The sequence below is a fragment of the Arsenophonus symbiont of Ornithomya chloropus genome (assembly GCF_964026495.1).
Lineage (GTDB): Bacteria > Pseudomonadota > Gammaproteobacteria > Enterobacterales > Enterobacteriaceae > Arsenophonus.
Window position 1 is genome coordinate 288,356 of the sequence record NZ_OZ032148.1, and the last position, 230,686, is coordinate 519,041.

Sequence of the window (230,686 nt, forward strand, 5' to 3'; positions counted from 1 at the left end):
TTGATCGTCCATTAAATGTTTTTTGTCCACAAGTAATTGTTAAAGATACATATCTAGCAATGGGAAAATTAGCAGCTTGGATTCGATCAAAAAGTATGGCAAAAGTAATTGCCATAACAGGATCTTCTGGTAAAACTTCAGTAAAGGAGATGGTAGCAAATATTTTATCTCAATGTGGGAAAACACTTTTTACTTTTAGTAATTACAATAATTTTGTGGGTGTAGCTTTGACATTATTTCAGTTGACTAGAGAATATAAGTATGTAGTCATTGAAATAGGTGCTAATCATATTGGTGAAATTGAATATATTACTAATATTGTTAAACCAGATAGTGTATTAATTAATAATTTGTTTTGTTCACATATAGAAGGTTTTGGTTCATTAGAAAATATTGCTAAAGCTAAAGGAGAAATTTTTTCAGGATTAAAAAAAAACGGAACAGCTATTATTAATTTAGTTAGCCATGATTGGAAAAATTGGCAATATTGTTTCAATGAACAACAAACTGTTTTGTTTTTTTCTTTAATTAAAAAAAAAGAAGCTGATTTTTATGCGGAAAATATTTCTATAAGTTCTATTAATACAACGTTTGAATTGCATACATCAAAAGGTTTTGTTTTGGTAAATTTACCATTACCAGGTAAACATAATATTTCTAATGCGTTAGCAGCTAGTGCATTAGCAATGTCTGTTGGTGCAACACTTGATAATATTAAGTTTGGATTATCTTCTGTTAAGTCTATATTTGGTCGATTATATCCTATTTTTTTAAAACCAGGAAAAGTAATTTTAGACGATACTTATAATGCAAATGTGGGTTCTATGATTTCTGCTGCTGATGTTTTATCTCAAATGCCAGAGTATCGTATTTTAGTGATTGGTGATATGGATGAATTGGGAGATAAAAGTGAGATTTATCATGAAAAAGTTGGTATAGCTATTTGTAATATGAAAATCAACATAATTTTAAGTGTTGGATATAAAAGTATATTTATTAGTAAAAAAAGTTGTTTTGGAGAGCATTTTAATTCTAAAGAAAAATTAATACAAAGATTAATTCCGTTAATAAAAGAACATGATATCGTGTCTGTTTTAGTTAAAGGTTCACGTAATATGAGGATGGAAGAAATTATAAATTCTCTAAAGGAGTACTTTTTATGTTAGTTTGGTTAGCTCAATATTTAGTTCAATATTTTTCGGGATTCCATCTTTTTTCTTATTTAACATTTCGAGCTATTACTAGTTTGTTAACTGCATTGGGTATTTCACTATGGATTGGAGATCATTTAATTGCTTATTTGCAAAAATTACAAATAAGTCAAATTGTTCGTAATGAAGGACCGCAATCACATTTTAGGAAACATGGTACTCCTACAATGGGAGGGATATTAATTTTGTTTTCTATTTTAATTTCTATACTTTTATGGGCAAAATTAACTAATCCTTATGTGTGGTATGTATTATTTGTTTTATTAGGATATGGTATTATTGGGTTTATAGATGATTATAAAAAAATTATTTCTCAAGATTCAAAAGGTTTAATTGCACGTTGGAAATATTTTTGGCAATCAATATTATCTTTGAGTATAGCATTTATCTTATATATTACCGGTAATGATACTTCGGTAACTGTATTTGTTGTACCATTTTTAAAAGATTTGATGCCTCAACTTGGTTTATTTTATATTTTTTTAACATACTTTGTAATTGTAGGAACAAGTAATGCAGTTAATTTGACTGATGGATTAGATGGATTAGCTATTATGCCAACAGTGTTTATTTCTTTTGGTTTTGCTTTAGTAGCTTGGGCAACAGGTAATTTTAATTTTGCCAATTATTTGAACATTCCTTATATTAATTATGCTGCTGAATTGGTTGTTGTTTGTGCTGCTATTGTAGGAGCTGGTTTAGGATTTTTATGGTTTAATACTTATCCTGCACAAGTGTTCATGGGTGATGTTGGATCATTAGCATTAGGTGGGGCCTTAGGAACTATTGCAGTTTTAATTAGACAAGAATTTTTATTACTGATTATGGGTGGTATATTTGTTATTGAAACTTTATCAGTAATTTTACAAGTGGTTTCATTTAAAATGTGTGGTCAACGTATTTTTCGTATGGCACCTATTCATCATCATTATGAACTAAAGGGATGGCCTGAACCTAGAGTTATTGTACGTTTTTGGATTATATCATTAATATTAGTATTAATTGGATTAGTAACCTTAAAGGTGCGTTAATTATGGTGAATTATTATGGTATGAAAATTGTTATTGTAGGTTTAGGTAAAACAGGTTTCTCTTGTGTTAATTTTTTTCTTTCTCGAAAAGTTATACCACGTGTAATTGATACAAGAATAATCCCACCATATAAAGATAATTTATCTAAAAAAATAATGTTACATAGTGGTAGTTTTAATAAAAAATGGTTGATGAGCGCTGATTTAATTGTTGTTAGCCCTGGTATATCTCTTTATACACCAGAATTACAAATGGCAGTTGCTAAAAATATTGAAATTATTAGTGATATTGAAATATTTTGTCGAGAAATCAATAAGCCGATAATTTGTATAACTGGTTCTAATGGAAAAAGTACTGTTGCAACATTAGTTGCTGAGATGGCAAAAGTTGCTAATTATAGAGTAGGTCTCGGTGGTAATATTGGTATTCCTGTTTTAACATTATTAGATAAAGAATATGATTTATATGTATTAGAACTTTCTAGTTTTCAGCTTGAAACAACTTTCAGTTTAAAATCAATGGTAGCAACTATCTTAAATATAACTGAAAATCATATGGATCGTTATCCAGGAGGATTCACACAATATTGTACAACTAAGTTAAAAATTTATAATAATGCTAAACTGTGTGTTATTAATAAGCAAGATCAAAAAACTTGGCCTTCACCTTTTTGTCATATATCTTCTTTGAGTTTTGGTGTTAATACTGGTACTTATACACTAAACACTTTTAGTAAAACATTGGAGATAAAAGGTGTATCTATAATAGAAACAAAAAAAATACGTTTGATTGGACAACATAATTATTTAAATATTTTAGCTGCATTAGCTTTATCTGATGCAATAGGAATCCCTCGTAAATCAAGTTTAATAGCATTAACTGAATATGAAGGGTTGCCACATCGACTGCAATTAATATATGAGCATCAAGGTATTAAATATATTAATGATTCTAAAGCAACTAATGTAAACAGTACAACAGCAGCTTTGAAAAGCTTAAAAGTATCAGGTAAATTATATTTGTTATTAGGTGGACAAGGAAAATCTGCAGATTTTTCAAAATTACAATCCTATGTTTCAGATAAAAATATTCAATTATGTTGTTTTGGTTCTGATGGATATCGATTAGCTAAATTAAGATCAGATAGTTTGCTTGTAGATACAATAGAGCAATGTTTACAAGCTATTATAAAAAAAGTTAAATCTGGTGATGTTGTTTTGTTATCACCGGCTTGTGCAAGTTTTGATCAATTTCATAATTTTGAAAAACGAGGTGAAAAGTTTACTAAATTAGTAAAAAAATATATAAATGTTAATTTTTAATTTTAAAAAACTAAAAATTCTTATTAGTTCATCTCATAAGAATGTTATTGATATATTTCTTTACGATCGTATTTTAGTTTGGTTGACATTAATTTTAAGTATTATTGGTTTTATTATGGTGACCTCAGCTTCTGTCTCCATTGGAGAACGTTTAATGCAAGATGCTTTTTTCTTTGCTAAACGCGATATTATTTATCTGATCTTATCATTTGTGTTGGCTTTTTTAGTATTAAATGTTTCCATGATATGGTGGGAGAAATACAATTTTTTATTTTTGATAATTTCAATATTTTTTTTGTTACTAGTAATAATTTTTGGACGTTCATTTAATGGAGCTTCACGGTGGATTAATTTTGGTATTATCAATATACAACCTGCTGAATTTTCTAAATTAGCATTATTTTGTTATATATCTAGTTATTTAGTAAGAAAAATTGATGAGGTAAAAAATAAGTTTTTAGGATTTATAAAACCGATTTTTATTTTAATATTAATGTCAATTTTATTATTGTTAGAACCTGACTTAGGTACAGTAATTATATTAGTTGTTACAACATTAGCATTGCTTTTTATAGCTGGTGCTAAATTAATGTCTTTTCTTATAAGTATTACTATTTGTATGTTAACTATTTTTGTTTTAGTTTATTTTGAACCTTATCGATTTCGTAGAATTACTTCTTTTCTAAATCCATGGGCAGATCCTTTTGATACTGGATATCAATTAACACAATCTTTAATGGCATTTGGACGTGGTAAATTATGTGGGGAGGGTTTAGGTAATTCTATTCAAAAATTAGAATATTTACCTGAAGCACATACTGATTTTATTTTTTCTGTTTTAGCTGAAGAATTAGGTTATATTGGTGCAGTTGTAGTTTTATTAATGCTATTTTTTGTAGTTTTTCGTGGAATGATAATTGGAAAATTAGCTTTAGATATAGATCAATGTTTTTCAGGTTATTTAGCATGTTGTATTAGTATATGGTTTACTTGCCAAGTATTTTTAAATATCGGAGCTACTATAGGGATAGTACCTACTAAAGGATTGACATTGCCATTAATTAGTTATGGTGGTTCCAGTTTATCAATTATGATAATCACTGTTGCTATTTTATTACGTATTGATTTTGAAACACGTATTCAAAAAATACAAGCTTTTATCAGGAGAGATAAATGAAAAAATCAAAACGTCTTATGATAATGGCAGGTGGTACTGGAGGGCATATTTTTCCAGGATTAACTGTAGCTAAATATTTAAAAATATATGGTTGGGATGTTTGTTGGTTAGGTACTGCTAATAGAATGGAAGCAGATTTAGTTCCTAAGCACGGAATTAATATTAAATTTATAAAAATTTCAAGTTTACGTGGTAAGGGTTTTTTTGCATTTTTTTTAGCATTTTTTGAGATTATTCAAGCAATAAAAAAAGCAAAATTTATAATCAAAAATTATCAACCTGACATTGTATTAGGGATGGGAGGATATATTTCCTTTCCAGGAGTTGTCGCTGCTTGGTTATCTAATATCCCTATTGTATTACATGAACAAAATGCTGTAGCTGGATTAACTAATCGGTTTTTAGCAAAAATTGCAAAATGTATTTTACAAGCATTTCCTGGTGCATTTTCTAATGCAATGGTAGTAGGTAATCCAATTCGTGAAGATATATTAAGACTACCTGATCCTGAAAAACGTTTTATTAATCGTAATAATGTTATTCAAGTATTAGTAATTGGGGGTAGTCAAGGAGCAAATATTTTTAATCAAATAATACCACAATTAGCAGTGAAATTAAATAAAAAAATCATAATTTTTCATCAAACTGGAAAAAATAATGAAGAAATTACAAAATCTTTATACAAAAAAATATGTGATACAACTATTATCTATAAAGTTACAGAATTTATTGACGATATGGCTGAAGCTTATGCTTGGGCTGATATTGTTATTTGTCGTTCTGGTGCTTTGACAGTAAGTGAAATTTCTGTTATTGGTTTAGCTGCTATTTTTGTCCCATTTCAGCATAAAGATCGACAACAATATTGGAATGCTGCCACACTGGAAAAAATAAAAGCAGCAAAAATTATTGAACAACCATATTTCTCAACAGATGTACTCTTAAAATTATTCAATAAATGGAATCGTGTAGATTTATTAGAAATGTCTAAAAAAGCTCGTACTATATCAATTACAGATTCTACTCAACGTATAGCAGCAACTTTGATTGATATTGTTAAATAAAACTATTTCTTCATTGAAGAACATTAAAGATAAAAATAAAAATGGTTACAGTAAATATACAAAAATTAATCAAATTAAGAGCAATAGTTCCAGAAATGCGTTGCGTAAAGCATGTTCATTTTGTTGGTATTGGTGGTTCTGGGATGGGTGGTATTGCCACAGTATTAGCTAATGAAGGTTATAAAATTAGTGGTTCTGATTTATTACCTAATGAAGTGACTCAAAAGTTAATACAATGTGGCGTAAAAATATTTTTTGATCATCGTCCAGAAAATATCGTAAATGCATCTGTTGTGGTGGTATCTGCTGCAATATCTTTAGATAATCCAGAAATTGTTGCGGCGCGTATAGCATGTATTCCGGTTATTCAACGTGCTGAAATGTTAGCTGAGTTAATGCGTTTTCGTTATGGTATTGCTATTGCAGGTACTCATGGAAAAACAACGACTACAGGTATGATTTCCAGTATTTATGTACAAGCAGGGTTAGATCCAACTTTTATTAATGGTGGTTTATTAAAAACAGCAGGGGTATATGCACGTTTAGGTAGTAGTCGTTATTTAATTGTGGAAGCTGATGAAAGTGATGCATCTTTTTTGCATTTACAACCATTAGTTGCTGTTATAACAAATATTGAAGCTGATCATATGGAAACCTATGATGGAAATTTTGAAAAATTGAAGAAGACGTTTATTGATTTTTTGAATAATTTGCCATTTTATGGTCGTGCAGTATTATGTATTGATGATCCTGTAGTACGTTCTTTAATTCCACAAATAAATTGTTATATTACAACCTATGGTTTTAGTGATGATGCGGATGTATGCATTAGTTCTTATAAGCAAATTGCTAATCAAAGTCGTTTCACAATATCTAGAAGAAATAAAAATGATTTGATATTTATATTAAATTTACCTGGTCGTCATAATGCACTAAATGCTACTGCAGCTATTACAGTAGCAATAGAAGAAGGTATTGATGATAATGATATTTTGTGTGGATTAAAACAATTTTCAGGAACTAATCGACGTTTTGATGTTTTAGGTAATTTTCCTTTGATGAATGTTAATGGAAAAAATGGTAGTGTTATTTTAGTAGATGATTATGGACATCATCCAACAGAAGTCCGTGCCACTATTAAAGCAATTAGAGAAGGTTGGAATAATAAGCGTGTTGTAATGGTTTTTCAGCCACATAGATATACCCGTACACGTGATTTATATAATGATTTTGTTGATATTTTAGAACAGGTAGATGTTTTGTTAATGTTAGATGTATATTCTGCAGGTGAAGCGCCTATTCCTGGTAAGGATAGTAAATCATTATGTCAAACAATTCGTAATCGAGGTAAATTAAATCCAATTTTTATTTCTGAACATAGAGAAATCTATAAAATACTAGTATCAATTATAGAAGATAATGATTTTATACTTATACAAGGAGCTGGAAATATTGCTAAAATAGCACGTCATTTAGCTAATACACACTTGCGATACAGTTTTGAGAAATAGAGGGAAGTACTATGGATGATAAAGTTGCAGTACTTTTAGGTGGCAATTCTTCTGAAAGAATCGTATCACTAGAATCTGGTAAAGCTGTAGTAAATGGATTAATAAATGCTGGAGTAGATGCATATCCAGTAGATATTAAAAATTTTTCTCTTATTCAACTCAAAAAATCTGGTTATACAAAAGTTTTTATTGCATTACATGGTAGAGGTGGTGAAGATGGTACAATACAAGGAGTATTAGAGTATTTAAGATTACCTTATACTGGAAGTGGTATTTTAGCCTCTTCACTTTCAATAGATAAAATGCGGACTAAACAGTTATGGAGTGGTATAGGTTTACCGGTAATACCATCTGTATCATTGTATAAAAAAAAATTAGATACAATATCTGATGAAGTACTTCTTCAATTTGTTCATCATTTAGGTTTCCCTATTATGGTAAAACCAAATTTTGAAGGTTCTAGTATTGGAATTAGTAAAGTAAAAGATTTTTCTGAATTGAGAATGGCGTTGGAAGCAGCTTTTTTTTATGACGAAAATGTCTTGATTGAGAAATATTTGTATGGAGAAGAATATACTGTTGCAATTCTAGGTGATTTGGTGCTTCCTATCATTCGTATTCAATCAAAAGAAGATTTTTATGATTATAATGCAAAATATTTTTCTAATGAAACGCAATATTTTTGTCCTAGTGGTTTAACTTCACAAGAAGAATTACGGTTAAATGCATTGGCATTAAATGCTTATCAAGCTATTGGCTGTATGGGTTGTGCACGTATAGACCTTATAAAAGCTAATGATGGTTTTTATTTATTAGAAATTAATACTTCACCTGGAATGACTGATCATAGTTTGGTACCTCTAGCTGCAAAACAAGCTGGTTTTAAGTTTTCAGAATTAGTTAAAAAGCTTTTAGATTTAGTGAAATAAAATATGCTTGTATCGTTTAATATTTACAATAAAGAGTTTAAAAAATATAAAATTAATAATGTATACGGTGCTTATTATTGGTTTGGTTTGATTGTTTTTGTAATATTATTAGCTATTATGATATTGAGCGGATGTATATTATTAGATTGGATGAAAGATTTTCATCAATTACCGATTTCTAAATTATCAATTACTGGTAAACGTAATTATACAAGTGATTCTTATATAAGAAAAGTAATTTTAGAATTAGGAATTCCTGGTACATTTATGAATACAGATATCAATATAATCCATAATCAAATTAAAAGAATTTCATGGATAAAGCAAGTTACGATACGTAAGAAATGGCCTAATGAATTAACAATTCATTTAGTGGAATATCAACCTTATGCAAAATGGAATGATACTTTTTTCATTAATAAAGAAGGAATTATTTTTAATATTCCAGAATTAATAAATAGCAAAAAAAATTTTTTGATGCTATATGGTCCAGAAGGAAGTCAGCAAGAAATATTAAACATGTATCATATTATGCAAAATCAATTATCAGAGAATAATTTTATCATTAAATCATTATCAATGAGTACACGACGTGCATGGCAATTAGTTTTAGTAAATGATATTAAATTAAATATTGGTAAACAGGATATTAAAGAAAGATTAAATCGTTTTATGAAACTTTATCCATTATTAAAGAAAGTAAAAAATAAACGTATTGGATATGTAGATTTACGGTATGCTAGTAATGCTGCGGTAGGTTGGTTGCCTATTTAATCTAAATTTACTTACTACTAAACTATAAATTAAAATAATTTAATATCGCTAATTGATCAGTAATAGGTAGATTAACGATGATTAAAACAACAGACAGAAAATTAATAGTTGGCCTTGAAATTGGTACTTCTAAGGTTTCTACATTGGTTGGTGAAATTTTACCAGATGGGATAATAAATATTATTGGTGTTGGTAATTGTCCATCTCGAGGAATGTATAAAGGAGATGTAAATGATTTAGAATCTGTTGTTAAATGTGTACAACGAGCTATCAAACAAGCGGAATTAATGGCTGATTGTCATATTTCATCAGTTTATCTGTCATTTTCTGGTAAACATATAAGTTGCCAAAATGAAATTGGAATGGTACCTATTTCTGATGATGAAGTAACTTTATATGATGTAGATAGTGTTGTTCATACGGCTAAATCTGTTAGAGTGCATGATGAACATAGAATTTTGCATGTTATCCCACAAGAATATTCCATTGATTATCAAGAAGGTATTAAAAATCCAGTAGGATTATCAGGTGTACGTATGCAAGCTAAAGTACATTTGATTACTTGTCATAATGATATGGCCAAAAATATTGTAAAAGCAGTTGAACGTTGTGGCTTAAAAGTAGATCAATTAATTTTTTCAGGTTTAGCTTCAAGTTATTCTGTTTTAACAGAAGATGAACGTGAATTAGGTGTTTGTTTAGTTGATATTGGTAGTGGCACTATGGATATACTAATTTATACCGGAGGTGCATTACGTTATACAAAAGTTATACCTTATGCTGGTAATATAGTTACGAATGATATTGCGTATGCATTTAGTACATCTCCAAGTGATGCTGAAACACTAAAAATTTGTCATGGGTGTGCATTAGCTATTATTGTTAATAAAGATGAAAATGTTGAATTATTTAGTGTAACAGGTAGTGGTCCTTTAAAAAATTTACAACGTCAAACACTAGCAAAAGTTATTGAACCAAGGTATATGGAGTTACTTAATTTAGTGAATAATGAAATTATGAAAGTACAAGAACAACTGCGTCAAAATGGTATTAAACATCATTTATCAGCTGGTGTTGTTTTAACAGGAGGGGGGGCACAAATTGATGGATTAGTTGAATGTGCTAAAAAGGTATTTTGTACTCAAGTACGTATTGGTAAACCATCAAATATAACTGGTCTGATAGATTATGCACAAGAACCTAATTATTCAACAGTTGTTGGACTTTTGCACTATGGTAAAGAAACCCATTTAGGGAATGAAGTGGAAATAGACAAACGTAAATCAGTAACTATTTGGTTTAATAAAATCACTAGTTGGTTGAGAAAAGAATTTTAATTTTATAAAAAGAAAAAATTTTTCTATTCTTCTAATAAAAGGTAAAAAACGGGGAGCAATTATGTTTGAACCAATGGAATTAACCAATGATGCAGTGATTAAAGTAATAGGTGTTGGTGGTGGTGGTGGTAATGCCGTTGAACATATGGTACGTGAATGTATAGAAGGTGTTGAATTTTTTGCTGTTAATACAGACGCTCAAGCTTTACGTAAAACAACAGTAGAACAAATTATTCAAATAGGTAATGCTATTACAAAAGGTTTAGGAGCAGGAGCGAATCCTGAGGTAGGTCGTAATGCTGCTGAAGAAGATCGTGAAGCATTGCGTAATGCACTTGATGGAGCAGATATGGTTTTTATAGCTGCTGGAATGGGGGGAGGAACTGGTACTGGAGCAGCTCCTGTAGTAGCTGGAGTTGCTAAAGAACTCGGAATATTAACAGTTGCAGTGGTAACAAAACCTTTTAATTTTGAAGGTAAAAAACGTATGGTATTTGCTGAAATAGGAATTTCAGAGCTTTCTAAGCATGTTGATTCATTAATTACTATTCCAAATGATAAATTATTAAAAGTACTTGGAAGAGGTATTTCTTTGTTGGATGCTTTTGGAGCGGCAAATAATGTATTGAAGGGTGCAGTACAGGGTATTGCTGAACTTATTACTCGTCCTGGTTTAATGAATGTTGATTTTGCAGATGTTCGGACTGTAATGTCTGAAATGGGTTATGCTATGATGGGATCTGGGGTATCACGTGGTGAAGATCGAGCTGAAGAAGCTGCTGAAATGGCAATTTCAAGTCCGCTATTAGAAGATGTGGATTTATCAGGTGCTCGTGGTGTATTGGTTAATATTACAGCAGGTTTTGATTTACGACTTGATGAATTTGAAACAGTAGGTAATACCATTCGTGCATTTGCATCAGATAATGCGATGGTGGTTATTGGTACTTCATTAGATCCTGATATGAATGATGAATTACGTGTAACTGTTGTAGCTACAGGAATTGGCATGGATAAAAGTACAGATATTAACATTGTAACCAATAAAGTAACTCAAAAAATGTCTTTAGAACAGAGTTATAGAGTACCAGGTAGTACCATCTCATCTGGCATAGGGGGGAGAACATCATCTTTTACAGGAGAAAAATCAACAGTTAAAGTTGTTAATAAAAATAATATTTCATCCAATAAAGAGTCAGATTATCTTGATATTCCTGCTTTTTTAAGAAAACAGGCTGATTAATTGAGATTTTGTTACTAGATTTTTTAACAATAAAATATTTAGCTGTTTCTAAGTGAAGATCAGGAAAAACTGATAAAGATACGAGATAAAATAATGATCAAACAAAGAACACTAAAACGTATTGTTAAGGCAAGAGGAATTGGTTTACATACTGGAAGAAAAGTTACTTTAGAATTACTTCCAGCACCAGCAAATACTGGTATCATCTACCGACGTACAGATTTAAAGCCATTTGTCGACTTCCCCGTTGCTGCAAAATCTGTACGTGATACTATGTTATGTACTTGTTTAGTAAATGAAGATGATGTACGTATTTCAACAGTAGAACATTTAAATGCTGCTTTGGCAGGATTAGGGATCGATAATATTATTGTTGCAGTAGATGCACCAGAAATTCCAATTATGGACGGTAGTGCTGCACCTTTTGTGTTTTTGTTATTGGATGCAGGTATTAAAGAATTAAATAGTGCTAAAAAATTTTTTCGTATTAAAGAAAGTGTAAGAGTTGTTGATGGTGATAAATGTGCTGAATTATCACCTTATAATGGATTTTGCTTAGATTTTACTATTGATTTTAATCATCCTGCAATTAATAGCAAAAGTCAACATTATAAACTTGATTTTTCTGCTAAATCTTTTGTAAGAGATATTAGTCGTGCACGTACATTTGGATTTATGCGTGATATTCGGCACTTACAATCAAAAGGATTGTGTTTAGGTGGTAGTGTTGATTGTGCAATTGTAATAGATGATTATCGTATATTAAATCAAGATGGTTTACGTTTTGAAGATGAACTAGTTCGTCATAAAACTTTAGATGCTATTGGTGATTTATTTATGTGTAGTCATAACATTATTGGTTCTTTTACTGCATATAAATCAGGTCATGCATTAAATAATAAATTATTACAGGCTGTTTTAGCAACGGAATCTGCTTGGGATATGGTAACTTTTGAAGATGAATCTGAAATGCCTGTATTTTTTAAACCGCCTTTTTTAGTATAGAGAAGATAAAAAAAATATTTAAATATTAAAAATTAAATAAATTTCATTTGTAATGATTGTTTTAATATATTTGTTATTCTCATGGGTACTAGAATTTTTTAATTTTTTTCTCGTTTTAGATTTATCAAAATTTTTAAATAGTTTTTTATAAATAGTTTTTTAGATGATTTAGTTAAAATTATAAGTTGCTTTTATTTTTTTAATTTATTATTGAATGAGAGAAGATGATTGTAAGATTTTTTGTATAAAATAGTTAATCACTATTGTGCACATTTTTAAACGATAATGATGGATTAATTATTACTTTAATTTCAGATAAAGACGGTAAAATATTATTGCGTAATTTTAAAAGTAATATAGGCAATTCATAATTTAGTTGTATTTTTTTATGTGCATTAGAAACTTCTAGAATAAGAATGTATTTTCTGTAATTTGCAACTCGACACCATTTCTTTAATGAAACAGGCAATAAATTTAAAATAATATTATTAAGTTTGATTATTTTTTGTGCGTGTTCTTGAATTTTATTTAAAATATTAGAATCGTGATGATATTTTTTAAATAAAAAATTTAAAGATTGTGGATAATGATTTCGCATTTTTTCTCCAAATTTGATAAGAAAGAAATATTTTTTATTAATTGATAAATGATATTTTAAAATATTTATATCAAATATTTAGTATAGAAATGTTGTTTTATTTTCATCAAAAGAGAAATAAAATGAAAATAATATTATATAGTTAATTATATCATATACAACTTTGTTTTTTAGGTATTTATTATTTTTTTTTAGAAAAAAATATTATATTAAATATAATAAATATACTTTTATATTATTATAATTAATATGGTACGTTTGATTTTTTTTCTTTTTTGTGTGTATATTTTTTCTTAAAATTTTGTTTATATTTTTTACAAAAAGTGTTAATTAAATTTTATTTTTTCTAATTGTGTAATTAGCTATTTAACAATATATTTAACAGCAAAGATTATAAAAATTGTTAATATATTTGTATTCACTGATGGTATAACTAATAATATTAATCATTTTGTATAATTGTATAAAATTAGATTAAAATTTTCATTTACTGTTTTTTATTGAGACAATATTTATGTTCATTCAGTTACTAACAAAAATTTTTGGCAGTCGCAATGATCGTACTTTGCGTCGTTTACATAAATTGGTTAATATTATTAATCAATTGGAGTCTTTATTTGAAAAATTTTCAAATGAAGAACTTAGAAATAAAACATATGAATTTCAAGAGCGCATTAAATCTGGAGAAACGTTACAAAATTTAATTCCTGAAACATTTGCAACAGTACGTGAGGCTAGTAAACGTATTTTTAATATGCGACATTTTGATGTTCAATTACTTGGTGGTATGGTACTTAATGAGTGTTGTATTGCAGAAATGCGCACTGGTGAAGGAAAAACATTAACATCTACATTACCTGCATATTTAAATGCATTAACAGGTAAAGGTGTTCATATTGTTACAGTAAATGATTATTTAGCAAAGCGTGATGCAGAAAATAATCGATTGCTTTTTGAGTTTCTGGGTATGAAAGTCGGTATTAATTTATCTGGTATGTCAACTAGCATGAAACGTGAGGCTTATGCAGCAAATATTACTTATGGTACTAATAATGAATATGGTTTTGATTATCTGCGTGATAATATGGTATTTAGTCCAGAAGAACGTGTTCAACGTAAATTACATTATGCATTAATTGATGAAGTGGATTCTATTTTAATTGACGAAGCTCGCACCCCATTAATTATTTCTGGTCCTACTGAAGATAGTTCAGATTTATATAAAAAAGTTAATGCATTAATTCCTAATCTTAAACGACAAGAAAAAGAAGATTCAGATGTTTTTCAGGGTAAAGGTCATTTTTCTATTGATGAAAAATCACGTCAAATTACTTTAACGGAACGCGGATTAGAGTTTGTTGAAAAATTATTAGTAAAAGCAGATTTAATGAAACATGGGGAATCATTATATTCTTCTGCTAATATTATTTTGATGCATCATGTTATGGCTGCTTTGCGTGCTCATGTTTTGTTTATCAGAGATGTAGATTATATTGTAAAAGCAGACAAAATTATTATTATTGACGAACATACTGGACGTACTATGGAAGGGCGACGTTGGTCAGATGGATTACATCAAGCAATAGAAGTTAAAGAAGGTGTAACAATACAAAATGAGAATCAAACATTAGCTTCTATTACATTTCAAAATTATTTTCGTTTGTATGAAAAATTAGCTGGGATGACTGGCACTGCTTATACAGAAGCAGTAGAATTTAAATCTATTTACAATTTAGATACTATTATTATCCCGACTCATTGTCCAATGATTCGTAATGATTTACCTGATTTAGTCTATATGACAGAAATGGATAAATTTTCTGCTGTTATCAATGATGTTCGTGCGTGTATTAAGAGGAATCAACCTGTTGTCGTTGGTACTATTTCAATAGAAAAATCAGAAATGATTTCTAGAGAATTAAAAAAAGCTCATATTACTCATAATGTTTTAAATGCAAAGTTTCATGAAATAGAAGCTGATATAATTTCTGAAGCAGGACAACCAAGTTCAGTGACTATTGCAACTAATATGGCTGGTAGAGGAACAGATATTGTATTAGGAGGTAATTGGCAAGCAGAAATAAATAAACTAAAAAACCCGACTCGTGAACAAATTAATAAAATTAAAAAAAATTGGAAAAAACGTCATGATTTAGTAATTTCTGCTGGTGGTTTACATATTATCGGTACTGAACGTCATGAATCTCGTCGTATTGATAATCAATTGCGCGGCCGTTCTGGACGTCAAGGTGATCCAGGTTCATCACGTTTTTATTTATCAATGGAAGATTCTTTGATGCGAATATTTGCTTCTGATAAAGTAGTTACTATGATGCGTAAATTAGGTATGAAATCTCATGAAGCAATGACACATCCATGGGTTACAAAAGCAATTGCTAATGCACAACGTAAAGTTGAAAATCGTAATTTTGATATACGTAAACAACTTTTAGAGTATGATGATGTCTCTAATGATCAGCGACTTGCTATTTATTCACAACGTAATGAATTATTAGATGCTGATGATGTAAGTAAAACAATCGATAATATTCGAAAAAATGTCATTAATGTGCTTATTGATACTTATATACCTCCTCAATCTTTAGAAGAAATATGGGACATTGATGGATTAGAAGAGCAATTACGGAATGATTTTAATATAGAATTGTCTATAAAACAATGGTTAGATAAAGAATCAAAATTAGATGAAGAAATTTTACGTGCACGTATTTTAGAAGAAATAATAGTAGATTATGAGCAAAAAAAAGAAATTATTGGTAGTCATAGGATAAGTAATATTGAAAAAAAAATTATGTTAGAAACTTTGGATATGTTATGGAAAGAACATTTAGCTGCAATGGATTACTTAAGGCAAGGTATTCATTTACGAGGTTATGCACAAAGAGATCCGATACAAGAATATAAACGTGAATCTTTTAAAATGTTTGCAAATATGTTAGAAATATTAAAATATGAAATTCTTAGTCAATTAAGTAAGATTAAAATTCAACTGCCAGAAAAATATTTTTTGATTGATGACGTAAAGGATAAAAAAGTACAAAAATCTATTAAACATCAGATGTTAAACAATAAAATTAATAATAAAATATTAATATCAAATATGAAAACTTGCTTAAATATTAAAAAAGTTCATAAAATTATTGGGCGTAATAAGTCTTGTCCTTGTGGTTCAGGTAAAAAATATAAGCATTGTCATGGTAATCAATCTTAAAACTTTTTCTCATTATTACTCTTGATAATATTAAAATTATTTTATGAACGTTAAGTATAATATCAATAATTTTTTTGTTTATTGAAAATAGGAATAGAAAAATTCCTAAATAATATTAAAAATATATTTTGATAAATTTCTCAAAATATATGTTTTATTAGTGTAATTAATGTTTATTATGATAATGTAAATATACATAATAAATTACAAGTTTGATATTTAATAACAAAAAAGGTTATTATTCCTAAGTTTGATTTTTATCTTTATTTTTTTTGATATAAAAATGAATTTTAAATTATTTTCAATATATTTTTTATAAAAAATTATAAAAATAATATTCTTTTTTGTTTTTATGATAATTTGTAGCTAATGTTAAGTATTTTTTATGTAATTTTAATACAGTGATATTGAGGTTTTTGTTATTAGAATAATTATAAATGATATCGTCAGCTTTTTCTAAACGTTTTTTTCGACTAATTTGGTTTAATACAATATTTTTTGCTATTTTTCTATTAATGTGATCACGTTTCATTATACGTGCTATTTGTTCTTCTGCTGTAACATCAACAACTAATATACGATGAGCTAGATTTTCTCTCTTGTTTTCCATCAATAATGGCGCAACCCAAAGGATATATAAAACATTAAAGCAAGACAATTGTAGCTGTGTTTCTTGATGTATTAAAGGATGTAATAGATTATTTAACCATGTTTTTTCTTCTTGGTCATCAAATATTCTTTTTTTTAACATTGAACGATTTAAAAAACCATTTTTATGAAGAATACTTAAACCAAAATGTTGTTTTATCATTTTAAATGCATATGTATTAGGTAGTACTATTTTTCTAGCAATTGTATCAGCATCAATGATTGGTATTCCTAATAATGAAAATTTGTATGAAATTGTACTTTTTCCGCTTCCTATGCCACCTGTTAAAGCAACAATATAGCTCATCTATTTCTTTTAACTTCTTGATTAATTATAAATTAAATAAAAAAAGAGTATAACAATGATAAAATTATATAGATATGTATATTTTAAATATTTTTTATATTATTTTAATAGTTTTTTATTTAGATTAAAAATTTTTTATTGCGAATTATTATAAATATAATTTTTGAATATTATTATTTATGCATAATAAGCATTTTTTCTTAAATTTTAATGACATATTAGTTTTAATTTATTAAATAAATATGATTAATTATCATAATTGTATAGTATCAAAAGTAATGTATTTATAATATGTATTAAAAATTTTATGCTTTATATTTTATTTAAGTTAAAGTTCTATAAATTATAAAAAGAAAATAAAAAATTTAATAAAAATATAGATATTTTTTTATTTTATTTTATCTATACAAAATTATCAATATTTTAGTTTTTTTAACAATAGAATATTTTAGATTACTCTCATGTATTAATATTTTTAATGAAAATTCTTCATCATTCTTATATTGAAATTTTCTGATAATAATTTTATACAATAAAAATATTATTAACATTATTATTTAGTACAAAGCAAAATTAATTAATTCAATGGTTTTATTTGTAATTCTAATTGCTGAACCATTTTTTTGCCAAGCTCCTAAAACTCCTCTATGCAATATTTTTCCATTAATTTTTAATTTGTGAATAGCAGGTTGGTGGGTATGGCCATGGATTATCCAATCAACTTGATATTTTTTGAATTTTTCAATTACTGTTTTTTCATTAACATCTGTGATGTGTTTTTGTTTTAATAAGCTTAGCGATTGACTATTTTTTCGTATTTTCTTTGCAAGAAAATGACGAATAGATAATGGTAGATCTAAAAATAATTTTTGTAACCATCGCTTACAAACTCTTTTTCGATAGCGTTGATATGAAATATCATCAGTACAAAGTAAATCACCATGTAAAATTAGAATTTGATGTCCATATAATTGTATAACTTTTTCTTTTGGTAATAATATCATCCCACTTTTTTTAGCAAATCTTTTACCCAGTAAAAAATCACGATTTCCATGAATAAAGTAACAACGAATACCCATTTTGTATAACTTTTTTAATTCATGAGCTATGGCTTTGTGTAATATATTAGGATCATCATCACCAATCCAATAATGAAAAAAATCACCTAAAATATATAAAGCTTGAGCTTGTATTGCCTGGTTTTTTAAAAAACGTAAAAAACCAATGGTAATGTTGGTTTTTTTTTCGTGTAAATGCAAATCAGCAATAAATAAAATTTCCATAAAGTTTAATTAATTATTATGATATGTTAATCATCTATAGATTTTATCTTTACTTATATTATTATATGTTTTATTAAAAATTATTTATAAAATTTTAAGTTACAGATAATTTATCTTTCCTGATAAGAAATAATAATTATATAGTGATTATTTTTAAATTAATAAAAATTTTTTAATTTTTGGAGAATATGTTTTTGCATTATACAATAAAATAAAATTTTTTTAAAAATAGTTGTTTTTTAAAAACTTTTATTTTAGTTAATTATTTGAAAATATAATGTTTATTGAAATAATCATTAATTATTTTTTATGAAAAATCTTTATTTCTTAAAAATTATTATTAATATTTTAATGAACAGTTTACAAAACATGCATATAATAATTTTTTAAGAAAATTATCGTAACAGATTTTTGTATGTAAAATAAAAAATTATTAGTATAACTACAATAGTTTTTTGATTGTTTATTAGAAAAATAGTATTTATTTAAAATTTTTGTTTCTATTAGTATTTTTTCAAAATTTTTAGTTATTTTTAAAAATGGTTATAAAAAAATGTCTGTATTAAAAATATATAATACACTCAGTCGTAAAAAAGAAGAGTTTAAATCTATTATTTCTGGAAAAATAGGAATATATGTATGTGGTGTAACTATTTATGATTTATGTCATATTGGTCATAGTAGAACTTTTTTAGCTTTTGACATGATTATTCGTTATTTACGTTATATTGGTTATGATGTAACTTATGTGCGTAACATCACTGATGTTGATGATAAAATCATAAAAAAAGCTGCTATAAATCATGAAACTTCTAATTCATTGACATCGCGGATGTTATTTGAAATGTATAAAGATTTTGATGATTTAAATATTTTACGACCAAATTTTGAACCAAAAGCTACTGAACATATTCAAGAAATGATTTGTTTAGTAACAAAACTTATAAAAAGGGGCTATGCTTATATTTCAAATAATGGTGATGTTATGTTTTCTATTAATAGTAAACATGATTATGGGATATTGTCTGGTCAAAATTATAAACAATTGCAAGCTGGTAAACGTGTTGAAGTTAATAATCATAAACATCATCCATTAGATTTTGTATTATGGAAAAAATCTAAATCTGATGAATTAAGTTGGTATTCCCCGTGGGGTCGTGGTCGACCAGGTTGGCATATTGAATGTTCTGCAATGAATAATAAATATTTCGGCGAACATTTTGATATTCATGGTGGTGGTTCAGATTTGATTTTTCCTCATCATGAAAATGAAATAGCACAGTCAACTGCCGCACATAATGGATTATATGCAAATTATTGGATGCACGTTGGAATGGTAATGGTCAATCACGAAAAAATGTCAAAATCATTAAATAATTTTTTTTCTATTCGTGATATATGTGCTCATTATGACCAAGAAACAGTACGTTATTTTTTATTATCAGGACATTATCGTAGTCAAATACATTTTTCTGAAAATAATTTAACTCAAGCTCGTGCAGGATTAGAAAGACTGTATACTGCTTTACGAAATACTAATTATAAAAATGATAATAATCATCTGAGATCGATAGATACAACATTTAAAATACGTTTTATTGATGCCATGAATGATGATTTCAATACACCAAAAGCGTATTGTGTTTTATTTGATTTAGCTAAAAAAATTAATCGACTAAAAGAAAAAAATTTGTTTGTTGCTAATAAATTTGCAGTGCAATTATACGAATTAGGAAATATATTAGGGTTATTAACTCAAAATCCTGAAGATTTTTTTCAACAAAAAAATAAATTTTTTAATACTACTAAAATTAGAAAAATTAATTTGTTAATTAATCAACGAAATCATGCTAGAAAAAATAAATTATGGAAAGAAGCTGATTTGATTCGTTATGATCTTTTAAAGATGGGTATTCTTTTGGAAGATACCACACAAGGAACATTATGGCGTATGAGTGGCAATAATAAGTGAAATTTTGTAAGACTTTAATATAATGGATTTTTTTTGTAAAAATAAGTTTTTTAAAAAGTTAAATCTTTTTTATAGAATTTATGCAATAATATGTTTTGATATTTAAAGTTGTTAATATCTTCTCTTAAGAAGATTACTTATAAAAATAAAAAAATATTTTATGTATTTTTATATATTACATAAATTTTATGTTCACTCATATAGATAAATTGTTCATACAAGAAAAATATTTTTTATTTTTTATATGATTTTTTAAATTGTGTATTTTTAATAAATATATTAAATATTCAATGTATTGTAAAAATTATATTTAAAATATGTTGTGAGTATTAAATATGATTTTTTTGATGAATCTTTCTTTTTAATATAAAATTAATTCTATCAAAAAGAATAATCAAAAAATAATATTTATATTTTGAATTTTTTATGTTTTATGGTAAATATTGATTAATTTTAAATAATTGGTGTTTTTAATTTTTTTTGTAAAATAATTTTTATTTTTTTTGTTTTTTATAAGTAAAAAAAATTATATGTGGCATGGCATTATGAATTATTTAAACATTTAATTAAAATGAATTTTATGATTTTTTTGTAAATATTTTTTCGTGCTGTTCTTCGCAGGTTTGTAAAGTGTTTTGTATTAATGTAGCAACTGTCATCGGTCCTACTCCTCCAGGAACAGGAGTAATCCAACTAGCACGTTTACGTGCTTCTTTGTAACAGATATCACCGGTAAGTTTTCCGTTTTTTAGTTTATTGATCCCAACATCCATAACAATTGCACCAGGTTTTATCCATTCACCTGGGATAAAATTTGGACTTCCAATAACTGCTATTAATAAATCTGCTTGTTGGATATGATAACGTAAATTAGTTGTAAAACGATGAGCAACAGTAGTAGTGCAACCGGCTAATAATAATTCTAAGTTCATAGGACGACCTACTATATTTGAAGCTCCAACAATAACAGCATTTAAACCTATTATGTTTATTTCATATCTTTCCAGTAAAGTGATAATTCCACGAGATGTACAAGGACGTAATCTTGGCGCACGTTGACATAATCTTCCTATGTTATATGGATGAAAACCATCAACATCTTTTTTTGGATTTATGCATTCTAATATCTTAATAGAATGTATATTTTTTGGTAATGGTAATTGCACTAAAATACCATCAATTTTTTTATTATTATTGAGTTCATTAATTAATTTTATAAGCTCATTTTCATTAATTTTTTGAGGTAAATGATAAGAAAAAGAAAGAAATCCAACTTCTTCGCAAATACGACATTTATTTTTTACGTATATTTGTGAAGCAGGATCATTACCAACTAAAATTACTGCAAGACCTGGTGCTCGTTTCCCTAATGAAATTCTCAATTTTACTTTTTCAGCCACTTCTTTTTTGATTATTTCGGCAATCATTTTTCCATCAAAAATTTTTGCTGTCATTGATTTTAATCCATATAAAAATTTTTGTTCTGTATATTGTATAGATTTTTTTTTGAATTAATTTTTAATAAATCGTAATTATTAAATAAAAAATATAAAAAGAAAGTTGACTTAATAAGTCCTCGTCATATAATTTAACTTGATAGTTTATGTTTTGTAATTTTTTATGCGCCCTTAGCTCAATTTGGATAGAGCAACGGCCTTCTAAGCCGTAGGTTATAGGTTCAAATCCTGTAGGGCGTATCAAAGTAGATAGATTTTATAAAAAAAATGTAGATTAAGTATAATGTTTTTTAATTTTATTAAAAATAATTTATTTTTTTAAATATTTTTTATCAACTTCTATAGTATCTTAAAAATGATCATGTTATATATTTTCTATATAAGTGTAAAAAAAATAAATTTTGATAAATTAATTTTTTAATTTTATAATTTTTTTAGATATTTTTATAAATCTTTTTGATTAAATTTTGCTTAAAATTAGTGGTAATCGATATCAAAATAAACATTGTATAATTTTTAAAAATATTTTCTTATATATTTAAAATTAAAAAACATAAAAGTATCAAGTATTAAAAATTTTATGTTAATTTTTCACTTATATGATCTCTATATAGAATATTTTTTAAAAAATACAAAATTTTATGGGTTATTGAAAATTAAATATTTTTAATAATTCTCTATTTATCTTTAACGTATATTATAATTATATAATATATAAAAATAAATCAAGTTAAATGTCATTTTTAAAAAAAGCAAAAAATATTTATATTATTGTTTATCGTAAAATTATTAAAAATAATTACACAGTCATTGCTTCATAATTTTATTTCAAATAAAATGCATGTTCATTTTTTAGTTTTTAATTATTTTTTTTATTAATTAAATTATCATTAAATATTATATATTTAATATAAAATTAAAAAATATTTTTTATATTATATCATGAAAATATATATTAAAAATATTTAACAGTAGCAATAATTATTGATAAAATTTATTTCTTGTTTTTTTCAAAGATTACATTAACACCTATTTTTTGATATTTATATATTTCATGCAAAAATATAAAATATAATATAAAAATTAATCTGTTGATTAAAGAAATAGTCGCTTTATAAAAAATATGATTTTTTTATTAAAATCTGTAAATAAAAAATACTAAAATACGTTTTTTAAAAACATAAAAAACAGTTTATATTATCTATTTATGCTTACTTTATAGAGTTTTATATATAATTCTTTTTTAGCAATTATTTTCTGCGGTATGTAAATTCATATAAAAAATATAATATTATTTATAAATTTATATATTTTTTAATATTTACATCATATATTTTCCTATTTTTTATTTAGAAATATTATTTATATAGGACTTCAGAAAAAACATCAAATATTTCTTATTTATTAATGTATTTTTTTGTAAAAAAAATTTTTATAGAAAAAGTTAAGTTTATCTTTAAGTAATAATACTATAAAAAATAGTATTTATCGGATTTGTTGATATATTTTAATTCAATTTTTAAAGAGCATATAAATTAATTATAATTTGCTGAATAAATAATTTTAATATATTAAAAGGAAAATATAAAATCTGAATAATTATTAATACGAATATGGTATTAATCTGCTATTTATTATAATAATATACGGTGTTTATATAAAATTTTAAGTTTAGTAAAGGTTAAACATAATTTTGTGTACAGATTTTGTATTTTTTACTTAGTTAGTATATAGAATATATTTAAATTAATAAATAATATAATTTTTTTTAGTTAGATTTATTATAAATTTTTTTATCATATTATATATCCTATAAGTATATAAAAAAATTTTCATGAAAAATAGTCATTATAGTAGGATTCAATTTTTGTGAAAAGTTTCCTCTTTTTTTAGAGAGGATCATATTTTTTATATTAAAATTTTTAATTCAATTAAAATCATTAAATTTAACTATCATAAGATTTATAGTAAGTATATGTGTGCATATACATAATTTAAGTATAATTTATGTCATAAAATTTATGAGGTAGATATAAAATGAACGTTGATGTTTGGTTAGTTTTTTTAGGTGGTGTTTTACTTAGTGCTATCTTACCAGGTGCAGGTGCTATTATGACAATAAATCATGCATTTCAATGGGGGTGGCGTAAGACATTACCACTAATTATTGGTCAAGAAACAGCTTTAGGTTTGATGGTACCAATTGTTGCAATTAGTGTTGAAGTTCTAAGAAGTTCAACTTTTGCTTGGTTTTTACTAAAGATAATTGGAATATTTTGGTTATTTTTTCTTGCATATAAAACTTGGAGATCACCGGTTATGAAAAATATTAATGATGTTGTAATATTAACAAGTGGTGTAAAACGTTTTTTTTGCGGTTTTTTAACAGATATTACAAATGCTAAAACTTTAGCTTTCTTAGTGGCCATACTGCCTGTTTTTATTAATCCTAAACAATCTTTAATTTTACAGATAGGAATAATGACTTTGACAATGGTTATTATTGATACATTTATGATGTCACTATATGCTTTTATTGCAAGCTGGTTGCGTCCTTTTTTTCAATCATCGCGTATATTAAAACAACAAAATTATATTTTTGCTAGTTTTTTGATATTAATTGCCATAAGTATTTGTTTTATTAAAGATACGTTTTAGTGTATAAAAAATAATGAAATTTTGATTATTTTTTATGGAAGAATGTTTCTATAAATTTAAAATTTAATTTTATTTTTCAAGATATTTATAAAAAAATTATGTTTTTAGATATTTCTTATATATTGTAACATTTTTTAGTATTTTATGTTACTAATAATTTATTTTTTTATATTTATGAGTCATTAAAGATATATTAGTATTATTTTTTGATTTTCATTTTTTTTCTGTAATTTAAGTCTATATATAAAAGATTTTACAAAAATTTTAATAAAAAATAATTTTTCAATTATTTTATTTAGTATATCTAGTAATAGATAATAGATAATAGTACACATAAAATTATTTTAAATAAATCTTAAGAAGATGAATTTTAAAATATTATATAATTTTTGTTTTATTAAAAAATTTATTTTAATATTTTTTAATATATATATTTCTTATTTAAAAAAATATTTTTTATAACAATATAATCACATAAAAAGTGATTTAATAAAAAAATAAATGATTATTTTATAAAATATATTATTAATTGTATTATAAAATATTTATAGAAAAAGTTTTTTAAACTTAATAATTAAGAATTTATTTTTTGATTTGTTTATAAATTTTTTGTGAGAATTAGTATATTATTATAATTAAAAAAATATATCGTAAAAAAGTGATTAAGTAATTAATATTTTTTGTATTTAATAATACATTTTTTTAATTTTAAGTATTTAAAATTTATATGTTAGTTATAAATTTTTTGTTTCTTCTTTTTTAAAATTAAAAATTTTTTATAAATACTATTAAAATTAGCATTTGAATAAGTATATATTTTAAAAATATAAAACAGTTTTTTAGTTAAATATTTATGTATTGTCTTAAATTATGAATGAATAACAAATCATTCAAATTTCACATGAATACATTATAAAAATTAATTTTGAGGAATTCATACAGTATGATTTTTTTTTAAAAATCTAAAGGAATAAATCAAAATTTTTTATTTTGAAAACATATACAGATTATTCCAGTAAATCTATATACATATTTTATTGATCTTTAAATTTTAATTTTTTAGATTATTTAACATGAAATCATAAGTTATAAAATTTAATTTAAAGAGTTTTTTAAAATAAAATATCATTAATATTTTTATAGAAAATTCATAAAAAATAATTTTATGCAAAAATTTAAAAAATTGAAAAAGAAAATTAAATAATAAAAAATATATCAATAAATATTTTTACAATTTATAAAAATATTTTATGTTGCATATTATTATTAAATAATAAATAAAAATTCAGAATTTTTATAAGTTTATTGTAAAATAATTTTTTTTGCTTTCAGTATATTTGCAATACATTTATATAAAAATATTTGGTAATAAGATATATTATAAATAATAGATAAAAATAATTAACTTTATATATTTTTTGTTTCTTTAAAATAAAGAAATATCTTTTTTTTAACTTTATAAAAAATATATTTTTCACTATATTTCTATTAAATTATAGATATTTGTTAATTTTAAAATATTTTTAATTAATTTATTGGATCTTTTTAAGATAATTATTAAATGCTAAATTTATTAGAAAATAGTTTGAGCAATTGATATTTAAATGATATACATCAGTAGTATATATATTATAATTTAAAAATTATATTTTGTAATTTTGTTAGCTTTTTTAGCTTAAATTGTATAATTATATTTTTTAGATAATCTTTAGATTATTTATGGTTACGTGTAATAGGTAAATGGTTATTAGACCAATCTATAAAGCCATTTTTAAGAACAAAAACACGTTCAAAACCATATTTTATAAGTTGTTCAGCTGCTTTAGATGATTCAATTTCACTTTCTGAAACAATGATAATTGGTATATTTTTATTTTGTTTTAAAGTATGAATATTTTTTTTAATATCTAAAAAAGTTATATTAATTGAATTAAGAATATGTTCTTTATAAAAATTATTACGTGGACGTATATCAATAATTACACCCTGTTCCCTATTAATTAATTGTATAGTTTCAGTGCAGTTAATTTTTTTTATTTTTGAAAATAAAGATTGAAAAGTTAAAATAATTACAGAAATTAATAAAGTAATCCACAGTAAACTGAATATTGGATGTCGTAAAATAAATTGTGTAATTTCTTTTATCATTAGATTAAATAATTATAATTTATAAAAATGCATTGTTATTTAAAGTATGTCTTGATCATTATATAAATATCATTAATTTTAATAAATTAGCATATTTTAATCAATCACTAAATAGTGAAATATAAAAGATACCATTTATTAAAATGATTATTTAATGTTTTTTGATAGAATAACATAATAGAAATATTAAAAACAATTTTTTTTAAAATATAGAATCAAAAAATAGTATTTTTCTATGATTTTAATCATATTTTTATTATCATAATTACAAATAGTTGTAGTGTTATTTTTTATGGTTTTATAATAAAAATTAATGAGATAAATATATATAGATTGATAGTAATATTAATTTATATTTTTATGTGATTTAAATATTTATTATTATTTTTCATATTATTTGTTTTTATTTTTAGTATTAAAATTTATTTTATAGATAATAAATCAAACTTAAAATTTTCTTTTTAAAAGAGCAAAATAAATATTAAAAATAAATAAAGAAAAGAAATAAAAATATTTATTGTATAAAATTTAGATTTTTTCACAAGTATATATAAAAAGTAATATAGCATTTTTTTGAAGAAAAATTAATTAAATAAAATAAAAATTTATAAAAAAAATTTAATAATATATGTTCTTCACTAATAAAAATAATATTTTAGAGTATTTCAAGAAAGAGATATTAAAATGTTAGTTAAAGATAAATGAGGTTAAAAAACATATTTTAGCATTGTTTTAGTGTTGTTTAAATGAATTTAAAGAAAAATATTGTTTAATTAAAAGACACCATTTTATTTTCTCAAAAAAAATTGAAAACAGTAATTTTTAAAATAAGTTTTTGTTAAGATAACAAAAAAGTTAGATACAGAAAAAATATTTTTATTTTTTCAGTTAAACTTAAAAGATATATAAATACTTTTAGAAAAATAGAAAGCTAATAAAATATTTCTTAATAATTCAAGTAAGCAAAAAAATGAAACAAAAAAACACAAAAAACAATATGAAAAGTAATAAAAAAAATCATTATTTTATAATAATATTTTTTAGTAAAATTTAATAGAAATTTAAGAAAATCTTTTAGAAAAGATTTGTGGTTATTTTATAAAATAACAAACTTTGTTATATAATCTGATTTTTGAATAGATTATTTTGAACTTTATTGTAAGTTATGTTATAATCAATAAAAATTAAATTTTTTTATATATTTTTTTTATTTATCCATCTGATTATAAAGTTAAAATTTTGAAAAAAAATAGTCACAGGTTATTTTGTTGAAAAAAAATATAAATTTTTAGTTATAATTTAATTATAATTAAAATTATAATTAAAGAGGTAAATAGATGTCTATATAAAGTAGCAATTGGTTTTTTTTCAAATCAATTTTTTTATGTTGTTATTAGTGTAGTAAAACAATATTTTTAGATTTTAATATTATTAAAGAAGTATGAATATAAATTAGTAATGTTAATTTATAAAAAAAAAATATTAAAAATTATTGTTTTAAGAGATTCTCTGATTATTTAATTTTTTTATTATAATCTTTATTAAATTACATATTATTGCTTTATTTTATCTTTTTAATAAAAAGTAATTTTTTGATAGTGTATCATCAATATATAATATATGTAATTAATAATTATGCTATTTATCAGATCTTTGTTACTTTTGATAAGTTATATTGAATATTTTTTTCTTTAAAAGTAAATATTAAAAAATAAATATTGTATTCTTTTTCTATGCTTCTCTCTATCTCTATATAATCATAAAAAAATTATCATTTTTTTATGGTATTTTTTAAAAAATTAAAGATAAAATTATTATTTGTTTTTTATATAAAATAAATTTTTAATATTTAGTAATAAAAATATTTAATATTATGTGTTTTTTTTAAAAAAAAGAAATTTTTTGTTAATGAATATCAATGTATGAATAGAGCATAAAAAGATGATTATAGTTACTGGTGGAGCTGGTTTTATTGGAAGTAATATTATTAAAGCACTTAATAATAAAGGATATACTAATATTTTAGTTGTTGATAATCTTAAAAATGGTTATAAATTTACTAATTTAGTAGATTTACAAATTATTGATTATCTTGATAAAGATTTTTTTTTATCTGCTATTACGAATAATAGTATTGGAAATATTGATGTAGTTTTTCATCAAGGTGCTTGTTCATCTACAATGGAATGGAATGGGCAGTATATGATGAATAATAATTATGAATATTCAAAAAAACTGCTTCATTATTGTGTTGAAAGAGATATCAGATTTTTATATGCTTCATCTGCTGCTATTTATGGAATAGAAAATAAATCTTGTATTGAAGAACAAAAATATGAAAAACCATTAAACATATATGGGTATTCTAAGTTCTTGTTTGATCAATATGTTAGAAATATATTACCAAAAATTACTTCACAGGTATGTGGATTACGTTACTTTAATGTTTATGGACCAGGAGAAAATCATAAAGATAATATGGCGAGTGTTATTTTTCATTGGAATAATCAAATTAATAAAGGGTTAAATCTAAAACTTTTTAAAGGTAGTAAAAAATTTAAACGCGATTTTATTCATATAAGTGATATTGTTGCTTTAAATTTATGGTTTTTAGAAAATCAGATTTCTGGTATTTTTAATTGTGGTACAGGTAAAGCTGAATCTTTTCAAGAGATAGCAGATATTGTTGTTGCTTTTCATAAAAAGAATAATCCTGTAGTAGAATATATTTCTTTTCCTAATAATTTAGAAAAATTTTATCAGATATTTACAGAAGCTAATTTAGATAAATTGCGAAGAGTTGGTTATGATAAACCATTTAAACCGGTTATGGAAGGAGTTATCGATTATATGAAATTTTTGAATAGACAGCATTTTTTTAAGTAATTATGAAAGTATTAGTAATTGCTCCTACTTGGGTGGGAGATATGATGATGACTCATAGTCTTTTTCGTACTTTAAAGGCATTATATTCCAATATTATTATTGATGTTATGGCTTCTAATTGGTGTTATGAACTATTAAAAAAAATGCCAGAAGTAAATAATTCCATATTAATGCCTTTGAATCGTAGTTCTTTAGAATTTTTTCAACGTCATAAAATTGGTATTAATTTACGCAAAAAAAAATATGATAAAGCTTATATATTGCCAAATTCTTTTAAATCTGCATTAATACCTTTTTTTGCTAATATCCCGTTACGTATAGGATGGTGTGGTGAAAATCGGTATTGGTTAATTAATGATATGCGTTTTTTAAATATCGCTGAATTTCCACAAATGGTTCAACGTTATATTGCTTTAGCTTATCCAAAAGATTTAGTAAATAATGCAGATTCTATTCCTAAACCTATTTTATGGCCTAAAATATCAGTTTCTGATGCTGAAAGAATCAAAAGTAAAAAGATATTTTATATTTCCAATAAGTTACCAATTATAGGTATTTGTCCGGGTGCTGCATCTGGATTTGCGAAATGTTGGCCATATTATCATTATGCCAAATTAACAGAATTATTATATAGTATTTATGGTTATCAAATTTTAATATTCGGTTCTCAACAAGATTACAATATTGGTTATGCAATTTGGAAATTACTATCATTAACTTGTCAGAATAATTGTGTTAATTTAGTTGGTAAAACAAGTCTTAATGAGGTAGCCAATTTATTAGCATCTTGTACTGCTGTAGTTACGAATGATTCTGGTTTAATGCATATAGCAGCAGCATTAAATATACCTATCGTTGCACTTTATGGACCTACAAATCCTAATTTTACACCACCTTTATCAAATAGAGTTAAAATTATTCATGTAGCAATTAAGAATCATAAAACACGAATAGTAAACAAAAATAATCGTTATCATAAAAGTTTGATTAATATAAAACCTGTAAAAGTTATTAATGAATTAATTAATTTATTAGAATTGGAGTACTATAATAGTAATGCAAGTATTAATCATAAAGACATCATCAATGGGTGATATATTAAATACCCTACCTGCTTTAACGGATGCAGTAATGTGCTATCCTAATATTAAATTTAATTGGGTTGTTGAAGAAAAATTTGCTGAAATCCCCAGTTGGCATTATGCTGTGAAAGAAGTTATTCCAGTAGCTATTCGACGGTGGAGAAAAAATTGGTTCATAAAATCTACACGTGAAGAAAAAAAAAATTTTATTTTCAATTACGATCAAAAAAATATGATGTAGTAATTGATGCACAGGGATTATTTAAAAGTGCTTTTTTTGTTACACGTTATGCGCGCGGCATAAGTCATGGTTATGATTGGGGGTAGTGCTAAAGAACCAATTGCAAGTATATTTTATGACCATTCTTATACTATAGATAAGAAGCAACATGCTATTGAAAGAATTCGCGAATTATTTGTAAATAGTTTACATTATAAAAAATCAATCATGATTGCCGATTATGGTATTATGCAATACTTTTCTTCAAAATTTCTATCAAATGAAATAAAACCGTATGTTATTTTTTTTCATGGAACTACAAGTAATAATAAACATTGGCCTGAATGTCATTGGCGCGAATTGTTAATTTCTTTAACAAATAAAGGATTAATTGTTAAATTGCCATGGATTTCTAATATAGAATATCAACGTGTTACCAGACTAGCCCAAGGTTTTGATCATGTTGAAATATTGCCTAAACTTTCATTAAAAGAAATGGCTTATCAGATTATAAACGCTAATGTTATTGTATCTGTTGATACAGGTTTAAGTCATTTAACTGCCGCTTTAGGTAAACCAAATATTATTCTTTATGGTCCTACAGATCCTCGATTAGTAGGTGGATATGGTAAAGAACAAGAAATAATTATTGCAAAAAATTATGATATGGCAACAATTAAACCGAATGTAATATATAAGAAATTGTTATTAAAAATAGATAATTAATAGTACGGTATTATTTTCTTATAAAGATTAATATATTGTATTAATTTTTAAATGGTTTTTTTATTTTTTATTGTCGCTGAACGTATAAAGAAAAACAAATAATATACAAAAATATTTTATTTTATAAAAATTACTTTAATAAAGTATAATAATTCATTTTTTTCAATAATTATATTTTATGAATATAAAATATTTTTGTATTTATGTTAAATTTTTTGTATAAAAAATAATTTATGCATAATACTATATTAGATATTAATATTTTAATTTTTTGTTTTTTTAAGGTACGGTTTAAGTAATTTTATTAATTTTTCTGATACGCCTTGATTTTTATACACAAGTTCTGCTGCTTGATGTCCATGATATGAACGAACATTTTTATTTTTAAGTAAATTAGAAATTGTTACTATTAAGGATTGAGTGTTATTAACAGTAATTAAACCATTTATTTTTTTTAAACTATTACATATATCTTGAAAATTAAAAGTATGGGGACCCATTAAAATAGGAATAGCATGTATTGCTGCTTCTAAAGGATTATGACCTCCCTTTTTTACTAAACTACCTCCAATAAATGCGAGATCTGCAATACCATAAAGCAACATTAATTCACCCATAGTATCACCAATAATAACTTGTGTATTTGCATTAGGTAGAGTATTTTTGCTTTTTAAAATATAGTGTAGTTTAGATTTTTTTGTTAATTCTTTTGAATATTTAAAACGTTCTGGATGACGCGGAACAAGAATAAGCAATAAATCAGGAAATTTTTTTAACAATTGAATATGTGCTTCTAATATAATAGATTCTTCACCGTCATGTGTACTGCTTGCAATCCACACTGGACGTCTCAGTAGTGCCCATTTTTGACGTAGTGTTATAGTTTTTATTTCTAATTCTGGTGTGATATGAATATCAAATTTTAGATTACCTATAACAGATATTTTTTTTCTTGGTAAACCTAATTTAATAAAACGTTCACCGTCTTCTTTATTTTGAACTGCGATCAAAGTAATTTTTTGCAATAATTTTTCTATAAAACAACCTAATTTTTGATAATTTATAGCTGATTTTTCAGACATACGTGCATTAGCAATAATTAATGGAATTTTTCTTTGTCTTAATTTTATAATAAGATTAGGCCATAGTTCTTTTTCCATAATAATAGTTAATTTAGGATTTATTTGATTAATGAAACGGACTACTGAACCTATTAAATCATATGGTAAATATACATGATACACATTATTGCCGAATTCAGATAATACTCTTTCTGAACCAGTAGGAGTCATAGTTGTGATAGTAATGGGTAGTTCTGGGTAATAATGTCTTAATATTTTTACTAATGGAAAAGCTGCTAATGTTTCACCTACAGATACAGAATGTAATAATATACCTCCTGGTATAACTTTGCTATTGTAAAAACCATATCGTTCATTCCAACGTTTAAGATAGGCTGGGTATTTATAAGCATTCCATAATAAACGGCACAAAATGATAGGTTGTATAAGATACATGAGTATTTGATATAAAAAAAACATGTTATTTAACATTAATTAATGTATATTAAAATAATATAGTATATCACAGATAAAAATATAGTTAGTATATGTTATAATTTTATATGTCTTATTTTTTAAATTTTATGCATATATTGTTATAAATTTGATTTATTTATAAATGTAAAATTTTTAATTTAAGGAAATTAAAAATTTTTATGTATATATTTTTTATGTATATATTTTTATTATATTAAGAAAAATTATATTTTACTTATTTTTTAATTGACTCTAATCAATCATAATCATTTTGTATGAAAAAAAAAGCGATTTATCCTGGTAGTTTTGATCCTATAACTTATGGACATTTGGATATTATAGAGCGGTCTGCATTAATTTTTGAAGAGGTAATTTTAGGTATTGCTGATAATTCAAGTAAAAATTTTATGTTTACGCTAGATGAACGTTTGGCATTTGCTAAAGAACAAACAAAGCATTTAATGAATGTTGAAGTAAAAGGATTTTCTGGACTTACAGTTAATTTTAGTCGTACACATCAGGCTTATGTTTTAATTAGAAGTGTACGTTCTGTATTAGATTTCGAATATGAATTGCAGTTAGCTCATATGAATCGTCATCTTATGCCTGATTTAGAAACAATTTTTTTGTTATCTTCTATTCAGTTATCATTTATTTCTTCTGCTTTAATTAAAAATGTTGCACAAAATGGTGGTGATATTTCATCTTTTTTACCAATTTCTATAGCTCAAGCGATATTAAAAAAAATACATAAAGAAAAATAATTTATTTTTTTAGTAATGTTTGATTGTTAAAAAATTAATATATCTAAAAAATATTAGAAATGAATATAATTTATACAAAATCGATTTTTGATAATTGCTTTAATAAAATAGTATATATTTTTCTATATATGCATGATACAAATTTTTTTGTACAATATAAAATTGATATTTTTTATTTTTAGATTATGCTTTGGATTAATACTATTTAAATTATACTATTATGATAATTTGTCATTAAATTGTAATTTAATTTTTAATTATTATAGTATTTTGAATATTTTTTATTTAATATCATATATTATTAAAAATAAATTTGTTATTTTGTTGTCATTATCTAAATCTAAAGAAGTTTTTGATTGTATTTATATATGAAATATTTTATTTATTTTGATTGGTTTAATATAAATATTAACTTTAATATATTACGTTATCTTATGAATATTTACAATACATTTTAATTATATTTTAATTTCTTAGTTTTTTGAAAAAAAAAATCACAAATATTGTAAACTAAAAATTATTTTTTTTGATGTTTTTTTAGTTATTATATATTATATTTTTATGTTTTTTATCTTTTTATATATAATATTCTTGTTTACTTAATGTTACAAGTAAAGATACTGTTTCTTTTTTAAATTTTTAAAATTTAATTTAATTGTATAAATTTATTAAAGATAATTTAACATTACTTATTATAATCATATATTATATTAACAGTAATATTATATAATATTTTGTAAAAATAGATAATTATAAGTCATTATTTATATAAATTTTAAATATTTGATTCTTTAAAAGATAAAAAATTTGTTAATTTTTTATTAGATAATTAGGATGATTATTTAATATTATTTTTTTATTAATATATAAAAAATATTAATATTTAGATAAAATATTTGTTATAGAATTATTCAATATTTATTTATAATTTATTTTTGATAGTGCGTGTTTGAATTTTTTTTGCTTTAATAGTAGCACTTAATATCATTTTTTTTTCATTATCAACAATACTTCTTAAACTATTATCAAAATAAATTTTTAAAAAACGAAAAATATCTCCTTTTGTTAAACCTATATTTAGTGCAGAATAATATAATCCGATGAGATCTTTATTTTTCCAACGTTTAGGTACAATTTTTCTTAATTGAGCACGATGTAAATCAATAATAGAAATCTTTATTTTTTGAACATCATTAATTGGTATATGTAATAAAAAATGACAAATATAACAATCACGGTGATTCACTCCAGATTTATGCATTTTTCTTATAATTTGAGCTAATTGAACAATTAACATTTTTTTAATTCTAAACTCTGGAGGTATATGTTTCCAATTTTTACAAAAATTTTCTAAGCTAATAGTAGGTGTAAGTGCTTTGGTGATAATAAATGATTTTCGTTGTAAAACATTAATTTTTTCTTCAGAAAAAACTTTAATATCCATAGTATCAATTTTATGTTTACTTAAATATTGAACTATTTCCCATTCTTTTTTAGCTCCTAATATTGGTAATCTTAAAAAAAATAAATTTTTTATTATTTCTTTTATTGTAATACCATAGTGAATTTTAATGAAATATTTTTCTTTATTGAATGTAAAATATAAAGTTTTTCTTGTTTCTAATTGACGAATAATTTTTCCTTGTAATTTTTCTATTTCTATAAAATGGTTTTTATTTTTCCAGAAAGATTTAAAAGGTTCTTGAATTTTTAACATATTAGCATCCTAAAATAATATTTGCGGCTTTTTCAGGTAAGCTATATAAATCTTGAGTATAAGAAAAATAAAATGCTGATTTTGACCATTTTTTTAATAATGATTTATTAAGCAAACTAGTAATTAAAGCATAATTAAGATTTTTTTGTTTGTATGGTTGGTCTATAACTATTCCGCAATTAGCTGCTTTAATATATGGCGCATATCCACAAATTGCTGTGGTTATAACAGGTAATCCAGCTGTGATTGCTTCTATTAAAACCATACCAGCAGCTTCTTGGTAGGCTGGGTGTATTAAGATGTCAGAAGCTAGCATTAATTCATTTATATCTGTACGTCCATAAAAAAAAATACTTGTTTTTCTATATTTAGTTTTTTTGCTAAAATTTTGTAAATATTCGGATTATCTTGACCTACAACTATTAAAATAGTTTTGTTTTTTAATGTTTTGGGTAAATTTGAAATTGCTTTTAATGTACGATCGACCCCTTTACGTTTAAAATCTGAACCCACTTGTAATAACAGAAAATTTTTTTCTTTAATACCATTTTTTTGTCGAAATTTTTTTTTTGCATCAAGAATTTTGTAATTATATTTATTATTAATATTAATGCCAGGTGGTAACATATAAAAACGTGTGTTAGGTGTTTTGTAATGTTTTTTAAAATCATTAACTTGTTGTTGAGTTAGCATTAATAATTTTGTGTGACTATCACTATGAAATACAGATTTTTCATAATTAATATAATGTTTATATCTCGTAGTTAGTTTATATAAAAAATTTTTTTCTTTTTCAACTTTTTCAGCATAACAAATATCTGCAGCATAATAAATATCTAGGCCTGGCATTTTATTAAAACCAATAGTAATATCGACAGGATATTTTGTTAAATGTTTTTTTATTTTATTATAGAAAAATTCGTTTCTTCCATGATTTGTTTTTGCTTGTACAGGTATTATAATGACATTTATATGATCAGGAATTTTGTCATCCCATTGCATCGTGTAAACACGTATTTCATGTCCTCTTTTGTAACAGGCATTAATAATTTTTAGGCAATCTCTTTGTAAGCCACCAAAAGGAAAGTATTTGTACAAACAACATGCAATTTTCATATGGATAAATGTTTTATTTTATCATTGTTTTTGGTTTAATATTTTCTAAAATCGTGACTTAAAATTTTAATAATATTATTTTTATTATAATATTTAGTATTAACTTTTGTATTTCATATATTTTATATTTATATTTTATTTTTTATCGCGTGAGGTTTTTATGTTTTAATAATAAAAAATTAATAATTTTTAATTGGACATCTATTTTTTAAAAAAATTTTCCATGTGTATATATTATCATACTATATAACACATATAATTAAAAATTATATTTTTTGTTAATATTATTTTTAGACTACAGTTATTATAAATACTTTTAAAGTATATTTTTTATTTTTGCTTATAGAAAATATACAGATCATGATTATATATTGAAAATATTTATGATTTTTTATATAAAAACAAAATTAAAGTTTATATATTTTAATTTTTTTCTTTTTTTGAAGATTCAAAAAAAGAATGCTAGATATAGCATATTTTTTTTATTTTTCTGATCTTAAAAAGATATCTATACTAGATTAATTAATTACAATTATTTTTTTCTATTTTTATTAAAATAATTTTTTCATAATATTTCGTTTTTTTTAATAAAATATTGATATAAAAAATATGTTTTTTGTTATTTTATGATAATTACTATAATTTTAAATATATTTTAAATCTTTAAATAATTTTAAAAAATTTTAAAAGAAAACAAATTGAGATTATTTATAATTTTAATTAAATTATAATTAATTTAATTTTTAAAAAATTTTTTGATATTAAAGATTTAGAAAAAATTATATTTTTTTTGTAAAAATTACGATATATAAAATTTATTGTTATGTATTACTTCATTTAAAATATATTTTTGATAAAATCGTAAATTATTTTATGAATAGTAAAATTATGATTTTATGAACAATAAGTTAAATTATATTGATATATTAAAAATAACATAAATCAATTTTTTTATATTTTTTACAATTTACTTCATAATTCGAGTATATATATGAAAATTACTTTTCCTGATTTCAAAAAAGCCCATGTTTTAGTGGTTGGTGATGTAATGTTAGATCGTTATTGGTATGGATCAACTGATCGTATTTCACCAGAAGCACCTGTGCCTGTCATTAAAATAGAAAAAAAAGAAGAACGTCCTGGTGGTGCTGCTAATGTTGCTATGAATATTGCCACTTTAGGAGCTAATATTCATCTTATTGGGTTGATTGGCATTGACGATACTGGAAAAATTTTGATAAATAAACTTAATGAAGCTAATGTTTGTTGTGATTTAATTACATTATCAAGTTATCCTACCATTACGAAACTAAGAATTTTGTCTTATAATCAACAATTAATCAGAATTGATTTTGAAAAAAAAAATGATAATTTTTCCATGAATCTTCTTTTGGAACGTATTCAAAAAAAATTACCTTATATAAAAGTATTAGTACTTTCTGATTATGATAAAGGAACCTTAAGAAATATTGCTAATATTATTAAATTAGCCAATACGGCTCAAGTACCTATATTAATTGATCCTAAAGGGAGTAATTATAAAAATTATTATGGAGCTACTTTACTAACTCCAAATATGACTGAATTTGAAGCAATGGTTGGTATATGTTCTTCTAATATAGATATTGAAAGAAAAGGAACAAAATTACTATATGAATTAAATCTTCAAGCATTGCTCATTACACGTTCAGAAAAAGGCATGACATTATTACAACGTAATAAATCTCCATTACATTTGTCAACTCAAGCAAAAGAAGTATATGATGTTACAGGAGCTGGTGATACAGTAATTGGTGTATTAGCTACTGCGTTAGCAGTTTCTCTAAATTTTTATCAAGCATCTATATTAGCTAATGTTGCTGCTGGAATAGTAGTCGGAAAATTAGGTACTTCTACAATTTCATCTCTTGAGTTAGAAAAAAAAATTCAGAATGATGATAATAAGTTTGGTGTAATCAGTGAAAAAGATTTAAAAAAAGTTGTAAGTATTGCTCGTAAAAATGGAAAAAAAATAGTTATGACTAATGGTTGTTTTGATATTCTCCATGCTGGACATGTTATGTATTTATCAAATGCACGTAAATTAGGTGATTTATTGATTGTTGCGGTTAATAGTGATGAATCAGTTAAAAATTTAAAAGGTATTAATCGTCCTATTAATATTTTATCTCAACGCATGATGGTATTAGGAGGATTAAATGCAGTAGATTGGGTAGTTTCTTTTGATGAAGAAACACCTCAACGTCTGATTGGTAATATTTTGCCAGATATTTTGGTAAAAGGTGGTGATTATAAGATAGAAGAGATTTCTGGTAGTCAAGAAGTTTTAGCTTCTGGTGGTGAAGTGAAAATACTTAATTTTGAATATGGTGTATCTACTACAAAAATTATTAGCACATTTTTTAATAATAATTAACTAAATAATATAAACGTTCATTGAGTCAAAAAAAATATAATTGGTTTATTATTTTATATATTAAAAATAATTATTAATATTCTGATTTCTATATTTCTAGAAAATAGTCACCTTTAAGGGTCATATATTTGATATTTTTAAAAAAGTAATAAATTAATTTATTTTTTAAAATTGTCATATAAAAAATATACTTTTTATTAAAATACTTCAATATATTGATAAGTAAAATTTACTTTGTTTTTAATTTTTTAATTTTATGGTGTTTTTCTATTTTTTTAAGTCGATTTTCTATGCGCAGTATTTTTTTACGAATTGCTACTAAAATTTCATTTTGAGTATTAAATTTTTCTTGTGAAACGAAATTTAATTTTCTTAATTGTTTTTTAAATATTTCATATATTTTTTTTTCAAAATCATTACCTAGATCAAGTATTTCTTGAGGTAGAATTTTTTTTATTTGAAATATAATTTGTTCAATTTTTTTTTTGTCCATTATATCGATCATTCAAATTATATGAAATATATTTGTATATAAATAATATCAAATCCTTTATGTATATACAACATATTTTGTATTAAATATTAAAAATATTTTATAGGTAATTATGATATTTTCAATGATTTTATTAAACAAATGATAATAATATTGATTGATAAGTTTACATTCTATTTTGATTTTGTTTGTTCAAAAATTAATAATTTATTTTTATAAAATATATTTTTTTGTTCTTTTATTTGCCACATAATCGTATTCACGATATAGTTTTATCGTTTATATTATATCGGAATATTTTTATGTATTTTTGATATTTATCAAACGCTAAAAATTAAAGTATGTCAATATATTTAATTGTATTAATCAATAATTGGCATGAATAGTAATATAAAAAAATCTAGAACTGACGTTTGTTTTTAGATGGGAGAAAAATAAGAATACTTATAGGTTTAAGAAGTACTAATTTCTATAAAAAATTTTGTACTCCCAATTTTATACGCTGGTTCTGGTGATATGTTATTCAATGAGGGTTTTACCATGAATCAGATATTACGTTTTTTGTATAATAAAAAAAATCCTATTAAACGTATAAAATATGCTCTTGATGCATTACGTCAAGGTAATGGGGTTATGGTACTTGATGATGAACAACGTGAAAATGAAGGTGATATGGTTTTTGCAGCAGAAACTATGACAATATCACAAATGGCATTATCTATTCGACATGGTAGTGGAATTGTTTGTCTTTGTATAACTGAAGAAAAGCGTAAGCAATTAGAATTACCTATGATGGTTAAGAAAAATTCTAGCCAATTTCAAACTCCATTTACTGTTAGTATTGAAGCATCAAAAGGTGTAACAACTGGGGTTTCAGCTGCTGATCGTTTAATGACTATTCGTGCTGCTATTAATGATAAAGCAATTCCAAGTGATTTAAATAAACCAGGCCATATTTTTCCTTTAAGAGCTAAAGAAGGTGGTGTATTAGAACGTCGGGGGCATACAGAAGCTACTATTGACTTAATGATTTTAGCAGGTTTTAAGCCAGCTGGTGTTTTATGTGAGTTAACAAACGATGATGGTACTATGGCAAAAATGCAAGAAGTCCTGATATTTGGAAAAGAAAATAATATGCCGATAATAACTATTAATGATTTAGTTATATATCGTCAGAGTTTTTAAAAAACTTACTAAAAGATCTTCAATGATAAACAATCACAATACTGTACATCCAGTTTTTACAATGTTTTATATCAAAATATTTTTATATTTTTTATTTATCACTGTAGGTTCTATCATTATAAATAGATCTATGGTGATAAAATAATTTTAGAATTTTAAAAAAAAATATTTCTGGTAATATAATATGTATGTTGTTTAAATGATATAATAGTAATATATACGCTCTGAATTTATATTTAAAAATATTGTGCAATTATTTCTAAATAAAAAACATTATATAATAGAAAGCGATTGTCAAAAAATATTTCTAAGATATATTTGAAATTATTTATAAAATATAATTTTAATACAAAAAGTTTTATATGATATTCTTAATTTTTGTGAAATGATTTTTTTAATTTTTTTGATAATGATAAAATCTATGTAATTCATAAAAGAAGTACCTACAATAAATTAATATTAAATTAATTATTTTTGATGTACTTATAGAAGTAAAAACCAATATTTTTGTTACAATAAATAAAGATAATAAAGATCGTACATTTTTTATAGCTATGATGTTTGAGAAATATTTTAAGAATTTTTAAATAAAAAATTTAATAAATTGTGTTTATATATCTTTTCAAACATAAATTAAAAAATAATATATACCATGTGCTAATTATATTTTTAATTATTTCTGAGAAATTAAATATTTTTTAATTATTTATATAATATTAAGTAGAATAATAATAAGATTTTTATATTGATATTTTTATATTATTGTATTTGTAATTTTTTTTCGTTTGTAAATATTTTTCGTAAATAACAGAAATTATTAATATATTTTGAATATGTTTTATTTTATAAATTAAAATAAAAATATTATTTAAATGTATTTTTTAAAATATTGAATATGTAATTAAAAAATTTAATATGAAAAACTATAATAGTTAAACATAAACATTTTTGTGAATTTTTTTACAAAAGAAGGATGAGATTTTTAAAATAATGTTTTATTGAAAGTGTTTTGATTTTGATGATATTACATTTTTCTTTAAGAATTAAGTTATTAAATAGATACAATAAAGATCAATAATTTAGAGAACTTTTATGATTTATAAAAAAAGTATACCATTTCAATTTACTCCAGATGATGTAAAAATCATAAGCAAATCTTATCTTTATAGAGGGTTTTTTTCAATTATAAAATATCGATTTAAACATAAATTATTTCATAATAATTATTGGAGCAAAGAAATACAAAGAGAAGTTTTTGAAAGAGGAAATGGAGGAGTTGTTTTGCCTTATGATCCTCATGTTGACAAAGTATTATTAATTGAACAAATACGTATCCCAGCTATTAAAAATAGTGTAACTCCATGGCTTTTAGAAGCTATTTCTGGAATGCAAGAAAAAAATGAAACATTAGAAGAATTAATTCGTCGTGAAGCTAAAGAAGAAGCTGGTATTCTTCTTCAACGCTATCATTATGTATTGAGTTATCTTAGTAGTCCAGGTGGTACAACAGAAAGAATTTATATTAATATTGGTGAAATCGATACCTCAATAATAAAAGATAAGAGTTTACATGGATTAAAAACTCAAAATGAGGATATACGTATTCATATTGTTGATCGTTTAAAAGCTTATAAATGGGTTCAATTAGGAATAATTGATAATGCAGCTACAGTAATTGCAATACAATGGTTACAATTAAATCATATTATGCTTAAAAAGCATTGGTTGCATAATTCATAAATTATTATTATATAATATCATCCATACAGATTTTTTTGTGTTTTATTAATCGTAAAAATTCTATTTTTGAAATATTATTTATAGTTATTTATTTTTTGTATAAAACTCTTGTTTATTGAGCTTATCAATGAATAATATTTATAAAAATAGTAAAAAATGATTTCTATAGATTATTGAGAAAATAAAAATAGAAATTAAAATAAAGTATTATTTATAAATAAAATCTTGTTTTAAGATATTGTTTTTTAGTTTTGCTCATTGTTAAATAATATTTTATTTTTAATGCAAAAATTTTTTGTTAATAATTATTAACTAATAAAATTGATAGATATAAGTAATAATTTAAATTTAAAATATTGAATTTTAATATAATATAAAGTTTATTAAACTAGTTTTGATTTTATAAATATTTTTTATTTTACTGAGATTACGTATATCTTTATTTTTATTGATATTATTTTTGTGAATAGGCATAATTTCTTTTAAAGATTAAATTATTTTAAAAAAATTTTTTATGTTGTTGATATTATTATAATTTTTATTTTTAATGATATAACTTAAAAAGCTTTTTGATCCTTTTTATAATATTTATAGAATAAATAAATATGTTTTTTAAAAAACATAATATTAAAATTTTAATGTATATTAAACAGTAATTTTATTTTAATTTTTTTATTAAATAAATATTATTAATTAATTTTATTATAAAAAATATTTATACTTTTTTTTAGAAAAAAAATAGATAATTTTTTATATTTTATCATTATTAAATATAATTTTTATATTCATTAAATAATTTGTTATTTAAAACAAATATATTTTTAATATTGTGTTATTTTAATATGCTAAAATGATATTCTTTGATAAGAATTTATATTAAAGTTTTTTATTTAAAAAATATCAAAAGAAAATTTAAATAATTTTAAATTATCTATATTAAACTAATTATATATTGTAATATTTTTACACCTGATCAGTATATTACCAAGTAAGAATAAATAAAAAAAATAATATGATGCAATATAACGCAGAAGCAATTGAGATATTAAATGGGTTAGAACCAATACGTCGTCGTCCTGGAATGTATACAAATACATCTAGACCTAATCATTTAGCACAAGAGGTTATTGATAATAGTATAGATGAAGTTTTAGCTTTTTGTGCTAAAAATATTACTGTAATTTTATATGAAGATCAATCTTTGGAAGTTATTGATGATGGAAGAGGTTTACCAGTTGATATTCATCCTAAAAAAAATATATCTGCTATAGAAGTTATTTTAGGAAATTTACATACAGGGGGAAAATTTTCGAGTGAACTTTATCCATTTTCTGGAGGATTACATGGTGTTGGTATTTCAGTAGTGAATGCTTTATCAAAACGTCTTGAAGTAAAAGTTAAGCGTAAAAGAAAAATTTATCAAATAGTTTTTGCATATGGTAAAAAAATAAAGGAACTTAAGGTTATTGGCAATTGTGCTAAGGGAACTACTGGTACAAGTGTTCGTTTTTGGCCTGATAGTAATTTTTTTGATAATCCTAGTTTTTCTATTCCCCATTTACTGCATATTTTAAAGGCCAAAGCTGTATTATTATCTGGTGTTAAAATCGTTTTTAAGGATAAAATTAATAAGACCGAAAAAATTTGGTATTATAAAGATGGTTTAAAAAAATATTTACTAGAATCTATCAATATTTTTACTTTTTTGCCAAAAAAAGGATTTTCCGGTACTTTTTCTGGAGATGGAAATATACTAGATTGGGTATTAGTATGGTTGCCAGAAGGTGGTGAATTATTGACTGAAAGTTATGTTAATTTAATTCCTACTATACATGGTGGTACTCATGTTAATGGTTTACGGCAAGGTTTATTGGATGCGATTCGAGAATTTTGTGAATATAGAAAATTACTTCCTCGTGGTTTAAAATTAGATAATCATGATATTTTTGATCGCTGTGCATATATTTTGTCAATAAAAATGAAAGATCCACAGTTTTCTGGACAAACTAAAGAACGTCTTTCTTCACGCCATAGTGCTAGATTTGTTTTTAAAATAATTAAAAATAGGTTTGCAATTTGGTTAAGTAAAAATATTCAAGAAGCTGAGAAATTAGCAGAATTTGTTATTGCTAGTGCAAAAAAACGATCAAAAATTTTTCAGAAAACAGTATTTAAAAAGTCAATAAGTTGTCTTACTTTACCTGGTAAATTAGCAAATTGTATTTCAAAAAATATTCATTCTAATGAGTTATTTTTAGTAGAGGGAGATTCAGCAGGTGGATCTGCTAAACAGGCTCGTGATCGTGAATATCAAGCAATTTTGCCACTTAGAGGAAAAATACTTAATACTTGGGAAGTTTCTTCTGATGTAGTTTTAAATTCAAATGAAGTACATGATATTTCAATGGCTATAGGTATTCTTCCAGGTAGTGATGATTTAAGTACTCTTCGATACGGTAAAATTTGTTTTTTATCTGATGCAGATTCAGATGGTTTACATATCACAACATTACTTTGTGCGCTTTTTTTTCGTCATTTTTTAGCTTTAGTAAAAGCAGGTTATATATATATTTCTATGCCACCATTATATCGTATTGATTTATTTAAAGAAATTTATTATGCATTTGATGAAAAAGAAAAATATGTTCTTCTCAAGAAATTAAATAAAAAAAAAGGTAAACTAAATATTCAACGTTTTAAAGGATTAGGTGAAATGAATCCTGATCAATTACGTGAAACTACTTTTCTTCCTCATACACGTCGTTTAATTCAATTAATTATTAATCAAGATAATTATCAAAAAACTTTAGCTATAATGGATTTGTTATTATCTAAAAAACGTTCGGAAGATCGACGAAATTGGTTGCAAAATAGAGGAAATTCAATTGAAATTGAATTGTAATACTTTTTTAGAGTATGTTTTAGATGAAGAGATATTGAATGAATCAGATACCGTTGAATAATTGCAAAAAAGAATTATTACATAATTTTGCAGAGAAAGCTTATTTGAATTATGCCATGTACGTTATTATGGATAGGGCATTACCATTTATTGGTGATGGATTAAAACCGGTTCAAAGACGAATTCTTTATGCTATGTCTGAACTCGGTTTAAGTTATGGTGCGAAATATAAAAAGTCAGCACGTACAGTTGGTGATGTATTAGGAAAATATCATCCACATGGTGATAGTGCTTGTTATGAAGCAATGGTTTTAATGGCACAACCATTTTCTTATCGTTATCCATTAATTGATGGCCAAGGAAATTGGGGAGCATCAGATGATCCAAAATCTTTTGCAGCTATGCGTTATACTGAGTCAAGATTATCTAAATATACTGAAATTTTATTAAGTGAATTAAATTTAGGTACGGTCAAATGGAATAATAATTTTGATGGGACTTTAAAAGAACCTAAAATGTTACCATCAAGATTACCAAATATTTTATTAAATGGGACCACAGGTATTGCTGTTGGGATGGCAACAGATATCCCACCGCATAATATTCATGAAGTAGCAAATGCGTTAATTATTTTATTAGAAAATAGAAACGCAAATCTTAAAATGTTAATGCAAGTTATGCCAGGACCTGATTATCCAACAAAAGCAGAAATTATTTCTTCAAAAGAAGAAATTAAAAAAATATATCAGACAGGTCGTGGATCTATTCGAGTACGTGCTATTTGGAAAATAGAAAAAGGTAATATTGTAATTACTGCGTTACCGTATCAAGTTTCTGGTACTAAAATTTTAGAACAGATCGCTTTACAAATACGTATAAAAAAAATATCTACAGTAGAAGATTTACGTGATGAATCTGATCATAATTGTTCAACCCGTTTAGTTATTGTACCAAAAAATGATCATGTAGATTTAAAAAAGATGATGCTATATTTGTTTAAGACAACTTATTTAGAAAAAAGTTATCGAGTTAATTTAAACATGATTGGTTTAGATGAACGTCCAGGAGTAAAAGGACTGCTTGATATTTTACATGAATGGTTATTATTTAGACGAAAAATGATACGTAATCGTGTAAATCATCGATTACAAGAAGTATCAAAAAGGTTGCATATTCTTGATGGTTTGTTAATTGCTTATGTAAATGTTGATGAAATTATTCAAATTATTCGTTATGAGAATAACCCTAAATTAGTATTATTATCCCGTTTTTCTATTTCTGAAAAACAGGCGGATTCTATTATGGAATTAAAATTACGTAATTTGGATAAATTAGAAGAGTGTAAGTTACGTAATGAAAAAAATATATTAATAAAAGAACGCGAACAACAAGAAGCGATTTTAAGTTCTGAAAAATCTTTAAATTATTTAATAAAAAAAGAAATTCAAGAAGCTGCAAAGATTTATGGTGATTCACGTTGTTCACCATTTAATGAAAATTTTATAGAACAAGTAACTACTCAAGATGATATTTTATGTGCTGAATCGATTACTATTGTTTTGTCTGTTATGGGATGGATAAGAAGTGTTAAAGGACATGATATTGATCCGATGAAATTAAATTTTAAAGCAGGAGATATGTTTCATAGTGCAGTACAAGGTAGAACAAATCAATTTATTGTTTTAATTGATAATACTGGACGTACATATTCACTAGATCCACTTGATCTTGCTGCTCGACATGGAAAAGAAGAGCTTATTACAAGTAAATTAGTTTTACCGTATGATGCAAATATTGAGTATTTGTTAACTGCTCCAAAAGAACAAGAGTATTTATTAGCATCTGATTCTGGTTATGGTTTTGTTTGTTCTTTTGATAATTTAATTGCAAAACATAAAAAAGGTAAAAATATAATTAAGTTAAATAAGAATGCTAAGATACTTTTACCGTTAGCAATCAATGATAAAAAATTGGATTTACTAGCAATTACAAAAATGGGTAAAATGTTAATTTTTCCAGTTAGTAAACTTCCTGTACTTTCTAAAGGTAAAGGTTATCGGATTATTAATATTAATAATAAAGCAGCAATCATGGGGAATGACTTACTTGTTTGGTTAATATGCTTATCACCTGATTCTTCAATTACCTTTTTTTTTGATAAAAGAAAATCAATTTTTAAGAAAAAAGATTTAGATAAATATCGTTCTGAAAGAGGTAAAGAAGGTTTTTTGTTGCCGAATAAATTTAAAAATATTAAAAATATAAAAGTTAATTCTTTTTAAGAAATAATTTTTTGTTTGTATTTTTTGTACAGTTTTTTTATTTTGAGGTTAATATGTTAGCTATTTTTCGTATTATTGTTATTATTTTGTTTACTGTTTTTGTTTCTATATTTGGTTTTTTTTGTTGTTTATTACATCCAAACGATTCGTGCCATGTAATGAGATTTAGTCGTTTATTTGGTAAATTATCTTTTCTTTTTGGAATTAAAATTATTGAACGTGTGCCTTCTGAAGCAAAAAATTATGGTCCTACTGTTTATGTTGGTAATCATCAAAATAATTATGATATGGTGACAATGTCAAACGCAATACAAGCAAATACTGTAACTGTTGGAAAAAAAAGTTTAATAATGATTCCATTTTTTGGGCAATTATATTGGTTATCTGGTAACATTTTAATTGATCGTCTTAATAGAAACAAAGCTCACAATACAATTATGCAAATTGTAAATCAAATTAAAAAAAGAAAAATATCCGTTTGGATTTTTCCTGAAGGAACACGTAGTCGTGGACGTGGTTTGTTGCCATTTAAAACAGGTGCATTTTATATAGCTATTGCAGCTGGTGTCCCTATAGTTCCTGTTTGTTTATCAACAACAGAAGGACGCATTAAACTTAATCGTTTTAATAATGGTTTGGTAATTCTTAAAATGTTGCCACCTATAGACACTAAAAAGTATCATTTAAAAAATGTGCGTGAATTAACAAAATATTGTCATGATTTATTTAAAGTAAATATTAAAAAATTAGATAAAGAAGTTGAAATACAGGAAAAAAAGAAAAATTTTTAAAATGATATTTTATATATTTTTTGATATTTATATATACGTAAAAGTTTTGATATAAACTATCTAATTATTTTAAATAAAATTAATTGTTTTGAAAAATTTTAAAATTATTAATTATATTTTAATTTAAAAACTGTTTTCAAGTTAAATAATAATTATTTTTTTAATAAAAGAGATTAAAGGTATTTATACTAAAAAATGTTTTCAAATTTAATCTTATTTTTTGTATATTAATATTATTTCATGTTTGATTTTTTTATTTTATAATAAAAATTATAGATTGGCTTTTAAAATATTCAGAATAAAAAATAATTATTTAGTTTATGGATATATGATTGATAATAAAATTTATAGAAAAAATAAAAATTTTTTGTTTATATTTTTAGAATAAATGTATTTAATGTATAATCATATTTATTAGATGATAAACAATTTATAGTGTATTTTATATTTAGTTAATCAAGATTTTTTAAAAAAAATATTATAAGTTTTTTGATTCTAGTTTAATTAAAAGTAATTAAATATTTTTAAATTAGTTTTTTGTAGTTTTTTTATTGAAATATTCCCTGTAAGAAATATGTCTTTAATTAATTTTAAGAACATTAATATAATTCAATATATGAGCAAAAATAAAAAGTTTATTCTTGATTCATATCTTTGTTATAAATTAATTATTTTTGAAATATATATAAAAATTATTATGTAATATTGATATGTATTCTATTTTTTAAAATTTTTAAAGAAAATAATATATAAAATATTTGTAAATGTAAATTTTGTATAATAAAAATATTTAATTTTATAAATTATATATTTAATATAATATATATTTATTCATATAAAAAAATTCTTGTATTTATAAATATTTTTTAAATAATTATTTGCATTGTAGAATATATAATATTTTATATATGATGATTGTCAAATTTGCTTTTAATAATTAAAAAAAATTTTATAATTTTTTTTAATTATTTAATATTAATGATTTATATCATAAAAATAATAGATATTTAAATGCTAAAAATATAATTTTTTATTTTATTTTAATAAATTTTTAAGTGTATATAAAATATTATTCATAATAATGAGTAATATGTTGCATACAAAATGTTTTTCATGATATAAAAATTTAATATTTATGATTTATTTAGGTTAATTCATGAAAATTAGTTTAATTGCAGCAATGACATCTGATAAAGTAATTGGCATTAATAATACTATTCCATGGTTTTTAGCAAGTGATCTTGCATGGTTTAAATATCATGCATTAAATAAACCAATTATCATGGGACGCATAACTTATGAATCTATAGGGAAGTGTCCTTTACCTCAACGTTTGAATATTATTTTAAGTCATAAAAAAAATAATAAAAATGCTAAAAATCTTATTTGGGTCAATTCAGTTCAAGAAGCATTAAAATCAACAGGAAAAGCAGAAGAAGTTATGATTATAGGTGGTGGAAAAATTTATGAATTATTTTTGCCATTAGCAAATCGTCTTTATTTAACACATATCGATGCAAAAGTGATAGGTGATACTTATTTTCCTATTTATGAATCTTATAAATGGAATGTAGTTTTTACTGAATATCATTTAGCAGACTTAAAAAATTCCTATAATTATCGTTTTGAAATATTAGAACGTTGTATCGTAAGTTGATATTTTTTTATTTTTAAAACAGAAAATTAAATTTTTTATAAAAATTCTATTGATTATTATGTTAATTTTGCATTAATTACTATGATATATAGTATGATATAAAAATTTCTATAAAATTTTTATATAAAATATTATTTTAGTTTTTTATTTTTTTTTGAATAAAATATTTTTTATCTTCCCAACGCATTAAAGTAAGCTCTCCGCCCCAACAACAACCTGTATCGAGGCAATAAATTCCTTTTGGGGTCCCCCTCCCTTTAAGGGCAGACCAATGACCAAAAATAATTGTATATTCTTTAGGTATCTTTCGAACTAAATTAAACCAAGGTTTTAAAGGAAATGGGGTGTTTTCAGGTGTACTTTTCCAGTCTAAATTTAATCGTCCATTAGGCCAACAATACCGCATACGTGTTAAAACATTAGTAGAAAAACGTAAACGAGATAATCCTTTTAGTTTAGGTGACCAAGTGTCTGGTATATTACTATACATGGATTCTAAAAATATAGGATATATATTACTACTAAGTATTGTTTCTATTTCTTTAGCACATATTTTGGCAGATTTTAAATCCCATTGTGGTGTAATTCCTGCATGTGACATAATAATTTTTTTTTCATCATCAATTTGTAAGAGTGGTTGTTTTCTTAACCAATTAATAAGTATTTCAGCATCAGGTGCTGTAAGTATTTTTTTTAGTTTATCTTTTGGTTTATGATGGTTAATTTGATAATACATACTAATCAAGTTAAGGTCATGATTACCTAGCACTATTTTGGCCGATATTGATAATTTTTTTATATAACGTAAAACTTTTAAAGAATTTGGTCCACGTGCAACTAGATCACCAGTTATCCACAAAATATCTTTATTAGGATTAAATTTTACTTTTTTTAAAAGTTCTTTAAGTTCGTAATAGCAACCATGAATATCACCTATAAGATAAGTAGACATATTGATTTAATTAATAAGTTTTTTGAATTGAAAGACATAATATTAAAATATCCATTTTATTTTTTTATTATAATAATTGCTATAGTTTTAATAAAATTTTCTGTAAAAAATTATCATTTTTTATCATAAAAGTATTTTTTGAGATCAAGTTTTTTCTATGATTTCTTGAATTTGTGTTTTATAAAGTATTTTTGGTATTATTTATAACAAACTAATTATAATCTTCTAATTATCATAATTTTTTTATAAAAAAAATATGATAAATGACAAAAAGAAAATTGTTGATTTTAAAAAAAAATGTATAATTTTTAAAAAATTATTTTTATCTCAACATTCAGAATTCAGAAATTCTAAAAAATATTTTATTTGTTATTTAATAAATCTATCATAATTTATTTTATTTTTAGAAATTAAATTTGCTAATTTACAATATTTTTTAATTGAAATATTCTCAGCACGACTATTCGGATTGATGTTTAAATTTTTAAAATCCTGAATACTAAATAGTTTTTTTAAACTATTAGTAATAATTTTACGTCTTTGACTAAATGCCAACTTTGTAATAGCATTGAGTATCTTGATGTTACAAATAGGGTAATAATTTTTTTTGTGAGGAATTAATCTAACAATACCGGATTCTACTTTTGGACTTGGTGTAAAAGATGAAGGTGGTACTGTTAAAATATGTTCTATTTGACAATAATATTGAGTCATTATACTTAGATGACCATATGTTTTCATGTTTTTTTTTGTTATTAAACGGTTGATAACCTCTTTTTGTAGCATGAAACACATATCAGTAATGGTATGTATATAATTAAAAAGGTGAAAAATTAGAGGGATTGAAATATTATAAGGTAGATTTCCTAATATCCTAATTTGTTTACCTTTTGATCGAGCAATAGCACCAAAATCAATTTTCATTGCATCATTTTGTAAAATTGTTAATTTATGTTTTAATTTTGGATTTTTCATTAATCGAAAAGCTAAATTACGATCTAACTCTATGACCGTCATATGTTTTACATATTTCATAAGAGGTAATGTTAAGACGCCTAAACCAGGACCAATTTCTATAATTTCTTGATTATCTTTTGGATTAAAAATTTTGATGATATTATTAATGATGTAAGGGTCAGTTAAAAAAATTTGTCCAAAACGTTTACGAAGAAAGTGTCCCTGATAAATTTTATTATTCATTTTTTTTTGTCATATTGATAGCTAGTTTTAATGCAGTTATGAAGCTATTGATATTTGCTTTTAGAGTTCCTGCTAATTCTATTGCTGTTCCATGATCTACTGAAGTGCGTATAAAAGGCAATCCTAAAGTAATATTAACAGCATGATGAAAAGCTTTATATTTTAATACAGGAAGACCCTGATCATGATACATGGCTAAAATTACATCTGCTTTAGTCAAATACTTTTTTTGAAATAAAGTATCGGCAGGAAAAGGACCATAAACTTTTAATCCTTCAACACGTAATTTTTTGATTAATGGAATGATAATTTCAATTTCTTCATTTCCAATATATCCATATTCTCCAGCATGAGGATTTAATCCACATACATAAATATTTGGTGTTTTAATCTTGAATTTAGATTGTAATTCTTGATTTAAAATATAAATAGTTTCTTCTAAATTTTTAAAAGTGATTACATTAGGTACCTCTTTAAGAGGTATATGATTTGTTGCAAGGGCAATTTTTAATTTTTCTGTAGTTAACATCATAACTACTTTTTTGACTTTGCTTCTTTCAGCTAAAAATTCAGTATGTCCAATAAATGGAATACCTGCATCATTGATAATTGCTTTATGAACCGGGCCAGTAACTAATCCTAAAAATTCACCATTTATACAGCCATCACATGCTCGACGTAATGTTTCTATTACATAACTACTATTTTTTTTATTAAGTTGACCAGGTATAACTTGAGCAGGTAATTTTATTGGTAAAACTGTTAATGTTTTAGCAGCTTGTGTTTTATTTTTTGAGTTTAGAGGATACATTTTTAATGCTAAATTTAATAATTTTGCACGAGCTTTTAATAAATTTGGATCGGCGCAAGCCACTAGTTGGACTGGCCAATTTTGTTGAGCAATTTGTATTAAAATATCAGGACCTATTCCAGATGGTTCACCTGGAGTTATAACTATACTGTTGATGTTTTTTTTTGTAGAAATCATTTGTTATTACTAGTATTTAAAATTTTTATATAGGCAGATGCACGTTTTTCTTGAATCCAAATTTTTTCTTCTTCTTTAAATTTTCTATTAAATATTAAATTATATGCATTATTTTTTTTTATTTCATCTGTTTTATTTACTTTACGAAAGTTTTGCACTTGAATTAAATGCCAACCAAAAGAAGATTGAATTGGTTGGCTTATTTGGTTTTTCTTTAAATGTGTTAAATTATTTTGTATAATTGGATCAAAAACATTTTTTCTATTCCAATCAATTTCACCACCATGTTTTGCTGAATTTAAATCTTCTGAATATTTTTTAGCTGCTTTTTGAAAATTTATTTTTCCAGTTTCAATTTGTGTTTTGATATTTTTTATTTTTTCATAAGCTTGAGAATTATTCATAATTGGTGAAAATTTAATTAGGATATGTCTTATTTTTACTTCTGTTATATAAATTGGTATCTTATTATTTTCTATGTTTTTTATTTTTAAAATATGGAATCCAAAATTAGAACGTATAGGACCAATGATATCATTTTTTTTTGCATTTTGAATATATTGATGAAAAATATTGGGTAACTCTTTAATTTTATATGAACTTTTTTCTGAATATTTTAATATTTGAGTATCAGTAGAATACAGAAGAGCCAGTTTTTCAAAACTGATTCCTTTTTTTAATTTCATAATAATTTTTTTTACGTGATCTAATGCTATTAAAATTTCTTGATGATTTGTATTGTTTTTTATAGGAATAAAAATATGACTTAATTCTATATTGCCTTCTGGATTAATCGGTAAATCAAGTTGTTTGGATAATGAATCTACTTCTTGTGGTAAAATAATAATTCTTTTACTAATTTCATAATTGCGTACTTGATTGATCATCATTTTTTGACGAATGTTATTTCGGTAAGATTCAAAATTAATGTTGTCCATTGCTAATTTTTTTTGTAATTCATCAATTTTTAATCCATTTTGTAATGCAACATTAGCAATAGTCGTATCTATTGCTTCTTCAGATATTTGAATCTGCATTTTTTTTGCTATTTGCAAAATAATATTATCTAAAATTAAATTTTCTAATATTTGATTACGTAATTTTTTTATTTCTTCTGTTTTCTGTTCTTTTTTGTTTATATTTATTTTTATTGTATTCAGAACATGATCAATATCACTTTCTAATACGACTTCATCATTAACAATAGCTTTTATTTGATTCATTAGTTCCATTGCTGTTGATGTCGTACTAATTGTATATAATAGGCTAATAATTATTAATTTCCAATTATTCATAAAAGTTTTTTGTATTGTTTTGTAAATATTGCATGATATTTTATCTTTTTTTTGTTTTTAAAATATTGTTTTGTGCTAAAAGATTGGTTGGTAAGGTATAATACTATTAGATAGTATGTCTTGAATATTAAAATCATTATTATTTAAACCTCTGAGTTCTAAATTAAATGATAATTGATTATCATAGTCATTCATGGATTTCTGTTTTTTCCAATCTGTAATTTTTCTTTCATATCCTATGGTCATTGACCAACAACAAGTATTATACTCTAATCCGATTAATTGATTAATCGGTTGGTTATCTTTTATACTAAAATAGTATGAGCTTATAAATTTCCAATGATAACCTAATGGCCAGGTTATTATAGCTCCTATTTGAGAAATTCCATTTTGGAGATTTAATATGTTTTTATAAGTCGATTCAATATGTTGAGGATCAACAAAACGATAGTTTAGTTGCATTAAATGATTCTTATCTATTTGATATTCTGTAGAAATATTACCCCTAGCAATATTATTAAAACGTCTATCATACTGCAAACTTCCATATAATTTCCAATGGTTTGTTAATTGAAAATAAGCATTACCTGCCCATAATATTGAACCAATATTATCTTTGTTGTTTATTTTTGAATTAAAATCCTCAATTTTAGAAGATTTTAAAAAATATTTTTGTCCAATTGAAAAATTAAAACGTTCGATAAATTTTTCATTATAAATACGAGTTGTGATTCCAGCAGTTAGTTGATTAGATGCATTAATACGGTCCAGTCCAGTATATATTTTTTTTCGAAATAAACTATAATAATCAGTTTCTAGTAAAGTTGAATCATAATTATTAATATTACTTTGATCACGATAAGGGATATAAGAATACTGTATTCTAGGTTCTAACGTTTGCATATAATATTTATTCATTAATAAGTTACGTTTAAAAATAACTTTTGCATCGCTACTTATGGCAGGTAAAATACGAGTAACATGTTTTGGAAGATTATTATTATTTAAATTGAATGGGATATCTTGATTATAATATGTAGCCATAATTTTTATACTGTTGTTGATTTTTATGAAATTATTCGATAATGGTATATTTAATTCTGGTTCGATATGTAAGCGTATTGTATTGGGATTGTGATCAGCGCTATTAGTAATATAAGTAGCTTGTGCATAAGTGTTAAAACTAACGGGGCCAAGATTATATTGATAATAGTGCAAATCTAATTGTGGTGCAGTATAATAATATTTATTTTTTACTAAATCATCAATAATTTGAAAATGTTTATATGTAAAAGTTGTATCTAAGTTAGGTTGTTTATAACTGATGCTAAATTTTTGATTAAGATAATCAATAAAATTTTTTTTGTATTTATCTGATACACTTATAAAATTTCTTAAATCATTATTTTTTTTGTATTCAAAATCTAATTGCCATGTATTTTGAAATATTCCAGAATGTTGCCAATGAAAAATCCAGGGATTTTTTTGATTGTTATTGTTTTTTTTAAACCAATCTACTTTAACAGTTCCTGTGCCAAAGTTAGTTAAGTAACGTAATTCATTATTTATATCAATTTCATGAGAAGTTATAAATTTTGGTGTAATAGTTAAATCATAATTGGAAGCAATATTCCAGTAAAAAGGTATTTTAAAATTTAATCCTGATTTTGTTGAATAAGTAATATTAGGTAATAAAAACCCGGTACGACGTTTATTTCCAATTGGTAATATTAAGTAAGGACTATAAAAAATTGGGACGTTAGCAATAAGAAAACTAGCATGTTTTATCTTAAGAATTTGTTCTTCACGATCTACAACAATTTTTGAACCCATTAAATTCCAATTTTCTCTTTTTTTTGGACAAGAGGTAAATGTTCCTTTTTCTAAAATTGTATAACGATTGTTTTTACGTAATTGGATTTTATTTGCATAACCATGACCTTGTCGCCCAACCATAAAATAATTACTTTTTTCAAAATCTGCATCTTTATTATCTAAATTTACCCGTGCTTTTTCTCCTCTGAGGATGATTTGAGAATCATCATAATTTACATTACCTGTTGCGATTATCGTGCGTAATATTTTCTTGTTGATGTTTTTTTGTTTTAATTGAATTTTATCTGCAATAAGTTTTTGATTTCCTTGTTGAATATTTACATTACCTTTGTATTCTATAAAATTAGGATATGAAGAAGTAATTTTTTTTGCAGTAATGTAAATAGGCATATTAATAGGATTATCTTCAATAGTTGACTGATTATTTACATGTTGTTGTATTGCACATTGTTTTTTTAAATTTGCTTGAGATTGTTGGCTATAAATAGTTATATACATTATACTAATAATTACTATAAAGTAATTGTTTTTTATAATTTTTTTTCGTAATTTCTTCATTGAGATTATCATTTTAGTAAAATTTCAATTGTTAATTTTTTTATGTATTTCAAAATTATCAGTTCTGTATTTTTTTGTATTCTGTGCACAGAGTAAAATGAATAGTATGATATATAAAAGTATATACTCTGAATATTGAGGAATTAAGAAATTTATGAAATATTCTGGAAAAATTATTGGCGTTATGTTGGGGATCATTTTTGGTACTCATATTTTAGGTCTTATTATTGGTTTTTTGATCGGTCATGCATATGATAAAGTATCAGAAGAAGAAATTTTAGATAAATTAGATCCTCAAGAAAATCTTCAATCACTTTTTTTTATAAGTACATTTCAAATTTTAGGTCATTTAACAAAAGCTAAAGGTAGAATTACTGAATTGGATATAAAATTAGCGACACATTTAATGGATAAAATGCAGTTATATGGCAATGCCAGAATTTTAGCTAGAAATGCTTTTCGAGAAGGAAAAGAAAAAACATTTCCTATAAGAAAAATATTAAAAAGATTACGTCTTGCTTGTTTTGGTAGATTGGATCTTATTCAAATGTTTTTAGAAATTCAAATACAAGCTGCTTTTTCTGATGGGAGTTTACATCCTAATGAAAGAAAAATGTTATTTATTATATCAGACGAATTAGGTATTTCTTATCAACAATTTTTGGAATTTTTGAATATGATGGAAAGGAATCAGAAATTTAATGACAATTATTATAATTCAAATCATCATGGAAAAAAAATGCAAAAAGGAATATTTGAAAATGCTTGTAAAGTTTTAGGTGTAGAAGTTGATGATGATCTTGTTAAAGTAAAACGTGCTTATCGTAAATTAATGAGTAAGCATCATCCTGATAAGTTAATTGCTAAAGGATTACCGAAAGAAATGATTGAAAGAGCTAAAAAAAAAGCACAATCAATTCAATCTGCGTATGATTTTATAAAAAAAGTAAAAAACTTGAAATGATATGAATTTTATTTTTGTTTTTTGTATATTTTTATAAGATATGAAAAAAGAGTTTAGTAATGATATTATTTGCTAGTTTTTATATTATAAGTTTTTTAAAAATATATTTTTTATATGATAAGGGTTAGAGATTAGAATTAAGAATTATTTTTTGAGTATTATATCAAAAGTTATAATAAATATATCAGTATTTTTTGTATTTCTTGATTTTTTTGAATTTTTTAAACTTAAATAAATATTAAATAATTCTGTTTAATAGATATATTAGTTAATATTTTTTTGTTTTTTTATGTAAAAAATTTTGAAATATAAAATCTTTTTTTAAAAGATGATATTATATTTTATATATCCTAATAGTTAAGATTAATCGATTTTTCTTACATAAAAAATAAATTAATTATTTATTATATTTTGATATATATAAAAATATGAAAAATATTTTTTTTTGGGTTAGTTTTAGGATATATATTCATACAGTATGTTTTTTGTATTTTATGTGATCTTTATGATGACCATCATAAGTAATTTTTCCTTTTGATATAATAATACATCGTGTTGTTATTTTTATAGCATCTTCTAAATTATGAGAAACCATGAGTAAAGTTAATTTTTTTTCATCACATATTTTTTTTAGTAAAATTAACATTTCATTACGTAATGTAGGATCCAGCGCAGAAAAAGGTTCATCTAATAGTAAAATTGGTTTTTGACGAATTAAGCAACGTGCTAATGCAGTTCGTTGTTTTTGCCCACCTGATATTTGTCCAGGTAAACGTGTTAGGCAATTTTCTAATGACACTTTTTTTATAATTTTTTCTACTATTTTATGTTGAGTTTCATTTAAATATAAACTGGGCGTAATCCCTAAGGCAATATTTTGCCAAACGGTTAAATGAGAAAAAAGGTTATTTTCTTGAAAAATAATGGAGACTGGACGCATTTCTGGTGGGATATAAGTGCATTTTTTTTTATTGAGCCAAATTTCACCTTTTTTTGAATATTGAAATCCTGCGATTAAATTTAGTAAAGTACTTTTTCCTGCTCCACTACTCCCTAAAATGGCTACTTTTTCTCCTTGATCTATTTTAAAGGTAAATTCCATGTTTAGGTTTTCATAACAATAAATAAGTTGATCTATTTTAATCATATTTTCTTTTTCCAGACCAATTTTGTGATAATATAGATATACTAAAACATAGAAATAATAGTACTAGTGCAGTACCTGCAGCATCTTTGTTAAGATAAGCAGCTAATTGTTCATAAAGATAATGAGGTAAAGTATGAAAATTTTCATTACCAAATAGTGCAATTATACCGAAATCTCCTATTGATAATATACAAGAAAAAGCGAAAGCTTTTCTTATCGTATATTTAAGTGCTTTTAATTCAATTATACATAATCTGTTAATGTTTTTGATGTTTAATGAGATACATAATATATTATAACGTTCACCTAAATCATACATAGGGTTTTCTAATACTTTTAAAGCATAAGGAATAGACATTAAAGCATTAGTAAAAATTATTAACCCATATGGAGAATAATTAAACTCAAAGGTATTATGAAAGAGTAAAAAAAAACTTGTTGTTAATACTATGCTTGGAATTGCAAGGATTAATAATCCACTCATTGTCATAATTTTATAAAGTTTAATAAAATTTCTTAAACGCAATTCACGAGTACTCCATAGTATCATCATAGTAAGAATGATGCAAAGGACTCCGGCATTAATAGATATATATATTGAATTAGCAAATGCTTTCCATAATCCAGGGTTTTTTAATGAATGTAATGCTGTAAAGTTTACCCCATCTATAATAATTGCTAATAAAGGTGTAATCAAAAAAAATATTGTAAAACTAATCAAAAAAGTATCCCAAATTTTTTTAATTATGTTATCGTATGTATTCATCCAGTAAAATTTTTGTGTGTTTCCAACGGAAAAAACAACATTAAATTTTTGACTAAATAATATTAGACTTAAACAAAAAAATAGTTGTAAAAGAGAAAGAAAAGCGGCTTTGTTTATGTTAAAATCATAACTTAATGATTGATAAATAGCTAATTCAATTGTAGTTGCTGCTGGACCCCCACCAAGTGTAAGAGCAGTAGAAAAACTTGAAAAACATAGCATAAAAATTAAAGAAAATATAGGTAAGATTTGTCGTCTAATATACGGCCATTCAACAATACGTAAATATTGCCAATGATTCATACCAAGTTGTGCAGCAAGTTGGCGTTGTTCAATTGGAATATTTTCTAAAGTTTGTAATAACATGTGTATAGATAATGGTAAGTTAAAAAAAATGTGTGCTAATAAAATACCTTTTAATCCATAAGGAGTAAATTGGTAATTAATTCCTAACCATTGACAAAGTTTTGCTATCCATCCCATGCGACCATATATTGTTAATAATCCAAAAATAGCAACTAATACTGGTAATGCAAATATTATTGAGCATAAATGCAGGAATAGTGTACGACATGGAAAATAGCGTCTGAAAAGACTTTTTGCTATGAATATAGCAGGAATAACTGATAATAAAGTAGATAAAAATGCTTGCAAAAAAGTAAAAAAAATTACATACCATAAATAAGCATCATTAATAAATTCTTTCCAAATGATTTTAGGTACATGTAATAATAAAGTACTAAAAGTTATTATAAGAATACTTATGAAAAAACAGCAAACAATAGTACCGGGCCACAATGAAAGTAATATTAGTAACTGACGGCATTTTGCCATAAATAGATCCATTGATTACGATATTGATTAATAATTTCTGCATCAAATTGTAATGTTTTTTTTGGTATTTGTATTTTTTTATAAACTTCAGGTAATGGTATATCAATTGCTGGATATAACCAATTAGTTGTAGGTAATATTTTCTGAAATATTGGGGATAGCATAAATTGTAAAAATTTTTTGGCTAGTTTAACATTATGAGTATTAGCTAATTGTGCAGCAACTTCAATTTGTAAATAATGCCCATCATCAAAAAGTGCAGCTGTATAATTATTTTTTTTATCATTTGTATCATGCAATAAATGATAAGCTGGTGAAGAAGTATAACTGAGTACAAAATCACATTCTCCTTTTAAAAAAAGGCCATAAGCTGTGCTCCAATTTTTAGTAACAGTTAATGTTTTTTTAGCTATTTTTTTCCATACATCAACACTTTGATCTTTATAAATTTTTTGTATCCAAAGCAGTAAACCTAAACCTGGAGTACTAGTACGCGGATCTTGGTAAATAATTTTCCATTGTTTTTTGCTGTTAATAAGTTCACCAAAATTTTTTGGTGCTTTAGTAATCTTATTTTTGTCATAAATAAAAGCAAAATAACCATAATCGTAAGGGATGAAGACATTATCATCAAATTTTATTGGTAAGTGTAATTTACTTGTATCAATGTTGTGTTGAGCAAATAAACCACTTTTTCTAGCAATGTCAATTAAATTATTATCAAGCCCTAGTACAATATCTGCTTTGGTATTTTTATTTTCAATTTTAAGTCGATTGAGTAAGGTTATTCCATTATTTAATCCAACAAATTTTACTGTGCAGTTACATTGTTTTTCAAAAGCAGATTTTATCTTTGGTCCTGGACCCCACTCTGTAATAAAAGAATTATAAGTATAAATTGTTAATATATTTTTTTTTTGTATTGCTAACGTTTGAAAAGATATACAGCTAATAATAATTATTGTTAAAAGTGAATTGTTCAATAATGAATACTCTTTTATATAGAAAACATGTGGTTAGAAAAAAAATAATAAACGCTGATATAATTATTAAATTATATATGTGTTATCAGTATTTTTCAACATTTATTAATTAATTTAATATTCATTAATTTTTTTTATAACATATTGAGAGATTTATGACAAAGTAAATATGAAGTTTTATTCTTTAATCTAAAGATTATAATTTATACAAAATTATCATAAAATAGTATAAAAAATTAAATTTTGTTATCTAGAGGTATTTTAATGGTTGATAATAATATTTATCGTTTGAATGTAGGAATTGTAATTTGTAATCACCAAAGACAGGTATTATGGGCTCGTCGCTATGGACAACATTCATGGCAGTTTCCCCAAGGAGGAATTAATCCTGAAGAATCACCAGAAGAAGCTATGTATCGAGAATTATTTGAAGAAGTAGGTTTAGCTCGTAAAGATGTTAAAATATTAGCATTTACTCGTTATTGGATGCGGTATAAATTACCTAAACATTTAGTACGTTGGAATGCGAATCCAGTTTGTATTGGACAAAAGCAACGTTGGTTTCTTTTGCAATTAGTTTGTAATGAACATAATATTAATGTTCAAAAAAATAAAATTCCTGAATTTGATAAATGGCGCTGGGTAAGTTATTGGTATCCCGTACGTCAAGTTGTTTTTTTTAAACTTGATGTGTATAGACGTGTTATGAAAGAATTTGCTCCTATTGTTATGTCAATTGTGTAATACTGATAACAAGTGATTTTATGATAAAATGTTTTATTTTAAAGATATAAAAATTTTAAAGATATAAAAAGTAATAGTTTTACTTAAAATATAATAATAAATTTTATTTATTAGTTAATAAATTCATTAATTAGTAATATACTCACTATTCTTAGTTTTTATGTGGTTTTTTGTATAAAATAAAAATTTACCATAATAAATTTTCATAAACATAATAGAGACTAGAGATAATGAATGATACTTCAATAATTATTCTTGATCTTGATCCTGTTATTTTTTCTATTGGTCCAATAAAATTTTATTGGTACGGTATGATGTATGTAATAGGATTTTTTTTTGCGATGTGGTTAGCAAAACGAATGACTAATAAAGTTAATAGTACTTGGAAAAAAACTGAAGTTGAAAATTTGTTATATTTAAGTTTTTTTGGCGTAGTTATAGGTGGTCGGGTAGGTTATGTTTTATTTTATAACTTTTCGTTATTTTTAAGTAATCCTCTTTATCTTTTTAAAGTTTGGCATGGAGGGATGTCTTTTCATGGTGGTTTAATAGGTGTTATATGTGTTATGTTTTGGTATGCATATAAAACTAAACGAAATTTTTTTTCAGTTGCAGATTTTGTTGCGCCATTAATTCCATTTGGATTAGGTATAGGGCGTATGGGAAATTTTATTAATGGAGAATTGTGGGGGCGTGTTACATTAAATACTCCTTGGGCTATGCTATTTCCAAAATCACATGATTATGATATTCAGATTGTTCATCAAGATTCTAGTTTACTTCCTATTTTTGAAAAGTATGGCGGGTTATTACCAAGACATCCTTCTCAACTTTATGAGATGTTTTTGGAGGGAATGATTTTATTTTTGATTTTAAATGTGTTTATTTATAAATTACGACCACAAGGTAGTGTATCAGGATTATTTTTAATTAGTTATGGAATTTTTCGTACTTTTGTTGAATTTTTTCGTGAGCCAGATTTTCAATTAGGACTTTTTTTTGGTATGAGTATGGGGCAAATTTTGTCATTTCCTATGATTGTTTTTGGTATTTTTTTAATGAAATGGTCATACAAATTAAGAAAATATTAATATAATTTGTTATTTGATAATAATATATTTTTAAGTGAATAAAAATGTATCAATATTTGAATTTATGTAAACGTATTATTGATGAAGGTTATTGGATTAAAAATAAACGTACTGGTGTAAGATGTTTAACTGTTATTAATGTTGATTTTGAATATGATGTGGCTAATAATAAATTTCCTTTAATTACTACTCGTAAAAGTTTTTATAAATCTGCTATTTCTGAATTATTAGGTTATATAAGAGGTTATTGCAGTGCTTCACAATTTCGAGATCTGGGTTGTAATACATGGAATGCAAATGCAAATGAAAACTTAGAATGGCTTAATAATCCGCATCGTAAAGGCATAGATGATATGGGAAGAGTTTATGGAGTGCAGGGAAGGTCATGGAGACGTTTAGATGGAACCTGTTTAGATCAATTGAAAAAAGTGATTAATAATATTTCTATGGGAATTGATGATCGCGCAGAAATAATTACTTTTTATAATCCTGGTGAGTTTGAGTTGGGTTGTTTACGTCCTTGCATGCATACTCATACTTTTTCAATTTTAGGAGATAAGCTATATTTAACTTCATATCAACGTAGTTGTGATGTTGCTTTGGGTTTAAATTTCAATCAAATTCAATGTTTTGTTTTATTAGCATTAATTGCTCAAATAACTGGGCACAAAGTAGGTAAAGCATATCATAAAATAGTTAATGCGCATATTTATGAAAATCAACTTTCTATGATGTGTGATATTCAGTTAAAACGCACTCCTTATAATTTACCTAAGCTTATTATTAATCCTGATATTAAAACATTAAAGGATATTGAAACATGGGTTACCAGCAATGATTTTTCAGTAATTGATTATCAATGTCATAATGCAATTAAATATCCATTTACTGTATAGTAAATGGATATTTTTTTATATTTTATTTTTTTATTTTATAATAAAAATATTTAATTATTAATTATCATAAATTTTTTAATTAGTATAAATATTTTAATTGTTATATAGAGATTTTAATTGTTATAAAATTTTAATGAAAAATATCAAAAATATTATTTGAAATAATTATTTTTGTAAAAAAACATTTAAAAATTTTTATTTTGTATGTTTGATTATTCTATTTTTTAAAATATTAATTTTTAAGAATATTTTTTATTTTAATAAAAATTTTTTCAAATTTCTTTCTTTTGCAAAAGAAGTTTTTTAATTTTTATAATTTACTATCTAAACATGATAGATAAATTAATAATTCTATTTATAATATTAAGTTTTAAACTTTGTATTAAAAATAATTTATTATTAATAATTTTAAAATATTAAACTATGTAATTTAATTATATTTAATATATTAAATTATAATATTTTGTTTTTTATGTTTTAAAAATAGAGATTATATATTATTTTTTTGTTAAAAAATAAAAAATTTAAAATTGTTATTTCTATAAATAAAAGATCATATGTAATAAAATTATTTTAAATAAATATTAATTATTTTTAAAAAATTTTTAAAATTTTTAAAAGTGTGTTTTTTTAAAATTATTTAATTTACTATATTTTTAATATTATATTAAGATAATACTATCTCTTGGGGAGATATTATGTTACATATTTATCATTCCAATAAATTAAAGATTCATGTAGAAATTATTGCTAATTTAATAAAAAAAAAACCTTTAAACAATCCATTTAAAAAAGAAATTATTGTTGTTCAGAATTTAAATATTTCAAATTGGTTGCAAATAGAACTTGCAAAAAAACTAGATGTTGTAGCTAATATTTCGTTTCTTTTGCCTTCTACTTTTTTTTATAAAATGTTTTCTTCTATATTATTTAATATTTCAGAAGAAAGTGTTCTTAATAAAAGAACGATGATTTGGAAAGTAATGCAAATTTTACCTTCTTTAATGTATAAACCTATGTTTAAATTATTAAAAGAATATCTTAAGGAAGATATAAACAAAAGTAAATTATATCAATTATCCTGTAAAATTGCTGATGTATTTAATCAGTATTTGATATATCGTCCGGAATGGTTGGAAAAATGGTATAATCAACAATTAGTAGAAGGTTTAAGTGATCATCAAGAATGGCAGAAAGAGCTGTGGTTAGCATTAATTCAATATAGCAAAAAAGTTAGTTATCCTAAATTTTATCAAGAAAATTTTTATCAGCAATTTATAAAATGTTTGCAACTTAAAAGATTTTCAGCTGTTAAATTTCCTCAACGTTTGTTTATTGTTGGTATTTCAATGTTGCCACCTATTTATATAAAAATATTACATGCTCTTGGAGAGCATGTGGATATTTATTTAATAAATGTTAATCCGTGTCGTTATTATTATGACAATATGAATTGGTATGCTTATATTAAAAGATATCAAGAAAACAAGTTATACAATTATCAGAATAAATATCAAGTTTCTTGTTTTTTAAATCAAGATTTATCTAATATATTATATGATAAACCATTAATTATGAATCCATTGTTGGTTGCTTGGGGAAGATTAGGTTGGGATTATTTCTATTATCTTTCTCAGTTAGATCAAGTATATGAAGTAAATGCTTTTGTAGACATATCCGGTAATTCTTTGTTACATCAAATTCAGAGGGATATTTTAGATTTTAAAAATTATATGCAACTAGGTTTAACATCAGAGACTTTTAAAAATAGTTCATTAAAAAGAAGATTAAGCAAAAAAGATAAATCAATAACATTTCATTCGTGTCATAGTATAAAAAGAGAAGTTGAGATACTCCAAGATTATTTATTAGGTTTGTTTGAAAAAGATTCAAAACTAAGACCAAAAGATATTATTGTCATGGTTACTAATATAGATGATTATTTGCCTTATATACAAGCAGTTTTTAGTTATGTATCTCAAGATCGTCGTTTACCTATTTCTATTTCTGGTAAAAAAATAAAAGGAATTGATCCTATTTTTAAAGTTTTTCTATCTTTTCTTGATTTGCCTAAAATCCGCTTTACTACAAAAGAAGTATTAAATTTATTAGAAATACCTGCAGTAGCTCGTCGATTTTCTATTGATGAAAAAGAATTAGATTGTTTACGTCAATGGGTTAAGGAATCAGGTATTTGTTGGGGCGTTAATGATGAAAATGTAAAGATGTTGAAATTACCTATAACAGGTAAAAATACTTGGGATTTTGGTTTAAATAGAATGTCGTTGGGTTATGCTATGGATAGTAATTTTGGAATTTGGGATGATATTTTACCTTACAATGAATGTACAGGTTTGGCTGCAGAATCAGTTGGAAAATTAGCTAAATTTGTTGATTTATTATGGGAATGGAGGAATATTCTTAATCAAAAAAGAACATTATCAGCATGGCTTCCATTATGCAAATATTTATTAGATACTTTTTTTTATTTTGAGAAAAATAATGAATCTACATTTGTTTTTTTATTAAAAAAATGGCATGAAATTCTTAATATTGGAATAGTCGCAAAATATAAAAATGTTGTGCCTATATCTATTATTCGTGATGAATTTTTGATGTTTTTAAATGATAAAAAAATGAATCAATGTTTTTTTTCTGGTGAAATAAATTTTTGTACTTTCATGTCCATCTGTTCTATTCCTTTTAAAGTAGTTTGTTTATTAGGTATGAATGAAAAAGTATATCCACGTTTAATACCATCTGTTGGATTTAATTTAATTGAGGAAAAACCAGAATTTGGTGATAAAATATATCGAGATAATGATTTTTATTTATTTTTGGAGGTTTTGAATTCAACTTCCCAATTTTTGTATTTAAGTTATATTGGATATTCGATAAATGATAATCACATGTATAATCCTTCAATTGTCTTAACTGAATTACTGGATTATATTAGTTATAGTTTTTGCTTAGAAGGTGATGAAAATTTAAATGTTGATGAAAGTGCTAAAAAAATAAAACAACATTTGCTCATTAAGCATACCAGAGTCCCTTTTGCTATAGAAAATTATTTTTCATATAGTGAAAATCAGAGTTATTCAGATGAATGGTTATCTGTAATAAAGAGAACAGAAAATCATCCACAGTCTATTTTTTGTGCTGATTTTTTACCAATCACAAAAGTTTATAATGAAATCTTATTAGAAGAATTATTATTTTTTTATCGAAATCCCATTGTAGCTTTTTTTCAAAAAAGGTTAAAAGTTAATTTTTTAAATGAAGTAATTCAATTACCAGAAGAAGAACCTTTTTTTGTGAATGGTTTACAAAAATATAAATTTAATAAGTTTTTGCTCAATGCTATGATTAATGAAGAATCATCAGAGAAATTATTTTTTAATTTTTTTGCAAGTGGTAAATTACCAGCTAAAAATTTTGCGCGTATTTATTGGGATAAACAAATCACAAATATGCAACCATTAGTTGATAAAGTAAAAATGCATTTGCAGAAATCTTTTAGTAAATTATTTGTGGAATCTTTTGAAAAAACTGATTTAATTGGAGAATTAAAAAATATTCAAAAAAATGGAGTGATTCGTTATCGCCCTGCAAAGTTAACAGTTATTGATGGATTATCATTATGGATAGAACATTTAGTTTTTTGTATAATATTCAATATTGGAAAAAGTTATTATTTTGGTACAAATAACAGTGAATGGTGTTTTGACGTAGTTAATAAATGTCAAGCAAAAATATATTTACAACAATTAATCAATGGTTATGAAAATGGTATGAATAAACCATTACCACTTTTATTGAACAGTGGTTGGAATTGGTTAATATCATGTTTTGATAAAAAAAATGATCAATTTAATTTTCATTCAGATGTTTTTTTGAAAAAAGCAAATATAAAATTGATGGAATCTTTAGAAGGTATTTATAATCAATCAGGAGAAATGCAGAATATTTATATTAGACGTGCTTTCAATAAAATAGATGATAATTTATTAAATGAAATAAAAAAGAATACTTTGCTTTATTTATTACCAATGGCAATTTTTTTAAAAAATAAAAAACATATTTTATAATATAGATAATTAATTTTACTCACAGAAATAATCTATGTAAATATATTTTGTAATGTATCTAATAAAAAATATTAAATTTTCTGTTGTTGATAAACCATTTAATTATATATTAATATAATATTATGAATATTAATTTATGAAATTAATAAAACAATTTAATAAGATAATACTGACAGAATTTATTAATTCAATGTATTAAAAATGTATTATTAAAACATAATTTATGATTAGTGATTTTTGTGATTTTTAAAAATAAAAACAAATATTAAAATAATATGTTAGATTGATTATTAATGTTTATTTAAATTTTGTTTTTTATTTAATAAATAAAAATATTATGAGATATAAATTAAATTATTCTTGAATTTATTTTTATTTATAAAAATAAATTGTATTAATAATAAACCAAAAAATATGAATTTTTAAAAAAATAATAATAAAAGAGTTATAAAGTTTATATGAAATATCATGGTTGATATTTATAAAAATAATTTTCTTATTGTATGAAATATATAATTTACAAAATTGCAATGTTATACGAAAAAATATTTTATTTGGTATAAATTTTTATTTTTATATTATTTACCTTGAAAAGATATTTGATTATTTTTTTTTGACAAAAAATATCTGTATAAAATATTTTGTAATTTACTTAAATATATTAATAAAGTGTTAATTAAAATATAGTGTTATGAAATTTCTTAAGATATTATGAAATATAATAAGTGTGTTTTTTATGTGTTTAAAATTTTTGTTTTTTTATTAAAATAATATCTCAATTTACGAGAAAAATATTGAATATGGAAAATTAGAATGGAGAATCACAAAAAAAAAATTTTTCAATTAAATCCTTATAATTTGCCTCTTTATGGCCAGAGACTTATAGAAGCTTCAGCCGGAACAGGAAAAACTTATACTATAGCTTTGCTTTATTTGCGATTATTGTTAAAAATTGGTAATAAATATGCTTTTTTTAAAAGATTAAATGTTAAAGAAATTTTAGTGCTAACTTTTACTGAATCTGCAACTAACGAGTTAAGAGCACGTATTCGTCATAATATTCATCAAATGAGAATTGCTTGCATGAGAAATGGGTTCGGATTTTCGAAAGAATCAATATATCAAATCTTACTAGTTTCTATTGTAGATAGACATGCAGCTGCTAAATGGTTATTATCTGCTGAGCATCAAATGGATGAAGCAGCAATTTATACAATACATGGATTTTGTAGAAGTATATTATCGCATAATGCTCTTGAATCAAGAATGTTATTTAAACAATCAATTATAAAAAATGAATCTATTTTACAAAAACAGGCTTGTTTTGATTTTTGGCGATCTAATTGTTATCCATTAGAATACTGTATATCAAAAATTATAGCAGATGAATGGAGTGGGCCAGAAGCACTTTTAGATGAAATTAAGCCTTATTTACAGGGAGAAGTACCTGTTTTTTTAAATAAATCAATTAAATTTCAATCAATAACTAAACATCATAAAATAATAATTAATACTATTAATATAATAAAAAAATTATGGATGCTACATTTGAATGATTTTTTTTCTTTAATTATTAATTCAGGGATTAATAAACGAGTTTATAATCGCCGCAATTTACTTATTTGGTTAGATATTGTTACTACATGGGCAAAATCACATACAATAGATTATAAAACACCAAAAGAATTAGTTCGTTTTTCTCAATTAGAATTAATAAATAAAACATCTATTGATAATGAAATACCGAAGCATGAGGTTTTCTGTGCTATTGATAAGTTTCTTAAAAAAACTCGTACATTGCGTAATATTTTTATCTCAAAAGCTATTATTGATGTTCGTAAAATTATCATGAAAGAAAAAACAAAACGTCAAGAAATAGGATTTGATGATCTATTAGATAGATTGGAGTATACATTAAATCAAAAAAATAATAAAAGATTGAAAAATATGATTCGTAATCGTTATCCGGTAGTTATGATAGATGAGTATCAAGATACGGATTCTAAACAAAATAAAATTTTTAAAAGTATTTATGATGGGCATCAATATTCCGGTATATTTTTTATAGGAGATCCCAAACAAGCCATTTATTCTTTTCGTGGTGCTGATATTTTTAGTTATATAAAGGCTAAAAATAAAATTCAATCACATTATAAATTAGATACTAATTGGCGTTCTTCATCTAATATGGTAGCAGCGATTAATCATTTATTTAGCCGTGTTAAAAATCCATTTTTATTTAAACAAATACCATTTCATGTAGTTAATTCAGGTTATGCTAATCAAAATTTAGGATTAATTCATAAAAAAGAAAAAGTTTCAGCATTAAATTTTAATTATTTTGATAAAGATCAAGTATCAACAACTGAATATCAAAAAATAATGGCATATCAGTGTGCTAGTCAAATTTATTATTGGTTAATAGGAGGAGATAATAGAACTACATGGTTATATAAAAATGATCAAAAAAAAATATTAACTGCTTCTGATATTATGATATTAGTAAGAAATCGTCGTGAATCAAAAATCATACAAGAGGAATTACGTAAATTTAATATTTCATCGGTTTTTCTTTCTAATTATGAAAGTGTTTTTTCTACTTCTGATGCACGTGATTTATTATGGTTGTTACAAGCGGTTCTTTCACCAGAAAAAGAAGAAACCCTTCGACGTTCTTTAGCGACATCTTTAATGGGCTTAAGCGCAAAAGAAATTGAAGAATTCAATAAAAATGACAATGAATTAGAAATTTGGATAAGAGAATTTCATCATTATTCATTAATTTGGGAACGTTATGGTATTTCAGCAATGTTTAGATGTATGATACATAATCAACGTATAGCGAAACACCTATTGAAGGATAATACAAATGGAGAAAGACGTTTAATGGACGTTATGCACTTATTTGAATTATTACAAGAATCTGAATTAGAATTTGATAATAAACATGCTATTATTCGTTGGTTAGCACAGAAAATTGATAAACCTGATCCATTATTAGAAAATCAACAAAGGCGTTTAGAAAGTAACAAAAATTTTATCTCTATTAGTACTATTCATAAATCTAAAGGTTTAGAATATCCAATTGTTTGGTTACCTTTTATATGCCAATTTTCACAAAAAAAATTGGCAATTTTTCATGAAAGAAAAAATTTTCAAATATGTTTAGATCTTACAGATAACCCAAAAAGTCTTAAACTAGCTGATGAAGAACGTTTAGCAGAGGATTTACGTTTGTTATATGTTGCTTTAACACGTGCAATTTATCATTGTAGTGTTGGTATAGCACCATTATATAAAAAACGTCATACTGAGAAGACTTGTAACACTGATTTACATAAAAGTGCATTAGGTTATTTGTTACAAAAAGGAAAACAAGGTAATGCTACTTTATTATTTGATAATTTGAGATCACTAGTTAACAAACATATTGGTATTAAATTAATTAATAATATTAAAATATTCTCTTCTTATTGTTGTAAAAAAAATAGAGTTGTAAAATTATTAGCTAAAAATTTTTCAGGAAAGATTGATGATATATGGCGTGTAACTAGTTATTCAAAATTAAAAAATAATGATATTTTTACATTATCAAATAAAGTTCTTGATAATAATTTGAATTTTGATTTGAAGTTACAAAATTTGAATTTTGAATTAAAAAAATATCAATACAGTAATAATTATTTATATCAAAAAAAAGAGTCTAAAAAAAATGTTTATACTTTTCCTAAAGGAGTGATAGCTGGAAATTTTATGCATTCAATATTAGAAGTATTACCATTTAATAAAGTTCCTAAAGAATCTTGGTTAATAGAAAGGTTAGAAGCAGTCGGTTTTTCTTCCGAATGGGCTTCTATGCTGAAAATTTGGTTAATCAATATCTTTAATGTACCGTTAATTGAAGATAATTTTAAACTATCAAATATTCTTTCTGAGCATCGATTAAATGAAATGAAATTTTGTTTTTCAATAAAAAACATATTGCATCCATCGTTATTAGATAATCTTGCACATAGATATGATGTTTTATCTAAAAATTGCCCTCCTTTGAATTTTGAACAAGTAAAAGGAGTTTTAAAAGGTTATATTGATTTGATTGTTTTTTGGAAAAAAAAGTTTTATTTGATTGATTATAAATCAAATTGGTTAGGAGAAGATTCTTTTGCATATAATCAGCAGGCAATAAAAAAATCGATGATTTATCATAGATATGATTTACAATATCAATTGTATACTTTAGCAATTCATCGTTATTTGCGGAATCGGGTACCTGATTATGATTATAAGACACATTTTGGCGGTGTGATATATCTTTTTTTGCGAGGTATTTATAATAAAAATTCTCATGGTTACGGTATTTATTATAACCTTCCTGTTTATTCATTTATTGATAGTTTAGATAAATTATTTGGTGTTTCATAAACAATAACAAACTTTTATATGATTAATTTACTAAAAAAAGCTTGTGAATTAAATTTGTTTAATTATTTAGATATACGATTTGCTATGTGTTTAACGAAAGAAAAAAATCCATTATTATTATTAATATTCTCATTATTAAGTGCTGCAAATAGATTAGGAGATATTTGCTTATTCATTGATAAGATTAATTCAGGTAATTTATTTCAAGGAAGAGAAAATGAAATGGCGTTGAAATTATGGGAATTAGCTGGTACACCAAATAGTAATAAAATTTACTGTGAATTAAAAAGATCTTATGCTGTTTCTGATGCAGAGAAAATAGAAGTTAAACCATTAGTTTTATCAAAGAATAAACTTTATTTTCAAAAAATGTGGTTTGATGAAGGATTAGTAGCAGATTTTTTTTCTGAGAATACATTAGAAAAAGTTGATGAAATTCAATTAACAAAAATTTTAAATGGTTTGTTTTTGCCATCAAAAATATACAATTGGCAAAAAATAGCTATTGCAGTTGCATTAACAAATAGAATAGCAATTATTTCTGGTGGACCAGGTACAGGTAAAACAGCAATAATAGCATATTTATTAGCTACTTTGGTGAAATTAAGTCATAAAAAATTAATCATTAAGCTAGCAGCACCTACAGGAAAAGCAGCTTTTAGAGTAACCGAAACATTAAATTATGCATTATTAAATTTAAATTTATCTTCTAAAGAATATGCAGTTATGCCGAAACGAGCTACAACTATTCATCGATTATTAGGCGCTCAATTAAATACTCAATTATTACGTTATCATAAAGATAATTTATTATTATTAGATGTTTTGATTGTTGATGAAGCATCTATGATAAATTTATCTATGATGGCGAGATTAATTGAAGCTTTACCTAAACACGCTCGTGTTATTTTTTTAGGAGATAAAGATCAATTATCTTCAGTAGAAGCAGGGGCTGTATTGCGTGATCTATGTGATAGTGCAAAATTTGGATATAGTTATAAAAAAGTTAAACAGTTAATGAGAATTACAGGTTATGATTTATCTGAATTTATATTAAATGATGGATCAAAAATTAAAGATAAAATTTGTTTTTTAAAGAAAAGTTATCGTTTTCATAGTAAATCTAATATTGCTCAACTTGCTACTGCAGTTAATCAAGAGAATATCATGTCCATACGAAAATTATTAAGCGAGTCAAGAAAAGATATAACTTTTTATCCTATTAAAAAATCTATTCAATATAATCAATTAATTCTTGATGCAGTTAATTTTTATAACAACTATTTCAATATGATAAAATCTAGTTTAGATTATAAAGATATATTTAGTATTTTTAATAATTATCGTTTGTTGTCTGCTGTAAGAGATGGTCCTTATGGAGTTGTAGAATTAAACAATCAGTTAGAAGAAAGTTTAGATCGTTTAGGGATTATTCGGCTATTAGATAATACGTGGAAAAATTATGAAGGTCGTCCAATAATAATTACCAAAAATGATCCTTCTCTTGAGTTATTTAACGGTGATATTGGTATTATATTACGTGATAATAAAAAAGCTTTAAAGGCTTATTTTCAATTACCTAATGGTTCATTAAAAAAAATATCACCTCATCGTTTATCTAATTATGAAACTGCTTTTGTGATGACAGTACATAAATCTCAGGGATCAGAATTTAAACATGTTGCTTTAATTATACCACCAAATGTTATTTCTATTGTGAATAAACAATTAATTTATACTGCAATTACAAGAGCACAAAAGCAGATAACAATTTATGCAGATAAAAATGTTTTTATTGATTCAATAATGAACACTAATAAACGATGTAGTGGTTTAACTGAACGATTATTTTAAACGATATATTTATAAATAATTTAATCACTATTTTTTAATATAATTTGTAGTATATGTTATATAAAATTATTAAAAGAATCACTAAAAAAATTATCATTATATAATTTTTTATTTAACAAGTATTCTAAAAAATAATTATGTCATATTTAAAAATTTTTTATTTTTTAAATACTATTTTTTTTTATATTATTATTAAAGTCATATATTTTTTTATAATTAATAAAAATAATGACTTTTTTTTTTCTTTGTAAATATAATTTATTAATTTATAATAATTGAATTTTTAAAGTAGGTCTTTGATGGATTGTTTTAAAAATGATTTTTTACGACAATTACTACTAAAAGGAGTAGCTATAAGTTTATTACTAATTATTAGTCCATTAGTATTTAGTGTATCTGCAAATATAGTAGCTATTCGGATTTGGTCTTCATCTTCTTATACTCGAGTAACTTTAGAATCAACTGTTGCTTTTGAGTATTGTCAATTTGTTTTATCTTTTCCTGATCGCATTGTGGTAGATTTAAAAAATATTCGTTTGAATCGTGTATTAAAAGATATTAATAAAAAAATTAATTCAAATGATCGCCATTTAAAATTAATTAGAGTAGGAGTATTTAATCATAATACGATTCGATTAGTATTCGAAGTAAAAATGCATCTTGCCGCAAAAATATTTACTATTTCTCCTATTGGGAATTTCAAACATCGATTAGTAATTGATTTTTCTCCTTATTCAAATATTCGTTTTAATAAAAATTTTTTTTCAAAAACATTAGAAAAGCATAATCAAAAAAAATCTTATAAAAATTTATCTATTAAAAGAAAAAATATAGGGAAATTAATGAATCGCAATAAATTAATTACAATTATGATTGATCCAGGACATGGTGGAGAAGATCCTGGTGCAATAGGAAAATATAATACTCGTGAAAAAGATATTGTATTACAGATTGCAAGACGTTTGAAAACATTAATTAATACTGAACCTAATATGAAGGTTTATATGACACGTAATGCAGATGTATTTGTTCCTTTAAAGATAAGAGTTGCCAAAGCTCAAAAAATGCAATCAGATTTATTTGTGTCTATTCATGCTGATGCTGTTATTAATCGTAAAGCTAAAGGATCTTCTGTATTTGCATTATCCACAAAAGCGATAACAAGTAGTAATACGGCACGTTATTTAGCTGAAATACAAAATCAAGCAGATTTAATTGGTGGTGTTAGTAAAAGTGGTGATAAATATTTAGATCATACTATTTTTGATTTAATACAAACAGCCACTATTAATGATAGTTTAAAAATTGGTAGAGAGATTCTTCATAGTATGGCTAGTGTAAACAAATTGCATAAGAATATTGTTGATCAAGCAGGTTTTATAGTATTGAAGGCTCCTGAAATTCCTTCTATTTTGGTTGAAACTGCTTTTATTAGTAATATAGAAGAAGAAAGAAAATTAAAAACAGCAAAATTTCAACAACAAATAGCTGAATCAATTTTCTTAGGTATTAAAGCTTATTTTAAGTAAGATTAAAAATAATTTTTAAATGAAGAATCTTACTTTTACTATAAAGCAGAAGTAATAATTTTTAAAATAAATTTGTTATTTTTTTATTTTTTATAAAAATTTTGTTTTTAACTATCATTAATTATTATAATTGCATTTATAGTAAAAATACTATTTTTTGTTGGGTAAAAATAAATTTCATGAGTATGAGATATTATCTTTGTTAATTTTTAATTTTATTATATTTTAATATAATTTTTATTTAAGATGTATTATGATTTTAAAAAGTTTTTTATAAAATATGTTTTTATTTTTTTATTTTAGTGAAAAACTATAGATTGTTAATTAGGATAATTAAGTTGATAAAATTATTAAAAATATTATCAATTAAATTTTTCATATTTATTTATGATAAATTTATGATAAATAAATTTTATTTTTTTGAAATTAATAATCTATAGGTTATTATTTAATTTCTAATTTTTACATAAAGTAGATACGTTAAATTTATATGAATCATTATTAAGTATTTAATATATTTGATTATATAATTAAAATATTAATTTTAATATAACCAAAAAAATTGATATTTATATTTAATAAAATTACAAGAATAATATAATAGTTATGGTATATTTTACAAAAATAATTTTTTTAATTTAAAGAAAGAAGATCTTTAAATAATTTTTTGTTATTTAAAACAATTATTAAATAATATATATACTACATAGTATTTGCAAAAATAAAGTATTTATAAAATTACAAATGACTATAAGTATTTTCCTAAAAATTTTATTTTATTTTTTATAATTATTAAAAATTAATCAAAAATATTAATACATATGTTTTGTAGTATACAGTTATATTAAAAATATAACTGTATTTTATTACAATATTATTAATGATATGCAATCATTAAATTGCATTAGATTAATTCATTATACTGGGAATATATCTTTGTATTGATTTTATTTTTATAATTACGCAATCAAAATCCATAAAGTATATTTTAAATATAAATGTTATTTTATATTTCTCAGTAATTCGTTAATTTTTGTTTTTTTTCTTGTTTTTTCATCAATTTTTTTTATAATAACAGCACAATATAAACTATATTTTTTATTTTTTGATGGTAGATTGCCTGGTATAACTACTGAACCAGCAGGAATACGTCCATAGTATATTTTGTTTTTTTCTCTATCATATATTTTTGTGCTTTGACCAATGTAAACACCCATGGATATAACTGCACCAGTTTCAACAATTACACCTTCAACAATTTCGGAACGAGCGCCAATAAAACAATTATCCTCAATAATTGTCGGATGCGCTTGTAAAGGTTCTAAGACACCTCCAATTCCAACACCACCTGATAAGTGAACATTTTTACCAATTTGAGCACAAGAACCGACAGTAGACCATGTATCTATCATAGTTCCTTCATCAATATAAGCCCCAATGTTAATATAAGATGGCATTAAAATAGTATTTTTAGCTATAAAAGCACCTTTTCTCGCAGTAGCGGGTGGAACTACTCGTAATTTTGCCGCTTGGAATTTAGCATAATTGTAGTCTGCAAATTTCATTTCTATTTTATCAAAAAAATGGCTTTCAGAACCTGGTATAAATTTATTTTTATTAATGCGAAAAGAAAGTAACAATGCTTTTTTAATCCATTGATGAGTTATCCATTCTCCATTAACTTTATTAGCAACTCTTAATTTTCCTGTATTGAGTTGACTGATGACTTGATTGATTGCATTTTTTAACTTTATGTTAGTATTAAAAGGTGTGATTTTAGTTCGATATTCAAAAGCACGTTCAATAATATTTTTATTTTTTTGCATAAGTTATTTTGCCTTTAAATTTTAAGTAATGTTTTATATTTCTTGATTTGTATAAATACATATAATTATTTTTTGTTTTTTGCATGTATTATTATTTTTTATTGCTATATTTTTTGAAATTATTTTGTTTAAAATTGATGTTTTTATTTTATGAAATATTATTATTGTTTTTTATTATTTTTTAATAATATTCAACGAATATTTTTTTATAAAAATTAATGATAAAATAAAAATTTTTATAGGATATAAATTTAATATTAAACATAAAATTATTTTTTTAAAACAATTGAAAAAATATTGATCATATAGTTTTATAATTGATATTTTAAAAATTTTTTTAAAATATTTAGATATTTCTAAATATTTTATATAAAATTTTATTTATTGATTGATACTTAGTATTTTGTAATTTTTTTTTAAACGTTTGCAAAATTAAATTAATTATTTTTATTAATAGTATGTAATATAAAATAAATTTAAAAAATATATAATAAATAAGCTTTTGATTCTTTAAAATTAAACATATTATTATTGATTTTATATTTCACTCTAAGTGAAATAATAAAATATATAGTAATTTTTGTTCAACATATTTTTTAGCGTTCAATTAAATTTATCATTTAATTTAGATAAAATTTATATTTCCTGAATGAATATGATTTATAATGGATAAAAATTTATTTACTTTATACAGGTAAACTATTGTTTTTATGAACTATATACCCACCATTTTAGGTAAATAATTTTAAATTATTTATTTACTAATACAGCTGAAATAAATGGTTCTTCTTCTTTTCTTAATGTTAAAATTTCACATCCATTTTCATTAACAGCTACAGTGTGTTCATATTGTGCTGACCAACTTCTGTCCTTTGTTTTGATTGTCCAACCATCTTTCATTGTTCTAATTTGATGACTTCCAATATTTATCATTGGTTCGATAGTAAAAGTCATTCCTTTTTCTAATAGAACTCCACCATCGTCAGCATCGTAGTGTAAGACTTGAGGTTCTTCATGAAAAAATTGACCAATACCATGCCCACAATATTCACGTACTATAGAAAAATTATGTTTCTGAATAAATTGTTGAATTGTTTTTCCTATTTTTCGTAAAGGAATACCTGGCTTAACTATTTTTAATGCAAGATATAAACTTTCTTGAGTTATTTTACATAATCTTTTACTTTGTATGTTTGGGGTTCCTACAAAAAACATTTTAGAAGTATCACCATAAAATCCATTTTTAATTACAGTGATATCAATATTAATAATATCACTTTTTTTTAAAATTTTTTTATCATTAGGAATACCATGACAAATCACATCATTAATAGAAGTGCAAATAGATTTAGGGAAACCATTATAGTTTAAACATCCTGGAACGGCATTTTGTTTGTCAACAATATATAAATGGCAAATACGATCAAGTTCACCAGTAGAAATTCCAGGCTTTATATACGGTGCAATCATGTTTAATACGTCTGCTGCTAATTGCCCCGCGATACGCATTTTTTTAATATCTTCTTCAGTTTTAATTGAAATAGTCATAAATTTTTACCTACTTCATTAATTTAAGTAATAATATATTTTCTATAAACTTATTTTTTGATATCTTGCATATATTAAAGTTAATAATTATCTTAAACACTTGCAATTACTTTGTAGTGTATTAATCATTAAATATGTTTTTGTAAAATACATCAATAATATTTAATATATTTGATATAAAATATGATAATTTTATTTTATAAAAGCAACACTTTTATGTTTTTTTAAAAAAAATTTACAAAAAATAAATATTTCAAAATATTGTTTTTGTATTTATTATTACACAATTAATAATATAGATTGCAGCATATAACTATTTATAGTTTTTGTGTCGTGTTATGATATACTAAAATTAATTTCTTATATATTTAAATATATAAAAATATACAATATATATATGCTCATATATTTTAAATATATATAATATAGATATCAAAATATATTTTCCGTGATGTTTTTATAATAAAAAATTTATAACTAATCAGTTAATAAAGAGATTTTATAAAAGTATTGTACCAATTTACTAAAATTATAGAGGTTTAAATGGTTACTGTTTCCATGACTGATATGATTCAAGCAGGTGTGCATTTTGGGCATCAAACTCGTTACTGGAATCCAAAAATGAAAAAATACATTTTTGGTAAACTTAATAAAGTACATATTATTAATTTAGAAAAAACTGTTCCAATGTTTCATGAAGCATTAGTTGAGTTAAGTAAAATTGCTTCACGTAAAGGTAAGATTTTGTTTGTAGGTACTAAGCGTGCGGCTAGTGAATCTGTAAAAGAGGCGGCTAATAATTGCGAACAATATTTTGTTAATCATCGTTGGTTAGGTGGTATGTTAACTAATTGGAAAACTGTTCGTCAATCTATTAAACGTTTAAAGGATTTAGAAGTAGAATCCCAGGATGGTACTTTTGAGAAATTAACAAAAAAAGAAGCGTTAATGCGTACTCGTGAACTTAGTAAGTTAGAAAAAAGTTTAGGTGGTATTAAAGAAATGGGTGGCTTACCTGATGCTTTATTTGTTATTGATGCGCAACATGAGAATATTGCTATAAAAGAAGCTAATAATTTAGGAATTCCTGTATTTGCAATTGTTGATACAAATTCTCATCCAGATGGTATTAATTATGTGATTCCTGGTAATGATGATGCAATTCGTGCTATTAAACTTTATTTAAATGCTGTAGTAAAAGCTATTCAAGGAGATAAACTTAAAAATCAAATCGTTCAATCAGAAAATATTGGATAAATATTTAAAATAAAAAATTAACTTTTTTAATTAAAATCAATTTTTAATAAAAAAAATAAATTTTATTATAAAATAATATTTTATTAAATAGTTTTAGGGATAAATTATATGTCTGAAGAAATTACTGCTACTTTAGTAAAAGAGTTGCGTCAACGCACTGGTGTTGGTATGATGGATTGTAAAAAAGCATTAATTAAAGCCAATGGTAATATAAATATAGCTATTGATGATATGCGTAAAGCAGGTAAAGCGAAAGCAGCTAAAAAAGCGACTCGAATAGCTACCGAAGGTATAATAATACTAAAAGTTTCTATGGATAAGAAAATTGCTGTTTTGCTAGAATTAAATTGTGAGACAGATTTTGTGGCTAAGTCTTCAATTTTTTTTGAATTTGCTAATGAAATATTAACATTTGTTATTGAAAATAATGTTTTTAACATTAATGAATTAAAAATAAAATTTGAAGAGCGACGTGAAGAAATAATTACTAAGATCGGCGAAAATATTAAAATTAGTCGAATTAAAATTTTAAAAGGTGAAAAAATAGGGTCTTATTTGCATAGTTTTCGTATTGGTGTTCTTGTTTCTGCTTCTGAAAGTGCAGATGAAACAATTCTTAAACATATTGCAATACATATTGCAGCAAGTAAACCAGAGTATCTTACTCCATTAGATGTTCCAACAGATCTGATTTCGCATGAAAGAAAAATTCAATTAGAAATAGCAATGAAGTCCGGTAAACCTTTTAATATTGTAGAAAAAATGGTAACAGGACGTATAAAAAAATTTCTTCAAGAGATTTCTTTGACAGGACAACAATTTGTTATGGATCCTACTAAAAATGTTGGTCTTGTATTAAAAGAAAAAAAAATCAATGTTTTTGATTTCGTACGTATTGAATTGGGTGAAAGTGACATTATTTAAAAAACGAATAAAATTTTTATCTTAAGTTGTTATAGTAGCAAGAAAATCATATGTGATACTTTCTATTTAGTAAATGCTATAAAATGTACAATAACTTATATATAATTCAGTAAATGTCAGATTAGTATTTATTAAAATATTAAAAATATTTTTTTTTAAAATATATTCAAAACTAAAGAGTATTTTTTATTTTCTTTCAAAATAAAAAATTGCTTTTTATTTTTATCTACTTAGGATAAAAAAATGTTTACTAATACAAAACCAGTATATCAGCGTATTTTACTTAAGCTTAGTGGCGAAGTGTTGCAAGGTTCAAAAAATTTTGGTATTGACGCTAAAGTTTTAGATCGTATGGCAAATGAAATTAAAGAATTAGTAAAATTAAATATACAGGTTGGTGTTGTTATTGGTGGTGGTAACTTATTTAGGGGTGAAGGTTTAGCAGAGGCTGGAATGAATCGTGTTGTTGGTGATCACATGGGTATGTTAGCCACAGTAATAAATGGATTAGCTATGCGTGACGCTCTGCAACGTGTCTCTATTAATGCTGAATTGATGTCTGCAATACCATTGAATGGTGTTTGCAGTAATTATAGTTGCTTAGAAGCTATTAGCTTACTTCGTAACGGTAAGGTTGTTATTTTTTCAGCAGGAACTGGGAATCCTTTTTTTACAACAGATTCAGCGGCATGTTTAAGAGGTATAGAAATTGAAGCTGATATTGCTTTAAAAGCTACTAAAGTAGATGGTATTTATTCTTCAGATCCATCAAAAAGTTTAAATGTAGTTTTTTATGATAAGTTAACTTATCAAGATGTTTTGGAGCGTGAATTGAAAGTTATGGATTTAGCTGCATTTACTTTAGCAAGAGATCACAATTTACCAATTCGAATTTTTAATATTAATAAACCTGGTATTTTGCGTCGCATCGTAGTTGGTGGAAATGAAGGCACTTTGATTACTAAGGATTAGTAAAAAATATATCAATAAATGTATCGGTTATAATTTGCTTATTTTTATAAAAATAATTATATCGATTTTATTTTTGTAAAATGAATAATTATTATTTTTTTAAAGGATTCTTATGTGATTAATAAAATAAAACAAGATACTCAAGCACGCATGCAAAAAAATATTGAAGTTTTAAAAATGCAAATGAATAAAGTTCGTACTGGTCGTGCATCTCCAGTTTTATTAGATGGTATTATGGTAAAATATTATGGATCCAGTACTCCATTAAAACAATTAGCTAATGTTATTGCCGAAGATGCACGTACATTAGCAATTACTGTTTTTGATTCTACATTAGTTTCTTCAGTTGAAAAAGCTATCATTAACTCAAATCTGGGTTTAAATCCCTATTCAAAAGGAACAATTATTCGTGTCCCTTTATTACCATTAACAGAAGAAAGGCGCAAAAATTTTATAAAAATTGTACGTAATTCTGCTGAATATGCGCGAGTTTCTGTGCGTAATATAAGACGTGAGGCTAATGATAAAATTAAGTCTTTGCTTAAATCTAAGAAAATTACTCAAGATAATGAACGTGTTGCTCAAAATGATATTCAAAAATTAACTGATATTTTTATAAAAAAAATTGATGAAGAATTACATATAAAAGAAGATGAATTAATAAAATTTTAATTATTAATTTAAAAAATTGATTTTAAATAAATTATGCAAATATTTTTTTAAATGTTTGATTTTTTATAAAAATCTTATTTTATACTTTAAATAAAATATTTTTTAGTGTTAATAAATAATAAAGTGCATATTTTTTCTAAAATATATTAAAATATAATATTAGAGCATATATATCATAAAATGATAAAATTAACCATTTTAGGTTCAACTGGTTCAATTGGTAAAACAACATTATCAGTAGTTAAAGAAAATCAAGAAAAATTTCAGGTAATAGGATTAGTTGCAAATAAAAATGTTAGTATTATGGTACAGCAATGTTTGGAGTTTAAACCACTATATGCTGCGATGTCAGATCAAAAATCGGCAAATAAGTTAAAAACAATATTACATAACCAAGGATCTAAAACTGAGGTTTTATCTGGAGAAAAAGGAATTTGTGAAGTAGCTGCACTTAATGATGTAGATCAAGTTATGTCAGCTATTACAGGAATAGCTGGATTATTACCAACTTTATCTGCTATTCGTCAAGGAAAACGAATCTTATTAGCTAATAAAGAATCGTTGATCACTAGTGGAAAACTTTTTTTTAATGCTATTAGAAAATATGGTGCTCATGTTCTTCCTATTGATAGTGAACATAATGCAATATTTCAAAGTTTGCCAATAGAAGTTCAATGTAATTTAGGATTTTCTAATTTAAAAAAACAAAGTATTGACAGAATAATATTAACAGGGTCTGGTGGACCTTTTTTTAAAATTCCTATTTCATATCTTCCGAATATGACTCCTGATAAAGCTTGTAATCATCCTAATTGGTCTATGGGGCCAAAAATTTCAGTTGATTCAGCTACTATGATGAATAAAGGTTTTGAATATATTGCAGTACGATATTTTTTTAATACTTCTAATGAAGAAATTGAAGTTATTATTCATCCACAATCTGTTATTCATTCCATGGTATGTTATCAAGATGGGAGTATAATTGCACAGCTAGGTGTCCCAGATATGAGAATACCTATTTCTTATAGTATGGGTTATCCTGAACGAATTGTTTCAGGTGCAAAAGCTATTGATTTTAAAACAATTTCTTCACTTACTTTTATGTCTCCAGATTATGAACGTTATCCATGTTTAAAATTAGCAATTGATGCTTGTTGTCATGGGCAAGCGGCTACTACTGTTTTAAATGCTGCTAATGAAATTTCTGTTGCTGCATATTTAGCAGGTAATCTGCAATTTACTGATATTGCTAAAGTTAATTTAAATATATTAGAAAAATTAACTTTTTCTGAACCTGATAGTATTGATGCAGTTTTGGAAATTGATAAAGAAGCCCGAAAAATAGCTGATGAGTATGTAAAAACTTTATCAAGTTAAAAAATATTATTTATGTATCAAAACTGCGTTATGTAATTACATTTTTATTATACTAATATATAGTGTATACTGTGAATGAAATAATATTTTTTTTATATTTTCTTATAATTAAGATATTGTATATTACATTAAAATTATAAAATTAGTATACAAATAATTGTTAATTAATTATTTATGTGTGATGACTGTATTTATAAAAAAATAGATTTATAAATAAGAATTATAAAAAAATAGATTTATAAATAAGAATTAAAAATTAAACATAAAACATATTTTATTATTTTTTAAGAATAATATTTATATTTTAATATTAGAAAAAATATCAATATAATTTATTTTTAAAAATTAAATAATAATTTTAGAATTATAAAATATAGTTTTTATGACTTAAAAAAATGAATAAATATAATTTTTATCAATAATTTTTCTGTATATATTGTTAATAAAAACTAATAATTGTCATATAATATATATAAAATATAAAAATTTATAAAAATTTTGTATTATTAAATCTATAACTTTTAAAATAATTAGAGAAAATTATATTAAGAAATATTTTTATCATAGCTTATATGTTTTATAAGTATAAATTTTTGAGATATAAAAATATTAGTGATATTTAATTATCAATTTAATTCTAGTATTTTTGAATACATATATTTAATATTTTTTTAAAATAAATAGTTTAATAGATAAAAACATTATCTTTTTTTATAAAAAAGATTATTAAAATATGTATTTGAATGATATTAAAAAATAATCAATAATAAAAATTGATAATATTTTTGTCGATTATTTTTTTTTGAGTTTTATACAAAAATTTTGATTTTTTAAAAAATAAAGATTGTTGTTAGTGTTTATTAATTTTTTTAAAATTAGATAAAGATTATATAAAATCTTTATTCACGGCATGTATTTTTAAAAATAAATTAATAAATATATTTCAAAATAATACAAATTGTAAATCATAAAATAATTAATTATTATGATTTTAAATAAATATTACTTTTTTAAAAGCAAAAACTAAAAAAGTATAAAAAATATGATAATAGTATCATTAAATATAATATAAATTATATTTGATGATATTAATTAGTATTTATTTTTTTTTGAAATTATCTGCATTTTTATTTAGATTTAAGTTATAGTTTGATATCTAATTTTGATTTCTGTGAGCAATATGTATAGATGCAGTTTATTTATAATTTTTAATTTTTATATATATTTATTTTTTAAATAAAAATACTTTTTTAGTTATCAATAAATATGTTTTTTCTTAATTTTTAGTAATCTTATTTTTATTATTCATAAAAATCACATGTAACAATTTTATTAATTTATGGTCAGGAATGCTTTTTTATGAAATTTGTATATGAGAATAATTTATACTATCGAACACCTAAGCATGTTGCTATTATTATGGATGGTAATGGTCGGTGGGCAAAAAAACATGGAAAATTAAGAATTAAAGGGCATATTGCAGGTACAGAAGCAGTAAAAAAAGCTATAAAATTTGCACTTGAAAATCAAATTCAATCTTTGACACTTTATGCATTCAGTAGTGAAAATTGGAATCGACCAGAAAATGAAGTAAGTGCCTTGATGGAACTTTTTACTCGATATTTAGGTAATGCAATTCAAAATTTAAACATACATAATATTAAATTAACAATTATTGGTGATATAAGTAGATTTCAGATTGAATTAAAAAAACTTATTAAAAATGCAATTTCTGTAACAGAAAAAAATACTGGTTTGCAGCTTAATATTGCAGCAAATTATGGTGGTCGTTGGGATATTACACATGGAATGCGTTTAATTGCCAAAAAAATTAAAAAAGGTATATTATTACCAGAAAATATTAACGAAGAAACAGTAAATGAATGTATTAGTTTACATGATCAACCAATGGTTGATTTAGTGATTAGAACTGGAAAAGAATATCGCATTAGTAATTTTCTTTTATGGCAGATTGCTTATGCTGAATTTTATTTTACCGATATACTTTGGCCTGATTTTGATGAAATAGCTTTTAGAAGTGCAGTTACAGCTTTTAGTCATCGTGAAAGACGATTTGGTAAAACCACACATGATAATGATAATATTAATTCATAAAGATAGAGACTTATTTTGTTAAATTTCAATACTCGTATGATTAGTGCTATTATACTAATTCCATTAGTTATTACTGGTATTTTTTTCTTACCTATTGATTTGTTTGGTTATGTCATTATTTTTATTATTTCACTTACTATTTGGGAATGGTGCCAGTTTTTTGGTTGGATAAAATCAATTAAAAGAATTATATTTCCTATTGTATTTTGCATAAGTTTATTGGGATTACAATTATCATTTCAAGATTTAACTAAATTAATAAAAGAGCCTTTAATTATTTGTATTTTGTATATTGGATTAATTTGGTGGGTATTTGCAACAATATTACTTATCACTTTCCCTCTTTCTGTTAGGATTTGGTCTGACTCTTTGATATTAAAAATGTTATTTTGTATTTTAACTATTTTGCCTTTTTATTGTGGAAGCTTGTTATTGCGTAGTATTAATTATGTAATTGATCCTTTTATAGGATCTCGGTTAATCTTGTATGTTATTTTATTAGTTTGGAGCACGGATATCGGTGGTTATTTTTTTGGATATTTTCTTGGAAAACATAAATTAGCAGAAAAAATTTCGCCTTCAAAAACCTTTGAAGGCATGTTTGGTGGTATAGTAACAGCAGGATTTATTGGATTTTTATTTAATTGCTGTGTTCCTAATTTAGTAATATCCAAAAATCTATTAATTAATTGTATTATTATTTTTAGTGCTATTTTAGGTGATTTAACAGAAAGTATGTTTAAAAGGCAATCTGGAATAAAAAATACTAGTAACTTAATTCCAGGACATGGTGGAGTATTAGATAGAATAGATAGTTTAATAGCGGCTACAACTGTTTTTGCAGGATTAATATTATTCTTTTTGGTTTTATAAGGTTATAAATACTATGGGATTTTTTTTTACTTTGTTTGCATTTGTTATTGCATTAGGTGTAATGATTATTGTACATGAATTTGGGCATTTTTGCGTAGCTAGATTTTACGGTATTTATATTGAGCGTTTTTCAATTGGTTTTGGAAAAACAATATGGCGTAGAGTAGATCGTTATGGTACAGAATTTGTTGTTGCTATGATTCCATTAGGTGGTTATGTTAAAATGTTAGATAAGGAAATCATTTCTACTGCAGAAAATAAAAATAATGTGTATTCAGCATTTAATAATAAAACTGTGATGGAACGTTTTGCTGTTGTAAGTGCTGGACCAATAGCTAATTTTTTATTGGCAATATTTGCATATTGGTTAGTGTATATGATTGGTGTACCGTCTGTTCGTCCTGTTATTTCAGATATTCAATCAAATTCTATTGCTGCACAAGCAAATATTTCAGCTGGTATGGAGATCAAATCTATTGATAATATAAAAACTCCTGACTGGAATACTGTTCGCATGGCTTTGATTAGTAAAATTGGAAAGAAAAAATTAAATATTCAAGTTTTACCTATTGGTTATGTAGATCCTATAAAAAAAGTTATTAATTTAAACAATTGGCATTTTGATCCAGAAAAAGAAGATCCTGTGTTATCTTTAGGTATGATGCCTGTTAGTGCTAAACAAGAACCTATTATTCGTAATATTAAACCTGGATCAGCAGCAGAATTATCTGGTTTAAAAATAGGTGATAAAATTATAAAAGTAAATGAACAAGTATTAGATGTATGGCATCCATTAATCTACTTTATTGAAAAGAGTCCTAACATTCCCTTGTTATTAACAATTGAAAGAGAGGGTAAAAATAGAGAATTAACTTTAATACCAACAGTTAAAGAAATCATAAAAAAACAAAAGGTTGGATTTGCCGGATTTGAATTATCACTTGTTCCACTTCTCAATGATTACAAAATTATTCAACAATATGGTTTATTTGGTGCATTGTATCAGGCAATTAATAATACTTGGCAATTGATACAAATAACAGTAAATATGATCGGTAAATTATTTACTGGTGATATTAAATTGACTAATCTCAGTGGACCTATTTCTATTGCAAAAGGAGCAGGTTTTTCTGCCGAGTCTGGATTAGTGTATTATCTCATGTTTATTGCATTAATTAGTATTAATTTAGGTATTATTAATTTATGTCCTTTACCTGTACTAGATGGTGGACACTTACTTTTTTTGATTATTGAAAAAATAAAAGGGGAACCAGTATCTGAACGTATACAAGATTTAAGTTATCGTGTTGGTACTGTTTTATTGATATTGTTAATGGGAATTTCACTTTTCAATGATTTTTCTCGTCTTTAATAAAGCGAAATTAGTTAGGAATATTTATAATAATAATGACGATGAAAAAGTTACTTATAACATTGCTCTTATTTTTTAGTTTTTATGCGTACAGTTCAGATTGGTTTGTAATAAAAAACATATATTTTGAAGGTTTGCAACGTATTACTCTTGATACTGCACTACTAAATATGCCAATTCAAGTAGGGGATACAATTAATAATAATCATATTAATCGCACTATTCGAGATTTGTTTTCAACTGGTAATTTTGAGGATATTAGAATTTTTCGTAACAAAGATAATCTTATTATTCGTTTAAAAGAAAGACCAATTATTGCAAATATTACATTTTTTGGCAATCAAGTTTTAAAAACTGACCTTCTTAAAAGTAATCTTGAATCTGTAAACATTCGAATTGGGGAGGTGATGAATTTAAAAAATTTAACTAATATTATTAATATGCTTACAGATTTTTATTATAGTATAGGTAAGTATAATATAAAAATAAAACCTATTATTTTAATATTACCAAATAATCAAGTACATTTGAAATTGTTTTTTTCTGAAGGAGTTTCAGCTAAGATTCAAAATATCAATATTATTGGTAATAAAATATTTAGTAAAAGTGAATTGATGAAATATTTTCAATTAAAAGATGATGTTTTTTGGTGGAATATTAATTCAGATAAAAAATATCAACAAGAAAAATTGTCTAATGATTTAGAAGCATTACGTAGTTTTTATCTTAGTAAAGGTTATGCAAAATTTACTATTAATTCTACCAATATTAGTTTAACACCTGATAAAAAAAATATTTATATTACTATAAATATAACCGAAGGAGATAAATACATTATTTCAGATATAGAATTAAATGTTGATAAAGAAGAACATTATAATGAAATTAAAAAATTAATAAAAATTGAAAATAATGTATTGTATAATGCTACTACAATCAAAAAAATAGAAAAAAATATCAAAAATCTTCTTGGGCATTATGGTTATGCATATCCAAATGTTATTACTGAGCTAAAAATTAATATTAAAAATAAAACACTTAAAGTCAATATTAATGTTGATTCTGGTCATCGTTTTTATGTTCGTCAGATTAATTTTCTTGGAAATCATATTAGCAAAGACTCTGTTTTGCGTCGTGAAATGCGACAAATGGAAGGTGCTTGGTTGGGTAATGATTTGGTTCTTTTAGGTCAAAATAGATTAAAACGTACTGGTTTTTTTGAAAAAGTTGATGTTGAGATTAAACGTGTACCAGATATATCTGATCAAGTGGATATAATATATAAGGTAAAGGAACGTAATACTGGTGCAATGAATTTTGGTATTGGTTTCGGAAGTGAAAGTGGTATCAGTTTTCAAATAGGTATTCAAGAAGAAAATTGGTTGGGTACAGGGAATGCAGTTAGTATGAGTGCTAAAAAAAATGATTATTCAACTTATGGAGAATTATCATTAACAAATCCTTATTTTAGTATGGATGGTATTAGTTTAAGTGGAAGAATATTTTATAATAATTTTAGTGCAAAAGATGCTTATTTGTCAGATTACAATAATAAAATTTATGGTATTGATACTACTTTGAGTTTTCCTTTTAACGAAAATAATATTTTTCGCATTGGTACCAGTTTTGTTCATAACTCATTATCTGATATGAAGCCTCAAGTAAGTATGTGGCGTTATTTAGCCAGTATAGGGGAAATATTAAATTTTAATGATAAAGCATGTTATGATGTTAATGATATCAGTGTTGATTTAGGCTGGATTTATAATAATTTAGATCGTGGATTTTTCCCTACATCAGGAAAAAAAATTTCTTTGAACAGTAAAATTACAATTCCAGGTTCAGATAATCAATATTATAAAATTAAATTTGATACATCTCAGTATTATCCATTAGATGAAGATGCTAAATGGATATTATTAGGTAGGACACAAGTTGGTTATGGTAATGATATTAATGGTAAAGAACTACCTTTTTATGAGAATTTTTACGCTGGAGGTGTAGGTACAGTAAGAGGTTTTAGGTCCAATAATATTGGACCTAAAGCTATTTATCTTGAAAAAAATTCATTAACTGGTCAAATAATTCCTAAATTTGATAATCCATCAATAGATGCTATTGGTGGAAATGCAATAGCAACAGCTTCATTAGAATTAATTCTCCCATTACCATTTATTGATGAAAAAAATTTGAACTTAATTAGAACATCTTTTTTTGTTGATGCCGGTACTGTATGGGATTCTCATTGGCGAAATACAGAAGCTAGTTGGAGAGTAGGAATGCCTGATTATGGTAAATTATCAAATATTCGAGTATCAACAGGGATTGCATTACAATGGATATCACCTTTGGGACCATTAACTTTTTCTTATGCTAAACCGTTAAAACATTATAAAGGTGATAAAAATGAAGAATTTCAGTTTAATATTGGTAGAACATGGTGAATATATATATTTGATTTATTTATTTTTTGTAATTTTTGAAAAATTGAAAATTAAGGAGAGTGTAGTGTGAATAAATTTTTTAGTCTAATGGGTTTCAGTATAATCTTATTTGTATCTAGTAGCGTTTATGCTGAAAAAATTGCTGTGATTAATTTTGATAAAATTTTTCAAGAAATAGCAACAAAGAAAGCTATTTCAAAACAACTTGAAAAGGAGTTTCAAGGGTCAGCTAATGAATTACAAAATATGGAAAAAGATTTACAGTTTCATGTCGAACAATTTCAAAAAAGTACAATAAAACCAAATGAGCAGGATCTTAAAAAATTTGAAGTAAAGCGAACCGATTTTCTTAAAAAAGCAGAACAATTCGAAAGGAATAATCAACGTCGTCGACAAGAAGAACATGCAAAAATATTAAAAAGTATAAAAATGGCAACTAAAGTAGTTGCTGAAAAAGAAAAGTATGATGTTATATTTGATATTAATGAGGTTATGTATCTGAAAGAGGGTCTTAATCTTAAAAATATTACCGATTTAGTTCTTAACAAGGTGAAATAATAGATGTGTTCTATTCGCTTAGCTGATTTAGCTCAGCAATTAGACGCGCAATTATATGGTGATGGTGATATAATTATTACAGGTCTTGCATCTATACATTTTGCAAAAAAAGGACAAATTACTTTTTTGTCAAATAGTCGATATCTTAAGCAATTAAAAAAATGTCAAGCTTCTGCTGTAGTGTTAAAAAAAGATTATTTATCAAATGCTAAAATAGCAGCATTAGTTGTTAATGATCCTTATCTTGCTTATGCTCGTTTAGCTCAATTTTTAGATAATACTCCTAAACCTGCTCATAATATCCATCCTTCTTCTGTTTTTTCTCAAAATGTTATTTTTGGTAAAAATGTTGCTATTGGTGCTAATACAGTTATCGAATCAGGTGTGATATTAGGTGATCAGGTTATTATCGGGGCAAATTGTTTTATTGGTAAAAATGTTAAAATTGGGAATTTTACTAGTTTATGGGCAAATGTTTCTGTTTATCATAATGTTAAGATAGGAGAAAAATGTTTAATTCAATCAAGTGTAGTGATTGGATCAGATGGTTTCGGTTATGCACATGAAGATTTGAAATGGATAAAAATTCCTCAATTAGGTGCAGTTATTATTGGTAATAACGTTGAAATTGGAGCTGGCACTACAATTGATCGTGGTGCACTAGATGATACAATTATTGGAAATGGGGTTATTATTGATAATCAATGTCAGATTGCGCACAATGTTATCATTGGTGATCATACAGCCATTGCTGGTGGTGTTATTATGGCAGGGAGTTTAAAAATAGGTAAATATTGTATGATTGGTGGTGGTAGTGTTATTAATGGACATATAGAAATTTGTGATAAAGTCACCATTACTGGTATGGGAATGGTTATACGTTCAATTAATAAGCCTGGTATATATTCTTCTGGTATTCCATTACAGCCTAATAAGATTTGGCGAAAAACAGCGGTGTTAATTATGAATATTCATTCAATAGTTAAACGATTTAAAATGTTAGAACGTAAACTTTTAAATAAAAAATGATTGAATATACTTGTTTTAATGTGTTAATTACGCTTTGTAGAATAACATACTTTAGTGTTTAAACAGAGTTTGTATTTTATGTATATAATGTTAAAAATATAAACAAGAAGAGTCTTTTCTATGAGTTATAAACATACTCTGGATATAGAAGAAATTTTAGGTTTATTGCCGCATCGGTACCCTTTTTTATTAGTAGATCGTGTCTTAGATTTTGAAAAAGGTAAATTTTTGCGTGCGGTTAAAAGTGTATCTTTTAATGAACCTTTTTTTCAAGGTCATTTTCCAGGTAAGCCAATATTTCCAGGAGTATTAATTTTGGAGGCAATGGCACAAGCTGCTGGTATTTTAGCTTTTAAGAGTGTTGGAAAATTAAAACCTGGTGAACTTTATTACTTTGCTGGCATTGATGAAGCAAGATTTAAATATCCAGTACAACCTGGCGATCAAATGATTTTTGATGTAACGTTTGTAAAAACTAAGCGTGGTTTAACACGTTTTAATGGTATAGCAAAAGTAGATGGAAAAATTGTTTGTGAAGCGACAATGATGTGTGCTAGAAGTCAGGAAGTATAAAATGAGGACTGATACTATTAATAAAACAGCGGTTATTCATCCTTCTTCTATTGTTGAAGAAGGTGCGATTATCGATGAAAATGTTTATATCGGTCCGTTTTGTTATATTGGATCTCAGGTTGTAATTGGTGCACATACTAAACTAAAATCTCATGTAATCATAAATGGGGGAACTAAAATTGGTTGTAATAATCAAATTTTTCAGTTTGTTACTATAGGTGAAGTTAATCAAGATCTGAAGTATAAAGGTGAGCAAACTCGTGTCGAAATTGGTGATCGTAATTGTATTAGAGAAAGTTCTACTATTCATCGTGGTACTATACAAGGTGGTAGTTTAACCAAAATAGGCAGTGATAATTTGTTAATGATAAATACTCATATTGCTCATGATTGTTTGTTAGGAAATTATTGTATTATTGCTAATAATGGTACACTTGGTGGTCATGTTAAATTAGATGATTATGCTATTATTGGTGGTATGAGTGCAGTACACCAATTTTGTCAAATTGGTACTCATGTAATGGTTGGTGGTTGTTCAGGAGTTTCAAAAGATGTTCCACCTTATATTATTGCACAAGGTAATCATGCTACACCTTATGGTGTTAATATTAAAGGTTTAAGACGTCGTGGTTTTGATAAAGAATCATTACATGCTATAAAATATGCATATAAAATTCTTTATCGTTGTGGTAAATCATTAGATGAAGCTCGTGATATATTATCAGAATTAGGAAAAGAAAATCAATATATAAAAATATTGAATGATTTTTTAGAGTATTCTGCACAGTCAAATCGTGGAATTATTCGTTAAGAAATACTTGAATAGGAGAATTTTATGACGAATAGTCGTCATTTTTCAATTCAAGCAAGACCTTTAATTATTGGTCTTGTTGCAGGAGAAATATCAGGGGATATTCTTGGTGCATCTCTTATTCGTACACTAAAAGCACACATACCTCATATACGTTTTATTGGAATTGCAGGTCCATTAATGAAAAAAGAAGGTTGTCAATCATGGTATGAAATAGAAGAACTTTCTGTTATGGGGATTGTTGAAATTTTTGCAAGATTGCCTAGATTATTAAAAATTCGATCTGATTTAATTAAACGTTTTTTGAAATTACAACCTGATATTTTTATTGGTATAGATTCACCTGATTTTAATATATCTCTTGAAAAAAAATTAAAAAAAAACGGTATAAAAACTATTCATTATGTCAGCCCTTCTTTTTGGGCATGGCGAAAACGTCGTATTTTTAAAATAGGAAAATCTACAGATTTGGTACTCGCTTTTTTACCTTTTGAAAAAAAAATTTATGATTATTATAAGATACCTTGTTATTTAATAGGTCATACAATGGCCAATAATATACCTTTAAAACCTAATAAAAAAAATGCACGATTACAATTAAAAATACCTAATGATGCTAAATATTTAGCTATTTTACCCGGTAGTCGGTGTGCTGAAGTTGAAATGTTAACTAAAGATTTTTTATATGCTGCAGAAATTTTAATTCAAGAATTTCCAAAATTAAAAATTTTGGTTCCTTTGGTTAATAAAAAATGTCGTGATAAATTTGAAGCTATTTATCAAGAAATTGGAGTAAAATTGCCATTAGAAATTGTAGAAGGTCAAGCATTATTAGTTATGATTTCTGCAGATGTGACTTTATTAGCTTCAGGGACAGCTACATTAGAATGTATGTTGGCAAAATGTCCAATGGTAGTTGGATATCGTATGCAAGTAATTACTTATTGGTTAGCAAAATTTTTTATTAAAACATCTTATATTTCTTTGCCTAATTTATTAGCAGGAGATAAATTAGTTCAAGAATTTATACAATATGGGTGTCAACCTAAAAAATTAGCTCAATCACTTAAAGATTTATTAATTAATTTAAATACAGTTAAAAGACTAAAGAAGAAATTTTTAGAATTACATAAAAGTATTCGTAGTAATGATGATGAAAAATTAGCAAAAGTTGTTTTAGAACTTACTAAAAAATGAATTTTTATTAATACAGATATTTTGTTTTTATTATAAAAACGTATTTTTTAAAATAAAAGATAAATATTAAGAGTATCAAGGTGATAGTTTAGTCATTAAAGATTTTTTAATCAGAATTCAATTAGCTTATTAAAACTCCGATATTGTTATTTTTATAAAAAATTCTTATATCAATTAATTTTATAGTAAAATATTTTTTATAAAAATATAATATCAGAAAAAATTTTGATATTTTATTAGAATTTATATTTTTTTTGTAATAATTTATAAGAGCTGATTAAAAATGTCTGAACCACGTTTTGTACACTTACGTGTACATACTGATTATTCTATTATAGATGGATTAATAAAAATTGATGCATTAATTCATAAAGTAGCAGAATTGGGTATGCCAGCATTAGCAATAACTGATTTCACTAATTTATATGGATTGGTAAAATTTTATGTTACTGCACATAATTTTGGAGTAAAACCAATTATTGGAGCTGATTTTTATGTAGAAAATGAATTATTAGGTGGTGAAATTACACATTTAACGATTCTTGTTAAAAATAATAAAGGTTACCATAACTTAATATTACTTATTTCTGCAGCTTATCAAAAAGGTTATGGAGTAATTGGTCCAACAATAAAAAGAGAATGGTTGATTGCACATAAAGAAGGATTATTATTACTTTCTGGTGCTTGTATGGGAGATGTTGGTAAATGTTTATTACGTAAAAATACAAAACTACTTGAGAAGTGTTTGGAGTTTTATCAAACTTATTTTCATAATAATTATTATTTAGAACTTATTAGAACAGGATTACCTAATGAAGAAAATTATTTGTATCAAGCTGTGAATTTAGCAGAAAAAACAGGTATACCAGTAGTTGCTACAAATAATGTAAGATTTATGAATAGTGATGATTTTTCAGTACATGAAATACGTGTCGCTATTCATAATGGTATTACTTTATCTGATTCAAAACGATCTAAAAATTATAGCCCTCAACAATATTTACGTAATGAAGAAGAAATGGTTGAATTATTTTCTGATATCCCTGCAGCACTTAGAAATAGTGTTGAAATTGCTAAGCGTTGTAATGTGATTATTCGGTTAGGTGAATATTTTTTGCCAAAATTCCCTACAGGTGATATGGATACAAAGGATTTTTTGATTCGATATGCTAACATTGGTCTTGAAAAACGTTTAAATTTTTTATATCCAGACAAAAAAAAGAGAGATAAAAAAAGACTTAAATATATCAAACGTTTAAATACTGAATTAAAAGTAATTAATGAAATGGGTTTTCCTGGTTATTTTCTTATTGTAATGGAGTTTATTCAATGGGCAAAAGATAATAATATTCCTGTTGGCCCCGGTCGTGGTTCAGGTGCTGGTTCATTAGTAGCATATTCATTAAAAATTACTGATTTAGATCCTTTAAAATTTGATTTATTATTTGAACGTTTTCTAAATCTTGAGCGTATTTCTATGCCAGATTTCGATATAGATTTTTGTATGGAAAAACGTGATCAAGTCATTGATCATGTTGCACAAATGTATGGTCGCGACGCGGTTTCACAAATTATTACTTTTGGTACAATGGCAGCAAAAGGCGCAATTCGAGATGTAGGTAGGGTGCTCGGTTATTCATATAGTTTTGTTAATCGGATTTCTAAATTGGTTCCTTTTGAACATGGTATTACTATAAAAAAAGCATTAGTTTTAGAGCCACAACTGCAAGAAATTTATAACCAAGAAGAGGAAGTAAAGGAATTAATAGATATTGCTTGTAAACTCGAAGGTATAACTCGTAATGCTGGTAAACATGCTGGGGGTGTAGTTATTGCACCTACAAAAATCACAGATTTTACACCATTATATTGTGATTCAGAAGGAAAAAATCCACTTACACAATTTGATAAGAATGATGTTGAATATGTAGGTTTAGTGAAATTTGACTTTCTTGGTCTTAGAACATTGACTATAATCAAGTGGGCATTAAAAATGATTAATGATCGTCGATTTCAAAAAAAATTAAAAAGTATTGATATAAACAGTATTCCATTGGATGATGAAAGGTGTTTCGATTTGTTGCGTAAAGGGGAAACAACAGCAGTATTTCAATTAGAATCTAATGGAATGAAAGATTTAATTAAAAGATTACGACCAGATTCTTTTAATGATATGATTGCTTTAATTGCACTTTTTCGTCCTGGTCCATTACAATCAGGAATGGTTGATAATTTTATTAATCGTAAGCATGGAAGAGAAAAAATTTCTTATCCTGATGTTTTATGGCAACATGAGTTATTAAAACCAATTTTAGAATCTACATATGGTATTATTCTTTATCAAGAACAAGTGATGAAAATTGCTCAAGTACTTGCTGGTTATACCTTAGCTGAAGCAGATATGTTACGTCGAGCAATGAGCAAGAAAAAACCAGAAGAAATGGTTAAGCAGCGATTTATTTTTAAGAAAGGAATAATCAAAAATGGTATTGATAAAAAGTTAGGAATGAAAATTTTTAATTTGTTAGAAAAATTTGCCGGTTATGGTTTTAATAAATCACATTCTACTGCTTATGCCTTAGTTTCTTATCAAACACTGTGGTTAAAAACACATTATCCAGCTGAATTTATGGCAGCTGTTCTAACTGCAGATATGGATAATACTGATAAAATAGTTACTTTAATTGATGAATGTTGGCGTATGAAGTTAAAAGTTTTACCACCTGATATTAATACTGGATTGTATAATTTTCATGTTAATGAAAATAATGAAATTCTTTATGGAATAGGTGGAATTAAGGGTATTGGTGAAGTTCCAGTAGAAGCTATTATTAAATCTCGTGAAAAAGATGGTTATTTTAAAGAAATTTTTGATTTTTGTAAACGAATTGGTACTCAAAAACTTAACCGTAGAGTAATGGAGAAATTAATTATGTCAGGTGCTTGTGATCATTTAGGTCAACATCGTGCAGAATTAATGTTTGCATTAAAAGATGCATTTAAAATAGCTGATCAACATGCTAAAGCAGATGCTATTGGACAAAGTGATATGTTTGGTAAATTAATTGAAGATCCTGAAGCTATAAAAAAAACATATGATAATATACCTAAATGGAATGAAAATCTTTTATTAGAAAATGAGCGTGAAAGTTTAGGTTTTTATTTAACTGGGCATCCTATTAATGCTTATTTATCAGAAATTAAACGTTATATTACTGGATTACGTTTAAAAGATGTTACTCCATCTCTTAATGGAAAGACATCAACAGTGGTTGGTTTAGTATCGAAAGTTAAGATTATTACCACTAAAAATTCTGATAAAATAAGCATATGTACTTTGGATGATTGTTCTGGACGTTTAGATATAATACTTTTTTCAGATGTGTTACAAAAATATAAGCATTTGGTAGAAAAAAACAAAATACTAATTGCTACAGGAAAAATTAGTTTTGATAATTTTCATGGTTTTTGCAAAATGTCTGTTTACAAATTAATCGAACTTAGTCAAGCACGAGAAAAATATTTAAAAAGTATTTGTATTTTATTAAAAGAAAAAATAACTTCTAGTGAAGAATTGTTAAAAAATCTTAATAGAATATTAGAACCTTATTGTTCAGGTAAAGTTCCAGTTTATCTTTATGATAATAATCATCAAAAGAAAGAAGGTCGCGCTAAATTAAATTTAGTTTTTACTTGGCATGTTATTCCTACAGATCATCTTTTAAGTGAATTAAGAATGTTTTTAAGTAATCAGAATATTGAATTAAAATTTGATTAATAGGAAATTTATGACCCTTAATTTTTTAGATTTTGAACAACCAATTGTTGATTTAGAAGAAAAAATTAATTCTTTAATGACAGTAAATCGTCAAGATACCAAATTAGATATTGATTTAGATGAAGAGATTGCTAAATTACATGAAAAAAGTGTAGAACTGACTAAAAAAATTTTTTCTAATTTGTGTGCTTGGCAAATTTCTCAACTAGCTCGTCATCCAATGAGACCTTATACTTTGGACTATGTTCAACATATATTTACTCATTTTTACGAATTAGCTGGTGATCGCGCTTATGCTGATGATAAAGCAATTGTTGGTGGTTTAGCTCGATTAAATGGACGTCCAGTAATGATTGTTGGTCATCAAAAAGGACGTGAAATAAAAGAAAAAATTCGAAGAAATTTTGGCATGCCAGCACCAGAAGGATATCGTAAAGCTTTGCGATTAATGAAAATTGCTGAGCGTTTTAATTTACCTATTATTACTTTTATTGATACACCTGGTGCTTATCCTGGTGTTGGTGCTGAAGAACGTGGTCAGTCTAATGCAATTGCAAGTAATTTATGTGAAATGTCTCAATTTTCTGTTCCTATTATTTGTACAGTTATTGGAGAAGGAGGTTCTGGTGGTGCATTAGCAATTGGAGTAGGGGATAAAGTTAATATGCTACAATATAGCACTTATTCTGTTATTTCTCCAGAAGGTTGTGCTTCTATTCTTTGGAAAACTGTTGAAAAAGCTCCAGTGGCAGCTGAAGCAATGGGAATTACAGCTTCTCGTTTAAAAGTACTTAAACTTATTGATAATATTGTTGAAGAACCACTTGGTGGTGCACATCGAAATTATACGCAAATTGCTAATAATCTTAAAAATCGTATTTTAGATGACTTAAAGGATATCGATTTACTGACTCCTGAAGATTTAAAGAATTATCGTTATCAACGTTTAATGGAATATGGTTATTGTTAAATTTAAATATTAATAATTTATTTTTAAATTTATAAATGATTTAAAAAAATAATTGATTACATTTTGTTCATATTTTAACAGTGAATTATTATAAAATAATAAAATATGATTTTTTTTTGAAAAAAATTGAAAGGGTAATTTAATTCTTTAATGTGATGAAATCATTTTAGATAATTTTCTTCAAATAATTATGTTTGTTAATGAAATAATATTTTTAAAAAAAATTATTAAGAATCTTGGTTCTATCGAAAATCTATTAGTAGGTTTTAGCGGTGGATTAGATTCAACGGTATTATTACATGCATTAGTAAGATTACGTGAAATCATAAACCCTAATTTAAATATTCGTGCGCTTTATATTCATCATGGAATTAATTATAAAGCTGATAATTGGTTAATTCATTGTAAAAAAATATGTTTAAATTGGAAAGTAGAATTTTATTCACAATCTATTCATATAGATTCAATTAAACATGGTATAGAAGGAGGAGCACGTATTGCTCGATATCAAGCATTTCGTAAAATATTATTACAAAAAGAAGTTTTGTTAACGGCACATCATTTAGATGATCAAGTTGAAACTTTTTTATTAGCATTAAAACGTGGTAGTGGGCCAACTGGGTTATCTTCTATGCCAGTTTCTATGCCATTTTTTCATACTTATTTAATAAGACCATTATTATCTTTTAGTCGTAAAGAATTAGAATTATATGCAAAAAAAAAATTACTTTATTGGATAGAAGATGATAGTAATCAAAATGAATTTTATGATCGTAATTTTTTAAGGTTACGTATTATTCCACATTTTTGTAAGAGATGGCCTAATTTTTCTCATGCGGTTTTTAGAAGTGCTAGTTTGTGTGCAGAACAAGAAGCTTTGTTAAATGAATTTTTAGAAGATTGTTGTTTACGTTTAATTACAAATGAAGGAGCATTAAAAATAAACGATTTGGTTAGTTATTCTAAAATTAAGCGTAATGCGATATTACGACGTTGGTTTCGTTTGCATAAAATTTTAATGCCTTCCTGTCTTCAATTACATATAATTTGGCAAGAAGTAATATGTGCGAGAAATGATGCAAAACCAGAATTTGTTTTAAAAAAAAATGTTATTCGTCGTTTTCAAAAAAAGTTATGGATTTTGCCAAAATTCAAAGATATTAGCAATATTTGTTTACCATGGCATCTTTCTAGACCTCTTATATTGCCTGATAATTTAGGTACCTTAATGATTACAAATCATGGAATCGGTTTTCGTTTTCCATTTTTTGATGAAGAAGTTACTGTTCGATTTGGAATAAAAGGAAATATTAAAATTATTGGACGTCAACATTCTAGAAAAAGTAAAAAATTATGGCAGGAATTAGGTATTGCGCCTTGGTTAAGAAAAAGAATTCCTTTGATTTATTATAATGATGTACTTATTACAGCTGTTAATGTTTTTGTTACAGAAGAAGGGAGGTGTATTGATGGGGTAGAACTTAAGCTGAATTTAATAAAAGAATAAACTTTATTTGAATATTTTTTTATGTATGTGGTATTTCTAAAATATTATTTTTGATAATTTCTAATAAAATTATTCATTGATATAAGAATACGATAATTGATGAAAATAATTAATAATTTTTTTTTAAAAACTAAAAACTAATATTCAGTAGATTTAATACTTATTTTAAAATTATATTTGGTATTAAGTTTTTTTATAAAATATGAAGATTTATGCTAAATGTTATTTCATATATAATAAATTAGCTACATTTTTTTTTTAAAAAATGAATTATTTCAAGAAGATTAATAAATTCTTTTACATTATTTCTTCTATTTTTATATTCTACTTGGTTTTTATGTAAATAAGATTCACTAATTATTATCATATGTGGTATTCCAATAAGTTCTATATCAGCAAACATTATACCCGGTTGTTCTTTACGATCATCAAATAATACATCAATATCATTTTTTGTTAATTGATAATAAATTTTTTCAGCAATTTCTCGCACAAAATGTGATTTATGCATATTTATAGGTATAATTGCAACTTGAAAAGGTGCAATAGAATCATTCCAAATAATACCTTTATTGTCATGGTTTTGTTCTATTGCTGCTGCAATAATTCTTGTGATACCAATACCATAACACCCCATAGTAATCGTTTGATGATATCCATTTTTATTTTGAACAGTAAAATTCATTGCCTTAGAATATTTTTCTCCAAGCTGAAAAATATGACCAACTTCAATTCCACGTTTTATTTGTAGTGTTCCTTTTTCATCTGGGCTAGGATCTCCTGAGACGACGTTCCGTAAATCATAAATATGAGGTATAGAAATATCTCTTTGCCAATTAATACCAAAATAATATTTATTATCAATATTAGCTCCAGCAGTAAAATCGCTCATTACTGCAACACTCTTGTCTATGATTATTGGTATGAACAAGTTTATAGGGCCTAATGTATGTGGATTAATTTTCAATATTTTTCTTATTTCTTCTTTTGTGGCAAATTTTAATGGAGTAGCGATTAAAGGATGTTTTTCTGCTTTTTTTTTATTTAATTCATGATCAGCACGGATTAATAAAGCAACAAGTTTATGGCTATTATTTTGTACGCCGATTACTATTATAGTTTTTACGATTTTTTCAATAGGTAAATTATATAATTTTGCTAATTCAGTAATATTTTTTATGTTAGATGTATTGACAAGACGCATATTTTTAGTAGGTTTAGGACGTTTTGTAAGACAAATGGTTTTTGCTAATTCAATATTAGCTGCATAATTTGATTGATTGGAAAAAACAATATTATCTTCTCCACTATCAGCTAATACTTGAAATTCATGTGATATATTACCACCAATAGATCCAGTATCTGCTTCTACGACTCTAAAATTAAAACCAATACGTGTAAAAATTGTACTATATGTTTTGTACATAATATCGTAAGTTTTTTGAAGCGAATTTTGATCGATATGAAATGAGTAAGCGTCTTTCATGATAAATTCACGAGAACGTATAACTCCAAAACGTGGTCTAATTTCGTTACGAAATTTTGTTTGGATTTGATATACATTCAATGGTAATTGTTTATAAGAAGTAATTTCATTACGTATAAGATCAGTAATCACTTCTTCATTAGTAGGTCCAAGTACAAAAGATTCGTTACCATGATACATAAAACTAAGTAATTCTGGTCCATATTGTTCCCATCGACGACTTTTTTTCCATAATTGTGCAGGTTGAACTATTGGCGTAGAAATTTCAATTGCACCAACTTGGTTCATTTCTTCACGAATGATATTTTTAATTTTTTTTAATACTCGAATACCAGTTGGTAGCCAGTCATACAATCCAGAAGCAAGTTTACGTATCATACCCGCTTTGAGCATTAGTTTATGACTAATCACTTCAGTATCTGAAGGAATTTCTTTCAAAGTAGAGAGAAGATATTGACTTGTTCGCATTTTTTATTTTTTCCATAAACAATAAGTTTTAGTAAAAAATATTTTGATTTTTTTAACAGTGAATTAATAAATGTTAAAAAGAGATAATATATTTTTAATATTTTAAAAGTAAAATAACTATTATAGTTTAAAATAAACATAGTGTGAAATTTTAATATTAAATAAATGCTAACTTTAAGTAAATATGATTTTTTAAGATAAAAATACATCATTTTATGTAAATTTTTCTCAATATCATTTTAACTAATTATGTTTTAACTAAATTTAAGATTAATATTTTTAATTATGTAGTTTTTTAAAACTTTTATTTCTTTTAATTATTGTTAAATTTTAATATTAAAATATTAATTTTTTATTAGTTATTTGGTATATTAATAATATTGTAATATTATATTGTAGTTATATATCAGAAAATATAGCATAAATACTAAAATTTAAAATAAAATATAGATGATTAAGATATATATCAAAAATATGTTTTTTAAGATATTGATATTTTTGTAGATTTATATAAATTTATGATTAGAAAAAATTGTTAATTTTTACATTTAACATATTTTTTATAAAGATATGTAATTTTTATTAAAAAATAAAAAAAGATTATATTTTTGTAAAATTTATAACATATAATAAGTTAATATTTAACATTGTATAAATGTTTTTTATATATTTTTAAAGAGCAATATTATTTATTAATTAATTAGTTATAAATTTATAATTGTGATCTCTAATGCTTTTAAAAAAATATTTAAAATAAAAATCAAATTTTTAATATTAGTAAATAAATTATTTGTAATGCAATAAAAAACAGAAATGTTAAAAAATAAATTAATAAGAGAAAAAACTTTGAAATATAAAAATTTAAATCTTAATAAATTTTGTTCTTATTTTAATTTGATACGTCTTAATAAACCTGTAGGTATTTTTCTTTTGTTATGGCCTACTTATTGGGCACTATGGTTATCTAATCGTGGATTACCAGATTTTTATATTTTGTTCATTTTCACTACTGGTGTGTTTTTGATGCGTTCTGCTGGTTGTGTTGTTAATGATTATGTTGATAGAAAGTTTGATGCTTATGTTACTCGAACTAAAAAACGTCCATTAGTAAACTGTAGTATAAGTATACGAGAAGCAAAAAATATTTTTTTTTGTTGATTATTTCTTCTTTTTTATTAGTTTTGACTTTGAATAAGAAAACAATTGTGTTATCTGTTTTTGGTTTACTATTAACTGTAATTTATCCTTTTTTTAAACAATTTAGTTATTTTCCTCAAATAATATTAGGGATTACATTTGGTTGGTCAATTCCGATGGTTTATTCAGCGGTTATTAATTCTTTTCCTTTAGAATGTTGGTTGTTATTTTTAGTAAATATTATTTGGTCTGTTATTTATGATACTCAATATGCAATGGTTGATCGTAATGATGATATAAAAATTGGTATAAAATCAACGGCAATTATTTTTGGAAGATTTGATAAATTAATTATTTTTATTTTACAAATATCTATGTTGTTGATATTATTTTATATGAAATATCAAATAAATTTAGGTATAACTTATTCTATAAGTTTAATATTAATGTTGGGTATTTTTGTTTATCAACAAATATTAATAGTTAATCGCCAGCCAATCTTATGTTTTAAAGCATTCATGAGTAATAATTATGTCGGTTTGCTATTATTTATCGGTATTTTCTTAAATTTTTAACACTTTTACAATGTGTTATTTGAAATTTTATTTACACTTTCAATGGTAAAACGTACTGCAGTAGATATTAATTTGATAATAATATGATATATTAATTTTGAATTTAATATAATAATCATATTACCTTCCTTATTAATATAACCTTGTTTTTTTAAAGTATTGAGCAGAGTTGAAAAACTTATTTTATCAAAAAATTCTAATGTATTAATGCCATGTAAGATAGAAATATATTTAGCAAGTATATAAGTTTCTTTTTCTAAAATTGTTCGACTAATTTTATGTGTTTTATTAAGTAACGCAAGTGTAATAGCGTAGCGTGCTAATATTTCTTTTATATTTGCCGCTAATAGTTGTAAAGTAAATATATTTTTTTTATTAATATTTATACAATCTTTATTTTTAAATATTAACTGTTGACGTATTAATTCATCTATTAGAATTTCAATTATATCAGATAATTCTTCAAGATTATATTTAATAAAAAATTCCGCTTTTACAAAAGGATAAACAAGTTTTATTTGACGATAAATTTCATTTAAATGAATATGATTATTATGTAATATAATATTAGCTAATAAAGCGGGTAAGATTAGTAAATGTGTGATATTATTTCTGTAGTAAGTCATTATTACTATATTTTTTTTTGGTATTAAGATAATATCATCTATTTTATTTTTCTCAATTATAATTTTTTTTAATTTTAATGCTTCATCTACAAGAAAATCAGCAGTATTTTTAGGCATCGTACTTTCATTGCTATAAGGAACATTTTTAAAAAGTTCTAAATAAAATTGAATTTGTTTAAGAAGTTGTTTTTTTGTTAACACACCTTCTTTAGAAGCTAATAAAGCTGTAGCACATAAATTGATTGAATTAACAGCAGTTGCATTATTAATGCTCACCATAATGTTATGAGCTAGTTTTGTTACAGCTGAATTTAGCCATATTGGACGTTGTGTTTGAATGATATTTGAAGATTGATGCCATTTTGGAATAAATTTGTTTAAATAGTTTTTTAGTTTAATAGGTTGACCAAAATTTACATAACTTTTTCCAAGTTTTCGTAATTTGAATAAACTTTTAAATATCGTGAATAAATTTTCTTTTTCTTTTTTTGCACCTTGTAGTTCTTTGATGTAGCTACCCACTTCCAATACATGATCGTAACCTATGTAAATTGGAACAATAGTAATTGGATGTATATCTTCTCTTAGCATTGCTTGTATAGTCATGGAAAGCGTACCTGTTTTTGGTGCTAGTAACCGACCAGTTCGAGAGCGTCCTCCTTCAATAAAATATTCAATTGAGTAACCACGCGAAAATAATTCACTAAGATATTCACGAAATATATTAGAATATAATTTATTTCCATTAAATGAACGACGAATAAAAAAAGCACCTAAGTGACGAAAAATTTGTCCAATAGGCCAAAAATTAAGATTTGAACCTGCAGCGATATGAGGAGGAACTAAACCTTGATGATATAGTACATAAGAAAGCAATAAATAATCCATATGACTACGATGACATGGAATATATACAATTTCATTAACATCTTGTGCTAATTGACGTACACGTTCAGCATGTTGTACAGTAATACCTTGATAGAGTCTATTCCATGTCCAACTTAATATACGATCGGTAATACGGATTGCTTCATAGGAAAAATTGGCAGCAATTTCTTCCATTATATTAATCGCATTTTTTTTTGCTTTTTTAAGTGAAATTCTCTTTATTTTTGCTTCATCTTCAATAGATTTTTCAATTATTTTTAATTTTAATAGTTTATCAAATAAATTATTTTTTATAGGTAGTTTAGGGCCAACGGCTGCTAATCTTTGTCTTAAATAATAAATACGAGCTACTCGAATAAGTTTCTTGACTATAAATTTATCATTGCCATGTTCATAAACCATTTTTCTTAAAAAAATACTAGGAGAAAATTGGACAAAACTATCACGTCCTAACCATATAATGGATAAAAATTTTTGAATTCCATGAAGAAAATGTAAGGAAGATTTTTTGAAATGAGCTTCACGACCAGGTGCTCTTCCAAACATTACTGATACAGGTAGTAATTGAATATTTAATTCTGGATTATGAAAATGAAGATCAAGGTAAGCAATAAATGTTTTTATTGATTTTTTTTGGTTTGATGTATAGTAACGAAATATTTTTGGTTTATCATCAATAAATAAGCAAGCAGGTAATTTTATTTTATTTATTGTAATAGGATGCAGGGGGTCAGGTAAACCTATAGAAAAACATTGTTGTCGTAATGTTAACAAATCTGTTTTTGAATAATATGGTAACACATATAAAAAAGAATGTGTCGTATCAAGATTCAGATCTTTGATTGGATCTGGCGGTATTAGTTTACTTTTTACAAGAAATTTTATTGCTAAATATAATAAATTATAGTGAATTTTGTACCAAAATGACATATATTAGCTATGGCCTCTTATTTAAATTCTACATAAGTATATCATAAATAAGAATTTTAATCTTTTTTTGAATATATTTATGCTAAATTTATGAAGTATTATAAAAAATTAAATGTGATATTTAATATTTTTTAAAAATTGAAGAATTTAATCTCAAAAGATTTTTAGTAACTTTAGCAAGTTTAGATTATATTTGTATATTATTAATTTACATATATCATAAATTTTATATTATGAATCATAAGTTAATAAATTCAGATTTGCTTAATTTTATTTTTAGTTAGTAAATCAGTTAAGTATTTTATAACCTTTTAAATAATGAAATGCTATAAAATCTATTTTTAAAAATTCTACATTTTTGATACAATTATTACTAATTTAATTTACTAATTTAATTAAGTAACGCATTTTTATTAATGTAAAAATTACATTTAAATTTAAATTATCTTGTATCTTAAATATTATAAATTATTCTAAATTTAGATATATTAATTATATACGTATTTACTAATACTAAGAGTAAAAAGAATAGAAATAAAACTTTATATTGATTGAATAATTTTTTATTTTTACGTTATGGTTATGATTTTTATTTTAAGAGTATTTTTTTAAAAAATTTAAATTTTTAACATTACATAAGTATTATTTTGTGTTTTTAATTATGGTTCTTTGAAAATTCTGATTAACCTTATTTTTAAAATAATTTTTTTAATTAAAATCTTAATATTTTAGTGTATATATTTCAAATAAAATATTAGCATCTAATATTTATTATTTTTTTCGAATATTTTTATTTAAACAGTAATTTTTATTTGCAATAAATCGTTAGAGGTTTAGTACTTTCTTTTAAAAACTAAGGAGAAGCAATTTATACTATAATATATAAAATATAATTTATTTGTAAAGTACTTTTACATGTAATGTAAAAAAAATTTACTATCGTTTTGTGCTAAATGTTTAATAATTTTTTAAAATTATATGCTATGTATATAGCAAATAGTATTGCTTTTTGTAATAAAAATCTAAAAATACTTTTTAAATAAATGTTTATAAGATTTTTTTATAAAAAAATATATATATTTTAATAAATTATTTTTTGAAAATAATTTTTATGAGTTTATTTAAACTTTAAATTCTATAGATTATTGATTATAAAATAATAATTATTTTTTATGGATTGGATAATTTTAATAATAAATTATAATAATAATTTTTAATATTTCAAATTATGAATTTTTATTATATACTGTATTATGATATATATAAAATTTAAATTGAAATATAAACTATTATATATTTAGGTAAAATTATATCAAATATTTTTAATGATTATTAGCATAATTTGTATTAATTTATGTTTATTAAAATATCATATATTTATAGATGAAATTTATTAATAATTATTTGTTATATTTTTTTAAATGATATAATAAAAAATTTCATATAATAATTAAATATCAAAAAATGTAATTTTTAATTAACTAAAATATTTTCAATTAAGTTTAAAAATCTATATTCATTATATGAATTTATTTTTGATTATATTCATTTTTAAAGTAATGAGTATCGTATCACTATTTTGATGTAAGTTTGAAATTTAATTTCTTGAAATTATAGAATCATAAATTTAGAATATAAGAGATTTTTTATTCTTTGAATTGATAAAGCAAGCAGATTATGTTCTCTTTTGGAGTTTTTATCATGAATGAGAGAGTAAATTGGCAACCAAATATATCTATTAATAATTTATTAAAAAGATCTAAAATTATTAATGAAATTAGACGGTTTTTCATTGATCGTGGTGTAGTAGAAGTTGAAACACCTGTATTAAGTAAATTTACAGTAACCGATGTTCACCTTTTTCCTTTTGAAACTCAATTTATTGCTCCTTTTATTAATGATAATATTAAAATGTATATGATCACAAGTCCAGAATATCATATGAAGCGTTTAATAGCTGCAGGTAGTGGACCAATATATCAAATGATAAAATCTTTTCGTAACAAAGAAAAAGGACGTTATCATAATCCAGAATTTACTATGTTGGAATGGTATAGACCAAATTATGATATGTATAGACTTATTGATGAAGTAGATGATTTGTTACAACAAATTTTAGACTGTGTACCTACAAATAGACTTTCATATCAACAAGTATTTCAACGTTATTTAAATTTTGATCCATTATCTCTAGAGTTAAACAAAAAAATATTATGTGATGCAGCATTCAAGTTAGGTCTAAGCAACGCATATAGAGAAAAAGATAAGGATATTTTGTTACAATTTTTGTTTACAATTGGGATTGAGCCTCATTTAGGAAAAGAAGAACCAACAGTTATTTATCATTTTCCTGCATCTCAAGCATCATTGGCTAAAATTAGTAAAGAAGACAATAGGGTTGCAGAACGTTTTGAAGTTTATTTTAAAGGTATCGAATTAGCTAATGGTTTTTGTGAATTAACTGATAAAGAAGAACATAAAAAACGTTTTGAAAATGATAATAATACTAGAAAAAATATTGGTTTACCTATACAACCAATAGATAAATATCTTTTAACTGCATTAGATCAAGTTATGCCTGATTGTTCTGGTGTAGCTTTAGGTATTGATCGACTACTTATGTTGGCTTTGAAAACAGAAAACATTACTGATGTTATGTCTTTTTCTATAGAACGTGCCTAAAATAATTTTACTAAATATAGAACTACTATTTCTTGATTTTATTTTTTTGAGTAAAATAATATGGAATTTAAATATAAATGTATAAAATAAAAGCACAAATAAAATATAAATGAGTTGTTAAAAAATAGTGTGTTCGGTTATGGTGTTATTTAAAAATAGATTAATTCATAAATTATTTTTTATGATAAATTTATAAAAATGTTAATAATATATTTTTTTATAAAACATAGTTGTTTGTGAATTATAATAATTATTATAGATAAATAGAAATTTTTTATATGCATAATATTAATTTAATGTATTAAAATTCTTTTTTTATCATCACAAATAATATTTAAAAAAATAATAATATTACAGTATAAGATATTATTAGTTAAAATATTTTTGCAATATTTCAAAATTTTTTAAAAAGTGGAAAAAATAATATATATTAAATATTTTTTAAAAAAGAGATAATATATTTTTTAATTAATTTAATTAGATATAAACAATAACATTACTTTTAATTATGATATATTGTAATTATGATATATTGTGTGACAATATTAATAGTAATATAATTAATAGTAATATATAAGATACTATTTTTTATTCTAATCATCATGTAATGTATCAAGAGATAAATATGTCGTCTTTTTTTTGTGATTTTAATCAAATTCTTGATATACAGGGTTTACGTTGTCCTGAATCAATGATGATGATAAGAAAAAAAATCCGTCAGATTCGTATAAATGAAAAATTATTTATTATTACTAATGATCCATCAGTAATTGTGGATATCCCAGCTTTTTGTCGTTTTATGCAGCATGATCTTATATTACAAGAAACTCAAAAATTACCATACTGTTATGTAATTTTAAAAAAAAATTAATATTTGTTTAATAGTGAATGCATATATTTTTTAATGAATTCTGATAAATATTTTTAGATGATAATATATTTTTTTTGTATTTAAAACCTTTTTTATTTTTTTTGTTTTTTATTTTAAATTATTATATTATTTTAATATGTATGATATTAATTTTATAATAATTCTAATACTAATTAGATTTTATATACAGCGCAATGCTTATTAAGTAGAAAAATGTTAATTTTTTATCTTATCATGAATTATCATATTTTAATTTTTATATAAAAATTATTGTTTTTTATAAAATAAAATTTGCTGAAAATAATCTTTGAATTATATTTTTAGGTTATTAGTTTATGTTTTATTAATGATTATTATAAAAAATTTTTTATTTATATAATTAAGATTAAAATATTTTTTTTGTTATTAATCTTTCTTAAAATAATTAATTTTTTATTCTAAAAAAATGTTTTTTGTATTAAAGAAAAATATGTTTTCAAAACATGATTTTTTTTCAGATGGTAATTAATTTAATTACAAATTTGTAGTTTATTTTTAATTTTGATTGTTTATTATAGAAAATTGCTAGTTTTATTTTTTCATAAATGTTTTTTATTTTTATTAATAATCTATTCAAAAATAAATATTTATTTCTAAAACTAAAAAAATATGTTTTTTAAATTATTTTGTACAATTTTTTTTTAAAAAATATTAATTACGTATGTAAAGATAATAATCTACTTTACCTGATTGTTTTCTGCGATAAAGATTCCAGTTACTAGGTAATATATTTAAATTAGTTTTTGTTGCTACTTCAATATATATCCAACTATTTTTAGCTAACCAACCATTTATTTCTAATAACCATACTGTTTTTTCTAATAAATTTTTATAAAAAGGTGGGTCAAGGAAAACAATATTATAGGTTTTTCCTTTTTTTGATAAATAATCTATTGTGTTATTTTTAATCACTTTTGCATTTTTTATTTCTAATGTATTTAAATTTTTTATTAATTGAATAAAAATATTAGATTTTAATTCAATTAAAGTTACTGAATCAGCATAATGAGAAAGTGCTTCAATAGCTAGAGCTCCACTACCGGAAAAACAGTCAAGACAATGCGATTTTTTGATAACAGGTCTTAACCAATTAAACAGAGTTTCTCTAATTTTATTTTTAGTTGGTCGTAAATCTTGACTATCTAAAACAGAAAGCATACGACCTTTCCATTTTCCACCAATGATGCGAATACCTTTTAATTTATGATGTTTTTTTTTCATTTTTTTATATCTATATTATATGTAAATTCTTGAATTAGATCACATGTTCAATTTTTTATAGAAATATTAATTTATTTTAAAATAGAAATATTAATTTATTGTAAATTTGATATTTTTTGCAATATATTGTGTAATTAAATTCAGTAATATACTAAAATTATATTTTTTGATAAATAAGATATTTAATTAAATACTATTTCTTAGTAAAATAAAAATTTTTGATTTAAAAATTATGAAAAAAAATGAATAAATACATAAAATTATAAAATATTTTTTCTGTTAAAATTTATATTAAAAAATAACAAATTTGATAATAAAAATACTAATATTAAATTTATTTAGAAATAGAGTAATTTATTTGAAGCAATTAATTAAAAAATATAAAAATTAAATTAAATAATTTTTATATTAAAAATAAATAGTACTAATAAAAGTCGGGGATCAATTTTGATTCAGTGGTATATTAATATGAATAACATGTATAAATTAAAATTTTTTAATAAATAATATTAATTTTATATAAAATTTAAAAATGCCTTATTGTGAATCACAAAAAATAATTAAGATTTTAATTTAGTGAATTAACCATTTTTTATTTTCTGTTGATTACTTTGTCAAAATTTTTTAAAAAAGTATTAACATATTTTTTTATTTTTCAAAATTTTAGATGAGATGTAGGATAAATTATTTTTGCAATTATTTATTTAATTGGGTATTAAGATGATAGATATGTTATATTTAGATACTATTAGTTATTAACATAATAAAATTTTTTAGTAGTACAATTGAAGAATAAAGTATATAAAAATTTGATCGATCAGCATTTTATAAAAATATTACTTATTTTAGATTTAAATACAGATCAAATTAAAATTGATAAAACTATTTTTTATGAATAAATATAAAGGAAATAATTTTAATAAAAATCGATATTTAAGAAAAAAGTAGTAATAGTTTTTTGATCAATTTAAAATTTTAGTTTTTATTTTGAAATTAGTACAAAAATATTGATGTTTTATGGTTGTTTTTTATTATTTCAGTAATAGCTATTTCTATATTAGAATATGTTTAATTGGTTATTCTAAACTAGAATATGTTTAATTGGTTATTGTAAACCAAAAATGTTTTCATCATGGATTGCTATATTATTAACATATCTTAGCTGTTATTATTTTTTGTTTAAAAATTATTTCTATTTTGCGATTTGAAAAAATGTAAAGTCTTTTTTATTTCAATAGATTAGTATTTTTGAAGAGTGTAGTTTTTATCTTATTAAAATATTTTATATCGTTAATTAATTTTATCGTTATTGCTTATGAATATGTGTTTTAGCTTTTTTTTATGTGATATCAGATAAGTTTTCTTTTAGAAGATATTTTTCAATTTCATTAATAACCAAATGATTAAAAAATGAAAAACAATTTTCAGATAAGATTTTTTAATAAATAACATAACAATATACTATATTATTGATATATGAAAAAAGATAATTTATATGTTATTTTATCTAAAGGTTATTATACGGTAATTGTTAGAATTAAAGCAATTTTATTTAAATTTTATTTAATAATTTTGATAATTATTTATGATTTTTTAGCCTTACTACAAGTATTATCTAATTTTAAATTTAAGTAAAGAAATAATAAGAGCTATAGATTATAATAGTGGTTAAAAATTTTATTACTAGAGATTTAATATGAAGATTGCCAGAATATCTTAGAGAAAAAGTGGTGTTTATTTTAATTAAATAAATTATTAAATATGTTTTATTAACCCTCAGGAAGATTATTGTAAGAATAATTTTTATTATAATGTCTATAATATTATTTTTTGTCTGTTATTTCTTTCTTTATACGTTATTTGAGCAACTATTTTGTAAAAATGATAATGAATAATTAAGAAATATTATTTATGTTAATTATTCGTCAGAAAAATTAATAATTCTATTTTATAATTAGCTAAATTTTATGTTTAGATTTATTTAAAAAAAATCTTATATCAGTTATGAAAATTATCATATTGATCATTGATTTTAAAATTTAAATTATTGATAAATATTTGAAATAAAATCATCAAAGTTTTAGGAATTAAAGAAATTATTAAAATAATGATTGTTTATTTTTTCTGTATTCATTAATTAAATTAATGAAATCTTATTTTAAGATATATGATTCTTAAAGTATTTTCATTAGTTAGTGATAATATAAAATTCAATATTTTTTAATTAAAGATTTAGTATATAGAAAATCTGGAGATATTTTTATTTTTTTCATTTTAAAATAGTGTATAATAAAAATTATTTTAAACTTTATTATATATAATATTTTTTAAATTCTTGAGTGTTAGAAGTTTTTAATATATTAAAATATATCATAGTGCTATTTGCAACGCATTTTCATCATTTTTCTTTTAATAAAATAAAATATTATTAATATTTTTATAATGATAATAATTTTTTTAATAACATCATCGATTATTACCACTTAATTATTAAAGTATTGTATAGTGAAGTGATAATTATTAATGTTTTTTTCTATTGTAAATTATTATTTCATCTTATGAATTTAACTAATTTATGATAAATTTACTAATTTTTGATTTTTATTTGATAATATAAAATTTAAAATATTTAATATATATTATGTATTTGATTTTACATATATGGTATATAAAAAAACTTAAAAGAATTATTTTGACTTATTGATTTTATTAAATTTTAAAGAGGATATCAATGACAAAAGATATGCAATCATTGGCATTAATTCCACAAGGTAGTATTGAAGCTTATGTAAGATTAGCTAATGCTTATCCTATATTGACGGCAGCAGAAGAAAAAAAATATGCTAAAAAACTATATTATTATGGTGATTTAAACGCAGCTAAAAAACTTATACTTTCTCATTTACGATTTGTAATACATATAGCACGTAATTATTCTGGTTATGGTTTGCCACAGGCAGATCTTATTCAAGAAGGTAATATTGGATTAATGAAAGCTGTTCGTCGATTTAATCCCGATATTGGTGTACGATTAGTTTCTTTTGTGATTCATTGGATTAAAGCTGAAATTCATGAATATGTGTTACGTAATTGGAGAATAGTTAAAGTAGCAACTACTAAAGCACAACGTAAACTATTTTTTAATTTGCGTAAAAATAAAACAAGAATTGGTTGGTTTAATCAAAATGAAGTCAATATTCTTGCACAAGAATTAGGGGTAAGTAGTAAAGATGTTCGTGAAATGGAATCAAGGATGTCTGCACAAGATATGGCATTAGATATAAATAATGAACATGATAATTCTGAGCACGCTATTTTTGCACCTGCTTTATATTTGCAAGATAAATCTTCTGATTTTGCTGATAGTATTGAAGAAGATAATTGGGAAAATTATGCTACTGATAAATTAATGCAGGCATTGAGTACCTTAGATCGACGCAGTCAAAATATTATTCGTGCACGTTGGCTTGATGAAGAAAACAAGATTACTTTACAAGATTTAGCAGATAAATACAGTGTATCTGCAGAACGCATACGACAATTAGAAAAAAATGCAATGAAAAAAATTCGATTAGTTTTAGAAACTTAGAAAAGACATTTTTCTATAATTTTATAGTTCTATATAATTATCAATTAATTCCATATTTCTTTATTTTTGTACGTAAGGTCCTACGATTTATGCTTTTTAATATTAATACAGCTCTTGTTTGCTCCTTTCGAGGATATTTCATGATTATATCTAATAATAGTTTTTAAAATTTAGAAAAAATAATTTATATGGGTTGTCTATATTCTGATGATTAAGTTGCAAAAATTTAAAGTGTCTTTTAATTAACATTGCTTAGTAGTTTTTGATGTTTATGTTTTGCTAATTTTTTACCTAATCTTAATATTTTTAATAAATGCAAATTTTTGCATTATTCTAACATAGTTCTGTTGTTTTTTTTAAAATGTTATATAGGAAAGTATATTTACTATATCAATATTAATGTTTTTTTGTGTTTTTTTTTATAAAATATTTTTTAAAACTTTTTTTTATTGGTAATTTTTTATTCTTTTTTTTAAGATTTTTGTATATGTGATATAGAGTATTTCATATAAAAAGATATTTACATTTTTCTTTTGAAAAGAAAAATAATTTACTGATTAATATCTAAAAAGAAGAGTTAGTGCTACTATTTTTTATTTATAAACTGTTTTTTCTTAAAAAGATTGTTTTTTTTGATAATTTGTAATGATTTTTTCGATAAATTAATTATTTAATTTATTTTTTAATATTTTTAGGTATTTTTGCTTATTTTTTTATAATTATAAATTTTAAGATAGAAGTGTCAGTTTATTGTAATAGTATGATTATTTTTTAGTTAAAAATCATGTTTTATAAAAAAAATTTTTATATATAAATCACTAAAAATGTTATTTGTTTGTTTGATTATAAGATTATTGTATTATTTTTAAGATAGTAATAGTAATAAAATTGGAGATAAAAATAAAACTTGTATTTTTAATATTAATTAATGTTATTAGAATTATAATTAAAAATTGAATTTTTTAAGTTTTTTATTTTTAATCACATTAAAATTAATATTTTATTTATTGTTATTGGAAACTATGCTATATATTTACAATATTACAATAAAAATTTATCATTTATCATAGTTTGTTAGATTATAAAACAAAAATTATACTAATATAATATGAGTAATAAAAAACTTTATTTAGTATATCCAATAAGAATTATTATGTTAAATATAATTAATTTTTGGTAGGATAAAAAAGAAAGATTTTGAATCTTTCATATTTTAAAAAAATTATAAATTATAAAATTATAAGTGTATCATAATATAAAGTAATACAAGAATTGTTATCATTATCAAAATAATTTAAAAAATATTGTATATTAATATTTGACATTTTGGTAATTTTTTTATAAAAAATAAATTTCTTAATAGAAAAGATAGTTGTGATAATGATTATAAATTTATAATATTATTTTAAATAATCTACAATGATATTTTACAAATATAAAATATCTCGAGTAATTATTTACATTTGATTTCTTATTTTATACCTTAAAAGTATATAAGAAAAGTATTAGCATGAAGATAAAAGATATAAAAAATAATAATGAAAATTGAATTTGTATTTTATCAATTTAGAATAAAAATGATAAATTTTTTGTGTTTTTCATCATTTTATGTTTTGAGTTTTTATATTAATTATTAATAATGTTTTTTAAAATATATATAAAAAATATTTTGTATAAAAAATAATAGTACATTTTTTCTTAATTTTATAGAAAAATATCAAATAAATTTTAAAAATGTATTTATGCAAAATTATTGATTTTCTAAATAATGAATGTTAGTTCCACCTTTTAAAAAATTATTATCATTCATGATTTTTTGTTGTGCTTCTATGTTAGTTTTAATTCCATGAATAATTAATTCAGATAAAGCATTTTTCATGCGTAGAATAGCAATTTCACGATTTTCTCCATAAGTGATTAATTTTCCAATCATAGAATCATAATAAGGTGGTACTGTATAACCTGCATAAATATGTGATTCCCAACGTATACCCAATCCACCAGGAATATGTAGTCGTATAATTTTACCGGGACTTGGTAAAAAAGTTTTTGCATCTTCTGCATTAATTCGACATTCTATCGAATGTCCATGAATTTCAATATCTTTTTGTTTTATAGATAATGGTAAACCAGAAGCAATTCTTATTTGTTCTTTGATAAGATCAATACCTGTAATCATTTCAGTAATAGTATGTTCAACTTGAATTCTAGTATTCATTTCAATAAAGTAAAATTCTTTATTTTCATATAGAAATTCAAATGTTCCAGCACCACGATAATCAATATCAAGACAAGCTTTCACACAACATTCACCAATATTTTTTTTTATATCAATTTGAATATCTGGTGCAGGTGCTTCTTCAATGACTTTTTGATGACGACGTTGCATTGAACAATCACGTTCTGATAAATAAATTGCATTACCTTGTCCATCAGAAAGAACTTGGATTTCAATGTGTCGTGGATTTTGTAAAAATTTTTCTATATAAACCATACTATTATTAAAAGCTATTTTAGATTCAGCTTGTGTTAAGATAATTGCTTGTTCTAATTCATTTTCATTACGTACAATGCGCATACCACGACCACCACCCCCAGCTGATGCTTTAATAATTATAGGATAACCAATTTTTTGAGTAATATTTTTATTAATTTTTATATTTTCTCCTAAAGGTCCATTAGAACCGGGAATACAAGGAATACCTGCTTTTTTCATAACTTTAATAGCAGATAATTTATCACCCATAAGACGAATAGTTTCTGCTCTAGGACCAATAAATACAAAACCAGAACATTCTACTTTTTCAGCAAAATCAGCATTTTCAGATAAAAAACCATAGCCAGGATGAATAGCTTCTGCATCGGTAATTTCTGCAGCAGAAATTATTGCTGGGATATTCAGATAGCTTTCAGCTGATGCAGCGGGGCCTATACAAACAGTTTCATCAGCCAGTAATACATGTTTTAAATTGCGATCAACTACAGAATGTACTGCAACAGTTTGTATTTTTAATTCTTTACAAGCACGTAAAATACGTAAAGCGATTTCACCACGGTTAGCAATAACAATTTTTTTAAGCATAAAATGCCTCATTATTCGATGATAATTAATGGTTCATCAAATTCAACAGCTTCTCCATTCTTTACAAGAATTGCTTTTACTACACCTGATTTATCTGTTTCAATTTTATGCATCATTTTCATGGCTTCTACAATACATAAAGGATCACCTATTTTAACTATTTGTCCGATTTCAATGAATGGTTTTGTTGTTGGAGTTGGAGCTCTATAAAATGTACCTACCATTGGAGAACGAAGGATATAACCAGTAATTTCTGTTTTTTTTTCATTAATCTTTTCTATTTTTTTAGGTAACGTTTGATTAGGTGTAATCATATTTGTTGAAATTGGTTGATGTGTGATTGATGTTGCCATATATTCTTGTTGTGAATTTTCTGTAATTTTACGACTAATACGTACTGATTCTTCACCTTCTGAAATTTCTATTTCAGAGATATCAGATGCTTCAACAAGTTCAATTAATTTTCTGATTTTACGAATATCCATAAATTAATTCCATCTATTAATTTTTTATATTTTAAAATAAAATGAACGTAAATTTAAAATTTAAATTTTATCATATACAAAATATATCAAAAAAATTATGATATTTTTTATTAATTATTTTTTATATTATTGATTTTAAATAAGAATTTTACTGCAGATTCTAATGCAAAAATATAACCATCAGCATGAAATCCACAAATAATACCTTTTGCAATATCCGAAAAATAAGAATGATGTCTAAATTTTTCTCTTGAATAAATATTTGTAATATGAATTTCATAAAAAGGAATTTCAATGCTTAAAAGAGCATCTCTTAATGCAATACTAGTATGAGTAAACCCTGCTGGATTTATTATTATAAAATCGACTGTTTTTTTTGCATTATGAATGGTATCAATAAGTTTATGTTCAGCATTAGATTGAAAATGAGTTAATTTTATGCCTAATTTTTTTGCTTTTTTAAAAGTTTTTTTTATGATATCTTTTAATGTAATTTTGCCATATAATAATATTTCTCTTTTTCCAATCATATTTAAATTAGGACCATTTAATATTAAAATATGAAAATTATGTACCATTTTTATAGCTCCAGGTTAATTTTTAATAAATTTGATATATAAATATTTATAATTTATCATTATTCTTTATGAATGAGAATTATTCTTTATAAGAAATAGAGTGAGATCAAAAATATTTCTTCAAAATTAGGTAATTATTGTATTAACAAAAACAAAGTATTTAAAACATTAAATGTTTTTTATAATAAATGTAAGTTAAAATGTTATTTTTTTTTAAAATTTTATTTATGAAAATATTTTATAAATTTTAGATAAAAATATTTCATAAATTTTAGGAAGTTATTTATTAAAATGAATTTATAAAAATTATAGAATTTATGTATTAAACTATGATACAAATTAATATTTTCATATTTTTAATATATTATATAAATTTTTTATAAGTTATTTTTTCAAAAAAAATAATTAAAGAGAAGATTAAAATAATTGATAACAGTATTGTTTAATATTACTTTATTCTATAAAGTATATGTAACTTTAATACTATTTTTTTTTGTTAATAAATAAAAAATTATAATATTATTTAGTAAATATAAATATTTTTTTATTTTGATTTTTTACTATTTATATAATGGTTTATTAGATAAGTAAATTTTTTACAGTAATCAGATTTATAGAATTATAGTATTCGGATAAAAAATTTATAGAAAAAACAAAAATATAATAACTTTTGATAAATTTAAATATTTTTTATATTTTTGAAATAAGATATAATAATTATTAGTAATAATCATTGTAATAATAGAATATAATGTTATTTTATTTGTAAGCTTTGATTTTATTTATATTATAATTTAAGTTTCAATTCTGTTTTTTAAATAAATATTAATACTTTTTAAGTAATTTTATCTCAAAAATAACAATTTGAATTCATTGATGTAAAGTGAATTTATATCATTATTTTATTCATAATTCATAATTATTGTTTATATAATAAATTTTATATAAATTGATTTTAATGTTTTAAATATCATAATTGTTAATTATAAAATATTTTTATCAACAATTTTTATATGCAACAAGTATTAAATTTAAATTTTTTTGTATTTTTATATTATTCAAGATTTAGATATTTGTATAAGCAATAAATTTATTCTTGCAATTAATGTTTTTTATATTTTTGAGGTAATCAACAAAGTAGAAATATCTCATGTTTTTTATTTTTAGGATTATTTTTTGTTATGTTAAAAAAAATTCGAGGTATGTTTTCAAATGATTTATCTATTGATTTAGGTACTGCCAATACTCTTATTTATGTTAGAGGACAAGGTATTGTATTAAATGAACCATCAGTAGTTGCTATTCGTCAAGATCGAGTAGGTTCATCTAAAAGTGTTGCTGCAGTAGGTTATGAAGCAAAACAGATGTTAGGTCGTACACCAGGTAATATTGCGGCTATCCGTCCAATGAAAGATGGAGTAATTGCCGATTTTTATATTACTGAAAAAATGTTACAGTATTTTATAAAACAAGTGCATAGTAATAGTTTTATGCGACCTAGTCCACGTGTTTTAGTTTGTGTGCCTGTTGGAGCTACTCAAGTAGAACGACGTGCAATAAGAGAATCGGCACTTAGTGCAGGTGCAAGAGAAGTTTTTTTGATTGAAGAACCAATGTCAGCAGCAATTGGTGCCGGATTGCCTGTTTCAGAAGCAACAGGTTCTATGATTATTGATATTGGGGGGGGTACTACAGAAGTAGCTGTTATTTCATTAAATGGTGTTGTTTATTCAGCATCTGTACGTATTGGAGGTGATCGATTTGATGAAGCAATCATTAATTATGTTCGTCGTAATTATGGTTCATTAATAGGTGAAGCAACTGCTGAACGTATTAAACATGCAATTGGTTCGGCTTACGCAATAGATAAAATTGAAATTGAGGTACGTGGACGAAATTTAGCTGAAGGAGTACCACGTGGTTTTACTCTTAATTCAGATGAAATTCTTGAAGCATTTCAAGAACCTTTAAGTGGTATTGTTAGTGCTGTTATGTTGGCATTGGAACAATGTCCACCAGAATTAGCTTCTGATATTTCTGAAAGGGGTATGGTTTTAACTGGTGGTGGTGCATTATTACGTAATCTCGATCTTTTGTTAATAGAAGAAACGGGTATTCCTGTTATTCTTGCAGAAGATCCATTAACTTGTGTTGCACGTGGTGGTGGTAAAGCATTAGAAATGATTGATATGCATGGTGGTGATTTATTTAGTGACGATTAAAAATGTTATAAAAACTAATTGTTGATTATATTTTATATTTTATTTATTTTTCAATACCACTTCTTACTTTTTTGTTATAAATTAATGAAACCGATATTTATTAAAAGACTTTCCATAAAAATTCGTGTTATTATTGCACTTTTTTTTGCAACCGTAATCTTTTTTTGCGATCGTTCTAATACTTTTAATAAATTTCGTAGTTATTTAGAAATCCCACTTACTCCATTATATTTTTTAATTAATTTCCCCCGGGAATTTCTTGATAATATTTCAGATACATTTACAAAACAAAAACAGCTTCTTTTTGAAAATCATGCATTAAAAAAAGAAATATTACTTAAAAAAGCAGATAATTTATTATTTGAACAAATTAAAGAAGAAAATGCTAAATTACGTACACTTTTAGGTTCTCCTTTACGTCAACGTGAAAATATGATGGTAACACAAGTATTATCTGGTTTGCATACTCCTTATCGAGACCAAATTATGATTGATAAAGGTTTATATGATGATGTTTATGAAGGACAACCTGTAATTAGTGATAAAGGTGTTGTAGGTCAAGTAATTTCAGTTAGTCAATTTAATAGCCGTGTTTTATTAATTTGTGATATTACTCATGCATTACCTATACAAATATTGCGTAATGATATTCGTGTAATTGCAGCAGGTGCAGGATGTAGTGATGATCTTCAACTTGAACCTGTTCCTGATAATACTGATATACGAATTGGTGATGTGATAGTAACTTCTGGTTTAGGAGGTCGATTTCCAGAAGGCTATCCAGTAGCTATTGTTTCTTCTGTAAAATATGATTTTCAACGTGCTTATATGATTATTCGTGCAAAACCCAGTGCAGATTTACAAAGATTACGTTATCTTTTGTTGTTATTAGGAAGTTCTAATGAAGTTAATAATTCCTTATCAGCATCAGAAGCATATAAAGTTGCAAATGAGCCTTTAATAAATATTTTTCCTGATGTGTTTTCTAGTAAAAATGAAGTGATTGAAAAAGATATAATATTCAAAAATATAAAAGATAAAAAAATTAATCCTCCTTAATTAAGCAATAAAAATTATTTTCTTTAAAAAATATAAAAACAACCAGATGGAATGTAGAATGAATCAATACTGTGGTAACAGATCCTGGGTTATCTGGCTATCTTTTTTGGTTGCAATAATTTTAGAACAAATGCCTTGTCCAAAACAATTTATTTATTATAAACCAGCATGGTTAATATTAATTTTAATTTATTGGGTTATGGCTTTACCACATAGAATTAGTGTAGGTAGTGGATTTTTTTTAGGAATTGTAATGGATTTAATACAAGGCATAACTCTTGGGATACACGCATTAACTAATAGTATGATTTGTTATTTAGTATCCTATAAATATCAATTGTTCCGTAATATGGAAATGTGGCAACAATCATTTGTTATTTTTGGACTATCAGTGATCATGAATTTTACTATATTTTTAATAGAATTTTTTTCTTCTATCGTATTATTTCATCCTGAAATATTTTTGAATTGTTTAATAAATGGTGTTTTATGGCCTTGGATATTTGTATTTTTAAGAAAAGTTAGACGTCGATTTTTAATACGTTAAGTTAATTTATAAAAAAATGATTTTAATGATTTTAACAGATATTAACATAATTTTTAATAAATTTTAAATTAATGGTGGAATATTTTTTTGAAAATTATAAAAAAAATTTAATGTATAAAACAATTTTTTTAGTGTAGAAAATTTTTTTTGTAATAGTTAAAAAATAATATTTAAAGGTTTACTAAAAGTAAAAAAATATTATAAAAAGTAAAATTTATTTTTATATCATATAAATTTTTATATTTTTTGTATTTTATAAAATTATATCAAAATTTTATTTTTTATGTAGATTTTTATTTAAAAATACTTTGTATTATAAAATTAAATTATTAAATTAAAATTTAATAAAATAATGTTGGATTTACTTATATTATATATATTTTAATATTTTTATTTTTGGATATTTATGTTCATATTACCTATGAATTTATATGTGAATGTAAATTTTTTTAAAATTTCTTAAAACATCTCTTTTAAAAGATCAAATTCAATCATTTTTTAATCTAAAATAATTTCATGTTTTTATAATGCAAAATAAATTATTATTGTAAGAAATTTTTGCAGGAGATATTGAGTGAAACAATTAATTAAATTATTAGTATCTAAAATTAATGTTATAATACTAATATTTTTTTTATTTTTTATTGCATCACGTTTTTTTATTTTGCAAATGAATTTATATAAAAATCAATTTGAAGAAAATATTTATTTATTAACTGGTATCCCTCTAAAGATTAGAGATTTTAAAGTAAAATTAAACTTTTTGCAACCAAATTTTGTTTTATCAGATGTTGTGCTTTCTTCTGAAAAAATTAATATTCAAATCAAAAAAATAACATTTGTATTAGATATATGGCGTTTGCTATTTTCTTTTGATTTATTTTTTCATGAAATTGTTTTGTATCAATTGAATTTTGATTATTATAAACCTTTAAATCTTATTAGTAAAGCTGATTTTGATTATTTTAAATTAGATATTTTTAGTAACATTATTTTTAAGAAAATTTATTCTTTAATACTTAAAGATAGTTATATAAATTTTTTATCGCCTCTCTTAGAAAAGAAGACATTAAATATTCCAAAATTTATATGTTTAAATCAAAATGATCATTATTTAGCAGAAGGTATAATGAATTTTGATATTTTTAAAAAAAAATCAGATCAGAATATTATTCAAATTAAAATAAATTTTTGTCATAAAAATAACATAAACAAAGGAATGGTCTATTTACATGGTAATAAAATTAATTTATCTTCTTTTTTAAATTGTTGGATAGATAGTAAAATAAATTTAGAAAATTTAGTCTTTGGTTTTTCTAGTTGGATTGTAATTAAAAATAGTCGTATTGAAGATGGACAGATATATTTTGATAATGGAAGTGCAAATTGGAACTTAAATGCACAAAAACATGAAATATCTTTTAGAAATTTATATTTGAATATGAAACATCAAGAAAATCATTGGTTTTTTTGTATTCCACAATTAGAAAATTTGATAACTGATGAAAAAAAATGGCTTGAAGGCCAAGCTTCTTTTGTTTATTTTCCTAAGTTAAAAATTCATCAAGATCAAGATCATTGGCAAATACTACTGAATAATGTTGCATTAGAACAATTAAGATCTTTTTTTACTATTTTTTCTTGTTTTATGCCTGATTTTATCAAAAATTTAGAAAAATATCAAATAAAAGGAAAACTTGTTAGATTAGTATTAGATATTACACCTAAATATCCAGAAAAAACTTTAATTGATATTACTTGGAATGATATGAATTTAGTGGATATTAAAAATATATCTGCTATTAATCATTTTAGTGGATCATTTAAAGGGGGTTATCTAGGAGGTATATTTGTTTTTAATTTAAATAACAGTAAGATTAAATATAAATCAATATTTAAAACTCCGGTAAATATTTCTAGTGGACATGGAACAATTTTTTGGTCTAGAAAAAATAAATTAGATTTAATTTTAGGTAAAAATATAAACTTACAAGTAAAATCATTATGGATCAATGGTGATTTTCGTTATTTTGTAGAAAATAAAAACAAATCTATGTTAAGCCTTTTAGCTGGTGCAAAATTAAAAAATGTTGGTGATCTTTGGCATTATTTTCCTCAACCCTTTATAGGAAAAAAGTTAAATGATTATTTAAAAAAAACAATTATTTCTGGTTATGTAGATGAAGCATCTTTATTATTTCATGGGGACCCCCATAATTTTTCTTTTAAAGAAAATAATGGAGAATTTCAAATTTTTATACCTTTACGATCAGTTATTTTTCAATATCAACATAATTGGCCTAAAATTTTAAATTTAAATATTGATTTAAATTTTGAACGTAATAGATTAGATATATCTTCTAAGAAGATAAAATTAGGTAATATAGAAATATTAGATATTAGCGGATATATTACTAATTATGGTCATTCAAAATTATTGATAAGATCAAAATTTAATAGTGATGCAGAAGCATTACGAGATTATTTAATGTATACACCTATTAAAAATATTATTAAGATATTAAATGTAGTAAAAATACATGGTAAGTTTACTGGTCAATTAATGCTTTCTATCCCTCTTGCAGAATATTTCAATACTTTTATTATTAGTGGAAGAATAGGTTTTAATAAAAATAATATTCATATTTTTGATAAAAAAATTAAAAAATTAACGGGATATATTTATTTTAAAAATAGTAATTTTGAAAGTAAAAAGTTATGTGCAGAATGGTTTGGACAACCTGTAAATTTAACATTAAAAACAATGAAAACAAGCAAGAATTACTATATTAATATTAATTTTTCTAGTCATTGGCAAGCTGATAAAATATTTATTTTACCTCGATTTATTAAACGTTATTTATCTGGGATTACTACTTCATATGGAAAAGTATCTATTAATATTCCACTTTAAAATGATATTAACAAAAAATATCATAAGTTTTTTATGATTTCTTATACTATTGTTATTAAAATTTTGCAAATATTTTTGATAAATTATGATTATAATATGATATATACTTTTAATAAAACCGATTCATGCATAAAAATTATGCTAAATACTAAAAAATTAAAAAGTTTTCATATTTTGTAACCAATATTACTAAAAAACAAAATTCTGTTTTCTATAATATTAAATAAAAAAAATCATTTAAAATTTTTAAAAAAGATCTTAATAAATAATGTTATTGATTTTAAAATTTAAAACATGAAAACTATTTTTAATAGTTTCTTTTGGTGTATTTCTATATGTGCAAGAAGTATTTTTTTAAAATTAATTTGATGTATTATTCAGGAAAATTTTCTATTAGAATTTGAGATTATTTTTTAATCAATAACTTTTGTTTTAATTCACAATAACACAGAAAAGTTTTTTGAAAAAATAGATATAGTGATTAGATTTTAAAGTTTATTTTTAATACATTTTATAAGCAAAATTTACTAATATATTTAGTAATAATATTAGATTTAATTTAATTCTTTTTTATTCCTAAGATTTTATTTATATTAGGTTTGGTAAATGTATTTTTATTTAAACTGATCATATGTATATCTTTTTTTTATTTTTGATCAAGTTTTATTGTTATTAAAAAATAAAATATTGTTTTTTACAAAATCATAAGTAATCTTAAGAAATCAAAAATTGATAAAATTTTGAATAAATTTCATAATAGTTATAATGTTTACTAATGATTATTTATTTATAATAAAAACATTTAATAACATTTTTAAAAGATATAAAATATATTTTTAAAATATTGCAAATATATAAAAATATTTTTTATGATATAATTTCTTTATAAAAAAATTTTTTAGTACTATTTTTTTCTTTGTAAATGTTTAATGTTTTTTAATTTAATAAAATTATCAGATTTTATTTAAAATATTAAGGAGTTATGAAAAAATATTAAAAAATTATAAAAAATATGATCAATATCATAAATATTAATATTTAATATTTTTTATTCCATTAAAAATTTACTGTAATAAAAATGAGTGAATTAATATGAGTTTAACCATTGTTACTGAACATTTTTTAACATCAAAAAATTTAAATTACCAACATCTTCAAGATGTTTTAGGATTACTTACAGAACGACATTTAGATTATGCTGATCTGTTTTTTCAATCAATCTTTCATGAAACATTAGAATTAGAAAATAAAATTATCAAGACAGGTTCTTATAATATTGATGAAGGTGTTGGTATTCGTGTTATTGATCAAGATAAAACAGGATTTTCTTATACTAATCAAATAAGTTTAGAAACGTTATACAAAAGTGCAGATGCAGCATGTAGTTTTTTTAAAAAAAACAATGAAAAAAAAATATGTACATTAAAAAATATTAATTTTAAATCCTTTTATAATACAAGTAATCCATTAGGATTAATACATCAAGAAGAAAAAATAGAATTTTTACACCGTATTGATCAACTTGCCAGATCAGAAGATTCACGAGTTAAAGAAGTTAATATTAAATTATCAGGTATTTATGAACATATTTTAATTGTAGCAACAGATTCGACATTAGCTGCTGATTTACGCCCATTAGTATGTTTATCTATTAGGGTTTTAGTTGAAGATAAAGGAAAACGTGAATGTGGTGTTAGTGGTTTTGGTGGTCGTTATGATTATCAATATTTCTTTAAAAAAAAACATGAAGGTGAATTTTTAGTAGAATATTATGTTAAAGAAGCTATAAGAATAGCATTAATTAATCTTCAAGCTATTGCTGCTCCAGCAGGGAGAATGCCTGTTGTATTAGGGTCTGGATTACCTGGTATTTTATTACATGAAGCAGTAGGACATGGTCTTGAGGGTGATTTTAGTCGTCGAGGGGTATCTATTTTTAGTAATCAATTAGGAACAAAAGTTGCTTCGGAACTTTGTACTGTTGTTGATGATTCTACATTATTTGGGCATAGAGGATCTTTAGCAATTGATGATGAAGGTATACCAGGTAAATATAATATTTTAATTGAAAATGGGATTTTAAAAAAATATATGCAAGATAAAATGAATGCACGGTTAATGGGTGTCCCCCCTACTGGAAATGGACGGCGTGAATCGTATGCACATTTACCTATGCCTCGTATGACCAATACTTATTTGTTAGAAGGAAAATCAATGCCAGAAGAAATTATAGATAGTGTTAATCGAGGTATTTATGCACCTACTTTTTCTGGTGGACAAGTTGATATTACTTCTGGAAAATTTGTTTTTTCAACTTTAGAAGCTTATTTAATTGAAAAAGGAAAAATTACTAAACCTATTAAAGGAGTAACATTAATTGGATCTGGTAGAGATGTTATGCAACAAATTTCAATGGTTGGTAATGATTTAAAAATTGATAGTGGAATTAGTACTTGTGAGAAAGAAGGTCAAAGTATTCCTGTTGGAGTAGGTCAACCAACATTAAAATTAGAAAGTATGACGATTGGTGGAACAGAAATTTAATTTTTTATATAAAAAAACATTATTTTTCTGATTTTATCATGATAATTTTTTATAAATGTCCATCATTTTATTAAATTTTATATGTAATGAAATTATTTATATTTTTATATACTTTCTTATTAATAATTTTTCATGAAATAATGAAGCATATTTCAAATTTCTTACAAAGAATAAAATGTTTATAATGTATTTTTTATATTTGGATAATATTAATGAATTTTATAGAAAAAGTTTTGTTACAACGTAAAGAATTAGAAGAAAAAGTTTTATATGCATTATCTATAGCAAAAAAGAAATGTGATGCAGCAGAAGTAGTTATTAATACAAATAAGGGTATTCGTGTCAGTACACGTTTTGGTAAAACTGAAAATATTGAATTTAATAGCGATCATATATTTTATATTACAGTATATTATAAAAAATGTAAAGGGGTTGCATCTTCTACTAATTTAGATCCAAAAATAATTCAACATACTGTACAATCAGCTATTAATATTGCTAAATATACTTCAGAGGATCCTTTTGTAGGTTTGCCAGATATTGATCTTTTAGCTTATAAAGTAATAGATTTAAAATTATTTTATCCGTTTGAAATAAATCTTCAAAAAGCAATTCAGTTAGCTAGTGAAGCAGAAATTTCTGCTTTAAAAACAGATAAAAGGATAAAAAATACGGAAGGTGGACACTTTAATAGTCATTATGGAATTAAAGTATTTGGTAATACTGCTGAAATGTTACAAAGTTATTGTTTGAGTCAACATTCAATATCAAGTTGTGTTATTGCTCAAGAAAATAATTCGATGGAAAGAGATAATAGTTATACGGTAGCACGTCGATTAGAAGATTTGCAATCACCTCAATGGGTTGGATGTAATGCCGCTAATCGAGCTTTATCACGTCTTTATCCTAAAAAACTATCCACCATGAAAACTGCAGTTATTTTTATTGCCGAAGTGGCTACTGGATTGTTTTATCATTTGGTCAATCCTATCAGTGGTTATAATATTTATCGAAAATCGTCTTTTTTGTTACATGATCTTGGTAAACAAATTTTTCCTTCTTGGTTAACGATTCAAGAAAAACCACATTTAATTGGTGGTTTAGCATCTTCTCCTTTCGATGATGAGGGAGTAAAGACAAATGAATGTAATATTGTTGATCAAGGAATATTACAAACGTGGCTGTTAAATAGTTATTCTGGTCGTAAGTTGGGTTTGAAAACCACTGGTCATGCTAGTGGTATTCATAATTGGTGTATTACACATCAAGAATTAGATTTTGATGCTTTATTAAAAGAAATGTGGAGGGGGTTAATTATAACAGAATTAATGGGACAAGGAATTAGTTTAATGAATGGAAATTATTCCAGAGGAGCTTGTGGATTTTGGGTAGAAAATGGAGTAATTAAGTATCCTGTTAGTGAAATTACTATCGTAGGAAATTTAAGAGACATGTGGGCTAATATAGTAATGATAGCTAATGATATTGAAACTCGGGGTAATATTCAATGTGGTTCCGTATTATTATCAGAAATTTGCATCTCTGGATTATAATATACTTTTTATAGAAAAATTATAATATTAAAATATTATTGATAAATAAGTTATATAATATAATTTTTAATTTATTTTATAAAATTTTATTTTATGTACCTTTTTATTATGTGATTTAAAAATAGATATTTACGTTTTTAGAATAAATTAAAAATGTAATAAATTATATATTTTTATGTATATATTATTTATTATATTTTTTTTCTAACGTGCGATGGCGAGATTGAACATTTTTACCTTGAGATTGAAAATAATGGGCTAATTTTTCTGCTATATAAACTGATCGATGTTTACCTCCTGTACAACCAATGGCGATAGTTAAATAACTACGATTATTAGATTCTAACATTGGTAGCCATAATTCAATATAATTACGTGTTTGATAGATAAAATTATGTACTTCTATATGTCGATTTAAAAAATTAGCAATAGGAAGATCTAAACCAGTCATTTGGCGTAATTTTGGATTCCAATGTGGATTAGGTAAAAAACGTACATCAAATACATAATCAGCATCAATCGGAATACCATACTTAAATCCAAAAGATTCAAAGACCATAGTAATTTCACGCTTTTTTTTTCCTAATAAGTGTGCTCGAAGTATTTCAGCTAATCTGTGAACAGATAGATCAGAAGTGTCTATAATTAAATCAGCTCGAGATCGCAGTGATTCTAATAATTTATTTTCTGCATCAATAGCATTTTCTAATGATAAATTTTGATTGGAAAGTGGATGAAGACGGCGTGTATCACTATATCTTCTGATTAGTGTATTGTGGTTCGCATCAAGAAAAAGTATTTTAGGAAAAAAAACTGATAATTTTTTAAAAATTTGTTCAAAAATTATTGGATTTTCTGGCATATTTCGAATATCAATACTTACAGCAGCAAAAGTTTTTTGTTTAATTAAAGTAGTTACTAATGTTGGCAATAAAATTACTGGTAAGTTATCAACACAATAAAAACCCATGTCTTCTAGTGCTCTTAAAGCAACAGATTTACCAGAACCAGAACGTCCACTGATTATCATCAAGATCATGAGTAGTAGTTATTACTCCTTAGAGTTTATCATAATTAATTGGATATTTTTTAGTATCTTTTTAATAATTATGATTATTCAATGATAAATTTATATAGTTCTTCATTACTTTGTGCAGATCGTAATCGACGGCATAAGTGTTTATTTGTAAATTTTTTAGCAATTAAAGAAAGTGTATCTAAATATGTATTACCTTCTTCTGAAGGAACTAGTAATGCAAATAGTAAATCAACTAATTGATTATCAATGTCATCAAAAATAATTGTTTGATTTAAATGAAGTAAGACACCTATCGCTTTAGGTGAATTGCTGTTACATATTTTTCCATGAGGAATTGCTATCCCCCCACCGATAGCAGTATTTCCAACTTTTTCACGTGTTAATAATGCATTAAAAACCATATTTTTAGGTATATTTAGTACATTTGCAGATACTTCACTAATAATTTCTAGTGCACGTTTTTTGCTTGTGCAATGTACATTATTTAATGTACATGATTTTGTTAATAACGATTTTAATGATATTTTTTCTTCATTGTTCATTATTTTTATTAGATTTATTTGCTAAACTATCATTATATCAGATATTTGTGATTTATTCTGATTAGAAATCAGAAAAATATATATTATCAAGGATAATATATATTTAATATGATAATGTATTTTTTTGTTATATATGAAGCATATTTTATGTTTATAAAAATAGTTGTAATTTTTTTTATAGTAATGATTAAACAGGTATTTAATTATTTTAAATAATTTTTTTTTAGTAACTTTTAAAAAAGTTTGTGTGTATTAGTGTCTTTATTTTTCTATGATACTTGAAAGAAGATGATATTTTGTGTGTTTCGTATATTTTACAAAAATATTTTTAAAAAATATATTGTAAAATATTTATTATTCAGTTAAATTATTTTTAATTGCATAATTTTTATAAGAATATTGATAGATATAAAAAAATTTTTTATTTTGATTTGAATGATTAAATAAAAAAATTAATAATCTATTTTTAGGAAAAATTATTTGGTATATATTGAAAAATAAAAAATGAGGTATTTTTTGCAAAAAATAGATTGTATCTAATATCAATTAATTTTGAAAAATTATAAAAATAAATTATATACATTTTATAATCTTATGTTATTTTTTTAATCTAAAAATATCAAATTTTAATTTTAATAAATGAATTTCTTTTATAAAAAGAAATAAAATTATTGTTTTTTATATTCTTTTTTAATTAAAGTCGAAAACCCTCTCCTAAATAAACACGTTTTACTTGTTCATTTTCTAATATTTCTTTAGGAGTTCCATGAGCGATAAGATGACCTTGACTGACAATGTATGCACGTTCACAAACATCTAATGTTTCTCTTACATTATGATCTGTGATCAAGACTCCTAAACCATATTTTTTTAAATGTTGAATTATTTTTTTTATATCTAATACTGATATTGGATCTACACCAGCAAAAGGTTCATCTAAAAGAATGAATTTAGGATTTGCTGCCAAAGCACGAGCAATTTCTACACGACGTCTCTCTCCACCAGATAGCGATTGACCTAAATTATTTTTTAAATGACTAATGCTAAATTCTTTCATTAAATTTTTGATACATTTTTGTTTTTCTTTGAATGTTAAATCTTTTCGTATTTCTAATACTGCCATTAAATTTTCATAAACGTTTAAACGTCTAAATATAGAAGCTTCTTGTGGTAAATAACCTATTCCTTTGCGAGCACGTTCGTGTAGAGGAAGTAAACTAATATCTTCTTTATCAATACTTATTGTACCTGTATCACGCACTACAATGCCAACGACCATATAAAAAGTTGTTGTTTTACCTGCACCATTTGGACCTAGCAAACCAACAATTTCACCTGAATTTACTTCTAGACTTACATCTGCAACGACTTTATAATTTTTATATGTTTTCGCCAAATGTTTTGCGATTAATTTAGCCATTTTTTTTATTAATTTATATTATTTTTGTTTTTTATGATAAAATTTTTTTTTTGTAATTGGGCAGGTAATAATATGCTTGTTACTTTTTTTCCTGTATTACTAAAAGCTTCCATTTGTTGGGTTTTAATTAAATAGGTAATTTTATCACCTCTAATGTTACTATCTGATTGTTCAAGATAAGCATTACCAGTTAGTATTATGCGTTCTTTCTCCATTTCATAAAGTATACTGTCACTATGTCCTTGAATTGCTTTACCATGTTCTTGCATTTGATAAAAAGTAACAGGGGTTCCATAAGCCTCAAGAATTATTTTTTTAGTATTATTAGCTTGAGTAACAATAACTTTATTAGCTCTAATATCAATACTTCCTTGTTTTATAGTAATATTTTTTGTAAATATAGTAATATTTTTTTCTAGATTTAGTGATTGTCTTACTGAGTTAATATGAATGGCTTGTTTAGAATCATTTTTGAGAGCTATAGCTGATAAACTAAATGTTAATATTATACTCATAATTATTTTATTGAAATTATTGAATATATTTTTTGTAATCATTATTATTTTATATTTTTTTTGAATTGTTTATATTAATTGAGTTGTTCGTAATAAGTTTTGACATTTTCATCTAATTCTGCAATATGTTTTTTTATATTACCATGTATTTTCATGCTTATTGTTTTAAAACCATTACCAATTATTATAACACGATCATCAGATATTACATCTTGAGTTATTAAATTAATAATAGAGTTTTTCATTAAAATATGTTTTAAATTTAAATTTTTATTCAAATTATTAATTTGAACATTACCATGTAAATAAAGTATATTATCATCTGTTAATTTTGCTTGATCGGCAGTTATTTTCCAAATAGGTATACTTTTTGTATTATATATAGTTAATACTGGTTTTATAAAACAACTTTTTTTTTGATGAGAAAAATAATATGCTTGATTTGTTATTAGTTTATAAACTAGTTTACCTAAAGGATCATAGATATGAGTAATAGAATTTATAGTTTGATAGCTTGGTTGATAATCATCAATTATTATTGGTTCTGTTAATTTATTTAAATTAGTAAAATTCCAACCAATAATAGTTAAAATAATTATTATTAATATAATGTTGAAAAAAAAATTTGATTTATGCATTATCTGTTAATTTCTGTTTGTAAAAATGAAAAATAGTTTCTTAAGAAAGACTCTTTTAATCAAAATTTTATCTATAATCTTATTTTTTATTTTTAAATTTAATTAAAATAGATTAAATGGCGAATTGTCTGTGACAATTTAAAATAAATATTATTATAAAAAATGAGGTTATGTAATTTACGGTATGATCTATATAAAAAAAATCTAAATCTATATTTTTTGTATTTTTTTTGAAATCCATGTTTTTTATAAATACGATAAAAATCTTTTCACAAAATTCTTGTTCATATGTTAATCGATCGCCATATTTTTAGATATTTTAAAAATGTTAACATTAATTTTTTGTATTATATTATACCGGCTTGTAAAAGATCATGCATATGAATAACACCGATGAGTGTATTTGATTTTTCAACTAATAATGAAGTAATATGATGTTTTTGCATTAATTTTAATGCATTAATTGCCAAAAGATCAGGTGTAATTTTTATACCTCCAATTGTCATAACGTCTATAATTTTTGTATTATTTAAGTCGATTTTCATCCCAAAAACGCGTCGTAAATCACCATCAGTAAAAATTCCTTCAATTTCATATTTTTTGTTACAAATTACTACCATTCCTAATTTTTTTTGAGTAATTTCTATTAATGCTTCTTGTAAAGTTGCATTTTTTGTTACATATGGAATATCTTTTCCTTTATGCATTAAATCACTGACGTTTAGTGAAAGTTTACGTCCTAATGTACCACCTGGATGAGAAAGTGCAAAGTCTTCAGCAGTAAAACCTCTAGCTTGGAGTAAACTTATGGCAATTGCATCACCCATCACGAGCATGGCTGTTGTGCTAGTTGTAGGAGCTAGACCTAATGGGCAGGCTTCTTGTGTGATTTTGATACAAAGATGAATATCAGCTGCTTTTCCCATACTACTTAGAGGATTCTTTGTCATACATATTAGACGAATATTTTTTCTTTTTAATGCTGGTATTAGTGCCAAAATTTCATTTGATTCTCCAGAATTAGAAATAGCAAACACAATATCTTCTTTACTAATTACGCCTATATCACCATGATTAGCTTCTCCTGGATGTAAGAAAAATGCAGGAGTTCCTGTACTTGCCATGGTAGAAGCAATTTTGCAGCCAATATGACCTGATTTCCCCATACCCATAACAATGACTTTTCCCTTGCATGCAAAGATAAGTAAACAAGCTGAATTAAAATCATGATTAATATATTGTACTAAATTAGCTAGTTCATTACGTTCAATGTCTAATACTTTCTTAGCTGTTTTTTGAAAATTAATTTTCAGCATTTTTTATCCTAATATATAATTTTTATGAGTTATTGTTTGTTTTTGTTTATATATTATTTATAAAGTGTAAATGTAAAGTATAATGTGTTATTATTTAATATGCCATTTTTGTTTTAAGTTTAAGTAAAATGTGCTAAAATTTTAGATATAAAAATATGCAATGATGGATATATATAAAATATTGTTAATTTATTTTTAATTATTTTTTTATGATAATTTTGTAAAATTTAATAATAAATTTAATAATATCGTTAATAAAATGTTAATATTTGATTATTATATATTTATATATTTTTCATAATTTTTGTTATGTTAACAATTTTTTTTAAAAAATTACTAAAATAATACAAAATATCTTGTATATAATTCACGCATAGCTATTTTTTCTCCTTATTAGATGTATATATTATAAAAATATTTTTTGATAAAAATTATTTTCATGATTTCAAAATTATCTATGATAAATTAGTAATAGTATCAAAATAATAATTTTTTGAGTTAAAATATAATCTAATTATTTGAAATATATTATATTTTTATATATAAAAATAGTTAATAAAAATTTAATTTTTGTTTTAAATATATTAAGTAGTATATATTTATAATATTAATTTTTTATTAATTTTTTTAGGTTTATTTGATTTATTTAAAAGTTAATTTATATGGAATACAAAAATAATATTCTTATAGAGAATAGTTAATATTAATTTTATGTAAAATCTCTTATATTTAATTTAATATATAAAATCAAATAATTAAAAATTAAAATAAAATACTTATTATGCATAAATGTATAAAAAATAATATTATAAAAATTAAGAATATGTTTTTTAGTAGAGGAACAACCTCCGTTTTTAATGATATAAATTTAAGAATCCCGCGAGGGAAAATTACAGCTATTATGGGGCCATCCGGTATTGGAAAAACTACTTTATTACGTTTAATTGGTGGTCAATTACGTCCAGATAAAGGAGAAATTTTTTTTGATGGTGATAATATTTCAAAATTATCACGTTCTGAACTTTATGTAGTTAGAAAAAAAATGAGTATGTTATTTCAATCTGTTGCATTATTCACTGATATAAATGTTTTTGATAATGTTGCATTTCCTTTACGTGAACATACTTTTTTAACGCAAGATATTATTCATACAGTAGTAATGATGAAACTAGAAACAGTAGGGTTGCGAGGTGCAGCTAATCTTATGCCTGATGAATTATCAGGTGGAATGGCAAGACGAGTGGCATTAGCACGTGCTATTGCACTTGATCCAGAATTAATTTTATTTGATGAACCTTTTGTGGGACAAGATCCAATTACAATGGGAATTTTAGTAAATCTTATTTATAAATTAAATTATGCATTAGGTATTACTTGCATTATTGTATCTCATGATATTCATGCTTTATTTAGTATTACGGATAAAGCATATATTTTTGCAGAAAAATGTATTATTGCTGGTGGAACTGTCAAAGAATTGAAAAACAATAAAGATGAAAAAGTTAAACAATTTCTTAATGGAATATCACATGGTCCAATGAAATTTCAATTTCCTGAAAAAAATTATCTAGAAGATTTATTAGGATAATAGAAATGATACTAATTAATATATTAACTGCAATAAATCATCGTTTATTAGGTATATTTTCAAGATTTAATTTAGCTGTTTGTTTTTTATATCAAATTTTGTCTACTAATCCTAAAATTGCTAAACAGTGGCCATTATTAATAAAACAGTTTTATAACTTAGGAGTTTTATCTTTATTGATTATTTCGGTTTCTGGATTATTTATTGGTATGGTACTTGCTTTACAAGGATATTTAGTTTTAGCTATATTTAGTGCTGAATGTAGTCTTGGAATTATGGTATCTCTTTCTTTACTAAGAGAATTAGGCCCAGTAGTTACTGCATTATTATTTGCAGGTCGAGCGGGTTCTTCATTAACTGCAGAAATAGGATCAATGAAAGTAACCGAACAAATTTCTAGTTTAGAGATGATGGCTATTGATCCATTGCGTCATATAATTGCACCACGTTTTTGGGCAGGATTAATTAGTATGCCATTATTGGTTTTTATTTTTGTTGCTGTTGGAATATTAGGTAGTGCATTAGTTGGTGTAAATTGGAAGGAAATCGATGAAGGTTTTTTTTGGTCATCTATGCAATCTACTATTGAATGGAAAAAGGATATTTTCAATTGTTTTATAAAAAGTGTTATATTTGCTTTTACGGTTAGTTGGATTGCTTTATTTAACGGATATCATGCAATTCCTACATCTTTGGGGATTAGTCGTGCAACCACTAGAACTGTTGTTCATTCTTCATTAGCTATTTTAAGTTTAGATTTTGTGCTTACTTCACTGATGTTCGGAAATTAATGTATGCAAAATCAAAAAAATGAAATTTTAGTTGGCTTATTTTTTTTAATCGGGTTAAGTGCTTTTCTTTTTTTATGTTGGAAAGTTGCAAACATAAAATCATTTAGTAATCAAAGAACTTATAAAGTAACTGCTATTTTTAGTAATATAGGAGGATTAAAAATAAATTCTCCAGTAAAAATAGGTGGTGTTGTAGTAGGTCGAATAGTTGATATTATTTTAGATAAAAAAACTTATAATCCACGTGTTACTTTAGCAATTTTTAATAAATATAATAATATTCCTGATAATAGTTCATTGTCAATACTTACAGCAGGGTTATTAGGTGAACAATTTTTAGCATTAAATGTAGGATTTTATGATTCAGATATGGATATTGCAGTTCTTAAAAATGGTGATCATATTGAAGATACTAAATCAGCTATAGTTTTAGAAGATTTAATTGGACAATTTTTTTATAAAGGTGTGTTTCCTAAGATTTCAGAGAAAGAAAATAATGTTAAAATTGGTAATAAGACATAACATTAGATAAATAAAATATTACAACGCCAGGAATGTATTTTATGTTTAAAAAGTTATTAATATTTATTTTTTTATTTCTGACAACATTTGCAATGGCAATAGATCAAGCTAATACATATCAAATTATAGAACAAGTTATCTCGAATACATTAAAAAGATTAGAAAATGAACAATATATTATTAATAAAAATCCTAATTATTTACGTAAGATTGTTCGTGAGGAACTTATGCCTTATGTACATATTAAATATGTAGGTGCACTAATATTGGGACCTTATTATACTACTTCTACTTATTTTCAACGAGAAAAATACTTTAAAGCAATAGAAGCATATTTAGAACAATCTTATGGACAAGTTTTAATGATGTATCATGGTCAACAATATCAGATTTCACCAGAAAAACAATCATCAAAAAACAAAAATATAGTTTCAGTTCGTGTTACTATTATTGATCCACAAGGATATCCATCTATTTATCTTGATTTTCAATGGCGTAAAAATAGCAAAACAGGATTTTGGCAAGCTTATGATATGATTACTGAAGGAGTGAGTTTTGTTACTACTAAAAAAAATGAATGGGGTAATTTATTACGTACTAAAGGTATTGAAGGTTTAACAGAAGAATTAATAAATAGAGCTAATAATCCTATTATTTCTGGAAAATAAAAACATTTGGAATATAAAAATGAAATCCATGTTAAGTTGGCAGAAAAATAATACAACATTAATTTTAAAGGGTATATTGAATCGAGATACTTTGATGTTTTTTTGGAAACAAAAAAATGAATTATTAAAAGATATAAATGCAATTAATGTTTCTTTATTATCTCATGTTGATTCTGCTGGTCTTGCTATGTTGGTCAGATTAAAAACAAAAAAACAATTTAAAAATAAATTGCTTATTGAAGGAATCAGTGAAAATTTAAAAACACTTATTATACTGTATAAGCTAGAAGATTTTATAATTTTATTTTAATGTTTTTTTGAAGTGAAATGTTAATAATAATATTTCAATTTTCTAATTGAGTTGAATAATGACTATAGATAAAATAAAAAATGAAATAAAAGAATTATTACTTAAAAAATTAAAACTTGATGAAGTAATTGTTAAAAGCAATGGGAATTATTTTCAAGTTATTGTTGTTGGTAAAATATTTCATGGTATGACTGCAGTTAAAAAACAGCAAATAATTTATAAGCCATTAACAAAATATATTACAGATAAAAAAATTCATGCACTATCAATTAAAGTTTATACGCCAATTGAGTGGTCAAAATTTATAAATTGAATGATGTGAATAATAAAATTTTGTAATAATAAAATAATAAGCATATTACTCTGCTAATAAAGAAGACTTTAATGGATAAATTTCAATTAAAAGGACCAATTCGTTTAATAGGAGAGGTTTTAATTTCTGGTTCAAAAAATGCTGCATTACCAATATTATTTGCATCGTTATTAGCAGAAGAAGTTGTTGAATTACAAAATATTCCTAATTTAAAAGATATTGATACAACAATTGAATTATTTAATCAATTAGGTATTAAAGTTGAACGTAATGGTTCTATTTTTATTAATGCATGTAGTATTAATAAATTTTGTGTATCTTATAAATTAGTAAAAATGATGCGAGCATCTATTTGGGTTTTAGCTCCATTAGTTGCAAGATTTGGTAAAGCTCAAGTATCTTTACCAGGAGGATGTGCTATTGGTGCACGTCCAGTAGATTTACATATAAAGGGGCTTCAAAAGCTTGGTGCTGATATTTCCTTAAAAGAAGATTATGTTAAGGCATCTATTAATGGGAGATTACAAGGTGCTAATATTATTATGGATAAAATTAGTGTAGGTGCTACAGTTTCTGTTATGACAGCTGCAACATTAGCAAATGGTCAAACAATCATTAAAAATGCTGCTTGTGAACCTGAAATTAAAGATACAGCTAATTTTTTAAATTTATTAGGAGCTAGAATAACTGGAGCAGGTACTAATAAAATCATTATTGATGGAGTATCACATTTAGGTGGGGGTGTTTATCAAATTTTGCCTGATAGAATTGAAACAGGAACTTTTCTTGTTGCAGCTGCAATTTCTGGCGGCAAAGTTCTTTGCCGTAATACTAAACCAATTATGTTAAATACAGTATTACAAAAGTTAAATAAAACTGGTGCAGAAATTAAAGTAGGAAAAGATTGGATTCAGCTCGATATGCATGGTAAACGACCTAAAGCAGTAAGTATTGAGACAGCACCACATCCAGGTTTTCCAACTGATATGCAAGCACAATTTAGTTTGCTTAATTTAGTAGCTGAAGGGGTAAGCACAATTAAAGAAAATATTTTTGAAAATCGTTTCATGCATATCCCAGAATTAATGCGTATGGGGGCTTGTGCAAAAATAAAAGAAAATATAGTGTTTTGTCATGGTGTAAAACAATTAATTGGTACTCAAGTTATGGCATCTGATTTACGAGCATCTGTTAGTTTGGTTCTTGCTGGTTGCATCGCGAAAGGAAAAACAATTGTGGAGCGTGTTTATCATATTGATAGAGGGTATGAAAAAATAGAAGAAAAATTACGTAGTTTAGGAGCTAAAATAAAACGTATTCAATCAAATAAAACATAAATTAATTTTATTTTTTATGCAAATATATAAAAATTTTATACATAACTTATTATTTATTAAGTTTTCATAAAAAATAATATTATATCTTTTAAATATAATTGATGAGTATAACAAAATATTTTTTATTTTTATGATTGATATAATAATTTTAATAAAAAGATTTTTTTAGCAAAAAAAACAAGTACAATCATTAAGATTGTACTCCATGATACATGTCATAAATTAATTAAATATATGATTACCGCGAATTAATAAGTAAATATTTTGATCGCCACGTAAAATATTTAATGCTAGCGCGGTAGGTTTACTAGAAATAATTTTACGTAATTGATTAATATTTTCTACTCTTTTTTGATTCGCGCTAATAATAAGATCTCCTTTAGCTAAACCAAGCATTGCTGCAGGTGAATTAGAAGAAACACTATCAACCTGAACTCCCTTAGTACCTTTTTTTGTATTATTGCTTAACGTTGCACCCATAAGTGATGTCATTAAAATTTCTGCTTTTGTACTTGTTGAATTACTATCTTCTAATGTAACATTTACTGTTAAAAATTTTCCTTTGCGCAATAATCCAATTATAATTTTTTGACCAATTTCACTAGTACCAATTTTTGCTCTTAATTCAGCAAAGCTATTAATATATTTGTGATTAATAGATACCAAAACATCACCTGGTTGAATACCTGCTTTATCTGCAGCAGAATGTGGTATTACTTCACTTACAAATGCACCTTTTTGAGCATCAATATTTAAAGCTTTGGCTAAATCAGAAGTCATTTCAGTTCCTTTAATTCCTAAAACTCCACGTTTTACTTCACCATGTTTTATGATTTGATCGCTAAGAGATTTTGCCATATTTGACGGAATAGCAAAACCTATACCTATATTACCTCCTCCAGGTGCTAAAATAGCAGTATTGATACCAATCAATTCACCATTAAGATTAACTAATGCACCACCTGAATTACCTCTATTAATAGAAGCGTCTGTTTGAATAAAATTTTCTAAACCTTCTACGTTTAAACCGCTGCGACCTAATGCAGAAATAATTCCTGATGTTGCTGTTTGCCCTAATCCAAAAGGATTACCTACAGCAATAGCAAAATCACCAACACGTAGTTTATCAGAATCAGCAATTTTTATAGCTTTTAAATTTAATTTTCTTAAATTATCTTCATTAGAATCTTTAATTTGTAACAAAGCAATATCTGTTTGAGAGTCTCGACCAACAAGTTTTACTTCAATTTCTCTTCCATCATTAACTTGAATTTGAATATTATCAGCATTATCAATAACATGATTATTAGTTAAAATGTAACCTTTTTCTGAATTAATAATAACAGCAGAACCTACACCTTCAAAAGGACGAATGCTTTTTTGTTGTGAAGGAAAATTTGGTCCAAAAAAGAATTTGAATTCTTCTGGTAATTGTTGATTTTGAACACGTGTGCCCGATACACGAATATTAACTACAGCAGGTAGCACTTTTTCTAACATAGGAGCTAGACTAGGTAATTTCTGTTCAGATGATATAGTAAGTGATGATGGCATTAATGCAGAATAAGTGACTGTTGGCAGAATGAATATAAAATTAATTACAGTTATTGTAAATATATTTAAAAAATATTTTTCTTTTTTTTTCATGAATTTAATTCTCTTAAATACCTTAATTCAGGTAATTGAATTATTAGTTAGGAATTAGCAATATATAATAATTAAAAATAAGATTTTAACTTATTTTAAAGACATTATAACTTAACAATTAATAAAATCTTTTTACTTTTTTTTAAAAGTTTTATTTTGTTTTTTATTTTTTCTAATTTTTCTTAAATATTTTTTAAGAATTTATTATAAGCAATAGATATTTGATTTTTTTAAAATTAATTTGTTACAAAATTACTCAAAAGTCTTTTTTGTTTATTTTTCTGTGATTTTATAAAATCTATTGATCATATAATTATATATATATGCCAATATAGAAGCTATATTATTTAGTAATATTTCTTATCTAGTAATATTTTTCTATGAATGAACAAGGCATATATTAATAATTTTTATTATACTATTTATATGTAGATTTTATTTTTTAAATTTAAATTTTGTTTGTTAATGTTAAACGGATTTTTATTATATTTTTTTAGTAAAAGTAAAAATACTAATGAATGTATTATTAAATATATATCCCAATGTTATGATCATCTTTTCTCCTTAAGGATAAAATATATTTTTATGGATAGTTAGCAGTAATAATTATTATAACTGTTAAAATGATATAAGTAGAAATAAGAAATTTTATAAAAAATTGTATTTTGTTAATATTCTAATAAATAATTATAACTGGATATCATAATATCAGTGATATTTTGTATATTATGTATTTAATATGATTGATTTATATATATTAATAAATTTTATAATAAAAAAATATATTTTTTTAAAAATAACATCTTTTATTTTATATATCTTATTAAAGAGTATTTTTTATAGAAAAAAATCTTACTTTAGTAGTAAGTTATATAAGTATTTATTGATAAGTTTTTAATAAAAAAATATACACGAAAAATATCATGTTTAATTTTTTGAGATTTTTCTAAAAAATGAAAAATATTTAAAGTATTTATATTTGATATTTTGAAAAAATATTGAAGAATTATGATGATTTAATTTTTAGTATTAAAGATATATATATTAGAATAATTTCTTTTTTATAGATGCAATTAAAAAACATAATGCATAATTTCTATATTTTATTCTAAATAATATTTTATGTATTTTTGTTTTTTTTATATTTACATTTTTTAATTAAATATATGTTTAATTTTATCGATTTTTTTATAAAATTTTATTATAATGTTTCATGATTAAATTACAAAAATTTTAATTTTTCAATAAATTTGAGATTAATGTTAATTTATTCATAGTAGTTTTCATAATTTAAAATAAATTATGGATAATTAAAATATTTTTATAACATATGAGTATTTTCAATATATTATTTATACAATGGTATTATTTCATGAAAACTTTTATAGCTAAGCAAGAAACAGTCAAGCGTAATTGGTGTATTATTGATGGGAATGGAAAAATTTTAGGTCGTCTTGCAACTGAAATTGCAAGACGATTGCGTGGAAAACATAAATTAGAATTTACTCCCCATGTTGATACTGGAGATTACATTATTGTTATTAATGCAAAAAAAATTCTTGTTACTGGCCATAAACGTGAAAATAAAATTTATTATCGCCATAGTGGTTATATAGGAGGTTTGAAAGAAATAAAATTTAAAGAAATGATTCTTCGTTACCCTGAACGAATTATTAAAATTGCGGTTAGAGGAATGTTACCTAAAGGACCTCTCGGTCGTGCTATGTATTCAAAAATGAAAGTCTATGCAGATGATCATCATAAGCAAATAGCACAAAAACCACAATTGCTTGATATTTAACAAAAAATTAAGAGAGATGGATAGATAAAATATGATTAAAAATCAGTACTATGGAACTGGTCGCCGCAAAAATTCTTCTGCCCGTGTTTTTATGAAGGATGGTACTGGTAATATTGTTATTAATCAACGTACTATAGAGCAATATTTTTGTCGTAAGACAGCAAGAATGATTATTCTGCAACCATTAGAATTAGTCGATATGTCTAAAAAATTAGATTTATACATTACTGTTAAAGGTGGTGGTATTTCTGGTCAAGCAGGTGCAATTCGTCATGGTATTACACGAGCATTGATTGTATACAACGAATTATTGCGTCCTGAATTGCGCAAAGCTGGCTTTGTTACTCGTGATGCTCGGTCTGTCGAAAGAAAAAAAGTAGGATTTAAAAAAGCTCGTCGTCGTCCACAATATTCTAAGCGTTAGTTTTTTTATTTATAATCGAAAAGTATTGCTTAAAAACCCGCTACAAGCGGGTTTTTAACAAAATTTTGTGTTATTAAAACTAACAGTTTATTGATAAATAAGTTAATATTTTGCTTCTTAAATAAATATGCATTGTATTATTAATAAATATGCTTATATTCATGTTACTATGTAATAATTAATTATTATATTACATTTTAAAATGTCTATTTATTTTTTATCAATCTGGAGGTTTGCATGCCTGTTGCTGCTAATAAACGTTCGGTAATAACATTATTTTCCGGTGAAAGTGATATATTTAGTCATCAAGTAAGAATTGTATTGGCAGAAAAAGACGTGAATTTTGAGATTGAGCATGTTAATAAAGATAATTTACCTCAAGATTTTATTGATTTAAATCCTTATCAAACAATCCCTACGTTAGTAGATAGAGAATTAATTTTGTATAATTCTCGAGTAATTATGGAGTATCTTGATGAGCGGTTCCCCCATCCGCCATTGATGCCAGTTTACCCTGTTGCTCGTGGTAATACCCGTTTGATGATGTACCGTATAGCAAAAGATTGGTATTCTTTAATGTATAAAATTCAAAAAAAAGATTCTCAATCTTGTTCTGCTAGGAAACAGTTAAAAGAAGAATTAATATCAATTTCTCCAATTTTTCAAGAGATGCGATTTTTTATGAGTGAGGAATTTAGTTTAGTAGATTGTTGTTTAGCTCCTTTTTTGTGGCGTTTGCCTGCTTGGAATATTGATATACCTCAAGAAAAAGAAACTGAAGGTATTAGATCTTATATGAAAAATGTATTTGATAGAGATTCTTTTCTCGCTTCATTAACTGATGCCGAACGTGAAATTCGTTTTATGAAAAATTAGTTTTTTGTAGGAGTATTTTATAATGTTACCACGTCGTCCTTATTTATTAAAAGCATATTATGACTGGATTCTTGATAATAATATGACACCTTATGTTATTATAAATGTAAATGTTTTCGGTGTGAAAATACCTATAGAATATGTAAAAAATGGACAAATTATTTTAAATATTAAACCTTCTGCAGTAAAAAATTTCAAGATGACTTATGATAAAATAAATTTTAGTGCTCGTTTTTGTGGTGTAGTTTGTTATATCGAAGTGCCTATTTCAGCCATCATTGCTATTTACGCTGTTGAAAATAGAGAAGGGATAATTTTTGAAAATGAGTATGAGTATGAATTTAATACAAATTCTGTGACTCACAAAAATAAGAAAATAAAATTAATTAACAAAAACAATAAAGATATTTCTTTATTAAATAAAGAAACAAGTAATCAATCTAAAACAATTTTTAATAATAAATCTCCTATATCATCACACGAAAGAAGAAAAATATTACGTATTATTAAATGAAATTTAAATTGTATATGTCTAAAAAATGATCATATTTTTTCTGTCCATTAAATTTTACATTTATATATATAAATATTGCAAATAGTCAATAAAAATGTGAGAAATGTGATTTATTAAGAATAAAAGTTTTTAATAATTAAAAATAGACATATGTGTAGTAATACTAAATACAAAAAATTTATATAATTTATATTATGATATAGTATGATGCATAAATCATTTTTTTATAAAAAAATGATTCAATTATAACTAAATCCTGTAAATACGTGTTTTACATCTTTTATATTACTGGCAATTTTTGCAACAATATCTCCTTCTTCTTGAGAAAGAATACCGAGTAAAAACACTTCACCATTTTCTGTTATCACTTTTACTGTTGATAATTTTATTAAATTATTAGAAAGTATTTTTAATTTTATTTGAATAGTTATCCATGTATCTTTTATAATTTTTATGAAATTAATAGGTTGTTCTACCCGAATTTCATTATAAACAGATTCAACTCCTTTTACGTTTATTACTATTTTTTTGGCTAGTTCACTTAAAAATAATTTAGGTGCTTGCCCGGTCAATAAAATACTTCCTTTATATGCAGTACTCACAATACGTGCATTTTTTTTTATTTCTTTATTTTTATTTAATGCTGATATAACACGGACTGCTAATGTTCCATCGTCAACTTGACGTCCTATGCTTCTTGGATCAGTTGCACTTTTTGTTAATATGGCAGCTGAGCTTATTATCGTTGTTTCAAGGCAACCTTGTATTAAAACACTACTGAATAATATTATTAAAAAAGATAATAGTTTTTTCATTATTATTTATTTAATCATCTTAATGTGGAAAAAGTGTATTGTCAATTAAGTCACATAAACAGTGAATTGTTAATAAATGAACCTCTTGGATTCTAATATTTCTTTTAGAAGGTATACGAATTTCTACATCTTTTTCTCCTAATAAACCAGCCAATTCCCCACCGTCATAACCTGTTAAAGCTATAATAGTCATATCACATATTAATGCTGTTTCTACTGCTTTTATGATAAAACGATTTTTTCCTTTGGTGGAAATAGCAAATAATATATCACCAGATTGACCTAATGCTCGTACTTGTTTAGCATATGCTTCTTCTTTTTGTTCGTTATTAATAGAATTAATAATAATATTATCTGTATTGAGACATAAAGCAGGAAGGCTTGGACGGTCAGCTTCAAATTGATTAATCATACTAGTTGTAAATCTTTGTGCAATAATTCCTGAACCACCATTACCACAACATAAAATTTTATTACCATTTAATAGAGCATTTACCATTATATTTGCTGCTTCAGAAATAGAATAAGGTAATATTTCTGCAGAAGAAATTTGTGTTTGAATACTTTCTATAAAAAAAGCTTTGATTTTCTTCAACACTTTAAGACCTACTTTTTAGTATTGTCAATAAATGAAATAATAGTTACTGAAAGTATCTAATTATCTTAAAATTAATATTTTATAATAAAAATACTATAAAATATCAGGTATTAAATATATTACTTTTAAGTAATTTTATTTTTTAATATTATAAATTTTTTGTTCCTTAAATTAATTTGGTTGAATTAAAAATATAAAAAACTTATATTAATAAATATATATGTTTTAATTTTTTCCTGTTTTATAATTTTTATAATAACAATATGTATATTAATAAAAAATTACAAGATGTTTTTTATGATAAATTGTTTTATTTTATATACAATAAAAAATTTGATTACAAATATATTTTTAAATATGAAATATTTATATTTTTTGTATGAAAAGTATTATAAAATTATAAAAATGATATTAGATTTTATAAATCTAGCTGTACTAATTTACATTATTTGTTTTTTTCTTATATGCTTTTTGTTAACAGTATTTTCTTTATAAAAAGAATACATATACAGATTAAAAAATATTCTTTTTTATCATTAATAACACTTTATATATGTTTTTTAAAAAATGTATTTTTAATGAAAACATAATTAATTATATATTTTTTTATATTTTTACAAGTATTTAATAAATATAAAAAATATATAAATTTGTTAAATATTTTATATAAATCAATAATTTAAAATTAAATATATTTTTATAAAATATTTGTATTGATTTTTGAAATATTTTTCAAAGTTCATGAATTGTGATTATTATTAGAAATTTTTTCTAAAAAAATTAATCCTTAATTGTTATTTGTGATAAGCATTATGATTTTTTAAAATATAATATTTAATAGATGTTATTGTATTTGATAATTTTTTATTTTAATTTACTTTTTTGATAAATAAATATATTTTTTAAATATCTTTTTTAAAAGTATTAAAATATAAAAAAATATATTTTTTATAAAAAGAATGTATTTTTTAAAATAGATAAGAACATATATTAATAGTATTATTAATGTTTTTTCCTATAAGTAATATTAAAAATATGGTTTTATTTAAAACATAAACTTTATTGTAAGATCAAATATATATTTTATCAAATCTTATCATATATCCAATTTTTTATGAAAAATTGGATAATAATTAATGTTTTTTGTAAAGAAAAAAAATTTATGAATAAAATTAGAACAACATGGATTTGATTTTAAAAATACATTTTTTGATTTTTATAAAATAATATATATTTAAATATATAGAAATATTAAAAAATTATTTTTTAGTGTATAACCAGTGAAAGTTGTTATGTTATAGAGGTAAAAATGTCATCCATATTATATATTGTACCCACTCCTATTGGTAATTTGGAGGATATTACTTTGCGTGCATTAAAGATTCTTCAAAATGTAGATCTTATTGCAGCCGAAGATACTCGGCATACAGGTTTCTTATTACAACATTTCTCTATTAATACACATATGATTTCTTTGCATGCTCATAATGAAAAAAATAAAACAGAAAAATTAATTAGTCAATTAAAGAACAAGAATGTGGCATTAGTTTCTAATGCAGGAACTCCATTAATTAATGATCCTGGATTTTATTTGGTAAAACGATGTCATCAAATTGGCATTAGAGTAGTGCCATTACCAGGATCTTGTGCAGCAATAGCTGCACTTTCTGCTTCTGGTATAAATTCAAACCGTTTTTGTTATGAAGGATTTTTGCCAGCGAAATCTAAAAGTAGACAAAATAGATTAAAAAATTTGGCTCATGAACCTAGAACATTAATTTTTTATGAATCACCTTATCGGTTATTAGATACATTAGTGGATATGGTATCTATTTTAGGTAGTGAACGTTATGTGATTTTAGCACGTGAATTGACAAAAATATGGGAATCTATTCATGGTTGTCCTGTAAAAAAATTATTGGATTGGGTAAAAGTTGATAAAAATCGAACTCGTGGAGAAATTGTATTAATCATTGAAGGTTATAAAGTACCTAAATATAATCATTATATTTCAGAGAATGTTATTAAAACATTAATCTTATTAAGAGAATCATTACCTTTAAATAAAGCAGCATCTATTACCGCAGAAATCTATGGTTTAAAAAAAAACTTATTGTATGAACATGTTATTAAAAATAGCACGATATAAAAAATATTATAATGTATATTATAAATGTTTATGCAAAATTTTAGAAAAACGTGTATACTTTAAAAGCTAAGTTAGCTAGACAATCGCTATTTTTCATTTTTTAATTCTAATTTTAAAATATGCAAATATAGAGGAAAGTCCGGGCTCCTTAGGGCAGGGTGCCAGATAACATCTGGGAGGGTAATCCTACGACTAGTGCAACAGAAAATAAACCGCCGATGACTATATTCAAACAGTACAGGTAAGGGTGAAAAGGTGTGGTAAAAGCACACCACACAATTGGTAACAATTTTGTGGTACGGTAAACTCCACCCGGAGCAAGGCCAAATAAAGGTTCATTAAATGCGGCCCGTATATTGAACCTGGGTAGGCCGCTCGAGTTAATACGTGAGTATTAACCTAGATGAATGGTTGTCCATGACAGAACCCGGCTTATTGATTAACTTGCAAAAAAAAGTAAAGCCCTAAATTGTATTTATTGCAATGGGCTTTATTATTTTTTGTATATTTATTTAAATATGATAATACTAAATTATCAAAATTTTCATATTAAAAAAAAGTTATTTCTAAAAACTCATGCATATTTTGTATAATCATTTCATAAAAAATATTCTTATATATAAAAAATAATGAATTCTTTGTTTGTTTAATCTAAGAATTTTTTAATATAACTGATATGTTGATAAATTGATTCTATTGTTATATATTGTACTACTAATAAATTTTTAATTTAAGATAAAAATTATATCAAAATCGATATATTAAATAATATTTAACATATAAAATAAAAGTATTTGTTTGTCTTTTAAAAAAACATAAAATTAATATTATTTTTAAAATAAAATTATTTTTAAGGAATAAAAATTTATAATAAATGAAAAGTATATGTGCTTAAATAAGAAAATTTTTTAAATAAATATTTTTTATGTAGTATTAAAATTAATTTTTAATATTTTTATTAATTTAAATAATATCCTTAATTTAGTTTAAAAGCTTAGTTTAAAAAATATCATTAATAAAATTTATAAAACAGCAATTAAAAGAAAATTAAGATTATTTTACTTTTTTTAAGATTACTATAATACTCCCTATAAGTCCTAAAAAAAATAATACGATAGGAATAATCATTAAGATATTCATTATTTGATGCTCATAATATTGGAATAGTAGACTTTTACCAAAAATACAACCAATAGTGGTTAAAATTAATACCCACAATAAACCACTAAGCCAATTAAAAAATTGAAAACGACCATTAGGTAATCCAGAAAGTCCAGCTATAGTTGGTAAAATTGTTCTGATAAAAGCAAGAAATCTACCAATCAGAAGAGCAGCCAATCCATGGCGATGAAATAAATTATAAGCACGTTGATGATAATTACTAGGTAAATGAGAGAGCCAACTTCGAACAATTATATTATTTCCCAACCATTTTCCCTGGAGATATGCAATCCAACAACCTAAACTGGCACCACTGGTCAAAATAATAATTGTTAATGAATAATTAATAATACATTTAGCTATTAATACTCCTACTAAAATAAGCAAACTGTCTCCGGGTAAAAATGCAGCAGGCAATATTCCATTTTCTAAAAATAATATAGAAAATAATATTATATAAATAAACCATACTAATGAAGGATTCATTAACATGTCATAATCTTGTTCCCAAAGTGCAAAAAAAAGTTCTTTGACTAATTTCATTAAATGTATTCCTAAATGCCATTATATTAGCAATATTGTTAATAATTATCTATATAATCTTTATATTAATATGTTTAATCATTATTAAAAAAAATAATGTTATGGTATGCTTTCAATAAATATTTTATAAGTGTAATTTATCAGAAATTAATGAAATATTTCATAAAAGTTATAAATAATTATATGATATTTTTCATAAAATAATTTTTCTATGAAAGATAATTTTTTATAATTGATTAATAATTTAAATGTATTTATTATTTTTTTTAAAAATATTTCATTAAACGAATGTTAATGAAAAAATCATAATTATTTTTTATCTTAAAAATAGTTTTCTATAAATAAAATATTATTAATTATTTAAATTTTACTAATAATTTGTATTATGAATATAAGTCGTTCTCATTGAGATAAATGATAAATATTTATTTTTCTATAAAAGATCAATCCATTTTTTGTTTTTAGAGATCAAAAATGTATTCTATTGCTACTCCTGTATTATGGTGGGTTTTTATTGTTTTTATTAGCATAATGTTTTTTGTTGATCTTTGTTTACAATACAACAATATCAATAAAACAATAAAACTAAAACAGGCTATTATTAGGAGTATTATTTGGATTCAAATAGTATTTTTATTTGCTTTATATTTTTGGTTTTACTTAAAACAATATACAACTCTTGAAATTGCAAATCATTATGTTATGGATTTCTTAACTAGTTATTTGCTAGAAAAAGCATTAGCTATTGATAATGTATTTGTTTGGATGATGCTGTTTAATTATTTTTCAATTCCAATTTATCTACAACACAAAGTACTTTTTTATGGTGTTTTTGGTGCTATTTTTTTACGCAGTGTTATGATTTTTGCAGGTACTTGGTTAATTACAAAATTTTATTGGATTTTTTATGTTTTTGGAATATTTCTAATATTTAGTGGTATTAAAATATTTTCTGTGATAGACAATATTAAAACAATTACGCAACAACCATTAATACAATGTATTACATCTCATTTACGCATAACAAATACATTATATGGAGAAAATTTTTTTATTCGTCAAAAAGGTATATTGTTTGGCACACCATTAATTTTAGTTTTAATGTTAGTTGAGATAAGTGATATTATTTTTGCATTTGATAGTATCCCTGCTGTTTTTTCAGTAACAATGGACCCTTTTATTGTATTTACCTCCAATTTATTTGCTATTTTAGGTTTGCGAGTAATGTATTTTGTATTATTAGGTATTGTAAAAAAATTTATTTTTTTTAAATATGGTATATCTTTTATTTTAATTTTTATTGGAATAAAAATGTTATTAACTAATCTTTTTTATATTCCAACAAGCATTTCATTGAGTATTATTATTAGTATTTTAGTAATAACATTATTTATTAATTATATTTTTATTAAAAAATAAAACATATTTTTCAGCAAAAATATTTTATAATGTTTTGGAAGATAATTGAAGTTAACAAGAGTACTATAAAAATTTTTTATATTCATTAAAAAAATTAATAGTTATCAAAAAAATAGTTTTTCTTTTGAAGAATTATAATAAATAAACTTAATAAAAAGTATATGGAAAAGATTGCATTATATAAATATATAAAATGGTATTCGTCTGAATACAAATAATACAAAATATTTTTTAATAAAAATTATTTTGTATTATTTGTTAATTTTTATATATTTTTTATTATGTTTTTATAGAATTATTTAAAAATTATTCATGATAAAGCATATAAATAATATTAATATAAGAATAAATAATATTAATATAAGAATATTAATAATTAATTAAGAATTATTCTAATTTGGAAACTTTATTTTTGATTTATTTTATAAAATCATTTTCTTTTTTATGAGAAAAAGATAGATTAATAAAAAAAATAATTTTTATTTGGTCAAATTATAATTATAAAGTATATAAAGATGTTGGTATTGTAAAAATAAATATTTATTTGTTCTTATAAATATAAATTCAATAATATGTATTTTTGATATTTTGCTTTTTATCTTTAACTTCATAAAAGTTTTTGATTTGGAATGAATCTTTAGTTTATAAAAACTAAAATATATTATCCATTATAAAATATTTATTTTGTGATAAATCTCTAAAAAATATTATTATTGATGATATATTACATGTCTATATCATACATTAATATAAATTGAAAACTATGTCTAAAAATATCACAATAAATTACGACAATATTAAAAAAATTATTAATATTATTGGCGGTAAAAATAATATAAATAATTTTACACACTGTTTAACCAGATTGCGTTTTATTTTGCATGATCCTAAAAAAGTAAATATAAAAGATTTAAAAAAATTGCCTGAAGTTAAAGGTTGTTTTAATCAGGCAGGACAATTACAAATTGTAATTGGTACTAATGTCAGTAAATATTATAAAATACTTCAAGAACAACTAATTTTTCAAGAAAGCAAGAAAGATAAAACAACATCTTTTAAAAAAAAGATGAAAATTCATACGACACTCATTGCAAATTTAGCAGAGATTTTTTTTCCATTATTACCTGCATTAGTCTGTGGGGGGTTATTATTAGGTATTAGAAATATTTTAGGTGAAATGCCAATAATAAATAATCAAGCATTATTAGAGTTTTATCCTATTTTAAAACCTATTTATGATTTTTTATGGTTACCTTGTGAAGCTATTTTCCATTTTTTACCAGTTGCGATTTGTTGGTCTACAGTAAAAAAAATAGGTGGAACACCTGTTTTAGGTATTATTCTTGGAATCACATTAGTTTCACCTCAATTAATGAATGCTTATAATCTAGGTACTCAATTACCTGATGTATGGGATTTTAGTGTATTTAGCATTCAAAAAGTAGGGTATCAAGCCCAAGTTATTCCTGCAATTTTTGCTGGATTATTTTTAAGTTGGTTTGAAATTTTTATACGTCGTTATATTCCTGATTTTTTACAATTTGTAATAGTTCCTATTATAACTTTAACTATTGCTCTTTTTGTTGCACATGGTATTTTAGGACCTATAGGTCGTTTCATAGGTAATGAAATTTCAGAAGTTGTAAAATTTATAATGTTTGGTAATTTTGCACCAATCGGATCTGCTATTTTTGGTTTTGCTTATTCATTATTAGTTATGACTGGTGTTCATCATATTACACTTGCGATTGATATGCAGATAATGCAAATACAAGGTGGAACGCCAATTTGGCCAATTATTGCTCTTTCAAATATTGCTCAAGCATCTGCTGTTGTAGGTATTATTATTATTAGTCGAAAAGAAAATGAACGTGAAATAACTATCCCAGCAGCAATTTCTGCTTATCTAGGTGTTACTGAACCTGCACTTTATAGTGTAAATCTTTATTATCGATTTCCTTTATTATGTGCAATGATAGGTTCTGCTTTTTCTGCTTTTTTTTGTGGTATATTCGGTGTTCTTTCTAATGGAATTGGTGTAGGAGGATTGCCTGCTATTCTTTCTATTCAACCAGTTTATTGGTTAGTTTATTCATTTGCTATAATATTTGCGATTGTTGTTCCTATTATATTAACGATAATAATTTATAGGTATCAACAACGTAAAGGTACACTTATTTCTAATTAAAGGATTATTTAATAAATATATTTTAAATAGTGAATTGTAAAGATGAATTATTTGCATGTTACTTTTAAAGCAAAAGAGTTAATGGTTTATCAAACTAAAATAAATTATAAATTTTATCCTATAATTTATGAAAGAATTAATAAGTTAGATTTGTTTAAATTAATTCAACAGATTAAATTAGATTTTCCTAATATTCAAGGTGGAACATTAAAAGGAAAGTTATTATCATATTATTCAATTTTTTGCATAAAAATTGCTAATGAAGATATTATTGATATGGAAAAAAGTTTTTCAGAAATATTTAATGTGCCTTTTATAAGAAAAAATATTTTATTAGATGATGGTGAAGAAACTTTAAGAATGGCTTTGGCAGAAAAACAACGCAGAATAACTTGGAGTATTGATTATTGTGGATATCATTCAGGAAAAACAGAATATACCACCGAATCTTTGTTGACAGTAGCTAATGGATATGTAGGTTTGCGTGGTACATTACCAGAGATGAGCATCAGTGATGATACTTATCCAGCTACTTATCTTGCAGGTTTGTATAATCAATCTATTTCTGAAATAAGTGGACATCAAGTGCATAATGAAGATTTTGTAAATGCTCCAAATGCACAATATATTTCATTGTCTATTGGTAATAGTAAATTTCTTAATCTTACTGATTTTAATATTCTTTCTCTTTATCGGCGATTAGATTTTATGACAGGGGTATTATTTAGTGAATTACAAATTGAAGATGAAAAAGGACGTCAAATAAAAATACAATCTAGAAAATTTACTAATATGGCACGGATGACACATTATAGTATTGAATACCAATTTTGTCCTTTAAATTTTTCAGATAAAATAACAATCTGCACTAAAACAGATGGTGGAACTTTTAATTATGGTGTTGAACGTTATCGATATCTTAATTGTCATCATTATACAATAAAAAATTTAATTGCCAATAAACATAAAACTTATTTATTAGCACAAACTAATCAAACTGAAATAGGTATTGGGATTTCTACTGAAATTAATGGAGATTTTTTTGATTCTGATAATGTCAAAAACATAATCAATAAAAATAATATTGTTCAAAAAATAGTGTTTTTTGCACAAGAAAATAAATTCTATACTTTAGAAAAAAATGTAGCTATTGCTATTTCTACTGTTTTTGATCAAGATTTAGAAAAAGTAACTTTATGGGAGCTTCCTAATTTTTCTATACAATTAGCAGAAAGTCAGATCGCTTGGAAAACACTTTGGGATGAAAGTGATATTGTTATTTCTGGGGATATGATGACACAAAAATTACTGCATTTACATACTTATCATTTGTTATCTTCATGTTCTCCTTTAAGTAATGGAAAATATAAATTAGATGTTTCTGTCACTGCTAGAGGTTTACATGGAGAAGCTTATCGTGGACATATTTTTTGGGATGAAATATTTATTTTGCCATTTTATATTATGCATTTTCCTGAAACTGCTCGTCAATTACTTATGTATCGTTATAGAAGATTATCAGCAGCAAAACATGCAGCAAAAATTGCAGGTTATCAAGGTGCTATGTTTCCTTGGCAATCAGGTCATGATGGTACTGAACAAACACAAACATTGCATATAAATCCATTAACAGGACAATGGGATCCTGATCATAGTTATCTACAATGTCATATTTCATTGACTATTGCTTATAATATTTGGTTATATTGGTTAAATACTGCAGATAAATCGTTTATGATTCAATTTGGTTTTGAATTATTAATTGAAATTGCCAAGTTTTGGATAAGCAAAGCAGTATGGAATCATAAGAGCAACCGATACCATATTGATGGTGTAATGGGACCAGATGAATTTCATGAATATAGTGCAGGTAATAAAAAAGCAGGTTTAAAAGATAATGCTTATACTAATTTGATGGTTTCATGGTTATTCAATCAAATTGAAATGATAGTTTCATCTTTTTCTCAAAAAGAATTAAACCATATTGTTAATAAAGTTCATATAGATAAATATTTTTGGAAAAAAATAAAAGATATAAAAACAAAATTGGTTTTATCCATTAATGATGAAAATATTATAGGACAATTTGACGGTTATTTTTTGCTTGAAGAAATGGATTGGAAAAAATATAGGAATAAATATGGTAATATTTATCGCTTAGATAGAATATTGCGTGCTGAAGGAAAATTATCTGATAATTATAAAATTACTAAACAAGCAGATTTATTAATGATATTTAATAATTTTAGTCAGGATGTTGTAAAAAAAATATTAAAAAGTATGAATTATTCTATGCCTGATAATTATGTAGAAAAAAATTTTAATTATTACTTTCCTCGTACATCTCATGGATCAACTTTATCTCGTATTGTTCATGCTGCGTTAGCTGAAAATATCAAATTGCATGCTTTATCTTGGAAATTATACAAAGATTCTTTGTTTTCTGATTATCAAGATATTCAAGGGGGTACAACATCAGAAGGAATTCATACTGGTGTAATGGCAGCTACTCTTAATATGACAATTATGACATACGGTGGTGTAGATATTCGGCAATCATTATTAAAAATTAATCCTTCATTACCTCCACATTGGCAACACATACAATTTAAAGTATGGCATTTAGGAGTTAATTATAAATTTTTAATTACTCAAAACAAATTATCTGTAATTTCTAATAAAAATACTAAAATACAAGTAGGTTCACAAAAGTATAAAATTTTTATTAATAAAATGCTGCATATTAATTATAAAAATGAGGTATTTTCATGATAAAAGGTATGATCTTCGATCTTGATGGAGTTATTGTTGATACTGCTTTTTATCACTTTAAAGCTTGGCAATATCTTGCGAAAGAAATTAATATTAGTTTTGATTCAATGTTTAATGAAACCTTAAAAGGGATTAGTAGAAGTCAATCACTAGAAAGAATTTTACTGCATGGTAATAAAGCGAACACTTTTTCTTATGAAGAAAAGCAGTTTTTGATGAATAAAAAAAATGATTTTTACATAAAATTATTATGGAAATTGACAAAAAAAAATATTTTGCCAGGTGTATTATCTTTTATTAAAACAGCTAATAAACATAAAGTTCTTTGTGCTATAGCTTCTTCTTCTCAAAATGCTGGGATGATTTTAAAAAAACTAAATATCAAAAAATATTTTGATGTAATTGTAGATCCGCTTTCTTTATCAAAAGGAAAGCCTGATCCAGAAATTTTTTTATCAGCTGCTAATTTGATTAATGTGTTGCCTGATGAAGCGGTAGGTTTTGAGGATTCACAAGCAGGAATTGAGGCTTTAAATAAAGCAAATATTTTTTCTGTAGGAATATCACCAAAAAAAAAATTAATTGGTGCTAGTTTACAAGTGAATTCTTTTAAAGAAATTAATTTTAAAAAACTTATAAGAATATAAGGAAGATATTAATATATTTTTTTAAAACAAATAATTTTGATTTATAATCAATAAAACAATAAATAAGAAATTTAAAGATTTTATATCAGTATATTTAAATCATTACACGTTATAATGTTAATTACATTAATATAATATAGTAACATAGATTAATTTATAACTTTTTTATAGATTTGATATATAAAAATTTTATATAAATAAGTTTTATATATAACAACATATTGTTTTGTATGTATCTTAATATATATATTTTTAATATTTTATAAAACTGATAATTATATAATATATGAAATTATAATTATACACTATAGTATAATTCAAACTCCAATGGATGAGGTGCCATATTTATACGTTTGACATCATCTTTTAATAAATTAATATAAGCATTAATTGTTTCATCGGTAAAAACTCTATCACGTTTTAAAAATTGACGATCTATATCTAAAGCATTTAATGCTACTTCAAGTGAGGTAGCCACACTCGGAATTTTTTTGACTTTTTCTAATGGTAATTCATATAAGTTTTTTTCGATTGCTTGACCTGGAAGAATTTTATTGATTATTCCATCTAAACCTGCCATAAGTTGAGAAGAAAAAGCTAAATATGGATTAGCTGCTGGATCTGGAAAACGTACTTCAATACGTGATTCTAAAGGATTGTCAACCATTGGAATTCGAATAGAAGCTGATCGATTACGTATGGAATAATTTAAAATTATTGGTGCTTCAAAACCAGGTACTAAACGTTTATAAGAATTTGTTGTTGGATTAGTAAATGCATTTAAAGCATGTGCATGTTTAATAATCCCACCAATATAATATAGTGCTATTTCAGAAAGTCCTCCATATTGATTACCAGCAAACAAATTAGTAATATTTTTTTTTAATGAAATATGACAATGCATTCCAGATCCATTATCACCTATTAAAGGTTTAGGCATAAATGTTGCTGTTTTACCAAAAGAATCTGCAATATTATGTACTACATATTTATATATTTGTATTTCGTCTGCTTTTTTTGTCATACTATTAAAACGAGTAGCGATTTCATTTTGACCTGCAGTGGCTACTTCATGATGATGTGCTTCAACTACTAATCCCATTTTTTCCATAGTACAAGACATGGCTGAACGCATATTTTGTGCAGAATCAATAGGAGGTACAGGAAAATAACCTCCTTTAATTTTTGGACGATGACCTTTATTGCCATTTTTATAAAATATACCAGAATTCCAAGGTGCTTCTATATCGTCAATGCAATAATAAGCGCTAGAAATATTATTATGAAAACGAATATCATCAAATAAAAAAAATTCAGGTTCAGCTCCAAAGATTGCAAAATCTGCTATTCCACTATTACGTAAAAATTTTTCTGCACGTTTAGAAATTGAACGAGGATCTCTTTCATAACCTTGATTTGTATTTGGTTCTAAAATATCGCAGCGAATAATTAGGGTAGGATCGCTAAAAAAGGGATCTAATATTGCTGTTTTTGGATCAGGCATAAGAATCATATCTGATTCATGAATTTCTTTCCAACCTGCAATAGCTGATCCGTCAAATATTTTACCTTTTTCAAAAAAAAATTCATTAATTTGGTGACTAGGAATACTAATATGTTGTTCTTTCCCCCTTGTATCAGTAAAACGTAAATCAATATATTTCACATGATATTCTTGAATCATGGATAAAATATGTTTAATAAACATAAAATGCCCTCCATGGGAATTTTATTTTTAATCAAGATAATATATACTATATATTTTTTTATTTGTAAAAAATAATACTATTTTTTGATAAAAATATTTTAAGAAAATTTAACAGTTGCATAAATATAAATGAAATAATACTTTTTTTATTTTAATAATATATATTTTTTTTTCAAAAAATATCATAAACTAATAATAAATTATTGTTATTTTGATTAAATGTTGTTTTAGGTTATTTAATAAATAAGCATCTATGTATAAAAAAATATAATTTATGTAATAAAAATATATAAAATTTTTATCTTGAATAAAGATATCTTATTGTAATTTTTTAAATAAAATAGTATATGCTTCATAAAAAAATATTTTCATAAAAGATTATTAAATAATATTTCTGTATCAGAAGATATGCTTTCATAATTGCATTATGAATTTTTATTTTCTGTAAAATTATCACAAAAAATACGGCATTTTTTATGGTTTTTTTAATGTTTCATGTTTGATTAATTATATTTTTTATTGATAAAAAATATGAATTAAAAAAGACGATTTAAGCCATTAAATGCAGCTACACGAAATGCTTCCGCCATTGTTGGATAATTAAAAGTAGTATTAATAAAATATTCAATAGTATTACCTTTGTTTTTTTGTTCCATAATTGCTTGGCCAATATGAATAATTTCTGCTGCACGTTCACCAAAACAGTGAATACCTAATATTTTTAATGTTTCACGATGAAATAATATTTTTAAACTTCCGACATTCATTCCAGCTATTTGAGCTCTGGCTAAATCTTTAAATTGAACTCGGCCAACTTCATAAGGGATTTTCATGCTAGTTAATTGTTGTTCGGTTTGTCCTATAGAACTGATTTCAGGAATAGTATATATCCCCGTAGGGATATTTTTAATTACATGTATATTTCTACTATGATTACCAGTTATAATTTTACGTGCAACTAGACGACCTTGATTATAAGCAGCTGATGCTAAGCTGGGATATCCAATAACGTCACCAACAGCATAAATATTTTTATTATTTGTACAATAGGATAAATTTACTTTGATTAAGTTTCTTTTGTCAACAGTGATAGGGATATTTTCTAGTTTTAAATTATCTGTATTTCCTGTACGCCCATTAGCATATAATAAACAGTCAGCTTTTACTTTTTTCCCTGATTTAAGATGGATAATGACACCATCTTCTTTTCCTTCTATTTTTTCATATTCTTCATTGTGTCGAATAACGATACCATTATTCCAAAAATGGTATGATAAAGCATCTGACATTTCTTGATCTAAAAATGATAATAAATAATTACGGGTATTAATCAAATCAACTTTAACACCTAATCCTCTAAAAATTGAAGCATATTCACAACCGATAACGCCGGCACCATAAATAACAACATGACGCGGTTCATTATTTAAATTTAAAATAGAATCGCTATTATAAATACGTGAATGTTCAAAATCAACATCAGGTGGGCAATAAGGTCGAGAACCAGTTGCAATAATTATGATTTCGCCATATAAAATATCGTAAGAACCATCTTCATAAGAAATTTTCAACGTATGTTCATTAATGAAAGAAGCTTCACCAATAAATATATTGCAACCATTTCTTTCATAAAATCCTTGTCTCATTTGTACTTGTTTATTAATTACAGTTTCTGCTTGTTTAAGAATTTCAAAAAAAGAAGATCTTAAAATGCTAGATTTATTACTATATAAAGAATTTTGATTAAATTCAATAATTCTACTGACTGCGTGTCTTAGTGCTTTTGAGGGTATAGTTCCCCAATGAGTACAGCCACCACCGATTTTTTGATAACGCTCAATAACTGCAACTTTTTTTCCTTTTTTTACTAAACCCATTGCAGTCCCCTCTCCTCCAGGACCAGAACCTATAACAATCATATCAAATTTTATGTGTGACATTGTTTTATAACCTATTATTTATTTAAAGATACATAAATAACTCTGTTAGAAATTTGTTATAGTGATATTGATCATGTAACATTTGACGTTTGTTTTTTATTTTTTTTAGAAGATCTATTAAATTATTCTCAAGTAATATTATAAGTAGTTAAGAGTAAAACAAAAGCATAACTGTATTTTTTATAAATGATATTTTTTACTTAGCTTTTATTTTTCATAAAATGCTAATTAAATTCTAATTTTATAGTTTTTTTATATCTTAGCGCTTATATGTAAAATATTTAGAGAAGTAAATATTATTTTTTTATTTTTTCATAAATATTTTTGAGTTAATTATAGCTAATAATTATCTATTTTAAATTAACTTTTTATCGTGTATTGCATTAATTTGTAATTTAAATATTAATATTTTTTTAAATTTCTATGTAAAATTTTTATGTAAAATATAGAATTATGATTCGTATATTTTTTATAAAATTTTTTAACAATACAATTTTTTAAATGTTAAATATATTTATTAAATTTTAATTTTAAATTTTTAGCAAGATATAAGAATAAAAAGATTAAACTTCTGATTATTTGCAATAAAAAATATATCTTATAATATCATTCTATTACAGTTTTATTAAACTAGTATAGTTATTTTATATCAATTCTTTAAAAAATATTTTAAATATGCAATCAAGAACACAAAATTTGTTAAAGTAATTTCTTTAAAGGTTGTAATTTTTTAAGCAATTTTTATTAAATTATTTTTAATAAAAAATATTTTCTATATATAAAAATTATTATTTAAATTTTGCATATTAATTTTGATACTAAGTTAAGGTAATTTTCAATTTAGATTTTTTAAAAAAAATATGTATGTTAATAAAAATTTATTTTTATTGATTTTTGAATAACTTATTTTTATATTATTTTAATAAAATTATTCATTAAAAATAATTTTGTTAAGATAAATATTCTGTATAATAAAAATTATGATTAATAGATGAATTATGCGATTATTTGATATATAAATTATAAAATTTTGTATATCAAATATTATATTTTAAATTATGATATAATAAATATTATGATTATTGCATTTTAATCACTATAAAAATAAAATAGATTATGTATTTTAATTAATATACATAATATAAAAATTTTTTTAAATAATTTAATATATTTTAAATAAATATAATTTTTATCAATAAAGTTTTTATGATTTATATTTATTTAATATACAAATAAAAAATCATGATAGTTTTAAAAAAATATTTAAAAATCATACTAATGAAATCTTCATATCAAATTATTAAATAAAAATATATTTTAAAATAGGTAGTTATAATGACACCAAAAATCAAAATCATAATTGTAGGTGGTGGAGCGGGAGGACTGGAACTTGCAACTAAATTAGGGAATACTTTAGGTAAAAAAAATAAAGCTGAAATTATATTGGTAGATTGTAACCCAAGTCATTTATGGAAACCACTGCTTCATGAAGTAGCGGCCGGATCTTTAGATTATTCTGTTGATGCCATCAGTTATTTAGCACATGCTAGTAATCATTACTTTCATTTTCAATTAGGTTCTTTGACAAATATTGATCGTAAAAAGAAAACTATTACATTAGAAATAATACATGATAAAAAAGGGAAAGCATTAATTTCTGAAAAAAAATTAGATTTTAATATTTTAGTTATGGCTTTGGGTAGTGTTTCTAATGATTTTTCTATCGATGGTGTAAAAGAAAATTGTATTTTTTTAGATAATCCTGATGAAGCACATCGATTTCATAGTGAGATGCTTAATTTATTTTTTAACTATACAAATCAAAAAAAAGTAAACAACAAGAAAAATATAATTAATGTTGTAATAGTAGGAGGTGGTGCAACTGGGGTAGAATTATGTGCTGAACTGTATAATACTATAAAACAATTAATTAATTGTGGTTTTTTAAAAAAAATTAAAAAAGATATACTCAATGTAACTTTAATTGAAGCTGGAGAGCGGATATTACCAGCATTACCTCTTCGAATTTCTACGATAGTTCATAATGAGTTAAAAAAATTAGGTGTATGTATTTTAACAAGAACAATGGTTACGAAAGCAAATACTGATGGATTTTATACTCAATTAGGGAAAAAAATTGACGCAGATCTAATGGTTTGGGTTGCTGGAATTAAAGCACCAGATTTTATGCAAAAAATTGGTGGATTAAAAACTAATAAAATTAATCAATTGTTTGTGAAATCAACATTACAAACAACTTTAGATAACTCTATTTTTGCAATTGGTGATTGTGCATGTTGTTCGAAAAAAGATGGTGGATTTGTACCACCTCGTGCTCAAGCAGCTCATCAAATGGCAACTTTATGTTATAAGAATATTCTTGCTTTAATGCAAGGTAAAGAATTAAAAGATTATACATATAAAGATTATGGTTCATTAATTTCATTATCTCATTTTGCTACTATCGGTAGTTTAATGGGAAATTTAATGCGAAGTAATATGATGATCAAAGGTAGAATTGCTCGTATAATGTATATTTTATTATATCGCATGCATCAAATTGTATTGCATGGTTATTTAAAAACTGGATTGATAATTTTAGTAAACAATATTAATCGTATTATACGTCCAAAATTAAAATTATATTAATTGTATGTATTTGTTGCTTTTGTTGCAAAAAATAAATTTGATTAATAATATTAATTTTTTAGTTATTTAAAAAATTTATTAATTTTTTTATGAAGGATAATCTTATATCATAATCAAATATTTGATAAATAAATTTTAATTTGTTGTTTCTATCTAATTGGTAAGTATCAGGTTTATCTTCCAATAATTTAATAATATAATGCGTGTTTATTTTATTTTTTTTGTGAAATTCGATAAATCCACCTTTTTCGTTTGCTTCTATTTTTTTGATACCCAAATCATGAGCCTGTATCCGAATTGCACTAAATTCTATAAATTGTTTTGCTAAAAGAGGTAAAGGACCGAATTGATAAATTATTTCAATTTTTAATTTATTTAATTCTTTTTCCGTTTTAGCATTAGCTATTTTTTTATAAAATGATAATCTGATATTAACATCTCGAATATAATTTTCTGGAAAGAAAAGAGGTATTTTTAATTCAATTTCAGTTTTTTGATTATTTATTTCTTCTAAAGAAGGTTCTTTTCCATTTTTTAAACTATTAATGACATTTTTTAAAAGTTTCACATAAAAAGTATATCCAATAGTAAAAATATGTCCACTTTGTTCTGCACCAAGTAATTCTCCTGCTCCTCTAATTTCTAAATCATGAGTAGATAATGAAAAACAGGAACCAAGATCTTTAACTAATTTAATTGCTTCAAAACGTTTTTTTGCGTTAACAGTAATCAATTCAGGATCAGTTATTAAAAAATAAGCATAAGCTTGATGATAAGAACGTCCTACTCTTCCACGTAATTGATATAATTGTGCTAGACCGAAATAATCAGCACGTTCAACGATTATAGTGTTTACATTAGGAATATCAATTCCCATTTCAATAATTGTAGTACAAATTAATACATTAAAACGATGATGATAAAAATCTATCATTGTATGTTCTAAATCTATTTTTGACATCTTTCCATGTCCAATAATAAAAGTAGCTTCAGGTACTAATTTAGCTAATCGGTCTTTTGTTTTTTCTATATTTTTAACATCATTAAACAAATAATAAACTTGTCCACCTCGTAAAATTTCATGTAAAATAGCTTTTCGTACAATCAAGTCATTATATTGATAAACAAATGTTTTAATAGGTAATCTCCAAGATGGAGGGGTAGAAATAATAGATAAATCACGCATACCATTCATTGCTATGTGTAGTGTTCTGGGAATTGGTGTTGCAGTTAATGTTAATATATCAATATTTCTTTGTATTGCTTGAATTAATTCTTTATGACGTACGCCAAAACGGTGTTCTTCGTCAATTATTAATAATCCTAGTTTTTGCCAATGAATGTTATTTCTTAGTAATTTATGTGTACCAATTACTATATCTACTTCTCCTTTAGTAATTTTATTGATGATTTCTTTTTGTTTTTTTTTATTTTGTAAGCGTGATAACATTTCAATTCGTGTTGACCATTTTGAAAAACGTTCAGAAAAATTATCGAAGTGTTGTTTAGCTAATAAAGTTGTTGGAACTAATACTGCAACTTGTAGATTATTAGTTATTGCTAAAAAAGCTGCTCGTATGGCAACTTCAGTTTTACCAAATCCGACATCACCACAAATTAAACGATCCATAGCAATTGGTTGACTCATATCAGATAAAACGTTTTCAATTGCTTTTTCTTGATCAGTTGTTGTTTTAAATGGAAAATTTTTGCAAAATAATTGATATTGTATTTTATTAAATTTAAAGGCAAATCCAGGTTTTATAGCGCGTTGTGCATGAATATCTAATAATTCTGCTGCTATATCGCGCATTTTTTTTATAGCTTTTTTTTTTGCTTTAATCCAAACATTTCCACCTAATTTATGTAATGGTGCATTTTCATTACTAATATTTGTATTATAATAATGACTAATCAAATTTAATGATGAAACAGGAACATAAAGTAAATCATCATTGGCATAAGTCAGTATTAAGTATTCATTTTTGATATCTCCAGTTTTTAAAATTGTTAAACCTTGATATCTTCCAACACCATGTTGCATATGAACTAACGGTTGCCCGATTGTAAATTCTGAAATATCATAATCAACAATATCAGTATGAATGATTTGAGGTATTTTAATATTATTTTGCATTGTTTATTTACCGAATATATCGTGTTTATAAATTACAGCTATTTTTTTATCTTGATTACTAAAATTATTTTTTATTGTATTAACTATAATATAAAAATCTGATATATAAATTTCGTTTATATTTTTAATTTCGGTGGGTTGAATATCTATTTCTTTCTGCTAAAAGTTTTTAAAGTATTCACTTTCTAATAAACTTTCTATAAAAAATATAATTTTTTCAGAAAATTTTTTGATAAAATTATATAGTTTATAAAATGGTATTTGATTATTGAAATCAATATTTATATTAAATAAATCTATATAGGATAGATTAGTATTTTCTGATTTTGTTAGATTTTTTTGTTATAAATTTTTTTTATAAGCATGATTTAAGTAATTAATTTTTTTATTTTTATATAGCTGGTACATATTTATTTTAACCTTATTAATTTATTTTAACCTTATTAAAAGAGATTGATACATTTTTTTTAAGAAAGTTTTATGGGGGTAATAGGCACATAAGAAAGATAATAATTTTTTTAAAAAATTAAATATTTATTACTAAAATGCTATTTTTCGATTTTTATATATACATTGAATTGGATTTTATTGTCAAGTTTTTTATGATTTAAATGACAATTTATTTTTTATTTATCTTTAGTAAAATTATAAATTATTAATACAGTAAATTATTTCATTTCATATATTCTGAATTGCTTATTTTAAAAAAATTTTTAGGTATTTTTAGAATATTAATCCAATAAGTGAGTGCTTTTTGTAGAAGAACGAGTAAAAGTGAAATATTATAAGTTTTTTATGTTCATAATAATGATATACTTTTTGATTTTTAAAAACTTTTTTATTAAGTTTATCATTTACATTAATTATTTAAATACTGATTTTAATAATAAGTAATGTATATTTTTTTGAAATATTAATAAGTATCTTTGAAAAATTAATAAGCATATTATTTCTATTAATATATTAATAGAAATAAAGAATAACTTTTTTAAAAATTGATATCTAGTACAGATGATATAATTTTTGAAAAAATTTTTTGATTTAGTTAAATATTATGATATTAGGTAAATATTTTTATATGTAATTATTATGAATATTTTTTATATAATTGAAAATTATGATATATAGTTTTTATAATTTAGAAAAAAATATTTTTTTATTAAGATTATAATATTCACACTATTTAATAGCAGAAATATCTTTTAATCTACACTAAAAACAATAAAAAATAAATTCCATTTTATTTTTTAGAAATTTGATAATGATATTTTTCTTCATAAAAATCAATAAATTTATATTAATAAAAATTAAAATATTTATTTTATTTATAACAGATCCATGAAATATTTTTTAAAAGCACAAAAGATAAAATAAACAATTAAATGTAAAGTTTGTAAAACTTTATGTTATTAGTATTGCGTAATGCTTAATTTTTTGTCAAATATTTTATTTTTATTTATAACAGAGGTCAATTATATTTCATGTTACAATTTATTATATATTTTGTTGGCTTACGTTATATGTTTAAACGTAAAGGTGATCGATTTTCTCAATTTATTTTGATTTTATCTATCATTGGAATTGCATTAGGTGTTATGTCTTTAATAATAGTTACATCTGTGATGAATGGTGCTGAACGTGCATGGCAAAACAATATTTTAGCTTATATGCCACAAGTTATTTTAACAACATCTCAAGGTAATATCAATCCAGAAAAATATTCAGTAAAAAAAATAAAACATTTAAAAGAAATTGATCGTATTACTTCAATTGTTGAAAGTGATGTAATTTTGCAAAGTAAAGAAAATGTTGCTATTTCTGTAATGATTGGAACAGATGAAAAGTTAAGTGATCCTTTATTCAAGCATTTACAAAATCTTGATCCTAAAGTACTAAAATCAAGTAGCTATAATGTTATTTTAGGAATAAAATTAGCTGAAAAATTAAAAGTACAACCTGGAGATCAATTGAGATTAATTGTACCTTCTGTTACTCAATTTACATTGATTGGTAGAATGCCCAGTCAACGTTTGTTTACAGTAGCAGGATTTTTTTCAACACAATATGAAGCTGATAGTACTGAAATATTAGTAAATTTAGAAGATGCAGCAAGATTAATGCATTATCCTATTGGTAATATTACTGGTTGGCGTCTTTATCTGAAAAAACCTTTGATGGTTGATATTTTAAGTAAAAAAAAATTACTAAAAGATATGATATGGAAGGATTGGAGAGAAAGAAAAGGCGATTTTTTTCATGCAGTCAAAATGGAAAAAAATATTATGATTTTGTTATTAAGTCTTATTATTATTTTAGCTGCTTTTAATATTATTACCTCACTTTCATTATTAGTTATGCAAAAACAGCTTGAAATTGCTATTTTTCAGATATTAGGATTAAAACATATTAAAATTATAGCTATTTTTATGCTTCAAGGAATAGGAGTAGGAATTTTTGGTACGATAATTGGAATATTGTTAGGTTTATTTATTACCAATAATCTTAATATCATAATGCCTATGTTAGGTTTATTAGATAAAAATATAGAATTAAAGATTTTTGTTGATTTTATATCTATTATGTCAATTAGCTTATTTTCAATAATAATTGCATTATTGGCAACACTTTATCCTGCTTATCGTGCAGTTACTATTCAACCTACTGAGGCTTTACGTTATGCATAATGCTCCATTATTAATTTGTAAAAATCTTTATAAATCTTATCAAGACGGAAAAATTATAACTAATGTTATCAAAAATATTTCTTTTTCTGTTGCTAGAAAAGAAATGATAGCAATTCTGGGTAATTCAGGTTCTGGTAAAAGTACATTATTGCATTTATTAGGTGGATTAGATATACCAACTAGTGGTGATGTTATTTTTAATAATAAAAAAATGAGTTTATTATCAAATCAACAAAGGGCTGAATTACGTAACAAAGAATTAGGTTTTGTTTATCAATTTCATCATCTCTTATCAGATTTTAATGCTTTAGAAAATGTAATGATGCCATTATTAATTGCTGGCATGACTTATATAGAAGCTAAAAAGAAAGCTTACGCAATTTTAGAATCAGTAGGATTAAGTCATCGAACAAATTATTACTCTTCAGAATTATCAGGTGGAGAAAAACAACGTGTTGTCATTGCTCGTGCCATAGTTAATGAACCTTCTTTGGTTTTGGCAGATGAACCTACAGGTAATTTAGATTTATACAACGCCAATATTATTCTTGAGTTATTAATGGAACTTAATAAAAAAAAAGATACTGCATTTTTAATAGTCACACATGATTTAAGATTAGCTGGTCGTTTAATTCGTCATTTAAAAATACATGATGGATATTTAAAAGAATGTTCCACTTTTATTGGAGTGTAATAAATGGCAGATTTATTGCTTACTTTTAAAATTGCACTTCGTTTTTATAAAGGAAAAAAAAAATCTAGTTTAGTATCAGTAATATCTATAATTTCTATGCTTGGTATTGTGTTTGGTGTTGTGGTTTTAATTATTGGGTTTAGTGTAATGAATGGTTTTGAATATGAATTAAAAAATCGTATCTTATCTGTTATGTCTCATGGCCAAATAATTGCAGTTAATGAGCCTTATTTAAATTGGAAATCTGATTTTAGAAAAATAAAAAATACTCCAGATATTATTGGTGTTTCACCTTATATCACTTTTGCAGGATTACTAGAAAAAAATACTGTTGTAAAAGCAATTCAAATGATTGGTGTTGATCTATTTTTAGAATCTTCAGTAAGTACATTACCTAATTTTGTTCTTAATAATGCGTGGAAAAAATTTAAACCTAGTAATCATCACATTATTTTAGGGAGTGGTGTTGCAAAAAAATTAAAAGTTTCCACTGGCGATCATATTAATATAATTATGTCTAATAATAAATTAAGTATTAATCATCCTTATCAAATTTCTGTAATTATAATTGGGATATTTAGTTTAAATGGTATGTTAGATAATCAATTGGCAATTCTTCCTTTAGAAGATGCACAAAAATATTTAGGATATGATAATGGTATTACTGGTTTTCAAATAAATGTTGCTGATGTTTTTTCTGCAAATAGCATTATTTATAATGCAGCGATTAATGTTAGTAATTATGTCTTTATTAAAAGTTGGATAAAAGACTATGGTTATATGTATAGTGATATTCAAATGGTGAGAGGTATTATATATCTTATTATGATACTAATTATCAGTGTTGCTTCTTTTAATATTGTATCTACATTAGTAATGGCAGTAAAAGATAAAAATGTAAATATTGCTATATTAAGAACTTTTGGTGCTAATAGTAGTCTTATTCGTAATATTTTTTTATATTATGGGTTACTTGTAGGAATGTTTAGTTGTTTTATTGGTACATTAATTGGCATTATAATATCATTAAATTTAACGTCTATCATTAAATGTATAGAAAATATTTTTCATTATTCTTTTTTGTCCGATGAGGTCTACTTTATTAATTTTTTACCATCTATACTTTATACTAAAGATATATTTTTTATAATTTTGACAACATTGATTTTAAGTTTATTAGCTAGTTGGTATCCAGCAAATCAGGCAACTAAAGTAGCTCCTGCAAGAATTTTAAGTAAATAATAATTTTATTTTTGATTTTATGATTATAAATATTTTCAAGTAAAAAAATAATTAGAAATAAAAGATATATAATTATATTTTTTAATTAGAAAAAATATATAATAAAAATATTTATTATCAATAATACTGATATAAAATTAATTTATAAAATAACTAGATTATTTTAGAATAAAAAATATAATATCATTATTAATATATTTATTAATATATTTTTAACATGCTTTGTTCCAATTTAATTTTTGGATCAACTCAAAGTACATATAAAAATGTAATTTCAAGTTTTTGAGAGTGTTGCTAAAATACTTCTAAATCAAACTATTAAAATAATTTATCAATTTTATGAAATTTTTTTTGTATGTTTTTTAAAAATAATTTTTTAAGTGTATTTCCCAGTATCGTTTTTATGATTTTATTTTAAATAATCTGTTATTTTAATAGCGTCACCAATATAATTAGCTGGTGTCATTATTTTTAAACGTTCTTTTTCTTTTTTTGGTAAATTGATACTATCAATAAATTGTTTTATATCATTTTGAGTAATATTTTTCCCTCTAGTTATGTTTTTTAATTTTTCATAAGCATCTTTTATCCCATAACGTTTCATAACAGTTTGAATAGCTTCACCTAAAACTTCCCAATGAGAATCTAATTCAGAAAATATTTTTTTATTATTAGTTTCTAATTTATTTAATCCTTGTAGTGTTGCTTGATATGCAATGAAACTATAAGCAATAGCAATACCTAAACTACGTAAAACTGTTGAATCAGTAAGATCACGTTGCCAACGTGAAATAGGTAATTTATTAGAAAAATAATTTAACAGTGAATTTGCTAATCCAAGATTACCTTCTGCATTTTCAAAATCAATAGGATTAATTTTATGTGGCATAGTTGATGAACCTACTTCACTTTCATTTATTTTTTGTGTAAAATTTTCTAATGCAAGGTAACCCCAAATATCTTGATTAAAATCTAAGACAATAGTATTAAATCGAGCAATACAATTAAATAATTCAGCAATATAATCATGAGGTTCTATTTGAGTGGTAAATGGATTCCATTTAATATTTAATGAACTAACAAATTTTTTGCTAAAGAGTGGCCAATTTATATTTGGATAAGCTGATAAATGAGCATTATAATTACCTACTGCACCATTAAATTTTCCCAAAATATCAATTTTTATAAATTGTTGATATTGTCTTTCCATACGATAAGCAAAATTGGCAAATTCTTTTCCAATAGTAGTTGGAGTAGCTATTTGTCCATGAGTTCTTGATAACATTGGCAAAGCAGCATAAAGAGTAGCCATTTTTTTTATTTTTTTTATGATTTTTCTCCAATAAGGTAAAAGTATTTTGTTTCTGGTGTTTTTTAGAATTAATGCATAGGCAAGATTATTAATATCTTCAGATGTACATGCAAAATGGATAAATTCTATAACTTTTTTAAGTTCAGGTATACATTTTAGTTTTTCTTTTAAAAAATATTCCACTGCTTTAACATCATGATTTATTTTTTTTTCTATTTTTTTGATTTGCATTGCATCATTTTCATTGAAGTTTATGATAATCTTATTAAGATAATTATTAGCATTATTGGTAAATGATGGTATTTCTTGAATTTCAGAACATGTTGCTAATTTTTGTAACCAACGTATTTCTATTTCTATACGATATTTTAATAAAGCAAATTCACTAAAAATTGGACGTAATATATTTACTTGATCACTGTAACGACCATCAATTGGTGATATAGTTGTTAATGAAGATAATTCCATTTATTACTCCTATTGAATTTGTTAGTGTTAAATTTTTAAATAACGAAAAGAAATTGATAAATCATAAAATTTAATTGATTATTATTTTTTTAAATTTATAAAAAACATTTTTAAATGTATAATTGATAATTATACATTTAAAAAAGAATATATGTTAAAAATTAATATTAATATGTTAAACATTACTTTTTTATAACTCTTTATTTTCAAATATCTCAATTGAAAAGGTTACGCAAGAACATATATAAAATTTTTTTCTTTTTTTGTTTAAGATTTAATTGAGTTATTAATATTAGATTAATATGATTGAGTAAATTTTAAAAGTAAACTATTAATATTACTACGAGATTTTATTATTAATAATATTGATCTAATTTTTCTAATAAATGATTTATCATTCATGCAATTATTTACATATATTATTTTTTAAAATTTTGATTTTTTAAATATAAACATTAAATGGTTATTATTCTTTTTTAAAAGAAGTCTAATAATAAAAAATTATATCTCATTTTGAATACGTTCTTCAATAACACCACCACCTAAACAAACTTCATTATTATATAATACAGCGGATTGACCTGGTGTTACTGATTCAATTGGATAGCTAAATTTTATAGCTATTTTACTATGATGAAGTTGTATAATTTCACAAGGAATATCTATCTGACGATAACGTGTTTTAACTGTATATTGATTTTTTATATTTTTTTTTATTTTTATTTTTGGGTTGATCCAATGAATATTGTGAATAATCAGTCCTTTTGATAAAGAACGCGGATGATTATGTCCTTGCGCTACAATTAAAATATTATTTTTTATATCTTTATCAACTACATACCAAGGATTTTTATTTGCTTTTTTTATACCTCCAATTCCTAATCCCTTACGTTGGCCTAATGTATAATATATTAGGCCTGAATGTGTTCCTAATATTTTTCCATCAACAGTAATAATTTTTCCTGGTTGGCTAATTAAATATTGAGAAATAAAACTATGAAATTTTTTTTTTCCAATAAAACAAATCCCGGTTGAATCTTTCTTTTTTGCAGTAATTAGCCCAATTTTTTCAGCAAGATAGCGCACTTCTGATTTTTTTAGTTCACCGATTGGAAAAAGATTTTGTGCTAATTGTGTTTGATTAAGAGTATATAAAAAATAGCTTTGATCTTTATTTTTATCATGAGCACGTAATAGTTGATAATATCCATTATTTTTTTGAATTCTAGCATAATGGCCAGTAGCAATATAATCTGCTGATAAATTTTGTATAGCAAATTTTCTGAATACTTGAAATTTTATTTCTTTATTACATAAAATATCTGGATTGGGAGTACGCCCGATTTTATATTCATTAAGAAAATGTAAAAAAACATTATTCCAATATTCTGTTGCAAAATTGACTGTGTATAGTTTTATATTAATTTTATCACAAACAGATTGAGCATCTGCAAGATCAGTAGCTGCCATGCAATATTCTGCAGTATCATCTTCTTCCCAATTTTTCATAAATAAACCAGAAACTTGAAACCCTTGTTTTTTAAGTAAATAAGCAGATACAGATGAATCTACACCACCAGACATAGCAATAATCACTTTTTTTGAATAATTTATTGACACTATTTTTTCTCATCATATGAAAAGAAATTAAATTATTTTAATATTAGAAAAAATTATTTTTTTAATCAATAAAAATTTTTATTAAAATTATATTACAAATATAAAATCATTTAGCATTATTTTGTTTTTTGGAAATATTTTTTATATTATATAAAAGTTAGATCATTTTTTATTTGACATTTTAATATTTTTTTGAAATGTTATTCATAATTTTTAAAATTATGCATTGTTTAATTAAATAAAACTTAATTTGTTTTAGATGATATCTATATTTTTAAAATATAAATTTTTAATTATTTTTTAAAAAAATCAAAATTATTAATTTTGAATTGATATAATATTGTATTCATTTATAATTTTTGTTATGAAGAAGATAAAACTGATCAATAAAATTGATACTCACTGAAATTAGCAATAAAAATATTTTGATAAAAAGCTATATTGAGCATTATATTAAAATTTTTATTATCAAATTTTTAGTTTTTAATGATATTATTTATTTGAAATCTTCAAATAAGATATTTTATTGCTATAAGATTCAGAAAACTTCAATATAAAAAATATGCTATTTTATTATAAATAAAAGATAAAATTTATATTAAAATATTGATAACTATTAAGAAATAGATTAAATAGTGTTATTAATTTATTAAAAAATACTATATAATAAAAAAATACTATATAATAAAATATATTATTTATTAAAATTAAAAAATTTAAAAATTGTTATTTTTGATATAAAAATTATAATTATTATGCAGTTTTCAAAAGAGTAAGAAGTTTTATTAAAAATAGATTTTTTACAAAATTTTATAAAAAGAGTACAGATAATAAAAATTATAAAACTTGTTTAATTATTTTTTTGGTAAACTTTTGAAGTATAAAAATTTATTAAAAATCATTTATTATAATTAAAATGATTGCAAAAATATCAATTTAATAAAAAATAATATTTAAATCGTATTTTTATTTACTATATATTTTATGATAAAAATATCTAATTTCAAAAAAAATAAATATAAATTTGATTGTATATTGTTATTTGATCATAATATGATTATATGTTTATGTATTATTAATTCTATTTTTTAAAAAAATATTAAATTTTTATGAACTATTTCATTAAAAATAAAAAATATATTTTTAGTTAATAAAAAGTATTTTTTGTTATTATCTTGGTCTTTTAATTTGTAATAAAATAAAAAATATTTTTCTTAGAAAAGATAAATAATTTTTTTTAGTATAATGAGCAAAATTATGTTAATTATTAATGCAAATATTCGTAAAAATAAAGGTACAAGTGCTTGTCGATTTTTACGTAAAAATAATAAATTACCAGCTATTCTTTATGGTGATAAAAAAGAAGTAATTGTTATTGAACTTAATCATAATGAAATCCTGAACCAAGAAAAGAAACCAGAATTTTATGAATTATTAATTTTAGTAATTGATGAAAAGAAGATAAAAGTTAAAGTGCAAGCATTACAACGTCATCCATTTAAACCTAAATTAATGCATATTGATTTTTTTCGAGTTTGATAACTTATGATAACTTATAAAGTTATATAATAAAGAAAAACAACAAAACATTATTAATTTCTTGTTTATTAAAGATATATTATAGTATTTTAATAAAATACTAATGTATATTTTTTGAATTGTGTTTTTAATAGCATATTTTAATTAATGATTTTTTAATAAAATTAAGTAATTTTTAAGTAAAATAAGATTAAAAAATAAGAAATATATATTGGTAATATGTTAATATTATATTATTACTAGAATTTTCATAGAAAATTTTCATCATATAAAATATACAATATTATTTATAGATATTTAAATTAAATTTTAATAATTCTTTTGAAATTATTAATTGATAAATAAAATATTTTATAACTTTCTAAGTTATTAAATGATTAGATATATCAAAAAACTTCAATATACTATAATGCCAAAAAAATATTTTTGTAAAATACAAAAATAATAAATATTTTAAATATAGGTAATTATATTATTTTATCGGCATGTGGCGCAGACTGGTAGCGCTCCGTCATGGGGTGTCGGAGGTCAGAGGTTCAAATCCTCTCATGCCGATTATTAATAAATATTTTTATTTAAAAATGATTAATTCCTATAAATTATTAGCAAATATCAATCAATAAAATTCATCCATTTTTATAATCATCCATTTTTATAAAAAATGGATAATTTCTTCTAAAAAATATGATAAAATATATTTAATAAATCATAAATTTGAACATTATGAAATTTAGTTTAATATTTTTTTCTTAAATTATGATTTTTAATCATTAATAGTAATATCTAGAAAAAATAATATTAAATATAATATAGTAATAATTTTGCAATATATTTTATACTATGATTGTTATCAGGAAGACGGATAATTTTTTGTTAAAAAATTTATACAATCTTATTTTTCATATCATATGTATAAAAAATGAAAAATATAGTCATGTATATGTATATTAATATTATAATGAATAATATTAATGAAGTAAGTAATTTTTTGTAAAATATAATGTTTATTAGATTAATGATTATTAATAAATTATTAAGTATATTTTAAATATATTAATAATTTAAAAATAAATTATTTAAGATAATTTTTGTTAAGATATTTTTTGTAAACAGTTTTTAATATCAAACAATCTAGATCTCAATATTTGGAGCGTTAGAATAAAATTACATCGAGAATTAAAAGCACGTCATTTGACGATGATAGCTATTGGTGGTTCCATTGGTACCGGATTGTTTGTTGCTTCTGGAGCTACTCTTGCTCAAGCTGGCCCAGGTGGAGCTGTATTAGCTTATATTGTTATTGGTGTCATGGTTTATTGTTTAATGACTAGTTTAGGAGAATTGGCAGCTTATTTACCAGTTTCAGGATTATTTTCTATTTATGGTTCTCGATATGTTGATGAAAGTTTTGGTTTTGCACTTGGCTGGAATTATTGGTATAACTGGACTGTAACTATAGCAGTTGACTTAGTAGCTGCTCAATTAGTCATGGAATATTGGTTTCCTAAAATTGATGGGTGGATTTGGAGTACCCTTTTTCTTTCTATTATTTTTATGTTAAATTTTATCTCTATAAAAGGATTTGCTGAAGCAGAATATTGGTTTTCTTTAATAAAAATAATTACTGTTATGATTTTTATCATAGTAGGCATATTAATGATTATAGGTATTTTAAAAGGAGCAGAAAATGCAGGGTGGCATAATTGGAAAATAGGTAAAGCACCTTTTGTTGGTGGGTTATCATCCATAATTGGAATTGCTATGATCGTAGGTTTTTCTTTTCAGGGTACTGAATTAATTGGTATTGCAGCTGGTGAATCTAAAAATCCCAGAAAAAATATTCCTAAAGCAGTAGGACAAATTTTTTGGAGAATTTTGTTATTTTATATTTTTGCTATATTAGTTATGAGTTTAATTATCCCATATATGGACTCACGTTTATTACGGAATGAAATTACTGGTATTAGTATTAGTCCATTTACCTTAGTATTTGAAAATGCAGGATTATTATCAGCAGCTATTGTGATGAATACAGTTATTTTAACAGCAATATTATCTGCTGGTAATTCAGGTATGTATGCTTCTACTAGAATGTTATACACATTAGCGAAAGAAGGAAAAGCACCAAAAATATTTTCACAATTATCTTCTAAAGGAGTTCCTCGTTATGCTTTAATTGCAACTACTTTCGTTAGTTGTCTTTGTTTTTTGAGTTCGATGTTCGGTAATCAAGTTGTTTATTTATGGTTACTGAATATTTCAGGAATGACTGGATTAATAGCTTGGATAGGTATTGCGATTACTCATTACCGTTTTCGTAAAGGTTATATTTTACAGGGAGAAGATTTAAATAAATTACCGTATCGTTCAAAATTTTTTCCTATTGGCCCGATTTTTGCTTTTTTACTTTGTTTATTTATTATTTTTTCACAAAATTATCAAGCATTTTTATCTGAAAAAATTGATTGGTATGGTATTATTACAACGTATATCGGTATTATTTTATTTCTAATAATATGGTTTACTTATAAAATTATTAAAAAAACACGTTTTATTCCTTATAAAGAAATGAATTTTCCTGAATATGATGAAAAAATATTTAAGTAATTTTTTTGATTATTCCTTGAATTTTTATAAAAAATATATAAAAAATATAAGAGAAATATCTTATATTATCTATTTTTGTTTATTATGATATTATAAAATAAACAATCAGCCAAAATAAAAAATTTATTAATTTATAATATATCAATTTTTAATAAAATATTAAAGAATATCTAATTTTTATTTTTTAAATATATATTACCCAATATAATCAATGATCAATTTTTTATATTGATATATATTAATTAATAACAATTTTTAAATTAGTCAGCAAATATATAAAAATTAATTTATGATTTATTTATTGTAAATAACATCTTAATAGTATTATATTTTTTCTTAAAAAAAAATGATAACATTAGTAATACGTTTGTTTTTTATATTTTTAATATTTAAAAATAATGTTTATTAATTTTATATATTTTTTATTAATTGTTTTATAATTTGATTAGTTTCATAAAAATTGTTTAATTTTTTTTTAAAAAAGAGATATAATTATTATAATTTAAAATTAATACAGTTTCTTTAATTAAATGATTGAAAATATATTAATTAGTAATTTGATGTACGTAATTCACAAGTTCTCTTAAGTAAGAACATTTTTTTTTATCATTTATATGTATTAAAAATAGGTTATCTATATTTTGTAAATATTTGTTTATTTTTTCTCGATTTAATATATTTTCTCGATGAGACGACCAAATTAGTTTTTCTTGTTTTGTAAGAGTATTCGGATAATTTCTGCTGCGATAACGAAAAAACAATTGATTTATTCGCGGATCATCAAATTTTAATTTTAATTTTGATAAATTTTTTGGTGAAGTATGACGAATAATGTTCATCTTTAAACGATCTTTATTAGTAAAAAAACCTGCATATAATTTATGATCAACATCATTAAGTTCAGGAAAAAAAGTTTCTTGAGAAAAGAAACGAGTGATTCTATATTGAATTTGTGTATCTTTTTTTAATGTTTTCCAATTATTCATACAATAATTAATATTCAGTGATATACGTTGTAAATCTACAGATTTTAATAAATTAATAGGTGCTAAAATAGGACATTTATTAATGTTGATTAATTTAACATTATCTATATATTTATTTCTAATTTTAAGTGTAAGTGGATCGTATTTTTGTAATATATTATTATTTGATTTTAATGATTTATTGATACCTTTTGCAAGGTCATAAGCAATAAAGACATTTTTGTTTTTTGGATGCCAAGTCAGTGGAGCAATTATGCTAATATTTGATTTAGCTGCTCCAAATATACTGGAAATGTAAATTAATGGTGTCATATCAACACAATTAACTAATTCCATAATTTTATATTTTTTTCTTAGTTTAAAAAAATAGTCAAATAAACGCGGTTGTGCTTTTTTTATTAATTTTGCTATTTCTATTGTAGCTAAAACATCTCCTATAGCGTTGTGAGCATTTAAATGCTTCACGTTATTAACATTTGTTAAATCTTCCAATTTAAAGCTAGGTAGTCCATTATTATTAGGCCAATAAATTCCATGAGGACGTAAAGTATAACAAGCTCGTAAAACATTTATCAAATCCCAACGTGAATTCCCTGATTTCCAACTATAATCATATGGATCATAAAAGTTTCTATAAAATATATAGCGACTTACTTCGTCATCAAATTGAATATTATTATAACCAAGAATACAAGTATTACCTACACTAAAAATAGAATAAATATGTTTAGCAAATTTAGCTTCACTTATTCCATTAGCTATCGCATATTGTGGTGTAATACCATTAACAATAACTGCTTCAGGATCTGGAAGATAATCATTAGCAGGAGAACAAAAAAAAATTTTTGGTTCTTCAATAAAATTAAAATCAGCATCTGTACGAATACTTGCAAATTGCGCTGGTCTATCAAGAGCAGGATTTTTTCCAAATGTTTCATAATCATAAAACAAAAATGAGAATTCTTGTGTATTAATCAAAATATTTTTCCAATTTTTATGGCTAAATATATTATATAGTACAATTTTTTATTATAATTTTTATCTTAAAAATATAAATAATAATTATTTTTAGTTAATAATTAAGTATATTAAAGATATAATTATAAAGTTATTTATTATTTTATCATACTATAATGTAAAATTAATCATTAATTATTAACAATAATAATATCAAAAATAACAAAAATATATGCATATTATTAATCATTATTAATGATTTTGTATTTTTTTTAGGAAAATAATTTTATATAATTTTTTAGGAAAATAATTTTATATAAAGAGCATAAGATGACAACTACACATAAACAGTCATTTAAAAACGTATTAGAATTTGTTCGCATGTTTCGTTGTAAAAATAAAATTAAACGTGAATTAATAGATAATGAAAAAAAAATTCGTGATAATCAAAAAAGAGTATTATTATTAGATAATTTAAATGAATATCTTAAAGAAGGGATGACAATTCAAGAAATTAGAGCAATAATTTCTAATATGCGTAATGATTATGAAGATCGTATTGACGATTATAATATTAAGAATGCAGAATTATCAAAAAAACGTCGAGAATTATTACAAAAATTAAAAACCATAGGTGATCAAAATGAAGAATAAGATTTTTAAAATGTTTTTAAATTTTTTAATTAGTAATATTTAATTTAATTATTAAAATTACTAAAATATTTTTTATAGGATTATTAGTTTCAATTATGCGTGCTTAATGTTTTTAAATAATTGTTAATAAAAAATCTAAAAAAACAAAAATTATATTTTTTATAAAAAATATAATTTATAATATCTATATAATGAGTATTTTTACAGTGACAAGAATTATTTTTAATAACTAAAAATTAATCATAAATTATTTACAATTTTTATAAAAAATACCAGGTAAGTAAAATTTTTTTTTAAAATACATATATGTATGTAATTTAAAAAAGATTGTTCATTATAGAACTTAAAAGTATTTTTATTTATATTCGTATCATTTTTCTTTCAAAGAAAATCAACTTTTTTTATATAAATAAAGATAAAATTAAAAATAAAATTTAATTTTTTAAAAATTGCTAATTTTAAGTAATGATCTCTTTTTTTTAAAAAAGAAGTAATATTATGTATTATCTAAATTTATGGTATTAGTATTATTTGCTACTATTGAATAGTATTATCAGAAAGAGAATAGATTTTTTAATGTAAATCACAATATTTATTTATTAAAAATTTTCTTTTTTAAAATATTTTTTAGATATTTTTTATTATTTTTAAAAATATAAATATTTTTTGTCTTTATTAACTTTTAAATTTTAACTTTTTATGGTTTATGAACAAATTATTTATCTTACTTACTAAGATTTATTTTTATTTACTGTAGTAATATCTTATATTATTTTATTGCAAGAACGATCATTAATCATTAATGTAGAAGATTATAGTTAATATTTTATAAATTCATTATAATCTTTTAAAATCAAAATTTCTTTTGATTTAATTGTTTTATTAAAAGATTTTTTTTCGATATTTCATCTAAACATAATTGAGAAAAATTAACTTCTTTTTTTAACATTATTAATTCTTTTTCTTTTTCTTGATATTCATTACGATAACGACGACGGCGATGCCCACTAACTCTTAAGTGACGAGGTGATCTGCGTGATCTGCGTGGAAAAATACTAGTGTTTTTTTTGTTATTTTGATTTATTAATTGAACTTTATTTTGTTCTTTTATATCTAAAATACTTGCCTCCATGTTAATGTTTTTCGATTTATTGAATATCATTGATTTTTCACTTAACATAACAGATATTTGCTTTGATTTATTTGTTGTAGGAAATTGAATGTTTTTTTGTGCAATATCATTATCATTATATTGTTTTTTTCTTGAAATTTTATCATTTATAAGTTCTAATGGTTGTATTAATTTACATTTTTGATTATTCTTAGAAAGAAAAAATATTGGTTGTGTATTAGGTTTTTGTTTGATGAATTGTTTTGTTTTATTGTTTATTGTTAACGTTTTTTGTTTCTTATAATCTTCTTGAGTTGGGTTTATATTATCTTGAACAGTGTTGTTTTGATTATGATTTTCTCTTAATGAAAAATAAAGAGAGTTTTTAGTTTTTTCTTCTTTTTTTGTATTATATTCAATAATTTGATAATTATCTTCATATTTTTTATTTTTTGTTTTTTTTTCTATTGATTTTTCTAATTTTATAAAAAATATTTGTAAAAGAGCGCTTATTTTATCAAATAAATTAATTTTATCAAATAAATTAATTAATTTTTTTTTGTTAATATTTTTTTTATTGGAAATAATTGTCTTATTTTTTGTAGATTGAGAAGTAAGAAGAGAAGTAGTAGTGTGTATAGATATTTTTTTTTCAACAGTATCATTATCTAGTAAGTTACTCATTTCAGCTTCATGATATTTAGCTAGGTAATAACTTAATTTTGTAATTTCTTCACCCTTGCGAATACGAATCACATTAAAATTTGGTGATTGCATTTGGTCATTAGGAACAATAATAACACGTATATTATGTTGTCGTAATTCAATATCATTAACCGATTGACGTTTTTCATTTAGTAAATAAGAAGCAATTTGTATAGGTACAATAGCATGTATTTCGTGAGTATTATCTTTTAAAGCTTCTTCTTCTATTAAACGTAATATAGAAAGTGAAAGAGATTTGTTATCACGAATTTTCCCTGTTCCGCTACAACGAGGACAAAGATGATGAGTAGATTCACCGAGAGATGGACTTAATCGTTGTCGTGACATTTCCAATAAACCAAAACGTGATATTCTAGCAATTTGAATACGTGCTCGATCTTGACGTACTGCTTCACGTAAACAATTTTCTACATCACGTTGATGACGCGCCGGTGTCATATCGATAAAATCAATAACAATAAGCCCACCTAAATCTCGTAAACGTAATTGACGAGCAATTTCATCTGCTGCTTCTAAATTCGTATTTAGTGCTGTTTCTTCAATATCAACACCTCGAGTTGAACGTGATGAATTTATATCAATAGCTGTTAATGCTTCCATTGTATCAATTACTAAAACACCACCTGATGGTAAGCGAACTTCACGCTGAAAAGCAGATTCAATTTGTGATTCAATTTGATAATGACTAAAAAGTGGTACTTCTCCATTGTAAAATTTTATTTTATTTACGAAATCACTACGACCAATTGCTTCAATATGATGACGAGCAATTTTAACAATTTTTTCATTGTCTATTAATATTTCTCTGATATCTGGTTGTAAGTAATCACGAAAAGCTCTTACAATAACGTTACTCTCTTGATGAATAAGAAAAGGGGCAGATCGATTTTCTGCTGCTTTTTTAATGGCTTCCCAATGTTTAATTCTATATTCTAAATCTTGTTGTAATGTTGCTGTTGATTTACCTAAACCTGCAGTACGGACAATTAATCCCATACCATTTGGTATTGTCAATGAAGATAATGTTTCTTGTAATTCTGTACGGTCTTCACCATCAATACGTCTTGATATCCCTCCAGCTCTAGGATTATTTGGCATTAAAACTAAATAACTACCGGCTAAACTAATAAAAGTAGTCAAAGCAGCACCCTTGTTTCCTCGTTTTTCTTTGTCAACCTGTATGATAAGTTCTTGTCCTTCTTTTACAACATCTTTTATATTAGGACGACCATGATTTTGATAATGATTTGGAAAATATTCACGTGAAATTTCTTTAATTGGAAGAAAACCATGTTTTTCTGATCCATAATCAACAAATGCTGCTTCTAAACTAGGTTCTATACGAATAATTTTTCCTTTATAAATATTTGCTTTTTTTTGTTCATGTCCAGTATGTTCAATATCCAGATCATACAAGCGTTGTCCATCAACAAGAGCAACGCGTAATTCTTCTTTTTGAGTTGCGTTAATTAACATTCTTTTCATTATTAATACCATTGCTTTATTAAGTCAAAAAATTAGACTAAAAATGGTTACTATCAAATTAATAGTTTTTTATAAAATTATAAGTTTCTATTGATCAATTTTATTAAAACGCAATTTTTTTATTTACATCTTAAATTTAAAAGGGTTGATTCAAAATCAATGACTATTTTTACATTTTTTTATTAAATATGTATTTTTAGATATTTTGAATATTTTTTGATGTAAAAAACGTTTTTTATACTTTTAATACCATTTTTATATGTATTTTATCAAAAATAAACAAATATTGAATTATGAATATTTATTTTAATAAACATTCTATTTAATTTTGATTATCTATACATTATTCTTTGCTTAAAGATGGATATCAAGAGAACTTTTATGTGGATTATATTTTTATGAAGAAAAGCAAAAAATAAAAAGAAAGTATAAAAATTAAAGTAAGTAATTTAATTAATTATGTTTTAAAAAAAATAAACAGAGTATTATAATATACATTTGTGATATTTCATAACAAAAAATATTTATGTCATATGTAATTATATAATGAAAATAAAAAATTCAAAACAATTTATCATTAATAATGATGAAGTCGGTAAACGTATTGATAATTTTCTCTTAACACGTTTTAAAAATATTCCTAAGAGTAAGATTTATCGTATTATTCGAAAAGGTGAAGTAAGAATTAACAGTGGTAGAATAAAACCTAAATATAAAATCCAAGAAGGAGATTTACTAAGAATTCCATTTCTTGAAATGAGAACAAAAAAAACGATTGTGCTTCATAAATTTAATCAAATAAATTTATTGATGAATAATATTCTTTATGAAGATGAATATTTACTTATTTTGAATAAGCCTTCTGGTATGGCTGTTCATGGAGGTACTGGAATACAATTTGGGATTATTGAAACTTTGCGTGTGTTACGTTCTGAGACATATTTTTTAGAACTCGTACATAGGTTGGACCGTGATACTTCAGGTATTTTGTTGATAGCTAAAAAACTTTCTGCTCTTAGAGCATTGCACGAACAATTACGTATGAAAAAAATGCAAAAAGAATATTTAGCTCTTGTAAAAGGTCAATGGCCATCACATATCAAAGTTATTGAAAAACCATTATCGAATAATGTTTTTAAACATGGTCAAAGAATAGTACAAGTTTCTAGTAATGGTAAACATGCAGAAACTAATTTTAAAATTAAAGAACGTTTTGTTAATACTACTTTACTTAAAGTTATTCCAATAACAGGAAAAAAACATCAGATTAGAGTACATACGCAATATGTAAAACATCCTATTATTTTTGATCATCGTTATGGTGATTTTAATTTTAATGAAAAATTACATTTTACAGGATTAAAACGCATTTTTTTACATGCTAATATATTAATATTTACTCATCCTTCAACAGGAGAAAAGTTAAGTTTTAAAGCACCGTTAGACGAACAACTTAAAACATTTTTAATAAAATTACGTAAAGAATTAAAATTTAAAAAATTATGATAAATCTATTTTTTATGCGTTTTTTTAAAAAAAGATATGAATATTTTAAAAAAAATAGAATTAAATTCTATTATCAATATAATTAATTTTAAATGATCCTGTTGTTATAAAATAAATTTCTTTAAAAATATATAAAATATTAAAGAATATTAATATAAAAGTTCAATAGATTTAAAATCTTTTTATGCAATAGAAGCAAATAAAATTTACTTTTATTATATTTTAGCGCAAATTTTTATTATATATAAATTTTAATTTTTATTAAATTAATTTCATTGCGGATTAATGCGTGATGACAGTGATGTTTTTCTTTTATAAAATCAAAGTTTATTTAGATATTTTTTGTTTTTTTTTGATATTTAATAGATAATTTTATTTAAGTAGGATTTAATATAATATATTTTATGTTCAATAGAAAATATTAAAAATACACATTAAATAAAATTATTAAATAATTAAAAAATATTTTAAAAACTATTTTTTTATGAGAAATAACATAAAATATTTTCTAAATTAGAATTTGATTATTTTTTAGTGTTGCTATTTTGAATAAAAATAAAAATTATTATATGTGATATTTTTATGCAATAATTTTATATTATTGATATATTAATCATGATTATCAGTTCTGATACAGCTAATATATTATATATAAATAATTAATATATAATTATTATAAAAAAAAATATATAAAGCAATTTAAATCAGAATATTAAATTAATAATTATGATATAATCATATTATTTCTTATAGATAAATCAATTACTTATTTATAATAACATTATAAATTAATTAGTTATGATAAAAAACAAATAAAATAAATAATATTGGTTAAAAATTTTTTTTATGTTTGATAATTATTCATTCAAATGACAAATGTTAAAAAAACATTTAAAGTAAACATGTGCTTTCAAAAGTTATTTTTTTGAATTCAATGCTAAAAAGGAATAAAAAGGAATAAAAAGTATGGCTGTACAACAAAATAAAACTACTCGTTCTAAAAGAGGTATGCGTCGTTCACATGATACTTTAAAAATTAATGAAACATCAGTAGACAAAATTTCCGGTGAAACTCATTTACGTCATCATGTAACGGCTAATGGCTATTTTCGTGGAAAAAAAATTATTAATAAATAATTACTTTTTTAATTTTTAAGTCATTTAATTACATCTACCGGTAACATTAGATGTAATCATAAAATATTTAAATTAAAATTTTTCTATATATGACTATTTAGTATACTTGAAGTAAGTCACAAGACACAATAAAGATCATTATGAATTAACATTTAAAATAATTAATAAAAATATATATCTATATTTTATAGTATTCAAAAAAGAATCAAAAATTATTACTAAAATTAGATTTTATGATTAATAATATTATAGATAATTAACAAAAAAAATGTTGTCGAATCAATGATTCTTCAAATTACCTCAATTTTTTAAATTAAATATTCATAAGATACGTTCTTTTTATAAAGATTTAAATAATCAAAATAAAAAAGTAATTAATTAGATCCTATGATCATTACTAATAATATTTATCAAGTCATTTCGATATTTTAAAAATATTTTTGGTAAATCGAATTAATTATCTTAATGGTATTTGCTTGAAAATAATATTTTTGTTTTTTTGTTGCATTTTAGGAAATCCATTTTGAATAATTTTAATGTTTTTATTGTATTCTAAATTAAGTTTTAAATATAAAATTACGATTTTTTCTCAAAGTTTTTCAATAATTAAATCGTGATTATAAATCATATAAACAAATATTTTTGTTATGCGAATTTTAATTAATTTAATGATATTTATTTTTTAGAATTAAATGTTATTGTTAAAAAAGTCATGTAGCTGCAAATTTAAAAGCATTTAAGAATAAAATTAAACCAGCGATCCAGGTGGTAGAAACTAAATTACCGATAAGATTGCTACTCGCTTGAATTGATTACCCAAGAGTGATGAAAAAATGTATACAAAAATCTTAGGTACTGGCAGTTATTTGCCTGGACAAATTCGCACTAATGCTGATTTAGAAAAAATGGTAGATACTTCTGATGAATGGATAACTACTCGTACAGGAATTAAAGAACGTCGCATTGCCACTATAGAAGATGATGTATCTACTATGGGTGCTAAAGCTGCTAAAAAAGCCTTAGCCATGGCAGGTATTGTAGCAAATGAAATTGATTTTATTATTGTAGCAACAACTTCTTCTACTCATGCTTTTCCAAGTTCCGCATGTCAAATTCAACAAATATTAGGGATAAAAAATGGTGCTGCATTTGATGTTGCTGCTGCCTGCGCTGGTTTTACTTATGCTTTAAGTATTAGTGATCAATTCATTAAAACTGGAATGGCAAAGAAAGTATTAGTAATTGGTTCAGATGTATTATCTAGAGTATTAGATCCAAATGATCGCAGTACACTTATTTTGTTTGGTGATGCTGCTGGCGCAATTGTTGTAGGTTGCTCACGAGAACCTGGAATTTTGTCAACACATTTACATGCTAATGGTAAATATGGTGATTTATTAACCTTACGGCATCAGGAACATAAAAAACGATCTAAACCAACTTATGTTGCAATGGCTGGTAATGAAGTTTTTAAAATAGCAGTAAATGAATTAACTAATATTGTAGATGAAATATTAGAAAAAAATGCATTAGATAAATCAGAATTAGATTGGTTAGTTCCACATCAAGCTAATTTAAGGATTATTCAAGCAACAGCTAAAAAACTTTCCATGCCAATGAATAAAGTTGTTATTACTTTAGATAGACACGGTAATACTTCAGCTGCTTCGGTACCTACAGCATTTGATGAAGCAGTAAGGGATGGACGTATAAAAAGAGGACAAATGGTATTACTTGAAGCTTTTGGTGGTGGTATTACTTGGGGTTCAGCTTTAATCCGTTTTTAAATAAAAATAAAATGAAAAATAATATGTCTAATTTTGTTATGGTTTTTCCTGGGCAAGGTTCTCAATCTATTGGTATGTTATCTGATTTAGCAAAAAACTTTATAACAGTAGAAGAAACCTTTTATGAAGCTTCTGATGTTTTAGGATATAATTTATGGGATTTAGTAAAAAATGGTTCTAAAGAAGAATTAAATATAACATGGAAAACACAGCCGGCAATTTTATGTGCATCTATTGCAATTTTTCGAATATGGAAAAAAAAATATGGAATCATTCCTCAACTAATGGCAGGTCATAGTTTAGGTGAATATTCTGCTTTAGTATGTGCTGAAGTTATTGATTTCAAAGAAGCAATAAAGTTAGTAGAATTTCGTGGACAATTAATGGAAAAATTTGTTCCGATAGGTCAAGGAGCCATGTGTGCAATTATTGGTTTAGAGGAGAAATTAGTATTATCATTATGTCAACAAGCATCGGAAAAAGAAGTGGTTGAAATAGTAAATTTTAATTCACCAGAACAAGTAGTTATTGGAGGAGAGAAAAATGCTGTTAACAAAGCAGCTATGTTATGTAAAACTTTTGGTGCAAAACGAATTTTACCATTATCTCTTACTGTACCTTCACATTGTCAATTATTGAAAGAAGCATCAAAACAATTAGAAAAAACATTGCGAAATATTATTTTTCAAAAACCTAAAATTGATGTTATCAACAATGTTGATGTCAAAATAGAAAGTTCAGTAGAAAAAATAAAAGATGCTTTAGTGAGACAACTTTATAAGCCGGTACGTTGGGTCGAAATTATGCATTTTATAGATAAAAAAGGAATTAAAAAACTAGTAGAAATAGGTCCAGGTAAAGTATTGACAGGGTTAAGTAAACGTAGTTTACGTACAATGCATGCAATAGCAATTAATGATACTGCATCATTAAATATTGGGCTAAATATATAATGAATCAATAATTTAGTATTGAGGGAAAAATGATTTTTAATGAAAAAATAGCATTAGTTACTGGAGCTAGTCGCGGTATTGGTCGGGCAACAGCTGAACTTTTAGTGCAACATGGTGCAAGAGTAATTGGAACTTCTACAAAGAAAATAGGTTCTGACTTAATTAATTCTTATCTTAGTAATAAAGGAAAAGGATATATTTTAAACGTAACAGATACTCAGTGTATGCATAATACTTTATCTAATATTTATGAAGAATTTGGAAAAATCGATATTTTGATTAATAATGCAGGTATCAGAAGTGATGATTTATTGATAAGAATGAAAGAGGAAGAGTGGAATAAAGTTATCCATACAAATTTAACTTCAATATTTAATTTATCAAAAATCATAATTCGTTCAATGATAAAACAACGTTATGGTCGTATTATATCTATAGGATCTGTAGTGGGAACAATGGGGAATGTTGGACAAACAAATTATGCAGCAGCTAAAGCAGGTATAATTGCTTTTAGTAAATCATTAGCGCGTGAAGTAGCTTCTCGCGGTATTACAGTAAATGTTGTTTCACCTGGTTTTGTAGAAACTGATATGACTCAAGCATTGAAAGGTAAAAAAAGAACAGAAATTTTGTCTACTATCCCTATCGGAAGATTTGCTGATCCTAAAGAAATTGCCAATGCTGTGATATTTTTAGCTTCTGATAAAGCAGCTTACATCACTGGTGAAACATTACATGTTAATGGTGGCATGTATATGATTTAAAAACTAATTAACTTATGTGCATGATTAATGCTAAAATAACATATAATGTCACAATATTTGAATAGAAAAAATTAAGTTTTATAATTTTTCTTTATTTAAATGATAAAAATTATCGTGAAAGCGAGTTTTAATAGGAATTAAAATGGTATGAGCACTAAAGAAGATCGTGTTGAGAAAGATATTGAAAAAGGTGTTAAGAAAATAATTGCAGAACAATTGGGTGTAAAAGAAGAGGAAGTTGCAAACAATGCTTCATTTGTTGAAGATTTAGGTGCCGATTCTCTTGACACTGTCGAATTAGTAATGGCCTTAGAAGAAGAGTTTGACATTGAAATTCCTGATGAAGAAGCAGAAAAAATTACAACAGTAAAAGCCGCTATTGATTATATTGAAAATAATAAGTCATAAGAACATTGCTTCCATGATTAAAAGTTTTTATATACATATTCAGGCGGGTTAAAAACCGCCTGAATATCCACTGGTCTTATATATTTTTTTTGGAGGATTACATGTCTAAACGTCGAGTAGTTGTCACTGGACTGGGCATGTTATCTCCAGTTGGCAATACAGTTGAATCATCTTGGAGTGCTGTGTGTACTGGAAAAAGTGGTATTAATTTTATAGAGTATTTTGATACTAAAAAGTATACAACCAAATTTGCTGGTTTAGTAAAAAATTTTAATTATGATGATTATGAGATTTATTCAAAAAATATACGAAAAATGGATCTTTTTATTCAATATGGCATCGCTGCAGGTCAACAAGCTATTAAAGATGCAGGTATTGAAATTACAAAATCTAATGCTCACCGTATTGGTGCTGCAATCGGTTCTGGTATTGGCGGATTAGAATTAATTCAAAAAAATTGTGATATTTTGTTTACTCATGGTCCCAGAAGAGTAAGTCCTTTTTTTGTTCCTTCAACTATTATTAATATGGTAGCTGGATATTTAAGTATTATATATGGATTTAAAGGTCCAACTATTTCTATTTCCACAGCTTGTACTTCAGGAGTACATAATATTGGTCATGCTGCACGTATTATTGCATATGGTGATGCTGATATCATGTTAGCAGGTGGTGCAGAAAAAGCCAGTACATCTTTAGGTATAGCTGGATTTAGCTCTCTTAATGCATTATCTAAACGTAATCATGAACCTAAACGAGCCAGTCGTCCATGGGATAAAGAGCGAGATGGATTTGTATTAGGAGATGGTGCAGGCATTCTAGTTTTAGAAGAATATGAACATGCTAAAGGTAGAAATGCTAAAATTTATGCTGAATGTGCAGGTTTTGGTATGAGTAGTGATGCATATCATTTAACATCACCATCAGAAAATGGTAAAGGTGCTGCTCTTGCTATGAAAAATGCTTTAAATGATGCAGGTATTAGTGCAAAAGAAATAGGTTATATTAATGCACATGGTACATCAACTTTAGCAGGAGATATTGCTGAAGCATTTGCGATTGCATCTATTTATCCAGAAAATAATGGTGAAATATTGATTAGTTCAACTAAATCTATGACTGGGCATTTATTAGGAGCTGCAGGTGCAATTGAATCTATTTTTTCTGTTTTATCACTTAGAGATCAAAATATTCCTCCAACAATCAATCTTGAAAATATTGATAATGCATTACTACAATTAGTAGAAACAAAAAAACTAGATTTTATTCCTTATAAAGCGCGCAAAGTAAAAAATATGGAATATACATTATGTAATTCTTTTGGATTTGGTGGTACTAATGGATCACTTGTTTTTCGTAAAATCAATTAAGATAAAGTTTTACAAAATATTAGAAATTATAAAACATAATATTTGATATCAATTTTTATATTTATTCATGCTAAATATCATTTAATAATTTTTATAAAATATAGTTATAGTAATATAAAGTTTAAAGGAATATTTTCATAAAATGCTATGTTGGATTAATGGTGAACAGAAAAATTATATTTTTGTTACGGATAGATCGATTCAATTTGGTGATGGTTGTTTTACAACAATTCGTGTAGTTGGCAAATATCCTGCTTTATTAGCTTATCATATTGAACGTTTAAAAAAAGGTGTCAAAAAACTTTTTTTACCTCAACCAAATTGGAAGAGATTAATTCTTGATATCAATAAAATTGCAAAATTTAACCAAAAAGATTTCGGCGTAATTAAAGTTATTATTAGTCGGGGGGGGTGTGGGCAGGGATATGGTACATTAAAATCAAATCAAGTAACAGTAATTATTTTATTAACTGATTATCCAGTTTTTTATTTGGAAAAAAGAAAAGTAGGTATTGATGTAATATTGAGTACTATACCTATAAATAATAATCCCTATTTAGCAGGTATTAAACATTTAAATCGTTTAGAACAAATTTTAATAAAAAAACAAATTCAATTATTAGATGTTGATGATGCTATAGTTTCAGATATTAATGGTATATTAATTAGTTGTTCTGCATCAAATATTTTTTGGCGAAAAGAAAAATGTATTTTTACACCAAAATTAAATTATTCTGGTGTCGAAGGTGTCATGCGAAAAAAAGTTATTTCTTCTTTGTATAATAGTCATTACAAAATTTTTTATAAAAATCAAAATCCAAATATATTAGAATATTCTGATGAAATAGTTATTACTAATTCTTTAATGCCTATATTACCAGTAAATAGAATTTTAACTCATATGAAACAACCGATATGTCAATACTATTCAAGAAAATTATTTAATTTTCTTCTCCCATATTGTTTAGAATTAAAATAATTTCTGAAATTAATATTTCATATATTTAATATTTGAAATATAAAATTGCTAAAGAAGCATAAAAATATTCTTGAGAAAAAAAAATTAGGGTAATACATCTTTAATTCATTAAAGATTGCTTAGATAATGGAAATAATAAAATTATCAAAATTTCTTACAAGAAGAATATCAAAATTATTATTTTTAATAAACTATGATTGCATATTTTATATATATATTAAATAACAAAAAAAATATCGTTATTTAAAATAAATCATAATGCTCGATTATTATTTATTTTGAATTATTATTGTTTACGTTGATTAATAATTGAAAAATTAAAATGTAGATTAAATTTAAGTTAATAAAAAATGAAAAGTCGTTATATAGTAATTGAAGGACTTGAAGGTGCAGGAAAAACTAGTGCTGTAAAAATTTCCATTGAAATACTCACTGAAATGGGCATTAAAGAAATTGAATGTACTCGTGAACCAGGGGGGACACCACTAGCAGAAAAATTGCGTCAATTAATTAAATATGGTATATTTGAAGAAATTATTACAGATAAAGCAGAATTATTGATGCTGTATGCAGCACGCGTTCAATTAATTGAAAATGTCATAAAACCTTCCCTCTTCAAAGGAAAGTGGGTGATAGGAGATCGTCATGATCTTTCATCACAAGCGTATCAAGGTGGAGGAAGACAATTTCCTCTTAAATCAATAAAAATATTACGCAATATATTATTAAATAATTTCCGACCAGATTTAACATTATATCTTGATATAGAACCAGAAGAAGGTTTAAAACGAGTACGAAATCGAGGTACACTTGATAGAATAGAAAAAGAATCATTAGATTTTTTTACAAGAACTCGTAAACGTTATCTTGAATTAGCATCTAAAGATAAAACTATAATAACGATTGATGCTAATCAATCGTTTAAAAAAGTAAAAAACAACATTAAAGATGTATTGTTGAATTGGTTCGCAAAACAAATTTCATAAAATGAAATGGTATCCGTGGTTAAATACTCCATACAAAGAAATAATTACACTATATAAAAAAAAACAAGGTCATCATGCATTATTATTACATTCCCATCATGGGACCGGAAGTAATTCTTTAATATATGCTATTACTCGTTGGTTGATGTGTAAAAAAACAAATGATATAAAAAGTTGTGGTAACTGTCATGGTTGTCATTTAATGTTAGCTAACACACATCCAGATTGTCATATAATTTTTTCTGAAAAAAATAAACATAGCATAGGTATCGAAAGTATTCGTAATTTAATACAAAATTTATATAATCATGCACAGCAAAATGGTGTCAAAGTTGTCTGGTTTCCTTGTGTTGAAATATTAACTCAAACTGCTAGCAATGCATTGTTAAAAACATTAGAAGAACCTGAAGATAATACTTATTTTCTTTTAGAATGTCATAATTTATTTGATGTTTTACCAACATTACGCAGTCGATGTTTTTATTATTATCTTGCAGTACCAGATCATGCAATAGTTTTTTCTTGGTTGCGAAAACAAAAAATATCATCAACAACAAATGATATCAATACAGCTATAAAACTAACAGCAGGTGCGCCCATTTCTGCTTTCATGCTTTTACAACCAAACGTTTGGATAAAAAGAAAAGATTTTTTTAAATTATTAAAAAAAAATTTATCTAGTAATACACTTTTAAATTGGTTACCTGAATTAAATCAATCAAATGCTATTGAGAGAATCTTTTGGTTAATTACTATACTTTTAGATGCAATAAAATATCAACAAAAACTATCTGATTATTGTATAAATCAGGATCAATTGTTACTAATATCTGAATTAGCAAAAATGACTTCTTCTAGAATTTTATTAAAAAGCGCTTATGAATGGCAAAATTGCCGTTATCAATTAATTTCAATTATGGGATTAAATCAAGAATTATTATTAACATCTCAATTAATTAATTGGCAAAATTCATTAATTAAAATATCAACATAATTTTAAAGAGTACACTATGTTTTTAATTGATTCACATTGTCATCTTGATTGTTTAAATTATAAAAATATACATAAAGATATTGATGATGTTATTAAAAAAGCAGAATTGAAAGAAATTAAATATATTTTATCTGTAGCTACGACATTATCAAATTTTATTAAGATGAAACAAGAAATTGGATATCGTAAAAATGTTGGATTTTCTTGTGGAATACATCCCCTTAATCTTAATGAAAATGATAATTTTAATTTACTTTTAAATATAGCTTCAGATTCTGAAGTTCTTGCATTAGGTGAAACAGGTTTAGATTATTATCATCAAAATAATAACATTCAATTACAAGAAAAATCTTTACGTGCACATATTCGTATTGCTCGTCAGTTAAATAAACCTGTTATTATTCATTCTAGAGAATCAAAGAATACTATTCTGGCTATTTTAAGAGAAGAAAATATTCGTGATTGTGGAGGTGTTTTACATAGTTTTACTGGAGACAAACAAACAGCAAAAATATTATTAGATTTAGGACTTTATATTTCATTATCTGGGATAATAACATTTCGTTCTTCAGAAGAAATTAGACAAGTTGTACGTTTTATACCATTAAATCGTATTTTAATTGAAAGTGATGCACCTTACTTATCTCCTATCCCCTATCGGGGAAAAGAGAATCAACCTGCTTATGTAAGAGAAGTAGCAAAATGTTTAGCTCAAATAAAAAAAGTAGATCTCGAAACTATTGCGGAGATAACAACAAAAAATTTTTTTGAACTTATGCATTTAAAAATTACGATTGATTAAATTTCTTATTTTTATAAAAAACAAAAAAAAGGTTATTTTATGACAAAAAAGACAATTTTTAGTCAAATTATATCTCATGAAATTAATTCAGATATTTTGTATCAGGATGATTTAGTTACTGCATTTAGAAATATTCAACCAGAAGCAGCTGTTCATATTTTAATTATTCCAAATATTATTATTGCAACTATTAATGATGTTAAATCTGAACACGAAAAAATATTAGGACGTATGATAACAGTAGCAGCAAAAATAGCTATACAAGAAGGCATTGCAGATAAAGGATATCGATTAATTATGAATTGTAATAAACATGGAGGTCAAAAAATTTTTCATATTCATATGCATCTTCTTGGTGGACATCCATTAGGACCATTATTAACAAAAAAAAATATATAATTTTGTAGTAATTTTTAAGTTAAAATATTTTTAAAACTAATAATTTTATATTAAAGTATTTTGCTATAAAATTAATTATTTACTATATTCTATTTTTAGAATAGATAAAATAGGAAAAATCCATGACACGTTTTTTTCAATTTATTATGATAATATTTCTATTAGTTGGCTGTTCATCTTTAAAATTGAAAAAAACACCAATCTCCGTTATGAAGAAATTTAATAAGGAATTAGAAAATATTGAGAATAAAAATATAATAGAAGGGTTTCTAAAAGAAAAAAAAATAAATTGGTTACAAATAATTATGCCATTAACAAATGAATTAGCAAAATTTTCAGGTTTTCAATTTAATAAAGTTTTGTTAATTAATCCAATTAAAAACAATACTAATTTATCAATTCCATTGTTACAGGTACGTAATATTATAATTGATTTGATCAATAATCAAAACATATTCAAATTAGTACCAGAATATGTTTTGATAAATACACGTAAAATTTTAGGTTTATCTGAAGAAGATAGTTTAATTACACGTAGCAAAGCAATCGGTCTAGCACGTTATCTTCAAGCTGATTATGTGCTTTATTCAGTTATTTCTGGAAATAAAAAAAATAAAAAAATTGAAATGCAAATTATGAATACTCATACTGGTGAAATTTTTTGGTCTGCAAGTAATAATTATATTGAATAAAAATAAGGGATTATACTTTATGAATTTTATAAATTGAATATAAAATCTGTGATTTTATAAAAAATCATTTCATTAAAAAATATTTTACATAAAAAATTTATAATTACTGCAAATGTGATACACTAAGATTTTATTATTTTTTATTACTATAAATCATGATTTTTTATTTTAAAATATAGAATATATGTAATCTTAAAAAACAAAAAGTCTATTTCATGATATTAAAGATAACAATATAAGCTTGTAAGATAAAAAATATTTACAATTTGGTTATATGACATGAAAATTCTTTAATACAATATATTTATAATCTTATTTTTACAAAAATATAAAATTTTATAATTTCTGTATTAAAAATATAATATATTACAAAATTATATTTTATATCAAATTTAAATAATTTATGGAGCACATATTTTTTATTAAAAATATATCGCTAAACAAAAAAACAAAAAATATTATTTTGCTGAATGTGAAATCTAACATAGACGTTATTTTAATATAATATAAAATATATTATCATACTCTCAATATTCCAAATATTCATGAAAATAAATTATTTTATATATAGTAAAACATAATGCATTACAATCGTTACTGTAAAAAAAATATATTTTAATATGAGTTTAAAAACCATAGAACATGATGCAATTTAATATCCCTAATTTATTAACATTTTTTCGCATAATATTAATTCCATTTTTGGTCCTATTTTTTTATTTTCCTTTTTGTGGTGCTCCTTTTATTTGTACATTTCTTTTTATTATTGCTGCATTAACAGATTGGTTTGATGGTTTTCTTGCAAGATTTTGGCAACAAACAACTAAAGTTGGAGAATTTTTAGATCCATTAGCTGATAAAATCATGATAGTAACAGCATTAGTACTAATAACGGAATACTATCATATTTGGTGGATAACATTACCAACAGTAATTATGATCATACGCGAAATTATTATTTCTTCCTTGCGAGAATGGATGGCAAAATTAGGACAACGTAATTGTATTTCTGTTTCTTGGATGGGAAAATTTAAAACAAGTGTACAAATGATTGCATTAATTGGATTACTCTCACATCCAAATTTTCAAATTGAAATAATAGCTATCATATTGCTTTATTTTTCAGCAATTTTAACATTTTTATCTATGTTACAATATTTATATTTAGCATGGTGTAATTTAAATAAATCAAATTAAATCATTTTAAAAATCTTGTAATAAATAACACAAATTAATTAATAATAATCTTGACTCAATAAAAGAAATAAGTACAATGCACAACAACAAGATAATATTAAAGCTAATCAATTAAAAAAATATATTTAAAAAAGCGGGAATAGCTCAGTCGGTAGAGTACGACCTTGCCAAGGTCGGGGTCGCGAGTTCAAGTCTCGTTTCCCGCTCCAATATTTTTGATTTTATACTTTTTTTTGTTATATAAAATACAATATAAGGCGCGTTGTCAGAATGGTCATGCGGCGGATTGCAAATCCGTTTAACTCGGTTCGATTCCGGGACGCGCCTGTAAATATATATATAGCCCAGGTGGTGAAATTGGTAAACACAAGGGACTTAAAATCCCTCGGTCCTTAAGACTATGCGGGTTCAAGTCCCGCTCTGGGCATCATATTTAAAATTTTAATATAAAATTTATTCTTTAATTTTACTTAGATATTTGTACAATCTAAGTTTTTTATGTTATTTTCATTTAAATTACGAATTAATAATGCAAAAGACAAATTTATATTTTTTGCAATAGGCAAATAAACTTTGTACCCATTACCAGGTACAACCGTAATATCTAAATTTTTTTCATTTACTAATTTATTTAAAGTAAATTCTATATTACCTAATGGTGTCATTAATTCTAAGTGATCACCTACAAAGAATTTATTTTTTACATCTACTTCTGCTAATCCATTTTTTCTTTTACCAGTAAATTCTCCAACAAATTGTTGTTTTTTAGAAATAGAATATCCGTATTCATATTTTTGGTATGTATCATGTGTATGACGACGCAAAAAACCTTCAGTGTAACCTCTATTAGCTAATCCGTCTAATTGTGTAAATAATTTTGGATTAAAAGGCTTTCCAGCAATAACATTATCAATAGCTAAACGATATACTTGTGTTGTGCGAGCACAATAGTAAAAAGATTTTGTTCTACCTTCAATTTTTAATGAATGTATACCAATTTGCATCAAACTTTGAATATGTTCTATAGCTCGCAAATCTTTTGAATTCATAATGTAAGTGCCATGTTCATCTTCAAATGCACTCATAGATTCACCAGAACGTTTTTTTTCTTTAATTAAAAAAAGTTTATTAGTTGTTTTTTTATGTAATAATTGCTTATCAATATTTTTTTTTAATTGTTTTTTTTGGTCAACAATATTACCTATTTCATCTTCTTTAGCTTCTTGAACTTGATATTCCCAACGGCAAGCATTAGTACAAGTGCCTTGATTTGCATCTCGCTTATTAATATAAGCAGAAAGTAAACATCTTCCAGAATAAGCCATACAAAGTGCACCATGTATAAAAATTTCTAATTCAACATCAGGAACTTTTTGTCTAATTTCAGAAATTTCTTCAAGAGATAATTCACGTGATAAAATAATTCTAGTTAATCCTATGGTTTTCCAAAATTTTACTGTTGCCCAATTTACAGCATTTGCTTGTACAGAAAGATGAATTTCCATTTCTGGAAACATCTCTCTAACTAACATGATAAGCCCAGGGTCAGACATAATCAAAGCATCTGGTTGCATTTTAATGATGGGCGTAAGATCATGTATAAAAGTTTTTAGTTTAGCATTATGTGCTGCAATATTAACTACTACGTAGAAACGTTTATGCATGTTATGTGCTTCTTGAATACCTATAGCTAAATTTTCATAATTAAATTCATTATTACGAACACGAAGACTATATCGGGGTTGCCCAGCATAAACTGCATCTGCTCCATAAGCAAAACAATAACGCATATTCTTAAGAGAACCTGCAGGAGAAAGTAATTCTGATTTAAACATGAGATCTCATTTTGATGATTAATATATGAATTAATAATATTAAATTTTTAAAAAAATTCAATTGCTAATTTTTATTTAAAAATATCTTTTATGATTTAATATTTTGTATGAGCGAAAATTATTTTCATAAAATAAAAAAGAAATTTTTCTTGAAATTTTGTGATATTTTCGTTTAATAAATGCAATTTTAAAAAACAAATTATAATTATAAAAATACTAATACTAAAATTTATCTATGATTTTAAAATCAATATTTATTAATATGATTATACGAAAATTATTATTAATTTTTTAATTATATCATAAAATTAAAATTTTTAGATTAATTTGTATATAAAAATTATTAAATAACTTCCTTTTGAATTTTTAATTGCCAACCAGGTACTTCTTGCCAATATTTTTTTTCTTTTTCTAAATCTAAGAATATTAATGTATTTTTTTTTAAATAATGATCAGGAAAATATAGAGTCCAATAATTTTGACTAGTGTGTAACCTTAATGAATTTGGTATTGTTGTTGATTGACGTTGATTATTTAGTAATATAGCTAATCTTAATAATTTAATTATTGGTAAGTATTCTTTTTTTTTAAATAAATTTAATTTAGGAATTAAATTAAATTTAAGACTTTTTTTATAAAAACGCACTAATATTACTAATAACAATTGTTCTTCTTTATTAAATCCAGGAATATTTGTATTATATAAAATATAAGCAGCATGACGATGTGAACCACTATGATTTATGTTTAATCCAACTTCATGTAACATAACTGCCCAAGAAAGTATATATTTAATATGAGGATTAGCTAATTTTTGGTTTTGATTTGCCCATTGTTTATATAACAATTCTGTTGTTTTTGATACACGTTGTATTTGCTCTCTATCGATATTATATTGCTCAAGTAAATTTAATTTGGTATTTTGGAATGCATCATGCTGATTAATTTTTTTTTTCATTTCATATAATATTCCTTCACGTAAGGCACCTTTAGAAAGGTATAATTCTTTTATTTTAAAAGAATCAAAAATACCACATAAAATAGCCAATCCTGGCAAAAACATATGACTTTTTTCTTTAGGTAAACCAGGAAGATCTGACAATGTGAAATTTCTATATCTTAGTATCATTTTTTTTAATTTAATTAACTCCTTAGCATTAATTATTCCATCTAAATTACCTAAATGATATAGCACTTCATGAATTATTTTTATGGTACCCGAAGATCCAAAAACAAAATCCCATCCTATTTTTTGATATTCATGCACAATATTTTTTATTATTTTTCTTGTCGAAAAATAAGCTCGTTCAAAATTTTTTTTATTAATCGTATCATCAACAAAAAATTGACGTGAAAAATTTATACATCCTATTTTTTTACTTTTCATTAATAATGGTTTAAAATTTTCACCAATAATAAATTCAGTAGAACCACCTCCAACATCAATAACTAATTTTTTTCCCTTTTTTGGTTGAGTATATTCAACTCCCATGAAAATAAGTCGTGCTTCTTCTTGTTCTGAAATAATATTTATTGGATAAGGTATGACCATATGAGCACGTTCTAAAAAAATATTAATATTTATTGCTTCACGTAATGCATGAGTTCCTACAATACAAATATTTTCTTGGGGAAAACCTTCTAGACGTTCAGCAAATAATGCTAAACATTCTAATGCATGTTGCATGGATTTTTCACTTAATTTGTTTTCTTTGTTTAATCCATTAACAAGATGAATTCTTTTTTTTATACGTGTTAAAATTTGTAATGTATGATTAATAATACGTACGATAATCATATGAAAACTATTAGACCCGAGATCAACTACAACTATTTCTATTGGTTTTGATACTGAATGTTTTTTTAAAAGCATATTATTAATCTCATTTTTTTGAATTTTCTATTGATTTTAAATAATCATAAACAGCTAGTTGAGCTTGAATTTTTCTTTTATTTCCACGTGGAACATAAGTATTACTTAAATTTTTGTCAATATAACGAGCTTTAACTGTATCATTAAATTGTAAATCAAGAATATCTAATACTCTTTGTTTAAGTTGTTGATCTACTAATTTAACTGCAACTTCAATACGAAAATCTATATTTCTGGTCATCCAATCAGCTGAAGAAATAAATACTTCTGCATTACTATTATTATTAAATACATATACTCTGTCATGTTCTAAAAAACGATCAACAATACTAGTTACTTTAATATTTGCACTAAAAGTAGGTTGACAGGGGACCAAGGAACACATGCCTCGTATTAATAAGCGAATTTTTACTCCAGCATTTGATGCATCATAAAGACGATTAATTAATTCTTTATCATCTAAGTTATTTATTTTTAAATAAATACCTGATTCTTTTCCTACTTTAATATTATTAATTTCACGATCAATAAGTTGATTAAGACGAGCACGAGAATTTTGAGGTGAAACCATTAAATTATCAAACTTTACTGGTCGATAGGGATTTTCAATAAAATTAAACACTCGTCTGACTTCATTAGTAATTTCTTGATTTGCGGTTAATAATGAATAATCAGTATAAAGACGAGCTGTTTTTTCATTAAAATTCCCAGTACCAATATGGGCATAACGAATAATTTTTCCTTTTTCGAGACGAGAAATAATAAAAAGTTTAGCATGTATCTTAAGTCCAGGAGCAGAAAAGATAACATGTACTCCAGCTTCAGTAAGATGTTTAGCCCAATGAATATTTGCTTCTTCGTCAAATCTTGCTTGTAGTTCAACTACTACTGTAACTTTTTTACCGTTATGAGCAGCGTAAATCATAGAATCAATGATACGTGAATCTTTAGCTACACGATAAATATTAATTTTAATTGCTAAAACATTTGGATCAAAAGATGCTTGTCTTAGTAATTCCATGGTATGTTCAAAAGTATAATATGGATAATACAAAAGAATATCTTTTCCTCTAATTGCATCAAATCCATTACGAAAATTATCAAAATAACGATGACGTAAGCGAGAAAACGGTTTATTCAACAAATTTTTGTTACCTTCATTTGGAAAATTCATGAAATCTTTAAAATTATGATAACGACCACCTGCAATTACAGAATCATCATTAGATAATCCTAATTTTTTTTTTAGTAATTTTACCATTTTATCAGGCATATTTCGTTGATAAACAAAACGAACAGGTTCAGCATTAAGACGCTGTTTTAAAGTTGATGACATTAATTCCAACATACTAGATTCCATTTCAGTAGTTAAATCATATTCAGCATCACGTGTCATTTTCATAGAATAGGCATTTAATTTTTGATAATCAAAAAAACCTTGAAATATCTCATCAAGACAATAACGTAAAATGTTATCTAAAAGAATCATAGATTTTTTTCTTTTTGGCATTTCTGGTGGTAAATGTATAAATCTTGGTTGTTTTCCAGCAGGGATTTCTAGTAAAGCATATTGAATATTTTTATGTTGAATAATTTCAATAGCTAAATAGGTATAATCATCTTTCAAAAATTCTACCAAATCAGTTTCGGGGTTAATTAAGATAGGAGTAATGTGTTGACGTAATTGTTGACGAAAAAATTGTCGTAACCAGTTTTGTTGATTTGGTGAAATTTGTCGTTCATTAATTAAGAAAATCTGATTGCGAGCCATTTCAAGCAAGAGTTCATTATACAATACATCAAATTTATGATCAAGTTTCGCAACTTTATTTTCAATTTTTTTGAGTAATTGGCGTGAACTTGATGCAGTTCCTTGTTCTTCATTAATTAATATACGTCGTTTAACATCAGCAAATCTTATTTTGTAAAATTCTTCTAAATTATTAGAATAAATACCTAAAAATCGCATACGTTCAATTAAAGGATTACGTTTATCTGCTGCTTCTTGTAAAACCCGTTCATTAAAAGATAACCAACTAATTTCTTTTTCAATATAGAATTGATTTTTAGACATTTTTATTTCATAATTAATCTTAATTATTTAGTATGATGCATTGATATTTATCAAATAAGTTGATCAGTAATAAGTTTTTACAAAATCAAAATTTTGTAAAAATTTTAATAAAATTATTACATTTTTAATTTTAATATAATATATGTGTCTATAAATAATAGTGTTTTAATTTTTAATGAAAATTATTTTTGTTATTATTAAAAATATTACGAATTTTTTTATAAGTATAACTTATCATTTATTGGATATACAATAAAATCATAAAAATAAGTATAATAAAATGTTTTTTCATAAAATTTTAAAAATATAAAATAAAAAATTAACTGTTATTTAGTAAACAAGTATTAAAACACTAATTAAAATTTCCTAATGCATATAAAAATGTATACAAAAAATAGATACTTTTGACAATATCTAATCACAGATAAAAAATAAAATTTATATTTTTTACATTATATATAAACTATTAATTTTATATATCACAAAAACTAAAATATTCATTGTAAATAACTATAAAGTATATTTTTTATATAACAAAATTTTTTAGAGTTTAAAACTTAAATTTATTTAATAATTACTAAATCTGTTTTTAAAAAAAATATTTTATTTGTTTGTATTTTTATTAAGCATAACAATAAAAATAAATTTATTTAAATATCAAACATATCAATTGATTTAATATTTAATTTTTTATAAAAAATATTAATAATAAAATACAATTATTTAAAAAATATAAATTTTTATATAAATATATAAAAAATTAAATATTAACAATTTGTATTTATCTAATAACTCATGTAATTAAAGGAAAAATCATGAAAATTGTTGAAGTAAAACATCCGTTAGTTAAACATAAATTAGGTTTAATGCGGGATAAAAATATTAATACTAAACGTTTTCGTGAATTAGCAGCAGAAATAGGTAGTCTTTTGACTTATGAAGCAACAGCTGATTTAGAAATAGAAATCATTGAAATAAAGGGATGGTGTGGATATGTAAAAATTGAACAAATAAAAGGGAAAAAAATTACTCTTGTTCCTATTTTACGTGCAGGGTTAGGAATGATAGATGGTGTATTGGAAAATATCCCTAGTGCTCGTATCAGTGTAGTAGGAGTTTATCGTGATAAAAAAACATTAAAACCAATTTCATATTTTCAAAAACTTGCATTAAATATTCATGAACGTATGGCATTAATTGTAGATCCAATGTTAGCAACAGGTGGATCTATGATTGCAACAATTGACTTACTAAAAAAAGCAGGTTGTCAGATAATCAAAGTATTAGTTTTAGTCGCTGCTCCTGAAGGTATACAGGCACTAAAAATTGCCCATCCTGATATTGAGCTCTATACTGCTTCCATTGATTCATATCTAGATGAGCATGGTTATATAATACCAGGTTTAGGTGATGCAGGTGATAAGATATTTGGTACTAAATAATAATTTATGTATTGTATATTTAATTGTATATTTAAAATGAATTATCAAAAATAAATAATTAATAATATATCATAATTTATAATTTTTTATCTTAATTTCATAAAATTATTAATTTAATATATAAATAGAATTTATATTTTTTAAGATAAAAAACATAAATTACAAAAAATTATGTGCTGTAAAAAAATATTTTATTCACCATTAAAACATTAATTTTTAACTTAAAAAAACCTACTGCATATCCTATAATTCTCTAAAATAAAAAACTAATTATTAATTATAACGAATGAATTTTCCTTCAAAATAAACACATAGAAGAAAAAGTTACTAATAATGAGACTAAACTTGCATTAATTAATCAAAAATAGTTTCTATAGTAATAATTTTTACTTTATCGGTAATTAAATGTTTGCTTTTTGATATAACTAAAAAAATGTTAATATGAATCTATTTATTTACTAAAGCAATTATTACAAATAATCCCAAAATAGAAAACTCTTCAATTATTGTATTGTTTGTAAAAAACCGATATCTATCTATTTGTCGGACTTAATAAACCATCAGAAATTACAATACCTGATTCTATTGTAATTAACGCGAAGAATTATTGCCAAAAAAGGTCTCCCTACACTAGCTAACAGACCCATTAATTTAATTTTAATACTATTATAATACATTTATTATCAATATCTATTCTATTGAATTTTTGTTCTTCTATGACAATTTTTACACCTAAAATAGGTGATGTAAGATAAAGATGAGTATTCAAAAATTAAATGACTTTTAATAGCTTGCTTACGTACTTCAATATTTTTAGAAAATATTCGATGAATTACTGAGATCATTGCAAAAAATCCCAGTACTTGCATTCGTTTAAAGTTCTATGATTCTTGAAGAAGATTTCAATGTAAAAAAAACCTTTTAAAAATCAATAAGATTAAGTTTTTAAAAATTTAATTGATTTAATAAATTTATAGCTGTTATTCACAGTATTCTTGAATTAATCTAATTTATTATCTAAATTATTATTTTTATGATTTTTGGAAAAAATCAATGTTGATTGATTAATATATTTTAGATTTAGTTATATATAACAGTTATGACTATATTTATTACACCTAAAGCAACTAGATTAACATTAGTACATGCTGCAATTACAAAATCTAAATAAAAAAATAACATTAAATAACAATTTGTACGCATCATAATAACCATAGTATAACCAAAAAAAATATTACCCCCACTAGCAATATTTAGTCTTTTAGTAATAACTTCAGGAAGTAAATCAAAGAAATTTTTTACTTATGATATACTTATAAATATAAGAAAAATTTCAGAAGGAATAACAATAAGCATTGCTTGTAATAACAATGCTAAAATGTGGATAGTTCTTTATGAATGTAACTTATCAGATAATGCAAAAGACGATCCGATACATGTTGAAATTCAAAAATAATTGTTCTTACAATAATAGTAAATATTTAAATTGCAGTAACTAAATGGTAAGTGCGATATAAGTGCTAATTTCTTGCCTAACCAACAATCAAAAAAAATTGTAAAAATAATCGAAGATAAAGCAGAATCTGGTGCGATAGCTGCAGCAATATTAATCCATCTAAAAGCAATCGTTTCTAATTTGCTACCGATAATTATTCCTGTTTTTAAATCACCAAAAACAAATTCTATTAAAAAAGTAATTAAAGAACCATGAAATTGAAATGTATCTAAAATAGAATTTCTTCCTATAATAGAAAAAATCAAAAAAAATACAATTTAAATAATAGACAATTCCATTAAATGCTGCATTTTTAATGAAATTGGTATTAAATTAATTTATTGAAGCTAAAAATATTTCAATAAAAAATTATTTTTGTATTTTTTGATAATATTCATAAAATTTATTTTTTCATAAAAAACTTTACGAAATTCTAATTTTATACCTAATTTTAGATGATTTATTAAAAGCATCAATATCTTGATTCTCTAAAGATATAGTATTGTAAATTTATCTTGTGCTATTTTTATAGGACATGAACTTAATATTTAAAGATTTTATTTTTATACCACCTTTTATAATATTTAAAACATTGTATAAATTAGTAAATAACATCATGACTTTTTTATTAGTATATTGAACATTATTGTAAACACGAATACATTTCTCGATGTTAACTACAGGTGCAATAATATTGGATGGTGCAATTTGTTTAAAGTAAAATGAAAAACATCTTTATAGATTTCATTACTAAATATAATATATTTAATATTTGTGTCTTTTATCCAAGACTTAATTACTTTAACCATGAATTAATTTATCATCAATTCTAGAAAATTTAATAACCATATGCTGATTATTTAAAATTTTTGTTTTTTCAAAAAAATTTTTAGGAAAAAGTTGTAGACTTTTCTTTTTATGATTTATATTACTAATAGTTTTAATTTCTTGTTTATCTACTAGTAAGAGCAATTGTTGTTAACTCTTACAAATGGGATTATCATTACGAGATAATAAAGTAGCAAATAACATAAAGATATTAACGCTAATAATAAAATATCATACAAATTTTTATTTTTATTTTTTATAACTTGATTAGCTGTATTAAATGGACTACCGCCCAACATATCTACAAAAAATAATATTTTTTTAGAAAAATCAAGTTTATTCATAGTTTTTTATATTTTTAAATTAAGTAATTAATATTTTCATTTAATCAAAAATTAATATAAGAAATCTTTTTTTTGATTAATATTTTAGTAGTTAAAAATAATTCCTTCTGAGTAAAACCATGAACGCTAATTATAATAGCTATACTCATTTTTTTTCCTAAAAAATTCAAAAAAAATATCATTTAGTTTGTTTTTAAACATCAATAAGTGTAATGACGATAAAATTTTTCAAAAATTATATGAAAAAATATATTTAATTTTATCATTTAATATGTAATATAAAAATATTTTTTGATATATTCAAAATATTTGAAGATTTTAAGAAAAAGTTAAAATAATATAAATTTTATAATATTAAAATTCAGTATTTTTTATTATGTACATTTCTAAAAAAAATATATTAAAGCTATATAAATAATATAATATTCTTCTTTATGTTTTTACTAAACAATGTTTACTAAACAATTTTTTTGTATTCATAATATATATTAAAAAATAAGTAAAATATTGATTTTTTATTATTAAAAATAGTAAAAATCGACATTTATTTTTAAAAAAAATCTAATAATTAGATTGTTTAATAAATTATTTTCTATAAAAAATACAGTGTTTTAATTATATACACAGAACAGCATTTTACTAAAAATATACTTATAAAGTTAATGATATATTAATATGATTTTATAAAAAACAATTTTTTAAATTTGTTAAAAATAATGATTTTATTGATTTTCTAAAATAGGTAAAATATATTTTAATTTATAGAAAATTTCTTGATATTCTCTTTCAGCAATACTATCAGCAACAATGCCTCCACCGCCCCAACAATAAAGATATTGATTTTCAGTTAATAAAGTACGTATACTAATATTAGTATCCATGGTACCACAAAAACTAATATAACCAATTGCCCCACAATAGCTATGACGACGATGAGGTTCAAGGTTATCAATAATTTCCATTGCACGTATTTTTGGGGTTCCAGTAATAGAACCTCCAGGAAAACAAGCTCTTAACAAATCAGTAGCATGATAGTTTAACGGTAATTCTGCATTGATTGTACTAACTAAATGATGAATAGCAGGAAAAGATTCAATAACAAAAAGTTCAGATACTTTTACTGTACCTGGTATTGCTATTTTACCAATATCATTACGTAATAAATCAACAATCATAACATTTTCAGCACGATCTTTTATAGAAAATCGTAAGCGTTTTATTTGTTTTTTATCGTCTTTATTATTAGATAATCGTGGTAATGTACCCTTAATTGGACGACTTTCAATCAGATTATTTTTAAGAGAAAGAAAACGTTCGGGAGATACACTAAGTATGCAATTTTTTTCTAAACGAATAAACGCTGAAAAAGGTGCTTTATTTTTTTGATTAAGTTTAAGAAATGCTTCCCATTCATTTCCAGAATATTTTCCTTTAAAGCGTTGTGCTAAATTGATCTGATAACATTCACCATTAAGCAAATATTTATGAATTTGATGTATTTTATTGTGATATTGTTTTTTTGACATGTTACTTTTCCATTTTTCATACATATGAAATGGTTGCGTTATTATTTTAGATTGTTTTTGTAACCACAATAATCGCTTTTTAATATTTCCATGACTAAGTAACGTTACTTTTTTTTTATGATGATCGATAATTAAAGCCCATAAATAAATCCCTATAGCCATTTCAGGAAAACTTAAGTCATTTTTAGCTTTTTTTGGTAGAATTTCTATACTTCGACATAAATCATACCCCCATATGCCTATAGCACCTCCTTGAAATGGCAGATCATTATTAATTGTATTAATAATATTTAATTTTTTTATTTCATTTTTCAATAAATTAAATGGATCAAGTTTTGAAAAAAAAATACTTTTTCGATTAATTTTTGTAATATTTTCTTTTGTTTCTAATGTAATAATTGGGTCGGCAACCATAATATCAAAACGATTATTAGGATGAAGGGCATTTCCAGAATGCAATAACATGGCCCAGGGTCGGTGAGCAAGAGCACTAAAATAATTTATAGTTGCATCTGATGAATAAGATAATTCTATAGTTTTCATAATTATATAATTATTTAATAATATCTACAATAAGTACTTTATAATAACATAAGAAAATTTTATGATAAAAATTATGTGATAATAACAATTTTATTGAAAAAATAATATAGTATGAAATATGATAAAAAAATATTAATTTAATTATTATTACACTAATTTAGTAAATTTTGAAAATTAGCATTTTCACAGTAATTAATTTATATATAGAAATTAAGAATTTTAAATTATTTATTAAATTTTAATAAATAATCATTATTTTAAATAAAAAATATTATTATAATTAGAACAAAAAAAGTATCTTGTAAAGATGTATGATAGATTTATAATATTGTATATTTTAATAAAAAAATGTATATTAAAATTGATTTCATACAAAAAAAATCAAAACAAACAAAATTATTTAATACTATTAAATAATTTTTTATTGTTAATAATATTTAAAATAAAGGAATGATACACAATGTTACAAAAAGAAATGACAAAAAAATTAAATGAACAATTAAATTTAGAATTTTCCTCAGCAAATTTTTACTTGCAAATGAGTGCATGGTGTAATTACAAAGGTTTTGAAGGAGCTGCAATTTTTTTAAGAGCCCATTCTCAAGAAGAAATGTTACATATGGAAAGATTATTTAATTATCTTAATGATACAGGTTCAATGCCAATATTAGGTAATATGCATGCTCCAGATAAGACTTTTCTTTCATTAAAAGATGTTTTTGAGAAAACTTATAAACATGAAAAAAAAGTTACAGATGAAATTAATATTCTTGTCGATTTTTCATTTAAAATTAAAGATTTTTCAACATTTAATTTTTTACAATGGTATGTTACTGAACAACATGAAGAAGAAAAATTATTTAAATCTATTTTGGATAAATTTGATTTATTTGGTAAAGATAATAAATCATTATTTTTATTCGATAAAGAATTAAAAAAAATATCTAATATAGTCCATGTCTAATCTATTAAAATAATTAAATTTACTTTTATATAAAGTAAAGTAAATTTTTTTTATAAAAAATAAAAAATCATAGTAAATTAATTACAAAAAATATTTTTTATTTATGATAAAATTTTTGTATAATATTTAAAGGAAACTACTTTTTTATTTTAAATACTAATCTATAAATAACTATTATTTATTTTACAAATAAAATACAAATTAAAAAATAAATAAAAAAAATTAACTTCAAGACAAATAATAAGGATATATTACTAAATATAATAAAATTCAATAATGCAAAAAAATATATTTGTAGAGACATAAATCAATATTTTAAAAAAAATCAATATTTTAAAAATTAAAATGTAAAAATAAAAATAATATAACAATATTTATTTAATGACATCTTTGCTCTTTAAAATAAATGTTTTTACAGAAATAAATTTTAGTATTATTAGATTGATTTAAAATCAATAAACTATTTAATAAATTTTGTCAAGATAAAAAATAAAGAAAAAATATTTTTGTGTTTATTAAAAAATTAATGACCTTAAAATAGTTTTTATTGATATTTTATATTAAATTTAAAATTATATTACAACATAATTTTAAATATTATTAAAAAATTATTTACCACGATAATAATTTGTTTTTATAAATAAAATTTGTATATTTTTATTATTTATTTAATTAAGTCATTTTTTATGGAAAAATTATTTTAGTAAATCCAATAAAATCAAATAATAAAGATATTATTTCTTTTTTAGTAATTTTTTTCTATTTTTTTTATTATTTTAGAAGATAAAATTCGTTTATTAAAAATTGGAATTTTATACGATATTGCAATGGTAATTGCAAAAAAATATTAGTAAAACTCGCTCGTAACGTTTTACGTACATATAATGCTAGATTATAATATTATTACTTTATCTTTTATTAAAAAATATCCTAAGCATATAAATTTAAATGTTAATAATTACGCTAATATTTCCTTAGTGCTTTAGAATACATTAGGTAATAATTTATTACAATATTACAATAATACATATTATCTAAATACAATTTTTCAAAAAAAATAAAAGAAAAAATCAATTCTTTCTTTTTATTAAAAGAAAGAATTATCTTTTACAAAACATTTTTTTAAATATTAATATTTTAAACATACAACTCTTAAATAAAAATTATTAAAATAACGATTCTTTCAAAAAAAAAGTAACTTTAAATACCACATTTTTAATAGAATAATCATTCTACTAATTTTAAAATAATTTTATATAGAAACATAATTTTAAAAAAAATAAATATTAAAAATATACCATCAAGAAAATTTATTATTACAAAATTATTTTATATTAAAATATGATGTTTTTTAAAAAACTTTTTACATTGCAAAACACAAATTTATTTAAAAATAATAATTAATTTATATTAATTTGCATAACTATCAATATATCTTATAATTATAAAAAAATATTAAAAAAATATTTAAATTATTTTCAAATTTTATCAATATATCAAAAATTGTTTATAATTTATATAAGGAAATATCATTCATGTCACTTATTCATATGTCAGGTGCCTATTTAAATTTTAACGATATAAATATATTACATAATGCAGAATTAAATATCAAAAATAATGAAAAAATTTGTTTAGTTGGTCGTAATGGTGCTGGAAAATCAACATTAATTAAAGTATTACTTAAAAAACAAGCACTCGATCATGGTCAAATATTTTATAAACCATATATAAAAGTAGCTTATCTAGCACAAAATATAAAATTTGATATAAATGATAATGTTTTTAATTTTATTGCTGGAGGAGATAAAAAAAATACGGATAAAATTAAACTATTTCATGAAATAATTAAAAATATAGAAAATAATCCCAGCAAAAAAAATCTTAATAAATTAGCTGAATTAGAAACAATACTAGAACAAACCAATTTATGGTCACTTAACAAAAAAATTAAAAATATAATTCAACAATTAGATCTTCCTTCTTATACTAAATTATCTGTTTTATCAGGTGGATTATTAAAGAAAGTAGCTTTAGCACGTACTTTAGCTTATGAAGCAAATATTTTTTTTCTCGATGAACCTACAAATCATCTTGATATCAAAACTATCCTTTGGTTAGAAAATTTTTTAAAAAAAATTAAAGGAAGTATTGTTTTTATTTCTCATGATCGTTCTTTTATTAAAAATATTGCAACACGTATTATTGATATTGATCGTGGAAAATTAGTTTCCTGGCCTGGCGATTATAATTTCTATTATACGAATAAGAAAAAGGAAATAGAAATAGAGAAAAAACAAAATTTTATTTTTGATCATAAACTAAAACAAGAAACAATATGGAATAGTCGAGGTATCAAAGCACGCTGTACTCGTAATAAAGGTAGAATTAAAAAATTGAAATCTATGCGTTTAAAATATGATCATCGATCTCAGATGACAAGAAAAGGAAATATTCACATAGAAGAAATAAGTAATTCTAGCAAAATTATTTTTGATTTTAAAAATGTTAATTATAATATTGGTAATACTGTGATTATTAACAACTTTACTGCTCAAGTACAAAATGGGGATAAAATAGCTTTAATTGGACCTAATGGTTGTGGAAAAACAACATTGTTAAAATTAATGTTAAAAAAAATTCCGCTAAAAAATGGAGATATTTATCAGGGAAAACACCTTAAAATTGCTTATTTTGATCAAAATAAACTGCAATTAGATCTTGAAAAAACTGTTATCGATAATTTATCTGATGGTAAAAAAGAAATAGTAATTAATGGAGAATCGCGTAATATTATCAAATATTTAAGGGATTTTTTATTTGATTTAAACAAAGTTGAAGCACTAGTAAAAATTTTATCAGGAGGAGAAAGAATCAGATTAGTATTAGCGCGATTATTTTTAAAACCTAGTAATGTATTAATACTAGATGAACCTAGTAATGATTTAGATATCGAAACAATAGAACTATTAGAAAAAGTTCTGCATAATTATAAAGGAACTGTATTAATAGTAAGCCATGATCGTCAGTTTATTAACAATGTAGTAACAAAAACTTGGATATTTGAAGAATATGGTTATATAAAAAGTTATGTAGGTAGTACCTATAAAGTTGATCAAAAAAATAAAGAAAATAATTTTTTATATAATTCGAGTATTTATAAGAAAAATATTATATCAAAAGAAAAATATAATATTCCATTAAGAGAAAAAAAGAAAAAAATGAGTTATCATTTATTAAAAGAACTCGAAGAATTACCTATTCGATTGGAAAAATTAGAAAATGAAATAAAAACATTACAAATGCAAGTAATTTCAGCTGATTTTTTTAAAAAACCTTATTTCACAAGAAAACCGATATTAAACATGTTATCAGAAAAAGAGAATGAAATGGTTGAACTATTTAAACGTTGGAAAGAATTAGAGGTTTTAAAATAAATTTATTTTTTTAAATATATTAAAATTTATAATTGTTATCAGGATAATATATTTTTTCTTTAAAAAAGAAATTTAAACATAAAATTTATATGATTATCATAAAATATCATAAAAGTAATTTTTCTTTATATATCAAAAAAAAAGTATTTATATTTTTCTATTATTGATATTTATCTACATTACCGTTTTATCTATATTACCGTTAAAAATTTTAATTTAATATAAAAAGATTTTTCAAAATTTTTTTATATCTTTAAATAAACCAACTTTTAAATCTTCTGCCGTATAAATACGTTTAATATCAACTAATACTTCACCATCAGCTACTCCCATCATTAATTTTCTTTTAATAATACGTTTTAAATGTATGCGATAAGTAACTTTTTGTGCAATAGGTAAAATTTGTCCAGTAAATTTTACTTCACCTACACCTAAGGCTCGACCTTTACCTTTTCCTCCTAACCATCCTAAATAAAAACCAATGAGTTGCCACATTGCATCAAGTCCTAAACAACCAGGCATAACAGGATCATTTATAAAATGACAATTAAAAAACCATAAATTTGGATGGATATCAAGTTCAGCTTCAATATAACCTTTATTAAAATATCCATCTTTTTCTGTTATTGTTAAAATACGATCCATCATTAACATATTACCAGAAGGTAATTGTGGTCCATATCCATCAAATAATTCGCCTCTACCAGAAGCATCTAAATCGTCTTTATTATAAGAACTTTGTTTATCAATCATATTATAAATATAGCCTTATTGAAAATAATACAACTAGATCATAGATTACAGTCATAACGTAAACAACTCCAATCAGCTATTTTTTTAAATTAGTTTATTTTACAAATCTTTTTTTATGCTTTTTAAAATATTTTATCATATGAAATACTAAAAATTAAATTTTGTAAATAAAATTTCTATTTTTAAGATAATCAAGATAATTTTTTTAATTCAAAAATAAATTATAAATAAATATATATATATCACTCTTATGCTTTTTCATGATTAATATTTCTTATATAATTTTAATATGAAAACAATTACATCAAAGAAGCTCTTTAAATATCATAACATAAAAGTTTTTTTAAAAAATCATCAATAATTATTTAAATATTAAAATTATTTTCATTAAATTTAAGTTAAATGAATATTTTTTAATTTCTTGTATCATAAAAATACAATACTAATAAATTATTTATTATAATAATTTAATATATTAAATTTTTTGAAAAAAGTAGATCAAACATTAAATTTCAAATAAATAAAATAATTTATTTGTTCTGTTTTAAAAGTATTTTTTATGATTCATGCTTAATTTTTCATAAAAAAAGAATTTTATTTTTAATTTTAAATTTTATTTTTAATTTTAAATAATATATTTAATTTTTAAAATATAAACATATAAATATTTGTAAAATATTTAAAAATAAAAAACATCAATGATAAAATATTTTTATAATATTTTAATCAAAAGTAAATAATCTATTTTTTTATATAAAGAATCTCTTAAAAATAAAGATTTCCAAAAAATATTAATTATATACTTTAATTATCAATTTTTATTGATCATAAAATCATTTTATTTTATTATTTACTTAACTAATTTTATAAATATTTTAATATAGATTATCATATAAATATATTTTTTAAAAAATATATTTATATATAAAGAATAAATATGATAAAAAATATAAAATAAAATGATTTTCATATTATTATTAAATAATTATAAGTTAATATTATTTAATTAATATTAAAATTAACATAATAAAAATTATATTAACAACTATTTTTAATAATCATTTAATAATATTAGATATATATGATCTTATTTAAAGTTCTAAGAATATCATAAGTAATTTAACATAATGTTAGATATTTTTATTACAAAAATACCTTGTAAAAAATTCTTTATTTAAATTATTTTTTATCATTAAAAATAATTCTCTATAAAATACAATACTATTTTATTCATTAAAAATTATTAATAATCCGTCTTGCAAATAATCAAAAAAACGCTATCATATATTTAATTATATTATAATTATGTATTTTTATAAAAAAAATTGCATAATTATTAAAAAGTTATATAATTCAAAATTAGTTAAGATAATTTATTATAAGGGGTCGTTAGCTCAGTCGGTAGAGCAGTTGACTTTTAATCAATTGGTCACAGGTTCGAATCCTGTACGACCCATTAAATAAAAATATTATTTTTAAATATAGATATTTGTAATATACAAAACAAAAAATTGTAATTTAGTCAAAGAACTTCAGTTGATATTTCAAAAAATAATTTTAAAATGAAAAATTATTCGCATATATTCCAAAATTATTTTTTTTAATATTCATATTTCTAATAAGCATTATATATCAATAAAATCAAATTTATTTTTTATTATTAAAAGATAAATTTTAAAAATTATTTTTCAATTTTTCTTTCAAAAAAAATATATATTAGTTTATCAATAATTTAGATTTTAATTAAATAAAAAGTTATGCAAAAATGTTTGGAACAGATTTTTTTGATACGAATAATACTATGATTAGTATTATTACTGGAAATAAAAATTATAATTTATCTTATATTGAAGCTACTGCGACAATAAGTGGATTTCTATGTGTTTGGCTTGCAAGTCAAGAAAAAAATATAAATTATTTTTTTGGGTTAATAAATGTTATATGTTTTGCTTTTATTTTTTTTCAAATTCAATTATATGCTAGCTTATTATTACAAATTTTCTTTTTTATAACAAACATATACGGATGGTATGCTTGGAGTAAAGTAAGTTCTTTTAATAAAAAAAATCTGAAAATTAAATGGATGTCTTTTCATAAAAAAATATTAATATCATTAATCACAATCTTAACAATTGTATTATTAAGTTTAAATATTGATAAAACATTTATTTTTTTATCCAATCTTACTATAAAAATATTATACTTATTTAATATTTATCTAGAACCAATACAAATAAAACCTGATGAATTTCCCTTTTTAGATTCAATTATTACCATTTTATCAATTATTGCTATGATATTAATGACACGTAAATATATTGAAAATTGGTTATTATGGATAACTATTAATATTCTTAGCGTTGTTCTTTTTTATTTGCAGGATATGTTGGCTATTGCATTAGAATATTTTATATTACTTATTTTTTCAATCAATGGTTTTTATCATTGGCGTAAATTAGCTTTTTAAAATAATTTTATTTATTAACACTTTAAATGCTTCAGATAATTTATTCTTATAATAAAAAACACTAAAAAAATAATTTATATCATACAATACAAATTGTTAATTTTATGCATCTAAATATTTTTAGATATTATTTAAATAATTTTTTAAAATTTATATATTTACATATGATATCTATAAAATAACCTATCTAAAATTTATTAATAAAAATAATCATACTATATTTTGTGATACAAAAAATATCACAAAGAATATTTCACAGAAATTATATTTTCATTAAATTTATATATAATAGGAGTAGCATTTAAAATATTGAATTTAATGATCTCATCTTCAGTCATATTATTCAAATGTTTTATTAATGCACGTAATGAATTTCCATGAGCAACAATAATTATTTTTTCACCATTTTTAATTCTTTTTTTAATCACGTTTTCCCAATATGGAATTACACGTTTTGTTGTAGCAGCTAGACTTTCAGAAATAGGTATTTGTGATGAATTTAAATGTACATAACGCGGATCATTTCCAGGATAACGCGGATCATTTTTTTTTAATCCTGGCGGTGCTATATTAAAACTCCGACGCCATAATTGCACTTGTTGATCGCCATATTTCTTAGCAGTTTCTCTTTTATTTAAACCTTCTAATGCACCATAATGACGTTCATTTAAAACCCAATTTTTTTCGACGGGAATCCAGTATTGATCTATTTGATTTAAAATTTCCCATAATGTATGAATAGCACGTTTCAAAACTGATGTATATGCATAATCAAAAACAAAACCTTTTTTTTTTAAAAGTTGACCAACTTTTTTTGCTTCTTCATAACCTGTATTAGATAATCCGATGTCGGTCCATCCAGTGAATTTATTTTCTTTATTCCATATACTTTCACCGTGTCTTATAAGTACCAAATTAGTAGATTTCATATTTTCAATTCCGATTAATAATAAAATTATTTTTTGTAAATAATTAATTCATATTTTAAATAAAAGTATAAATATAAATATATTTATAGATTTCTAATTATTAAAAATAATACATATAAATTGTAGTATTAAATTAAAGTATATCAATAAATTTATAGAAAAATATTATTTGATATATACAATATTATAAAAACAATTTATATACTGTTGATAAAATACTAATCATGCCAATAACTACAACAAAAAGATTACTAAAATAACCAGAATATTTATTCATAACAGATATTTTTCTAATTGCATACATTGGCATAATAAATAATAAAACAGTAATAATAGGTCCACCTAAATTTTCTATAATATTTAAAATATTAGGATTTAATGTCGATACTAACCAAATAGTGATTAACATAAAAATAACAGTTATCATGTTTATTTTTTTTTTGTTAATTTTTTTTCCTTGTAAACCATATATTCTTTCAATCAAAGAATTACAACCTTCACGAGCACCAAGATAATGTCCCAAAAATGATTTAATAATTGCAATAAACGCAATAAATGAAGAAACATATCTAATAAAAGGTTTATCAAAATACAAAGATAAATAATCCAAAACATTCATATTTTCAGATTTTGCTCGTAAAAGATCGACAGGAGATAATGTACACATACAACTAAACACAAAAAACATTACTGTTAATACCATTAATATATGTGATACAAATAAAATTTTTGAGGATTTTTTATCAGCAAACTCACCATATTTTTTGCGATTAGCAATTACAAATGTAGAAATAATTGGTGAATGATTAAATGCAAAAACTATTACAGGAATTGTAAAAAAAACAGTAATCATTATACTGGGATTATTCGAATTATATATTTTCATTTCTGAAAATGAAAGATTTTTTAATATAGATATATGCCAATATGGAATCATATAAAATGAAAATACAACTAGTATAATAATAAAGAGAAATCCTAAAATACTGATTCTTTTTATTATATATTTTTCACCTAAAGTAACTATACTAATAATACTACTAATAAGAAGTAATGATAATAACCAACGGGGTGGTGATTGGTATCCAAGTAATTGTATAATAAAATGTTCAACATTATTAGTAATAGAAATACCATATACTAATAAAATTGGATAAATAGAAAAAAAATAAAGAATTGTAACCAAATTACCAGAAAAAAAACCAAAATATTCTTCAGCTGCTTTCGTAATATCATTATTGTATTTTGAACTTGATAGTATAAAACGAGTCAAACCACGATGAGAAAAAAATACCATTGGAAATGATAATAATGTCATTAAAATTAATGGTAAAAATCCATTTATACCAATATTAATAGGTAAAAAAAGTACACCAGCACCAATTGCTGTACCATATAAACTTAAGATCCAGAAAATATCATGTTTATCCCAAAAATTTATATATTTTTTTTTATATGTTGAAGTCATAAAGAAATTCTTTTTGTATTTGCGATAATTTTTACAAAATATTTAGATTAAATATATTTAGAAATAATAATAACTTGTAATAAATATGATGATGTTTTTATATAAATACATGAAAAATATGTTAAATACAATTTTGTAATTAATTTTTTATTAAATTCTTTTATAGATTCTCCATAATGTTACTTTATAGTAATTTTTATTTTATACAAAAAATATTTTTCTTTCAAAGAGATAAAACATCAAAATGATAATTTATCATAATTATTTTCCAGAAAACTTAATTTTAATATAATATTGATTAGTGATAAAAATTTATTTTTAAATAATTTTTTATCAAAAAACATCAACAGTACTAATTTTAAAAAAATATTTACAAAAATAATAAATTATTGATATGAATTTATACAAAATATTTACTCTAGTGAGAGTGCATTAAAAATACAGTTTTCATTCATAGCAATATATTTTTAAAATATTTTTGTATATTAATTATAATACAACCTTATTTGCAATAAGGTTTTCATATAAAAAACTATTCATCTAAAATATTCTGATACACAAAATTTTATTTACATATTATTATTACATATTAAATAACATATTTTTAAATATATAAATCATATAAAAAAAATTAAAATCAAGAGAACAAATGATAAAGTTTAACTATATATAATAATAGTTTATATCCACCAATTATATAAAATAATTGACTTATTCCACAAGCCATGATGGCTAATATAAAAGCACCTACCATATCAAAAGGCCAATGTATACACAAAAAAATTCTAGCTCCAGTAATCATAAAAGATATTACAAATAATAATAATCCAATCCAATTTTTCTGAAACCAAAACAAAAAACTAAAAGAAATAGTAAAAGATATAATACCATGATTACTAGGAAATGATGGTGTTGCCTCGTGTACAAGTAAATATTTGCATGCAATGCTTAAAAAAGGTCGTTCTTGAGGAAAAATTATACCAATAATCCAAGAAATTAACAAAGATATAATAATTGCAATAAAAGTTTTGTAAAAAAATATCCTACGAACAATAAGTTTCTTTTTTAAAGAAAAAAAACCATACAAAAAAGCAAAAAAGAAAAATAAAAAAATTAATTTATTGGCAAAAAAAGATAAAAATTTTAATTCAATAACAGATATTATTGGTATTGAAGTTATTAAATAAAATAAAAATAAATTAATATCATTTAACACAACTATTAATTTTTCAATACATTTAAAATACATTTAAATTAAAAAGAATATTTTGTATCATAAATTTTATTTCAAATATGCTTTTCTCAAACATATGATAAAATATCAATACAGAAATAAAGATTTTTGTTTTTTAAAAAAAATATATTTTATATGAAAATCTTTATAAGATTAATAAATTTTCTTGAACATACTTTTCAAAATCTGTGAAGCCACCAATATATTTTTCATCAAGAAATATTTGAGGTACTGTTTTTACGATTTTACCTACTTTTTTGCTTAAATCATTTTTAGTTATATTTTCAACTTCAATGTCAATATAATTATAATCAAAATCATTTAGTGTATTTTTTAATTTTTCTGCTATTTTCTTTGCAGAAATACAATATGGACATCCGGACCGACCAAAAATAGTAAGAAACATTTTTTTCCTTAATTTTTATTTTAAAAAATTTAACGATTAAAAAAATACATTATTAATATTATTAATATAATATGAGCATATTATTTATAAGATATATTAACAGATGTTAAAAATTTAATAAAATATTTTTTAACAAAAATTAAGTATTATTATAATAATAATTATTTTTTTACTATCTTATATCACAAATTAAACAATAAAAAATATATGATATTGAAATTTAGTATAAATTACTTATATTAGTTTGACATAAAACTTTAATATCAATTGTTTGTTAATTTGTAAAAATATATCAAAAATATAATAAAATCATTATAATTTTTAAGGTATGTTATAAAGAAATTGCAAAAATCATAATGAAGTTATTTTTGATATGTTTTAATGTTCGAGAAACATTGTTAAAATTTACAAAATAAAATAATATTAAATTAATTATGACACTAATATAAAAAAAATAAAAAATTTTTACAAGAAGAAATTTCTTAATAAAGATCTTTTTTATATGATGTTTTTTCAAAAGATAACATATATTTCGAAAATCGATTTATTAAAAAAGCAAACATATTATTAAAAAATAAATAAATTATCCCTGCTGCAATAAATACATCAATATTATAAGTTTGACTAAAAATTTGTTGACTATATCCCATTATTTCTAATACTGTTATAGTACTAGCTAATCCAGTACTTTTAAAAACAAGAATAACTTCATTACCATATGATAATATAATTCTTTTAAAAACATAAGGTAAAATAATTTTTAAAGATTGATAATGTGATAGACCTAATGCTTGACAAGATTGCCATATAGTATTATCTATTTCCTTTAATGCACCATTAAATAATAATGTGCAATAGGCTGCACTATTAAGCGACAATGATATCATGGCACACATCCATGGTGAAGAAATTAAGAACCATAATGTATTAGATGATTGTAAAAAAGAAAATTGATTTGGACCATAATAAATAAGAAAAAATTGCACTAGTAAGGGAGTACCTGTAAATATTGTAATATAACCTAATATAAAAAAAGAAATAAATTTTATTTTAAACGATAAAATAAAAGTAAAAAATAGTGATAATAATAATCCAATAAATAATGCAAAAAATGTTAAAGATAAACTTTTAGATAATCCTGGAAATAATGCAATTATTAGTTCTAACATTTTTTTATTTTACCTTATTGTTAGATAATTTAATAAATCGTAAGATAAGTTTACTAATCAAACTAATAATTAAATAAATCAAAGCTACAATCAAATACCAAGTAAAAGGATCTTGAGTACGATCAATAATACTTTTTGTTTGTAACATTAAATCATTAACGCTAATTAATGAAAGTAATGAGGTATCTTTCAATAATACTAACCATTGATTGGCTAACCCAGGTAGAGTATGACGCCATATTTGTGGAATAATAATACGTAAAAAAATGATATTTCTTTTAAAACCTAGTGCTAAACCTGATTCCCATTGCCCAAACGGGATAATTTTTACTGCATATTTTAAAATTTGAGAAGCATAGGCTCCATACAATAATGAAAGAGAAAAGATACCAGAAAAAAAAGGCACAAGATCAAGTTCATATTTTTTTATGAAAAAATATTCAGAATTGATTTGAAAAAATATTTTAAAAAAAAACAAATTTATTTCAATACCATTATTTAATAATATTAAAAGCTTTAATGTACCATAATAAATAAATAATATAACTAATAATTCAGGTAAACCACGAATTAAATTTACTAAAAAAGATCCAAAAAACGCTATGAAACGACAGGAAAAACACTCCAAAACTGTAAAAAAAATTCCTAGTATTAATCCTAAAAATAAGGAAATAATTGATAAAATAATAGTCACATATGCAGCATTTATTAAAAATAAAAAATTATTCATCACTGTAATTATATTACTTTTTTAACCATTTTTCATAAAAAATATGATAAGAACCATCTTTTTTAATTTCTTTTATTGATTGATCTAATTTATCAAGTAATACTTTATTGCCTTTACGTACAGCAATACCAAACCCCCCACCAAAATAATCTATGTCTTTTATCTTTTCACCTATCATAAAAAAAGATTGATTATTGCTTTTACGTAACCATTCAGTTATTACATCAAAATCACCAAAAAAAGCATCTATCCTTTTATTTTGCAAATCTAAAATAGCTGTTTGATAATTGTTATAAGAGATAATATGCATATTTTTATATTGTTGCATAATATATTTTTGATGAGTTGTACCGTTTTGTACACCAATTGTTTTTATTTTAAAAAATGAAGATGTATTATTAATTGCATTGGTATTTAAAACAAAAAAGGTTGCAGAATTATCATAATATGGAATACTAAAATCAACTTGTTTTTTACGTTCTGACGTAATATCAATTCCTGAAATTACAGCATCAAATCTGCGCATTTTTAAACTGAGTATTAAACTATCGAAAGATTGATTAGTAAATGTACAAATTACATCAAGTTTTTTGCATATCATATTAGCAATATCAATATCAAAACCAATGATTTTGTTATTACTATCAATTGATTCAAATGGTGGATAAGTTGCTTCAGTTGCAAAGCGTATTATTTCTTTTTGTGATGATAGTACTGGTAAAGATAAACAATATAACATCAGAAGCAAAAAAAAATTTTTCATTGTAATATTCTTAATTAAATATGAGATAAATAATTTAAAAAACTTGCAGTTTTTGGTGTAGTTAAATGATGAACATCTCCTTGTTCTAGAATATGTCCTTTTTCTATATAAACAATTTTACTTGCTATTTTTTTTGCAAAATTTGTATCATGAGTCACAATTATTTGTGTAATACCTTGTTTTGATAATTCTTGTGTAATTTTTATAAATTGTGCTTTCATTCCAGGATCTAAAGATGCTGTTGGTTCATCTAATAATAATATTTTAGGTTCCATCATTAATGCTCTTGCAATTGCTACTTTTTGTTGCTGCCCACCAGAAAGATATGATGGAAAACGATTAGAACATTCCATTAATTGTAAACGTCTCAATAAAATTTTGGCCTTGTTTTTAGCGATTTTTTTGCTTATTCCTAAAACTGAACAAGGAGCCTGAATTAAATTTTCCATAACTGTAAAATGTGGCCATAAATTATATTGTTGAAATACCATACCAACTTGTTTCCTTAAATTTTGAATTTTTATTTTTTTATATTTTTTCTTGAAATCAAAATGAAAACCAACAATCTTTAATTGACCTGAACTAGGTAAATCCAATAAATTAAACACGCGTAATAATGAACTTTTACCAGCACCACTTGAGCCCAATAATATTATTGTTTCACCAGTTATACATTTTAAATTAATATTATGTAAGACTTGATAATTACCGTAAAAAAAATTAATTTTTGTTAGTTCAATAATCATTCTGATAACACTGATAACATAAATAAAAATAATACATAAAAGAATAATAAACTTAATATAATATTTAGGAAATATTTTGTTCTAAACATTTAATTGAGTTAATTTTTAATTTATAAATATTATTTTTACTTCAAAGTAATAAATAATATTTATTACAAAAGATTTAAAATTGTATGAAAACATTTTTTGACTATTTGTATTATCAATAAAAAATCAAAAAATAAATAAATATTTTAATGTTGATACTAATAAAAAAATCTATTCAAAAATAGTTTTGAAAAATAAAAAAAATTATATGATTATTTGATATAATTTCTAAAAACTACATAATATTACTTTATTTTTTATAAAAAAAGCATATTGAAAATTATGTTTGAATGTCAAAAATTTTTAATTTTATAAGAAAGAATATAAAATTAAAAATTTTTTAATAATTACACTTTTTTAATAATTACACTAAAATAAAAAACATACAGTATTAATATTTCATATACCCCCTAACTAAATAAATAAAAAATATAAATATAAAATACATACTTAATTGAAAAGTATGTACATAACGTACATAATGTATAGTGAATTATGTATTATTATAATATAAAAATAATTATATTATTAAACATAAAAATCAAAAAATAAGTTTTTATAAAATTTAATAATGTATAAGTGATATAATTTTACAAAATTACTGTGTTTTATAAGATATTTAAGGAGATATCTATCCATACAGGAAGATTATTAATCTTACATAAAATTACTTTTTAGTCAAGATATTTTCTTAAATAAATAATTCAAAAATAAAAGACAAAAAATAAATAAAATTATTTATATAGAAAACATTATAAATTTTTCTGATAAAATTTTATATTTTCTAAATTATTCAAATATTTAGAAATATAATTTACATTATTAATAAAAAACAAACATTAAAAATATTAAAAAATTTTTAAATACAAAAAAATATAAGATATATAAGACAAATAAAAGCATGAAAATCACAAAAAATAATATCAGTTTTTAAAAAAATAAGGCAATATAAATTCAGTAATTTAATCTAATAAATTTGTAAATTATTTATAACTTTTTAGAAGTTTTAACAATAAATAAAAATCCAAATATTAATTTTAAAATAATAAAAAATAACAAAATATACATATTTTTTATAATTTAATCAATTTAAGATATTTAATATTTTTTTTGATTGTTAAAAATTAAAAAAATAAAATAATTAAAATTATATTTCATAGTACGTGTTATAAATATTTATATTTGACATAATATTTTATTTATGTAATATATATAATATATTCAAAATATTTCTATAGTTTATTTTTTTTAAATCGGAAGAATTTTTAAAAAAATTTTAGCTTTAGCTTGTTTAGATTTGATAATTTATCTTAGAGGATTGAATGTCAAAAGAAGATAATATTGAAATGCAAGGAAAGGTATTAGATACACTCCCTAATACAATGTTTCGAGTTGAATTAGAAAATGGACATATAATCACTGCTCATATTTCTGGAAAAATGAGGAAGAATTATATACGAATTTTAACAGGAGATAAAGTAAACGTAGAAATAACACCGTATGATTTAAGCAAAGGTCGAATTATTTTTCGTAGTCGATAAACTTTTAAAATCATAAAAATATATTTCAAATAAATTATTTTATAAATCATAAAAAATAAAAGTTTAACTTAAATTATAATTATAATATTTATTGTTATAAATACAGAATATTTTATATACTATATACATTTTATAAATAACGTACAGCATCAATTGCTGCTTGCTGCTATGCAACCGGTGCCCGCTGAAGTAATAAGCTTGATGATAGTTTAATCTATTGCCTGCAGCAAAAACACAAAGGATAGAAATCTGTGTTGCATTATTATGCATACCTCCTTTTTTAAATTTTAATTGTTTTTTAAACATATGCGTATTTTTTAAACATATGCGTATTAGGAGTATAACTAATAGGAATAAATACTCCATGTAAAGAGTAATGTTTTTTAAATTTTTTTATTATCAATTGCACACAAATTAATCCCAGTAACACCATTATTATCAACTAATACTTCATTAACTACATAATTAGTATGTAAGAAAATATTGCCATTTTTTACTTTTTGCATCATGCGTTGCATAAGAATTTTTTCAGCGAGAAAAATTGTACGTCTATGAATCAGATGCACTTCTTTAGCAATATGAGACATATATAATGTTTCTTCAATAGCACTATTTCCACCACCAATAACTGCAACTTTTTTATTACGATAAAAAAAATATCACAGGTAGCACAAGCTGGAACCCCCCGACCTTTAAATTTTTTTCAAAAGATAAATTTAAGTAACGATCTGATGCTCCAGTAACAATAATAAGCGCATCACATGTATATATTATTTCTTTATTACCAATTAATTCAAAAGGTGTATTTTTTGAATTAACAGTGTGAATATGATCATAAATAATATTTTCTTTATCAATAAATTTTTTCGTGTGTTTTAAAATTCTTTCCATTAATACAGGTCCCATTAATTTAACATAATTACTAGGCCAATTTTCTACTTCTGTAGCCATGGTTAATTTTCCCCTTTAAATCCCAGTAATTAATAGAGGATTTAAATATGCTCTAGCAGTATAAATAGCAGCAGTATAACCAGCAGGACAAGAACTTAAAATTATAAGTTTATAATGATTATTAATACTCATAAATTATCTATTTTTAATAAAAAAAACATATTAAA

General features: G+C 23.6%; 158 protein-coding genes, 6 tRNA genes, 1 other RNA gene and 7 pseudogenes (1 of these 172 only partly in view). 110 read left to right on the plus strand and 62 right to left on the minus strand.

The genetic code is table 11. From position 1 onward, the window contains the following. From murF to lpxC, 11 genes are all read left to right on the plus strand, one after another. Positions 1 to 1,166, plus strand: partial view of a UDP-N-acetylmuramoyl-tripeptide--D-alanyl-D-alanine ligase gene (gene murF, locus ABNS14_RS01090; RefSeq protein WP_348666528.1) — the 3' portion only. Its footprint begins 217 nt before the window's first position; the window shows 1,166 of its 1,383 coding nt (coding positions 218-1,383); its start codon lies beyond the left edge, outside the window; it ends in the stop codon at positions 1,164 to 1,166. Then, positions 1,160 to 2,242 carry a phospho-N-acetylmuramoyl-pentapeptide-transferase gene (gene mraY, locus ABNS14_RS01095; RefSeq protein WP_348666529.1) on the plus strand — a complete coding sequence of 361 codons (1,083 nt, stop codon included), beginning with the start codon at positions 1,160 to 1,162 and terminating at the stop codon, positions 2,240 to 2,242. The genes murF and mraY overlap by 7 nt, the downstream gene beginning before the upstream one ends. 2 nt (positions 2,243 to 2,244) lie before the next feature. Beyond that, entirely contained in the window at positions 2,245 to 3,564 is a 1,320-nt protein-coding gene (murD, locus tag ABNS14_RS01100; protein ID WP_348666530.1) for a UDP-N-acetylmuramoyl-L-alanine--D-glutamate ligase, read from the plus strand. Continuing rightward, entirely contained in the window at positions 3,551 to 4,741 is a 1,191-nt protein-coding gene (ftsW, locus tag ABNS14_RS01105; protein ID WP_348666531.1) for a cell division protein FtsW, read from the plus strand. The genes murD and ftsW overlap by 14 nt, the downstream gene beginning before the upstream one ends. After that, the gene (gene murG, locus ABNS14_RS01110; protein ID WP_348666532.1) at positions 4,738 to 5,805 is read left to right on the plus strand and encodes an undecaprenyldiphospho-muramoylpentapeptide beta-N-acetylglucosaminyltransferase; all 1,068 of its coding nucleotides are present in this window, start codon (positions 4,738 to 4,740) and stop codon (positions 5,803 to 5,805) included. The genes ftsW and murG overlap by 4 nt, the downstream gene beginning before the upstream one ends. Positions 5,806 to 5,846: 41 nt before the next feature. After that, a complete protein-coding gene (murC, locus tag ABNS14_RS01115) occupies positions 5,847 to 7,316 on the plus strand; it encodes a UDP-N-acetylmuramate--L-alanine ligase (protein ID WP_348666533.1) in 1,470 nt (489 codons plus the stop codon). An 11-nt stretch (positions 7,317 to 7,327) separates the two neighbouring features. Then, entirely contained in the window at positions 7,328 to 8,245 is a 918-nt protein-coding gene (locus tag ABNS14_RS01120; RefSeq protein ID WP_348666534.1) for a D-alanine--D-alanine ligase, read from the plus strand. 3 nt (positions 8,246 to 8,248) lie between these two features. Beyond that, positions 8,249 to 9,019, plus strand: a complete 771-nt coding sequence (locus tag ABNS14_RS01125; RefSeq protein WP_348666535.1) for a cell division protein FtsQ/DivIB — start codon at positions 8,249 to 8,251, stop codon at positions 9,017 to 9,019. A 77-nt stretch (positions 9,020 to 9,096) separates the two neighbouring features. Next, positions 9,097 to 10,356, plus strand: a complete 1,260-nt coding sequence (gene ftsA, locus ABNS14_RS01130; RefSeq protein ID WP_348666536.1) for a cell division protein FtsA — start codon at positions 9,097 to 9,099, stop codon at positions 10,354 to 10,356. A gap of 61 nt (positions 10,357 to 10,417) precedes the next feature. After that, positions 10,418 to 11,599, plus strand: coding sequence for a cell division protein FtsZ (gene ftsZ / locus ABNS14_RS01135; protein WP_348666537.1), 1,182 nt, complete (start codon positions 10,418 to 10,420; stop codon positions 11,597 to 11,599). 93 nt (positions 11,600 to 11,692) lie between these two features. Continuing rightward, positions 11,693 to 12,604 (plus strand): UDP-3-O-acyl-N-acetylglucosamine deacetylase, encoded by a 912-nt coding sequence (lpxC, locus tag ABNS14_RS01140; protein ID WP_348666538.1) that lies wholly within the window; start codon positions 11,693 to 11,695, stop codon positions 12,602 to 12,604. 253 nt (positions 12,605 to 12,857) lie between these two features. Here the strand turns inward: lpxC and ABNS14_RS01145 are convergent, their stop codons facing one another. After that, positions 12,858 to 13,202 carry a DUF721 domain-containing protein gene (locus tag ABNS14_RS01145; RefSeq protein WP_348666539.1) on the minus strand — a complete coding sequence of 115 codons (345 nt, stop codon included), beginning with the start codon at positions 13,200 to 13,202 and terminating at the stop codon, positions 12,858 to 12,860. A gap of 514 nt (positions 13,203 to 13,716) precedes the next feature. Here ABNS14_RS01145 and secA point away from each other — a divergent pair. Together secA and ABNS14_RS03480 are read left to right on the plus strand one after the other, a co-directional pair. Next, positions 13,717 to 16,204: pseudogene (secA, locus tag ABNS14_RS01150) on the plus strand (preprotein translocase subunit SecA); the annotation flags it as partial. Between the two features lie 119 nt (positions 16,205 to 16,323). Continuing rightward, positions 16,324 to 16,434 carry an SEC-C metal-binding domain-containing protein gene (locus ABNS14_RS03480; protein WP_431603649.1) on the plus strand — a complete coding sequence of 37 codons (111 nt, stop codon included), beginning with the start codon at positions 16,324 to 16,326 and terminating at the stop codon, positions 16,432 to 16,434. A 313-nt stretch (positions 16,435 to 16,747) separates the two neighbouring features. On the opposite strand, the gene coaE is transcribed toward ABNS14_RS03480, so the two are convergent. Both coaE and lpxH read right to left on the minus strand, forming a co-directional pair. Next, positions 16,748 to 17,389 carry a dephospho-CoA kinase gene (gene coaE, locus ABNS14_RS01155; protein ID WP_348666541.1) on the minus strand — a complete coding sequence of 214 codons (642 nt, stop codon included), beginning with the start codon at positions 17,387 to 17,389 and terminating at the stop codon, positions 16,748 to 16,750. 557 nt (positions 17,390 to 17,946) lie between these two features. Next, a complete protein-coding gene (lpxH, locus tag ABNS14_RS01160; RefSeq protein WP_348666542.1) occupies positions 17,947 to 18,672 on the minus strand; it encodes a UDP-2,3-diacylglucosamine diphosphatase in 726 nt (241 codons plus the stop codon). A gap of 553 nt (positions 18,673 to 19,225) precedes the next feature. Between lpxH and cysS the strand changes: the two genes are divergently transcribed. Further along, entirely contained in the window at positions 19,226 to 20,644 is a 1,419-nt protein-coding gene (gene cysS, locus ABNS14_RS01165; protein WP_348666543.1) for a cysteine--tRNA ligase, read from the plus strand. Positions 20,645 to 21,222: 578 nt separating this feature from the next. Here the strand turns inward: cysS and folD are convergent. Next, complete coding sequence (folD, locus tag ABNS14_RS01170; protein ID WP_348666544.1) at positions 21,223 to 22,098, minus strand: bifunctional methylenetetrahydrofolate dehydrogenase/methenyltetrahydrofolate cyclohydrolase FolD; 876 nt, start codon at positions 22,096 to 22,098, stop codon at positions 21,223 to 21,225. 168 nt (positions 22,099 to 22,266) lie between these two features. Here folD and ABNS14_RS01175 point away from each other — a divergent pair. Both ABNS14_RS01175 and ABNS14_RS01180 read left to right on the plus strand, forming a co-directional pair. Then, positions 22,267 to 22,341: transfer RNA gene (locus ABNS14_RS01175), tRNA-Arg, on the plus strand. 1,797 nt (positions 22,342 to 24,138) lie between these two features. After that, a complete protein-coding gene (locus tag ABNS14_RS01180; protein ID WP_348666545.1) occupies positions 24,139 to 24,759 on the plus strand; it encodes a LysE family translocator in 621 nt (206 codons plus the stop codon). Between the two features lie 1,713 nt (positions 24,760 to 26,472). Here ABNS14_RS01180 and ABNS14_RS01185 read toward each other — a convergent pair. Next, positions 26,473 to 26,907 (minus strand): rhodanese-like domain-containing protein, encoded by a 435-nt coding sequence (locus ABNS14_RS01185; protein ID WP_348666546.1) that lies wholly within the window; start codon positions 26,905 to 26,907, stop codon positions 26,473 to 26,475. 1,941 nt (positions 26,908 to 28,848) lie between these two features. On the opposite strand from ABNS14_RS01185, the gene rfaD reads away from it, so the two are divergent. The 3 genes and pseudogenes from rfaD to rfaC all read left to right on the plus strand — a co-directional run bounded on the left by rfaD (position 28,849) and on the right by rfaC (position 31,821). Further along, on the plus strand, positions 28,849 to 29,793 hold the full coding sequence (rfaD, locus tag ABNS14_RS01190) for an ADP-glyceromanno-heptose 6-epimerase (RefSeq protein WP_348666547.1): 945 nt from the start codon (positions 28,849 to 28,851) through the stop codon (positions 29,791 to 29,793). A gap of 2 nt (positions 29,794 to 29,795) precedes the next feature. Further along, a complete protein-coding gene (waaF, locus tag ABNS14_RS01195) occupies positions 29,796 to 30,887 on the plus strand; it encodes a lipopolysaccharide heptosyltransferase II (protein WP_348666548.1) in 1,092 nt (363 codons plus the stop codon). Next, positions 30,850 to 31,821 (plus strand): annotated as a pseudogene (rfaC, locus tag ABNS14_RS01200) (lipopolysaccharide heptosyltransferase RfaC). Before waaF ends, rfaC begins: the two are co-directional and overlap by 38 nt. A gap of 263 nt (positions 31,822 to 32,084) precedes the next feature. On the opposite strand, the gene waaA reads toward rfaC, so the two are convergent. Then, on the minus strand, positions 32,085 to 33,362 hold the full coding sequence (gene waaA / locus ABNS14_RS01205; protein WP_348666549.1) for a lipid IV(A) 3-deoxy-D-manno-octulosonic acid transferase: 1,278 nt from the start codon (positions 33,360 to 33,362) through the stop codon (positions 32,085 to 32,087). Between the two features lie 272 nt (positions 33,363 to 33,634). Here waaA and coaD point away from each other — a divergent pair, with 272 nt between their 5' ends. Then, positions 33,635 to 34,123: a pantetheine-phosphate adenylyltransferase gene (gene coaD / locus ABNS14_RS01210; RefSeq protein ID WP_348666550.1), complete on the plus strand. Its 489-nt coding sequence runs from the start codon at positions 33,635 to 33,637 to the stop codon at positions 34,121 to 34,123. Positions 34,124 to 35,045: 922 nt separating this feature from the next. On the opposite strand, the gene rfaP is transcribed toward coaD, so the two are convergent. Both rfaP and ABNS14_RS01220 read right to left on the minus strand, forming a co-directional pair. Further along, positions 35,046 to 35,840, minus strand: a complete 795-nt coding sequence (gene rfaP / locus ABNS14_RS01215) for a lipopolysaccharide core heptose(I) kinase RfaP (protein ID WP_348666551.1) — start codon at positions 35,838 to 35,840, stop codon at positions 35,046 to 35,048. 1 nt (position 35,841) lies between these two features. Continuing rightward, positions 35,842 to 36,956 (minus strand): annotated as a pseudogene (locus ABNS14_RS01220) (glycosyltransferase family 4 protein). Between the two features lie 991 nt (positions 36,957 to 37,947). Between ABNS14_RS01220 and hldE the strand changes: the two are divergent. Beyond that, positions 37,948 to 39,372, plus strand: a complete 1,425-nt coding sequence (hldE, locus tag ABNS14_RS01225) for a bifunctional D-glycero-beta-D-manno-heptose-7-phosphate kinase/D-glycero-beta-D-manno-heptose 1-phosphate adenylyltransferase HldE (protein WP_348666552.1) — start codon at positions 37,948 to 37,950, stop codon at positions 39,370 to 39,372. A gap of 229 nt (positions 39,373 to 39,601) precedes the next feature. Here the strand turns inward: hldE and ABNS14_RS01230 are convergent, their stop codons facing one another. Further along, positions 39,602 to 39,865 carry an accessory factor UbiK family protein gene (locus ABNS14_RS01230; RefSeq protein ID WP_348666553.1) on the minus strand — a complete coding sequence of 88 codons (264 nt, stop codon included), beginning with the start codon at positions 39,863 to 39,865 and terminating at the stop codon, positions 39,602 to 39,604. Positions 39,866 to 40,405: 540 nt separating this feature from the next. Here ABNS14_RS01230 and ribB point away from each other — a divergent pair. The 6 genes from ribB to folA all read left to right on the plus strand — a co-directional run bounded on the left by ribB (position 40,406) and on the right by folA (position 50,422). Then, the gene (gene ribB, locus ABNS14_RS01235; RefSeq protein ID WP_348666554.1) at positions 40,406 to 41,050 is read left to right on the plus strand and encodes a 3,4-dihydroxy-2-butanone-4-phosphate synthase; all 645 of its coding nucleotides are present in this window, start codon (positions 40,406 to 40,408) and stop codon (positions 41,048 to 41,050) included. A gap of 1,092 nt (positions 41,051 to 42,142) precedes the next feature. Further along, positions 42,143 to 42,790, plus strand: a complete 648-nt coding sequence (nudF, locus tag ABNS14_RS01240) for an ADP-ribose diphosphatase (protein WP_348666555.1) — start codon at positions 42,143 to 42,145, stop codon at positions 42,788 to 42,790. Positions 42,791 to 43,802: 1,012 nt separating this feature from the next. Further along, positions 43,803 to 45,692 (plus strand): DNA topoisomerase IV subunit B, encoded by a 1,890-nt coding sequence (gene parE / locus ABNS14_RS01245; protein ID WP_348666556.1) that lies wholly within the window; start codon positions 43,803 to 43,805, stop codon positions 45,690 to 45,692. A gap of 38 nt (positions 45,693 to 45,730) precedes the next feature. Further along, positions 45,731 to 47,974 (plus strand): DNA topoisomerase IV subunit A, encoded by a 2,244-nt coding sequence (gene parC, locus ABNS14_RS01250; protein ID WP_348666557.1) that lies wholly within the window; start codon positions 45,731 to 45,733, stop codon positions 47,972 to 47,974. 53 nt (positions 47,975 to 48,027) lie between these two features. After that, positions 48,028 to 48,765, plus strand: a complete 738-nt coding sequence (locus tag ABNS14_RS01255; protein ID WP_348666558.1) for a 1-acylglycerol-3-phosphate O-acyltransferase — start codon at positions 48,028 to 48,030, stop codon at positions 48,763 to 48,765. A 1,156-nt stretch (positions 48,766 to 49,921) separates the two neighbouring features. Beyond that, positions 49,922 to 50,422 (plus strand): type 3 dihydrofolate reductase, encoded by a 501-nt coding sequence (folA, locus tag ABNS14_RS01260; protein WP_348666559.1) that lies wholly within the window; start codon positions 49,922 to 49,924, stop codon positions 50,420 to 50,422. Between the two features lie 136 nt (positions 50,423 to 50,558). Here the strand turns inward: folA and apaH are convergent, their stop codons facing one another. The 5 genes from apaH to lptD all read right to left on the minus strand — a co-directional run bounded on the left by apaH (position 50,559) and on the right by lptD (position 57,251). Further along, on the minus strand, positions 50,559 to 51,374 hold the full coding sequence (gene apaH, locus ABNS14_RS01265; RefSeq protein ID WP_348666560.1) for a bis(5'-nucleosyl)-tetraphosphatase (symmetrical) ApaH: 816 nt from the start codon (positions 51,372 to 51,374) through the stop codon (positions 50,559 to 50,561). A gap of 369 nt (positions 51,375 to 51,743) precedes the next feature. Next, a complete protein-coding gene (gene rsmA, locus ABNS14_RS01270; RefSeq protein ID WP_348666561.1) occupies positions 51,744 to 52,574 on the minus strand; it encodes a 16S rRNA (adenine(1518)-N(6)/adenine(1519)-N(6))-dimethyltransferase RsmA in 831 nt (276 codons plus the stop codon). Beyond that, on the minus strand, positions 52,567 to 53,562 hold the full coding sequence (gene pdxA, locus ABNS14_RS01275) for a 4-hydroxythreonine-4-phosphate dehydrogenase PdxA (RefSeq protein ID WP_348666562.1): 996 nt from the start codon (positions 53,560 to 53,562) through the stop codon (positions 52,567 to 52,569). Before pdxA ends, rsmA begins: the two co-directional genes overlap by 8 nt. After that, the gene (gene surA / locus ABNS14_RS01280; RefSeq protein WP_348666563.1) at positions 53,559 to 54,857 is read right to left on the minus strand and encodes a peptidylprolyl isomerase SurA; all 1,299 of its coding nucleotides are present in this window, start codon (positions 54,855 to 54,857) and stop codon (positions 53,559 to 53,561) included. The genes pdxA and surA overlap by 4 nt, the downstream gene beginning before the upstream one ends. Positions 54,858 to 54,932: 75 nt before the next feature. Beyond that, positions 54,933 to 57,251, minus strand: coding sequence for an LPS assembly protein LptD (gene lptD, locus ABNS14_RS01285; protein ID WP_348666564.1), 2,319 nt, complete (start codon positions 57,249 to 57,251; stop codon positions 54,933 to 54,935). A 154-nt stretch (positions 57,252 to 57,405) separates the two neighbouring features. Here lptD and djlA point away from each other — a divergent pair, with 154 nt between their 5' ends. Next, a complete protein-coding gene (gene djlA, locus ABNS14_RS01290) occupies positions 57,406 to 58,215 on the plus strand; it encodes a co-chaperone DjlA (protein WP_348666565.1) in 810 nt (269 codons plus the stop codon). 469 nt (positions 58,216 to 58,684) lie between these two features. On the opposite strand, the gene thiQ is transcribed toward djlA, so the two are convergent. From thiQ to thiB, 3 genes are read right to left on the minus strand one after another with little or no spacing between them, the layout of a single operon-like run. Then, positions 58,685 to 59,362, minus strand: coding sequence for a thiamine ABC transporter ATP-binding protein ThiQ (thiQ, locus tag ABNS14_RS01295; protein WP_348666566.1), 678 nt, complete (start codon positions 59,360 to 59,362; stop codon positions 58,685 to 58,687). Beyond that, complete coding sequence (gene thiP / locus ABNS14_RS01300) at positions 59,355 to 60,962, minus strand: thiamine/thiamine pyrophosphate ABC transporter permease ThiP (protein WP_348666567.1); 1,608 nt, start codon at positions 60,960 to 60,962, stop codon at positions 59,355 to 59,357. The genes thiQ and thiP overlap by 8 nt, the downstream gene beginning before the upstream one ends. Beyond that, a complete protein-coding gene (gene thiB, locus ABNS14_RS01305) occupies positions 60,938 to 61,945 on the minus strand; it encodes a thiamine ABC transporter substrate binding subunit (RefSeq protein ID WP_348666568.1) in 1,008 nt (335 codons plus the stop codon). The genes thiP and thiB overlap by 25 nt, the downstream gene beginning before the upstream one ends. Positions 61,946 to 62,209: 264 nt before the next feature. On the opposite strand from thiB, the gene rppH reads away from it, so the two are divergent. From rppH to ABNS14_RS01340, 7 genes are all read left to right on the plus strand, one after another. Further along, positions 62,210 to 62,689, plus strand: coding sequence for an RNA pyrophosphohydrolase (gene rppH, locus ABNS14_RS01310; RefSeq protein WP_348666569.1), 480 nt, complete (start codon positions 62,210 to 62,212; stop codon positions 62,687 to 62,689). A 230-nt stretch (positions 62,690 to 62,919) separates the two neighbouring features. Then, positions 62,920 to 63,780, plus strand: a complete 861-nt coding sequence (lgt, locus tag ABNS14_RS01315; protein ID WP_348666570.1) for a prolipoprotein diacylglyceryl transferase — start codon at positions 62,920 to 62,922, stop codon at positions 63,778 to 63,780. Between the two features lie 44 nt (positions 63,781 to 63,824). Continuing rightward, positions 63,825 to 64,676, plus strand: coding sequence for a thymidylate synthase (locus ABNS14_RS01320; protein WP_348666571.1), 852 nt, complete (start codon positions 63,825 to 63,827; stop codon positions 64,674 to 64,676). Between the two features lie 698 nt (positions 64,677 to 65,374). After that, positions 65,375 to 68,764, plus strand: coding sequence for an exodeoxyribonuclease V subunit gamma (gene recC / locus ABNS14_RS01325; protein ID WP_348666572.1), 3,390 nt, complete (start codon positions 65,375 to 65,377; stop codon positions 68,762 to 68,764). Between the two features lie 813 nt (positions 68,765 to 69,577). Beyond that, the gene (gene recB, locus ABNS14_RS01330; protein ID WP_348666573.1) at positions 69,578 to 73,186 is read left to right on the plus strand and encodes an exodeoxyribonuclease V subunit beta; all 3,609 of its coding nucleotides are present in this window, start codon (positions 69,578 to 69,580) and stop codon (positions 73,184 to 73,186) included. An 18-nt stretch (positions 73,187 to 73,204) separates the two neighbouring features. Next, the gene (recD, locus tag ABNS14_RS01335; RefSeq protein ID WP_348666574.1) at positions 73,205 to 75,040 is read left to right on the plus strand and encodes an exodeoxyribonuclease V subunit alpha; all 1,836 of its coding nucleotides are present in this window, start codon (positions 73,205 to 73,207) and stop codon (positions 75,038 to 75,040) included. 299 nt (positions 75,041 to 75,339) lie between these two features. Further along, complete coding sequence (locus tag ABNS14_RS01340) at positions 75,340 to 76,569, plus strand: N-acetylmuramoyl-L-alanine amidase (RefSeq protein ID WP_348666575.1); 1,230 nt, start codon at positions 75,340 to 75,342, stop codon at positions 76,567 to 76,569. 1,001 nt (positions 76,570 to 77,570) lie between these two features. Here ABNS14_RS01340 and dapD read toward each other — a convergent pair. Together dapD and map are read right to left on the minus strand one after the other, a co-directional pair. After that, entirely contained in the window at positions 77,571 to 78,395 is an 825-nt protein-coding gene (gene dapD / locus ABNS14_RS01345) for a 2,3,4,5-tetrahydropyridine-2,6-dicarboxylate N-succinyltransferase (protein WP_348666576.1), read from the minus strand. A gap of 750 nt (positions 78,396 to 79,145) precedes the next feature. Further along, positions 79,146 to 79,943, minus strand: coding sequence for a type I methionyl aminopeptidase (gene map / locus ABNS14_RS01350; RefSeq protein WP_348666577.1), 798 nt, complete (start codon positions 79,941 to 79,943; stop codon positions 79,146 to 79,148). Between the two features lie 543 nt (positions 79,944 to 80,486). Here map and rpsB point away from each other — a divergent pair. From rpsB to tilS, 17 genes are all read left to right on the plus strand, one after another. Beyond that, complete coding sequence (rpsB, locus tag ABNS14_RS01355) at positions 80,487 to 81,200, plus strand: 30S ribosomal protein S2 (protein WP_348666578.1); 714 nt, start codon at positions 80,487 to 80,489, stop codon at positions 81,198 to 81,200. A gap of 108 nt (positions 81,201 to 81,308) precedes the next feature. Next, positions 81,309 to 82,124, plus strand: coding sequence for a translation elongation factor Ts (gene tsf, locus ABNS14_RS01360; protein ID WP_348666579.1), 816 nt, complete (start codon positions 81,309 to 81,311; stop codon positions 82,122 to 82,124). A gap of 243 nt (positions 82,125 to 82,367) precedes the next feature. Further along, positions 82,368 to 83,096 carry a UMP kinase gene (gene pyrH / locus ABNS14_RS01365; RefSeq protein ID WP_348666580.1) on the plus strand — a complete coding sequence of 243 codons (729 nt, stop codon included), beginning with the start codon at positions 82,368 to 82,370 and terminating at the stop codon, positions 83,094 to 83,096. 114 nt (positions 83,097 to 83,210) lie between these two features. Beyond that, positions 83,211 to 83,768, plus strand: coding sequence for a ribosome recycling factor (gene frr, locus ABNS14_RS01370; RefSeq protein WP_348666581.1), 558 nt, complete (start codon positions 83,211 to 83,213; stop codon positions 83,766 to 83,768). A gap of 180 nt (positions 83,769 to 83,948) precedes the next feature. Further along, a complete protein-coding gene (ispC, locus tag ABNS14_RS01375) occupies positions 83,949 to 85,145 on the plus strand; it encodes a 1-deoxy-D-xylulose-5-phosphate reductoisomerase (protein ID WP_348666582.1) in 1,197 nt (398 codons plus the stop codon). A 1,359-nt stretch (positions 85,146 to 86,504) separates the two neighbouring features. Continuing rightward, positions 86,505 to 87,260, plus strand: coding sequence for a polyprenyl diphosphate synthase (gene uppS / locus ABNS14_RS01380; RefSeq protein ID WP_348666583.1), 756 nt, complete (start codon positions 86,505 to 86,507; stop codon positions 87,258 to 87,260). 15 nt (positions 87,261 to 87,275) lie between these two features. Next, positions 87,276 to 88,133, plus strand: coding sequence for a phosphatidate cytidylyltransferase (locus ABNS14_RS01385; protein WP_348666584.1), 858 nt, complete (start codon positions 87,276 to 87,278; stop codon positions 88,131 to 88,133). Positions 88,134 to 88,146: 13 nt separating this feature from the next. Further along, positions 88,147 to 89,505 (plus strand): sigma E protease regulator RseP, encoded by a 1,359-nt coding sequence (gene rseP, locus ABNS14_RS01390; protein ID WP_348666585.1) that lies wholly within the window; start codon positions 88,147 to 88,149, stop codon positions 89,503 to 89,505. A 35-nt stretch (positions 89,506 to 89,540) separates the two neighbouring features. Next, the gene (bamA, locus tag ABNS14_RS01395; RefSeq protein WP_348666586.1) at positions 89,541 to 91,949 is read left to right on the plus strand and encodes an outer membrane protein assembly factor BamA; all 2,409 of its coding nucleotides are present in this window, start codon (positions 89,541 to 89,543) and stop codon (positions 91,947 to 91,949) included. Positions 91,950 to 92,015: 66 nt separating this feature from the next. Beyond that, complete coding sequence (locus ABNS14_RS01400) at positions 92,016 to 92,507, plus strand: OmpH family outer membrane protein (protein ID WP_348666587.1); 492 nt, start codon at positions 92,016 to 92,018, stop codon at positions 92,505 to 92,507. Positions 92,508 to 92,510: 3 nt separating this feature from the next. Next, entirely contained in the window at positions 92,511 to 93,536 is a 1,026-nt protein-coding gene (gene lpxD / locus ABNS14_RS01405) for a UDP-3-O-(3-hydroxymyristoyl)glucosamine N-acyltransferase (protein ID WP_348666588.1), read from the plus strand. 120 nt (positions 93,537 to 93,656) lie between these two features. Continuing rightward, the gene (gene fabZ, locus ABNS14_RS01410) at positions 93,657 to 94,109 is read left to right on the plus strand and encodes a 3-hydroxyacyl-ACP dehydratase FabZ (protein WP_348666589.1); all 453 of its coding nucleotides are present in this window, start codon (positions 93,657 to 93,659) and stop codon (positions 94,107 to 94,109) included. A 1-nt stretch (position 94,110) separates the two neighbouring features. Beyond that, positions 94,111 to 94,920: an acyl-ACP--UDP-N-acetylglucosamine O-acyltransferase gene (lpxA, locus tag ABNS14_RS01415; RefSeq protein ID WP_348666590.1), complete on the plus strand. Its 810-nt coding sequence runs from the start codon at positions 94,111 to 94,113 to the stop codon at positions 94,918 to 94,920. Between the two features lie 24 nt (positions 94,921 to 94,944). Then, positions 94,945 to 96,117, plus strand: a complete 1,173-nt coding sequence (gene lpxB / locus ABNS14_RS01420) for a lipid-A-disaccharide synthase (protein WP_348666591.1) — start codon at positions 94,945 to 94,947, stop codon at positions 96,115 to 96,117. A gap of 283 nt (positions 96,118 to 96,400) precedes the next feature. Next, entirely contained in the window at positions 96,401 to 99,895 is a 3,495-nt protein-coding gene (gene dnaE, locus ABNS14_RS01425) for a DNA polymerase III subunit alpha (RefSeq protein WP_348666592.1), read from the plus strand. A gap of 10 nt (positions 99,896 to 99,905) precedes the next feature. Then, entirely contained in the window at positions 99,906 to 100,865 is a 960-nt protein-coding gene (accA, locus tag ABNS14_RS01430; RefSeq protein WP_348666593.1) for an acetyl-CoA carboxylase carboxyl transferase subunit alpha, read from the plus strand. A gap of 190 nt (positions 100,866 to 101,055) precedes the next feature. After that, positions 101,056 to 102,372, plus strand: a complete 1,317-nt coding sequence (tilS, locus tag ABNS14_RS01435) for a tRNA lysidine(34) synthetase TilS (RefSeq protein ID WP_348666594.1) — start codon at positions 101,056 to 101,058, stop codon at positions 102,370 to 102,372. Positions 102,373 to 102,613: 241 nt separating this feature from the next. On the opposite strand, the gene ABNS14_RS01440 is transcribed toward tilS, so the two are convergent. Beyond that, positions 102,614 to 104,326, minus strand: coding sequence for a proline--tRNA ligase (locus ABNS14_RS01440; protein WP_348666595.1), 1,713 nt, complete (start codon positions 104,324 to 104,326; stop codon positions 102,614 to 102,616). 813 nt (positions 104,327 to 105,139) lie between these two features. On the opposite strand from ABNS14_RS01440, the pseudogene ubiA reads away from it, so the two are divergent. Continuing rightward, positions 105,140 to 106,038, plus strand: a pseudogene (gene ubiA / locus ABNS14_RS01445) (4-hydroxybenzoate octaprenyltransferase). 5 nt (positions 106,039 to 106,043) lie between these two features. Here the strand turns inward: ubiA and plsB are convergent. Next, complete coding sequence (gene plsB, locus ABNS14_RS01450) at positions 106,044 to 108,482, minus strand: glycerol-3-phosphate 1-O-acyltransferase PlsB (protein ID WP_348666596.1); 2,439 nt, start codon at positions 108,480 to 108,482, stop codon at positions 106,044 to 106,046. Positions 108,483 to 110,183: 1,701 nt separating this feature from the next. Here plsB and epmA point away from each other — a divergent pair. Then, the gene (epmA, locus tag ABNS14_RS01455; RefSeq protein ID WP_348666597.1) at positions 110,184 to 111,164 is read left to right on the plus strand and encodes an elongation factor P--(R)-beta-lysine ligase; all 981 of its coding nucleotides are present in this window, start codon (positions 110,184 to 110,186) and stop codon (positions 111,162 to 111,164) included. Positions 111,165 to 111,789: 625 nt separating this feature from the next. Continuing rightward, entirely contained in the window at positions 111,790 to 112,035 is a 246-nt protein-coding gene (gene tusA, locus ABNS14_RS01460) for a sulfurtransferase TusA (protein WP_348666598.1), read from the plus strand. A 690-nt stretch (positions 112,036 to 112,725) separates the two neighbouring features. On the opposite strand, the gene rsmD is transcribed toward tusA, so the two are convergent. Then, positions 112,726 to 113,295 carry a 16S rRNA (guanine(966)-N(2))-methyltransferase RsmD gene (gene rsmD / locus ABNS14_RS01465; protein WP_348666599.1) on the minus strand — a complete coding sequence of 190 codons (570 nt, stop codon included), beginning with the start codon at positions 113,293 to 113,295 and terminating at the stop codon, positions 112,726 to 112,728. A 2,731-nt stretch (positions 113,296 to 116,026) separates the two neighbouring features. Between rsmD and rpoH the strand changes: the two genes are divergently transcribed. Further along, on the plus strand, positions 116,027 to 116,884 hold the full coding sequence (gene rpoH / locus ABNS14_RS01470; protein WP_348666600.1) for an RNA polymerase sigma factor RpoH: 858 nt from the start codon (positions 116,027 to 116,029) through the stop codon (positions 116,882 to 116,884). A 1,750-nt stretch (positions 116,885 to 118,634) separates the two neighbouring features. Here the strand turns inward: rpoH and accC are convergent. From accC to aroQ, 3 genes are all read right to left on the minus strand, one after another. Next, the gene (gene accC / locus ABNS14_RS01480) at positions 118,635 to 119,966 is read right to left on the minus strand and encodes an acetyl-CoA carboxylase biotin carboxylase subunit (RefSeq protein WP_348666601.1); all 1,332 of its coding nucleotides are present in this window, start codon (positions 119,964 to 119,966) and stop codon (positions 118,635 to 118,637) included. A gap of 11 nt (positions 119,967 to 119,977) precedes the next feature. Beyond that, entirely contained in the window at positions 119,978 to 120,451 is a 474-nt protein-coding gene (gene accB, locus ABNS14_RS01485; protein ID WP_348666602.1) for an acetyl-CoA carboxylase biotin carboxyl carrier protein, read from the minus strand. A 110-nt stretch (positions 120,452 to 120,561) separates the two neighbouring features. Beyond that, complete coding sequence (aroQ, locus tag ABNS14_RS01490) at positions 120,562 to 121,029, minus strand: type II 3-dehydroquinate dehydratase (protein ID WP_348666603.1); 468 nt, start codon at positions 121,027 to 121,029, stop codon at positions 120,562 to 120,564. 1,181 nt (positions 121,030 to 122,210) lie between these two features. Here aroQ and ABNS14_RS01495 point away from each other — a divergent pair. From ABNS14_RS01495 to pmbA, 6 genes are all read left to right on the plus strand, one after another. Next, positions 122,211 to 123,251 (plus strand): rod shape-determining protein, encoded by a 1,041-nt coding sequence (locus ABNS14_RS01495; protein WP_348666604.1) that lies wholly within the window; start codon positions 122,211 to 122,213, stop codon positions 123,249 to 123,251. 84 nt (positions 123,252 to 123,335) lie between these two features. Next, complete coding sequence (gene mreC, locus ABNS14_RS01500) at positions 123,336 to 124,310, plus strand: rod shape-determining protein MreC (RefSeq protein ID WP_348666605.1); 975 nt, start codon at positions 123,336 to 123,338, stop codon at positions 124,308 to 124,310. 58 nt (positions 124,311 to 124,368) lie between these two features. Continuing rightward, positions 124,369 to 124,857 (plus strand): rod shape-determining protein MreD, encoded by a 489-nt coding sequence (mreD, locus tag ABNS14_RS01505; RefSeq protein ID WP_348666606.1) that lies wholly within the window; start codon positions 124,369 to 124,371, stop codon positions 124,855 to 124,857. Positions 124,858 to 125,431: 574 nt separating this feature from the next. Next, positions 125,432 to 127,771: a DUF3971 domain-containing protein gene (locus tag ABNS14_RS01510; RefSeq protein WP_348666607.1), complete on the plus strand. Its 2,340-nt coding sequence runs from the start codon at positions 125,432 to 125,434 to the stop codon at positions 127,769 to 127,771. A 1,092-nt stretch (positions 127,772 to 128,863) separates the two neighbouring features. Beyond that, a complete protein-coding gene (gene tldD, locus ABNS14_RS01515; protein ID WP_348666608.1) occupies positions 128,864 to 130,315 on the plus strand; it encodes a metalloprotease TldD in 1,452 nt (483 codons plus the stop codon). A 212-nt stretch (positions 130,316 to 130,527) separates the two neighbouring features. Further along, on the plus strand, positions 130,528 to 131,868 hold the full coding sequence (gene pmbA / locus ABNS14_RS01520) for a metalloprotease PmbA (RefSeq protein WP_348666609.1): 1,341 nt from the start codon (positions 130,528 to 130,530) through the stop codon (positions 131,866 to 131,868). 184 nt (positions 131,869 to 132,052) lie between these two features. On the opposite strand, the gene rapZ is transcribed toward pmbA, so the two are convergent. The 6 genes from rapZ to kdsD form a co-directional block, all read right to left on the minus strand. Next, complete coding sequence (rapZ, locus tag ABNS14_RS01525; RefSeq protein ID WP_348666610.1) at positions 132,053 to 132,907, minus strand: RNase adapter RapZ; 855 nt, start codon at positions 132,905 to 132,907, stop codon at positions 132,053 to 132,055. 74 nt (positions 132,908 to 132,981) lie between these two features. Beyond that, positions 132,982 to 133,449 carry a PTS IIA-like nitrogen regulatory protein PtsN gene (gene ptsN, locus ABNS14_RS01530; protein WP_348666611.1) on the minus strand — a complete coding sequence of 156 codons (468 nt, stop codon included), beginning with the start codon at positions 133,447 to 133,449 and terminating at the stop codon, positions 132,982 to 132,984. Positions 133,450 to 134,143: 694 nt separating this feature from the next. Continuing rightward, positions 134,144 to 134,869, minus strand: a complete 726-nt coding sequence (gene lptB, locus ABNS14_RS01535) for an LPS export ABC transporter ATP-binding protein (protein ID WP_348666612.1) — start codon at positions 134,867 to 134,869, stop codon at positions 134,144 to 134,146. 8 nt (positions 134,870 to 134,877) lie between these two features. Beyond that, a complete protein-coding gene (gene lptA, locus ABNS14_RS01540; protein WP_348666613.1) occupies positions 134,878 to 135,384 on the minus strand; it encodes a lipopolysaccharide transport periplasmic protein LptA in 507 nt (168 codons plus the stop codon). A gap of 74 nt (positions 135,385 to 135,458) precedes the next feature. Continuing rightward, positions 135,459 to 136,022 (minus strand): LPS export ABC transporter periplasmic protein LptC, encoded by a 564-nt coding sequence (gene lptC, locus ABNS14_RS01545; protein ID WP_348666614.1) that lies wholly within the window; start codon positions 136,020 to 136,022, stop codon positions 135,459 to 135,461. 347 nt (positions 136,023 to 136,369) lie between these two features. Continuing rightward, complete coding sequence (gene kdsD / locus ABNS14_RS01550) at positions 136,370 to 137,338, minus strand: arabinose-5-phosphate isomerase KdsD (RefSeq protein WP_348666615.1); 969 nt, start codon at positions 137,336 to 137,338, stop codon at positions 136,370 to 136,372. Positions 137,339 to 138,119: 781 nt separating this feature from the next. On the opposite strand from kdsD, the gene mlaF reads away from it, so the two are divergent. The 7 genes from mlaF to murA all read left to right on the plus strand — a co-directional run bounded on the left by mlaF (position 138,120) and on the right by murA (position 142,867). Further along, on the plus strand, positions 138,120 to 138,926 hold the full coding sequence (mlaF, locus tag ABNS14_RS01555) for a phospholipid ABC transporter ATP-binding protein MlaF (protein WP_348666616.1): 807 nt from the start codon (positions 138,120 to 138,122) through the stop codon (positions 138,924 to 138,926). Positions 138,927 to 138,931: 5 nt separating this feature from the next. Further along, on the plus strand, positions 138,932 to 139,717 hold the full coding sequence (mlaE, locus tag ABNS14_RS01560) for a lipid asymmetry maintenance ABC transporter permease subunit MlaE (protein WP_348666617.1): 786 nt from the start codon (positions 138,932 to 138,934) through the stop codon (positions 139,715 to 139,717). Positions 139,718 to 139,720: 3 nt separating this feature from the next. Next, complete coding sequence (mlaD, locus tag ABNS14_RS01565; RefSeq protein ID WP_348666618.1) at positions 139,721 to 140,239, plus strand: outer membrane lipid asymmetry maintenance protein MlaD; 519 nt, start codon at positions 139,721 to 139,723, stop codon at positions 140,237 to 140,239. A 41-nt stretch (positions 140,240 to 140,280) separates the two neighbouring features. Then, the gene (mlaC, locus tag ABNS14_RS01570; RefSeq protein ID WP_348666619.1) at positions 140,281 to 140,907 is read left to right on the plus strand and encodes a phospholipid-binding protein MlaC; all 627 of its coding nucleotides are present in this window, start codon (positions 140,281 to 140,283) and stop codon (positions 140,905 to 140,907) included. Positions 140,908 to 140,926: 19 nt separating this feature from the next. Then, positions 140,927 to 141,217 (plus strand): lipid asymmetry maintenance protein MlaB, encoded by a 291-nt coding sequence (gene mlaB / locus ABNS14_RS01575; protein ID WP_348666620.1) that lies wholly within the window; start codon positions 140,927 to 140,929, stop codon positions 141,215 to 141,217. Positions 141,218 to 141,275: 58 nt separating this feature from the next. After that, positions 141,276 to 141,530, plus strand: coding sequence for a BolA family protein (locus ABNS14_RS01580; protein ID WP_348666621.1), 255 nt, complete (start codon positions 141,276 to 141,278; stop codon positions 141,528 to 141,530). Between the two features lie 71 nt (positions 141,531 to 141,601). Then, a complete protein-coding gene (gene murA / locus ABNS14_RS01585; protein ID WP_348666622.1) occupies positions 141,602 to 142,867 on the plus strand; it encodes a UDP-N-acetylglucosamine 1-carboxyvinyltransferase in 1,266 nt (421 codons plus the stop codon). Between the two features lie 222 nt (positions 142,868 to 143,089). Here the strand turns inward: murA and ABNS14_RS01590 are convergent, their stop codons facing one another. Next, a complete protein-coding gene (locus ABNS14_RS01590; protein WP_348666623.1) occupies positions 143,090 to 144,514 on the minus strand; it encodes a Do family serine endopeptidase in 1,425 nt (474 codons plus the stop codon). 1,372 nt (positions 144,515 to 145,886) lie between these two features. Here ABNS14_RS01590 and rplM point away from each other — a divergent pair. From rplM to ABNS14_RS01610, 4 genes are all read left to right on the plus strand, one after another. After that, a complete protein-coding gene (gene rplM / locus ABNS14_RS01595) occupies positions 145,887 to 146,315 on the plus strand; it encodes a 50S ribosomal protein L13 (RefSeq protein WP_348666624.1) in 429 nt (142 codons plus the stop codon). A 31-nt stretch (positions 146,316 to 146,346) separates the two neighbouring features. Beyond that, positions 146,347 to 146,739, plus strand: a complete 393-nt coding sequence (gene rpsI / locus ABNS14_RS01600) for a 30S ribosomal protein S9 (protein ID WP_348666625.1) — start codon at positions 146,347 to 146,349, stop codon at positions 146,737 to 146,739. 237 nt (positions 146,740 to 146,976) lie between these two features. Next, complete coding sequence (gene sspA, locus ABNS14_RS01605; protein WP_348666626.1) at positions 146,977 to 147,615, plus strand: stringent starvation protein SspA; 639 nt, start codon at positions 146,977 to 146,979, stop codon at positions 147,613 to 147,615. 22 nt (positions 147,616 to 147,637) lie between these two features. Further along, entirely contained in the window at positions 147,638 to 148,129 is a 492-nt protein-coding gene (locus tag ABNS14_RS01610) for a ClpXP protease specificity-enhancing factor (protein ID WP_348666627.1), read from the plus strand. A 239-nt stretch (positions 148,130 to 148,368) separates the two neighbouring features. On the opposite strand, the gene dolP is transcribed toward ABNS14_RS01610, so the two are convergent. Both dolP and ABNS14_RS01620 read right to left on the minus strand, forming a co-directional pair. Beyond that, positions 148,369 to 148,944, minus strand: a complete 576-nt coding sequence (dolP, locus tag ABNS14_RS01615) for a division/outer membrane stress-associated lipid-binding lipoprotein (protein WP_348666628.1) — start codon at positions 148,942 to 148,944, stop codon at positions 148,369 to 148,371. Positions 148,945 to 148,963: 19 nt separating this feature from the next. Beyond that, complete coding sequence (locus ABNS14_RS01620) at positions 148,964 to 149,542, minus strand: SIS domain-containing protein (RefSeq protein ID WP_348666629.1); 579 nt, start codon at positions 149,540 to 149,542, stop codon at positions 148,964 to 148,966. 1,309 nt (positions 149,543 to 150,851) lie between these two features. Between ABNS14_RS01620 and rsmI the strand changes: the two genes are divergently transcribed. After that, positions 150,852 to 151,691: a 16S rRNA (cytidine(1402)-2'-O)-methyltransferase gene (gene rsmI / locus ABNS14_RS01625; protein ID WP_348666630.1), complete on the plus strand. Its 840-nt coding sequence runs from the start codon at positions 150,852 to 150,854 to the stop codon at positions 151,689 to 151,691. Between the two features lie 67 nt (positions 151,692 to 151,758). Then, an RNA gene (rnpB, locus tag ABNS14_RS01630) (RNase P RNA component class A) lies at positions 151,759 to 152,142 on the plus strand. Between the two features lie 602 nt (positions 152,143 to 152,744). Here rnpB and ABNS14_RS01635 read toward each other — a convergent pair. After that, positions 152,745 to 153,395 (minus strand): DedA family protein, encoded by a 651-nt coding sequence (locus ABNS14_RS01635; protein ID WP_348666631.1) that lies wholly within the window; start codon positions 153,393 to 153,395, stop codon positions 152,745 to 152,747. Positions 153,396 to 153,869: 474 nt separating this feature from the next. Between ABNS14_RS01635 and ABNS14_RS01640 the strand changes: the two genes are divergently transcribed. The 4 genes from ABNS14_RS01640 (at position 153,870) to pgmB (ending at position 160,421) form a co-directional block, all read left to right on the plus strand. Continuing rightward, entirely contained in the window at positions 153,870 to 154,814 is a 945-nt protein-coding gene (locus ABNS14_RS01640) for a TerC/Alx family metal homeostasis membrane protein (RefSeq protein WP_348666632.1), read from the plus strand. Between the two features lie 763 nt (positions 154,815 to 155,577). Next, a complete protein-coding gene (gene treB / locus ABNS14_RS01645; RefSeq protein WP_348666633.1) occupies positions 155,578 to 157,002 on the plus strand; it encodes a PTS trehalose transporter subunit IIBC in 1,425 nt (474 codons plus the stop codon). Positions 157,003 to 157,044: 42 nt separating this feature from the next. Beyond that, a complete protein-coding gene (locus ABNS14_RS01650; protein ID WP_348666634.1) occupies positions 157,045 to 159,774 on the plus strand; it encodes a glycoside hydrolase family 65 protein in 2,730 nt (909 codons plus the stop codon). Further along, positions 159,771 to 160,421: a beta-phosphoglucomutase gene (gene pgmB / locus ABNS14_RS01655; RefSeq protein ID WP_348666635.1), complete on the plus strand. Its 651-nt coding sequence runs from the start codon at positions 159,771 to 159,773 to the stop codon at positions 160,419 to 160,421. The genes ABNS14_RS01650 and pgmB overlap by 4 nt, the downstream gene beginning before the upstream one ends. A gap of 298 nt (positions 160,422 to 160,719) precedes the next feature. On the opposite strand, the gene glnA is transcribed toward pgmB, so the two are convergent. Continuing rightward, positions 160,720 to 162,129: a glutamate--ammonia ligase gene (gene glnA, locus ABNS14_RS01660; protein ID WP_348666636.1), complete on the minus strand. Its 1,410-nt coding sequence runs from the start codon at positions 162,127 to 162,129 to the stop codon at positions 160,720 to 160,722. Between the two features lie 536 nt (positions 162,130 to 162,665). Then, the gene (sthA, locus tag ABNS14_RS01665; RefSeq protein WP_348666637.1) at positions 162,666 to 164,069 is read right to left on the minus strand and encodes a Si-specific NAD(P)(+) transhydrogenase; all 1,404 of its coding nucleotides are present in this window, start codon (positions 164,067 to 164,069) and stop codon (positions 162,666 to 162,668) included. Positions 164,070 to 165,401: 1,332 nt separating this feature from the next. Between sthA and ABNS14_RS01670 the strand changes: the two genes are divergently transcribed. Then, positions 165,402 to 166,718 (plus strand): NAD(P)/FAD-dependent oxidoreductase, encoded by a 1,317-nt coding sequence (locus ABNS14_RS01670; protein ID WP_348666655.1) that lies wholly within the window; start codon positions 165,402 to 165,404, stop codon positions 166,716 to 166,718. Positions 166,719 to 166,776: 58 nt separating this feature from the next. On the opposite strand, the gene mfd is transcribed toward ABNS14_RS01670, so the two are convergent. Beyond that, positions 166,777 to 168,855, minus strand: coding sequence for a transcription-repair coupling factor (mfd, locus tag ABNS14_RS01675; protein ID WP_348666638.1), 2,079 nt, complete (start codon positions 168,853 to 168,855; stop codon positions 166,777 to 166,779). A 3-nt stretch (positions 168,856 to 168,858) separates the two neighbouring features. Next, complete coding sequence (locus ABNS14_RS03485) at positions 168,859 to 169,005, minus strand: hypothetical protein (protein ID WP_431603650.1); 147 nt, start codon at positions 169,003 to 169,005, stop codon at positions 168,859 to 168,861. A 1,331-nt stretch (positions 169,006 to 170,336) separates the two neighbouring features. On the opposite strand from ABNS14_RS03485, the gene lolC reads away from it, so the two are divergent. Genes lolC through lolE form a run of 3 tightly spaced genes read left to right on the plus strand, consistent with a single transcriptional unit; the run spans position 170,337 to position 173,475 of the window. After that, positions 170,337 to 171,539 carry a lipoprotein-releasing ABC transporter permease subunit LolC gene (gene lolC / locus ABNS14_RS01680; protein ID WP_348666639.1) on the plus strand — a complete coding sequence of 401 codons (1,203 nt, stop codon included), beginning with the start codon at positions 170,337 to 170,339 and terminating at the stop codon, positions 171,537 to 171,539. Further along, positions 171,532 to 172,233, plus strand: coding sequence for a lipoprotein-releasing ABC transporter ATP-binding protein LolD (gene lolD, locus ABNS14_RS01685; RefSeq protein WP_348666640.1), 702 nt, complete (start codon positions 171,532 to 171,534; stop codon positions 172,231 to 172,233). The genes lolC and lolD overlap by 8 nt, the downstream gene beginning before the upstream one ends. A 3-nt stretch (positions 172,234 to 172,236) precedes the next feature. Further along, positions 172,237 to 173,475, plus strand: a complete 1,239-nt coding sequence (lolE, locus tag ABNS14_RS01690) for a lipoprotein-releasing ABC transporter permease subunit LolE (protein ID WP_348666641.1) — start codon at positions 172,237 to 172,239, stop codon at positions 173,473 to 173,475. A gap of 409 nt (positions 173,476 to 173,884) precedes the next feature. On the opposite strand, the gene purB is transcribed toward lolE, so the two are convergent. Together purB and mnmA are read right to left on the minus strand one after the other, a co-directional pair. Further along, entirely contained in the window at positions 173,885 to 175,255 is a 1,371-nt protein-coding gene (gene purB, locus ABNS14_RS01695) for an adenylosuccinate lyase (RefSeq protein ID WP_348666642.1), read from the minus strand. A gap of 501 nt (positions 175,256 to 175,756) precedes the next feature. Next, a complete protein-coding gene (mnmA, locus tag ABNS14_RS01700; RefSeq protein WP_348666656.1) occupies positions 175,757 to 176,839 on the minus strand; it encodes a tRNA 2-thiouridine(34) synthase MnmA in 1,083 nt (360 codons plus the stop codon). A 1,293-nt stretch (positions 176,840 to 178,132) separates the two neighbouring features. Here mnmA and rplY point away from each other — a divergent pair. The 3 genes from rplY to ABNS14_RS01715 all read left to right on the plus strand — a co-directional run bounded on the left by rplY (position 178,133) and on the right by ABNS14_RS01715 (position 181,021). Next, on the plus strand, positions 178,133 to 178,414 hold the full coding sequence (gene rplY, locus ABNS14_RS01705; RefSeq protein WP_348665977.1) for a 50S ribosomal protein L25: 282 nt from the start codon (positions 178,133 to 178,135) through the stop codon (positions 178,412 to 178,414). A gap of 481 nt (positions 178,415 to 178,895) precedes the next feature. Next, a tRNA-Pro gene (locus ABNS14_RS01710) sits at positions 178,896 to 178,969 on the plus strand. Between the two features lie 642 nt (positions 178,970 to 179,611). Beyond that, positions 179,612 to 181,021 carry an amino acid permease gene (locus ABNS14_RS01715; protein WP_348665978.1) on the plus strand — a complete coding sequence of 470 codons (1,410 nt, stop codon included), beginning with the start codon at positions 179,612 to 179,614 and terminating at the stop codon, positions 181,019 to 181,021. A gap of 545 nt (positions 181,022 to 181,566) precedes the next feature. On the opposite strand, the gene sbcB is transcribed toward ABNS14_RS01715, so the two are convergent. Continuing rightward, positions 181,567 to 182,985, minus strand: a complete 1,419-nt coding sequence (gene sbcB / locus ABNS14_RS01720) for an exodeoxyribonuclease I (protein WP_348665979.1) — start codon at positions 182,983 to 182,985, stop codon at positions 181,567 to 181,569. A 309-nt stretch (positions 182,986 to 183,294) separates the two neighbouring features. Between sbcB and ABNS14_RS01725 the strand changes: the two genes are divergently transcribed. Next, entirely contained in the window at positions 183,295 to 183,618 is a 324-nt protein-coding gene (locus ABNS14_RS01725; RefSeq protein ID WP_348665980.1) for a DUF496 family protein, read from the plus strand. Between the two features lie 976 nt (positions 183,619 to 184,594). On the opposite strand, the pseudogene rne reads toward ABNS14_RS01725, so the two are convergent. Beyond that, a pseudogene (rne, locus tag ABNS14_RS01730) lies at positions 184,595 to 186,940 on the minus strand (ribonuclease E); the annotation flags it as partial. Between the two features lie 546 nt (positions 186,941 to 187,486). Between rne and rluC the strand changes: the two are divergent. The 17 genes from rluC (at position 187,487) to ABNS14_RS01815 (ending at position 201,341) form a co-directional block, all read left to right on the plus strand. Beyond that, the gene (gene rluC, locus ABNS14_RS01735; protein ID WP_348665981.1) at positions 187,487 to 188,446 is read left to right on the plus strand and encodes a 23S rRNA pseudouridine(955/2504/2580) synthase RluC; all 960 of its coding nucleotides are present in this window, start codon (positions 187,487 to 187,489) and stop codon (positions 188,444 to 188,446) included. Positions 188,447 to 189,412: 966 nt separating this feature from the next. After that, positions 189,413 to 189,583 (plus strand): 50S ribosomal protein L32, encoded by a 171-nt coding sequence (rpmF, locus tag ABNS14_RS01740; RefSeq protein ID WP_348665982.1) that lies wholly within the window; start codon positions 189,413 to 189,415, stop codon positions 189,581 to 189,583. Between the two features lie 833 nt (positions 189,584 to 190,416). Continuing rightward, positions 190,417 to 191,370, plus strand: coding sequence for a beta-ketoacyl-ACP synthase III (locus ABNS14_RS01745; protein ID WP_348665983.1), 954 nt, complete (start codon positions 190,417 to 190,419; stop codon positions 191,368 to 191,370). A 23-nt stretch (positions 191,371 to 191,393) separates the two neighbouring features. After that, positions 191,394 to 192,323, plus strand: a complete 930-nt coding sequence (gene fabD, locus ABNS14_RS01750) for an ACP S-malonyltransferase (protein ID WP_348665984.1) — start codon at positions 191,394 to 191,396, stop codon at positions 192,321 to 192,323. 29 nt (positions 192,324 to 192,352) lie between these two features. Further along, on the plus strand, positions 192,353 to 193,087 hold the full coding sequence (gene fabG, locus ABNS14_RS01755) for a 3-oxoacyl-ACP reductase FabG (RefSeq protein WP_348665986.1): 735 nt from the start codon (positions 192,353 to 192,355) through the stop codon (positions 193,085 to 193,087). A 147-nt stretch (positions 193,088 to 193,234) separates the two neighbouring features. Then, complete coding sequence (gene acpP, locus ABNS14_RS01760; protein ID WP_348665987.1) at positions 193,235 to 193,495, plus strand: acyl carrier protein; 261 nt, start codon at positions 193,235 to 193,237, stop codon at positions 193,493 to 193,495. Positions 193,496 to 193,596: 101 nt separating this feature from the next. Continuing rightward, positions 193,597 to 194,865 (plus strand): beta-ketoacyl-ACP synthase II, encoded by a 1,269-nt coding sequence (fabF, locus tag ABNS14_RS01765; protein ID WP_348665988.1) that lies wholly within the window; start codon positions 193,597 to 193,599, stop codon positions 194,863 to 194,865. A gap of 142 nt (positions 194,866 to 195,007) precedes the next feature. Then, complete coding sequence (pabC, locus tag ABNS14_RS01770; RefSeq protein ID WP_348665990.1) at positions 195,008 to 195,844, plus strand: aminodeoxychorismate lyase; 837 nt, start codon at positions 195,008 to 195,010, stop codon at positions 195,842 to 195,844. 350 nt (positions 195,845 to 196,194) lie between these two features. Further along, on the plus strand, positions 196,195 to 196,830 hold the full coding sequence (tmk, locus tag ABNS14_RS01775; RefSeq protein ID WP_348665992.1) for a dTMP kinase: 636 nt from the start codon (positions 196,195 to 196,197) through the stop codon (positions 196,828 to 196,830). Position 196,831: 1 nt separating this feature from the next. Further along, complete coding sequence (gene holB / locus ABNS14_RS01780) at positions 196,832 to 197,824, plus strand: DNA polymerase III subunit delta' (protein WP_348665994.1); 993 nt, start codon at positions 196,832 to 196,834, stop codon at positions 197,822 to 197,824. A gap of 16 nt (positions 197,825 to 197,840) precedes the next feature. Beyond that, positions 197,841 to 198,626 carry a YchF/TatD family DNA exonuclease gene (locus ABNS14_RS01785; RefSeq protein ID WP_348665995.1) on the plus strand — a complete coding sequence of 262 codons (786 nt, stop codon included), beginning with the start codon at positions 197,841 to 197,843 and terminating at the stop codon, positions 198,624 to 198,626. Between the two features lie 39 nt (positions 198,627 to 198,665). Then, on the plus strand, positions 198,666 to 199,025 hold the full coding sequence (locus ABNS14_RS01790; protein WP_348665996.1) for an HIT domain-containing protein: 360 nt from the start codon (positions 198,666 to 198,668) through the stop codon (positions 199,023 to 199,025). A gap of 122 nt (positions 199,026 to 199,147) precedes the next feature. Further along, positions 199,148 to 199,717: a penicillin-binding protein activator LpoB gene (locus ABNS14_RS01795; RefSeq protein WP_348665998.1), complete on the plus strand. Its 570-nt coding sequence runs from the start codon at positions 199,148 to 199,150 to the stop codon at positions 199,715 to 199,717. 645 nt (positions 199,718 to 200,362) lie between these two features. Then, a complete protein-coding gene (pgsA, locus tag ABNS14_RS01800; protein WP_348666000.1) occupies positions 200,363 to 200,914 on the plus strand; it encodes a CDP-diacylglycerol--glycerol-3-phosphate 3-phosphatidyltransferase in 552 nt (183 codons plus the stop codon). 133 nt (positions 200,915 to 201,047) lie between these two features. After that, positions 201,048 to 201,123 (plus strand) — tRNA-Gly (locus ABNS14_RS01805). A 47-nt stretch (positions 201,124 to 201,170) separates the two neighbouring features. After that, a tRNA-Cys gene (locus tag ABNS14_RS01810) sits at positions 201,171 to 201,241 on the plus strand. Positions 201,242 to 201,256: 15 nt separating this feature from the next. Then, positions 201,257 to 201,341, plus strand: a tRNA-Leu gene (locus ABNS14_RS01815). A gap of 43 nt (positions 201,342 to 201,384) precedes the next feature. Here the strand turns inward: ABNS14_RS01815 and yegQ are convergent. The 3 genes from yegQ to ppk1 all read right to left on the minus strand — a co-directional run bounded on the left by yegQ (position 201,385) and on the right by ppk1 (position 206,696). Then, positions 201,385 to 202,749: a tRNA 5-hydroxyuridine modification protein YegQ gene (gene yegQ / locus ABNS14_RS01820; RefSeq protein WP_348666002.1), complete on the minus strand. Its 1,365-nt coding sequence runs from the start codon at positions 202,747 to 202,749 to the stop codon at positions 201,385 to 201,387. A gap of 343 nt (positions 202,750 to 203,092) precedes the next feature. Then, positions 203,093 to 204,622: an exopolyphosphatase gene (locus ABNS14_RS01825; protein WP_348666003.1), complete on the minus strand. Its 1,530-nt coding sequence runs from the start codon at positions 204,620 to 204,622 to the stop codon at positions 203,093 to 203,095. A gap of 10 nt (positions 204,623 to 204,632) precedes the next feature. After that, positions 204,633 to 206,696: a polyphosphate kinase 1 gene (gene ppk1, locus ABNS14_RS01830; RefSeq protein ID WP_348666004.1), complete on the minus strand. Its 2,064-nt coding sequence runs from the start codon at positions 206,694 to 206,696 to the stop codon at positions 204,633 to 204,635. A gap of 815 nt (positions 206,697 to 207,511) precedes the next feature. On the opposite strand from ppk1, the gene upp reads away from it, so the two are divergent. Next, a complete protein-coding gene (gene upp / locus ABNS14_RS01835) occupies positions 207,512 to 208,138 on the plus strand; it encodes a uracil phosphoribosyltransferase (RefSeq protein ID WP_348666005.1) in 627 nt (208 codons plus the stop codon). A 1,080-nt stretch (positions 208,139 to 209,218) separates the two neighbouring features. Here upp and ABNS14_RS01840 read toward each other — a convergent pair. The 6 genes from ABNS14_RS01840 to pabB all read right to left on the minus strand — a co-directional run bounded on the left by ABNS14_RS01840 (position 209,219) and on the right by pabB (position 212,874). Further along, complete coding sequence (locus ABNS14_RS01840) at positions 209,219 to 209,407, minus strand: hypothetical protein (RefSeq protein WP_348666657.1); 189 nt, start codon at positions 209,405 to 209,407, stop codon at positions 209,219 to 209,221. Positions 209,408 to 209,584: 177 nt separating this feature from the next. Continuing rightward, positions 209,585 to 209,899 carry a PTS sugar transporter subunit IIC gene (locus ABNS14_RS01845; protein ID WP_348666006.1) on the minus strand — a complete coding sequence of 105 codons (315 nt, stop codon included), beginning with the start codon at positions 209,897 to 209,899 and terminating at the stop codon, positions 209,585 to 209,587. Positions 209,900 to 210,143: 244 nt separating this feature from the next. After that, on the minus strand, positions 210,144 to 210,341 hold the full coding sequence (locus tag ABNS14_RS03490; protein ID WP_431603651.1) for a PTS sugar transporter subunit IIB: 198 nt from the start codon (positions 210,339 to 210,341) through the stop codon (positions 210,144 to 210,146). 93 nt (positions 210,342 to 210,434) lie between these two features. Continuing rightward, entirely contained in the window at positions 210,435 to 210,605 is a 171-nt protein-coding gene (locus tag ABNS14_RS01850) for a hypothetical protein (protein WP_348666007.1), read from the minus strand. Further along, positions 210,593 to 210,805, minus strand: coding sequence for a hypothetical protein (locus ABNS14_RS03495; protein ID WP_431603632.1), 213 nt, complete (start codon positions 210,803 to 210,805; stop codon positions 210,593 to 210,595). Before ABNS14_RS03495 ends, ABNS14_RS01850 begins: the two co-directional genes overlap by 13 nt. A 722-nt stretch (positions 210,806 to 211,527) precedes the next feature. Next, positions 211,528 to 212,874 (minus strand): aminodeoxychorismate synthase component 1, encoded by a 1,347-nt coding sequence (pabB, locus tag ABNS14_RS01855; protein WP_348666008.1) that lies wholly within the window; start codon positions 212,872 to 212,874, stop codon positions 211,528 to 211,530. A gap of 460 nt (positions 212,875 to 213,334) precedes the next feature. Between pabB and ftnA the strand changes: the two genes are divergently transcribed. Together ftnA and ABNS14_RS01865 are read left to right on the plus strand one after the other, a co-directional pair. Continuing rightward, the gene (gene ftnA, locus ABNS14_RS01860) at positions 213,335 to 213,838 is read left to right on the plus strand and encodes a non-heme ferritin (RefSeq protein ID WP_348666009.1); all 504 of its coding nucleotides are present in this window, start codon (positions 213,335 to 213,337) and stop codon (positions 213,836 to 213,838) included. Positions 213,839 to 215,373: 1,535 nt separating this feature from the next. Next, positions 215,374 to 217,275: an ATP-binding cassette domain-containing protein gene (locus ABNS14_RS01865; RefSeq protein WP_348666010.1), complete on the plus strand. Its 1,902-nt coding sequence runs from the start codon at positions 215,374 to 215,376 to the stop codon at positions 217,273 to 217,275. A gap of 234 nt (positions 217,276 to 217,509) precedes the next feature. On the opposite strand, the gene fabA is transcribed toward ABNS14_RS01865, so the two are convergent. Continuing rightward, a complete protein-coding gene (gene fabA / locus ABNS14_RS01870; RefSeq protein WP_348666011.1) occupies positions 217,510 to 218,028 on the minus strand; it encodes a bifunctional 3-hydroxydecanoyl-ACP dehydratase/trans-2-decenoyl-ACP isomerase in 519 nt (172 codons plus the stop codon). A 1,383-nt stretch (positions 218,029 to 219,411) separates the two neighbouring features. Between fabA and ABNS14_RS01875 the strand changes: the two genes are divergently transcribed. Beyond that, a tRNA-Lys gene (locus ABNS14_RS01875) sits at positions 219,412 to 219,484 on the plus strand. Between the two features lie 309 nt (positions 219,485 to 219,793). Further along, on the plus strand, positions 219,794 to 220,495 hold the full coding sequence (gene pnuC / locus ABNS14_RS01880) for a nicotinamide riboside transporter PnuC (protein WP_348666012.1): 702 nt from the start codon (positions 219,794 to 219,796) through the stop codon (positions 220,493 to 220,495). Positions 220,496 to 220,743: 248 nt separating this feature from the next. Here the strand turns inward: pnuC and gpmA are convergent. From gpmA to artP, 8 genes and pseudogenes are all read right to left on the minus strand, one after another. Then, positions 220,744 to 221,424, minus strand: a pseudogene (gene gpmA, locus ABNS14_RS01885) (2,3-diphosphoglycerate-dependent phosphoglycerate mutase); the annotation flags it as partial. A 184-nt stretch (positions 221,425 to 221,608) separates the two neighbouring features. Next, positions 221,609 to 222,892 carry an aromatic amino acid transport family protein gene (locus ABNS14_RS01890; protein ID WP_348666013.1) on the minus strand — a complete coding sequence of 428 codons (1,284 nt, stop codon included), beginning with the start codon at positions 222,890 to 222,892 and terminating at the stop codon, positions 221,609 to 221,611. A 637-nt stretch (positions 222,893 to 223,529) separates the two neighbouring features. Further along, a complete protein-coding gene (locus ABNS14_RS01895; protein WP_348666014.1) occupies positions 223,530 to 224,108 on the minus strand; it encodes a phosphatase PAP2 family protein in 579 nt (192 codons plus the stop codon). Positions 224,109 to 224,271: 163 nt separating this feature from the next. Next, positions 224,272 to 224,532 (minus strand): GrxA family glutaredoxin, encoded by a 261-nt coding sequence (locus ABNS14_RS01900; RefSeq protein WP_348666015.1) that lies wholly within the window; start codon positions 224,530 to 224,532, stop codon positions 224,272 to 224,274. A 482-nt stretch (positions 224,533 to 225,014) separates the two neighbouring features. Continuing rightward, positions 225,015 to 225,701: an arginine ABC transporter permease ArtM gene (gene artM / locus ABNS14_RS01905; RefSeq protein WP_348666016.1), complete on the minus strand. Its 687-nt coding sequence runs from the start codon at positions 225,699 to 225,701 to the stop codon at positions 225,015 to 225,017. A 4-nt stretch (positions 225,702 to 225,705) separates the two neighbouring features. Beyond that, the gene (gene artQ / locus ABNS14_RS01910) at positions 225,706 to 226,431 is read right to left on the minus strand and encodes an arginine ABC transporter permease ArtQ (protein WP_348666658.1); all 726 of its coding nucleotides are present in this window, start codon (positions 226,429 to 226,431) and stop codon (positions 225,706 to 225,708) included. A 13-nt stretch (positions 226,432 to 226,444) separates the two neighbouring features. After that, positions 226,445 to 227,194 (minus strand): transporter substrate-binding domain-containing protein, encoded by a 750-nt coding sequence (locus ABNS14_RS01915; protein WP_348666017.1) that lies wholly within the window; start codon positions 227,192 to 227,194, stop codon positions 226,445 to 226,447. A gap of 14 nt (positions 227,195 to 227,208) precedes the next feature. Next, positions 227,209 to 227,940 (minus strand): arginine ABC transporter ATP-binding protein ArtP, encoded by a 732-nt coding sequence (gene artP, locus ABNS14_RS01920; protein WP_348666018.1) that lies wholly within the window; start codon positions 227,938 to 227,940, stop codon positions 227,209 to 227,211. Between the two features lie 1,409 nt (positions 227,941 to 229,349). On the opposite strand from artP, the gene infA reads away from it, so the two are divergent. Continuing rightward, on the plus strand, positions 229,350 to 229,568 hold the full coding sequence (gene infA / locus ABNS14_RS01925) for a translation initiation factor IF-1 (protein ID WP_348666019.1): 219 nt from the start codon (positions 229,350 to 229,352) through the stop codon (positions 229,566 to 229,568). A 149-nt stretch (positions 229,569 to 229,717) separates the two neighbouring features. On the opposite strand, the pseudogene ABNS14_RS01930 reads toward infA, so the two are convergent. Further along, positions 229,718 to 230,651: pseudogene (locus tag ABNS14_RS01930) on the minus strand (FAD-dependent oxidoreductase). Positions 230,652 to 230,686 lie beyond the last annotated feature (35 nt).

Coding starts and splice junctions, on each gene's coding strand:
- mraY (WP_348666529.1), top strand. CDS start 1,160: ATGTTAGTTTGGTTAGCTCAATATTTAGTTCAATATTTTTCGGGATTC.
- murD (WP_348666530.1), top strand. CDS start 2,245: ATGGTGAATTATTATGGTATGAAAATTGTTATTGTAGGTTTAGGTAAA.
- ftsW (WP_348666531.1), top strand. CDS start 3,551: ATGTTAATTTTTAATTTTAAAAAACTAAAAATTCTTATTAGTTCATCT.
- murG (WP_348666532.1), top strand. CDS start 4,738: ATGAAAAAATCAAAACGTCTTATGATAATGGCAGGTGGTACTGGAGGG.
- murC (WP_348666533.1), top strand. CDS start 5,847: ATGGTTACAGTAAATATACAAAAATTAATCAAATTAAGAGCAATAGTT.
- ABNS14_RS01120 (WP_348666534.1), top strand. CDS start 7,328: ATGGATGATAAAGTTGCAGTACTTTTAGGTGGCAATTCTTCTGAAAGA.
- ABNS14_RS01125 (WP_348666535.1), top strand. CDS start 8,249: ATGCTTGTATCGTTTAATATTTACAATAAAGAGTTTAAAAAATATAAA.
- ftsA (WP_348666536.1), top strand. CDS start 9,097: ATGATTAAAACAACAGACAGAAAATTAATAGTTGGCCTTGAAATTGGT.
- ftsZ (WP_348666537.1), top strand. CDS start 10,418: ATGTTTGAACCAATGGAATTAACCAATGATGCAGTGATTAAAGTAATA.
- lpxC (WP_348666538.1), top strand. CDS start 11,693: ATGATCAAACAAAGAACACTAAAACGTATTGTTAAGGCAAGAGGAATT.
- ABNS14_RS01145 (WP_348666539.1), bottom strand. CDS start 13,202: ATGCGAAATCATTATCCACAATCTTTAAATTTTTTATTTAAAAAATAT.
- ABNS14_RS03480 (WP_431603649.1), top strand. CDS start 16,324: ATGAAAACTTGCTTAAATATTAAAAAAGTTCATAAAATTATTGGGCGT.
- coaE (WP_348666541.1), bottom strand. CDS start 17,389: ATGAGCTATATTGTTGCTTTAACAGGTGGCATAGGAAGCGGAAAAAGT.
- lpxH (WP_348666542.1), bottom strand. CDS start 18,672: ATGGAAATTTTATTTATTGCTGATTTGCATTTACACGAAAAAAAAACC.
- cysS (WP_348666543.1), top strand. CDS start 19,226: ATGTCTGTATTAAAAATATATAATACACTCAGTCGTAAAAAAGAAGAG.
- folD (WP_348666544.1), bottom strand. CDS start 22,098: ATGACAGCAAAAATTTTTGATGGAAAAATGATTGCCGAAATAATCAAA.
- ABNS14_RS01180 (WP_348666545.1), top strand. CDS start 24,139: ATGAACGTTGATGTTTGGTTAGTTTTTTTAGGTGGTGTTTTACTTAGT.
- ABNS14_RS01185 (WP_348666546.1), bottom strand. CDS start 26,907: ATGATAAAAGAAATTACACAATTTATTTTACGACATCCAATATTCAGT.
- rfaD (WP_348666547.1), top strand. CDS start 28,849: ATGATTATAGTTACTGGTGGAGCTGGTTTTATTGGAAGTAATATTATT.
- waaF (WP_348666548.1), top strand. CDS start 29,796: ATGAAAGTATTAGTAATTGCTCCTACTTGGGTGGGAGATATGATGATG.
- waaA (WP_348666549.1), bottom strand. CDS start 33,362: ATGTTTTTTTTATATCAAATACTCATGTATCTTATACAACCTATCATT.
- coaD (WP_348666550.1), top strand. CDS start 33,635: ATGAAAAAAAAAGCGATTTATCCTGGTAGTTTTGATCCTATAACTTAT.
- rfaP (WP_348666551.1), bottom strand. CDS start 35,840: ATGTTAAAAATTCAAGAACCTTTTAAATCTTTCTGGAAAAATAAAAAC.
- hldE (WP_348666552.1), top strand. CDS start 37,948: ATGAAAATTACTTTTCCTGATTTCAAAAAAGCCCATGTTTTAGTGGTT.
- ABNS14_RS01230 (WP_348666553.1), bottom strand. CDS start 39,865: ATGGACAAAAAAAAAATTGAACAAATTATATTTCAAATAAAAAAAATT.
- ribB (WP_348666554.1), top strand. CDS start 40,406: ATGAATCAGATATTACGTTTTTTGTATAATAAAAAAAATCCTATTAAA.
- nudF (WP_348666555.1), top strand. CDS start 42,143: ATGATTTATAAAAAAAGTATACCATTTCAATTTACTCCAGATGATGTA.
- parE (WP_348666556.1), top strand. CDS start 43,803: ATGATGCAATATAACGCAGAAGCAATTGAGATATTAAATGGGTTAGAA.
- parC (WP_348666557.1), top strand. CDS start 45,731: ATGAATCAGATACCGTTGAATAATTGCAAAAAAGAATTATTACATAAT.
- ABNS14_RS01255 (WP_348666558.1), top strand. CDS start 48,028: ATGTTAGCTATTTTTCGTATTATTGTTATTATTTTGTTTACTGTTTTT.
- folA (WP_348666559.1), top strand. CDS start 49,922: ATGAAAATTAGTTTAATTGCAGCAATGACATCTGATAAAGTAATTGGC.
- apaH (WP_348666560.1), bottom strand. CDS start 51,374: ATGTCTACTTATCTTATAGGTGATATTCATGGTTGCTATTACGAACTT.
- rsmA (WP_348666561.1), bottom strand. CDS start 52,574: ATGAATAATAAAATTTATCAGGGACACTTTCTTCGTAAACGTTTTGGA.
- pdxA (WP_348666562.1), bottom strand. CDS start 53,562: ATGATTTCTACAAAAAAAAACATCAACAGTATAGTTATAACTCCAGGT.
- surA (WP_348666563.1), bottom strand. CDS start 54,857: ATGAATAATTGGAAATTAATAATTATTAGCCTATTATATACAATTAGT.
- lptD (WP_348666564.1), bottom strand. CDS start 57,251: ATGAAGAAATTACGAAAAAAAATTATAAAAAACAATTACTTTATAGTA.
- djlA (WP_348666565.1), top strand. CDS start 57,406: ATGAAATATTCTGGAAAAATTATTGGCGTTATGTTGGGGATCATTTTT.
- thiQ (WP_348666566.1), bottom strand. CDS start 59,362: ATGATTAAAATAGATCAACTTATTTATTGTTATGAAAACCTAAACATG.
- thiP (WP_348666567.1), bottom strand. CDS start 60,962: ATGGCAAAATGCCGTCAGTTACTAATATTACTTTCATTGTGGCCCGGT.
- rppH (WP_348666569.1), top strand. CDS start 62,210: ATGGTTGATAATAATATTTATCGTTTGAATGTAGGAATTGTAATTTGT.
- lgt (WP_348666570.1), top strand. CDS start 62,920: ATGAATGATACTTCAATAATTATTCTTGATCTTGATCCTGTTATTTTT.
- ABNS14_RS01320 (WP_348666571.1), top strand. CDS start 63,825: ATGTATCAATATTTGAATTTATGTAAACGTATTATTGATGAAGGTTAT.
- recC (WP_348666572.1), top strand. CDS start 65,375: ATGTTACATATTTATCATTCCAATAAATTAAAGATTCATGTAGAAATT.
- recB (WP_348666573.1), top strand. CDS start 69,578: ATGGAGAATCACAAAAAAAAAATTTTTCAATTAAATCCTTATAATTTG.
- recD (WP_348666574.1), top strand. CDS start 73,205: ATGATTAATTTACTAAAAAAAGCTTGTGAATTAAATTTGTTTAATTAT.
- ABNS14_RS01340 (WP_348666575.1), top strand. CDS start 75,340: ATGGATTGTTTTAAAAATGATTTTTTACGACAATTACTACTAAAAGGA.
- dapD (WP_348666576.1), bottom strand. CDS start 78,395: ATGCAAAAAAATAAAAATATTATTGAACGTGCTTTTGAATATCGAACT.
- map (WP_348666577.1), bottom strand. CDS start 79,943: ATGACTATTTCAATTAAAACTGAAGAAGATATTAAAAAAATGCGTATC.
- rpsB (WP_348666578.1), top strand. CDS start 80,487: ATGGTTACTGTTTCCATGACTGATATGATTCAAGCAGGTGTGCATTTT.
- tsf (WP_348666579.1), top strand. CDS start 81,309: ATGTCTGAAGAAATTACTGCTACTTTAGTAAAAGAGTTGCGTCAACGC.
- pyrH (WP_348666580.1), top strand. CDS start 82,368: ATGTTTACTAATACAAAACCAGTATATCAGCGTATTTTACTTAAGCTT.
- ispC (WP_348666582.1), top strand. CDS start 83,949: ATGATAAAATTAACCATTTTAGGTTCAACTGGTTCAATTGGTAAAACA.
- uppS (WP_348666583.1), top strand. CDS start 86,505: ATGAAATTTGTATATGAGAATAATTTATACTATCGAACACCTAAGCAT.
- rseP (WP_348666585.1), top strand. CDS start 88,147: ATGGGATTTTTTTTTACTTTGTTTGCATTTGTTATTGCATTAGGTGTA.
- bamA (WP_348666586.1), top strand. CDS start 89,541: ATGACGATGAAAAAGTTACTTATAACATTGCTCTTATTTTTTAGTTTT.
- lpxD (WP_348666588.1), top strand. CDS start 92,511: ATGTGTTCTATTCGCTTAGCTGATTTAGCTCAGCAATTAGACGCGCAA.
- fabZ (WP_348666589.1), top strand. CDS start 93,657: ATGAGTTATAAACATACTCTGGATATAGAAGAAATTTTAGGTTTATTG.
- lpxA (WP_348666590.1), top strand. CDS start 94,111: ATGAGGACTGATACTATTAATAAAACAGCGGTTATTCATCCTTCTTCT.
- lpxB (WP_348666591.1), top strand. CDS start 94,945: ATGACGAATAGTCGTCATTTTTCAATTCAAGCAAGACCTTTAATTATT.
- dnaE (WP_348666592.1), top strand. CDS start 96,401: ATGTCTGAACCACGTTTTGTACACTTACGTGTACATACTGATTATTCT.
- accA (WP_348666593.1), top strand. CDS start 99,906: ATGACCCTTAATTTTTTAGATTTTGAACAACCAATTGTTGATTTAGAA.
- tilS (WP_348666594.1), top strand. CDS start 101,056: ATGTTTGTTAATGAAATAATATTTTTAAAAAAAATTATTAAGAATCTT.
- ABNS14_RS01440 (WP_348666595.1), bottom strand. CDS start 104,326: ATGCGAACAAGTCAATATCTTCTCTCTACTTTGAAAGAAATTCCTTCA.
- plsB (WP_348666596.1), bottom strand. CDS start 108,482: ATGTCATTTTGGTACAAAATTCACTATAATTTATTATATTTAGCAATA.
- epmA (WP_348666597.1), top strand. CDS start 110,184: ATGAATGAGAGAGTAAATTGGCAACCAAATATATCTATTAATAATTTA.
- tusA (WP_348666598.1), top strand. CDS start 111,790: ATGTCGTCTTTTTTTTGTGATTTTAATCAAATTCTTGATATACAGGGT.
- rsmD (WP_348666599.1), bottom strand. CDS start 113,295: ATGAAAAAAAAACATCATAAATTAAAAGGTATTCGCATCATTGGTGGA.
- rpoH (WP_348666600.1), top strand. CDS start 116,027: ATGACAAAAGATATGCAATCATTGGCATTAATTCCACAAGGTAGTATT.
- accC (WP_348666601.1), bottom strand. CDS start 119,966: ATGCTTAAAAAAATTGTTATTGCTAACCGTGGTGAAATCGCTTTACGT.
- accB (WP_348666602.1), bottom strand. CDS start 120,451: ATGGATATTCGTAAAATCAGAAAATTAATTGAACTTGTTGAAGCATCT.
- aroQ (WP_348666603.1), bottom strand. CDS start 121,029: ATGGTACATAATTTTCATATTTTAATATTAAATGGTCCTAATTTAAAT.
- ABNS14_RS01495 (WP_348666604.1), top strand. CDS start 122,211: ATGTTAAAAAAAATTCGAGGTATGTTTTCAAATGATTTATCTATTGAT.
- mreC (WP_348666605.1), top strand. CDS start 123,336: ATGAAACCGATATTTATTAAAAGACTTTCCATAAAAATTCGTGTTATT.
- mreD (WP_348666606.1), top strand. CDS start 124,369: ATGAATCAATACTGTGGTAACAGATCCTGGGTTATCTGGCTATCTTTT.
- tldD (WP_348666608.1), top strand. CDS start 128,864: ATGAGTTTAACCATTGTTACTGAACATTTTTTAACATCAAAAAATTTA.
- pmbA (WP_348666609.1), top strand. CDS start 130,528: ATGAATTTTATAGAAAAAGTTTTGTTACAACGTAAAGAATTAGAAGAA.
- rapZ (WP_348666610.1), bottom strand. CDS start 132,907: ATGATCTTGATGATAATCAGTGGACGTTCTGGTTCTGGTAAATCTGTT.
- ptsN (WP_348666611.1), bottom strand. CDS start 133,449: ATGAACAATGAAGAAAAAATATCATTAAAATCGTTATTAACAAAATCA.
- lptB (WP_348666612.1), bottom strand. CDS start 134,869: ATGGCTAAATTAATCGCAAAACATTTGGCGAAAACATATAAAAATTAT.
- lptA (WP_348666613.1), bottom strand. CDS start 135,384: ATGAGTATAATATTAACATTTAGTTTATCAGCTATAGCTCTCAAAAAT.
- lptC (WP_348666614.1), bottom strand. CDS start 136,022: ATGCATAAATCAAATTTTTTTTTCAACATTATATTAATAATAATTATT.
- kdsD (WP_348666615.1), bottom strand. CDS start 137,338: ATGCTGAAAATTAATTTTCAAAAAACAGCTAAGAAAGTATTAGACATT.
- mlaF (WP_348666616.1), top strand. CDS start 138,120: ATGCATAAATGTATAAAAAATAATATTATAAAAATTAAGAATATGTTT.
- mlaE (WP_348666617.1), top strand. CDS start 138,932: ATGATACTAATTAATATATTAACTGCAATAAATCATCGTTTATTAGGT.
- mlaD (WP_348666618.1), top strand. CDS start 139,721: ATGCAAAATCAAAAAAATGAAATTTTAGTTGGCTTATTTTTTTTAATC.
- mlaC (WP_348666619.1), top strand. CDS start 140,281: ATGTTTAAAAAGTTATTAATATTTATTTTTTTATTTCTGACAACATTT.
- mlaB (WP_348666620.1), top strand. CDS start 140,927: ATGAAATCCATGTTAAGTTGGCAGAAAAATAATACAACATTAATTTTA.
- ABNS14_RS01580 (WP_348666621.1), top strand. CDS start 141,276: ATGACTATAGATAAAATAAAAAATGAAATAAAAGAATTATTACTTAAA.
- murA (WP_348666622.1), top strand. CDS start 141,602: ATGGATAAATTTCAATTAAAAGGACCAATTCGTTTAATAGGAGAGGTT.
- ABNS14_RS01590 (WP_348666623.1), bottom strand. CDS start 144,514: ATGAAAAAAAAAGAAAAATATTTTTTAAATATATTTACAATAACTGTA.
- rplM (WP_348666624.1), top strand. CDS start 145,887: ATGAAAACTTTTATAGCTAAGCAAGAAACAGTCAAGCGTAATTGGTGT.
- rpsI (WP_348666625.1), top strand. CDS start 146,347: ATGATTAAAAATCAGTACTATGGAACTGGTCGCCGCAAAAATTCTTCT.
- sspA (WP_348666626.1), top strand. CDS start 146,977: ATGCCTGTTGCTGCTAATAAACGTTCGGTAATAACATTATTTTCCGGT.
- ABNS14_RS01610 (WP_348666627.1), top strand. CDS start 147,638: ATGTTACCACGTCGTCCTTATTTATTAAAAGCATATTATGACTGGATT.
- dolP (WP_348666628.1), bottom strand. CDS start 148,944: ATGAAAAAACTATTATCTTTTTTAATAATATTATTCAGTAGTGTTTTA.
- rsmI (WP_348666630.1), top strand. CDS start 150,852: ATGTCATCCATATTATATATTGTACCCACTCCTATTGGTAATTTGGAG.
- ABNS14_RS01635 (WP_348666631.1), bottom strand. CDS start 153,395: ATGAAATTAGTCAAAGAACTTTTTTTTGCACTTTGGGAACAAGATTAT.
- ABNS14_RS01640 (WP_348666632.1), top strand. CDS start 153,870: ATGTATTCTATTGCTACTCCTGTATTATGGTGGGTTTTTATTGTTTTT.
- treB (WP_348666633.1), top strand. CDS start 155,578: ATGTCTAAAAATATCACAATAAATTACGACAATATTAAAAAAATTATT.
- ABNS14_RS01650 (WP_348666634.1), top strand. CDS start 157,045: ATGAATTATTTGCATGTTACTTTTAAAGCAAAAGAGTTAATGGTTTAT.
- pgmB (WP_348666635.1), top strand. CDS start 159,771: ATGATAAAAGGTATGATCTTCGATCTTGATGGAGTTATTGTTGATACT.
- glnA (WP_348666636.1), bottom strand. CDS start 162,129: ATGTTTATTAAACATATTTTATCCATGATTCAAGAATATCATGTGAAA.
- sthA (WP_348666637.1), bottom strand. CDS start 164,069: ATGTCACACATAAAATTTGATATGATTGTTATAGGTTCTGGTCCTGGA.
- mfd (WP_348666638.1), bottom strand. CDS start 168,855: ATGCAAAATAATATTAAAATACCTCAAATCATTCATACTGATATTGTT.
- lolC (WP_348666639.1), top strand. CDS start 170,337: ATGTTACAATTTATTATATATTTTGTTGGCTTACGTTATATGTTTAAA.
- lolD (WP_348666640.1), top strand. CDS start 171,532: ATGCATAATGCTCCATTATTAATTTGTAAAAATCTTTATAAATCTTAT.
- lolE (WP_348666641.1), top strand. CDS start 172,237: ATGGCAGATTTATTGCTTACTTTTAAAATTGCACTTCGTTTTTATAAA.
- purB (WP_348666642.1), bottom strand. CDS start 175,255: ATGGAATTATCTTCATTAACAACTATATCACCAATTGATGGTCGTTAC.
- mnmA (WP_348666656.1), bottom strand. CDS start 176,839: ATGTCTGGTGGTGTAGATTCATCTGTATCTGCTTATTTACTTAAAAAA.
- rplY (WP_348665977.1), top strand. CDS start 178,133: ATGTTAATTATTAATGCAAATATTCGTAAAAATAAAGGTACAAGTGCT.
- ABNS14_RS01715 (WP_348665978.1), top strand. CDS start 179,612: ATGATAGCTATTGGTGGTTCCATTGGTACCGGATTGTTTGTTGCTTCT.
- ABNS14_RS01725 (WP_348665980.1), top strand. CDS start 183,295: ATGACAACTACACATAAACAGTCATTTAAAAACGTATTAGAATTTGTT.
- rluC (WP_348665981.1), top strand. CDS start 187,487: ATGAAAATAAAAAATTCAAAACAATTTATCATTAATAATGATGAAGTC.
- rpmF (WP_348665982.1), top strand. CDS start 189,413: ATGGCTGTACAACAAAATAAAACTACTCGTTCTAAAAGAGGTATGCGT.
- ABNS14_RS01745 (WP_348665983.1), top strand. CDS start 190,417: ATGTATACAAAAATCTTAGGTACTGGCAGTTATTTGCCTGGACAAATT.
- fabD (WP_348665984.1), top strand. CDS start 191,394: ATGTCTAATTTTGTTATGGTTTTTCCTGGGCAAGGTTCTCAATCTATT.
- fabG (WP_348665986.1), top strand. CDS start 192,353: ATGATTTTTAATGAAAAAATAGCATTAGTTACTGGAGCTAGTCGCGGT.
- acpP (WP_348665987.1), top strand. CDS start 193,235: ATGAGCACTAAAGAAGATCGTGTTGAGAAAGATATTGAAAAAGGTGTT.
- fabF (WP_348665988.1), top strand. CDS start 193,597: ATGTCTAAACGTCGAGTAGTTGTCACTGGACTGGGCATGTTATCTCCA.
- pabC (WP_348665990.1), top strand. CDS start 195,008: ATGCTATGTTGGATTAATGGTGAACAGAAAAATTATATTTTTGTTACG.
- tmk (WP_348665992.1), top strand. CDS start 196,195: ATGAAAAGTCGTTATATAGTAATTGAAGGACTTGAAGGTGCAGGAAAA.
- holB (WP_348665994.1), top strand. CDS start 196,832: ATGAAATGGTATCCGTGGTTAAATACTCCATACAAAGAAATAATTACA.
- ABNS14_RS01785 (WP_348665995.1), top strand. CDS start 197,841: ATGTTTTTAATTGATTCACATTGTCATCTTGATTGTTTAAATTATAAA.
- ABNS14_RS01790 (WP_348665996.1), top strand. CDS start 198,666: ATGACAAAAAAGACAATTTTTAGTCAAATTATATCTCATGAAATTAAT.
- ABNS14_RS01795 (WP_348665998.1), top strand. CDS start 199,148: ATGACACGTTTTTTTCAATTTATTATGATAATATTTCTATTAGTTGGC.
- pgsA (WP_348666000.1), top strand. CDS start 200,363: ATGCAATTTAATATCCCTAATTTATTAACATTTTTTCGCATAATATTA.
- yegQ (WP_348666002.1), bottom strand. CDS start 202,749: ATGTTTAAATCAGAATTACTTTCTCCTGCAGGTTCTCTTAAGAATATG.
- ABNS14_RS01825 (WP_348666003.1), bottom strand. CDS start 204,622: ATGCTTTTAAAAAAACATTCAGTATCAAAACCAATAGAAATAGTTGTA.
- ppk1 (WP_348666004.1), bottom strand. CDS start 206,696: ATGTCTAAAAATCAATTCTATATTGAAAAAGAAATTAGTTGGTTATCT.
- upp (WP_348666005.1), top strand. CDS start 207,512: ATGAAAATTGTTGAAGTAAAACATCCGTTAGTTAAACATAAATTAGGT.
- ABNS14_RS03495 (WP_431603632.1), bottom strand. CDS start 210,805: ATGAATAAACTTGATTTTTCTAAAAAAATATTATTTTTTGTAGATATG.
- pabB (WP_348666008.1), bottom strand. CDS start 212,874: ATGAAAACTATAGAATTATCTTATTCATCAGATGCAACTATAAATTAT.
- ftnA (WP_348666009.1), top strand. CDS start 213,335: ATGTTACAAAAAGAAATGACAAAAAAATTAAATGAACAATTAAATTTA.
- ABNS14_RS01865 (WP_348666010.1), top strand. CDS start 215,374: ATGTCACTTATTCATATGTCAGGTGCCTATTTAAATTTTAACGATATA.
- fabA (WP_348666011.1), bottom strand. CDS start 218,028: ATGATTGATAAACAAAGTTCTTATAATAAAGACGATTTAGATGCTTCT.
- pnuC (WP_348666012.1), top strand. CDS start 219,794: ATGTTTGGAACAGATTTTTTTGATACGAATAATACTATGATTAGTATT.
- ABNS14_RS01890 (WP_348666013.1), bottom strand. CDS start 222,892: ATGACTTCAACATATAAAAAAAAATATATAAATTTTTGGGATAAACAT.
- ABNS14_RS01900 (WP_348666015.1), bottom strand. CDS start 224,532: ATGTTTCTTACTATTTTTGGTCGGTCCGGATGTCCATATTGTATTTCT.
- artM (WP_348666016.1), bottom strand. CDS start 225,701: ATGTTAGAACTAATAATTGCATTATTTCCAGGATTATCTAAAAGTTTA.
- artQ (WP_348666658.1), bottom strand. CDS start 226,431: ATGAATAATTTTTTATTTTTAATAAATGCTGCATATGTGACTATTATT.
- ABNS14_RS01915 (WP_348666017.1), bottom strand. CDS start 227,194: ATGAAAAATTTTTTTTTGCTTCTGATGTTATATTGTTTATCTTTACCA.
- artP (WP_348666018.1), bottom strand. CDS start 227,940: ATGATTATTGAACTAACAAAAATTAATTTTTTTTACGGTAATTATCAA.
- infA (WP_348666019.1), top strand. CDS start 229,350: ATGTCAAAAGAAGATAATATTGAAATGCAAGGAAAGGTATTAGATACA.